The sequence below is a fragment of the Amycolatopsis viridis genome, from assembly GCF_011758765.1.
Taxonomy (GTDB): Bacteria; Actinomycetota; Actinomycetes; order Mycobacteriales; family Pseudonocardiaceae; genus Amycolatopsis_E; species Amycolatopsis_E viridis.
On record NZ_JAANOU010000001.1, the window covers coordinates 4998552 to 5225148 of the forward strand.

Consider the following 226597-nt stretch of genomic DNA (forward strand, 5'->3'; position numbering starts at 1 on the left):
CAAAACCGGCGCGTCGCCGCAGGCGAGCCTCGGCTCAGGTGGCGTCCGGGTCGACCGGGGGCTTCTCGCCGGGCTTGAGGGTCTCCGGCTCCGCCTTCGCCGCCGGGCCGGTGGCTGCGGGGTAACCGTTGGGCTTCGTGCTGCCGCCGGACAGGCCGTTGATCCCGAGCGGGTCCGGGTCGCCGTCGAACAGGTGCTGCGTCACCGCGCGGCGGGGGTCGAAGTTGCGCAGCTGCCGCAGATCCTCGAGCGGTTTCTGGAACTGCTCGAAGTCCGAGCCCATCTCCTCCTTGAGCTGCTGCCGTGCCCCGTTCGCGAACTCGCGCACCTTCCGCACATTGCGGCCCAGCCAGGCGGCGGCCTCGGGCAGACGCTCCGGCCCGAGGATGAACAAGCCCGCGACGATGAGGACGAGGATCTCGCCCCAGCCAACGCTGTCGAACATTCGCGAACCTCCGCCTCACCCGGCCGTAGCTTCCTCAGATTACCCCGTCATCCGGCCCGTCCGGACCCGCCGAGAGGAGTTCACACTGCGTCCACCTGGCAGTCAGTCCGAGCCCAGCGTCACATCCACGACCAGCGTGCGACCCTGGCGCACCAGCTGCACCGGCACCGTTTCGCCGATCCCGTGCTGCCGCACCGCCACCGTCAGCTCGGCCGCGTTGCGGACCAGCCGGCCGCCGAGCTTGGTGATGACATCGCCCTCCGCGATGCCGGCCCGGGCGGCCGGACCGCCGTCGGCGACGTTGAGCACCTGCGCGCCCTCCGACGTCTCCGCCGCGACCGACGCCGCGTTGACCCCGATGTCGGAGTGTTTGACCTGGCCACTGCTGATGAGCGTGCGCGCGATCTTGATGGCGTCGTCGGCGGGGATCGCGAACCCGATGCCGATGCTGCCGCCGGAACCGTCCGCACCGCCGTCGGTGCGGATCGACGAGTTGATGCCGACCAGCGCGCCCGTCGAGTCGACCAGCGCCCCGCCGGAGTTGCCGCGGTTGATGGGCGCGTCGGTCTGGATGGCGTCGTAGGTGACCGGTGGCTCACCGTTGTCCCCCGCCGCGGTGACCGGCCGGTGCAGCGCACTCACGATGCCTGAGGTCACGGTGTTCTCCAGACCCAGCGGCGAGCCGACGGCGATCACCGAATCACCCGGTTCGAGCTTGGCCGGATCGCCGATCTGCAGCACGACCGGGTTGCGCACCGCCACCTTGATCACCGCGAGGTCGGTCTTCGGGTCCGTCCCGACGATGCGCGCCTCGGTGCGGGTGCCGTCGGTGAACACCGCGGTGATCTTGGCCTGCGGGTCGCTCGTGGCCAGCGAGACGACGTGGTTGTTCGTGATCGCGTAGCCCTGCGGGTCGATCACGACCCCCGAGCCGACACTGCCGGACTGGCCGGACTTGACCTCGATGGAGAGCACCGCGGGCGCGACCCGTTGCGCGATGTCCGCGATCGACCCGGGCGCGCGCTCCTTGCCCGCCTCGGCCTCGGAGATCGTCGCCGACCCGGTCAGCGCATCGCCCGCGCCGCCGAGCCACCAGCCGATCAGACCGCCGACCGCGCCGATGAGCAGGCAGACCACCCCGAGCAGGCCGAGCGCGACCGGCTTGACCCGGCGGCCGAACAGCAGCTCGGGCAGGGACAGCTGCGCGCTGCGCGGGCGGGTGGCGTCCGCGTCGTCCTCGTCACCGGGCTCCAGGGCGGGCCGGCCGAGCACGGCGGCGGACCCCGGATCACGCCACGGATCGGTGACGCGCGACCACAGCGGCGGCTCCGGATCGCCACCGGGCCGCCTGCCGTTGTCCCCGGCGGGGCGCTGGAGCTGAACGTCCTCGGCGCCGGGCGGGCGGCCGAACGCCTCGGCGAGCGACTCGGGCGCGGGCGGAGCCGAGACCACCTTGTCGCCGTTGCGCGTGCCGGGGGTGTAGAGCTTGTCGAACGCGCCGTCCACGCCGCGCGGGCGGCCGAACACACCCGCCTCGGCCGGATCCACCGGCGGCCGAGCCAGGGGCCGCGGCGCCAGCCGCGGTTCGGCCTGCGGCGCGCTGTCCTGTGGCGGATTCGGCTGGCTCATCGTTCCCCGGGTGGCTGGCTCGTCGTGCTGTCGGCGCGACCCTACGCCACCGATTGTCCCGGGCGGACGGTGAAGGGCGCGTCAGCGCCCGGCCACGGGCGTGGGAGCCGTCGTGGTCGTCGTGGCGGTCGCCGGGGTGGCGGGCTCGCCACCGAGCTGGGCCCGCAGCACACCCGGTGCGGGCGCCGGACCCGGCTCCGGGTTGGACGGCGTGGGGTCGGCGCTGGTCGCCGAGGTCGCGACGAGCGCCAGCGCGCTCAGGACGAGACCGGACACGGCCACTCCCGCCCCCTGCGCGACGCGGCGCCGCACGGACGGCTGGCGCTGCGCGCCCAGTACTGCGGAACCGCTACCGAGTGGCGCGCTCGACCCGAGCGGCGCCGAAGATCCGAAAGGGGACGATTGGAGACCGGCCACCCGGTCGGGTCGCTGGATCGCCACCAGCTGCCCGTCCTCGGTCATCGCGAGGTTGTCCGGGCTGGTCGGCAGGTCGGTGTCCTGCGGGATGTTGCGCAGCACCGCCATCAGGCCGGCGGGCATCGACGGCGCCTGCGCGTGCCGCACGGCCGCGCGCACCTGGCGTTGTGAGGTGACCTCGGCAGCGCAGATCGGGCACCGCGCGACGTGCGACGCGGCGCGCTCACGGGCGCCCAGGCTCATCTCGCCGTCCACGAAGGCGACGACGGCGTCGGGAAGCAGGTGAGACTCGGGCAGGCCCCAGCCTCGCGGTTCGCTCATGCGGAAACCCCCACGGACTCCTCCTTCGCCGCCCGGCGCCGTTCGAGCGAGGCACGCAGCGCCTGCCGGCCGCGGTGGATCCGGCTGCGCACGGTGCCCAGCTTCACGCCGAGCGTCGCACCGATCTCCTCGTAGGACAGTCCTTCGACGTCGCACAGCACCACGGCGGCGCGGAACTCCGGCGGCAGCTCGTCGAGCGCGGCCTGCAGGTCCGGATCCAGGTGGGTGTCGCTGTAGACCTGCTCGGGGCTCGGGTCGTCACCGACGATGCGGTCGGTGTCCTCGGGCAGCCCCTCCATGCGCACCCGGGAACGGCGGCGCGCCATATCCAGGAACAGGTTCGTGGTGATGCGGTGGAGCCAGCCTTCGAAGGTGCCGGGCTTGTAGGAGGCCAGCGAGCGGAACACCCGGATGAACGTCTCCTGGGTGAGGTCCTCGGCGTCGTGGCTGTTGCCCGTCAAGCGGTAGGCGAGCCGGTACACCCGGTCGCCGTGCTCGCGGACGACCTCGTCCCACGACGGCGGAGTCCACGCGGACTCGTCCACCGTGACCGGCTGGCCCTCGGCCTGCTCGTTCTTCAGGCTGTTCTGCATCGTGGGGGACGGCACCTCCATCAGGCTGTTCTCCCAACTGATCTCTCCAACGCGGGCCATCGGCTCTGTGTTCCCAGCATGACCGCTCTCCTTATGGAGGTGGTGAGACGAGACTGAGAGTCACCTGAGAGAACTGTGCACGTCCTGCACGGGTTTGACGGCGGCCGGCGCTAACCTTGCCCGCGTGACCTCCGAGACGCTCGCGGCGAGTGGCGGCGACCACGCCGAGGGCTACCTGCCCGGCCACCCCGCCGACGCCGCGCTGCTCACCGCGCGCGTGCGGGCGGAGGAGCTGGGCTGCGCGGTGCTGGAGCCGGACGCCGGGGCGGCGCTGTGCTTCCTCGCGACCAGCCTGCGCGCCCGCGCGGTGGTCGAGATCGGCACCGGCGTCGGGGTCAGCGGACTCTACCTGCTGCGGGGCATGGCCCCGGACGGCGTACTGACCTCGATCGACATCGAACCGGAGCACCACCAGGCGGCGCGTCGCACGCTCCGCGAGGCGGGGTACCCGCCGGGCCGGACGCGGTTGATCATGGGCCGGGCGCTGGACGTCCTGCCGCGGCTGACCAGCGGCGGGTACGACCTGGTGTTCGTGGACGCCGCGCGGGCGGAGTACCCGCGCTACTACGAGCACGGGGTGCAGCTGCTGCGGCAGGGCGGGGTGATCGCGTTCCACGGCGTGACGGACGCGGCCCGCGGCGAGCGGCGGGATCCGGCGCTGCTGGCGGCGCGCGAGCTGGCGCGGGCGATCCGCGAGGACGAGCGGCTGGTGCCGGCGCTGCTGCCGGTCGGCGGGGGGATGCTGGTCGCCGCGGTGCAGTGACGCTGGTCCGTGTCGGCACGCGGACCGGGAGTGACGCCGCTCGAAATTGTCGTACCCCTGGGGCACGATCTGCTCATCTGGAACTGTCCGGATCGGCGAGGGGTCGGCACATGCGTGAGGCAGTCGTCAGCGCCGCGCGGTTCATCAGCACCCGCGTGGCGGAACCCATCGGGCTGGGGGACGTCGCGGACCACGTCGGCTACAGCCCGTTCCACCTGGCGCGCGTGTTCGAGCAGGAGCTGGGCCTGCCGCCCGGCCAGTACCTCACCGCGCGGCGGTTCGAGAGGGCCAAACAGCTGTTGTTGCGCAGCGACGAGCGGATCATCGACGTCTGCAACGCGGTCGGGTTCTCCGCGCCGGGCACGTTCACCACGCGGTTCACCGCGGCGGTGGGCGCCACGCCGGCCGGGTTCCGGCGGCTGCCGGAGGTCCTCGCCGGCTCGCCGCCGCGCCCGGTCGTCCTCCCGGGCCGTGATCGCGCCGGCGGCACGGTCATGGGCACGGTCCGGCTGAGCCCGGCGGCGGCGCTCGCGCTCGGCCCGGACCCCGCGGTGTACGTCGGCCTGTTCCCGAAGCGCGTGGCGCGCGGGTTCCCGGTCAGCGGCACGCTGCTGGCGCAGCCGGGTGATTTCCTGCTCGGCGGCGTCCCGCCGGGCACCTACTGGGTGCTGTCCTCGGCACTGCCGGGCCGGGCCGGCGCGGCAGCGCAGCTCCTGCCGGGGCGCAGCGTGGTGGGGGCGTCCTCCCGGACGGTCCACGTGTCGGCCCAGGCCCCGGTCCACCAGCGGGACGTGCACCTCGACGTCGGCGAGGACTGGTCGACGCCGGTCCTGATCGCGCTGCCCGCTCTCGCCTCGGCCGGTGCCCAGGACCGGCGGAGGCACCGGTGATGCGAGGTCAGGCCGGCACCGCCGCGCGCGAGCGGGCCCGGCCGGTCAGGCGCGCCACCGCCAGCCCGGCCAGCGCCAGCCACAGCACGGCCACCCCGACGAGCCAGCTCCAGCCGAAGTGGCCGAACACCACGCTGCCGAGCGTGCCGCCGACGCTGCTGCCCAGGTAGTAGGCGAGGGTGTAGGCGCCGGACGCCTGACCGCGCGCACCCTCGGGGGCCTCGGCCGCGGCCCACCCGTTCGCCACCGCGTGGGCGGCGAAGAACCCGCCGGTGAGCACCACGAATCCGGCCACCACCAGCGACAGCGAGTCGGGCAGGGTGAGCAGGATCCCGGTCGCCATCACGGTCAGCCCGCCGAGCACCGCCCGCCGCCGGCCGAACCGGGCGACCAGCCGTCCCGCGTTCGAGGACGACACCGAGCCCACCGCGTAGGCCAGGAACACCAGCGACGCGACCGCCGGCGACAGGTTGAGCGGCGCACCGGTCAACCGGAAACCGGCCGCGTTGTACATCGCGACGAAGGCGCCCATCGCGAGCATCGCCACGCCGTACTGCACCAGCAGCACCGGCCGCCGCAGCGCCAGGCCCAATCCGCTCAGCACGTTCGGGGACCGCTCCCCCGGCGCGGTCCGTGCGGCGCCGGGCAGCGCCAGGATCGTCATCGCGCTGAAGACCAGCGCCACCCCCGCGACGACAGCCAGTGCGCCGTGCCAGCCCAGCGCCCCGGCGCTGAACCCGGCGGACAGCCGGCCGAGCATGCCGCCGACCGTGTTGCCCGCGATCATCGCCCCGACCGCCGCGGCCACCCCGGTCCTGCCGAGCTGCTCCACCAGGTACGCCGAGGCGACGCCCGGGAAGCCGGCGATCGCCACCCCCTGCAGCGCCCGCAGCACGAGCAGCACCGGGTACGACGGCGCGAGCGGCATCACCAGGCCCAGCACAACCGACAGCGTCACCGACGCGATGATGATCGGCCGCCTGCCGACGATCTCCGACAACGCCGCGATCGGCAGTACCGCGATCGCCAGCGCCCCGGTCGCCACCGACACCGCGAGCGAGGCCGAACCGGGGTCGAGGTGGAACTGCGCGGCGAGCTGCGGCAGGACCGGCTGCGGGGCGTAGAGCAGCGCGAACGAGGAGATGCCCGCGGCGGCGACCGCGAGCTTCACCCGGCGGGTGTCCGGAGGGGCGGGCACATCGACTGACACGACCTCGAAAGTAAGCCTCGCTAATCAATACGTCCAATACGATGAAGTGGCATCATCCATACTGTGTCGTATGAGAGTGCCGGGGAAGCGTCCGACCAGCGGCTGGCCGCGCGACTGGCGCCCAGCCTGGCTCTGCTGGCGGCCGTCCGGGACACCGGCAACATCACCCGTGCGGCGGAACGGCTCGGCGTCCCGCAGCCAACGGTGAGCCGCCGGCTCGCCGCGCTGTCCGAGGTCGTCGGGGCGCCGCTGACCCAGCCGGACGGGCGCGGGGTGCGCCTGACCCGGGCGGGCGAAATCCTCGCCGCGAGCGCCGTCCGGGCACTCACCGCGGTCGAAACCGGCGTGCGGCAGACCCGGGAGGAGATTTCACCGGACAGCGGGCACGTGGTGCTGGGTTTCCTGCACCTGCTCGGCCGGTGGCTGGTCCCCTCGTTGCTGCACGACTTCCGGGCCGGCCACCCGGGCGTGCGGTTCTCGCTGGTCCAGGGGTCGCGGCAGCACGTGCTGGACCGTCTGGCCGGCGGCGAACTGGACCTCGCCCTGGTGGCGCCGCTGCCCGACGACCCGGCGCTGGACAGTTTGGCGCTGTCGGAGCAGGAGCTGCTGCTGTCGGTTCCGGAGGCGCACCCGCTGGCGCGGCGCCGCCGGATCCGGGTCGCCGAGCTGGCCGACGAGCCGTTCGTGACGCTCGAGCACGGCTACGGGCTGCGGCAGATCGTGGACGACCTGTGCGCGGCAGCCGGGTTCGAGCCGAAGATCGCGTTCGAGAGCCAGGAATCGGACACCGCCCGGGGACTGGTGGCGGCGGGACTCGGGGTCGCGCTGCTGCCGCACTTCGCGGGCGCCGCACCGGCCGGAGTGGTGGAGGTGCCGCTGTCCCCTCGGGTCAGCCGCACGATCGGGGCGGCATGGCGGGCGGGCGAGCACCTGACCCCGGCGGTGCGCGCCTTCCGCGACTACGTCCGCGCGCACGGCACGCGCTACGCCTGATGCGCCCGGTCTAGGCCTGGTCCGACCCGAACGCCTCCGCGAACGCCACCAGCGTCCGGGCCGCGAAACCGGTCGCGCCGGGGACCACTTCCGCGTAGGGCTTCTCGGCGCGGGCAGGACCCGCGATGTCCAGGTGGGCCCACGGCAGGCCCTCGGTGAACTCGCGCAGGAACAGCGCCGCCGTGATGCCGCCGGGACCACCGGGCGCCTGCTTGACATCGCCCAGCTCGCCGCGCACCGCGTCGGCGTGGGCGTCCAGCAGCGGCATCCGCCACCACGCCTCCCCGACGCTCGCGCCGGCCTCGCGGATCTCGTCGGCCAGCTTGTCGTCCGTTGCGAACAACCCGCCGGTCCGCAGGCCCAGCGCGACCTTCATCGCGCCGGTCAGGGTCGCCACGTCGACCACCGCGTCCGGGCTGAACCGGCGGATGCCGTACACCAGCGCGTCGGCCAGCACCATCCGGCCCTCGGCGTCGGTGTTGGACACCTCGGTGGTCCGCCCGCCGTAGTGCCGCACCACGTCGCCCGGCCGGTACGACGACCCGGACACGTGGTTCTCCGCCGCCGGTACCAGCGCCGTCACCCGCACCGGCAGGCGCAGCGCGGCGATCGCCCGCGCCGCGGCGATGACCGCGCCACCGCCGGCCATGTCGGTGCGCATCAGGTGCATCCCGTCGGCCGGCTTCACGGACAGGCCGCCGGTGTCGAACGTGATGCCCTTGCCGACCAGCAGCAGGTGCCGGAGCGCGCCGCGCGGCCGGTAGGTCAGCTCGATCAGCCGCGGCGGGCTCGCCGAGCCGCCGCCGACCGCGAGCACCCCGCCGAAGCCCTGCGCGGCCAGCCACTGCTCGTCCCGGACGGTGGCGGACAGGCCGGGCACCTCGCCGGCCAGACGCGCGGCCGTGTCCGCCAGCCACTCCGGGTTCTTGATGTTCGACGGGGTGTTCGCGAGGTCGCGGGCCAGCGCCGTCGCCTCCGCCAGCGCCCGCACGCGCGCCACGACCCGCTGGTGCCCGGCGTCCTGCGTGATCAGCCGCAGGGTGCGCAGCGCACCCGGGCGGGCGTCCGCACTGACCCGGAAGCGGTACCCGCCGAGCAGGGCACCCAGCGTCAGCTCCGCCACCTGCTCGCCGGTGGTGTCCGCGGGCAGCTCGACCTGGACCGCCGGGGCGGCGTCGGCGGCCTCCCGGGCGAGCGCGGCGCCCGCGGTGCGCCACCGCGCGGGCTCACCGTCGCCGATCCCGACCAGCCAGCGGGCGTCCGGACCGGGCATGCGCCGGACCTCACCGGCCGTGCCCGAATGCTCCGCACCACCGGCCGGGCCCGCCGGAACCAGGACGACCCGCTCGGCGCCGCGACGGCGCTCGCCGGCGACCTCGACGTCGATCAGCCGGCTGGGAACGGACGGCAGGGGAAAGCGCGCCATCTGGCGACCTCCTGGGACTCGGGGACTGCGGCCGCGCGTGACGTCAGCCGGTGACGACGGGACGGGAACAGCTCAGCTGGTGGCCTCCTGCAGGGCGACCCCCAGGTCCTTGGCCTCTTCGGCCGACAGCTCGACGACAAGTCGCCCACCGCCCTCGAGCGGAACGCGCATCACGAGGCCCCGCCCCTCCTTAGTCACCTCGAGGGGACCATCTCCGGTCCGGGGCTTCATGGCCGCCATAGCGTGCTCCCTCCGTATCAACCGGCGCGCCCGGGTCGCGCTCTTCAAGCCAACCGGGTCAGGCCCATTCTCCCTCATCAGGATGGGCGCGCGAACGCGGACCGATCTTTTCGTGTTTGCTTGGGTCTTTGGTATCCCCCGTAGCCGATGTATCAGGAGGACCTCCGGTGACCTCAGAGGACGTGCTGCTCACCGCCGACGCCGACGGCGTCCGCACCGTGACGTTGAACCGCCCCGCCGCGTACAACTCGCTCACCGTGGAACTCAAGGAGCGCCTGCTGGCCGCGCTGCGCGAAGCAGCCGGGGACCCGGCAGTCCGCGCGGTGGTGCTGACCGGCGCCGGCAAGGCGTTCTGCGCGGGCCAGGACCTCAAGGAGCACGTCGGGCTGCTCCAGGCGGGTGACCCGGCGCCGCTGCGCACGGTCCAGGACCACTACAACCCCATCGTCCGGGAGATCGTCGGCATGCCGAAACCGGTGATCGCGGCGGTCAACGGGCCCGCCGCGGGCGCTGGGGCGGCCTTCGCCTACGCCGCCGACCTGCGCATCGCGGCGTCCTCGGCCAACTTCCTGATGGCCTTCGCGAACGTCGGGCTGGGTCCGGACTCGGGCGCGTCGTGGACGCTGCAGCGGCTCGTCGGGTACGGGCGGGCGGCCGAGCTGATGCTGCTCGCCCGCACCGTCGACGCCGGGGAAGCGCTCTCCCTGGGACTGGTCACCGAGGTTGTCGGGGACGAGGAGCTGGCCGGCCGGGCCCAGGCGGTCGCGGCGAAGCTGGCCGCCGGGCCGACGGTGAGCTACGCCAAGATCAAGCAGGTGCTCACGGTCGCCGCGGAGGGCTCGCTGGAGGACGCGCTCGCCGCCGAGGACGCCGCCCAGACGGTGCTCGGCTCGACCGCCGACCACCGTGAGGCGGTGGAGGCGTTCGTCGCCAAGCGCAAGCCGCACTTCCAGGGCAAGTAGGGCGGGTCGCGGTTGGCGGAGCGACGGCCGGCGCTGGGTCACGAGGTCGCGCGGAAGCAGGTCGCCAGGTGGTCGTCGACCATGCCGGTGGCCTGCATCAGCGCGTAGCACGTGGTCGGACCGACGAAGGCGAACCCGCGCTTCTTCAGTGCCTTCGCCATGGCCGTGGACTCGGGTGTGATCGCCGGGATGTCGGCCATGGAGCGCGGGCGCGGCCGCTCCCCCGCCGGCGCGAACGACCACAGCAGCTCGTCGAGCGGCTGGTCCAGCGCGGCGACGGCGCGGGCGTTGGTGATCGCGGCGAGGATCTTCGCCCGGTTCCGCACGATGGCGGCGTCGGCCATCAGGCGCTCGACGTCGTCGTCGCCGAACAGGGCCACCTTCTCCGGCACGAACCCGGCGAACGCGGCCCGGAACCCGGCGCGCTTGCGCAGGATGGTGATCCAGGACAGCCCCGACTGGAACGCCTCCAGGCACAGCCGCTCGTACAGCGCGTCCTGCCCGTGCACCGGCACGCCCCACTCGGTGTCGTGGTACTCGGCGTAGTCCGGGGCCGAGTTCCCCCACGGGCACCGCGCCACCCCGTCGGCGCCGACCGTCGCCGTCATGCCTGCCCCACCGTGTAACCCTCCGCGAACCTGGCGAACCGTTTCAACGAGTACCGCAGCCCGAGCACGAACGCGGGCTTGACGACCGGCCAGCCCAGCTGCCCCGCGGGCCCGAGCGGCGGCACGAGGCTCTCCGCCCAGACGAACGTGGACCGGTGCGGCCCCTTCGCGTGCACGTGGAACGCACCGGTGCCCTTGACGACGCTGCCCAGGTGACGGACCGTGCAGCGCACCGGCGGCTCCCAGCTGGTGATCTCCATCGGGTCGGTGAGCCCCACCCCGCGCACCCCGGTGAACGCCGTCAGCTTCGACCCGACGCTGCGGCCGTCGCCCTCGGCCACCTCGACGGAGGTGCCCAGCATCCACTCGTGCTGCCGCTCCCAGTCGGTCAGCGCGAGCCACGTGGTGCCGGCGTCCGCCCGCACGTCCACCGACAGGACCAGATCGATCATCCCGACGTCTGCCGTTCCGCCTCGAGCTGGGCGACCCGGTGCCGGAGCGTGTCGATCTCGCCGCCGAGGCGCCGCATCACCCAGTCCACTTCGGACATCTTGTACCCGCGCAGGACGAGCTGGAAGCGCACCTTCCGCACGTCCTCCCCGGTGATGTCGCGAACCGGCAGCCGCGTCGGCGAGCTGCCCGGCGGCAGCGGCGCGAGCTCCTCGCCGCGGCCGAACACGACGGCGGCCAGCAGGAACACCACCGCCGCCACGAGCAGCATGATCACGAGGTAGATCAGGGCGGTCGTCACGCTGGAAATCGTGTCACACCGGGCCGCGGTTCGTCCCGCGAGCGCACCTGCCGCATCGGCGGCCGGTCGGCGACCAGGACGTCGGTGACCTGCGGCACCCACGTCCCGTCGGCGGGCACGAACTGGGTCAGCGCACCGGAGGCCCCCGCGTCGATCCCGCAGCGCGCCAGCGCCGTGCCGAGGATCTGCCGGGCCATGACGCCCAGCTGCAGCAACGACCGGTTGCGGTGCTTGCGCACCCCGAGGTTGACCTGCGCGAGCCCGTCCATGCCGTACCGGGCCTCGGCGTCGAGCAGCAGCCCGATCTCCACGCCGTACCCGGCGGCGAACGGAACCGACTCGAGGAACTCGCGGGTCGCCGCGTACTCGCCGCCCAGTGGCTGGACCACGGACGCCAGCGCGGGCCGCAACGCGGACAGCACCGGCCGGGCGAGCAGCTCGGTGACCCGCCCACCGCCGGTGCCGGCCTCGGCCGTCTCCAGCCGCAGCGGCCGCCGGTAGAACCCCTTCACCAGGTGCACGTCCTCGGCGAGCAGCAGGGGGCCGAGCAGGGCGGGCACGAACCCGGGGTCGGGGTCGACCAGGTCGGAGTCGAGGAACACGACGAGGTCCCCGGTGGTCGCCGCGAGCGACCGCCACAGCACCTCGCCCTTGCCGGGCAGCGGTTCGAGGTGCGGCAGCACGTCCTCGCGGCGCACCACCCGCGCGCCGGCCGCCGCGGCGACCTCGATCGTCGCGTCCGTGGAACCGGAGTCCACCACCACGAGCTCGTCGACGAGGGTGCCGGCCAGTGGCCGCACCGAGGCCACCACGTCACCGACCGTCTCCTCCTCGTCGAGCGCGGGCAGCACCACCGACACGGTGCGGCCCGCTTTCGCCCGAACCAGGTCAGCCGGGTCGAAATCGGGCTCCTGCCACGTGCGCCGCGCGAACCAGCCGGTGTCCATGACCGCCGATCGTGCCATGCTGGATCGACGACGAACGGGAGGAACCGTGCTTTACCAGCTCATCCGCGTCCTGGCGGTACCGGTGGTCAAATTGATCTACCGGCCGGAGGTGCGGGGCGCGGACCGGGTTCCCGGGCACGGGCCGGTGATCCTCGCGCCGAACCACCGGGCGGCCGTCGACACGACGCTGCTCGCGCTGGTCAGCCCGCGGCGGGTGCGGTTCCTCGGTAAGGCGGAGTACTTCACCGGCAAGGGGCTGAAGGGCCGGTTGATGGCCGCGTTCCTGGACGCGGTGGGGTTCGTGCCGGTCGAACGCGGCAACGCGAAGGCCGGGCTGGCCGCGCTGGAGTCCGGTCGCAAGGTGCTCGACGAGGGCGGCGTGTTCGGCATCTACCCGGAGGGCACCCGGTCGCTGGACGGCCGGCTGCACCGCGGGCACACCGGCGTCGGGTCGCTCGCGCTGGCGACCGGCGCGAAGGTGGTGCCGGTGGCGCTGATCGGGACGGAGAAGCTGCTGCCGAACGGCAAGCTGTTCCCGCGGTTCGCGAAGGTCGTCGTGGAGTTCGGCGAGCCGCTGGACTTCTCGCGCTACGACGGGCTGGACGCGTCACCGGCGATCCGGCGCGCGGTCACCGACGAGGTGATGTACGCGATCGCCGAGCTGTCCGGGCAGGAGTACGTGGACAAGTACCACAAGCGGCCGGGGGAAGCTGCTTAGCACTCCGGCTGGAGATCGTGCTCTCGCCGGCCGGAGCGGTGGCCTGATCAGCGTCGCGCTCCCGGCCAGGCAGCCAGCGCCAGTTCGGCCACCTCGGTCAGCTCGGCGGCGGTGGCGCCGTCCTGGGCTCGTTGCGAGAGTCCCTGTAGGACGGTGGCGAAGTACTCGGCCAGGGCCCGCGGGCCGGCCTCGGCGGGCAGTTCGCCCGCCCGCTGCGCCTCCCGCAGCCGGGCCTCGAACCCGGCGACGTTCCGGTTGCGCAGATCGCGGAGGAACGCGCGCACTTCGGTGTCCTGCGGGGAGACGTTGATCGCCGCGCTCATGGCCAGGCAGCCGGCCGGGTGCGCGGGGTCCGGGTAGATGACCGCGGCCTCGCGGAGGATGCGCGCGAACGCCCGGTACGCGGTGGGCTCCTCGCGCAGCGCGGCACCCGCGAAGCCGCCGACAGCTGACCGGCCGTAGGCCTCGACGACCTCCTCGAACAGCGACTTCTTGTCCCCGAAGGCCGCGTACAGGCTTCCTGAGCGGATACCCATCGCCTCGGTCAGCTCGCCGATGGAAACACCTTCGTAGCCGCGCTCCCAGAACAGGCGCGTGGCCGCGGTGAGCGCGGCTGCGCGGTCGAAGGTGCGCGGGCGTCCGCGCTTCGCTGTCTCGGTCATACGTCACATTCTAGAACGCTCGACCAACAAACCGTGCTACGGTCTTTCTTGGTCGATCACTCAACAAATGGAAGGTGGCCAAGGATCATGGGTACGCAGCGGCTCGAGGGCAAGATCGCGCTCGTCACCGGAGGCAGCAGGGGCATCGGGCGCGCCGTCGCGGAGCGGCTCGCCCGGGACGGTGCCCTCGTCGCACTGACCTACGCCCGCGACGAAGACGCGGCGCACGACACCGTGGAGCGCATCCGCCAGGGCGGCGGCCGGGCCTTCGCCCTCCACGCGCCGCTGGGCCACCACGGCGACGCGGCCGCCCTGTGGTCGGGCTTCGACGCCGAGATTCACCGCCACACACCCGAGCCGGCCGTCGACATCATCGTCAACAACGCCGGGATCGGACGCAGTGCGGACCTGACATCACTGACCGAGGACGGTTTCGACGAGGTCTTCGCCGTGAACGTGCGAGCACCGTTCTTCATCGTGCAAGAGGGACTGAAGCGACTGCGCGACGCCGGCCGGATCATCAACATCTCCAGCGGCGCGGCCCACCTCGCCATGCCGGAAGCCATCGCCTACGGCGCCACCAAGAGCGCCCTGGACAACTTCACCCGCAACCTCGCCAAGGAGCTGGGCCCCCGGGGCATCACCGCGAACTCGGTCGCACCCGGGATCATCGACACCGACGTCAACGCGGGGTGGCTGCGGGGCAACCCGGAGGCCGAAGCACACGCGGCTTCCCTCGCCGCGCTGGGCCGCGTGGGCCGCCCGGAGGACGTGGCCGACATCGTGGCGTTCCTCGCCTCGGACGACGCGCGCTGGGTCACCGGCAAGGTGGTCGACGCGACCGGCGGCTCCGGCCTGTGAGCCCGCGCCCCCGGGCGGGAGTCCCCACCACGGGACCTCCCGCCCGGGGGAACTCACCGGTGGGATCGGGTGCGAAAGGCGGACCGGTTCGCGCGGTGGGCGGGGTGCTCGGCCGCTACTGCCACTTCGCCACGTCGGGCGCCCGGTAGGCCGCGAACGCGTCCAGCAGCGCGGCGGGGTCCTCGTCCACGAAGACCAGGTCCCGGTGCTCCGGGCGCAGGAACTTCTCCGCGACCATGTGGTCGATGAAATCGCGGAACGGCCGGTAGTACCCGGCCACGTCGACCAGCCCGATCGGCTTGCCGTGCAATCCCAGCTGCGCCCAGGTCCAGACCTCGGCCAGCTCCTCGAGCGTGCCGGCGCCGCCGGGCAGGGCCAGGAAGGCGTCGGCGTACTCGGCCATCTTCGCCTTGCGCTCGTGCATGTCGGCGGTCACCACCAGCTCCGACAGGCGGTCGTGGGCGATCTCCACGCGCTTGAGGTGCTCCGGGATCACGCCGATCACCTCGCCGCCCGCGGCCAGCGCGCCACCGGCGACCGCACCCATCAGGCCGACGCTCGCGCCGCCGTACACCAGTCCGATGCCGCGCTCGGCGAGCAGCTTGCCCAGCCCGGTGGCCGCGTCGGCGTACACCGGGTCTCCGCCGCCGGACGAGCCGCAGAAAACACAGATCCGCTTCACCTAGTGCGTGTCCTCCCATGCCTTGTAGGCGTCCTCGACCATCGCGACCGCCTCGTCCACGTCGTCGGTGAGGTGCAGCAGCGCGAGGTCCGAATCGCTGATCTTGCCCTGGGCGTGCACCGAGTCGCGCACCCAGTCGTAGAGCCCACCCCAGTACGACCGTCCGAACAGGACCACCGGGAACTTCGTCACCTTCTTGGTCTGGACCAGCGTGAGCGCCTCGAACAACTCGTCCAGTGTGCCGAACCCGCCGGGCAGGCAGATGAACGCCTGCGCGTACTTGATGAACATCGTCTTGCGGGTGAAGAAATACCGGAAGTTCACCCCGAGATCGACCCACGGGTTCAGGCCCTGCTCGAACGGCAGCTCGATGCCCAGCCCGACGGACAGGCCGCCGGCCTCCGACGCGCCGCGGTTGACCGCCTCCATCGCGCCCGGGCCGCCGCCGGTGATCACGGCGAACCCGGCGCCGGCCAGCCCGGCACCGATCTTGCGGCCCAGCTCGTACTCGGGGTGGTCGCGCGGCGTGCGGGCCGAACCGAACACGGTGACCGCGCGCGGCACCTCGGCCAGCGCGCCGAAGCCCTCCACGAACTCGGCCTGGATGCGCATGACCCGCCACGGGTCGGTGTGCACCCAGTCGCTGGGCCCGCGCGAGTCGAGCAGGCGCTGGTCGGTCGTGGTCGACTCGATGCGCCGGTCGCGGCGCAGCACGACCGGTCCCCGCTGCTTCTCCCGCGGGTGCTCGGGATACTCGGACGTTCCGTCCACCTCTGGCCCTGTCACCTCGCCGAGCTTACTGGGCCAGGAAGTCCCGCAGCACCCGCGTGACCTGCCGGATCTCCCGGGCCGCGACGTGCTCCTCGCGGGTGTGCGCGAGCGTCGGGTCACCCGGGCCGAAGTTCACCGCCGGCATGCCCCGCGCGGCGAACCGGGCCACGTCGGTCCAGCCCAGTTTCGCCGCGACCCGCCCGCCCGCCGCCTCGACCAGCTCGGCCGTCGCGGGCGCGGTCAGCCCGGGCAGCGCGCCCGGTGACAAGTCCACAACGGACAGTTCGTAGCCGTCGAACACCTCACGCAGGTGCTTTTCCGCCTGTTCCGCGCTGCGGTCCGGGGCGAACCGGAAGTTCACCGCGAGCACCGCCTCGTCCGGCACGACGTTGCCGGCCACGCCGCCGGACACCCGCACCGCCTGCAGGCCCTCCCGGTAGGTGAGGCCGTCGATGTCCACGGTCCGCGCCTGGTACGCCTCCAGCCGCCGCAGCGGTTCGCCGAGCGCGTGGATCGCGTTCACACCCATCCACGCCCGCGCGGTGTGGGCGCGCCTGCCGGGCAACCGCAGCTCGACCCGCATGGTGCCCTGGCAGCCGGCCTCGACGACCGCGTTCGACGGTTCGCCGACGATCGCCAGGTCACCGGCCAGCCAGTCCGGCAGCTCCCGCTCGATGCGGCCGAGACCGTTGCGCACGGCCTCGACCTCCTCGTTGTCGTAGAAGACGAACGTGACGTCGTGCCGCGGCTCGGTGACGGTGGCCGCGAGGTGCAGGAACACCGCGTCGCCACCCTTCATGTCGACCGTGCCGAGCCCGTGCAGCACCTCGTCGTCGCCGGAGCCCTCGCGGCGCACCGGGAGGTTCTCGTTGACCGGCACGGTGTCCAGGTGCCCGGCGAGCACCACGCGTGACGGGCGGCCCAGGTGGGTCCTGGCGAGCACGGCGTCCCCGTTGCGCACCACCTCCAGGTGCCCGGCCTGCGCGCGGAGCGCGGACAGCACCGCGTCGGCGAGCGCGGCCTCCTGACCGGAGACGCTGTGGACGTCCACCAGCGCGGCGGTCAGGTCGACCGGGTCGGCGTGCAGGTCGAGAGTGGTCATGCCCCGACTCTAAGGGGTGCCGTACGGTGAACACGTGCGCACGTGGAAGCCCCTGATCGCCCTCGGCGCGGTGGCACTGGTGCTGGCGGGCTGCTCCAACGAGGCCGGGCCGACCCCGAAGGGCAGTGTCGGCCAGGCGACCAGTCCGTACGCGCTGTCGGTCAAGCTCGACGCCATCACCACCGACGGGTGCTTCCGCGAGCCGGCCGGATCGACCCCGCGGGGCTGCGCCAAGTACGTCACCGAGCTGGGCAGCGTCCCCGGCCTGGCGCGCGAGCAGGCCGGCACCAAGCACCCGGACCTGGTCGCCGCGGCGAACGACCTGGACAAGGGCATCGGCGCCTACCGCGACAACCACTGCGACACCGTCCCCCAGCCCGGTGGCGCGTGCACCACGGCGCTCACCGCGATCGCGGACAGCCTGCGGTCGGCGAAGCAACTGGTGGACACCCAGCTGACGAACCACTGAGTTACGGTTACGGCCGTGAGCGAGCAGACCCCGAACCCCGAGACCACCGGTGCGCACGGCGTCGGCCTGGCCACCGTCACCACCGACGGGACCGTGCTGGACACCTGGTTCCCCCAGCCCAAGCTGAGCGAGCCCGGCACCAGCGGGACCGAGCGGCTGACCCGCGACCAGGCCGCCGAGCTCCTCGGGGCGGAGGCCGCCGCGCTGCTCGGGCCGGACGACGCCCGCGGCGTCGAGGTGGTCGCGGTCCGCACCACCATCGGCACCCTGGCGCAGGCCCCGGCCGACGCGCACGACGTGTACCTGCGCCTGCACCTGCTGTCGCACCGCCTGGTGCAGCCGCACGGGCAGAACCTCGACGGCATCTTCGGCCTGCTGGCCAACGTCGTGTGGACCAACCACGGCCCGTGCCAGGTCGAGGGCTTCGAGCGGACCCGCCTGCGGCTGCGCGCACGCGGCCCGGTCACCGTCTACAGCGTCGACAAGTTCCCGCGGATGGTCGACTACGTGGTGCCGGCTGGTGTCCGGATCGGGGACGCCGACCGCGTGCGGCTCGGCGCGCACCTGGCCGGTGGCACCACGGTCATGCACGAAGGTTTCGTGAACTTCAACGCCGGCACGCTCGGCGCCTCGATGGTCGAGGGCCGCATCTCGGCCGGGGTGGTCGTCGGTGACGGCACCGACGTCGGCGGCGGCGCGTCGATCATGGGCACGCTGTCCGGCGGCGGCAAGGAGATCATCTCGCTCGGTGAGCGCTGCCTCATCGGCGCCAACGGCGGGGTGGGCATCTCGCTGGGTGACGACTCGGTGGTCGAGGCCGGGCTGTACGTCACGGCGGGCACGAAGGTCGTGGTCGACGGCAAGACCGTCAAGGCGCGTGAGCTGTCCGGCATCTCCGGCGCGTTGTTCCGGCGCAACTCCGGGACCGGCGCGGTGGAGGCCGTGCCGCGCACCGGGGCCGGCATCGAGCTGAACGAGATGCTGCACGCGAACTGAGTTCGTCCCGCGGCCAGGCGCCGGCCTCACCGGCGCCTGGCCGGCGGCAGTGCCGCGGCCGATGCCGCACGGGGTGCTACTGGAGCCGCTCGGCTGCGGCCTCGATGCGCTCGTCGGTCGCGGTCAGCGCGATCCGGACGTGCCGGCCGCCCGCGGGACCGTAGAAGGTGCCCGGCGCGACGAGGATCCCGCGCTCGGACAGCCACTGCACGGTCTGCCAGGCGTCCTCCCCGCGGGTGGCCCACAGGTACAGCCCGGCCTCGGAGTGGTCGATGTCGAATCCGTTGTCCTGCAACGCCTTGTGCAGCACCACGCGGCGGCGCGCGTAGCGTTCGCGCTGGGTCTCCAGCGCGTTGTCGTCGGCCAGCGCGGCGGTCATCGCCTCCTGCACCGGACGCGGCACGATCATGCCGGCGTGCTTGCGCACCGCCAGCAGCCCGGCGACCAGCTCCGGGTCACCGGTGACGAACCCGGCGCGGTAGCTCGCCAGGTTCGCGGACTTGGACAGCGAGTGCACGGCCAGCAGGTTGTCGTGGCGGCCGCCGCACACCGAGGGGTGCAGGATCGACACCGGATCGGCCTCCCAGCCGAGCGCGAGGTAGCACTCGTCGGAGACCACGATCACGTCCCGCTCACGCGCCCACTCCACGATGCCGCGGAGCGTTCCGGCGCTGAGCACGCGGCCGGTCGGGTTGGACGGCGAGTTCAACCAGAGCATCGCGGGCGGCTCGGTGAGCTCGCGCGGATCGTCGCTGCGCAGCACGCCGGCACCGGCCAGCAGCGCACCCACCTCATACGTCGGGTACGCCAGTTCCGGGATCACCACGGTGTCCCCCGGCTCGGCGCCGAGCAGCCGCGGCAGCCACGCGACGAGCTCCTTGGAGCCGATCGTGGGCAGCACCGCCGCCGGGTCCACGCCCGTCACGCCGTGCCGCCGGCGCAGCGCCTCGACGGCCGCGGCGCGCAGCTCGGGTGTGCCGTGCGTGGTCGGGTAGCCCGGGATCTCGGAGACCGACGCCAGCGCCGCCCGGATCGACTCCGGCACTGGATCGACCGGTGTGCCGATCGACAGGTCGACCACGCCACCGGGGTGGGACTTCGCCCGCGCCGTGGGCTCGGCGAGCGAGTCCCAGGGGAAGTCGGGCAGACCGGTACCGCCGCGGTTCATTCGCCCTGCGGAGGCAGGTCCTTGATCCACTGCGGATCGTTGCTGGTCTTGCCGACCTTGGAGGCGCCCCCGGGCGAGCCCAGGCTGTCGAAGAAGTCGACGTTCGCCTTGGTGTACTCGGCCCACTCGTCCGGCACGTCGTCCTCGTAGTAGATCGCCTCGACCGGGCACACCGGCTCGCAGGCGCCGCAGTCCACGCACTCGTCGGGGTGGATGTAGAGCATGCGGTCGCCCTCGTAGATGCAGTCGACAGGGCACTCGTCGATGCACGCCTTGTCGAGCACGTCGACGCAGGGCTCGGCGATCACGTACGTCACTGCGGTCTCCTGCTAGGTCAAAGGATCCACTACTGATGCTGGACATTACGCGCAGACGTGGTGGCCTTCCACAGTGAGGCCACCCTTAATCCGGCAGCCGGCGAGCACAATGGGGGCCGTGGACGCCTTCGAGGAGCTCGAGCTGCGCTGTGCCGACGCCTGGCCCGCGGTGACCGCGGACAAGATCGGTGACTGGCGGCTTCGCGCCGCGGGCGGGTTCACCGGCCGGGCCAACAGCGCGCTGGCGGTCGGCGACCCCGGGATGCCGATCGCGACCGCCCTGCGGGAGGTGTGTGACTTCGCCCACGCCCATGGCATCCCGCCGGTCGTGCACGCGGTTGTGGGCAGCGCGAACGAGCGTGCGATCGAGGCGGCGGGCTGGGTGCCGAACACCGGGCACGTGACCGGGCACCGGGTGTCGGTGCTCACCGGTCCGCTCAGCACGGGCACCGAGGGCACCGAGGGCACTGGGGGCGCTGGGGCCGCTGGGGCCGCCGCCGTGCTCGCGTCCCCGTCCGCCGGGTGGTGGGAGCTGACCGTCGGACGGCGCGAGCCGACCGCGGCCGAGCGTCACGTGCTGACCACCGGCGAAGTCGGGTACGGGGTCGCGGAAGTGACGGGCGTCACCGCGGGCGCGGTGAGGGCGGCCGTCGCCGGCGACGTCCTGCACATCGCCCGGCTCGAGGTCCGGCCCGGTCACCGCCGCCGTGGCCTCGGCTCGGCGCTGATGGCCGCGTGCGGGGCGTGGGCGGCACGCCGCGGCGCGCGGCGGACGGTGCTCCAGGTCGCGGCCGGCAACCACGCGGCGCTCGCGTTGTACCGGCGGCTCGGGTTCACCGGGCACCACGAGTACCGGTACTGGGTCCCCCGCCCCCAGGCGTGCGAGGATCGCTCGCTGTGAAGGTTGTCGTAGTTGTCGGCGGGGTGGGCGGCGCCCGCTTCCTGCTCGGAGTCAAAGCCGCGCTGGGCCTGCCCCCGATCGGTCCCGGCGAGTCCCCGCACGAGATCACCGCGGTGGTGAACACCGGTGACGACGTGTGGATGCACGGTCTGCGCATCAGCCCGGACCTGGACACCTGCATGTACACGCTCGGCGGTGGCATCGACACGGAGCGTGGCTGGGGTCACCAGGGCGAGACCTGGGTGGTGAAGGAGGAGCTGGCGGCCTACGGCGCCGAGCCGACCTGGTTCGGCCTCGGCGACAAGGACATCGCCACCCACCTGATCCGCAGCCGCATGCTGCGCGCCGGCTACCCGTTGTCCGCCGTCACCGAGGCGCTGTGCGACCGGTGGCAGCCGGGCGTGCGGCTGCTGCCGATGACCGACGACCGGGTGGAGACCCACGTCGTCATCGACGACCCGGACGACCCCGGCAACCGCAAGGCGATCCACTTCCAGGAATGGTGGGTGCGCTACCGCGCGGAACCCCCGGCGCACTCGATCGTGCCGGTCGGTGTCGAGGAGGCCAAGCCGGCACCGGGCGTGCTGGACGCGTTCGCCGAGGCCGACGCGGTCCTGTTCGCACCGTCCAATCCGGTCGTCTCGGTCGGGACGGTGCTGGCCGTTCCCGGCGTCAAGGAGGCGCTGCGCAAGACCGACGCCGGCGTCGTCGGCGTGTCCCCGATCATCAGCGGCAAGCCGGTGCGGGGCATGGCCGACGCGTGCCTGACCGCGATCGGGGTGGAGACCTCGGCGGAGGCCGTCGGCATCCACTACGGATCGCGGCAGACCTCGGAGGACGGGCTGCTCGACGGCTGGCTCGTCGCGGAGGGCGAAACCGTGCACGTGCCGGGCGTCGCGGTGCGCGCCGTGCCACTGCTGATGTCCGATGTGGACGCCACCGCCGCCATGGCCGCGGCGGCACTGGAACTCGCGGGGGTCGACCTTGACTGACCACTCCACCCGCCGGCTGGAGATCCTGCCGGTGGAAGGGCTGCCGGAGTTCCGTCCCGGTGACGACCTGACGGGCGCGATCGCGTCCGCCGCGCCGTGGCTGCGCTCCGGGGACGTCGTCGTGGTGACCAGCAAGGTCGTGTCCAAGATCGAGGGGCAGCTGGTGCGCGTGCCCGCCGACCCGGAGGCGCGCGACGCGGCCCGGCGCGAGCTGGTCGAGCGCGAGGCGGTGCGGGTGCTCGCGCGGTTCAACCGGACGCTGATCACGCAGAACCGCATCGGCATCGTCCAGGCCGCGTCCGGAGTGGACGCGTCCAATGTGGAGGGTGACGAGATCGCGCTGCTGCCTGCCGATCCGGACGCCTCCGCGCTGGCTCTGCGCAACGGGCTGCGCGAGCGGCTCGGCGTGGAGATCGCGGTGGTGATCACCGACACGATGGGCCGGGCGTGGCGGGTCGGGCAGACCGACAACGCCATCGGCGCCAGCGGCATCCGGGTGCTGCACTCCTACGAGGGCGAGGTCGACGCCCAGGGCAACGAGCTGCAGGTCACCGAGATCGCGGTGGCCGACGAGATCGCCGCGGCCGCGGACCTGGTGAAGGGCAAGCTGACCGCCACCCCGGTCGCGGTGGTACGCGGGCTGGAGCTGACCGACGACGGGTCCACCGCGCGGAAGCTGGTGCGGCCGTCCGAAGAGGACATGTTCTCGCTCGGCACGCGGGAGGCGATCGCGCAGGGCCGGCGCGAGGCGGTGCTGGTGCGCCGCTCGGTCCGCTCGTTCACCGGCGAGCCGGTCGACCCGGAGGCGGTGCGCCGCGCGATCGGCGCCGGGCTGACCGCGCCCGCGCCGCACCACACGCGGCCGGTGCGGTTCGTCTGGCTGCGCGACCGCGGGCTGCGCACGAAGCTGCTGGAGGCCATGCGCGCCGCATGGCGGGCCGACCTGTCCCGCGACGCGTTCACCGAGGAACAGATCGCGAAGCGGACCGCGCGCGGCGACATCCTGTTCGACGCGCCGGAGGTGGTGATCCCGTTCCTGGTGCCCGACGGCATGCACACGTACCCGGACGAGCGGCGCAACGCCTGTGAGCGGACGATGTTCACCGTCGCCGGGGGTGCCGCGGTGCAGGGGCTGCTCGTGGCGCTGGCGGCCGAGGACCTGGGATCCTGCTGGATCGGGTCGACGATCTTCGCCGCAGACGTGGTGCGCGAGGTGCTGGGGCTGGAGCCGTCGTGGCAGCCGCTCGGCGCGGTGGCCATCGGGCACCCGGATTCCCCCGCCGAACCGCGGGAGCCGAGGACGGACGGGCTGGTGGAACTGTGAGCCTGCACGCGGACGCCGTGGCGACGCTGACGAAGTGGCCGGCGGGCACCACCGGGCAGGAGGCGCTGCGGCACGCGTTCCTCGGTTTCCTCGCCGCGCGGGAGGACGCGTGCCGCCGGGCGTGCGCGGCCGGGCACATCACGGCGTCGGCGGTGGTGCTCGACCAGTCGCGGACGCACGTGCTGCTGACTCTGCACCCGCGCGTCGGGCGGTGGGTGCAGCTGGGCGGGCACTGCGAGGAATCGGATGCGTCGCTGTCGGCGGCCGCTCTGCGCGAGGCGACGGAGGAATCCGGGATGAGCGGGCTGACCATCTCCGCGGAGCCCGTGCACCTCGACGTGCACCCGGTGACGTGCTCGCTCGGCGTGCCGACGCGGCATTTCGACGTGCGGTACGTGGTCACCGCACCGGACGGTGCGGAACCGGTGCGCAGCGCGGAGTCGGACGACCTGCGCTGGTGGCCGCTGACCGCGCTGCCGCCCGGGTCGGAGGCGGACCTGACGGAGCTGGTCGCGGCGGCGTGCGCATGATCGTGCCGGTCGACCCGTCGTCCGGGGTGCCGCCGTTCGAGCAGGTCCGGTCCGGACTGGCGCGGCGGATCAACGACGGGACGCTGGCGGTGGGCACGAAGCTGCCGACGGTGCGGGGGCTGGCCGAGGAACTGGGCATCGCGCCGAACACGATCGCGCGCGCGTACCGGGAGCTGGAGGAGGCGGGCCTGATCGAGACCCGCGGCCGGGCCGGTTCCTTCGTGGCCGCCGCCGGGGACGAGTCACGCGCCCGCGCCCGCGAAGCGGCGGAGAGCTACGCCGCCGTGACCCGCGCGCTCGGCCTGTCCCCGGACGAAGCGCTGAAGATCGCCCGCGCTGCGCTGAACCACACCCGCTGACCGCGCCCGGGCGTCAGATCGCGCGGTAGTCCCGCGGCGAGAACCGCGGCCCGAAGCGCGGGCGGGAGAAGCCCGCCGCCTCCAGGTACCGCACGGCGCGCTGACGCTGCGGCGCGTAGGGCGCCAGGACTTCGGCCATGCCCTCGTCGTCCAGCGGCTCACCGAGCAGCGCGTAGCCGACCACCGCCGGGATGTGGAAGTCGCCGAAGCTGACCGCGTCCGGGTCGCCCCACGCGCGCTGCGCTACCTCGGCCGCGGTCCACACCCCGATGCCCGGCACCTTGCGCAGCCACGCCCGGCCCTCCGCGCCCCGCAGCGTCGCGGCACGCTCCAGCCGGTGCGCCACCTGCGCGGCGAAGACCAGCGCCTTGCGCCGCGCCAGGTCCACCCCGGCGCGATGCCAGGTCCAGTCCGGAATGGACAGGACCGCCCCCGGGGTCGGCGGCACCCGCATGCCCGCCGGGGCGGGGCCGGGCGCGGGCTCGCCGAACCAGCGGCACAGCTCCCGCCACGACCGGCGCGCCTCGTAGCCGGTGACCTTCTGCTCCAGCACCGCGGGCAGCAACGCGTCCCACACCCGGCCGCTCGCCCCCAGGCGCAGCCCCGGCATCCGGCGCCGCACCTGCGCGATCCGGTCGTGGTGCGAGACGAACCCGCTGTCGTCGTCCCCGGCGCCGACCAGCGCCGGCACGCCGTCGAGCAGCCGGTCCGCTCCCGGTCCCCAGGCCGCGGCCTCGATCTCGCCGTCCGCGTGCCGGCGCAGCGCCAGCGTGCCGGGACCGTCCGGTGTGTTGCCGGTCAGCCACGTCGTGCCCGCCTCGTCCGCGCGCAGGCACGGGTCGCCCTTGCCCCGCCGGTGCGGCCGGAGGACCGCATCGAGATCGAGGGGGAACGGCGGGCGGTACCGCATCAGGCGTCGCTGGAGAACCGGATCGAACCGTCGGGCAGAGTCACGTCCGGCCACACGCGGGCGCCGTCGAGCAGCTCGCACCCGGCGCCGACGACCGCGCCGTCCCCGATGACGACGCCCTTGAGCACCGCGCCCTTGCCGACGCGCGCACCCACCCCGAGCACGGAGTTCTCCACCACCGCATTCTCCGCCACGGACACCCGGTCGAACAGCACCGACCCGGCGATCCGCGCGCCGGAGGCCACCTGCGCCCCGCTGCCGACCGTCGACCCGCCGGTGACGGCCGCATCCGCCGCGACGTTCGCACCCTTCAGAACCAGGGCCTCGCCCGTCGGACCGGGCAGCGCCGAGGTCGGCGCGAACCCGCGCACCAGGTCCGCGCTGCCGCGCAGGAACGCCTCGGGCGTGCCCACGTCCAGCCAGTAGGAGGCGTCGACGAACCCGTGCAGGTGCGCGCCGTCCGCCAGCAGGCCCGGGAACGTCTCGCGCTCGACCGACACGCGACGGCCGGCCGGGATCGACTCCAGCACCGGGCGCCGGAAGACGTAGCAGCCGGCGTTGATCTGATCGGTCGGCGGGTTCGGGGTCTTCTCCAGGAACGCGGTGACCCGGCCCTCCGCGTCGGTGGGCACCGAGCCGAACCGGCTCGGGTCCTCGACGCGCTGGAGGTGGAGGGTCACGTCGGCGTCCGTGTCGAGATGGGTCTGGACCAGTGCCCGCAGGTCGGCCCCGGAGAGGATGTCGCCGTTGAAGATCACCGCGTGGTCGGCGCGCAGGTGGTCCGCGACGTTGCGGATCGCGCCGCCGGTGTCCAGCGGCTCGTCCTCGACCACGTACTCCAGCTCCAGCCCCAGCGCGGCGCCGTCGCCGAAGTGCTCCTCGAACACCTCGGCGCGGTAGGACGTGCCGAGCACCACGTGCCGGATCCCGGCCGCGCGAACGCGCGACAACAGGTGGGTCAGGAACGGCACGCCCGCGGTGGGCAGCATCGGTTTCGGAGCGGACAGGGTCAACGGCCGCAGGCGCGTCCCCTTGCCGCCCACGAGCACAACGGCATCGACATCAAGTTCCGATGTCACGTCAAGATCCTTCCCATTATCACGCACCAGCGGGCGACAAACCGCGGGAAACGATGACGGCCACGGCCCCGAGGGCCTACCCTAGACAGCACACGGAGGGTCCCGTTCGGAGAGGGCCCACGTCGAGTCGGGAGGCCTAGCGGATGGACCCCCGCGATCGAGCGGACGCTCTGCTGGCCAGAGCGCAGTCCCGGGGCGCGTTCGTCGTGACTCCGGACGCCGCGACCTCGCCGATGGACGCATCGACCACCCAGCAGATCCCCCGGTCCGTCGTCGCGAAGATCGACGAGGAGGACCCGGACTCGACGGCGGTCGTGCCGGCGTCGGTGATCGAGTCGGTGCAGGGCAGCCTCGCCGCCGCGAAGCCGGACACCCGCGTCTTCCTCCGGCCGGTGCCGCCGGAGGAAGAAGTCGAGGGCCTGGTACCGACCACCAAGCCGCAGAGCGGCACCTCCGACTTCGCGCGCAGGCTGGACGGGCTGTGACACCGCCGGACCGGGCTCAGGTCACGACGCCCTAGGCGCCGCGGGTCTCGAACTTCAGGCGCAGCTTCAGGCCGAGCCGCACCGCGGCCAGCACCGGTTTCCAGGCCAGGCCCCGGTGCCGGTCCGCGAGGTACCGGTAAGCGCTTTCGTGGTGCGCGGCGAGCATCTTCTTCGGCGCGCGGGACGTGGCCTTCCCGCCGATGTGCGTCACCGCCGCCGAGGGCACGTACACGTTGTGCCAGCCGGCGCGGCCGATGCGGTCGCCGAGGTCGACGTCCTCGAAGTACATGAAGTAGCGGGTGTCGAAACCGCGGACCGAGTCCCACGCCTCCCGCCGGATCAGCTGGCACGAGCCGGACAACCAGCCGGACGTGCGTTCCACCGGCGCGCCGCGTTCCTGCCGGTAGGCGCGGGTCCACGGGTTGGCGGGCCACACCTTGCCGAACACCGCGTGACCGATGCCGCGGCCGAAAGACGGCAGCAGCCGGGCGCTCGGGTAGACGGTGCCGTCCGGGTCGCGGATGAGCGGCCCGAACGCGCCACCGCGCGGCCAGCGCCGCGCCGCGTCGAGGAGGATGTCGAGCGAGCCGGGTTCCCATTCCAGGTCCGGGTTGGCGATGACGATCCAGCCGTAGCGGTCGTCCAGCGTGGCCACCCCGCGATTGGCGCCGCCACCGTAGCCGAGGTTCTGGCCGATGCGCAGGACGTGCGTGTTGGTCCGCTGCTCGGCCCGGTCCAGGGCGTCGTCGGTCGAGTCGTTGTCGGCGACCACCACGTGCACGTCGCGGGTGGTCGCCTTCTCCAGGCTGTCGAGGAAGCGGTCGAGGTCCTCACCGGGGAAGTACGTCACGACAACCACGGCGACCCCGTCGCCATAACGGCTCGGCTCGGTCACGGGCGCCATTGTGCCCCGGCTACGCACCGCACAGGAACAGGCACCCCTCGACGGTGAACCGCGGCAGTCCGCTACCGCGCGCAACCGGACGTGCACGCGCCGGGAGAATGGCTCGGTGTCGGTACACGCCTTCATCGACGAGTCGATTCGCGACAGCCGCTACATCCTGTGCGTCGCCGTGCTCGACCCGGCCCAGCTCGCGCCCGCGCGCAAACAGCTGGCCCGTCTCCTGCTGCCCGGACAGCGCGAGTTGCACTTCAAGAAGGAGAAGCCGCCGCGGCGCAGGCTGCTCGCCGACCGCATCGGCGGGATCGAGGCGTCGGTGACGATGTACGTCACCACGCGGACACGGAAGACCGAGGAGCAGGACCGGCAACGCTGCTTGGCGGAAGCCGTGGGCGAGCTGGTGCGGCGTCGCGCCCAGCGTGTGGTCATCGACAGCCGCGAAGAACAGGACCGGCACGACGAAATGACGATCTATCGCGCGCTCGGCGGGCGGCCGTCGACCACCGGCGTCATCTATGAACACCTCGGGTCCACCGCCAGCCCGTTGCTGTGGATCCCGGACGCCGTCGCTTGGTGCTACGGCGCCGGGGGCGACTGGAGACGGCGCATCTCGCCGATCGTGCACGACGTGATCGAGCTTTAGACAGCGCAAAGCCCGTGACACGACCGTCCGGACGCACCACGGGCTCACTTCTCGGCCCTACGGGGGCCTCGCAGAAGCCACTATACCCCCACCGGCCGAACAACGTCCAACGACTACCGCTCCCGCTGGTGCAGGTGCCACGCCCGGGCGTACGCCTCGCGGTGCTTCTCGGCGCTCGTGGACCAGGAGAACTCCTTCGCCCGCCGCTGGGCGGCCGCGGCCAGGAACGCGCGCCGCGCCGGGTCGTCGAACAGCTCGCCGAGCGCCGCGGCCACGTCGCCGGGCCCGACCCCGCAGTAGGCGACTGCGTCGCCGCCGACCTCGGGCAGCGACAGGCGCCGGGTGGTGAGCACGCACGCCCCGCACGCCATCGCCTCCAGGACGGGCAGGCCGAAGCCCTCGCCGAGGCTCGGGTAGGCCACCAGCTCCGCCCCGCCGAGGAACCCGGCCAGCGTGTCGAGCGGCAGGTACCCGGCACGGATCACCCGCAGCCGCAACGGCGCCGCCGCCAGCGCCTTCTCCACCTGCGTGTCCCATCCCGGCTGCCCGGCCAGCACCAGCGCGGGCGGGTCGGGACGGTTCTCCACCGCCTTGACGAAGCCGCGGATCAGCGCCGGCACGTTCTTGCGCGGCTCCAGCGCACCCAGGAACGCCACGTACGGCGTTCGCTCCAGGCCGATCGCCGCCCGCGCCGCCTGCACCTCTTCGGGGGTCGGCGGGTGGAACCGCTCGACGTCCACCCCGTGCGCGATGATCTCCAGCCGCCGCGGCCGCGCCACGCGGGCCAGCTCCGACGCGGTCGCCTGCGACGGCACCACGCACAACGTGGCGCGCTGCAACGCGGTGCGTGTCCACCCGCGGAAGAACCGCGCCTTCACCGACGAATGCAGCACCTCGTCGGTGAAGAAGGTGGCGTCGTGCAGGGTGACCACCGACGCGGACGGCCCGGCGAGCGGCATCGTGTAGTGCGGCGAATGGACGACACCAGCACCGAGCCGTCGCGCCAGGGACGGCAGCGTGGTCTGCTCCCAGATCAGCCGCCCGGTGCGCGTCGCGGTGGACTGGACCGCGGGGACGACCCGCGAGCGCGGCGCGAGCCGGCCGAAGAGCCGGAAGTCACGCGGCTGGCACACCACCGTGAGGGGTGCCCCGTCGGCGTCCAGTGCCGCCACCAGCGAGTCCACGTAGCGGCCGACCCCGCCCCGGTCCGCGGGTACGGCCGTGGCGTCGATCAGGACGCCGGGTTCGCCTCTTCCCACTCGTGCAGGGTACGGCCGGGCGGCAACCGGGCGATCAGGAACTCACGAAGTGGTGCGCTCGTGCACCGCCCAGACGGCCCGCGCCGCCTGTTCCCAGGAGAACTCTCGTGCCCGGGCACGGCCCCGATCCGCCAGGTCAGCCGCCCGCTGCGGGGAGGACAGCACGTCGCGCAACGCGGTGGCCAGCGCCCCGGGATCCCCGCGCGGGACCCGCACGCCCGCGCCCCCGGCCACCTCGGTCAGCGCCGGAGCGTCCGAGTGCACCACCGGCACGCCGGCCGCCATCGCCTCCAGCACCGGCAACCCGAATCCCTCCGCCAGGCTCGGCGCGGCCAGCACGGACGCCCGGCGCAGCACCGCCGCCAGGCGGGCGTCGTCCAGCCGCCCCAGAACCCGCACGTCCACCCGGTCCCCGGCCATCGCGCGGGGGTCCAGACCACCCCAGCCCGGCTGCCCGGCCAGCACCAGCGGCACCCCGACCCGCACCATCGCGGAGATCAGCACGTCGATCCCCTTGCGCGGTTCGATCGTGCCGATCGCCAGGACGTACCGGTCCGGTACGTCCACTTCGGGCAGATCTTCCCGGGTGAACACCTCCGCCACCCCGTGCCCGGCCACCGTCACCGGCACCGCCACCGGTACTCGCGTGGCGAGGTCGCCGGCCACCGCGCGCGTCGGGACGACCAGGCCGTCGGCCCGCCGTGCCGCACGCACGATCATCGCCCGGTGCCAGCTCACCCCGCGCGGCGTGAGTGTCTCCGGGTGCGTCCACGGCACGGTGTCGTGCACGGTGACCGACAACGTCCGCCCGCGCGGCGCGCGCGGCGGGGCCAGCGGCGTCGGCGCGTGCACCGCGTCCCCGCCCGGCCAGTACGGCAACCCCGCCTGCCACGCGGCGGCCAGCACCCGCGGCGGCACCGGCAGCATCCGCGCGCCGGGCAGGCCGTCCGCATGCCGCGCGGTGACGCTCGACACCGTCCACCCGTCCGGTGCGGTCGAGATCAGGGCGCGCAGCAGCTCGGCGGTGTAGCGGCCCGTCCCACCGGGCACGGGTGCGAGCAGCTGCTCGGCGATGACCACGAGTTCCGGCACGGCCCGTATTCTTCCCGCGTGCCGATCCGCAGCACCGTCGTGGTGGTCACCTGGCGCGGCCACGACCACATCACCGCGTGCCTGGACGCCGTCGCCGCGCAGACCCGGCCGCACCGGCTGCTGGTGATCGACAACGCCTCCGACGACGGCACCGCCCAGCTCCTGGCCACCCACCCCAGCGCGCCCGAGGTGATCCGGCTGCCCCGAAACCTCGGATACGCCGGCGCGATGGCCCGCGCCTTGTCCGAAGTGGACACCGAATTCATGGCGTGGCTCAACGACGACACCGCACCGGCACCCAGCTGGCTCGCCGAGCTGGAGGACAACCTGGGCGACGCGGCCGCCGCCTCCGCGCGCCTCGAACACCCCGGCGGACGGGTCCAGTCCCTCGGCGTCGGCCTGACCGCGGACGGCCACGGACGGGACGTGACGAGCGGGCCGGTGTTCGGCTTCTGCGGCGGCGCCGCGTTGATCCGCACCGCCGCGCTGCGCGCAGTGGGCGGCGTGCCGGCGAGCTTCTTCTGCTACTACGAGGACACCGACACCGCCTGGCGGCTGCGGCTCGCCGGCCACACCATCGTGACGGTTCCCACGGCTCGTGTCACCCACCGCCACGGCGCCAGCACCGGGCTGGGCTCGGTGACCTTCCACCGGTGGAACGAGCGCAACCGCCTGCTGACCCTCCTGCGCTGCGCCCCGGCGGTCGTCGCGGTACGCGAGCTGGCCCGGTTCGCCGCGATCACCGCCGCGCTGCCGCTGCGCCGGAACGTGCCGGACGCGCCCAATTTCCGCCCCGGCCTGCGCTGCCGCGTCCTCGGTGAGGTGGTTCGCCGGCTGCCGGCCACGATCGCCGCGCGGAAGTCGATCACGCGCCGCTCGACGGTCCGCCGAGGCGCGGTCTGGGCGGCCTGGACCTCCCGATAGTCTCTGCGCACAGACGGCGAGTACGGAGGTCGGGCGTTGGTCCAGGGGGACACACCACTGCCGCTGGTCTCGGTGATCTTGGTGAACTACCGGGGTGCGGAGCACACGATCGCCTGCCTGCGCGCCCTGCGCGAGGACCTCGACTACCCGAACCTGGAAGTGCTGGTGGTCGACAACGCCTCGGGCGGGGACGACGTCGCGCGGATCACCGCCGCCGCGGGTGACGCACGGGTGATCGAGTCGCCCGCCAACACCGGCTTCGCGGGCGGCTGCAACCTCGGTGCCCAGCACGCCCGCGGGACCGTCCTCGCCTTCCTGAACAACGACGCCCGCCCGGACCCCGCGTGGGCAACGGCCGCCGTCGACGTGTTGCGCGCCCAGCCCACGGTCGCGGCCGTGGCCAGCAAGGTCCTGGACTGGGACGGCACCGGGGTCGACTTCGTGGACGCCGGCCTGACCTGGTTCGGCATGGGTTACAAGCGGCACGCCGGTGGCGCACTGGCCGACGTCGCCCGCGGCGAGCACGAAGTGGCGAAGGACGTGCTGTTCGCCACCGGCTCGGCGATGTTCGTGCGGGCCGAGGTGTTCCGGGCGCTGGGCGGGTTCGACGAGCGCTTCTTCATGTTCTACGAGGACGTGGACCTGGGCTGGCGGCTGAACCTGCGTGGCTGGCGCGTGCGGTACGTGCCGGAGTCGGTGGCCTACCACCGCCACCACGGCACGATGTCCGAAGTGGACGCACCGGAGACCGGCCGGGAGACGTTCCTGCTGGAGCGCAACGCACTCGCCGCTCTCTACAAGAACCTGTCCGACGAGACCCTGGCGAAGGTGCTGCCCGCCGCGCTGGCGCTGGCCGTGCGCCGCGCGACCGCGCGCGGCGAGCTCGATCCCACGCAGCTGGACCTCGCCGGCGGCGGAGCGATCGAGACCGCACCGGTGCCGATCCCCCGCTCCACGCTCGCCGGGGTGCTGGCGATCGACCAGTTCGTCGAACTGCTGCCGTCGCTGGCCGGGTCACGGGCCACCGAGCAGGCCGCCCGCGTGCGCACCGACGCCGACCTGGTCCCGCTGATGCGCAAGGCGCTGGAGCCGGCCTACCCGCTGCCGCGCTACCTGGCCGCGCACGACATCCTGGCCGGCGTCTTCGGCATCGAGGGCGTGTTCGGGCAGCGCCGGAAGGTCCTGGTGATCACCGGCGACGCCATCACCGAACGCATGGCGGGCCCGGCGATCCGCGCGTGGAACATCGCCTCGGTGCTGTCCGCCGAGCACGACGTCCGCCTGGTCACGGTCAACCCGCTGGCCGCGCCGCCGCCCGCGCCGTTCCCGGTCAGCGCCGCCGGCAAGCGCGACCTGGCCGAACCCGTCGCATGGGCCGACATCGTGATCCTGCAGGGTCACGTGCTGGAGATGGCGCCCGCGCTGAAGGCCCAGGACTCGAACAAGATCGTGGTCTGCGACCTCTACGACCCGATGCACCTGGAGCTGCTGGAGCAGGGCAAGAGCGCGCCCGACGACCGGCGCGCGGCCGACCTCGCCGGGGTGACCCGGGTGCTGGACGCGCAGCTGCTGCGCGGCGACTTCTTCCTGTGCGCGTCGGAGCGGCAGCGGCTGTTCTGGCTGGGGCACCTCGCCGCGCTCGGCCGCCTCTCGCCGCGGCTCTACGACGCCGACCCGACCACCCAGTCGCTGCTGTCGGTCGTCCCGTTCGGCCTGTCTCCCGAACCCCCGGTGCGCACCGGACCGGGCCTGCGGGACACCCTGGACCTCGACGACAGCGACCGGGTCGTGCTGTGGGCCGGTGGCGTCTACAGCTGGTTCGACCCGCTGACCCTGGTCGAGGCGATCGACCGGGTGCGGCAGCGGCGGCCGGACGTGAAGCTGGTGTTCCTCGGCATGAAGCACCCGAACCCCGAGGTCGCCGAGATGGACATCGGCGCACGCACGATCCGGCTCGCGGACCGCCTCGGGCTCACCGACAAGCACGTGTACTTCAACGAACAGTGGGTGCCCTTCGCCGACCGGCAGAACTGGCTGCTCGACGCGAACTGCGGTGTCACCACGCACTTCGAGCACGTGGAGACGACGTTCGCGTTCCGCACCCGCGTTCTGGACTACCTGTGGGCCGGGCTGCCGATCGTGACCACCGACGGCGACGCGTTCGCCGACCTGGTCCGCGACGAGGAGCTGGGTGTCGTGGTGCCGGCCGAGGACGTGGACGCCCTCGCCGACGCGCTGGAGCGGGTGCTCTACGACGAGGAGTTCGCCGCGGGATGCCGCGCGCGGATCGAGGTGGTGGCACAGCGGTACGCGTGGCCGACCGCGCTGGCGCCGCTGGTGGAGTTCTGCCGCGACCCGCGGCCCGCGGCCGATCGGCTGGTCGGCGCCGCGGATCTGACGGTGTCCGCGCCGGTGCGCGGCGCGGAAGCGGTCCGGCGCGATCTGGCGCTGGTGAAGGAATACCTCGCCGACGGTGGCCCCAAGGAGCTGGCGCGTCGCGTCGCGGGCCGGGTCCGGAAGGTAGCGCGCCGCCGTGGCTGAGCGAGCGCTTCGGGTCCTGCTGGACGGCACTCCCCTGCTCGGGAACCGGACCGGCGTCGGGCGCTACACGGCGTCCCTGGCCGAAGAGCTCGCCTCGATGTCCGATGTGGACATGCGGGCGGTGGCGTTCACCCTGCGCGGCTGGCGTCGCCTGCGGCACGTGCTGCCGCACGGCGCCCAGGCACGGGGCATGCCGGTGGCCGCGCGGATGCTGCGCAAGGCGTGGCTGCGCTCGCGGTTCCCGCCGATCGAGCTGTTCGCCGGGCGCGCGGACGTGGTGCACGGCACGAACTTCGTGCTGCCCGGCGCGATCCGCGCCGCGGGCGTGCTGACCATCCACGACCTGGCGTTCCTGGACGCGCCGGGCGAGCTGCCGCCCAGCGACCGGGAGCTGCCCGAGCTGGTCCGCCGCGGCGCCGCCCGCGCCGACGTGATCTGCACACCCACCGCAGCGGTGGCCGACGCGGTCGCGGACCGGCTGGACGTCGACCGGGCGAAGGTCGTGGTCACCCCGCTGGGCGTGGACGCGGCATGGTTCACCGGACGCCCGCCCGACGAGGCGATGCGCGAGCGCCTGGGCCTGCCGGAGCGGTACCTGTTGTTCGTGGGCGCCGCCGGACCGCGCAAGGGCGTGGACTGGCTGTTGCGGGCGCACGCGGCGGCGGACGATCTGCCACCGCTGGTGTTCTCCGGCCCGGGACCGGCGCCGGGCACGCCACGCACCCGGCGGCTGGGGTACCTGTCCGAACGCGACCTGCACAACGTGGTGGCCGGGGCGGCCGCGCTGGTGCTGCCGTCGCGGGACGAGGGTTTCGGGCTGCCGGTGCTGGAGGCGCTGGCCTCGGACGTCCCCGTGGTCTGCTCGGACATCCCCGCGCTGCGGGAGATCTCCGGCGGCTTCGCCCACCTGGCGCCGTACGGCGAGGTGGACGCGCTGATCGCGGCGCTGCGGGAGGCGGTGGCGGAGCCGCCGCTCGCGTCCCGCTCGATCGAGCGCCGCGCCCACGCCGCGGGCTTCACCTGGCGCCGCACCGCCGAAACGACACTGGCGGCCTACCGCCAAGCCACCCAGCGCTAGCGCCCCGCCGCCACCCCGGGCAGCGTGTTCGCCGTTCCGGGCCGCGTGTTTGCCACTCCAGGCAGCGTGTTTGCCACTCTGGGCAGCGTGTTCACCACCCCGGGCACCGTGTTCACCACCCCGGGCACCGTGTTCGCCGTTCCAGGCACCGTGTTCACCACTCCGGGCAGCGTGTTCACCAACCCGGGCAGCGTGTTTGCCCCACGAGCGCCACGGATCGACGTGCCCACCCGGCCTGGGTTGGCGGGCGTCGACTGGGGATGCAGAGACGGTCGTCAGTGCGCCGTGTGGCTCTCCTGCCCCGAAGCGGCGAGGTAGTCGTGCAGCGCCTCGCGCCAGGAGCGCAGCGGCGTCAGCCCGGCCTGGCGCCACGCCTCGTTCGACAGCACCGAGTACGGCGGCCTCGGTGCGGGCCGCGGGAACTCCGCGGTCGTGCAGGGTTTCACCCGCGACGGGTCCGCGCCGAGCTCCTCGAAGATCGCCCGGGCGAAGCCGTACCACGTCGTCTCACCGGCGTTCGTGCAGTGCAGGATCCGTCGCTGCGGTGCGCCTCCCGCCGCGATGCGCCCGCCGAGCTCCAGCAGCCCCGCCGCCAAGTCTGCGGACCACGTCGGCGAACCCCGCTGATCGTCCACAACGGACAGCGTGTCGCGTTCGCCTTCCAGGCGGCGCATGGTGTCCACGAAGTTCGCGCCCTCCGCGCCGTAGACCCACGCGGTCCGCACCACCCACGCCCGCGCGCCCGAACCCAGCACGGCGTCCTCACCCGCGGCCTTGGTCCGGCCATAGGCGCTGCGCGGCCCGAGCGGGTCCTCCGGCTCGTACGGGCGGGACGAGTCACCGGGGAAGACATAGTCCGTGGACACGTGGATCAGCGGCACGCGGCGCGACGAGCACGCCGCGGCGAGGACCCGGGCACCGTCCACGTTCACGGCGAACGCCCGGTGCTCGTCGCTCTCGGCGGCGTCCACCGCGGTGTAGGCGGCGGCGTTGATCACCAACGGGTGCCGCCCGGCCTCCGCGGCCTCGGCGGCCAGCGTCCCGACCGCGGCGATCACCGAGCCGGCGTTGGTCACGTCCAGCTCGGCCGAGGACGGCGCCACCACCTGGACCTCCGGCGAGGCGAGCGCGGACAGAGCAGTGCCGAGCTGCCCCGTCCCGCCGGGCACGAGCACACTGAGCATCGTCACTTCCCCACCATCGTGGCGCGCCGCTTCAGCGGCTCCCACCACGCGCGATTGTTGGCGTACCAGCGCACCGTATCCGTCAGACCCTCGTCGAAGGAAACCCTCGGCACATATCCGAGCTCGCTGCTGATCTTGGTGATGTCCACGGAGTACCGGCGGTCGTGTCCCTTGCGGTCGGGGACCTGCTCGACCCGCTCCCAGCCGGCACCCACCGCCGCCAGCAGCCGCTCGGTCAGCTCCCGGTTGGTCAGTTCGGTGCCGCCGCCGATGTTGTAGATCTCGCCGGGACGGCCCCCCTCGGCGACGAGCTGGATGCCGTGGCAGTGGTCGTCCACGTGCAGCCAGTCCCGGACGTTCAGCCCGTCCCCGTACAGCGGAACGGTGCCACCGTCCAACAAGTTGGTAACGAAAAGCGGTACGACCTTCTCCGGGAACTGGTAGGGACCGTAGTTGTTCGAGCACCGGGTCACACACACGGGCAGTCCGTGCGTCCGGAAGTAGGAGCGGGCGATGAGATCCGAAGATGCCTTCGACGCCGAGTACGGCGAATTCGGCTCCAGCACGTGATCCTCCGACCACGATCCGCTCTCGATCGAGCCGTAGACCTCGTCGGTCGACACGTGCACGAACTTGCCCACTCCGGCGTCCAGCGCCGCCTGCAACAGGGTCTGCGTGCCGAGCACGTTGGTCAGCACGAAGTCGGCCGGGCCGACGATCGAACGGTCCACATGGGACTCGGCGGCGAAGTGGACGACCAGGTCGACGCCCGCCATCAGCTCCGCCACGAGCCGCGCGTCGGTGATGTCGCCACGCACGAACCGCAGCCGCGGCGAGTCGGCGACCGGCGCCAGGTTCGCCTCGTTGCCGGCGTAGGTGAGCTTGTCGAGCACCACCACCTCGGCGTCGGCCAGGGACGGGTAAGCCCCCGAGATCGCCTGCCGGACGTAGTGCGAGCCGATGAAACCCGCGCCCCCGGTCACCAGGACCCGCATCGCCTTCTCCTCCTCAAGATCGTCACGGACCAGCCCACGGCCGCTTCACTCTCCGAAACAGTAATCTGGTGGCATTCACTCGGGTCGGGGGCTGGGAGGGATCGAGTGTGACCGGAGGAGTTACCACCCGGCTGGAGGCCACGGACGAGACCACGTGGCCGGCTCGGCCCGTCCCGTCCACCAGGCGGCGGCGCCGTGGCGTCGCCGTCGTCGCGCGGCGCGGCGGGAAACTCGTCGTCGCGCTGGTGTCGGTCGCGGTGCTGGCCGTGACCTGGTACGGCTGGCAGTTCATCGGCGACCCCAGCTCGGGCCTGTCCACCACGCCGGTGTTCGACGACGAGCAACTCCACGCGGTGCCGCTCGACGGCGCGATCGACATCCTCCTGGTCGGCATGGACAGCCGCACCGACGCGCAGGGCAACCCGCTGCCCCGCGAGGTGCTGGACATGCTGCACGCCGGGGACGCCGACGGCGAGAAGCAAACCGACACCATGATCCTCGTGCACATCCCGCAGGACGGCCGCCGCGCGGTGGCAATCTCGTTCCCCCGCGACTCGTGGGTCGAGCTGGCCGGCGGGTTCGGCAAGCACAAGCTCAACGGCGCGTTCGTCTACGCCTACAACGACAAGTTCAAGCAGCTCCAGCAGCAGGGCACCGACATCAAGGAGGCCGACAAGCAGGCCAAGGTGGCCGGGCGCAAGAACCTGATCACCACGCTGGAGACCTTCATCGGCAAGCCCGGGATGATCGACCGCTACGCCGAGGTCAACCTGGCGAGCTTCTACGAGGTGACCCGCGCCCTCGGCGGCATCGAGGTGTGCCTCAAGGCGCCGGTGCGGGAACGCAAGTCGGGTGTCGACCTGCCGGCCGGGCGGCAGTCCGTCGAAGGAGTGCAGGCGCTCGCGTTCGTCCGGCAGCGCTACGACCTGCCGGACGGGGACCTGGACCGCATCGGCCGCCAGCAGGCGTTCCTGTCCGGGCTGGCGCGCAAGATCCTGTCCGGGGACGTGCTGACCAACCCCGGCAAGCTCTCCGACGTGATCAACGCGGTCAAGAAGTCCGTGGTGCTGTCGGACAACTGGGACCTGGGCGAGTTCGCCGCCCAGATGCGCGGCCTGAACGGCGGCAACATCGAGTTCTACACGATCCCGGTGGTCGGCAACGCGGTGATCGGCGGCGCCGACGTGGTGCGGGTCGATCCGCAGGCCGTGCACGCGTTCGTCGACCAGCTGACCTCGGATTCGGGCAGCCGGACGTCGGCCAGCGCCACACCCACCCCGCGACCACCGTCCAGCACATCGTCCAGCTCCGGCCCGCGGCCGGGCACCTCGCCCGTGCCGTCGAGGGCGTCGGGCGCGTCGAGCACCCCGGTACCCTCCCCCGCCGCGCCGCCCATCACGGCGGGCGACGTGCCGTGCGTGAACTGACGCCCGTGGTGCCTTAACCTGGGACCGGAGGGGCTCAGGAGGGGGAACACCGGGATGGACGACGCGCCGAAACCGACGCCCTACCCCCGGACGACGCCCACCGGTGACCAGCCGCCGCGGCCCCGGTGGCGCCCGTTGCGCACGGCCGGGAGGGCGTTGCTGGCGCTGGTGTCGGTAGCCGCGCTGGTCACGACGGGCTACGCGTGGGCGACCTACCACGAGGTGCAGGGCAACGTGCACACCACGGACGCCCTCGACCAGCCCGCGGACAAACCGGCGCCACCCGCGGACGACGGCGGTGAGGACATCCTGCTGGTCGGCACCGACGCGCGCACCGACATGCAGGGCAACGCGCTGCCGCTGCAAGTGCTCAAGACGTTGCGCACCGAGCAGACCAGCGGCGTGAACACCGACACCATCATCATCGTCCGGCTGCCGAAGAACGGCGCCAGACCGTACGCGGTGTCGATCCCGCGGGACACCTGGATCGACGTGCCGCGCGGCGGCCAGGGCAAGATCAATTCGGTGTACGGGCTGGCCAAGCAGGCGAAGGCCGACGAGCTGCGGCGCCAGGGCCGGCGCGACGCGGCCGGCATCGAGCGGGACTCCGACCAAGCCGGGCGGCAGGCGCTGGTGCAGGCCGTGCAGGACTTCACGCAGGTGCGTGTCGACCACTACGCCGAGGTCAACCTGCTCGGGTTCTACCTCATCACCGAGTCGGTCGGCGGTGTGCGGGTGTGCCTGAACCACGCGACCGAGGACAAGGACTCCGGCGCCGACTTCCGCGCCGGGGTGCAAACGGTGTCCGGCGGTGCGGCGCTGTCGTTCGTGCGGCAGCGGAAGAACCTCCCGCGCGGCGACCTCGACCGGATCGTGCGGCAGCAGGCGTTCCTGTCCTCCGCGCTGCACCAGGTGCTGTCGGCCGGAGTGCTGGCGAACCCGGGCACCCTCGGCGATCTGACCGACGCGTTGCACCGGTCGCTGGTCCTCGACCCGGGCTTCGACCTGCTGCAGTTCGCGGAGAAGGCGAAGGGCCTGGCGTCCGGGGACGTCACCTTCACGACGATCCCGGTCGTCACGATCAACGGCCGCAGCCCCGACGGCCAGCAGAGCATCGTCGAGGCCGACCCGGTGGCGGTGCGGCAGTTCTTCGCGGGACTGGCGGGACGGGGCGCCGGCGCGGGTGGCGGTGGTGCGCCCGGTGGCGGCGTGGCACAAGCGGTGCCCGCGGGGGTTTCCTGCGTCAACTAGGCCGACGCCCGCCACCCGTGAGGGATGCGCTGCGCGCGGCGGCTACATTCAAGCCGTGTCCTTGACTGATGCGCTGTTCCGCGCCCTGCTGGCGCAGCCGGGGAAACCGCTGATCACCCATTACGACGACGCCGCGGGCACCCGGGTGGAGCTGTCGGTGGCGACCACCGCGAACTGGGCCGCGAAGACGGCGAACTGGCTGGTCGAGGAGTTCGACGTGGAGCCGGGCGATCCGGTCGCCGTGGTGCTGCCCGCGCACTGGCAGACGGCCGGTGTACTCCTGGGCGCGTGGTGGTGCGGGGCCGAGGTGGTGGCGTCACCCGCGGGAGCACGCGTGGCGTTCGTGGCGCCGGACGGCTCCGGAGCGGGCGCCGAGGCAACGGCGATCGTGGCGCTCGACCCGATGGGCCGCGGTCTCCCGGCGCCGGTCGAGGGGGCGCTGGACTACCTGAACGAGGCCCGCGCCTACGGCGACGACTTCCGTCCGATGGCGCCGGTTCCCGGGGACACCCCGGCACTGGCCGGTTCCACTGTGGACGAGGTGCTGGCGGAGGCCCGGTCCCGGGCGGCAGAGATCGGACCGGGCGCGCGAGTTTTGTCCACTGTGGAGTGGACTGTGCCGGAGGGTGTCCTGGCCGGACTGCTGGCCCCGTTGTCCGCCGGCGCCCACCTGGTGCAGATCTCGCACCCCGATCCGTCGAAGCTGGACGACCGCCGGGCGGCGGAGCGCACGACGGTCGACCTGCTCGCCTAGGCGGCCTGCCGTTCGCTCTTGCGCGCCCGGCGACGGCCGCGAGCAGGTGGTCCAGCGGGCGCCGTGGAGCCCGAGTGCGAGAGCGGCGGCCACCCAAGGCCCGCACCTCAGCCGCCGAGGTGGCCGGCCTACCGCGCCTTCGGCAGCAAGGGCTCCAGCCTGGCCGCCAACGCCTGCGCATCGGGACAGGCTTTCGCGTCATCGCCCGGCCGGGTCATCGTTGCTGCCGCCAAGGCACGTGCGTGCTCCCCGACCTCGATGGCCACCTCACACATCCCGGCGATCCCAGGCTTACCCCGGCGAGCTTCACGACCATTGATCGTGAACGGAACGATGTCGGATGCCTGGCTGCCGAATTCCGCGAGTCCCTGCTCTGGATCGAGCGCTATCGAGTAGGTCCCGTAATCCGTCTTGCTCGCATGGCACTCGTTGCGGGCGGTCTTGCGGACACCCGGCTGGAACCCCTCGCCCTCGACCAGATGATCGAGCACAGCACACGCGTCGAATGACTTCAGCTCGTCCTCGGCAGTTGCCTTGGTCGACACCTGAGGAGCGGGCAACGCAGTCCCCGCGACAGTACGAGAACAGGAAGTCAACACCAGAACCGCAGTGGCTGTGGTGGCGAGGAGAACAAGGGAACGCGGCCTGTCCGTCACGTGGTCCTCAGTCCTTCAACTGCCCGAGATGCTTCGTTGCCGCCTCATCGGCGGCGTCGTACTTCTCCATCGCAATGTCCAGGGCCTGGCGAAGTTTCTCCAGACCTGCGCGAAGCGCCTCGAACACAGGAACAAGAGACTGGTTGTCCGAATCCATCGCGCGGCGCATGTGCTCCGCGACTTCACGCGCGTATGCGTCGTGGCCGAGCCTAGGGGTCTGCCGGAGAAAACCGACCCGCGGCGCTAGCTGATCAAGGCGGTTCTGCATAGTCGTGATGGCACTTCGGAGATGCGTCCCGGTTTCTTCGTCGACCGCCCAGTGGCCTGCCTGAGCCTCCTCCAACATGCGGTTCGCGTCATCGGCAAAAGACTTAACCTGTTCAGGACCGCCTACCACGTTACTGATCGCGTCGGCGATTGGTAGCGGGTGAACCCGAACCTCGCTCACCGTTATCCCTCCCGTGTGTGACCGGTGCTTGCACACCGTACACCGCATGGTGACGCGGCCCAGCCGATCAGCGCGCAACAAAAGGCGCGACGCCCGCACCGGGGCGCCGCGCCGCGTGGCCTGGGGTGTCAGCTGTTGAGCAGGGCGCGGGCCATGACCATGCGCTGGATCTGGTTGGTGCCCTCGTAGATCTGGGTGATCTTGGCGTCGCGCATCATGCGTTCCACCGGGAAGTCGCGGGTGTAGCCGGCGCCGCCGAACAGCTGCACCGCGTCGGTGGTCACCGACATCGCCACGTCGCTGGCGAAGGCCTTCGCCGCCGAGGCCATGAACCCCGCCCGCGCGTCACCCCGCTCCGACGCAGCAGCGGAGGCGTAGACCAGGTGCCGGGCCGCCTCGATCTTCGTGCCCATGTCGGCGAGCATGAACTGCACACCCTGGAACTGTCCGATCGCCGTGCCGAACTGCTTGCGCTCCTTCACATACGCCACCGCCGCGTCCAACGCGCCCTGCGCGATACCCAGCGCCTGCGCCCCGATCGTCGGGCGGGTGTGATCCAGCGTGCGCAACGCCGTCTTCAACCCCGTGCCCGGCTCACCGATGATCCGCTCCGCCGGGATCGTGCAGTTCTCGAAATAGATCTCCCGCGTCGGCGAGCCCTTGATCCCCAGCTTGCGCTCCTTCGGCCCCACCGAGAACCCCGGGTCGTCCTTGTGCACCACGAACGCCGAAATCCCGTTCGACTTCTTCGGCGCATCCGGATCGGTCACCGCCATCACCGTGTACCAGGTCGACTCCCCGGCATTGGTGATCCACGCCTTCGTGCCGTTGAGCACCCAGTGATCCCCGTCCAACCGCGCCCGGGTCCGCATCGACGCCGTGTCCGACCCCGCCTCCCGCTCCGACAACCCGTAGGACGCCGTCGCCCCCGCCGCGATCTCCGGCAGAACCAGCTTCTTCAACTCCTCCGACGCCGACAACAGGATCGGCTGCGTCCCCAGCTTGTTCACCGCCGGAATCAACGACGCCGACGCATCAACCCGCGCCACCTCCTCGATCACGATGCACGCCGCCACCGCGTCCGCACCCTGACCCTCGTACTCCTCCGGAATGTGCACCGCATTGAACCCCGCAGCGTTCAGCGCCTCCAGCGCCTCCACCGGGTACCGCTCCTGCTCGTCCACCTCGGCGGCGTGCGGCGCGATCTCCTTCTCCGCCAGCGCCCGCACGGCCGCACGCAGCTCCTCGTGCTCCTCGGCCAGCTGGTAGAGGCCCGGGGTCTCCGACACCTGCGTCACCTTCCTCGTACGGGTAAGAAGTCCGCCATCCATGTTAGTGGTCGTTCACCAACGCCAATTGTGTTCTGGGCCGCAGATCCGCCCTATGGTGGAGTGATGCCGATCACTGCTGGGTCATGGCCGCCCCACCTCCCGCGATCGCTGGACTACCCCGACGTCCCCGCCGGCTCGATCCTCGCCGGTGCCGCGAAGCGGTACCGGGACCGAATCGCGTTCACCCACCAGGACCGCTCCCTGACGTACGCGCAGACGTACGCGGGCGCGTGCCGGTTCGCCAATGCGCTACGGGCTCAAGGGATCGGGCCGGGTGCGACCGTTGCCATCCACCTGCCGAACTGCCTCGCCTACCCCGTCGCCTATTACGGGATTCTGCTCGCCGGTGCGACCTTCACCCCGGCGAACCCGCTGCTGCCGCCCGCCGACCTCGCCCACCAGCTCGCCGACTCGGGCGCCGTCGCGGTGGTCACCCTCGGCAGGGTGGCACCGGCGCTGACCGCCGTCCGCGACCGGACGCCGGTTCGCCTGGTGGTCGTCGTCGCTCCGGACGACCTCACCGGCGACCAGGTCGAGTTCCAGTCGTTCCTCGCCGGTCAGCCGGACACCCGCCCCGCACTGGACATCGACACCCGCACCCACCTCGCCCACCTGTCCTACACCGGCGGCACCACCGGGCGGTCCAAGGGCGTTCGCCTGCCGCACCGCAACGTCGTGGTCAACACGCTCCAATACGCCTGCTGGGGCACCGGATCGGTCCCGGCCCTGGACGACGACGGCGACCTCACGCTCGACCAGGTCGGCGGCGCGGACGAGTGGCCCACCCGGCTGGGCACCGGCTCGGGCATCAACCTCACGCCGTGGTTCCACGCGATGGGCACCATCGGCGGGCTGAACGTCCCGGTCATGGGCGGCGGCTCCACCACGCTGCACGACCGGTTCGACCCGGTCGCCTACCTCGCCGACGCCGAGCGGCTGCGGGTGACGTCCATCGGCGGCGCGCCCGCCCTGTTCGCCGCGCTGCTGGCCTGCCCGGACCTGGCTACCCGGGACCTGTCGTCGGTGCGCGGGATCAGCTCCGGCGCCGCACCGATGCCGCACGAGATGCTCAAGGCGCTGGCCGCCCGGTTCCCGGACGCGGTCATCACGGAGGGCTACGGCCTCACCGAGGTCACCATGGGTGCCACGATCAACCCGGCGTTCCGGTCCGGGTTGCGCAAGCAGGGCACGGTGGGCGTGCCGGTCTTCGACACCGAGATCAGGATCGTGCCGCTGGAGGGCGGTGCGGACACGGTGCCGGAGGGCGAGCAGGGCGAGGTGTGCATCCGCGGCCCGCAGGTGATGGCGGGCTACCACAACCGGCCCGCCGAGACCGCCACCGTGCTGGCCGACGGGTGGCTGCACACCGGGGACGTCGGCGTGCTGGACAAGGACGGATACCTGTCCATTGTGGACCGCAAGAAGGACATGCTGATCTACAAGGGTTACAACGTGTACCCGCGCGAGCTGGAGGAGTTGCTGCTCGCGCACCCCGGCGTGACCGCGGCGGCGGTGGTCGGACGCAAGCAGGACGAGGTCGGCGAGCTGCCCGTGGCGTTCGTCGTACGCGCGGACGAGACCGTGACCGCGGAGGAGATCCTGTCCGCGGTCAACAGCAACGTGCTGCCCTACAAGCGGATCCGCGAGCTGAGGTTCGTCGACGAGATCCCGGTCTCGGCGGCGGGCAAGATCCTCAAGCGCGAGCTGCGGCAGCGGCTCTAGAGCGCGGGCAGCACCCGGACGCGGTAGAACTCGATGGCCGCGCCCGGGTCCTCCTGCGCGAAGTGCAGGAACGGCGTCACCCCGGCGTCGATCAGCTTCCGCACCGCCTCGACGTGCACCGCGGGGTCGGTGCCGACCACCCACCGGCCCGCGACCTCGGCGAGCGGTGTGGACTGCGCCGCCTGCTGGATCGCCTCCGGGTTGGGCAGGTCGGCAGGCCGGACGGTGAACCGCCACCGCTGCGCGGCCTGGTCGATCTCCCGCTGGTCGCCGACCACCGCGAACAGCTCGGCCCACTTCGGCATCGCGCCGGGGTCCTTGCCCGCCTCCCGGGCGCCCGCGGCGAACGCGTCCCGCAGCGCCGGGTCGAGAGCGGCACCGGCCTGGGTGATCCAGCCGTCGCCGTACCGGCCGGCCAGCCGCGCGCTCTTCGGGCCCTGCGCGGCGACGTACACCGGGGGCGGTTTCGCCGGCAGGTCGTACAGCTTGAGCTGGTCGGTCGCGAAGAACCGGCCGCGGAAGGTCACCCGCTCCCCCGTCCACAGGCGCCGGATCAGCTCGATCGCCTCGACGAGCCGGTCGTGCCGTTCCGGGTAGCGGCCGTACTGTCCGGTGCCCGCCTGCTCGTTGACCGCCTCGCCGGTCCCGGTGCCGAGGAACGTCCGCCCGGGCGCCAGCAACTCGAGGGAAGCAAACGCTTGCGCGACCTCCGCCGGGTGGTGCCGGTAGCTGGGACAGGTCACGCCGGAACCGAACGTGACCCGCCGCGTGCGCTCGGCCACCAGGGCGAGCGTCAGCCACGGGAACATCGCGTGCCCCTGGTTGTCCTGCCACGGCTGCAGGTGGTCGCTGGCCCAGACGAAGCCGAAACCCGCCGCCTCGGCCTGCCGCGCGAAGTCCAGCAGCCGGGACGTCGGGAACTGCTCGTGCGACAACACCAGCCCGACCGGCACGCGGGTCGCGGGCGGCTCGGTCCGGACCAGCCCGGCGGAGGCGGCGAACAGGCCCAGCCGGCGACGCGAGAACTCCATGATCGGCGGGTTACCCGGCCGGCCGCGCGGCGACCGGGAGTTCACCCGCGCGTGTCGGGCCCTCCGGACAGCGCGGCTAGGACTGCACCTTGTCGCGCAGCTTCGCGTCCTTGTAAAGGACGAGCTGTTCGAGATCGGCCTGGAAGGCAGCCATCTTGTCCCGCAGTGCCGGGTCCTGGGCGGCCAGGATCCGCACGGCCAGCAGCCCGGCGTTGCGGGCGCCGCCGATCGACACGGTCGCGACCGGAACCCCGGCCGGCATCTGCACGATCGACAGCAGCGAGTCCATCCCGTCCAGGTACTTCAGCGGCACCGGCACGCCGATCACCGGCAGCACCGTCGCCGACGCGACCATCCCGGGCAGGTGCGCGGCGCCCCCGGCGCCGGCGATGATCACCTTGATGCCGCGGTCGGCCGCGGTGCGCGCGTAGTCCAGCATCCGCTGCGGCGTCCGGTGCGCAGAGTACACGCCGACCTCGTAGGACACGCCGAACTCGTCGAGCGCCGCCCCGGCCGCTTCGAGCACGGGCCAGTCCGAGTCGCTGCCCATGATCACGCCGACGTCGGTCACGCGTGCTCCTCTCAGTGGATGTCGTAGCCGTCGGGCCATTCGGCGTGCGACAGCCAGTGCGCGGCCAGCTTGGCGCGGGTCCGCAGGTTCGGCAGGTCGCCGCCGACGAAGTTGACGTGCCCGAGCTTGCGGCCGGGCCGTTCGCCCTTGCCGTACAGGTGCACGCGGGCGTCCGGGAAACGGGCGAACAGGTGGTGCAGCCGCTCGTCGGTCGTCATCTCCGGGGTGGTCGGCGCGCCCAGCACGTTGGCCATCACGGTCGGCGCGACCAGGTCGGTCACGCCCAGCGGGTAGTCCAGGACGGCACGCACGTGCTGCTCGAACTGGGAGGTCGCCGACCCGTCCATGGTCCAGTGGCCGGAGTTGTGCGGGCGCATCGCCAGTTCGTTGACCAGCAGACCGCCGTCGGTCTCGAACAGCTCGACCGCCAGCACCCCGACCACGTTCAGCTCGTCGGCCAGCCGCAGCGCCAGTTCCTGCGCCTCGTGCACCTGGCGCGAGGTCAGCCCGGGCGCGGGCGCCAGCACCTCGGTGTTGATGCCGTTCTCCTGCACGGTCTCCACCACCGGCCACGCCGCGCCCTGCCCGAACGGCGAACGCGCGACCAGCGCGGACAGCTCGCGCTTCATCGCGACACGCTGCTCGGCGAGCAGCTCGGTGCCGGCCGCCAGCAGTTCGGGCACCAGGGTGCGCGCCTCGGCCTCGGACTCGACCATCCACACGCCACGGCCGTCGTAGCCGCCGGTCGCGGCCTTGAGCACGACCGGCCAGGAGTGCTCCGCGCCGAACTTGACCAGGTCCTCCACCTCGGACACCTCGGCGTACGGCGGGCACGGGAACCCGGTCGCCGACAGCCGGTCGCGCATCACCAGCTTGTTCTGCGCGAACGCCAGCGCATCCGGCCCCGGCCGCACCGTGAAACCCTCGTTGACCAGGGCGAACAGGTGTTCCCACGGCACGTGCTCGTGGTCGAAGGTGACCACGTCGACGCTGCGGGCGAATTCGCGCAGCGCGTCCAGGTCGGTGTGGTGCCCGAGCTGGACGTCCCCGGCGACCATCGCGGCCGAATCGTTGGCGTCGACGGCGAGGATCCGCATCGACTGTCCCAGTGAGATCGCGGCCTGGTGCGTCATCCTGGCGAGCTGGCCGCCGCCCACCATCCCGACGATCGGGAGCCCTGTGCGCTTGTCCATAACGGCTCCAGATTAGTTACCGCAACGCGGAGGGCTTCGGTCGAGGGTGGTGCTCGGCGAGCGGCGGACTCGACGGGAGACGCAGCTCACGCACGGCGAGCCCGAGGATCCCCAGTGCCGCGGCCACCACGTACGCGTTGCCGGGCACGAACAGCTCCGGCCCCCAGCTGAACTCGGTGACGCCGCCGTTGGGCACCACCATCACGATGCAGCTGGCGAAGAACACGGTCACCAGACCGGCCCACACCCAGCGGCCCTTCGACGCGAGCAGCACGATCAGCGGCACCGCCCACACCCAGTGGTGCGACCACGACACCGGCGAGACCAGCAGTCCGAGGAACGCCGTCACCAGCACCGCGGCGAGTGTCTCGCCGCGGTGGTGCAGCCGTCGCACCAGCCACACCGCGGGCACCGCGAGCACCGCGCCGATGCCGAGCGCGAGCGCGGGCGACCAGGACGCCTCGCGCGACACGCGGTTGATCATGCCGGTAAGCGACTGGTTGAAGATCCAGGACGCGCCCCCCACCCGGTGCGGGTCGAAGACCGCCGTCGACCAGTACCGCACCGCATCGCCGGGCATCAAGGCGAACATCACGATCTGGAGCCCGGCGAAGGTGCCCACCGCCCGCAGGCCGTCCCGCCACCGCCCGGTGACGAACAGGTGCGCCACGAAGATCAGCGGCGTCAGCTTGATCGCGGCCGCGACGCCGACGAGCACGCCGGACCAGCGCGTGCCGGCCAGGACCAGCAGGTCGAGCACGATCACCGCGAGGAGCACCAGGTTGATCTGGCCGAGGAAGATCGTCTTCCACACCGGTTCCAGCGCGAGCGCCGCGACCGTCAGCCCGGCCAGCGCCCAGCCGCGGAACCGCCCGCTCACCCGGATCACCACGGCCAGCGACAGCACCGACGCCGCGATCAGGAAACCCCAGGTCAGACCGCTCGGGATGGCCACCAGCGGAACGAACAGCAGTGCCGCGGCCGGCGGGTAGGTGAACGGCAGCGACACCCACGACGGCAGCGCGGTGAGCCGCTCCGTCGTGTAGACCTGGTCACCGTGCAGGAAGGTCAGCGCCCCCGCGCGGTAGACGGCGCTGTCGGCGCCCAGCTGCCAGTGCCCGAGCCAGCAGATCACCCCTACCGCGAACGCCCCCAGGACGAGTGCGCCGACCAGTGCCGGCTCAACCCGTGATCGCAGCGTCGTCACGCACCTTCTCCCGCCTGCGCTGCAATGCCCAGCGCGTCACCAGCACCACGGTCAGGACCACCGGCGTGAGGATGTAGGCGTTGCCCAGCACGCTCTGCCAGAACTTCCAGTGCAGCTCGATGTTGCGCCCGTTGGGCAGCGCGAGCAGCACACAACTGATGAACACGGCGGCCACCGCGCCGATGCCCGCCCAGCGCTTCCACGCGTCGGCCGGCGTGGTCTGCGGCAGCCGCGACACGAGCAGGACGATCAGCGGCACCGCCCACACCCAGTGGTGCGACCACGAGATCGGCGAAGCCAGCAGCCCGAAGAACGCCGTCACCAGCAGCGCGGCCAGCGCCTGTCCGCGGCGGTGGAAGCGCAGCACGAGCCACACGGCCGGGATGGCCAGCACCGCGGCGATCCCCAGGGCCGCCTTCGACGCCCACGGCGCGAGGTCGGTGACCCGGTTCATCAGGCCGTTGAGGGACTGGTTGCCCGCCCAGTGCACCGGGCCGATCCGCCCGGTGTCGGAGATGGTCTTGGTCCAGTAGCGGATCGTGTCCCCCGGGATGAGCGCCAGCATCAGCAGCTGCAGGCCGGCGAACACACCGAACGCGCGGACCGCTTCGCGCCGGCGGCCGGTGAGGAACAGGTGCGCCACGAACACCAGCGGCGTCAGCTTCACCGCCGACGCGATGCCGACCAGCACCCCGCCCCAGCGACTGCCGCGCGTGGTGACGACCAGCACGTCGAGCACCACGATCGCCATCAGGATCAGGTTGATCTGACCGAGGAAGATCGTCCGCCACACCGGCTCGAGGCCGAGCATGAGCACGGAGCACACCAGCGTCGCCCGCGCGGGCGAGGACCACCAGCGCCGCACGGTGGGCGGCGTCGGCAGCGAGCCGATCGCCACGCGGATGACCAGCGCCATCGCCAGCACCGAGATCGCGGTCAGCACACCCCAGGCGATCTGCACCGGCAGGGCCGCCAGCGGCACGAACAGCAGCGCGGCGGTCGGCGGGTAGGTGAACGGCAGCAGCGCCCACCACGGCTCGGACGCCAGCGTGCTGGCGTCGTAGAGCGGGTCGCCGTCGAGCAGGGTGATCGCCCCGGCGCGGTAGACCGCGCTGTCCACGCCCAGCCGCCAGTCGAACAGCCAGCCGAGGACACCGGCGACGAGCGCGAGCAGCGGCACGAGTGACAGCAGCAGGATCGAACGCGGCCGCACCGACAACCGGGCGAGCGAGGTCCGCAGCGCCAGGCGCGGTTGCGCCGGCTCGTGGAGCGGGTCGCCACCGGCGGCGGGCACTGACTGTGTCACCCTTCCAGGAAATCACGAAACCATGACGGCGGAGCGAGAAGGGTCAGGTTCGCGCGAGCCGCTGGAGGAGCTGGGACGCGGACTCGTGGGTCGCGGGCAACCGGACGAGCCTGATCTTCGGCGGGCCGACGGATTCCAGCTGGTCGTCGACCGACAGGCGCTCGTGCAGCTCGCGTCGCAGCATCACGGCCTTCGCCGCGATCCGGCCGTCCCGGGGCACCGCGGCGGCGACCGTGGCCGGGCCGAGCGAGGCGATGCTCTCGCCGCCGTCGAACACCACCCGCATGGCCTCCGCGATCAGGATCATCGCGGTCATCCGGGGCCACCCGCGGACCCCGGACAGGTCGACCGAGACGACCAGCAGCGTGTGGTCCTCGCCGGTCCGGCAGCCGGACCGGCCGTACAGCTCGCGCAGGCGCGTGCGCAGGTAGGCGGCGGTGGGCAGGCCGGTCAGCGGGTCGATCACCTCGGTGCTGGCGAGCTTGTCCATCGCGACCTCGGCCCACGCCAGGGCCGCGACACGCAGCAACCGGGACGGCAGGGCGTCCACGTCCGGCGGCGTGGCCTCCCCCGATGGGGTGGTGACGGAGTGCAGCGCCGCCAGGTCGAGCAGTGTCTCCCCGAGCCCCGCGCCGGCCGTGGCACGCGCCCGGGCCAGCCCCGCGACCGGGATCTCCGCCGGGCGGTTGCGCACCAGCGCCGCGCACACCGCGTCGACCTCGGGCAGGCCCCAGTCCCCCGGGAACCGCCACCCCGCGGCCAGGCTCGCCGACCGCCAGCGCGTCCGCAACGCACGCAGCGATCCGTCGCCGCCGGGCTCCGGTTCGCGCCGCAACCTCATGGCCGGCACGTCCACTGGCAACCGTCCTTCCGTCCCGCGACCGCTGTTCCGGTGAAGTGACGATCGAAGCGGCGCGGTGTGACGGAATTACACCGTGCGGGTCAATAGGGCGAGGTGGCGCGTGACGTGGGGGGGCCAGTCAGTCACACTGATCGCGCGCAACACTGGGATAAGGAGAGCGGTGTCCACCCTACCGGCCGATTTCGAGGGCAAGAGCGACGCGGAGCTGATCACCGAGGTCCGCACCGGCACCCTGGCCGCGTACGGCACCCTCTACGAGCGGCACGTCGCCGCGGCCTACAACCTCGCGCGGCAGCTCGCCCGGTCGGCCGCCGAAGCCGACGACCTGGTGTCCGACGCGTTCGCCAAGGTGCTGGACACCCTGCGCGGCGGCAAGGGCCCGGACAGCGCCTTCCGCGCCTACCTGCTCACCGCGCTGCGGCACACCGCCTACGACAAGACCCGCAAGGACAAGCGCGTCGACCTGAACGAGGACATGACCACAGTCGGCAGCGAGGCGCTGACGGTCCCGTTCTCCGACACCGCGCTGGCCGGTCTGGAGCGCACCATGGCGGCCAAGGCGTTCGCGTCGCTGCCCGAGCGGTGGCAGGCGGTGCTGTGGCACACCGAGATCGAGCAGCAGAGCCCGGCCGAGGTCGCGCCGCTGCTCGGCCTGACGCCCAACGGCGTCTCCGCACTCGCCTACCGGGCCCGTGAGGGCCTGCGGCAGGCCTACCTGCAGGTCCACCTGGCCGAGACGTCCGCCGAGAAGTGCCGCGCGTGTGCCGACCGGCTGGGCGCGTGGACCCGCGACGGCCTGTCCAAACGGGAACGCGCCCAGGTCGAAGCCCACCTGGACGAGTGCGCGGACTGCCGCGCCCTGGCCGCCGAGCTGGCCGAGGTCAACGGTGCGCTGCGGGCGATCATCGCCCCGATCGTGCTGGGCGGGGCCGCGCTGGGCTACCTCGCCACCGTCGGCAAGGCGACCGCCGCGACCGCGGCCACCGCCGGCGCGGCGGCCGGTTCCGCCGGCGGTGCCGCCTCGGTGGCGACCGCGGGACCGCGTCAGTTCGTCGGGCTCGGCGTCGCCGGCACCGCGGTGGCCGCCGCCGTCGCGGCCGCGCTGGCGGCCGGCGGCGGCACCCAGGAGATCCCGGCCGCCGCCTCCGCTCCAGCACCGCCGCCGGTGGTCGCGCCGGCACAGCCCCCGGCCGCGCCGCCGGTTCCGGCCGCGCCGCCCGCCGCGCCACCACCTGCACCGGCGGTCGAGCCGCCACCCGCGCCGGTCGTACCGCCGGCGCTCGCCCCCGTTCCGGCGCCACCACCCCCGCCCGGCGCGCCGGCGAACATCACCGCGGACGGCCCCTCCGCGGGGCTCGAACTCCAGCCGGGCGGCGACCCGGTCGCCCTGCCGATCACCGTGCGCAACACCGGTGGCTCGGTGTCCGACCCGGTGACGGCGACGCTGAACCTGCCACCCGGCATCGAGGTGCGCCGGGCGGGCGGCGGTGGCGGCGCCGTCGGCGCGTTCGGAACGCAGGCGCCGGCCGGTCCGCTCCTGGTGGACTGCCCGCCCGGGGCGGGCACGGTCACCTGCACCACGCCACGCGGGCTGCAGCCGGGCGAGAGCGCGGTGCTGACGTTCCTCCTCCAGGCCACCGGCGCGGCGACGTCGGGACAGGTGACCGGCACGGTGAACGCCGGCGCGGACGTCCGGATCGCGGTCCGCGTGCCGGTGGCCGTGTCGGAGGCACCGGACCAGCTGACCCTGGACGCCCGGGGCTGGGCCGGCGAGCACCTGTGGGGCCGTCGGGCGTGGCTCTCGGTCGACGTCACCAACACCGGGCCGAACACCAAGCCGGTCAGCCTGTGGATCGACGACGACGCGCACCTGGTCACCGGTGGCTTCCAGGCGGCGTGCACCAGCGGCCCGACCACCACCTGCACCAGCCTCACCGCACTCGCGCCGGGCCAGCGCCTGCGGCTGTGGTTCGCGCTGGACCGGCCGGAGAAGCAGTCCCGGACCGTCACCGTGTCGGCGACGCTGGGCACCGCGAGCGCCTCGCGCACGGTCAGCTTCGACTGCCGGTTCCCGTTCTGCGACGTGACGCCGCCCGGTCTGACCCCGCCCGTCACCCCGACCTCGGCGACCTCGTCGTCGAGCTCGGCGACCACCACGACGGGTGCGCCGACGACCACCACGACGACCACACCGGGCGGCACCACCACGACCACGACACCGGCGCCGCAGGCCACGGGCTCGTCGGCGACGGCACCTTCCGCGCCGTCGAAGGACCACGGGCGGCCGTGGTGGTGGCTGCCGTGGGTCCCCTATCCGCGGAATTGAACCGGATAAATCCGGCTAACTCCACCGCCACGCGATCCCCGCAGCGGACGGCTACGTACACTGCGCAAGTGACCGTTGTGGAAAGCGTGTTGTCGCACACGCCCGAGCCATTGCGCTCGGTGTTGATCAAACATCGGGAGCTGCTCAAGTTCGGGATCGTCGGCGGCACCACGTTCGTCGTCGACAACGGTATCTGGTACCTGCTGAAACTGGGTGTGCTGGAGGACAAACCGACCACCGCGAAAGCGATCGCGGTCATCATCGCGACGATCGTGTCCTACATTCTCAATCGCGAATGGTCGTTCCGGACCCGTGGTGGCCGGGAAAGGCACCACGAGGCTGCGCTGTTCTTCGTGATCAGCGGGCTGGCCGTGGTGGTGAACCTGATTCCGCTGTACGCCTCCCGGTACGTCCTGCACCTGGAGGTGCCGAACGTGTCCCGGTTCGTGCAGGAAACGGCGGACTTCGTCAGCGGGTCGATCATCGGCATGCTGCTGGCGATGGTCTTCCGCTTCTGGGGGTTCAAGAAGTGGGTCTTTCCGGACGAGCTGGGGCAGCGTCGCCGGGACGTCACCCGCAGCAGCACCGACGCCTGACCCGGCCGGCCGCGAGCCCGGTCAGCGCGGCACCCGCTCCGCCGGCCAGCGCACCTCGGGCACGTCCCCCGGGTTCGGCACGCGCAGGAACAGGCTGAACACCGCGGGCCGGCGGCTCGACAACTCCAGCCGCCCGCCGTCGGCCTCCGCCAGCGCCCGGGCGAGGGCCAGGCCGACGCCGGTGGAGCCACCGCCGGAGAAGCCGCGCTCGAAGATGTGCGGCGCGAGATCGTCCGGGATGCCCGATCCGGTGTCGCTGACCTCGACCACCACCGTGGCCTCGGTCTCGCCGCGGCGCGCCGCCAGCGTGACCGTCCCGGCACCGTGTCGCAGCGCGTTGTCCAGCAGCACGCCGACCACCTCCCGTAGCCGGCCGGGCGTGGCCCGCGCCATCAGGCCCTCACCGATCCGCAGCCGCAGGTTGCGACCCTCCGCGCGCAGCAGCTCGCGCCACTCCTGGGCCACCTCGGGCAGCTCCGCGGCCAGCTCCAGTGCCTCGGTGTCCACCTCGCTGGCCGCGCGTGCCGCGGCCAGCAGCTCCTCCAGCGCCTCCGACAGCCGGTCCGCCTGTTCCTGCGCCGCCCGCGCGTCCTCCGCGGTGTCCGGGTCGCCGGTGACGGCCAGCGACTCCAGGCGCAATTGCAGTGCCGTCAGCCTGCTCCGCAGCTGGTGCGACACGTCGCCGACCAGCTGCCGCTCCCGCTGCACGAGCTGCGCCAGAGCGGTGCCCGACGTGTCCAGCGCCTCGGCCACCATGTCCAGCTCACCGATGCCGTACCGGCTGGGGTCCGGGCGGAAGTCGCCACCACCGAGACGCGCGGCGCGGTCGGCCACGTGCCGCAGCGGTTTCGCGAGCCGCCGGGCCGTCACGGTCGCCACCACCGTCCCGATCGTCACCGAGAACACGACCAGCAGCAGCACGGCGAGCGTCACCGTGGTCTGCCGCGACCGCAGCGGCCCGGACGGGATGGACAGCTCGAGGTGCCCCTGCCGCGCCAGCTGTACCGTCGCTGTCACCGGGTCCGGTCCCGGTGCGGCACCCTCGGTGATGCGGCCGCGGCCCGGCACGTCCACGACCAGTTCCCCGCCCTGCGGGATCGCCACCGACACCTGGGTGAGGTCGTTCTGGTCGAGCACGCCGTCGGCCAGTTCGGTGTCCAGGGTCGCGGCGATCTGCGCGGCGCGGCCGGCGAGGTCTTCGTTGTAGATGCTGTCCACCAGCTTCCACGCGGTGACGCCGAGCGGGATGCCCAGTGCCGCCGCGGTGACCGCGACGGCGAGCAGGATGGCGAGCAGGATCCGGCGGCGCACTAGTCTGTGTTGAACCGGAAGCCGACGCCGCGCACGGTCGCGATCCGCCGCTCACCGTCGCCGTGGTGGATCACCGAGCCCTTGCCGTCGCCGCTCACCGACAGCTTCCGGCGCAGCCACGACATGTGCATGTCGAGCGTCTTCGAGGTCTTGGACTCCAGGTCGTTCCACACCTCGGCGAGGATTTCGTCGCGGCTGACGACCTGGCCGGCGTGGCTCATCAGCACCCGCAGCAGCTCGAACTCCTTGTTCGCCAGCTGCACCTCGCGGCCGTCCACCAGCACCATCCGGGCGCCCAGGTCCATCCGCACGCCACCGGCCTCGAGCACCTCCGGCGCCCGGCGGCGCAGCAGCGCGCGGATGCGGGCCAGCAGCTCGGCCAGGCGGAACGGCTTGGCCACGTAGTCGTCGGCGCCGGCGTCGAGCCCGACCACGAAGTCCACCTCGTCGGTGCGGGCGGTGAGCATCAGCACCGGCAGCTCACTGCCGTGCGCCCGCAACCGGCGGCACACCTCGAGCCCGTCCATGCCGGGCAGCCCCAGGTCGAGCACGAGCAGGTCGACCCGTTTGGCCTGGGTGACGTCGAGCACCGCGGGGCCGTCGGCGACCACCTCGACGTCGTAGCCTTCCCGTTCGAGGGCGCGCGACAGCGGGTCCGCGATCGCCGGGTCGTCCTCGGCCAGCAACACCATGCTCACCTGGCCAACTCTACGACCGGGGGTCGTGAAAACATCGTGGCGTGGCGAGCTACACGGACGATCTCATCCTCGCGGGGAAGCTCGCGGACGCGGCGGACTCGATCACCACGGCCCGGTTCCGCGCCCGTGACCTGAAAGTCAGCAGCAAGCCGGACCGCACCCCGGTCACCGACGCGGACACCGCGGTCGAGGACGCCGTGCGGGAACTGCTCGCCGCGGAACGCCCGGACGACAACGTGGCCGGCGAGGAGCGCGGCGGCACGGAGTGGCAGTCCGGTCGGGCGTGGGTGCTGGACCCGATCGACGGCACGAAGAACTTCCTGCGGGGCGGCCCGGTGTGGGCGACGCTGATCGCACTGGTCGAGGACGGCCGCCCGGTGGTGGGCATCGTGAGCGCGCCGCTGCTGGGCCGCCGGTGGTGGGCCGCGGCGGGCGAGGGCGCGTGGATGAGCGACCCGGGCGGCGAGCGGCGGATCGCCGTGTCGGCGGTGTCGGCACTGTCCGACGCGTACCTGTCGACCACCGACCTGGGCTCGTGGACCGAGTACCACTCGCGCGAGGCGTACCTGGGGCTGGTCGACGCGTGCTGGGAGACCCGCGCCTTCGGCGACTTCTGGCAGCACTGCCTGGTGGCGGAGGGCGCGATCGACTTGGCGGCCGAGCCGATCGTCAACCCGTGGGACGTCGCGCCGATGCAGATCCTCCTCACCGAGGCCGGTGGCCGGTTCAGCGATCTGACCGGCGCGGCCCGCTTCGACGGCGGTTCCGCGTTGTCCTCGAACGGCCACCTGCACGAGGAAGCGCTGGCCCACCTGCGCCGCTGAGCCCAGTAGCGGCGATCGAGCGGCAACACGAGCCGAGCCGGCACGCCCGGCGTCGCCTTGATCAGGGGCCGCTGGGCGGTCGTCCCAGCTCCGCTCTTCGGTTCAGGGCGTGGCTCGCTGCCCGGTGACGTCCCAGAGGTGGTGCAGCGCGTCGTGGATGAAGTAACGCGCGAAGGTGTCCGTGGTGAACCGGGCACCGTCGCCGCGCGTGCCGGTTCTCCGCCACTCGTCGCCGGACACTCCGGCGAACGCGTCGGCCAGCCGGGCCGCCGCCTCGGTCAGCTCCTCCGCCACGCGCTGCGGGTCCTGTGTGCCGTACCGGTCCTCGATCGCCGTCGCGTCCTGGTTCCACGCCGGGAACACCGGGTCGTCCTCGTGCAGGATCAGGTGCAGGCGCTCGAGGAACACCCGGCAGACGTCCCGCACGTGGCAGGCGTACTCCAGTGTGGACCACTTGTCCGGCCGGGACCGCTCGCGCGCATCCGGTCGCACCAACGCATCGCGCCAATCACCGGCGTTCGCCCGCAGCAGCTCGGGCACGTTCTCCGGGTCGACCGTGCGGGCGTCGAACCCGCATTCCGGGCACGGCTCGCGCAGCACCCAGGTCCAGTCCTTGGTGTCGGGGGTGATCATGCCCCGAGCATCGGCGACCGAGCCCCCGAGCACCAGTACGAATCGCTCAACGATGCCATCAGCGTTGCTTCACGCCGGCGCGGGCAGCAACCCGACGGCTCCGCGCGCGACCTGGGACCACGCCAGCCTGCCGAACAGGTAGTGGCAGGCGACCTGCTCGTTGGTGAAGCGCGCCCAGTCGTAGCGGTTGCCCTGCTCGCGCCAGAACACCTCCCAGACCGGGCCGCCCTCCTCGGACTCCTCGACCCGCAACAGGCACCACGCGTTGTCGGCCTCCCGGCCGATCGAGATCACCTCACCGGGCACCCCGATGGCCGCCAGCCACCGCACGATCGACTCGACGTTCACTGCGCAGCGCCCTCCTCGAACGTGATGTCCACCAGGTACCCCAGGGTGACGAGCTCGTCGGCGGAGTAGATCGCGCGGTACCGGGCGCCGCCGCCGGGCTGGCCGAACCACGGCGCGGACACCGCGCGCCACACCGGCACCTCCCGCAGCACGCGGTATCGCCGGTAGCCGGCGTCCCGCGCCGCCGGTGGCAGCGACCGCTGCGCGAACGGCGTGCCGGCGGGCGCGAACACCCGGCCGCGTGGATCACCGAACCGGTCCAGCACGGTGTCCGCGGTCAGCACTTCCGGCTCGCCGCCCCCGGTGCCGCCCTCCGGATAACGCTCTCCCGGTGGCCACGCGTACTCCGGCACCTCGCGGCGCTTCCCGGCCAGGAACCGCCGGTCCCAGTCGCGTTCGGCCAACCCGCCGCGCGGGTCGTACCCGGCGAGCACCTCGGCCGGGGGTGGCGCGGGCGGTGACGGCAGCCGGCCGTACCCGGCCTCGACCTTCGCCAGCGCGTCCTCGGTGCGGATCAGGTCCGACCGCGGGTGGTCGTGGGGCGGGAACCGCAGTCCCGGCGCGAAATCGAACTCGAACGGCGGCGCCGGCAGCTGCCGCGCGGGCTTGTCGGTCGCGACGGGCAGATGGCCGATCGGGAACATGTGGACCCGGAACAACGCGACGATGGCTTCCCGCTCCTGCCGGGGCGCCCCCACCGGCGGCGCCGGTTCCGGAACGGGCCGCAGGTCCGGCGAGTAGGGCCGGGGCGGACCTGGCGCGTAGGGCATCGCGACCGGTGCAGCGGGCGCAGGGACGACCGCGGCGGGCGGCGCGAACTGCGCAGGCGGCCCGTACCCGCCCACCGGTGCCGGGACCCCCTGCGCGGCGGGCATCGGCGGCGGCGGCACGACCGCGCCGGCGAAACCGGCGGCGACGGTGGCGTTCGCGACGCCGGTGGACGGTGTCGGCACCTCGTCGAACCCGCGAGACTCGAGTAGCCCCCCGTACTGCGGCAAGGACGGCGGTGTCGGCGGATCGGGCAACCGGATCGGGCCGGTGTCGGTGTCTGCCAGGGCCGGTTCGGGAACCACGGGCGGGATCACCGGCGGGGTCAGCAGGGACGAGGACACCACCGGCGGCGCACCGAGCACCGCGGGCGACGGCACGATCGCGGGCGCAACCAGTTCCGGGGCCAGACCGGTGACCACACCGAGCAGCGCGCCCTGCCCGTCCGCCGTCCGGACGCCCGGATTCGGCTCGACGAGCGGGGTGACCAGCGAGCCGACCGGCTCCGGCCCGAGCGTCGCGGCCAGCCCGCCGGCCACGACGGCCAGGTTCGCCGCCGTGCCGCGCAGGGTCGTGTCCACGCCGAGGATCGCGGTCGGGTGCCCGTTCTCGGCAGCGGCGAGGCTCGCGTCCCGGTTCTTCGCGGCCTCGACGAGTTGCCGCACGAGTTCCACCTTCGCGGCGCCGACCTGCTCGGCCGCGTTCTCCAGCCGGTCGGCGGCCTCGGCGGCGCCCCGGGCGGCGACGGTCAGGTGACCCTTCTCCGGGTCGACGAACTCCGACCAGACGTGGCCGGCGGCCTCGCCCGCGTCCGCGGACAGCGCGGCGACCGCCCGGCCGGCGTGCTCGTCGGCTTCCCGGGCCAGCGCGGTCAGTTCCCGGTGCGCGTCACGCCAGGCGACCGCCTGTTCCCGTAACCGGTCCTCGTCCGCTTCGGGCCAGGACAGACCGGTCTCGGCGGCGAGATCGGCGAGTTCCCGCGGCAGCTCGATACCCATGTCTACCCCCGCGCCGTGTCGGTGATCGCCTGCTCCGCGTCCTCTTCGGACCCGCGGAAGCGGCCGGCGGCCTCGCCGACGGTCTGCCCGAACCGCGACAGCCGCCCGGAGAGGTTGCGCAGCACGTCGAGGGTTTCGCCGGCGCGGCTCGCGTGTGCGGCCGCGAACGCCTGCCCCACGGCGTCCGTGCCCCACGCGCGCTCGGCCCCGTCGAGGGCGCGTTCGAGTCGTTCCGCGACCGCCGCCGCCCGGAGGGCCAGGCCGTCGAAGTCGCCGGAGGAGACCGCGAGCCGGTCGGCGTCGGTCTCGAACCCGGCGCTCATCGGGTCATCCAGCGGTGGTCCTCGAGGCTCTCGTCGTCAGGCACGGGTCGCGGTTTCGCGGGCGCGATCTCGGTGGCGTCGAGGTCACCGGTGCCGAGCAGCAGCGCCTGCGGATCGGTCCCGGCCGGCAGTACCGGCGCCAGCACCTCCCCCGCGCGGGCGAGCGCCCGCACGGTGGCTTCGGCGGTGATCCGCACGATCTGCTGCGCCAGCTCGTTGGGCCGGTAGCGCCAGTACGCGCCCTCGGCGACGGTCAGCGAGGTCAGGGTGCCGCGCGGGCCGACGGTCGCCGTGATCAGCCCGTCGGCGTCGGTCGCCGAGGCGGTGACGGCGGCGAGCGCGCGTTGCGCGGCGGCGAGGTCTTCCCGGCTGCGGCGGTAGTCGGCGAGCAGTTCCTCCACCTGCGCCCGATGCTCGGTCACGGCACCCCTCCTCGCGAGTACAGCAGTCGGCTCGGACTCGGACGCGCGCCGACGCGCTCCGGTTCCCCCTCCGACAACAGGTTGCCTCATCGCGCGGAAATACGCATCGGGGCGCCGAGGTGTGTCGGGCACGCGACGCAATCGAGACCGGGCGGAGAGAAATCCACGCGGTACCAACGGTTTCCGGCGCACGTGTCACCGAGCGCACTCGGCGATTCGCTGGATCGGGTGAAGTCAGCGGGCGCCGCGGCCACGCGTGTGCGGACCCTGCTCGCCGGGGAAGTCGTCGTACGGGTTGTCGTTGACCTGGCGGTAGATCATCGTGTGCACCCGCTCGACGCGCGGGATGTCCTCGAACCGCAGCGGCTCGTCCGAAGCGGACTCGATCACCAGCGTGCCGCAGCCGAAGATCCGGTCCACCAGACCGTGCTCGAACTGGACGCTGCTGATCCGGCCCATCGGGATGTCGATCCCGGTCCGCTTGATCACGCCCTCGCGGACGATGAGGCGATCGGTCGTGACGATGAAGTGGGTGGTGCGCCAGCGGATCAACGGCACCACGAAGAACGCGATGATCAGCACGACCGCGACGACGGCGATCGCGATGCGGGCCATGTCGTGCCACGGGGCGGGCGCACCGGCGGCGAGCGCAACGAGCCAGATGGCCACCCCCAGTGTCACGAGGAACCCGAGCACCGGACCGATCAGCATCTTGGCGTGCGGATGGCTGTGCACTATGACCTGCTCGTTCTCACTGAGCAGATCGTCGGGGTAGGCCACTGCGAACTCCTCTCGCGACGATTCACCGTACCGGGCGCAGGTGCACGACGTCTCCGGCGAACACGGTGTGCCGCTTGCCGTCCTGGCCGGTCACCTGCAGCTGGCCGGACGCGTCGACGTCCTCCGCCGTGCCGGTGATCGTCTGGTCGCCCGGCATCAGCACCCGCACCTCCTGACCGAGCGTCTCGCAGCGGGCCCGGTAGTCGGCCAGCAGCCCGGCTCGCGCCAGGTCACCACCGGCCGCCCGCCAGCGGTCCTCGCGGTCGGCGAGCGCGGCCAGCAGCAGCGCAGCGATGTCGGTGCGGTCGGTGGTGCGCGCGCCCTGCTCGGCCAGCGAGGTCGGCATCAGCCCGCCCGCGCCCGGCTCGACACCCGGGCCCAGCGGGCGCACGTTGAGCCCGATGCCGAGCACCACGGCGACCTCGTCCCCCGCGACCGCCTCGGACAGGATCCCGGCGCACTTGCCGCGGTCCGGTCCGGCGAGCACGTCGTTGGGCCACTTCAGCACGGCATCGACGCCGAGTTCCACGGCCAGGTCGGTCACCGCGAGCCCCGCGGCGACCGCGAGCGACCCGAGCGCGCTGAACGGCACCCCGGCCGGGCGCAGCAGCACGCTGAGGTACACGCCACTGCCCTTCGGCGAGGCCCACAGCCGCGCCCGCCTGCCGACCCCGGAAGTCTGCTCCTCGGCGATCAGCACGGTGCGGTCCGCCGCGCCCTCGACACCGGCCTTGCGCAGGTCGGCGTTCGTGGACCCGGTGCTGGGGACGACGTCCAGCGCCGCGTACGGACCCTCCGGCGCGAGCAGTTCGGCCCGCAGCCGCGCGGTGTTGATCGCGTTCATGGGGAAAGCCTATTCGCCCGCCGTCACGCGGGCGGGGGTCCGGTCGTTGGATCCCGGTGACGGGCGAGGGCGGTGTCTTTTAGTGTGGACGAGGTGACCATGCGTTTCCGATCGTGGGGGCGGGCCGCTGCCGGGCGTGCCCTGATCGCGCTGATCCTCGTTGCCGCCGTGGCGACCTGCGGGTGGCTGCTGGTCGAGCCGCCACGCCGGGCGGTGCAGACCGCCGCCGACGTGGTGCCGGCCGAGCAGCCGGGCGGGAACGCGGCGATCGCGGCCGCGCCCACCGTGCTGGAGCCGAACGCGCCGGAGCAGGCGCAGGCTCCCCAGGAACAGGGCCGCAGCGAGCTGGAGAAGTGGGCGGCGAACCTGAGCGGGCCGCTGGACATCCCGGAGCGCGCGCTGATCGGGTACGCGACGGGCGAGCTGACGCTGCGCGACGAGGACCCGGGCTGCCACCTGTCGTGGGTGACACTCGCCGGGATCGGCAAGGCCAGCTCGAACCACGGCCGGTTCGGCGGCGCTTCGCTGGCCGCCGACGGGCGGATGACGAAAGCGCTCGGCGCGGTACCGCTGACCGGCGCCGCCGGCGAACCCGCCACCGAGCCGCGCAGCGGTCCGATGCAGCTGACGCAGAGCGAATGGCATCGCGCCGGGGCGCACGGTGATCTCCAGGACATCGACGACGCGGCGGTCGCCGCGGGCCGCACGTTGTGCGCGGGCCGCACCGATCTCCAGGCCGGCCAGGGCTGGTGGAAGGCGGTCGCCGGGTACCGCGATTCGGACCTGTTCCGCCAGCAGGCGCTCGGCAACGCGCAGCTGTACGCGCAGCTGTCGCTGGACCCGGCGTCGGCGTCCGCGCCGTCGGTCCGCGCCACCCGGTTCGCCCTCGACCAGCTCGGCCTGCCGTACGTGTGGGGCGGCAACGGGCCGGACGCGGGCGCGGCCGGGTTCGACTGCTCGGGCCTGACGAAGGCCGCCTACGACGCGGCGGGCATCGACCTGCCGCGCACGGCGGACACGCAGTTCCGGTCGGTCTCGCCGGTCACCGAACCGAAGATGGGCGACCTGGTGTTCTACGGCAACCCGGCCACGCGCATCCACCACGTCGGGCTCTACCTGGGCAACGGGCTGATGATCAACGCGCCGACCGAGGGCATGGCCATCCAGATCGCGACGTACCGCACCCGCACCGACGACTACGCGGGCGCCGGCCGCCCGGCGCGCTGAGCGCCGGTGCCGGCTGCCCGGGTGGCGGAACGGGCCGCCGCCGGAGCTGTGATCTTCGGCGGCGGCCCACCCGGTGGTCACCCGCATCCGGTTGTCACACCGTGATCGCGCGCGGCTCTTCCACCCCGACGGTGTGACGCCGGCGAACCGGGAGCATCGACGTCGGGTGGGCGATGCTCCACGCCGCGGCCCGGCAGATCAGCTCCTTGAGCCACGCAGCCGCCCGGCCGGTGACCGCGGACGGTTTCGGCTGGTCGTCCGGGGTCACCCACTGCACGACGGCGTCCCGGCGGCCAAGGCTGATGCACTGGGCGGTGTAACCGATCTCGTTCCGGGGGATCCGGCCGCCGGTGAGGCGGGCGGCGATGGCGTCCGCGGCCAGCTGGGCGGTGGGGACCCCGGAGGCGCACGACATCCGCAACGGTGCGCCGGTCGCGCCCGGCGCGAACGCGGCATCACCGACGGCGTAGACGTCGGGGTGCGACACCGACCGCATGGTGTCGTCGACGACGATCTGCCCGGCCGGGGACACCCGCAGGGTCGTGGCCGCGGCGAGGGGGTGGACGGCGAAACCGGCGGTCCAGATGGTCACGTCCGCCGGGATCGCGCGGCCGTCGGCGGTGATCACGCCGGCGGGCTCGACGCCCGCGATGTCGGTGTGCTCGTGCCGGGAGATGCCGAGCCGGTCGAACGCCGTGCGCAGGTGGCGCTGGGCCTTCTCGCTCAGCCAGTCGCCGAGGCCGCCGCGGGCCGCGAGCGAGACCGCGAGGTCCGGCCGGGCTTCGGCGATCTCGGTGACGGTTTCGATACCGGTGAGGCCGCCGCCCACGACGAGCACGGTTCCGCCCGCGGCAAGACCGGCCAGCCGCTCACGCAGCCGCAGCGCCGACTGCTTGCCGGCGAGGTTGTGGGCGTACTCGGCGACGCCCGGGACACCGCCGTCGGCCGCGGCACTGCCGAGGGCGTAGACGAGCGTGTCGTAGGTGATCTCGCTGCGGCCGTCGGCGTCGCTGATCTCGACGATCTTGCGTTCCGCATCCACAGCGGTGACCCGCGCCAGCCGCACCTGCACGCCGGTGCCGGCGAAGACGTCGGTGAGCGCGCGGCGCGTCAGCTCCTGGCCGGTCGCGAGCTGGTGCAGGCGAACGCGCTCGACGAATTCGGCGTCGGCGTTGACGAGGACGATCTCGGCGTCGGCGGGGTGCAGGCGCTTGGCCAGCCGCCCGGCGGCGTTGGCTCCGGCGTATCCGGCCCCGAGAACGACGATGCGGTGCTTCATGGTCTCCCTCACTCCCTGTCGGGCTGGTGTCGCTTCCTGAACCGGGCAGCGGCACGAAACCTGACAGCGGCGAGCGGTGATCCACGTCACCAGGTGTCGACGAGCGGGTCCCCGTGGTCGGCGCTGGCCCACTGGCGGGTCGCGCGGTCGAGCTTGCCGGGGTTCGCCTGCGCATGGACGGCCGCGACGCCGTCGGTGGTCACGTCCAGCGTCACGACCGCGGCGACGCGGTCGCCGACCGTCATCACCAGCGCGGGCGCGCCGTTGGCGACCGCGGCGTACAGGACGGGACGGCCGCCGATCATCTCCCATTTGGCCGCACTGGGCTGGAACAGCGTGCGCAGGAACCGGGCCACCCGCAGCGCACCGGTGACCGGGCGCGGCAGCGAGAAGACCACGCCGCCGCCGTCACCGACGCTGATCGCGTCGTCGGCCAGCATCTTCACCAGCGAGTCGGTCCGGCCGCTGAGCGCGGCGGCGAGGAACTCCGCCACGATCTTGCGGGCCGCGGACGCATCGACCGCCACCCGGCGCCGTCCTTCGGCGAGGTGCTGCCTGGCGCGCCGGTAGATCTGCTGGCAGTTCGACTCGGTGAGGTCGAGCACCTCGGCGATCTCGCCGTGCGAATACCCGAACGCCTCGCGCAGCACGTACACGACCCGTTCCCGGGCCGAGAGCCGCTCCATCAGGGTGAGCATCGCGATCGACACCGATTCCCGCTGCTCGACGGTGGCGGACGGGCCGAGCAGCGGGTCCCCGGCGAGGACCGGTTCCGGCAGCCACTGACCGACGTAGGTCTCCCGCCTGGCCCGCGCCGAGGTGAGCCGGTTGAGGCAGATGTTGGTGAGCACCTTGGTCAGCCACGCTTCGGGTGTCCCGATGTGCTCCCGGTCGGCGGACTGCCAGCGCAGGAACGTGTCCTGCACCGCGTCCTCCGCGTCGGTCGCCGATCCCAGCAGGCGGTACGCGATGGCCGCCAACCGCGCCCTGGCCCGCTCGAACAGCTCGACCTCGTGCGCAGCGACCACCATGGTGCGAAATTACCTTCTCCGGTTCCGGCCGTCAGCAGGTCACCTCCCGTGCCTTCCGCCGGCGTGGCCGCGGCGCCTTCCCGCAGCGAAAGGGCCAGCGCGGCGAGGGGGAACAGGGTGAGCCACAGGTTGGGCAGCCACCAGGCGGGGTCGAACTCGCCGCGCAGCGCCCAGAAGCTGATCGCGAGCAACCCGGCCGCGTGGGTCAGGGCGAGCGAGACGGCCCGCAACGCCGTCGCGCCGGCCCGGCGACGGCGCGTCCAGCGCAGGGACATCAGGCCGGTGGTCGCGGCGATCACGTCCAGTCCCAGGAAGGACCAGTTCCACGCGTTGAGCACCGGTTCCGGGTAGGGCGGGATGATCCGGACGACGTTGGCCAGCCAGTACAGCAGGAAGCCGACGTCGGTGCCGAACATCAGGCGCTTGACCCACTTGTCGGACATCGCATCCCCCAGGACGCGGGTGGCGGCGCCGGGAGCGCTCGCTGTTGACACCCACCCCGCCAACAGTACCGTCTGGACGGTACAGTTGACCAGGTAGTCAGCTGTGGCTGATCACGATCTTGCCGAACCCGCCGCCGGACGCGCAGTACTCGAAGGCATCCGGGACCTTCTCGAACGGGAACTCCCGATCGATCACGGGGCGAAGCCGGTGCAGCTCGACCGCGCGGGTCAGCTCCGTGAAATGGGCCCGGCTACCGGTGGCGATCCGATTCAGGACCGCACCCGCACTGAACAGGGCCGCGGGATCGACGGGCCGTGCGCCCTCGGCCCCGGACAACCAGTAGCCGACGAAGGCGAGGTCCCCGCTGGCTGCGACGGATTTCAGCGACTGCTCCAGCGGGCCGGTCGCGTCCACGACCCGGTCCGCGCCGCGGCCACCGGTCAGGTCGAGAACCTTTTGCGACCACTGCGGATCTTCACGGTAGTCGATCACCGCGTCGGCACCCAGCGCGCGCAGCCGCTCCGCCTTGACCGGGCTCGAAGTCGTCACGATGACCCGCGCACCCGCCAGCTTCGCGAACTGCAGGACGAACAGCGACACCCCGCCGGAGCCGAGCGTCAGCACCGTGGAACCCGGGCGTGGCGGGCCGCCCGCGCTGAGCGCGTGCCACGCGGTCACCGCCGCGAGCGGCAACGTGGCGGCCTCCTCGAACGACAGGTGCGCCGGGACGGGCACCACGGCGTCCTCACCGAACACGGCGTACTCGGTGAGCACGCCGTCGATCATCGTGCCAAGCTGCGCGGCGTTGTCCCGGATGAACGGGCCGTCCAGCCAGCGCGGGAACACGGTGGCCGCGACCCGGTCGCCCGGCCGCACCCGGTTGACCCCGTCCCCCACGGCCACGACCTCGCCGGCGCCCTCGCACCCGGGCACCACGCCGGGTGAGATCGGCAGCGGGTAGTTGCCGTCCAGGACCATGAGATCGCGGAAGCCGAGCGAGTTCGCGCGGATCCGGACCAGCACCTGGCCCGGGCCCGGTTCCGGCACGTCCCGCTCGTCCAGCGTCAACCCGGCCAGCCCGTGTCCCGGGTCGAGGCGGTAGCACTTCATTCCCTGTCCTCCTGTCGTCCGGTGCGGAATCGTCGGGGAAGGCCAGGTATGACGGCAATTCCCGCGCGGGAATCGTCCGCCTGCGGGCTCGTGTAGAACGAAGCTGTGGACACCGAAGTGGACAGCGCCGGGGTCGGCGCGGAACTGAGGCGCTGGCGCCGGTCGCGCCGGATCAGTCAGCTCGAACTGGCCGCGCTGGCGGGTACCACGCAGCGGCACCTGAGCTTCATCGAGAGCGGCCGGTCCCGGCCGGGGCGGGCGATCGTGGTCAGGCTGGCCGAGTCCCTGGGCCTGTCGCTGCGGGAGCGCAACGACCTGCTCATGGCCGCCGGGTACGCACCGGTGTTCACCGAGTCCACATTGGACGAGGCGGCCCTGCGCCCGGTGCGTGAGGCGCTGGAGGAGATCCTGCACGGCCACCTCCCGTACCCCGCGCTGGTCATCGCGCCCTACGGCCGGGTGGTCGCCGTCAACGACGCGGTCGAAGTGTTCACCGAAGGGGCGGCACCGGAGTTGCTCACCCCCGAGGTCAACATGCTGCGGCTGATGCTGCACCCGGAGGGGATGGGACGCCGGGTGGCGAACCTGGCGCAGTGGGGCCGCCATGTGGTGGAGAACCTGCGCGCCCGGGCGCGGCGAAGCCCCGACCCGCGCCTCGACGAGTTCGTCGCCGAACTCGCGGGATACCTGCCCGAGGCTCCGGTCAGCGGCGATCACCTGGGCTTTTCCGTGCCGATGCGGCTGGCCACCGCCGACGGGGAACTGCGGCTGATCACCACCTTGACGTCGTTCGCGACCGCCACCGACGTCACCCTCGCCGAACTGCGCCTCGAAGCGTTCCTGCCGGCCGACCAAGCGACGGCCGACGCCCTGCGCCGCCGCGCCGAGCGAAAGGGCTACCGCCGGGTGTGACCGTGCTCGGCGAACCGTCGCGGGAAGCGTGGCACCGGAACCCGGACCATCCCCGGGGCTACACGGTCACCCCACTCCGACCGTTCCCAGCGCCCGTTCCCCGGTGGTGGCCGTGATCGGACCGCCCTGTAGCGCGAGCGTGCCGGTGATCGCGGCCGTCTGGTTCATCCCGGCGCGCCCGGCACCACCGCGCCCCGGGTCTGCCCGCGCTGCCGGATCGTCCCGGACCCGGCCGGCCTGATGCGCCTCGGCCCGGGGGCCGCCCGGCGTTACCCGGCCACCGCCGTCCGGGCGTGGGCCAGCAGCTCGTCGACCGACCACTGGTCGTAGGCGTGCTCACCGTGCTTGCTCGCCAGCACCCGTCCGCTCGGGTCGATCAGGAAGTCCGCGGGCAACCCGAGCCGGCCGCCCTCCTGGCGCGCGGCCGGTGCCCGGAAGCGGCCGACCAGCGTCAACGCCGAACCACGCAGGATCGCGCCCCACGTGCGCGGGTGCAGCAGCGCCCGGCCACCCGATTCGACGCCGAACTCGCGGTAGTACCGCTTGCCCGGATCGGCGACGACCGCGAACGGCAGGTCGTACTCCCGCAGCTCGTCGGCAGGCGAGTGGAAGAACACCACCTCGCGGATGCCCGCGGCGCTGATCTCGTCGTGCCGCTGGACGATCGAACGGAGGTGCAGGTTGCAGATCGGGCAGCCGGCGAAGCGCCGGAACTGCAGGTGGACCAGGCGGGCGGGGTCGGGCACGGGGACGCGCTCGCCGGTGACCGCGACCAGTTCGCGTGGACTGACCTCTCGCATGCACGACTCCCTCGGTAAGCGTGTGGTGTACGCCTACGACCGTATGCGCGTAGGCTGTACGCTGTCAAACACCATGCCGCGCCCCCGTTCCCTGACACCCGCGCAGATCGCGACCGCCGCGCTGACCGTCCTGGACCGCGACGGTCTGGAAGCGCTTTCCATGCGAGCGGTCGCCCAGGAGCTCGGCATGGGCACCATGTCGCTCTACCGGTACGTGTCCGACCGCGGGCAGCTCGAAGGGCTCGTGGTCGACCTGGTGCTCCAGGCGATCGATCTGACGGTCCCGCGCGGCTCGGCGGGCAAGCGGCTGAGCGTGCTGGCCGACCGGGTCCGCGTCGCCGTCGGACGGCACCCCGCGGTCGTGCCGCTGCTGCTGATCCACCGCCACCGCACGCCCAGCTCGATCCGCTGGGGCGAGACGATGCTGACGGTGCTGACCGACGCGGGCATCACGGGCACGCGCCGGGCGATCGCGTTCCGCGCGATCATGGGATACGTGTTCGGCGCCCTGCAGGTCGAACACTTCGGCGCACTGTCCGGGCCGGGCACCGCCGCACTGGCCGGTCTGCCGCCCGAGGAGTTCCCGATCCTGTCCGAGACCGCGGCGCAGGCCCGGTCGATCCCGCCGGCGGAGGAGTTCCGGCAGGGCTTCGACATCCTGCTCCGCGGCCTCGGCCTCTAACCAGAGCCGGGAAACGCGCCAGGTCGCCCACCGACCGCCGGAGATCACTGTGGACGATTGCGGCCTGACGCGTCACGGGCGCGCGGGCGCAGCAGCACGGCACAGACGACCGTCCCGAAGGCGAAGAACCCGGCGGACCAGGAGAACGCCACGCGGTAGCCGTGCACCGCGGCTTCCGCGGCCAGTCCTGGCACCGGCGCCGTGCCGCCCGTGAACGTCGTCACCGCGTTGGCGACGAGGGTGCTGACCAGCGCGGTGCCGATGGAGCCGCCGATCTGCTGAGCGGTGTGCACCGTGGCCGACGCGACGCCCGCGTCGCCGGCCCGCACCCCCGTCGTGGCCGCGCTCATCGCGGGCGCCGTCGACACGCCGATGCCCAGACCGAACACCATCAGCGGGAACAGCACCCCGCTGAAGTAGGTGCTGACGGTGTCGATCGCGCTGAGCCAACACAGAGCCGCCGCCGCGATGAGCATGCCGAGGCTGATCAGCGCCCGCGAGCCGAACTTCGACAGCACGCCGCTCGCAGCCGCGGCACCCGCCATCAGGGTGGCGACCATGGGCAGGAAGGCGACGCCGCTGGTGATCGGCGCGAACCCGAGGTCCCGCTGCAGGTAGTAGGTGAGGAACAGCAACACCGGGAACATCCCAATGCCCCGCAGGAACACCGACAGGAACGAGCCGCCGCGGTCCCGGTCGAACAGCACGCGCATCGGCAGCAACGGATACTCCACCGTGGTCTGCAGGTAGACGAACAGGGTCAGCAACGCCACGCCGACGGCCAGGAAACCCCACACCGAGACGGCCGACCACGGCTCGGCCTCCGCGTGGGCGACCCCCTGGACGAGGGCGAACAGACCGGCCGACGCGGTCAGCGTGCCGGGGACGTCCAGTTTGGGCCGCCCCCCGGTGCGGGGAAGCGGGCGCAGCATCGCCACGGCACCGGCGAACGCGACCGCGGCGAAGACGATGTTCACGAACATGCACCAGCGCCAGTCGAGGTACTGGGTCAGCGCGCCGCCGAGCAGCAGCCCGATCGCGGCACCGCCCCCGGCGATCGCTCCGAAGACACCGAACGCCTTGCCCCGTTCCGCGGGATCGGTGAACGTCGTGCTGAGCAGCGAGAGCGCGGCCGGCGCGAGCAACGCGCCGAACACCCCCTGCCCGGCGCGGGCGACGATCAGCAGTTCGATGCCGTTCGCCGCACCGCCCAGCGCGGACATCAGGGCAAAACCGGCCAGCCCTACCAGAAAGGCCGGTCTGCGGCCGAACAAGTCGGCGACCCGGCCGCCCAGCAGCAAAAGGCTGCCGAATGCGAGTGCGTACGCCGTGCCCACCCATTGGCGCACGTCGTCGGAAAACGCGAGGTCGTGTTGCGCCGACGGCAGTGCGATGTTCACGATCGTGGAGTCCAGCACGACCATGAGCTGCGCAAAGCCGATCACCACCAGGATCCACCAGCGGTTCGCGTTCGTGTCCCCCCGTGCGGGTGCGACGGCAGCAACGGATGACGGCGGCATAGGTAAGTCCTCGCAGAAGTGAAGTGGATGAGCCCCCTGGGCCATCAAGCTACGCACGGCCGACCGCATATTTCTGCCTTAGGTGTCGCTTCTCGCGAACGCTGGCGAATGGCCATGCGATATGGCCTCGAATTGCGACGGCACCGCAGGCTGCAAGGGCACATCCAGCTTTTCGAACCAGCATCGGGTGCCCGCGGCGCCTGGCGGTGTTGACCTATATGCCAGTTGGGTTATATTACCCGTATGGCATCTACTTTCGAGGTGCTCGCCGAGCCCCGGCGCCGGGAGATCCTCGACCTGCTGCGCACGTCGGAGCGGCCGGTCGGCGATCTCGTCGAGCGCCTGTCCCTGACCCAGCCCGCGGTGTCCAAGCACCTGAAGGTGCTGCGCGAAGCGGGCCTGGTCGAGGTCCGGCAGGACGCGCAGCGGCGCTGGTACCGGCTGCGCTCGGAGCCGCTCGCCGAGATCGACGCGTGGCTGGCGCCCTACCGTCGCCTGTGGAACGCGAGCCTGGACGCCCTGGAACGGCACCTGGACACGATGGAGGAACCGTGACCGAACTGCGGACGATCGCCGGGAAACCCGTCCTCCGCTTCGAGCGGCGGCTCGCGCACCGGCCCGAAAAGGTCTGGCAGGCCGTTACCGACCCCGCCGAGCTGGCGCACTGGTTCCCCGCCCGCGTGGAAACCGGGGCACGGGTGGGCGCGCCGATGCGGTTCGTCTTCCCGGACGCGGCGCCGGTCGACGACGGCGGCAGCGGCGAAGTCCTCGAGTTCGACCCGCCGAAGGTGTTCGCGTTCCGCTGGAACCTCGACGTGCTGCGGTTCGAGCTGGTGCCCGACGGGGACGGCTGCCTGCTGGTGTTCACGCAGACGATCGGCGGCGGCGACATCGGCCGGCTCTCCGGTGGCCGCAACGCGATCGGCTGGGACTTCTGCCTGAACGGCCTGACCGCCCGGCTGGACGGGGCCGGTGTCCCGCCCCAGCCGGACTGGCTGCACGGCATGGAGCGCTACATCGAGGAGTTCGGTCTCGGCGAGGGCGCGGTGCACGAGACAGCGCACGGGTACGAGCTGCGGTTCGCCCGTGACCTGGTGTGGCGGCCGGCCGCGGAAGTGTGGCAGCTGCTGACGGAGGACGCGACCGTGCAGCCGGGCGACCCCGCCCCGGTGCGGGCGACCAACGGTCACGTACCGGCCGGCCGGGTGCTGGTGGCGTCGGCGCCGAACGTGCTGGAGTACGAGTGGCTGCACGACGGCTCACCCGCGGGGCGAGTGCGGTGGGAATTCGTGGCCGACCGCGAGCTGGGCACCCGGGTCGAGCTGACGCAGACCGTGCCGTTCGCGCTGGCGCACCTGCGGGCCGGGGCGCTGGCCGCCTGGCACACCCAGCTGGAGCTGTTCTTCGCCGCCACGTTCGGCGAGATCCGCTGCCCGTGGCCGGAAGAACGCACCGCCGAGCTGACCCGGCGCTACGCGCAACGGCTGGCCGGCTGACAGGATTCGCGCGGAGTTCATCTCGGCGCCGCCCGCGGCGCCTAGGTTGGCGATCATGACGAACCCGGTGACCCGGCGCGCCGTGCTCGGCGGCGCCCTCGCCCTCGCCGCCCTCGGCGGCGGTACCGCGGCCGCCTCGCGGTCCCCGCGCGTGCTGATCGCGACCAACGAGCCGTGGGGCACCTACCACGTCAAACCGCTGCTCGCCGAGGCCGCGCGACGTGGTTGGCGGCTCACCCAGCTGGTGCCCGACCTGACCCGCATCACCCCCGGGGACCCGGTACCGGTCGCCACGCCGGACAACGCGCCCAGCGCCGACCTGCTCGTCGTCACCGGCGCCGGGGACTGGCCCGCCGACTGCGCGGCCCGCTTCCGCCGGCTGCCGCTCGTCGCCAGCTCCCTCGCCTACCAGCAGCCGGTCCAGGCTCCCCGCGCGCGGGAACTGCACCCGCGGCTGATCACCTCGTCCTCCCCGGCCGAGGCCCGCGCGTTCGGCACCTACCTGGGCCGGCGACGGCACATCCGGATCGTCGGCTCGCCGCAGACCGACGACCTGCCGCGGCGGGCACCGGAACCGGGCCTGGTCCTGGTCCTCACCAGCGTCACGCACCCCGACGGCACCGGCGCCGCCGCGCCCGGCACGGAACTGCTCCTCGCCGCGGCGGAGAAGCTCGCCGCCGCCGGGAAGCGGATCCTGGTCGGCCTGCACCCGCGCGAGGACCGCACGTTGTGGGACCGCTACGAGATCAGCTCCGTGCCCTCGGTGCAGGCCGCCGCCCGCGCGGAGGCCGCCATCGGCATCCCCGGCACGGTGTTCCCGCTGGTCGTCGCCGTCGGCACGCCCGTCGTCGGGTGCACCGACCCGGCGCTGACCGTGCCGGACTACCTGCGGTCGGTGTGCTCGTCCACCATCACCGATCCCGGCCAGGCGGTCGCGGCGATCAGTGGCGCGCACCTGCCGGACGCGAAGACGCTGGCCGACGCGGTCGGACCGGTCGGCGGTTCGGCCCGGCGGCTGCTGGACGCGTGGTCGCGGTTCGCCAGGTGAGGTTCACGCCACACACGCGCCCCTTGCGCAATGGATAGGCTCCCGTCATGAGCAGCGCGACGGAGCCGATCGGGACGCCTCCGGCGGAGGAGCCGGACATCCACACCACGGCCGGGAAGCTGGCCGACCTGTACCGCCGGAACGACGAGGCGGTGCACGCCGGGTCCGCCCGGGCGGTGGAGCGTCAGCACGCGAAGGGCAAGAAGACCGCACGCGAGCGGATCGACCTGCTGCTCGACCCCGGGTCGTTCGTCGAGCTCGACGAGCTGGCCCGGCACCGGTCGACGAACTTCGGGCAGGAGCGCAACCGCCCCTACGGCGACGGTGTGGTGACCGGGTACGGCACCATCGACGGCCGCCCGGTGTGCGTGTTCAGCCAGGACGTGACCGTGTTCGGCGGTTCGCTGGGCGAGGTCTACGGCGAGAAGATCGTCAAGGTCATGGACCTGGCGGTCAAGACGGGCCGCCCGATCATCGGCATCAACGAGGGCGGCGGCGCGCGCATCCAGGAGGGCGTGGTCTCCCTCGGCCTCTACGGCGAGATCTTCAGCCGCAACGTGAAGGCGTCCGGCGTGGTCCCGCAGATCTCGCTGATCATGGGCGCCAACGCGGGTGGGCACGTCTACTCCCCCGCGCTCACCGACTTCGTGGTGATGGTCGACCAGACCTCGCACATGTTCATCACCGGCCCGGACGTGGTGAAGACCGTGACGGGTGAGGAGGTCACGTTCGAGGAGCTGGGCGGCGCGCGCACCCACAACACCAAGTCGGGCAACGCGCACTACCTCGCCTCGGACGAGGAGGACGCGATCTCCTACGTCAAGGAGCTGCTGTCCTTCCTGCCGTCGAACAACCTGTCCGAGGCGCCGGTGTTCGACCCGCCGGAGCCGGTGGACTCCTCGATCGCGGACGGCGTGACCGAGTCCGACCTCGAGCTGGACACGCTGATCCCGGACTCGCCGAACCAGCCGTACGACATGCACGAGGTCGTGACGCGGGTGCTGGACGACGGCGAGTTCCTGGAGATCCAGGAGCTGTTCGCGCCGAACGTGATCGTCGGGTTCGGCCGGGTGGACGGGCACGCGGTCGGTGTGGTCGCCAACCAGCCGACGCAGTTCGCCGGCTGCCTCGACATCGACGCCTCGGAGAAGGCCGCGCGGTTCGTGCGGACCTGCGACGCGTTCAACGTGCCGGTGCTGACGTTCGTGGACGTGCCGGGCTTCCTGCCGGGCACCGACCAGGAGTGGAACGGCATCATCCGGCGTGGCGCGAAGCTGATCTACGCCTACGCCGAGGCGACGGTCCCGCTGGTCACCGTGATCACGCGGAAGGCGTACGGCGGGGCGTACGACGTCATGGGTTCCAAGCACCTCGGCGCGGACATCAACCTGGCGTGGCCGACCGCGCAGGTCGCGGTGATGGGCGCGCAGGGCGCGGCGAACATCGTGCACCGCAAGACGCTCGCCAAGGCCGCCGACGAGGGCAAGGACGTCGAGGCGCTGCGGGCCGAGCTGATCCAGGAGTACGAGGACACGTTGCTCAACCCGTACGAGGCGGCCGAGCGCGGCTACGTCGACGCGGTGATCGTGCCCTCCCACACGCGCGGTCACGTGGCGCGCGCACTGTCGATGCTGCGCGACAAGCGCGAAACGCTGCCGCCCAAGAAGCACGGCAACATCCCGCTGTGAGGGAGGTCGGCATGAGCGAGTCCGAGGAAAGTCCCCCCGCCCGGCCGGTGCTGCGCGTGGTGCGCGGCAACCCGGACGAGGCGGAACTGGCGGCGCTGACGGCCGTCGTGGCCGCGGCGGCGTCCGCCGGTGGCGAGGAGGCGCCGCGGAAGCCGGAGCGGACGTCCTTCTGGGCGGACCGCGCGGCGCTGGTGCGCCGGCCGCTGCCCCGGCCCGGGGCGGGTGCCTGGCGGGCCTCCGCCTGGCCGCGGTAGTCACGCGTCCGGCGCTCCCGCCCGCGAGCTGCGCACTCGCGAGCGGGAGTGGCTCAGGCGGCTGGTTCCGGCACGCCTCCGGGGTGGGGTGAGCGAACCCCGGCGTGCCGGTGGAGCATCAGCAGCCGCGCGGTGCCGGTCAGCGCCATCGCCAGCGCGACCAGGAACGACAACCGGTAGGCCAGCGGCCCGTCGACGCCGTGCCGGAGCAGCTCGTCCAGCAGCAGCCCGGCCGCCAGCTCCGCGACGACGGCGAAGGTGAACCCGCCCATGTTGGCGACCCCGCTGGCGACCCCGGCCTGGTGCCCGTGGTTGGCCGAGCGCGCCAGGTCGAACGCCAGCATGCTCACCGCCCCGGCGGCGCCGACGAGGAACAGGACCGGTCCCAGCACCGGCGTCGGCACCGGGCCCGGCACCACGATCAGCACGGCCCAGCACAGCACGGTCACCACGGCCGCCGACGCGACCAGCGGACCGCGCACGCCGGGCCGCCGGGACGCCAGTTGCCCGGCGACGGTCCCGAACAGCACGAACCCGGCCACCACGACGGTCAGCAGCGCGCCGGCAGCCGCGGGGGTCCGGCCCTGCGCGTGCACCAGGTACGGCTGCCCGAGCACCGCGGTGAACGTGACGAACGCGCCCATCAGCGTGAAGTGCGTCCACATCGCGTGCCGCGTCCCGCGGTTGCGCCAGGCGTGCCGCAGGCTGACCCGCAGCGGCTCCTCCGGCACCGTGCGCGCCGCGGCCGAAGGCCCGTCACGCAACGCGAGGGCCGCCGCGACCAGCAGCACGGCCGTGATCACCCCGGCGGCGAGGAACGCGGGGGTCCACCCGAACCCGGTCAGCAGGGCAGCCAGTGGCGCGGTCGCGATCAGCTGGCCCAGACCGCCGATCATCCCGGTCAGCGCGGCAACCAGCGCGTACCGGTGGCCGGGGAACCAGTTGTGCGCCAGCCGCAGCACGTTGACGAACAGGAACGCGTCGCCGGCACCGATCAGCGCGCGCCCGGCCATCGCCGCCGGGTACGCGGTGGCAACGGCGAACACGATCGACCCGGCGGCCATCAGGGCCATCCCCAGCGCCAGCGATTTCCGCGGCCCGAACCGGTCCGCGGCCGCACCGGCCGGCACCTGGAGCACGGCGTAGAGCACGAGCTGCACCACGGAGAACACGGCGAGCCCGGTCGCGTCGATCGCGAAGCGTTCCTGCGCGGTGAGCCCGGCCACCGACAGGCTCATCCGGTGGAACAGTGCGGTGAGGTAGCACAGTGCGCCCAGCCCCCACATGGACCAAGCCCTGGCCGTGGTCACCGGACCACCTCCTGTTGCATCTATCTTGTATCTAACAGCGTCCTGACTACGATTCGCCCATGTCAACGAGGGACCGCTCACAGGCGGCCGGCGACCGGGCCTACCACTGGACCAAGGACCGCATCCTGGACGGCCGCCTCGAGGGCGGACGGCTGATCAGCGAGGGCGAGGTCGCCGACGCGCTGACCCTGTCCCGCACCCCGGTCCGGGAGGCGTTCCTGCGACTGGCCGCCGAGGGCCTGCTCCGGCTGTACCCGAAACGCGGCGCGCTGATCGTCCCCGTGTCCCCGGGCGAGGTGCACGACATCGCCGAGGCCCGGATCTTCCTGGAGCGGCACGCGGCCGCGAAGGTCATCGCCGCCGGCACCCACCGCGAGGTCGCCGCCGAGATGCGCACGGTCCTCGACGAGCAGCGCGCGGTGTCGATACCCGAGGACACCGCCCGCTTCACCCGGCTCGACCGCGAGTTCCACGCCACCCTCGTGCGGGCCGCCGGGAACGCGCTGCTCGCCGAGTTCTACTCCGGACTGCGCGATCGCCAGCTGCGGATGGTCAACACGGCGCTGCGGGACAACACCGTCCGCCCGCCGATCATCATCGAGGAGCACGCGCGGATCTGCGACCTGCTCGCCGCCGGAGACACCGGGACCCTGCAGGCCCTCATCGGCAACCACATCGCCGCCGTGCGGGACGAAGCCTCCCACTGAACCAGCACTGAACCAGCACCGAACCAGCGTTGTACCGCACTGCCCCGCCCCGTATAGTCCATGTGGAATAAACGAACTGGAGCACCGATGTCCTCCGTGAAGCTCACGCCCCTCGCACTCGCCATCCTGGAACTGCTGCACGAGAGACCGATGCACCCATACGAGATGACCCAGCTCATGCGGGACCGGCACATCACCAACCGGGTCCCGGTCAAACCGGGCTCGCTGTACCACACGGTCGACCGGCTGCTCACGGCCGGACACATCGCAATCGTGGAAACCCAGCGGGAGGGCCGCCGCCCGGAACGCACCGTGTACGCGCTCACCGAGGAGGGCCGCGACGCCTTCACGGACCGCGCCCAGGTGATGCTCGGCACGGTCGCCGAGGAGTACCCGCAGTACGTCAGCGGCCTCAGCACCATGGACGACCTCGGCCGGGACGTGTCACTGGAACAACTGCGGCTGCGCGTGATGCGGCTCGAGGGGAAGGTGGCCGAGCACGAGGCCATCCTCCGCCGCCTGGAGACCGAAGGCGTGCCGCGAATCCACTGGGTCGACTGGTGCTACACCACCGCGCGGCTGCGGTTCGAACTGGACTGGACGCGCGAGCTGATCCAGGACATCACCACGGGACGGCTGCCGTTCTCGGACGAGCACCCGCAGCCCGACCTCTCCCTGGTCCCCACCGAATCCACCGAGGACAGACCCGATGATCGAGCGAGTTAACCCGTGGGCAGCGCTGAGCGCGCTGTGCATCGGGTTCTTCATGATCCTGCTGGACACCACGATCGTCTCCATCGCGATCCCGTCGATGGTGCGCGGGCTGCACACCGACCTCAACGCGGTCGTCTGGGTGATGAGCGTCTACCTGCTCACCTACGCGGTCCCGATGCTGTTCACCAGCAGGCTCGGCGACCGCTTCGGCCCGAAGCGGCTGTTCGTCGCCGGTCTGGCGGTGTTCACCCTCGCGTCGCTGTGGTGCGGCCTGTCCGGCTCCGCCGGCATGCTCATCACGGCCCGCGCGGTGCAGGGCCTGGGCGCCGCCCTGATGACCCCCCAGACACTGGCGTTCATCACCCACCTGTTCCCGCCGGCCAAGCGCGGCCCGGCGATGGGCCTGTGGGGTGGGGTCGCTGGGCTGGCGACGATCACCGGACCGTTGCTCGGCGGTGTCCTGGTGGACCACCTGGGCTGGGAGTGGATCTTCTTCGTCAACGTGCCGGTCGGTGCGGTCGGCCTGGTCCTGGCGATGGTGCTGGTGCCCGACTGGCAGCCGCGCAACGCGCACTCGTTCGACGTCCCGGGCATCCTGCTGTCGGTCGCCGGGTTGTCGCTGCTGGTCTTCGGCCTGCAGAACGGGCAGCACTACGGCTGGGGCACGGTCGCCGGCCCGATCACCGTGTTCGAGGTGATCGCCGCCGGCGCGGTGCTGCTGGTCGCGTTCGTGGTGTGGCAGCACTACAACCGCCGCGAACCGCTGCTGCCGCTGCGCGTGTTCGGCAACCGCAACTTCTCGGCCGGGACCCTCACCGCGGTCACCATCGGCTTCACGATGACCGCGATGTTCCTGCCGCTGGTCATCTACATCCAGGACGTCCTGCTGCTCTCCCCCACCGAGGCCGGACTGATCACGGCCCCGATGTCGCTGCTCTCCGGCGTGATGGCGCCGTTCATCGGGCGGTTGTCGGACCGGGTCAACCCCAAGTACCTGGTGATCTTCGGGATCGTCGCGCTCGCCGCCGGGATGGCGCTGATCGCCTGATGGCACGCGAGACGAGCACCTGGTGGGTCACCTTCCCCGGGCTGCTGCTGTGCGGGATGGGCACCGGATCGGTCTTCGCGCCCATGAGCAACGCGACGATGAGCTCGGTCGAACCGCGGCTGGCCGGCACCGCGTCGGGCATCTTCAACACCGCCCGGCAGGTCGGCGGCGTGTTCGGCAGCGCGGCCACCGGCGTGCTGTTGCAGGCGCGGATCAGCGCGGGCATGGCGAGCAGCCACGGCAACGCACCGGTGGCCCTGACCAACGCGGCCCGCGAAACCCTGATCCTGCCGATCGCGGTGCTGCTGCTGGGGATCGTGGCGGCGGCCGCGATGCACCGGCCGGTGCCGCGGCGGGCGCCCGCCCAGCCGGACCCGGCGGGGGCCCGCGCGTAAGGCGTTACCCTCGCGCTCGTGCGATTCGTTCTGGCTTCCCAGTCCCCCGCCCGGCTGGCGGTGCTGCGCGCCGCCGGCATCGAGCCGAGTGTCGTGGTCTCCGGCGTCGACGAGGACGCGGTGGCCGCGGCGCTGACCGACCCGTCCCGCGAGGAGCTCGTCACCGCGCTGGCGCTGGCGAAGGCCGGGGCCGTGCTGGCCGAGGTCGCCCGCACGCACGCGAACGCGGTGGTCGTGGGCTGCGACTCGATGCTGTCGTTCCAGGGGGAGATGCTCGGCAAGCCGGGCGACGCCGGTACCGCGCGGAAGCGGTGGGCGCAGATGGCCGGTGGCTCCGGCGACCTGCTGACCGGGCACGCGGTGCTGCTGGTCGAGGACGGGCGGAAGGTCCGGCAGGCGACTGGCACGCAGTCGACGCGGGTGCGGTTCGCCAGCCCGTCGCAGGCCGAGATCGACGCCTACGTCGCGACCGGTGAGCCGCTGCAGGTCGCCGGCGCGTTCACCCTCGACGGGCTGGGTGGCTGGTTCGTCGAGGGCATCGAGGGCGACCCGTCCAGCGTGATCGGCATCAGCCTGCCGCTGACCCGGCGGCTGCTGGCGGAGGTCGGGGTGAGCGTCGCCGACCTCTGGTCTCCCACATCGTGAGAAGTCGCCCACACGAACGGGTCATGGGGAAGAGTCCGGTGACGGCGCGTGTTGACCACACGCGGCACAACCAGTGACTTTCACGCCCCGGAGCGAACCAGTGTCCCTGTTACGGTCCTACACCAAACCCAAGGTCTTCGGCCTGATCGTGGTCGTCGCGCTCGTCGTGGGCGCCCTGCTGGGCGTCCTCGCCAAGCAGACCGGCCAGGACTGGCTCGTCACGACGCTGAAGACGATCGGGACGATCTTCACGAACCTGCTGCAGGTCACCGTCCTGCCGCTGGTCTTCACCGCCATCGTGCTGGGCATCGTGAGCCTGCGCGGTCTCGGCGGCGCCCGCACCGCGGCGCGGCTGGGCGGCAAGACCGTGCTGTGGTTCGCCACGACCTCGCTGATCGCGGTGCTCATCGGCATCGCCGTCGGCAAGATCGTCAACCCGGGCAGCGGGGTCTCGCTGAAGCCCAAGCCGGAGACGGTGCAGAAACTCGCCTCCCGCGACCACGGCTCGTGGCTGGACCTGATCAAGAACCTGGTGCCCAGCAACCTGTTCGAATCCTTCGCCGACGGCGAGATCCTGCAGGTCGTGCTCGTGTCGCTGGCGGTTGGCCTGGCCGTCTACACCCTGGGCGACCGCGCCGAACCGTTCGTGAACCTCAACCGCGCGGTGTTCGACATCGTGCAGAAGGTGCTGAGCTGGATCATCCGGCTCGCGCCGCTGGGTGTGCTCGGCCTGATCGGCAACGCGTTCGCCACCTACGGCGACCAGTTCGTGCGGCCGCTGCTGTCGCTGATCATCGCCGTCTACGTGGGCACCCTGCTCGTGCTGTTCGTCGTCTACCCGCTGCTGCTGCGGTTCGTCGGCAAGGTCAGCCCGGCACTGTTCTTCCGCAAGGCGTGGACCGCGCTGCAATTCGCGTTCGTGTCCCGCTCCTCCGGTGCGACACTGCCGCTGAGCCGCCAGACCGCGGTCAACCTGGGCGTGGATCCGGGCTACGCGAGCTTCGCGGTGCCGCTCGGCACGACGACCAAGATGGACGGGTGCGCCGCGGTGTACCCGGCGGTGGCCACGATCTTCATCGCGAACCTGTTCGGCATCCCGCTGTCCTTCGGCGACTACGTGCTGATCGTCGTGGTCGCGGTGTTCGGCGCGATCGCCACGGCCGGGGTGACCGGCTGGTTCACCATGCTCACGCTGACGCTGAGCACGCTGAACCTGCCGCCCGAGGTGATCGCCACCGGCATCGCCGTGATCTACGGCATCGACCCGATCCTGGACATGATGCGCACCGCCACCAACGTGGCCGGCCAGATCGCCATCCCGACCTGGATCGCCCGCACCGAGGGCCTGCTCGACGACGAGGTGCTGCACTCCAACACCTCGGCGCCGCTGCTCGGCGCTCCCGTCACCGAGCCCTCGCCCGCCCGGGCCTGAGGCCCGGCCGGTGGGCGTGCCGGGTCAGGAACACGCCCGCAGATCACCCGGCGCGAGCTGCACCTCGGGCCAGCCAGGCAACTGGCTGACCGAGGTGTAGCGCTGGGTGCACCCCAGTGCGCTGCCGTCCAGCGCGAACACCCGCGCCAGCACCGGCGCGGTCTGCACGACCACGACCTCCGGCGCGTCGTCGCCGCCGACGTCCGTCAGGCGCACCAGGCCCGCGCTCGAGTAGTACGGCTTGGCCACCGGCCGCCAGGTGCCGGCCCGCTCGACCACCAGCTCGGCGATCGTCGCGTTCTCCTGCCGCGCCTGCACCAGGCATGCGGACACCGCGGCCGTGACGCAGGTCAGCGAGTTCGCGTCCAGCCGCCCGCCCAGCTGGGTGACCGCCACCTCGAGCACGCTCGCGCCCGCCTGGAACCGCACGTTGCCACCGCCGGGGCCGGCCAGCAGCTCCACCTGCTCACCGTGCACGCTCGCCTGCGACACCACCTGGCACGGCCCGTCACCGCAATCCGCGCCCGCGATCACCGCGGTGCTCGCGGCGGCCGCGGCAGGCGGCGCAGCGGCGGTGCCGTCCGCCCGCAGCAATCGCACGGTCACCAGGGCGGACAAGGCCACCACGGCGGTCAGGACCGCGGTCACGACGACCGACCGAGGCGTGCTCCCCCTGCCCACGTGCCCACCCCTTTCCCCTTCAGGGTAAGCGTGAGCCGGGTCTCACCGCAGCCGGACTACGCCGCCGTAAACTCCGGGAAAGGCCCGCGGAAGCGCCGCGCGACGCTCCGGGGGGATTGCGTGAAGGACCAGATGGAGGTATTGGCGTGCCCGAGCAGGCCAGCGCGACCCAGGGCGGACCGGTGACGAAGATCCTCGTCGCCAACCGGGGCGAAATCGCGGTCCGCGTCATCAGAGCGGCCAAGGACGCCGGGCTCGCGAGTGTCGCGGTCTACGCCGATCCCGACCGGGATGCGCCGCACGTCCAGCTCGCGGACGAGGCGTTCGCCCTCGGCGGCACCACAGCCGCCGAGAGCTACCTGGTCATCGACAAGCTCATCGACGTCGCGAAGCGGTCCGGCGCCGACTCCGTCCACCCCGGCTACGGCTTCCTCTCCGAGAACGCCGACTTCGCGCAGGCGGTCATCGACGCGGGCCTGACCTGGATCGGGCCGAGCCCGCAGGCCATCCGCGACCTCGGTGACAAGGTCACGGCGCGGCACATCGCGCTCAAGGCCGGTGCCCCTCTGGTCCCGGGCACCAAGGACCCCGTGGCGAACGCGGACGAAATCGTCGCCTTCGCCGAGGAGCACGGCCTGCCGGTCGCCATCAAGGCCGCCTTCGGCGGTGGCGGCCGCGGCCTGAAGGTCGCGCGCACCAAGGAGGAGATCCCGGAGCTGTTCGAGTCGGCCACCCGTGAGGCGGTCGCCGCGTTCGGCCGGGGCGAGTGCTTCGTCGAGCGCTACCTGGACAAGCCGCGGCACGTCGAGGCCCAGGTGCTGGCCGACCTGCACGGCAACGTGGTGGTCGTCGGCACCCGTGACTGCTCGCTCCAGCGCCGTCACCAGAAGCTCGTCGAGGAGGCGCCCGCGCCGTTCCTGAACGACGAGCAGCGCCGCACCATCCACGAGTCGGCCAAGGCGATCTGCCGCGAGGCCGGCTACTCCGGCGCCGGCACCGTCGAATACCTGGTCGGCGTGGACGGCACCATCTCGTTCCTGGAGGTCAACACCCGTCTGCAGGTCGAGCACCCGGTGTCGGAGGAGACCGCGGGCGTCGACCTGGTGCGCGAGATGTTCCGCATCGCCCAGGGCGAGAAGCTGCGGTTCACCGAGGACCCCACCCCGCGCGGCCACTCGATCGAGTTCCGCATCAACGGTGAGGACGCCGGCCGCAACTTCCTGCCGGCGCCGGGCACCGTCACCAAACTGGTCTTCCCCGAGGGCCCGGGTGTGCGGGTCGACTCCGGCGTGGTCACCGGCAGCGTCATCGGCGGCCAGTTCGACTCGATGCTCGCCAAGGTCATCGTCACCGGCACCGACCGGCAGAACGCGCTGGAGCGCAGCCGCCGCGCGCTGGACGAGATGGTCGTCGAGGGCATGGCGACGGTTCTGCCGTTCCACCGCGTCGTCGTGCGCGACCCGGCGTTCGTCGGCGACGAGGACGGGTTCTCCGTGCACACCCGGTGGATCGAAACCGAGTTCGACAACCAGATCGAGCCGTTCACCGCGGCGGCGGAGGCCGAGGACGAGGCCGAGCCGCGGCAGACGGTGGTCGTCGAGGTCGGCGGCCGCCGGCTGGAGGTCTCGCTGCCGGGCGACCTCGCGCTCAGCGGTGGCGGTGGCGGCAAGGGCAACGGCGGCGCCAAGGGCAAGCCGCGCAAGCGGGGCGGCGGCACGAAGTCGGCGGTCAGCGGCGACGCCGTGACGGCGCCGATGCAGGGCACCATCGTCAAGATCGCGGTCGAGGACGGCCAGCAGGTCGAGGCGGGCGAACTGCTCGTCGTGCTCGAGGCGATGAAGATGGAAAACCCGGTCACTGCCCACAAGTCGGGCACGGTCACCGGACTTTCCGTCGAGGTGGGCACCGCCGTGACGCAAGGCGCTTCCCTGCTCGAAATCAAGGACTAACCTGGCGGTGTGACCGAGGTTCCCTCACCCGATCTGCGCATCGGGGACCACGACCGGGAGTCCGCGCTGAAGGCGCTCGGCGAGCACCTGAGCGCCGGGCGTCTCGACCTCGACGAGTACGGCGACCGTTCGGCGAAGGTCACCGCCGCCCGCACGCGGCGGGACCTCGCCGGGCTGTTCGCCGACCTGCCCGAACCGCACCCGGTGTTCGAAACCCCGGTGCAGTCGGCGGCGGCTCCCGTCGCTCCCGTCGTGACGAAGCCGGACCAGCCAGTGCAGTGGTCCGACCGGCCGCTGCCGCAGCGGGTGGCGGCCGCCGCCGTGCCGTTCCTGTGGGTGGCGGCGGTCGTGTTGTTCTTCGTCGTCGGCGGCTGGTGGTGGTTCGCCCTGCCGTTCGTGTTCACCGCCGCCGGCAGCGCGTTCTGGGGCAAGGACTGGGAACGGGACCGGCAGGCCGCCTACGACCGGCGCAGCTACCGCCGGGACCGGTGGGACCGGCGATGACGGACCGGCCGGATCTGCGGCTGTCCGACGCCGAACGGACGGAGGCGATGGACGCCCTGTCCGAGCACGTCCGCACCGGCCGGCTGGACATCGACGAGTTCGGCATCCGGTCGGCGAAGGTGGCGGCCGCCCGGACCCGGGCGGACCTGGTGCCGCTGTTCACCGACCTGCCCGCGCCGCGGCCGCGTGTGCTCGACGTCGAGCCGGTCCCGGCTCCCCCGCCCGCGCGCAAGCTCGGGATGGGTCTTCTCCCGCTGCTGATCGTCGCGGCCGTGGCGTTGTTCGTGCTGACACGGGGGATGTGGCTGGTCTTCCTGATCCCGGTGGTCGCCGGAGCGGCCCTGACCTGGCGCCGCTAAGACCCCGGCACCCGCGAAGCAGCAAACACAGCGCCACAAGCAGCAAACACAGCGCCGCGCCGTGTTCGCCACCCCCGGCAGCGTGTTGGCCACTCGCGGCGCCGTGTTCGCCACTCCCGGCGCCGTGTTCACCACACCGGGCGCCGCGTTCGCCGCTCCCGGCGCCGTGTTCACCACACCGGGCGCCGCGTTCGCCACTCGCGGCGGCGTGTTCGCCACTCCGGGCGCCGTGTTGGCCGCTCCCGGCGGCGTGTTCGCCACCCCCGGCGGCGTGTTCGCCACCCCCGGCGGCGTGTTCGCCACCCCGGCGGCGTGTTCGCCACCCCGGGCGCCGTGTTGGCCACTCCCGGCAGGGTGTTGGCCGTTTCGGGCGGCGTGTTCGCCGCTCCAGGCGGTGGGTTGGCGCTCACGGGACAAGGCCGGCGCCCGGGAGCCGCGGCCAGGCCCTCAGGCTGGTGGCGCGCCGCCAATAGGCGGGTGTGGCCCAGTCCTCTTGTGCTGGCCGACACAAATCCTCGCGCACCTCGGTGACCTTGTGGTGATCTGGATTGAGATTCCGATTCAGCGCTGAACGGGGGGACCGTGGGCGAGTCCAGCGTCTTTCTGACCCGCATCCTCGACGTGCTGTTAGATGGCGGCGACCAGGTCGCTTTTGCCCATCGTAGCCGGTCGACGACGTATCGGGAGACCTTCGACACATTGCGGCGGCTGCATGCGACCCTGAAATCGGAGGGGATCGCGCCCGGGCAGCTCGTCGCCATTACCGGAGAAAATGCGCCGGAAACAATTCTTCTGCAGTTCGCTTCCCAGTTGCTCGGCGCTCGGGTGGTGCATGTGGACGGTGCGCGCACCGATCTGGTGGAGCTGCTCGAAGTGGACCACGTGCTGACGACGGATCCGCAGGGCCCGCCGGTGACCTCGCGCGTCGCCCGCGGCCCGCGCCGGAACGAGGACGCCCCGTTGCCGCGCGCGATCGAGACGATGTTCTCCGGTGACGGCACGAACCTGGTCTGCTACCGGGACGTGTACGAGGACATGGCCCGCTCGACGCAGCCCCACCCCGACGGCCCGCAGCGGGTGCTGCTGATAGCGCCCCTGTCTCACCCGATCGGCAACCGCCTGGCGTGCAAGGCGCTGCTGGCCGGTGACACCGTGGTGCTGCACGAACGCACCGCGGGCACCGGCAGCTTCGCGGCGGCCAACCTCGTCGGCGAAGCCTGAGCGAGCGGGTGGTGGCGCCCGGTCGGCACCACCACCCGCCAGCCGGTCAGCCCACCGGAGCCGTCAGCCGTGCCCGCGCCTCGGGCGCGCTGGAGCGCCGCTCGTCGGCCGCCTCGTCGCTGGGCTGGGACTGCGAATCCCGCTCCGCCGCCACCCGTGCGGTGTACACCTCGACCTCGTGCCGGATCGTGTCCTCGGACCAGCCCAGCGTGTCCGCCACCATGCGCGCCACCGCCTCGGCGCAGTCCACGCCGCGGTGCGGGTACTCGATGGAGATGCGCGTGCGCCGGGCGAGGATGTCCTCCAGGTGCAGCGCGCCCTCGTGGCTGGCGGCATACACGGCCTCGACCCCGAGGTAGTCCGGCGCGTGCTCGATCGGGCGCAGCAGCTCGGGCCGGTCGTCGCCCAGCGCCAGCACCTCGTGCACCAGCGAGCCGTACCGGTCGAGCAGGTGCCGGACGCGGTACGGGTGCAGGCCGTGCTGGGTGGCCAGGTGGTCGGCCTGGTTGACCAGCGCGTGGTAGCCGTCGGCGCCGAGCAGCGGCACCTTGTCGGTGATGGAGGGTTGCAGCCGTCCCGGCAGGTCGGGCGCGGCCGCGTCCACCGCATCGGCCGCCATCACCCGGTAGGTGGTGTACTTGCCGCCCGCGATCGCGACCAGGCCCGGCGCCACCCGCGCCACCGCGTGCTCCCGTGACAGCTTCGAGGTTTCCTCGCTCTCCCCGGCCAGCAACGGGCGCAGCCCGGCGTAGACGCCCTCGATGTCGTCGTGCGTGAGCGGTGTCGCGAGGACCTCGTTGACGTGCTCGAGGATGTAGTCGATGTCGTTCTTCGTGGCCGCCGGGTGCGCGAGGTCGAGGTTCCAGTCGGTGTCGGTGGTACCCACGATCCAGTGGTTGCGCCAGGGGATCACGAACAGCACGGACTTCTCGGTCCGCAGGATCAGCCCGGACTCGGACACGATGCGGTCGCGCGGCACCACGATGTGCACACCCTTGCTGGCGCGCACCCGGAACCGGCCGCGGCTGCCGGACAGCCGCTGCAGCTCGTCGGTCCACACCCCGGTGCAGTTGATGACCGCGTTGGCGTGGACCTCGGTCTCGCGCCCGTCCTCGACGTCACGCACCCGCACCCCGGAGATCCGGTCGGCCTCCCGCAGGAATCCGACGACCTGCGTGCTCGTCCGCACCACGGCGCCGTAGTGGGCGGCGGTGCGGGCGACGGTCATGGTGTGCCGGGCGTCGTCGGCCTGCGAGTCGTAGTAGCGGATTCCCCCGATCAGGGCGTCCCGTTTGAGTGCGGGAACGAGGCGGAGCGCACCCGCCCGGGTGAGGTGCTTCTGCCCCGGGACCGACCGCGCGCCGCCCATCGTGTCGTAGAGGAACAGGCCGGCCGCGGTGTACGGGCGCTCCCACACGCGGTGCCGCAGCGGGTACAGGAAGCTGACCGGCTTCACCAGGTGGGGCGCGATGCGGGTGAGCATCAGCTCGCGTTCGCGCAGGGCTTCGCGGACCAGACCGAACTCCAGCTGTTCGAGGTACCGCAGCCCGCCGTGGAACAGCTTGCTGGACCGGCTCGACGTGCCGGACGCCAGGTCACGGGCCTCCACCAGGGCGACCCGCAGGCCGCGGGTGGCCGCGTCGAGGGCGGTTCCGGCGCCGACCACGCCCCCGCCGATCACCACGAGGTCGAACGTCTCCGCACCGAGCCGCCGCCAGGTCTCCTCCCTCGCCTCCGGCCCCAGCTTCGCCTCAGTCACTCCGGCTCCTCCCTCACGACGTCCGTCCACGCCTCCAGCATGACACGTTTGCGCACGTCTTCCCTCCGCAAGCGCTTGTCCGGTCCGCGTAACCGGCGCACCATGTGACCTTCGAGGCAATGTCGTCTCGCACAGGGAGGTGTGTCATGGCCGACCGCACGTCTCGTCCTTGGACGAGACTCCGGCAGACCACGGCGGGTGAACTGCTCGCCGAGTTCCTCGGTACCGCGATCCTCATCATCCTGGGCTGCGGCTCCGTCGCCGTGGCGGTGGCGGGCCTGCCCGGCTCGGGCCGCCAGACCGGCGACTTCGGACCCGCCAACTGGCTCATCATCGCCTGGGGCTGGGGCCTCGCGGTGACGCTCGCCGTCTACGTGGCCGGCGGGGTCAGCGGTGCCCACATCAACCCGGCGGTGACCCTGGCCTTCGCGATCCGCCGCAAGTTCCCGTGGGCGAAGGTGCTGCCGTACTGGGTCGCGCAGGTCGTCGGCGCGTTCGCCGGTGCCGCCGTCGTGCTGGGCGTTTACCACAACGCGATCGACGCGTTCCTCGCCGCGCAGAACCCGCCGACGGACCGTCCGGGGTCGCTGGCGACGTTCTCGATCTTCGCGACCTTCCCGGCGAAGTACTTCGGCAACGGCGTGTGGGGGCCGCTGGTGGACCAGATCGTGGGCACGGCGATCCTCGTCGCCATCCTCGCCGCGATCATCGACTCGCGGAACCAGGCGCCCGCGGCGAACCTGGCGCCGTTCGTCGTGGGTCTCATCGTGGTGGCGATCGGTCTGACCTACGGCACGAACGCCGGGTACGCGATCAACCCGGCTCGTGACCTCGGGCCGCGGCTGCTGGCCCTGGCCGGCGGATGGGGGTCCAAGGCGTTTCCGGGGAACGGGGACTGGTTCAGCGGGTACTGGTGGATACCGATAGTCGGTCCGCTCGTCGGCGGTGTGGTCGGCGTGCTGATCTACGACTTCTTCATCGGCACCGTGCTGGCGGTCCGGCCGGCACCGGGAGCCGAGCCGACGCCGGAACCGGGGCGGGTCCCCGGGTCGGCGGACGGGGCCGGCGACGGCACCAGGGCCGAGGGGGAGGCGCTGTCCGACGCGGACCGTGCGCGGTCCGCCCAGGCGCAAAGATCCGAATAGCACCCACCGCAGGCAACCCACTCGGAGGAAACCCATGCCCTCATACGTCGCCGCAATCGACCAGGGCACCACGTCCACCCGGGCGATGATCTTCGACCACTCGGGGCGGGTGGTCGCCGTCGACCAGCGCGAGCACGAACAGATCTTCCCGCAGGCCGGGTGGGTCGAGCACAACGCCGAGGAGATCTGGGAGAACACGCGCGCGGTCACCGCGGGCGCGCTCGCGAAAGCCGACCTGCAGGCGAGTGACATCGCCGCCGTCGGTGTCACGAACCAGCGCGAAACGACGCTGGTGTGGGACCGGAAGACGGGCAAGCCGGTCTACAACGCCATCGTCTGGCAGGACACCCGCACCGACCGGATCGTCGACGAGCTGGGCGAGCTCGGCGGCGGCCAGGAGCGGTACCGCCCGAAGACCGGTCTGCCGCTGGCGACGTACTTCTCGGGTCCGAAGGTCAAGTGGATCCTGGACAACGTCGAGGGCGCGCGGGAGCGGGCGGAAGCCGGCGACCTGGTGTTCGGCAACATGGACACCTGGGTGGTGTGGAACATGACCGGCGGTCCGGAGGGCGGGGTGCACATCACCGACCCGACGAACGCCTCGCGCACCCTGCTGATGGACCTGGACACGTTGAGCTGGGACGCCGACAACGCCGCCGACATGGGCATCCCGATGTCGATGCTGCCGGAGATCCGCTCGTCGTCCGAGGAGTACGGCAAGGTCCGGCCGCGCGGTGTGCTGTCCGGTGTGCCGATCGCCGGGATCCTCGGCGACCAGCAGGCGGCGACCTTCGGGCAGGCGTGCCTGTCCCCCGGCGAGGCGAAGAACACCTACGGCACCGGCAACTTCGTGCTGCTGAACACCGGCACGGACAAGGTGATGTCGGAGAACGGCCTCCTCACCACGGTCTGCTACAAGATCGGGTCGAACGACACGGTCTACGCACTGGAGGGTGCCATCGCGGTCACCGGTTCGCTGGTGCAGTGGTTGCGCGACAACCTCGGCATGATCAGCAACGCGGCCGAAATCGAGGAGCTGGCCCGCTCGGTCGAGGACAACGGCGGGGCGTATTTCGTGCCGGCGTTCTCCGGACTGTTCGCACCGTACTGGCGGTCGGACGCGCGGGGCGTGATCGCCGGGCTGACGCGGTACGTGAACAAGGGACACATCGCCCGCGCGGTGCTGGAGGCCACGGCGTTCCAGACGCGCGAGGTGATCGAGGCCATGAACGCCGATTCGGGCGTGCCGTTGAAGTCGCTGAAGGTCGACGGCGGGATGGTCGTGAACGAGCTGCTGATGCAGTTCCAGGCGGACATCCTGGACGTGCCGGTGATCCGCCCGGTCGTGGCCGAGACGACGGCGCTCGGCGCCGCGTACGCGGCCGGCCTGGCGACCGGGTTCTGGGCGAGTGAGGACGACATCCGCAACAACTGGGCCCAGGACAAGGAATGGACGCCCTCGATGGACGCCCAGCACCGCGAGACGCAGTACCACAACTGGAAGAAGGCGGTGACGAAGACCTTCGACTGGGTGGAGTGATCGAGCGGCGTGTTTCCCTTGATGCGCAAGGGAAACACGCCGTCCACACCAGACCGGCCGGGGACGGCGGGACGTCAGTCCAGGTCGTCGTGACGCATGAGCTGCCGGGCGGCCTCGGTGATCGAGCCGGACAGCGACGGGTACACCGCGAACGTGAGCGCCAGGTGGTCCACCGTCAGCTGGTTCTGCACCGCCAGCGCGATCGGCAGGATCAGCTCGCTCGCGGTCGGCGCGACGACCACGCCGCCGACGATCACCCCGGTCGCCGGGCGGCAGAACAGCTTCACGAACCCGCGCCGCAGACCCTCCATCTTGGCCCGCGCGTTCGTGGCGAGCGGCAGCATGATCGTGCGGGCCGGCACCTCACCCGAGTCGATCGCGCTCTGGCTGATGCCCACGGTCGCGATCTCCGGGTGGGTGAACACGTTCGCGGCGACCGTCTTGAGCTTGATCGGCGCGACCCCCTCGCCGAGCGCGTGCCACATCGCGATGCGGCCCTGCATGCTCGCCACCGACGCGAGCATCAGCACGCCCGTGCAGTCACCCGCCGCGTAGATCCCCGGAACGGTCGTGCGGGACACGCGGTCGACCGTGATGAAACCGCCGGGCCCCGGCTCGATACCGACCTTCTCCAGGCCGATGTCCTGGGTGTTGGGCACCGACCCGACGGTCATCAGCGCGTGGCTGGCCTCGATCACCCGGCCGTCCTGCAGGTGGACCTCGACACCCTTCTCGGTCCGCTCGACGCGCTCGGCGCGCGCGTGCTTGACCACGGTGTTACCGCGCTGGGCGAACACCTCCTCGAGCACGGCGGCGGCGTCGGCGTCCTCGTGCGGCAGGACGCGGTCGCGGCTGGAGACGAGCGTGACCTTGACGCCCATCTCGGTGTACGCGGAGGCGAACTCGGCGCCGGTGACCCCGGACCCGACCACCACCAGGTGCTCGGGCAGCTCCGGCAGGTCGTACAGCTGGCGCCAGTCGAGGATGCGCTCGCCGTCGGGCACCGCCCCGGGCAGCACCCGCGGAGTGGCGCCGGTGGCGATGAGGACGACGTCGGCATCGAGCACGTCGACGTCACCGGTGTCCTTGGTGACGCGGACCTTGTGGGTGGCCAGGCCCGGCTCGTCGTCGTCGAAGCGGCCGGCACCGGTGAGGATCTTCACACCTTCGCGTTGCACGCGGGCGCGGATGTCGGCGGACTGGGCGAGCGCCAGGCCCTTGACCCGGCCGTGCACGGTCCGCAGATCGACGGCGGTGTCGGCCATGTCGGTGATGATCCCCAGCTCACCGAGGCCGTGCATGTTCGCGCGGGCACCGGAGGACGCGATGAACGTCTTCGACGGGACGCAGTCGTAGAGCACGCAGGCGCCGCCGAGGCCGTCCTTCTCGACGATCGTGACGTCGGCGCCGTGCTGCGCGGCCACCAGCGCCGCCTCGTAACCCGCCGGTCCGCCGCCCATGATCACGATCCTGGTCACGTGGCTCTCCTCCTCCTTACGCGCACCTCGCCCACAACCTTAGGCGGCGACACCCGGAGTGCGTCCGGTTGGGTGAGAGACGGGCAGCTAGGCTGTGCGCGTGCCGTTGTATGCCGCCTACGGGTCCAACATGGATCCGAATCAGATGATGGAGCGAGCGCCGCATTCGCCCATGGCCGGCACCGGCTGGCTGGAGGGCTGGCGGCTGACCTTCGGGGGCGAGGACCTCGGCTGGGAAGGCGCTCTCGCGACCATCGTCGAAGACCCGGGCTCGCGGGTTTTCGTGGTGCTGTACGACGTGACGCCGCTCGACGAGGCGCTGCTCGACCGCTGGGAGGGCGGCGAGCTCGGCATGCACAACAAGATCCGGCTGCGGGTCCAGACCATGGACGGCTCCGCGCTCGCCTGGCTGTACGTCCTGGACGCCTACGAGGGCGGCCTGCCGTCCGCGCGGTACCTGGGCGTACTTGCCGACGCCGCTGAAGCGGCCGGCGCCCCCACCGACTACGTGGACGACCTCCGCACCCGCCCCTGCCGCGGCATCACATCCTGACCCCCACCCCGGTCGTGTTGGCCGCTCCCGGCACCGTGTTCACCGTTCCGGGCAGCGTGTTGGCCGCTCTGGGCGCCGTGTCGGCCGCTCCGGGCGCCGTGTTCACCACCCCCGGCGCCGTGTTCGCCGCTCCCGGCGCCGTGTCGGCCGCTCCGGGCGCGGTGTTCCCCACACCGGGCGCCGTGTTGGCCACTCCGGGCAGCGTGTTGGCCGCTCCCGGCACCGTGTTCACCACACCGGGCGCCGCGTTCGCCGCTCCCGGCGCCGCGTTCGCCGCTCCCGGCACCGTGTCGGCCGCTCCGGGCAGCATGTTCACCGCTCCGGGCGCCGTGTTCGCCGTTCACGGCTCGACCTGGTAGCCGCGGCCGCGGAACGCCTCACGCAACTCGGTCAGGAACCGGGCTGGATCAGCGAGGTCACCCTTCCGGACGCGGATGATGCACCAGCCCCTGCTGCTCAGCCGGGCGTCTCGTGCGGCGTCCTGGGTTTCCCGGCCCTCGTGCGCTTCGTATCCGTCGTACTCCACCCCGATCCGCAACTCGGGCCAGGCCAGGTCCAACCGGTAGAGCAACTCACCCTGAAGAGTGATGATTGGGTGCTGCGTCACCGGGATGGGAAATCCGGCGTCGATGATGATCAGCCGCAGCCGGCTCTCCTGGGGTGACTCGGCTCCCGTCGTTCCCAATGCGAGCAGTGCCTCGGCGTTCCGGATCCCCCGCCGGTCGTCGCGCTCCATCAGTCGCCGGTCGACCTCCTTCCGGAAGTCCGCGACCTCGTGCGGCGGCTGCTCGTTCAATGCCTGGTCGAGGCACGCGAGCGCCTTCCACCTTTCCTCGACGCAGAGGAGGTCCGCGAGGACCAGCTCGAGCGCGAACACCGGCAAGCCGTGCAGCTCGACGACATCGCCTCTGTCGAAGCGGTCGTGGTGCACCACCAAGCCCGCCTTCGACCGCACCCACACGGAATAGGGCACGGTCACGTGCGTGTGGTTGGACTGCGCCGCGGTGCATCCGTGCAGCCACGCGGCCGTGTGGCGCGAGAGCACCGCCTCGGGGCCGGCGGCCAGCACGGCCGCGGCCGCGCGGGTCAGGGGGTCCAGTACGCGTCGCCCATCGATGATCACGCCGCGCCACAGGTGGATGAGCACCTTGTCCCGCACCGCTCCGCGGAGGGTGCGCTCGCCGAGAGCGGCGATCAGGTCGCTACGGCGCGCCGCGCCGTGCTCCGTGTCAGGTATCCCGAACATGGAGACAGGCTGCACCCGTTCAACGACGTGTAGTGACCGTCCGTGCAATCTGTGGACAACTCAACGACATGTGGATAACTCCGGGCAGCGCGTCCGCGACCGGCGCGGCCAACACGGCGCGCTGGGCGGCCAACACGCTGCCCGGGGGGGCGAACACGGCGTCCGGAGGGGCAAACACGGCGCCGGGAACGGGTTAGGCCAGGGCGGCCAGTGCGGTGTGGACCAGGACCCGGACGCCGACGTGCAGGGCGCGTTCGTCCAGTTCGAAGGTGGGGCGGTGCAGGTCGCGCTGTTCGCCTTCGCCGGACCACACGCCCAGCCGGCAGAAGGCGCCGGGCACGTGCTCCAGGTACCACGCGAAGTCCTCGCCGCCGGACGACTGTTCGGTGCCGGTCACCGCGCGGTCGCCGAGCGCGGCCCCGATCCCGGCGCGCAGCAGCGCGGTGCTGTCCGCGTCGCCGACGACCGGCGGCACGCCGCGGCGGTAGTCCAGCTCGAACCCGACCCCGGTGGGCGCCAGCAGCGACTGCACCGACGAGGCGACGAGCGGCTCCAGCTGCTTCCACACCTCGTGCTCGGCCGTCCGAAGGGTGCCGCGCAGCACGCCCTCCTCCGGGACGGCGTTGGCGGCCTGCCCGGCGTGCACCGCGCCCCACACCAGCACGGTGCCGGACCGCGGGTCGACGCGCCGGGACAGCAGCGACGGCAGCGAGGTGATCACCACGCCGAGCGCGTGGACCAGGTCGGCGGTCAGGTGCGGCCGGGAGGTGTGGCCGCCGGGCGAGGTCAGCCGCAGCTCGATGAGGTCGGCGGCCGAGGTCAGCGCGCCGTTGCGGGTGCCGATCTTGCCGACCTCGACGCGCGGGTCGCAGTGCAGCCCGAAGATCCGGTCGACGCCGTCGAGCCCACCGGCGTCGATCACGTCGAGCGCGCCGCCGGGCATGACCTCCTCGGCGGGCTGGAAGATCAGCCGGACTCGGCCGGGCAGTTCGGGCGCCGACGCGAGGGCGTTCGCAACGCCGAGCAGGATCGCGGTGTGCGCGTCGTGCCCGCACGCGTGCGCAGCGCCCTCCACGGTAGACGAGTACGGCAGGCCGGTCGCCTCGGTGAGCGGCAGCGCGTCGATGTCGGCGCGGAGGGCGACGCAGCGGTCACCGGTGCCGATGTCGCACACCACGCCGGTGCCGCCCGGCAGGACCTGCGGGGACAGCCCGGCCGAGCGCAGGATGCCGACGATCAGCTCCGTGGTCGCGAACTCGTGGCGCGCCAGCTCGGGATTGGCGTGGATGTGGCGACGCCACGCGACGAGGTCGGTTCCGCCGCGTTCGAGCCATTCGTCCAGCCAGAAGGGGCCGCGCCCCGCACCGAGATCGGTCACGGGAGCCATGCTGACGCCGTCGGACGTGATCAGCGCGTCCGGCGCCTCGAACGAGGTAGGGCGACCGCCGTGATCACCGGGAACCTCCGGGCGGGAGTCCAGCACGGTCACGCCGCACCTCCATGCACACCGAGAACTACGTAACCCATTTGACGCAATCCTGCACCATGCCTGGAGCGATCTTCGAACCAGATCTCACTCTGCGCGACGGCCGGTAGTGGATCTGCGTTGAACGGCACTACGAAATACGGCGTAACCGAACACCGGCCGAACGGCTCAGCCGGCGGCCTTCCGCTTCTTCTTCCGGACGCTGCGTCCCCAGAGGACGATCAACGCGAGCACCGCGGCGAGCACGCCGACGATGATCTTGTTCTTCGTCTTCTGCTGGTTGGCCTTGCTGGTCTGCTCCGGGTCGATCCGCGGCCCCGGATCGGTCGCCTGTTGCGGCACCACCGCCGCGGCAGCGACGTGCGTGGTGACCGGTGCGGCCAGCGCGGGCGCGGCGGGCGCGGCGAGCACCACGAGCGTCGACAGCATCAGACCCGCCAGCAGCGCACGCACCTTGACCATGGAGCCCAGTGTGCCTGGTCGGTTACCGGTCAACAAGCAGACTCACGGACTCACGAGGTGAAGGCGTCCAGGATCTTCTGCGCACCCAGGGTCGCGGTGAGCCGTCCTTCCCGGACGTCCTCTTCGACCTGCGGGACCAGGGCGCGCACGCCGGGGTGTTCGGCGAGCCGCGCCTGGAGCTGTTCACGGACCATCGCCCAGGTCCAGTCGACCTGCTGCTGCTTGCGCTTGCGGTCCAGTTCCCCCGATCCGGACAGCGCTTCCCGGTGGCGCTCGATCTGCTGCCACACGACGTCGAGTCCGATGTCGTTGAGCCCGCTGCAGGTCAGCACCGGTGGTGTCCACGCGGCGTCCGGTCCGTAGATCATCCGCAGGGCACCGGCGAGCTCCCGCGCGGCACGTTTGGCGTCGCGTTCGTGGTCACCGTCGGCCTTGTTCACCGCGATCACGTCGGCCAGCTCCAGTACGCCCTTCTTGATGCCCTGCAGCTGGTCGCCGGTGCGCGCCAGGGTGAGGAACAGGAAGCAGTCGACCATGTTGGCGACGGTCACCTCGGACTGCCCGACGCCGACGGTCTCGACCAGCACCACGTCGTACCCGGCGGCCTCCATCAGCACGATCGTCTCGCGGGTCGCGCGCGCGACGCCGCCGAGCGTGCCGGAGGTCGGGGACGGCCGGATGAACGCGGCCGGGTCGTTCGCCAGTCTCGCCATCCGGGTCTTGTCGCCGAGGATGCTGCCGCCGGTTCGCGTCGACGACGGGTCCACCGCCAGCACCGCGACCCGGTGACCGGCCTCGGTCAGGTCGGTGCCGAGCTGGTCGATGAAGGTCGACTTGCCGACCCCGGGCACGCCGGTGATCCCGACCCGCCGCGCGCCACCGGCGTGCGGGAGCAGCTCGACCAGCAGCTCCTGGGCTTGTTGCCGGTGGTCCGGCCGGTGGGACTCGACCAGTGTGATCGCCCGGGACAACGTGCCGCGGTCACCCGCGAGCACGCCCTTGGCGTAGGCACCGACGTCGATCTTGCGCGGCAACGGCTCAGGTCTCCCGCTGCTCGAGCTGGTCGAGCAGGTCCAGCGCGGCGTCCGCGATGACCGTGCCCGGCCCGAAGATCGCCGACGCGCCGGCCGCGCGCAGCTCGTCGTAGTCCTGCGGCGGGATGACCCCGCCGCACACGATCATGATGTCTTCGCGGCCGAGCTGGGCCAGCTCCGCACGCAGCGCCGGCACCAGCGACAGGTGCCCGGCGGCCAGCGACGACACCCCGACGACGTGCACGTCCGCCTCGATCGCCTGGCGGGCGACCTCGGCCGGTGTGGAGAACAGCGGGCCGACGTCGACATCGAAGCCGAGGTCGGCGAACGCGGTGGCGATCACCTTCTGGCCGCGGTCGTGCCCGTCCTGGCCCATCTTGGCGACGAGGATGCGCGGACGGCGCCCCTCGGCCTCGGCGAACGCCTCGACCCGCGCGCGTGCCTTGTCCACGTTCTCGGATTTCCCGACCTCGTCGCGGTACACGCCGGAGATCGTACGAATCTGCCCGGAGTGGCGGCCCCACACCTTCTCCAGCGCGTCGGAGATCTCCCCGACGGTCGCCTTCGCGCGGGCGGCGTCCACGGCCAGCTCCAGCAGGTTGCCCTCGCCCCCGGCCGCGGCGGTGAGCCGTCGCAGCGCGTCCTGCGTGGCGTTCTCGTCGCGTTCCTCGCGCAGCCTCCTGAGCTTTTCCAGCTGCTGGGCGCGCACCCCGGCGTTGTCGACCTTGAGCACCTCGATCTGCTGGTCGTCGACCACCCGGTACTTGTTGACGCCGATCACCGGCTGGCGGCCGGAGTCGATCCGCGCCTGGGTGCGGGCCGCGGCCTCCTCGATGCGCATCTTCGGGATGCCGGCGTCGATCGCGCGGGCCATGCCGCCCGCCGACTCGACCTCGCTGATGTGGCCCCACGCCTTGCGCGCGAGGTCGTAGGTCAGCCGCTCGACGAACGCGCTGCCGCCCCACGGGTCGATCACGCGGGTGGTGCCGGACTCCTGCTGCAGCAGCAGCTGGGTGTTGCGGGCGATGCGCGCGGAGAAGTCGGTGGGCAGGGCCAGCGCCTCGTCGAGGGCGTTGGTGTGCAGCGACTGCGTGTGCCCCTGGGTCGCGGCCATCGCCTCCACGCAGGTGCGGATGACGTTGTTGAACACGTCCTGCGCGGTCAGCGACCAGCCGCTCGTCTGGCTGTGGGTGCGCAGCGAGAGCGATTTCTCGGATTTCGGCGAGAACTGCTTCACCAGCTTGGCCCACAGCAGCCGGGCCGCCCGCATCTTGGCGACCTCCATGAAGAAGTTCATGCCGATCGCCCAGAAGAAGGACAGGCGCGGCGCGAACTTGTCGACCTCGAGGCCGGCGTCCAGCCCGGCCCGGATGTATTCGACGCCGTCGGCCAGCGTGTAGGCCAGCTCCAGGTCGGCGGTCGCCCCGGCCTCCTGCATGTGGTAGCCGGAGATGGAGATCGAGTTGAACCGCGGCATCCGCTGCGAGGTGTAGCCGAAGATGTCGGAGATGATCCGCATTGACGGCTGCGGCGGGTAGATGTAGGTGTTGCGGACCATGAACTCCTTGAGGATGTCGTTCTGGATGGTCCCGGCCAGCTGCTCGGGCCGCACACCCTGCTCCTCGGCCGCCACGATGTAGAGCGCCATGACGGGCAGCACCGCGCCGTTCATGGTCATCGACACGCTCATCTTGTCCAGCGGGATGCCGTCGAAGAGCTGGCGCATGTCGTAGATCGAGTCGATCGCGACCCCCGCCATGCCCACGTCACCCGCCACCCGCGGGTGGTCGGAGTCGTAGCCGCGGTGGGTGGCCAGGTCGAAAGCCACCGACAGGCCCTTCTGACCGGCGGCGAGGTTGCGGCGGTAGAAGGCGTTGGACTCGGCGGCCGTGGAGAACCCGGCGTACTGCCGGATCGTCCACGGCTGGTTCACGTACATCGTCGGGTACGGGCCGCGCAGGAACGGCGCGACTCCCGGGTAGGTGTGCAGGAAGTCCAGGTCGGCGGTGTCCTCGGCGGTGTAGAGCGGCTTGATGCCGATGCCCTCGGGGGTCTCCCAGGTGAGGGCGTCCGGCCCCTTGCCGGTGCTCGAGTGCAGCGCCTCGGCCCAGTCGGTCTGGCTGCCCGGGTCCGGGATGCCGAGCTCGACGTCTGCGAAGTCCGGGATGGCCATCACTTCACTCCCAGCGTGTCGAGGAGGCCGGTCAGGGCGGCGAGTGCGTCGCAGCCCGCGTGGACGTACGTGTCGACGCCCGGGTACTCCGGCTTGCCGGCGAGGATCACCCGGCGGGCGCCGGCTTCGGTGAGCCGCTTCGCGGTGTCCGTGGCGTGTTCGGCGTAGAGCTTGTCGGTGCCGCACAGGCACGCGACTTTCGCACCGCTGTCGCGGAACGCGGCAACCAGCTTCTCGGTGTCCGCCACCGCGCCGGGGTTGACCGGCTCGATGCCGCCGGCCTGCAGGAGGTTCGCGGCGAAGGTGGCGCGGGCGGTGTGCGCGGCGACCGGTCCGAGTGTGGCGAGGAAGACCTTCGGCCGCTCCCCGGTTTCCGCGAGGTGGGCGTCGGAGCGGTCGCGCAGCGCCTCGTACGCCTGCGCGTACCGCACGCGCGGCAGGCCGCCGTCGTCCACCACGGACGGCGCCGGCGTGCGCTCGACGGGCTTCTCGTACAGGTCCGGGAACTCGCTGACGCCGGTGATCGGGTCCTTGCGGGTCGCCAAGTGCTGCTGCCGCTTTTCCCACGTCTGCGCCAGCCGCGCCGCCAGTGCGCCCGAGTCCAGCACCGCCTCGATGCCGCCCTCGCGCTCGATCCCGGTGAACTCGCGCCACGCCGCGTTGGCGAGCGCGTCGGTCAGGTTCTCGACGTACCAGGAGCCGCCCGCCGGGTCGATCACGCCGGAGAGCTTGGACTCCTCCAGCAGGATCGACTGGGTGTTGCGGGCGATCCGGCGGGAGAACGCGTCGGGCAGGCCGATCGCGAAGTCGAACGGCAGCACGGTCACCGCGTCCGCGCCACCGACCCCCGCCGCGAAGCAGGCGACCGTGGTGCGCAGCATGTTCACCCACGGGTCGCGACGGGTGAACATCGCGGGCGAGGTGACGGCGTGCTGCCGCATGCCGCGCCCGGCACCGGCCCCGGCCACCTCGCAGACCCGTGCCCAGAGGCGGCGGGCGGCCCGCAGCTTGGCGACCGTGAGGAACTGGTCCGCGGTCGCGGCGAACCGGAACTCCAGCTGGTCGGCGGCCGCGTCGACGCTCAGCCCGGCATCGGTGAGGGCGCGCAGGTACGCGACCCCGGCTGCGATCGCGGCGCCGAGCTCCTGGGTGTCGGATCCGCCCGCCTCGTGGTACGGCAGCGCGTTGACCACGAGTGTGCGCAGCTTCGGGTGCTTGCCGGCCAGGCGCGCGGCCAGCGCGGCGGCCGGCGCGATGTCGTGCGGGCGGCCGGTGCGGGCGCGCAGCGCGATCGGGTCCGCGCCGATCGTGCCGGTGACCTCGCTGTCCGGGACGTTCTTGTCGGCGAACAAGCTCAGGAGGGCGTCCGCGGCGGCCTCGTAGTCCGCGCCGGGATCCAGGACGATCGGCGCGAGGTCCAGGTAGACCTCGTTGAGCGCGTCGGCGAGCGCGTCCGGTGGCAGAGCGTCACCACCGACGCGCAGCCACACCGAGGTAGCGCCGTTCTCCAGGTCCGCGAGGATGGCCTTGTTGGCCTCGGCCGGGTCCGCGCCGCCGTGCAGCACCCGCACGTCCCAGCCGGTGCCGACGTGGCCCTCCGGCCGCGCGCCCCGCACGTGCGGGGGCAGCCCGGGGAAGCCGGCAGGCGGCGCCATGTCGTCCGCGGTGTAGAGCGGCTGGATCTCGATGCCGTCGTAGGTCTTGCTGGTCAGGAGGCTTTCCGGGGTGCCGTCGAAGTCCTCGGGCAGCACACCGCTCTTCGTCAGCACCCCCGCGACGAGGCGTTGCCAGTCGGCCCGCCGCGGAGCCGTGAACTCGGCGGCGAGGGCGAGCTCGTCCGGCGAATCCGGGGTGGGCGCCGTTGTCCCAGCCTGAGTCATAGCTCTGATGGTAGGGCGCGGGCAAGGGGCACGATTGTGACTCTGCTCGCGGCCGGGCAGTAGCCGCGATCACGCAGCGCGCATCCGCAAGAATGATGACGTGGCGAGCGAGGAGACCAGAGTGGTGGCCGGGCGGTACCGGTTGCGCTCCGTTCTGGGTTCCGGCTCGATGGGCACCGTCTGGTCGGCCTACGACGAGTTCCTGCACCGGCCGGTCGCGGTGAAGGAGATCCTGCTGCCGCCCGGGGTCACCGCGGGCCAGGCCGATGAGCTGCGGGAGCGGACGCTGCGCGAGGCGCGCGCCATCGCCGTGTTGTCCCACCCGAACGTGATCACCCTGCACGACGTCGCCCGTCAGGACGGCGAGCCGTTCGTGGTGATGGAGCTGCTGCCCTCGCACAGCCTGGCGGAGCTGATCCGCGACCACGGTCCGCTGTCGGTCGAGCAGGCCGCCGCGGTCGGCGACGCGGTCGCCGCCGCACTGGGCGCCGCGCACAACGCCGGGATCACGCACCGTGACGTCAAGCCGGGCAACGTGCTGGTGGCGGAGGACGGGCGGATCAAGCTCACCGACTTCGGCATCGCCCGCAACGTCTCGGACGCCTCGATGACCCGCACCGGCATGACGCTGGGTTCGCCGGCCTACATCGCCCCGGAGGTGGCTTCCGGACGGGCGGTGACACCGGCCGCGGACCTGTGGGGGCTGGGCGCGACGCTGTTCTGCGCCGTGGAGGGCCACCCGCCCTACGACGCGGACGGAGATCCGCTGGAGACGATCGGGAGGGTCGTCAAGGGCGACGTGCCACGGCCCTCGCCCGGCCCGCTGGCGCCGTTGATCAGCGCGTTGATGGCGAAGGAGCCGCGGGACCGGATGCCGCTCGCGCAGGTGCGGCGGGAGTTGTACCCGATCCTGGAGAAGGCGCCGCGGGTGCTGTTCGGGCCGGAGATGTTCGCCGCGGCCAGTGGTCAGCGCGAGGCGGCGACCGACACGCGGGAGATCTCGGCGAGCCGGCTGGCCGAGGGCCTGGCGGAGGGCGAGCTGGCGGCCGACCCCGGTCCGCTGCCGTTCGCCGGGCCCTCCGGCACCGGTGAGCTGGCGCCGGACCCGGGTCCGTTGCCGTTCGGCGCGGCACCATCGGGTGGCACGCTGACCGCGGACCCCGCTCCCGCCCGGCCGGTGGCCGCCTCCGGGCCGGGTGGCCGCAGCGTGCGGGCGACCGTGGTGCTGGTCGCGGTGTCGATCGTGGTGTTCCTGACCGCCGCGTTCGGTGGGTTCGTGGCGGCGCGGGTGATCGGGGCGCAGCCGGTGGTGCCGCCGTCGAAGGAGCAGACGGTCGAGCCCTCGGCCCCGCAGCCGACGGTGTTCGAGCGGCGGACGGGTGAGGCGTCGAACGTGAAGGGCGCCCCGGGCGGGGCGTTCACCGTGGACGTGCCGGTCGACTGGACGCGGTTCACGAGTTCGCAGGCCGGGGACGACCTGCCGCCGTCCACCCTGGTGCAGTTCGTGTCGGCGGACGGATCGCAGATGCTCGCGGTGAACCACTTCCCGAAGTACTTCCCGGCGAACAGCGTCACCGACTACGTCAGCGCCCTCGGGCGGAGCCGGTCCAACGCCGGGTTCACGCTGGTGTACGAGGCGAAGCTGGCCGAGCAGGACGGCGTGACGATGATGTACCGGACGATCGACCGTTCCACGACGGGATCCGTGAGCCGCACGACCTACGCGAACGTGATCCGGCAGGGCACCAGCCTGTGGGTGGTCGGCGTGACGGTGCCGACGGACCAGGAGGAGACGGCGAAGGTCGCACTGTACGACCGCATCGTGCCGACCTTCCAGGTGACCGGCTGACGGCCGGATCGGCGGCGGCCGATCGCCGGGTCTTGCCCGGGCGATGCGCGCCGCTGGGAAGATGGTCGCCATGACGGAACAGGACGTGGCAGCCGCTGCTGCCGCCACCATCGCCGAGCGCACCGGGCTCGCCAGGCACGACATCGCGGTGGTCCTCGGGTCGGGGTGGCGTCCCGCCGCGGACGTGATCGGCGAGCCGGAGGCGGAGATCCCGCTGGGTGAGCTGCCCGGGTTCGAGACCCCGACCGCGGTCGGGCACGGGGGGACCGTGCGGTCGGTGGACGTGGACGGCAAGCGCGCTCTGGTGCTGCTCGGCCGCACGCACCTGTACGAGGGCAAGGGGGTGGGCCGCGTGGTGCAGAACGTGCGCACCGCGGCCGCGACGGGCGTGAAGTCCGTGCTGCTCACCAACGCCGCCGGCGGGTTGCGCGAGGAGTACCGCGTCGGCCAGCCCGTGCTGATCTGCGACCACCTCAACATGACCGCGACATCCCCGATCACCGGCGCGAACTTCGTCGACCTGGTCGACCTGTACTCGCACCGCCTGCGCGACCTCGCCCGCGAGATCGATCCGGGGCTGACCGAGGGTGTGTACGCGGGCCTGCCCGGACCGCACTTCGAAACCCCCGCCGAGATCCGCATGCTGCGCACCCTGGGCGCGGACCTGGTCGGCATGTCGACCGTCCTGGAGGCGATCGCCGCGCGGGCTGCCGGTGTCGAGGTGTTCGGGCTGTCCCTGGTCACCAACCTGGCGGCGGGTATGACCGGGGAACCGTTGAGCCACCAGGAGGTCCTGGCGGCCGGACGGGCGTCGGCCGAGAAGATGGGCACCCTGCTGCGCGAGCTCGTGGCCCGGGCATGACTCGTCTGCCACCCGAGCTCCGGGACCGCGCGATCCGCTGGATCGCCGATGACGTCGATCCCGCCGCCCGGCACGAGCTGCAAACCGTGCTGGCAGCCGCGATGAGTGGTTCCGCCGACGCGGTGGCCGACCTGGCCGACCGGATGGCGGGGCCGCTCGAATTCGGCACCGCCGGGCTGCGTGGCCCGGTCCGGGCGGGACCGAACGGCATGAACACGGCTGTCGTCGTGCGCACCACGGCCGGCGTGGCGAGCTGGCTGGCCGCGCACGGCAAGGCGGGGCAGGTCGTGGTCGTCGGCCGGGACGCCCGGCACGGCTCCGCGGAGTTCGCCGCCGCGACGGCCGAGGTGCTGCACGCGGCCGGGTTCGACGTGCGGGTGCTGCCCCGGCCGCTGCCGACACCGGTGCTGGCCTTCGCGGCCAAGCACCTTGGGACGGCCGCCGCCGTTCAGATCACCGCGTCGCACAACCCCCCGTTGGACAACGGCTACAAGCTCTACGACGACAGCGCCATCCAGATCGTCCCGCCGGCCGACGCAGAGATCGAGGCCGCCATCGCCGGGGCCCCGGGCGCGGTGAGCGTGCCGCGTCAGGCCGGTGCGACCGTGCTCGGTGAGGAGGTGCTGGACGCCTACCTGGACCGCGTCGCCCAGGTGCCGCGGTCCACGGCGCGAGGTCTGCGGGTCGCCGCGACGGCGCTGCACGGGGTGGGGGCCGAGGTGCTGCGGGCGGCCCTGTCCCGGGCCGGGTTCACCGATGTGCACCTGGTCGCGGAGCAGTCCGATCCGGATCCGGACTTCCCGACGGTGTCGTTCCCCAATCCGGAGGAGCCGGGTGCGACTGACCTGCTGCTCGCGCTGGCCGCCGAAGTCGGCGCCGACCTCGCCATCGCGCTCGACCCCGACGCGGACCGGTGCGCGGTGGGCGTGCCGGACGCCGGCGGGCGGTGGCGGATGCTCCGCGGCGACGAGACCGGAGTGCTGCTGGGCGAGTACGTCCTGTCCACGACGACCAACCCGGATCCGCTGGTGGCAACGACGATCGTGTCCGCCGCCATGCTGGGGGACATCGCCCGGGCCCACGGCGCCCGGTACGCGGAGACCCTGACCGGGTTCAAGTGGCTGACCCGGTCCGGCGACGGCCTGGTGTTCGCCTACGAGGAGGCACTGGGGCTGTGCGTGAACCCCGATTTCGTGCGGGACAAGGACGGCATCGCCGCCGCCACCCTGGCGTGTGACCTCGCGGCGAAGCTGAAGGCGGAGGGCCGCTCGCTGCTGGACGAGCTGGATCGGCTGGCGGTCGCGCACGGGGTGTACGTGACCGATCAGGTGTCGTTGCGGGTGACCGATCTCGCGGTGCGCGGGCAGGTGATGACCCGGTTGCGCAAGGCGCCGCCCGACGAGCTGGCCGGCGTGCCGGTCGGAGTGGAAGACCTCCTGCCGGAGACGGACGCGTTGCGCATCGCCGGCGGTGGGCTGCGGGTGGTGATCCGCCCGTCGGGGACCGAGCCGAAGTTGAAGTGTTATCTGCAGGTGGCGCGTCCCGTCGGGGACGCAGCCGCGCTGGCCGAAGTGCGAGTGGATGCGACGGGGACGATGACCGCGTTGCGCCGCGACGTCGAGGCTCTGCTGGCTTGATCACGTGCCGCCCGCGTTGCGGCGCGGCCGGCACCGCGGACAGCTCGAGGCCCCGGGAGAACCGTGACAGTTCTCAACCGGGGCCTCGAGTATCAAGTTGTGTTCGGCGGTGTCCTACTCTCCCACACCCGCGGGGGTGCAGTACCATCGGCGCTGGCAGGCTTAGCTTCCGGGTTCGGAATGGGACCGGGCGTTTCCCTACCGCCATGACCACCGAAACTCTCCGAAACAACACCAGAGCGTTTCCAGTCCGGTGTGGTGTCTCAGAGTTGCAGAGCGGATGCGTAGCAGCTTTGTGGGCAAGTCCTCGGCCTATTAGTACCAGTCCACTCAAAAACACATTACTGTGCGTCCATGTCTGGCCTATCAACCCAATCGTCTCTTGGGGGCCTTAACCCACAAAGGGGTGGGAGACCTCATCTAGGAACAGGCTTCCCGCTTAGATGCCTTCAGCGGTTATCCCTTCCGAACGTAGCTAACCAGCCATGCCACTGGCGTGACAACTGGCATACCAGAGGTTCGTCCGTCCCGGTCCTCTCGTACTAGGGACAGCCTTCCTCAAGTCTCCTACGCGCGCGGCGGATAGGGACCGAACTGTCTCACGACGTTCTAAACCCAGCTCGCGTGCCGCTTTAATGGGCGAACAGCCCAACCCTTGGGACCTACTCCGGCCCCAGGATGCGACGAGCCGACATCGAGGTGCCAAACCATGCCGTCGATATGGACTCTTGGGCAAGATCAGCCTGTTATCCCCGGGGTACCTTTTATCCGTTGAGCGACATCCCTTCCACCAGGAGATGCCGGATCACTAGTCCCTGCTTTCGCACCTGCTCGACCCGTCAGTCTCACAGTCAAGCTCCCTTGTGCACTTACACTCAACACCTGATTGCCAACCAGGCTGAGGGAACCTTTGGGCGCCTCCGTTACCTTTTAGGAGGCAACCGCCCCAGTTAAACTACCCACCAGGCACTGTCCCTGAACCCGATCAGGGTCCTAGGTTAGATTCCCAATCCGACCAGAGTGGTATTTCAACAACGACTCCACCCGAACTAGCGTCCAAGCTTCACAGTCTCCCACCTATCCTACACAAGCCGAACCGAAAACCAATACCAAGCTATAGTAAAGGTCCCGGGGTCTTTCCGTCCTGCCGCGCGTAACGAGCATCTTTACTCGTAGTGCAATTTCACCGGGCCTGTGGTTGAGACAGCCGGAAAGTCGTTACGCCATTCGTGCAGGTCGGAACTTACCCGACAAGGAATTTCGCTACCTTAGGATGGTTATAGTTACCACCGCCGTTTACTGGCGCTTAAATTCTCAGCTTCGCCCCCCAAAGAGAGCTAACCGGTCCTCTTAACGTTCCAGCACCGGGCAGGCGTCAGTCCATATACCTCGTCTTACGACTTCGCATGGACCTGTGTTTTTAGTAAACAGTCGCTTTCCGCTGGTCTCTGCGGCCAACTCACCCTAGCCCGCACGGGGCTTCAAGTGCTTTGGCCCCCCTTCTCCCGAAGTTACGGGGGCATTTTGCCGAGTTCCTTAACCACAGTTCACCCGACCGCCTTAGTATTCTCTACCTGACCACCTGTGTCGGTTTGGGGTACGGGCCGCACATGTTCTCGCTAGAGGCTTTTCTCGGCAGCATAGGATCACCCTACTTCACCTCAACGGCTACGCATCACGTCTCAGGCTACACAAGCGGCGGATTTACCTACCACTCACCCTACACGCTTACACCAGTACAACCACTCACTGGCGGAGCTACCTTCCTGCGTCACCCCATCGCTTGACTACTACACACTCAGGTCCCGCGCGTCCCCGATCAACTCCGAAGAGCCTCACAGTTCAGGGCGGTTAGTATCATGCACCTCGTCATGGGCGAACATACGCGGGTACGGGAATATCAACCCGTTGTCCATCGACTACGCCTGTCGGCCTCGCCTTAGGTCCCGACTTACCCTGGGCAGATTAACTTGACCCAGGAACCCTTGGTCATCCGGCGGCAGAGGTTCTCACTCTGCATTCGCTACTCATGCCTGCATTCTCACTCCCACACCCTCCACCACTCGCTTCCACGGTGGCTTCCCTGGATGCAGGACGCTCCCCTACCCAACAACACCACTGCACAACACTCACAAAGAGCGAAGTGGATGTAAATGTGTCATTGACACGGCTTCGGCGGTGTACTTCAGCCCCGCTACATTATCGGCGCAGGACCACTTGACCAGTGAGCTATTACGCACTCTTTCAAGGATGGCTGCTTCTAAGCCAACCTCCTGGTTGTCTCGGCGACCCCACATCCTTTCCCACTAAGCACACACTTAGGGGCCTTAGCCGGTGTTCTGGGCTGTTTCCCTCTCGACGACGAAGCTTATCCCCCGCCGTCTCACTGCCGCACTCTCACGTGATGGTATTCGGAGTTTGGTTGACTTCGGTAACCCGGTAAGGCCCCTAGGCCATCCAGTAGCTCTACCCCCACCACGAAACATGCGACGCTGCACCTAAATGCATTTCGGGGAGAACCAGCTATCACGGAGTTTGATTGGCCTTTCACCCCTACCCACAACTCATCCCCCAGGTTTTCAACCCTGGTGGGTTCGGCCCTCCACGAGGTCTTACCCTCGCTTCAGCCTGGCCATGGGTAGATCACTCCGCTTCGGGTCTAGACCACGCGACTCCACGCCCTATTCAGACTCGCTTTCGCTACGGCTACCCCACACGGGTTAACCTCGCCACGCAGCACTAACTCGCAGGCTCATTCTTCAAAAGGCACGCCATCACAAACACAAGTTCGCTCTGACGGCTTGTAGGCACACGGTTTCAGGTACTCTTTCACTCCCCTCCCGGGGTACTTTTCATCTTTCCCTCACGGTACTCGTCCGCTATCGGTCACCAGGAAGTATTTAGGCTTACCGAGTGGTCCCGGCAGATTCACAGCAAATTCCACGAGCTCGCTGCTACTCGGGAACACCAACACACCACACCAACACAGCTTTCGCGTACGGGACTCTCACCCACTCCGGTCCACCATCCCAGGCGGTTCCACTAGCCATGCAGCACGATGCCAGAAGTGTCAGCTCCTGGAAGTCAGGTCCCACAACCCCGCACACACAACCCCTGACAGGTATCACATGCGCACGGTTTAGCCTCCTCCGCTTTCGCTCGCCACTACTCACGGAATCACTAAGTGTTTTCTCTTCCTACGGGTACTGAGATGTTTCACTTCCCCGCGTTCCCTCCACGCACCCTATATATTCAGATGCGGGTAACACCTCATAACAGGTGCTGGGTTTCCCCATTCGGACACCCTCGGATCACAGCTCGGTTGACAGCTCCCCGAGGCTTATCGCAGCCTCCCACGTCCTTCATCGGCTCCTGATGCCAAGACATCCACCATGTGCCCTTAACAACTTGACCACAAAGATGCTCGCATCCACTCTGCAATTCTCAAACACCACACCCAGAAACAACACACGTGTTGCCTCAGGACCCAACAGCGTACCCATGAGCACCCACCGATCCGGCCAGCCATGCCGTTCCACACTCCCCGAAAGAAGCAGTACTAAACCATCACCACACCATCACGATGAGCATCAGCCAGCCGTCCACAATTCCTCGAGCGTCTGAGCAGGACCACACGCGGGCCCTAGACTCAGCCACCCCACCCACCGAAACCGGTGAGCGGATGTGTTGTGCTCCTTAGAAAGGAGGTGATCCAGCCGCACCTTCCGGTACGGCTACCTTGTTACGACTTCGTCCCAATCGCCAGTCCCACCTTCGACCACTCCCTCCCACAAGGGGTTGGGCCATGGGCTTCGGGTGTTACCGACTTTCATGACGTGACGGGCGGTGTGTACAAGGCCCGGGAACGTATTCACCGCAGCGTTGCTGATCTGCGATTACTAGCGACTCCGACTTCACGCAGTCGAGTTGCAGACTGCGATCCGAACTGAGACCGGCTTTAAGGGATTCGCTCCACCTCACGGTATCGCAGCCCTCTGTACCAGCCATTGTAGCATGTGTGAAGCCCTGGACATAAGGGGCATGATGACTTGACGTCATCCCCACCTTCCTCCGAGTTGACCCCGGCAGTCTCCCGCGAGTCCCCGCCATTACGCGCTGGCAACACAGGACAAGGGTTGCGCTCGTTGCGGGACTTAACCCAACATCTCACGACACGAGCTGACGACAGCCATGCACCACCTGCACACCGGCCACAAGGGGGCCGACATCTCTGCCGGTTTCCAGTGCATGTCAAGCCCAGGTAAGGTTCTTCGCGTTGCATCGAATTAATCCACATGCTCCGCCGCTTGTGCGGGCCCCCGTCAATTCCTTTGAGTTTTAGCCTTGCGGCCGTACTCCCCAGGCGGGGCGCTTAATGCGTTAGCTACGGCACGGACAACGTGGAAGTCACCCACACCTAGCGCCCAACGTTTACAGCGTGGACTACCAGGGTATCTAATCCTGTTCGCTCCCCACGCTTTCGCTCCTCAGCGTCAGTATCGGCCCAGAGACCCGCCTTCGCCACCGGTGTTCCTCCTGATATCTGCGCATTTCACCGCTACACCAGGAATTCCAGTCTCCCCTACCGAACTCAAGCCTGCCCGTATCCACTGCAGGTCCGGAGTTAAGCCCCGGATTTTCACAGCAGACGCAACAAGCCGCCTACGAGCTCTTTACGCCCAATAATTCCGGACAACGCTTGCACCCTACGTATTACCGCGGCTGCTGGCACGTAGTTAGCCGGTGCTTCTTCTCCAGGTACCGTCACTTACGCTTCGTCCCTGGCGAAAGAGGTTTACAACCCGAAGGCCGTCATCCCTCACGCGGCGTCGCTGCATCAGGCTTCCGCCCATTGTGCAATATTCCCCACTGCTGCCTCCCGTAGGAGTCTGGGCCGTGTCTCAGTCCCAGTGTGGCCGGACACCCTCTCAGGCCGGCTACCCGTCGTCGCCTTGGTAGGCCATCACCCCACCAACAAGCTGATAGGCCGCGGGCCCATCCCGTACCGCCGAAACTTTCCACCCACCACCATGCGGTGCCAGGTCGTATCCGGTATTAGACCCCGTTTCCAGGGCTTATCCCAAAGTACAGGGCAGGTTACCCACGTGTTACTCACCCGTTCGCCACTCATCCACCCAGCAAGCTGGGCTTCAGCGTTCGACTTGCATGTGTTAAGCACGCCGCCAGCGTTCGTCCTGAGCCAGGATCAAACTCTCCAACAATGCTAGAAAATCGATCCGGCTATAATTCATAGCCTCAAAGGAACCCACAAAGGGTTCTAGCTAATCAAACTGGCTTTAGCTCATCAATACACTGTTGAGTTCTCAAACAACACGTCTTGTCGTGTCACCCGACCAAACCCGAAGCACAAAGCCCTACGACTTCGAACTCACTGTGGTTTCGTCCAGCGGCGGCCACCCACTCTACCACCCGAGGTGGGAGCTTGGTTCGTGACCCCCCGCCCGGTTTCCCGTTCCCTTGGGGCTTTTCTTCCCCGCCGGCCCGGTCTCCCTGGCGACGAAGAGAAGATTACATGCCCGGAAATGGGGCCCGCACAGGGGGGTCCCATAACGGTAAATGCGCTGATCAACCGCCTGCCGAGGACGCGGCACCGTCGGTACGCGGAACCTCCGAGCGGTTGCACCGGCGCGCCGACCGCGGCACGCTCCTCAGGCGTGCCCACGTTGCTGCTCGTGCACCACACGCCCTCGCCGAACGTGCAAGCCATGTTCGAAGCCGTCGTCTCCGGCGCGACGACCGACGAGATCGAGGGGGTGACCGTCGTCCGGCGGGCGGCGCTCGCGGCCACCGCGACCGACGTTCTCGAAGCCGACGGCTACCTGCTCGGGACCACGGCGAACCTCGGCTACATGGCGGGCGCGCTCAAGCACTTCTTCGACCAGGTCTACTACCCGTGCCTGGACTCGACGCGCGGTCGGCCGTTCGGGTGTTACGTGCACGGCGGCAGTGACGTCTCCGGGACGGTCCGGGGCATCGAGTCGATCACCACGGGGCTGGGCTGGGTGAAGGCGGCGGAGTTCGTCACCGTGACCGGTGCACCGTCGAAGGCCGACCTCGAGAAGTGCTGGGAGCTGGGTGCGACGGTCGCGGCCGGCCTGATGGAATAACAGGGTTACGTAACGGTGTTACGATCCTCGTAGGTCTCCTCGAAAGGAACTCGCGATGATCGTCCTGTCCGGTCCCACCCAGCTGTTCACCGTGATCGCGCTCGTCTCGCTGCCGACCGTGATGTTCGGCGGGTACTCGCTGCTCGCCCTGCTCCGCAAACGCACGCTCACCGCGGAGCAGCGTGCCTACTTCCGCGCCGGCCACGCGCATGCGGGGGTGCTGCTCGTGCTGGCGCTGGTCACCCTGCAGCTGGTCGCCGCCGGGGGGCTCGGTGCCACCGGGCAGTGGATCGTGTCCGTCCTGCTGCTGATCGGGATCCTCGGCCAGTCGGGCGGGTTGTTCCTGCACCTGCTGCCCGGCCGGAAGGCGCTCGCGCACGGGGTGACGGTCGGCGGCGCGGTGCTGCTCGCCGCGGCGATGATCACCACCGCCGTCGGCGTGGCGGTGGCCTGAGCGGGACGCCCAGGCCACCGGACCTCACCTGCCGACGGTGCGGGCCAGGGCCGCCGGGTAGCGCTCCCCCGCCACGGCGTCCGCCGGGACCGCCGCCTCGATCCGCTCGACGTCCTCGCCGGACAGTTCGAGTGTCGCGGCGGCGACGTTCTCCTCCAGGTACCGGCGGCGCTTCGTCCCGGGGATCGGCACCACGTCGGGACCCTGGTGCTGCACCCAGGCGAGCGCCAGCTGCCCGGCGGTCACGCCCTTCTCCTCCGCCAGCTTCCGCAACGCCTCGACGATGCGCAGGTTCCGGTCGAGGTTGCCCTCGGCGAACCGCGGCAGGTTGCGGCGCATGTCGTCGGCGGGCAGCTCGTCCGCCTTGGTGATGCGCCGGTCAGGAAGCCGCGCCCGAGCGGCGAGAACGGCACGATCCCGATGCCCAGCTCGCGGCAGGCCGGCACCACCTCGTCCTCGATCCCCCGGGTCCACAGGCTCCATTCACTCTGCAGCGCGGTCACCGGGTGGACGGCGTGCGCCCGGCGGATCGTGTCCGCGGACGCCTCCGAAATGCCGAGGTAGCGGACCTTGCCCTGGGCGACCAGCTCGGACAGCGCACCCCACGTCTCCTCGACCGGCACGTCCGGATCGACCCGGTGCTGGTAGTAGAGGTCGATGTGGTCCACGTTCAGGCGGCGCAGCGAACGCTCGGCGCACTGGCGCACGTAGGCCGCGTCCCCGCGCACCTGCTGCCCGTCATCGTCGCGGCGGATGCCGAACTTGGTGGCGAGCACGACCCGGTCGCGCCGGCCGGCGATCGCGCGGCCGACCAGCTCCTCGTTCGCGCCGTCGCCGTAGACGTCGGCCGTGTCCAGCAGGCTCACGCCCAGCTCCAGGGCGCGGTGGATGGTGGCGATCGACTCCGCCTCGTTGTCGCGCACGCCGTACGCCTGGCTCATCCCCATGCAGCCCAGGCCCTGCGCGCCGACCTCCAGCCCGCCCAGCTTCCTCGTGCCGATCACGCGGAGATCTCCTCCCGGACGGCACCGGGGATGCGGGCGCAGATCCGGTCGTAGTTGTCGATCTTGTAGTCGAGGACGTCCAGGCACGCCTGGAGCTCCGCGATGCGCCCGGCGACCGAGTGGCGCTGCTCGACGAGGATCGCGCGGCGGCGGGCCACCCCCGCGTCACCGGCCTGCCGCAGCTGCGCGTACTCCCGCATCATTCTGATCGGCATGCCGGTCGTGCGGAGCTTGGTGAGGAACTCCAGCCACGCGAGGTCGTCGTCGGAGTAGACCCGCCTGCCCGCCGCGTCCCGGGCCGGCGGCGCGACGAGCTTGATGCGCTCGTAGTAGCGGAGGGTGTCGATCGACAGCCCGCTGCGACGTGCGGCTTCCGCTATCGAGTAGCTCATGAGGCGACAGTACGACCTGGAGTGCGCTCCAGGTCAAATCCGGACCCGCGGGATCGGTAACAGCGTTGCGATAACCTGGGAGCATGCCGAGACCCCGCACACACGACGAAGCGCTCCGGCTGAAACTGCTCGACCGCGCCGGTGAACTCCTGTCCCGGGACGGGCCCGCGGCGCTCAGCCTGCGCCGGCTCGCCGCCGACGCAGGCACCTCGACCACCGCGGTGTACTCGCTGTTCGGCGGCAAACCGGAGCTGGTCAACGCGGTCTACCTGGAGGGGTTCCGGCGGTTCGGGGCACGGCTGCGCGGGGTCGAGCGGACCGGCGACCCGGTCGAGGACTTCGTGCGGCTCGGGCTGGCCTACCGGACGAGCGCGCTGGCCGATCCGCACCTGTACTCGATCATGTTCACCAAAGCGGTCCCCGGTTTCGAACCCGCCGCCGAGGCCACCCAGGTCGCCCGGGACTCGCTGGCGCCGCTGGTGGACACCGTCCGCGCGGCGATCACCGCCGGGGCGTTCAAACCGGTGGCCCCCGAGGTGATCGCGGTCAGCGCATGGGGCATCGTGCACGGGCTGGTCTCCCTGGAGCTGGCCGGCAACCTGCCGCCGGACTTCGACGTGGCCGCCTCGTACGAAGCGGCGCTGCGGGCGCACGCGGCCGGGTGGCGCGCCTAGGGTTTCCGCCAGGTCAGGGAGTACCGGCGGAGCACGTGCCAGCGGTAGCGCACGCCGGGCAGGAGACGCTGCGCCGCCTCCCGCACCTCCCGGTAGGTCATCCGCGGCGTGGCAACGGGCATGTTCTCCGGCCCGCTCGCGCGGCGCAGGACCTTGACGATCCGCACGACCGGCGCAGCCGCGATCCGCGCGATCCACTCGCCCACGGTCCCTTCCCGGGCCAGTCCGACCACCACCAGCGTGCCGCCCGGCCGCAGCAGCTCCCGCATGCGGGTCAGCGCCGCCTCGAAATCCATGTGGTGGATGGCGGACACCGAGCAGATGAAGTCGTAGCCGGCAGGAAGATCGGTGGCGAGGAAGTCACCCACGACGAACGTGAGATCACCCTCGCCGAGCTGACGGGCACGGGCGACCATCTCCGGCGAGCTGTCGATCCCGGTGACCCGCGCCGCCCGCCCGGTCAGCTTCCGCGCGAGCAGCCCGTCCCCGCAACCGACGTCCAGCGCGTCACCGCATCCGGCGGGCACGGCGCGAAGGATGTCACCGTGGCGGGCGACGTTGGTGTTCCAATAGGACACCTACCGGGCCCCGTACTGCCGGTCCCCCGCGTCCCCGAGGCCCGGGACGATGAACCCCGAGTCGTTGAGGCGCTCGTCGACGCTCGCGGTGACCACCCGTACCGGCAGGCCGGAATCCGCCAGGTGCTTCAGACCCTCCGGCGCGGCGAGCGCGCAGATCGCGGTGACGTCGGTGGCGCCGCGGCCGCTCAGCAGCCGGATCGTGTACTCCATGGAACCGCCCGTGGCGAGCATCGGGTCGAGCACCAGCACCGGGCAATCGGACAGGTCTTCCGGCAGCGATTCCATGTACGGCGTCGGCTGCAGGGTCTCCTCGTCGCGTGCCAGGCCGACGAACCCCATGCGGGCCTCGGGAATCAGCTTGTGCGCCTGGTCGGCCATCCCCAGCCCCGCCCGCAGCACGGGCACCAGCAACGGCGGGTTCGCCAGCCGGAACGCGTCGGTCCGGGCGACCGGCGTGTGGATGCGCTCGGTGCGCACCGGCGCCTCGCGGGTGGCTTCGTAGATCAGCATGACGGTCAGCTCGTGCAGGGCCGCCCGGAAGGCCGCGCTGTCCGTGCGCGCGTCACGCATGGTCGACAGCCTGGCCTTGGCCAGCGGATGATCGACGACATGCACGTCCATGACGCGTCACGGTAGTCGATCGACTCGGCGAAACGGCCCCTGTACCGGGACCGAGCCCGGTAAGCTCGCGCGGTGGAACAACCTGCCAGTCCCGAGCACCCGCCGATGCGGGCCTCCGACGCGGACCGGGAACGGGTCGCGCAAATCCTGCACGCCGCGCTCGCCGAGGGCCGGATCACCGTGCAGGAGCTCGAAGAACGGCTCGACACCGTGTACGCCGCGAAGACCCTCGCCGAGCTCGGACCGCCCGTCGCGGACCTGCCCGGCGTCTCCGCCGGTGCCGTGCAGCCCGCCACGCCCCGGACGCCCGCCCTGGACGACCGGATCGGCGGCGTGCCCGGCTCGAAGATGTCCGTCGCCATCATGTCCGGCGCCGACCGCAAGGGTGCCTGGACCGTGCCGGCCGAGCACAACAGCTTCGCGTTCTGGGGCGGCGTCGAACTCGACCTGCGCGCCGCCCGTTTCGCCGAACGGCACAGCACCATCACCGCGGTCGCCATCATGGGCGGCATCGACATCGTGGTTCCCGACGACGTCATCGTCGATGTCAACGGCATCGGCTTCATGGGCGCGTTCGAGAGCCAGGACCGGGCGGGCGCCTCCACCCAGCCCCCGCCGCCGGGCGCGCCGGTGGTCAAGGTCACCGGGCTGGCGTTCTGGGGCGCGGTGACGGTGATCCGGAAGCCGCGCCGGTAGCGGGGTGCACGGTCTTCCACGGTCTCCACGCAGCGGTGCGGTCCGGTACTAGCCTCTACGAGGTGAGCGCACCCACTCTGCCGGCCGCTCTCGCCGACGCCACCCGCGACGACGCGAGCCTCCGGCGCTTCCTGCACGGGCTGCCCGGTGTGGACCAGGTCGGGGTCGAGGCCCGGGCCGCCGCGCTGGCCACCCGCAGCATCAAGAAGGCCAGCAAGCTCTGGGCCATCGACACCGCGATCTCGATGGTCGACCTGACCACCCTCGAGGGCGCCGACACGCACGGCAAGGTCCGCGCGCTGACCGCGAAGGCCCGGCGTCCCGACCCGGACCGCCCGGACACGCCGCAGGTCGCCGCGGTGTGCGTGTACCCCGACCTGGTCGCGGCGGCCGTCGAAGGGCTCAAGGGCACCGGCATCGGCATCGCGAGCGTCGCGACCGCCTTTCCGTCCGGCCGCTCGTCCCGCCAGGTGAAGCTGGCCGACGTGGCGCTGGCCGTGGAGTCCGGCGCGACCGAGGTCGACATGGTGATCGACCGCGGCGCCTTCCTCGAAGGGCGCTACGGCGCGGTGTTCGAGGAGATCCAGGCCGTCAAGGCCGCCTGCGGGGACGCGCACCTGAAGGTCATCCTGGAGACCGGCGAGCTGGTCACCTACGACAACGTGCGCCGCGCGTCCTGGCTGGCCCTGCTGGCCGGGGGCGACTTCATCAAGACCTCCACCGGCAAGGTCTCCCCTGCCGCGACGCTGCCGGTCACGCACGTGATGCTGCAGGCCGTGCGTGACTGGTTCACCGCAACCGGTGAGCTGCGTGGCGTCAAACCGGCCGGGGGCATCCGCACCACCAAGGACGCGATCAAGTACCTGGTGGCCGTGCACGAGGTCGCCGGTGAGCAGTGGCTCACCCCGGAGCTGTTCCGCTTCGGCGCGTCCAGCCTGCTCAACGACCTGCTGCTGCAGCGGCGCACCCAGCACGACGGCCACTACAGCGGCCCCGACCACGTGGCGGTGGACTGATGCCCGCGTTCGAGTACGCACCCGCGCCCGAGTCGCGCGACCTGGCCAACCTGAAGCCGAGCTACCGGCCGTTCATCGACGGCGAGTTCGTCGACGGCGGCGGCGAACCGCTCAAGACCGTCAACCCGGCCACCGAGGAGGTGCTCGCCGAAGTCAGCACCGCGAGCGCCGCGGACATCGACACGGCGGTGAAGGCGGCCCGCAAGGCGTTCGAGAAGACGTGGGGCCCGATGCCGGGCAGCGAGCGCGCCAAGTACCTGTTCCGCATCGCGCGGCTGATCCAGGAACGGTCGCGGGAGCTGGCCGTGCTGGAGACGCTGGACAACGGCAAACCGATCAGGGAATCCCGCGACTCGGACCTGCCGCTGGTCGCCGCCCACTTCTTCTACCACGCGGGCTGGGCCGACAAGCTCGGCTACGCCGGGTTCGGGCCGGATCCGAAACCGCTGGGCGTGGCCGGGCAGATCATCCCGTGGAACTTCCCGCTGCTGATGCTGGCGTGGAAGATCGCGCCCGCCCTGGCCACCGGCAACACGGTCGTGCTCAAGCCGGCCGAGACGACCCCGCTGACCGCGCTGGTGTTCGGCGAGATCTGCCAGCAGGCCGGGCTGCCGCCGGGGGTGGTGAACATCCTGCCCGGCGCGGGGGAAACCGGCGCGCGGCTGGTCGAGCACCCGGGCGTGGACAAGATCGCCTTCACCGGCTCGACCGAGGTCGGCAAGCTGATCCAGCGCCAGGTCGCGGGCACCCCGAAGCGGCTCACGCTGGAGCTCGGCGGCAAGGCCGCGAACGTGGTCTTCGACGACGCCCCGCTGGACCAGGCGGTCGACGGCATCGTCAACGGCATCTTCTTCAACCAGGGCCACGTGTGCTGCGCCGGTTCCCGGCTGCTGGCGCAGGAGTCCGTGGTGGACGAGCTGCTGGACAAGCTGCGGTACCGGATCTCCACGCTGCGGCTGGGTGATCCGCTGGACAAGAACACCGACGTCGGCGCCATCAACTCGGCCGAACAGCTGGGCAAGATCCGGGCGCTGGCCGACTCCGGGGAGGCCGAGGGCGCGCAGCGGTGGACCAGCCCGTGCCCGGTGCCCGACCGCGGGTTCTTCTTCGCCCCCACCGTGTTCTCCGGGGTGCACCAGTCGATGCGGATCGCGCGCGAGGAGATCTTCGGCCCGGTGCTGTCCGTGCTCACGTTCCGCACGCCCGACGAGGCCGTCGCGAAGGCCAACAACACGCCCTACGGTCTGTCCGCCGGCATCTGGACCGAAAAGGGGTCGCGGATCCTGTGGATGGCCAGCCGGCTGCGGGCCGGCGTGGTCTGGGCCAACACGTTCAACCGCTTCGACCCGGCCGCGCCGTTCGGCGGCTACCAGGAGTCGGGCTTCGGCCGCGAAGGTGGCCGCACGGGTCTGGAGGGATACCTGGATGTCTGAGCGGGTCACCGTCGCGAAGACGTACAAGCTGTTCATCGGCGGCAAGTTCCCGCGCTCGGAGTCCGGCCGGGTGTACCCGGTGACCGACCGCAAGGGACAGTTCCTCGCCAACGCCGCCCACGCCTCGCGCAAGGACGTGCGGGACGCGGTGGTCGCCGCGCGCAAGGCCTTCGGTGGCTGGTCCGGCGCGACGGCCTACAACCGCGGCCAGGTGCTGTACCGGGTCGCGGAGGTGCTGGAGGGCCGCCGCGACCAGTTCGTGGCCGAGGTCGGCGCGGCCGAGGGACTGCCGGCGCGGCGCGCGGAAACCGTGGTGGACGCGGCGATCGACCGCTGGGTCTGGTACGCGGGCTGGACGGACAAGGTGGCGAGCGTCCTCGGCGCCGCGAACCCGGTCGCCGGGCCGTACTTCTCGTTCACGGTGCCGGAACCGGCCGGCGTGGCGGCCATCCTCGCGCCGCAGGAGTCGTCACTGCTCGGGCTGGTGAGCGTGCTCGCCCCGGCGCTGGCGGCCGGCTGCACCGCGGTCGTGGTGAGCAGCGCGGACCGGCCGCTGCCGGCCGTCACGCTCTCGGAGGTGCTGGCGACGTCCGACCTGCCGGGCGGGGTGGCGAACATCCTCACCGGCCGGGCGGGTGAGCTGGGGCCGTGGCTGGCCTCGCACGGTGATGTCAACACCCTCGACCCGACGGGCGCCGATCCGGAGATCCGTGCGGAACTGGCCCGCGCGGCAGCGGGCACGGTCAAGCGCGTGCTCGCGGTGCCGGCCGCGGAACCGGACTGGACGCAGCCGCCGGACATCGCGCGGCTGCGCCGCTACCTCGAGGCGAAGACCGTCTGGCACCCGATGGGGGTCTAGCGGTCCCGGTGCCGCCCGCGGGGCCGCCAGTGGCGGCCCCGCGGCCGTTCAGCCGGGAAGTCGGGGTGGATCTCGGCGAACTCGGTGTCCGCGATGCCCATCAGCACCAGGTACTTGACGCCGTCGCGGGACAGTTCGGTGTCGCGCACCCGGCCTTCCTCGCGGAAACCGAGCCGGGCGTGCAGCGACAGCGACGCGACGTTGCCGCCGTAGATGCTGACCTGGCACTTCCGGTAGCCCTGCACGCCGAACATGAACCGCAGCAGGGTGATCACCGCGTCCCCGGCGTAACCGCAGCGGCGGTGCCGCGGCCCGATCCCGATGCCGTAGCTGAACCGGTCGGGCACGTCCGCCTCGGTCGCCGACAGGGAGCCGACGACCAGGCCACCACGCAGGGTTTCGATCGCGAAGTGGAAGTCGGCCTCGGCGCGGTGAGCGGCCCAGTGCCGGTACTCGCCGACCCGGCGGGTCTCGGCCGCGTCCCGGTCGAACCCGGCCAGGGTGCGCCGGTCGGCGAGCGTGACCTCACGCAACCGCACCTTCCGCCCGGCCATGCCGTCAGCCACCGACGAGCAGTCGCGCGCCGGGCCGAGACGGGGCGGGGGCATCACCATCGCGAGCACCATACCGGTACCCGAAACCGGATTTGGAGGTCCGGAACGGTGATCCGCCGCCGGCTCCTGCCGGTCGAGGGCGCCGCCGGTCTACGGTAGGCACGAGTTCCCGGCTACCCGGTAGGAGGACCCATGCGCATCGCGGCCGACACCGACCTCTGCATCGGCGCGGGCCAGTGCGTGCTGACCGACCCGGAGCTGTTCGACCAGGACGACGACGGCACCGTGGTCGTCCTGGACGACCACCCCACCGGCGACAAGGAGGACAGCGCCCGGGAAGCGGTCAACCTCTGCCCCGCCATGGCGCTGTCCCTGCGGGACTGACCGCCGCACCTCACCGCCTGACGTCCTCCGCCTGCTCGGCTACATCCGTGCTCCACGGCACAGTCGTCCTGGCGAGGAGGCGGTATGACCGCGGTCGACGAAGCCGCGCTCCGGGACATCTGCGCGCGCTACGGGATCGCCGAGCTGCTCGTGTTCGGTTCCGCCGCGCGTGGTGGGGTTCGCCCTTCGAGCGACATCGACATCGTGTACGAGCTCCAGCCCGGCGCCCGGCTCGGCTGGGAGATCGAGGATCTGAACGAGGAACTGGCCGCACTGTTCGGTCGCCCGGTCGACCTCGTAGCGAAGCGGTACCTGAACCCTCTGCTGCGCGATGCCGTGCTCGCCGAATCGAGGCCGCTTCATGCGGCGTGATCGCCTGCTGATCGCGGAGATGATCCATCGACCTGACGATCCTGCGCACCACGGCGACCGAGCAGCTGGGCGAGCTCACCTGACCCGGACCGGGAGGCTGTCCACGCCGTAGACGATCGACGTCCGGCGGTAGCTCAGCCGCTCCGGCTCGACGTCCAGCCGCAGGCCCGGGAAGCGGCGCACGAGCGCCGGGTACGCCGCACGCAGCTCCATGCGCGCCAGCTCCGCTCCGATGCACCGGTGCACGCCCCAGCCGAAGGCCAGGTGCTGCGTCGGCGGCCGGGCCGGGTCGAACGACTCCATTTCGGACCCCAGCGCGGCGTCCCGGTTGGCCCCGCTGAGCGACACGAACACGATGTCGCCCTTGGCGATTTCCTGCCCGCCCACCGTGACGTCCTCCCGGGCGAACCGGGGGAACGCCACCTGCACCACCGTCAGGTACCGCAGCAGCTCCTCGACGAACCGGTGCGCGGCGTCGTCGGACTCGCGCACCAGGTCGAACGTCGCGCGGTCCCGCAGCAGCACGATCGCGCCCAGCGCCAGCATGCTCGCCGTCGTCTCCAGGCCACCGGTGAGCACGCCGTCGGCGAGCCCGGCGAGCTCACGGTCGGAGATGTCGTCGCCGTGTTCCTTCACCAGCATCCCGAGCAGGCCGTCCCCTGGCGACTCGCGTTGCTTCCGCACGATCTCCAGCAGGTAGGACAACGACTCCGAGATGGCGCCGAACGAGGCACCCGCACCGGCGAACAGGTCGAACCGCACCGTGCTCAACCGCTGGAAGTCGTCCCGGTCCTCGTAGGACACCCCGAGCAGCTCGCAGATCGTCAGCGACGGGATCGGTAACGCGAACGACTGCATCAGGTCGACCGGGCCATCCACCGCGTCCATCGCGTCCAGCTGGGCGGCGATGATCTCGTCGATGCGCGGGGTGAGCCGGCTCAGCCGCCGCATCGTGAACTCCGGGGTCAGCAGCTTGCGCAGCCGCGTGTGGTCCGGCGGATCGGCGAACCCGAGCCCGCCCGGGTTCTGCTCGGCGGACAGGCCCGCCTTGCCGACCAGGTTCGTGTAGTCGTTGCTGAACTTGTCGGTGGCCGCGAGGACTTCCTTCGCCTCGCCGTACCCGGTGACGAGCCACGCGGTGATGCCGAACGGCAGCGGCAACCGGCGAACCGGCGCCGCACGCCGGGCCGCGCCCAGCTCGGGCACCGGGTCCAGCCCGTCGCGGCGCAGCGGCATCAACGCCGAATCGGGCAGGACCGACAGGTCGAAGCCCTTCTTCTGAGCCCTCGCCAGGTAGCGCCGGCCCACCCACGACACCACACGCGCGCGAAGCCCCATAGCCGCAGGTTACACGCGACCATCGGCGGTTCCCGCGTCACTCGCGCAGGTGGTGCTGGTCACCCACTAGGTCGGCGTGCGGTCTGGACCAGAGGGTGGCGGGTACATCGTGGCGTCACCACAACAAGGGGAGTGTGCCCAGATGCCCGACAAGGCCCGCCTCGGGATGGCCGCCGCGCTCGGCGTCCTCCTGTCATCCGGCTCCGCAGTGGCCTCCGCCGCGCCCGCCGGGAACCACTACGCCCTCTCGCAAGAGCAGCTCAGCCACCTGCCCCCGGGGCTGTGGGGCCTGCTGGGACTGCTCGGCCTGTTCGGGTTGGTGGGCGTGTCCCGGCGCGGGCCGAAGCGCAACCGCAAGAACCCGCTGGCCGGCTACTCCGGCGAGGACGACCTGGCGCGCCCGCAGGGGCGTCACCACGCCGCGCCCGGGCAACGGCCGATGGAGTTCCTGTCCGGCGGCGACCGGAACCCGCAGGCCGAGCGCCCGCCGACGGTCGGGACGGACCCGGCGGCCACCCAGATGCGCCCCGAGGCGGCGCCGATGCCCGACCCGAGGCGCCCGGTCACGCGCACGCCGTCGGACGTGCCCATGCCGTCGTACGCCTCGTTCGACGCGCCTTCCGGGAGCCCGTACGGGATGGAAACGCCGCCCGGAAACCAGTACAGCAGCCAGTACGGCAGCCAGTACGCGACGCCGCCCGGCGGCCAACCATGGGCGGACGCGTCCTCCGGTGGCCGGCCCTACACGGCCGCGGACACGCCGTCGGGCAGCCAGCCGATCCCCGGCTACGGCACGGAGGCCTCGTCCACCGGGCCGCAGCCGTACCCGGTGGCGGAACCGGCCGGTGTCGGGCAGACCTACAGCACCGACACCCCCACCGGCGGCCAGTCGTACACATCGGCGGAACCGTCGTCCAACGGCCAGCCCTACCCGGCGAACGTGCCCTCCGGCGCGCAGCCGTACCCGGTGGCGGAAACGTTTTCCGGCAGCCAGAGCTATGCAGGGGAACTGCCCGGCGGCGGCCACCAGTCCTACAGCGGCGAGGTGCCGACCCAGTCGCGGATCTACGCCTCGCCCGAGGGGCCGTCCGGCGCCCAGCAGGCGTACGCCGCGGACGTGACGCCCGGTATGCAGGCCGGGTCGCCGATGGACACGGCCCCGACGGCGCCGACGCCGGCGCTGTACCGCCGCAACCCGGAGCCGTTCCCGCAAACCGACCAGGACCAGCCGCCGGCCGTACCGCAGCAGCAAGGGACGGGCCCGTTCGCGGGCCTGCCCCGCTACCCCGAAACCGCCGCGCCGGACCCCGGCCCGGTCGACGCTGTGCCCCGACACCAGCGTTGACCAGCACTCCTCGCCGCGGCGTCCGCACCCCCGGGACGCCGCGGCGAGGAGATCCGCCGCACCGCGCCCTTCGCGTTCAGAGCTGGTCGACCGCCGTGACGCGCAGGACCGCGGTGCCGGCCTCGTCGGAGGCGGCCAGGTCCACCTCCGCGCTGATGCCCCAGTCGTGGTCACCCGCCGGGTCGTCGAAGATCTGCCGCACGCGCCACACCTCCGGCTCCTTCGAGATCATCAGCATCGCCGGTCCGCGCGCGTCCGGGCCGATCCCGATCGACTCGTGCTGCTCGTAGTAGGACTCGAGCGCGGCTTCCCACTCGATGTCGTTCCAGCCGGACGCCGCGTCCAGCTCGCCCAGCTCCGCGTACGCGCGCCGGGCCGCCAGCTCGACCCGCCGGAACATCTGGTTGCGCACCAGCACCCGGAACGCACGCTCGTTGGCGGTGACCGGCGGCGGCTTCTCCGGCAACGCAGCGGCCGCGACCGGCTCCTCCCCCGGGTGCCGCAGCGCCTCCCACTCGTCCAGCAGGCTCGAGTCGACCTGGCGCACCATCTCACCGAGCCACGCGATCAGGTCCTCCAGCGGCTCGGTCTTCGCCTCGTCCGGCACCGTCCGCCGCAGCGCGTCGTAGGTGTCGGCCAGGTACCGCAGCACCAGGCCCTCCGAGCGCGCCAGCGAGTAGAAGTTCACGTACTCGACGAAGTTCATCGCCCGCTCGTACATGTCGCGGACGACCGACTTCGGCTTCAGCTCGTAGTCCGCGACCCACGGGTGCCCGCGCCGGTACGTGTCGTACGCCGCCTCCAGCAGGTCCTCCAGCGGCTTCGGGTACGTGACGTCGTCGAGCAGCGCCATCCGCTCCTCGTACTCGACCCCCTCGGCCTTGAGCGCCGCGACGGCTTCGCCGCGAGCCTTGAACTGCTGCTGCGACAGCACCGGCCGCGGATTCTCCACTGTGGACTCGATTACCGACACGACGTCCAGCGCGTACGCCGGCGACTCGCTGTCCAGCAGCTCGATCGCGGCCAGCGCGAACGGCGACAGCGGCTGGTTCAACGCGAAGTCCAGCTGCAGGTCCATGGTCAGCCGCACGATCCGGCCCTGGTCGTCCGGTTCGGACAACCGCTCCACGACGCCCGCGGCGACCAGCGCCCGGTAGATCGCGATGGCGCGGCGGATGTGCTTGCGCTGCGACGGCCGGTCCTCGTGGTTGTCCTCCAGCAGGTGCCGCATGTGGGCGAACGCGTTACCCGGCCGCGAGATCACGTTGAGCAGCATCGCGTGGCTGACCTGGAAACTGGACGTCAGCGGCTCGGGCGGCGACGAGATCAGCCGCTCGAACGTGCTCTCGGTCCAGTTGACGAACCCCTCCGGCGCGCTCTTGCGGACGATCTTGCGCTTCTTCTTCGGGTCGTCGCCCGCCTTCTGCAGCGCCTTCGCGTTCTCCACCACGTGGTCCGGCGCCTGCACCACCACGTACCCGTCGGTGTCGTACCCGGCCCGGCCGGCGCGGCCGGCGATCTGGTGGAACTCGCGGGCCTTGAGGTGCCGCTGACGCACCCCGTCGTACTTGGTCAGCGCGGAGAACACCACCGTGCGGATCGGCACGTTGATCCCCACCCCGAGCGTGTCGGTCCCGCAAATCACCTTCAGCAGCCCGGCCTGCGCGAGCTGCTCGACGAGCCGCCGGTACTTGGGCAGCATGCCCGCGTGGTGCACGCCGATGCCGTGCCGCACCAGCCGCGACAGGGTCTTGCCGAACCCGGCGGAGAACCGGAAGTCACCGATGGCCTCGGCCAGGGCGTCCTTCTCGGCACGGGTGGTGACGTTGATGCTCATCAGCGCCTGCGCCCGCTCGATCGCCGCGGCCTGCGAGAAGTGCACCACGTACACCGGGGCCTGCCCGCCGGCGAGCAGCTCGGTCATCGTCTCGTGCAGCGGCGTGAGCGCGTAGCGGTAGGTCAGCGGCACCGGGCGCTGCGCCGAGGTGACCACCGCCGTCGCGCGGCCGGTACGGCGGGTCAGGTCCTTCTCGAAGAACGTGACGTCACCCAGCGTGGCCGACATCAGCACGAACTGTGCGTGCGGCAGCTCCAGCAGCGGCACCTGCCAGGCCCAGCCGCGGTCGGGCTCGGAGTAGAAGTGGAACTCGTCCGCCACGACCTGGCCGACGGGCGCGTCGGCACCGTAGCGCAACGCGATGTTCGCCAGGATTTCCGCGGTGCAGCAGATGATCGGGGCATCCGCGTTGACCGCGGAGTCCCCGGTCATCATGCCGACGTTGTCGGCGCCGAAGATCTCGATGAGCTGGAAGAACTTCTCCGAGACCAGTGCCTTGATGGGCGCGGTGTAGTAGCTGCGCTTGCCGTGCGCCAGCGCGGTGAAGTGCGCGCCCACCGCGACCAGGCTCTTCCCCGATCCGGTGGGGGTGGACAGGATGACGTTCGCACCGGAGACGACCTCGATCAGCGCCTCTTCCTGCGCCGGGTACAGCTCGAGCCCGCGTCCGGCCGTCCAGGCCGAAAACGTCTCGAACAGCGTGTCGGGGTCGGGATCCGCAGGTAGGAGGTCTGAAAGGCTCATCGTGGGTACCATCGTGCCATTCGCGGCCGCAGAGCGGATGGGGCCCATCGCGGCCGGTCCCGTCAAGCCGTAGGCTTCCCACACACAGGTGTAATCCGGAGGGCTGGCATGGCACAGGACATCGTCCCGATCGAACTCGGGCTGCCGCAGGGGGACCTGGTGACCCTCTGGGCCCCGCGCTGGCGGGAGGACGGTGAGGAGTGGGAGGCGTTCCTCGGCGACGAGGACGACCTGTACGCCTTCCCCGACGCCGCGCACCTGGCCGCGTTCGTCCGGACGGCCGAGCAGCACGACCTGATCGACCACCCGGCCTGGGCTGCGGTGCCGGCGCTGAACGTGCCGGAGCTGATCCCCGACGACGACCACTCCTACGACCTCGTCGGCGTCCCGGAGCTGGTGGCCGAGGACCCGGATTCGTGGACGATCAGCGAGCTGGCCGAGATCGTCGGCATCGTGCGGTCCCTGGCCGACGTGTGCGAGCTGGACGAGGTGCACGAGGTCCTGGACGCCACCGAGGGCTTCTCGCTGCTGGAGCAGGGCCGGTTGCCGTTCACCGGCCGCGAGGGCGAGCGGCTGTGGAACGACCTGTCCGAGGCGGTGTCCGAGAAGTGGGACACCGTGCTGGACGCGATCGACGGCCTGGTCACCGTGCCCGATGTGGACGCCGGCGTGCTCGAGCAGACCGCGGAGGAGCTGGCCACGTTCCTGGAGGAGTCGGCGGAGGCCGAGGTCGAGTCCGAGCAGGCCGACGAGGACCTGGACACGGTCGAGACCACCGACGCCGACGAGGACGCGGACGAGGAGGACGTGCCGACCGGCTTCTGGGCCGAGGTCGGCATCGACCCGATCAAGATCATCACCGTCGGCCACGAGTACTACTCGCTGCGGTGCTACCTCGACGACGAGCCGGTCTTCCTCGGCAGTGCGGGCAAGATCGACGTGTTCAAGTCGGAGAAGGCGCTGGCCCGCGCACTGGTTGACGGCAACGCCTTCGCCGACAACGACCTGGCCGAGGTGTCCACTTGGGACTCCGTGCTGTCCAGGGCGACCGCGGGCGAGCTGGAGGTCGAGGTCGACACCGAGAACACCTACGTGCTGGCCGGCCTGGACGAGGACCTCGCCGCCGGGCCGGACGCGATCGACCCGACCCAGCTGGACCTGGCGGTCGAACTGCTCACCGACGCCGCGGACTGGGCCGGTGACGACTCGACGGCCGCCGCACTGTCCACTTCGGAGAGCCTGGGCTGGCTGGTGTCGTTCGTGCTGAAGCCGGACCCGGGCCGGCTCGCGCCGAGCGCACCGTTCGACACCGAGCAGAGCGAGTGGCGCAAGCTGGTCGAGGCGTTCGAGAACCGGCTCCGGGTGCACTGACCCGTCACAGACCGAGCAGGCGCGCCGCGTTCCCACCGAGGACCGCGGCGCGCACTGTTTCCGACGGCGTGACCCGCTCGACGAGCGTGCGGGCGAGCACCGGGTCGCCGTAGGGCGCGTCCGAGCCGAACAGCGTCCGGTCCGGCACCTCGGCGATCGCCAGCCGCACGGAGAACGCCAGGCTCGCCGTGGACAGCTCCAGCCACAGGTTCGGCGTCTCGCGGACCAGCTCGATCGCGTCGATCCAATGCGCGCCGCCGAGCTGGCTGATCACCAGCGGCGTCCGCGGGTACTTGCGAGCGAGCGCGGCGATGGTCGCCAGGTCGGCGAGGGTGGTCGGGGCCGCGCCGTGGACCACCACCGGCAGGTCACCGGCCACGCGCAGCACCGGTTCGAGCAGATCGGCGCGGCCGGGCGGCGGGGTCAGCTCGCCGATGCCGTGCCACTTCCGGCCGATCTCCTCGACCGCGGCCGCCACGTCCGCCCCGGACAGGTCCACTGAACCGAAGCCGAGGAACCGCTGCGGCTGCGTGGCCACCGCGGCGTCCAGCTCCCGCAGGGCCGCGGCACGGCCATCGCCATTGCCGGCCAGGCTCTGCGACAGCACGGCCATCTCCCCCTTCAGCTCGTCCAGCGTCGTCGCGCGCTCGGGGTGCGGACGGGTCGCGAACAAGATCGCTTTGTCGACACCAGCCTCGTCGAGGAGGGCGAGGTGCTCCTCGACGGGGTCGTGGACGTGGCTGTGGGCGTCGATGATCAAGGTCTTCCTCCGGGAATCATGGTTCTCCCGGCAGTGTTGATCCCTGACATGGTGGGAAGGTCAAGCGATGCTGATCGGTGAACTCGCCAGGCGCGCCGGGACGACCGAGCGGCTGCTGCGGTACTACGAGCGCGTCGGGCTGCTGACCGCTCAGCGGCGGCACAACGGGTATCGCGAGTACGACGCGGGTGCCGTGGAGCGCGTGCGGCAGATCCGCGAGCTGCTCGCCGCCGGCCTGCCGACGCGGGAGATCCGGCGGATCATCGACTGCGCCCACCCGGACGGCAGGCTCGACGCCTGTCCCGGGGTGCTGGACACGCTGCGCGCCCGCCTGACCGAGCTGGACGCCCGCGCCGCGGAGCTCACCGCCGCGCGGGCCGCCCTGCGTCAGGCCATCACGACGACCGAGTCTCAGCGCGAACGGGCGTGAGGCCGATGGCCAGCACCGGGAAGATCGCGGCCACGCAGAACGCCAGCGCGTAGCGCGAGTCGCCGATCACCAGGCCCAGCAGGGGCGGCGTGAGGGACGCCGCGATGTTCTGCGCCGTGTTCTGGGCGCCCATCGCGCGTCCGGCCCAGTCGATCCCGGCCAGCTCGGCCGACGCGGTGAACCCCAGCCCGTTGTCCGCCACCGTGATCACCGCGGCCAGCGCCAGGGCGAGCAGGACCACCCACGACCAGCTCACGTCCCCGACGGCGACCAGCAACATGACCGCCGCGCTCGCCACCGCCAGCTGCCGCATCGGCCGCAGCCTGCTGCCCACGCGGTCGGACCAGTAACCGGAGACGAGCCGCCCCGCCGCGCCCAGCACCTGCACCACCGCCAGGAACCAGCCCGCGGACAGCGCGCTCCACCCGTGCTCGGACACCAGGTAGATCGGCGCGAACGCGGACACCGCGAACTGCGGGACCACCAGCAACGTGCTGGCGCCGTGCAGCCGCCACAGGGCCGGCCTCCGGTACGGGGACGCCGGTTTCGGAGCGCCCGCCTTCTTCACCGGCCGCGGCGGGTCGATCACCAGCCACGCGACCAGCGCGGCCACCACCAACCCGAACACCGCCGGGAACAGCATCGCGGCCTGGATCCCCCAGTGCTCCGCCAGCGGTGGCAGCGCCAGTGCCGCGATCCCGACGCCGAGCGGTTGCGCGGTCTGCCGGATCCCCATCGCGGTGCCGCGTTCGTCCGGCCCGAACCAGCCCATGACCGCCCGCCCGCTGGCCGCGTTCACCGACGCGGTGAGCGCCCCGGCGAGCAGGAACAACGCGAACAGCACCCCAGTGGACGGCATGACCAGCCCGGTGACCAGCAGCAGCACCGACGACGCGCCCAGGCCCAGCGCCATCACCAGGCGCTCGCCGTAGCGGTCGGCCGCCGCGCCCCACGCGATCAGCGTGAACAGCAGGCCGAAGCTGGGCGCGGCGACGATGGTGCCGGCCTGCGCGAGCGTCAGGCCGGCCGTCCGCATCGCGGGCACCAGGAACGGGATGCCGAAGAGGAACGAGCAGCTCGCGGTCTGGGCCGCGAGGCCGAGCGCGAGGATGCCCCACCGGCGCCTACTCCTCGTGTCCAGCGCTGCTGCTCGGCTCATCGCAACCATCCCAAGATATGAGAAGAACTTCTTACATCTTGGACTTTACTTGCTGCGGCTAACGATCACAAGCGGCTTTCACAGCAGCTCCGCGTAGCCGGGTTTGATCACGTTGTTGATCAGCTCGAGTCGTTGATCGAAATCGAGGAACGCCGACTTCATCGCGTTGATCGTGAACCACTGGAAGTCGGGCCAGCCGTAGCCGAACGCCTCCGCGAGTGCGGCGAACTCACTCGACATCGTGCAGCCGCTCATGAGCCGGTTGTCCGTGTTCACCGTCACCCGGAAGCGCAAGTCCGCGAGTAGCCCGATCGGATGGTCGGCGATCGACGCCGCGGCACCCGTCTGGACGTTGGATGACGGGCAGATCTCCAGCGGGATGCGGCGGTCGCGGACGTAGCTCGCGAGCCGGCCCAGGTGCACCGTCCCGTCCGGATCACGCTTGATGTCGTCGACGATTCGCACCCCGTGCCCGAGCCGTTCCGCGCCACAATGCTGAATCGCCTCCCAAATCGACGCGAGCCCGAACGCCTCACCGGCGTGAATGGTGAAATGCGCATTGTTGGTGCGCAAATATTCGAATGCGTCGAGATTGCGGGTGGGCGGGAATCCCGCTTCCGGTCCCGCGATGTCGAACCCGGCGACGCCGGAGTCCCGGTAACGGACCGCGATCTCGGCGATCTCCGCCGCGCGCGCGTGCTGACGCATCGCACAGAGCAGAGTACCCATTCGGATGAATTTTCCCTGCTGAGCGGCTCGGCGCTCACCCTCCGCAAACCCGGCCTGAACCGCCTCGACGACCGCGTCGAGCGACAGCCCGCGCTCGACGAACAGCTCCGGCGCGTACCGCACCTCGGCGTACACGACACCGTCCGCGGCGAGATCCTCGACGCACTCCCTGGCGACCCTGACCAGGGCTTCTTCGGTCTGCATGACGCCGCAGGTGTGCGCGAAGGTCTCCAGGTAGGACTCCAGGGACCCGGAGTCGGCGGCGTCGCGGAACCAGCGGCTCAGCTCGGCCACGTCCGTGGTGGGCAGATCGCGGTACCCGAGTGCGTCGGCCAGCTCGGCGACGGTACCCGGACGGAGTCCTCCGTCGAGGTGGTCATGGAGCAGGACCTTGGGCGCGCGGCGGATGTTTTCCGTGGTCAGGGGCGCTGGAGTGGAGTTTCCGGACATGCTCCGACGGTACCCCGGAAGCAGCCACCCACCCGGCCGCGCGCGCTACCAACTCTCAGCCTCCACTCAAGCTTCAGGCCGCTTGTTTTGGGACGGCCGGGCCGGGCTGGACGCGCCCGCCTTTACGGGGGCGATACCTCAGGAATTTCGGCAATGGTTAAGCTTCGCCCACGTCCCTCTTTCCCCGCCGACGAAGGACATCGAAGTGACCACTGATAACCACATTGGAGCTCCGTCCTTCGACCGGATGCGCAACATGCTGGTGCGCGCGGCCGAAGTCCGCGAGAGCGAGCAGCAGCAGATCTTCGACGCGCTCGATGACATCTACGCGCGGCTGGCTCCGGTCGACTCGCTGGGCGCCGTGCGCAAGCGCCTGTCCGAGCTGCCCGACCGCACCGAGGTCGGCGTGCTCGCCGAGCGCCTCGACGAGGCGATGTCCCGCCTGGAGGCGCAGGACAACGCGCTGGCGGACCTGGCGCGCGCGGTGGAGAGCATCGTCGACAAGCTGGCGAAGCCGTTCGCCCAGCTCGACGGTCGCCTGGACGGCGTCGCCGCCCGGTTCGAGGGCGTGGCCGGCCGGATGGACGGGCTCGAGGACAAGCTGGAGAACATCCACCGCCGCCTGGACGACCTCAACGGTCACCTGGACAAGCAGGACGCGAAGCTCGACGCCCTGCCGCAGGCCGTGCACGGCCCGGTCAAGGAACGCATCGAGATGGCCGAGTCCATCCTGCGCGACCGCGTCGACTCCGGGCTGGGCGAGCTGCGCGAGCGGGTGGAGAACGGCGTCGGCGAGCTGCGGGAACGGGTCGACAACGGCCTGTCCGCGCTGCGCGGCCGCGTGGACGAGGCGGACACCCAGCACCGGGAGCGCGTCGAGGCGGCCACGCAGTCGCTGCGCGGCGCGATCGACGAAAGCGCCGAGATGCTGGACCCGACCGAGCGGCTGGAAGCGCTGTCCGCACGGCTGGAGCAGATCACCGACCGACTGGACGACCTCGCCGGCCGGGTCGACAAGGTCGACGAGGGCGTGGCCGCCCAGTTCGGCGACCTCGGCGGCACCGTGAAGAGCGGCTTCTCGCGGGTCGAGGGCACGCTGGCCAGCCGTCCGGACACCGAGTCGGTCGGTTCGCTGGTACGGCGCAGCAACGAGGAGTCCGAGCGGCGCATCGGCGGTCAGCTGGACGAGGCGATGGCGACGTTCGCGGAACTCATGCTCGGCGGCGGCCCGTCCGTCCCGCAGATCGCTCCGCCGCCCCCGGTGCAGCGCCAGCCGCGCCGGGCCCGCAACGGCCGGGCGCCGAAGAACGCGGACGTGAAGACCAAGCCCGAGGGCGACGACTCCGAAGCCTGAGTTCCGCTTCCCCGGAAAGCCCCGGCACGCTGGTCCGTGTCCGGGGCTTCCGCGTGTTCCAGGGTGGGCGCGATGCTGCGACTGGGGATCACCGTGCTCGGAGTGGACGACCTGGAGCGCGCGACCGCGTTCTGGTCGGCGGCGCTCGGCCTGACCAGAAGCAGCGAGTGGGAGAACGAGAACTGGCGCACGCTCAGCGACCAGCGCGGCCCGGTCCTGGGCCTGATCCGCAGTGAGACACCGGTGCAGCGGCATCCCCGGCTGCACCTGGACCTGTTCGCCGACAGCCGCGCGGAGCAGGAGGCCGAGGTCGCGCGTCTGGTGTCGCTCGGCGCGACCGAGGTGGACTGGGACCGTTACCCGGCCGACCCGGACTTCGTGGTACTGGCCGACCCGGAGGGCAACATCTTCTGCGTGGTGGACCTGAGCCACGCCCCGTCCAGCTGACCCCCACCTCACCAGCAAACACGCCGCCCACAACGGCAAACCCCACAACGGCAAACACAGCGCCCGGACGAGCAAACACGCCGCGCGCAACAGCAAACACGGCGCGCACCAGCAAACACGGCGCGGGGACGAGCAAACACGCCGGTCGCGGCGTGTTTGCCGCTCCCGGCAGCGTGTTCGCCGCTCCCGGCAGCGTGTTCGCCGCTCCCGGCAGCGTGTTCGCCGCTCCCGGCAGCGTGTTCGCCGCTCCCGGCGGCGTGTTTGCCGATCGCGGCGGTGAGTTGGCCGCTCCGGGTGGTGAGTTGGCCGATCGTGTGGGTGGGTTGCGGCGCAGGCGGCGGGGCTACGGGGCTTCGACCCGGTCCAGGATCAGCGGGCCGGGGGTGGGCGGGGTGGTGGTGATGTCCACCGCGCCGGCCAGGGCTTCGCGGGCGGCGGCGACCGCGTCCGGGGTGTTGGTGTGCAGCTCCAGCAGGGGCTGGCCGGCCGAGACCCGCTCGCCCGGCTTCGCCAGGCACCGGACGCCGGCGGCGTGCTGGACCGGGTCCTCGCGGCGGGCGCGGCCGGCCCCGAGGCGCCAGGCGGCGACTCCGACCGCGTAGGCGTCCAACCGGGACAGGTAGCCCGATGCGGACGCCTCCACAACCGCGACGTGCGCGGGCTTCGGCAAGGGCGCGGCCGGATCACCACCCTGGGCGGCGATCATCCGGCACCACGTTTCGTACGCCTCGCCGGAGGCCAGCACCTCGGCCGGGTCCACCGCGATGCCCGCGAGGGCCAGCATCTCCCGCGCCAGCGCCACCGTCAGCTCGACCACGTCCGCCGGTCCCCCGCCTTGCAGGACCTCGACCGCCTCCGCGACCTCGATCGCGTTGCCGACCGCCGCGCCCAGCGGGGTGCTCATGTCCGTCAGCAACGCCGTCGTGGCCACGCCGTGCGCGGTCCCGATGTCGACCAGCGTCCGCGCCAGCTCCAGCGCGTCCGCACGCGATTTCATGAACGCGCCGGAGCCCGTCTTCACGTCCAGGACCAGCCCGGCCGAGCCTTCCGCGATCTTCTTGCTCATGATCGAGCTCGCGATCAACGGGATCGACTCGACAGTGCCCGTGACGTCCCGCAGCGCGTACAGCTTCCGGTCCGCCGGCGCCAGCCCCTCGGTCGCTGCGCAGACCACCGCGCCCACGTCGGTGAGCTGCCGGGCGATGTCGTCCACCGGCAACGATGCCCGCCACCCCGGGATCGACTCCAGCTTGTCCAGCGTGCCGCCGGTGTGGCCGAGCCCGCGCCCGGACAGCTGCGGCACCGCCGCCCCGCACGTCGCGACCAGCGGGGCCAGCGGCAACGTGATCTTGTCGCCGACCCCGCCGGTCGAGTGCTTGTCCACGGTGGGGCGGTCCACCCGCAACGACAACCGGGCACCGGAGTCGATCATCGCGCCGGTCCAGGTCGCGGTTTCCCGCGCGTCCATCCCGCGCAGGAACACGGCCATCGCGAGCGCGGCCATCTGCTCCTCGGCCACGTCGCCCCGGGTGTAGGCGTCGACCACCCAGCGGATCTGCTCGTCGGTCAGCGCGGCGCCGTCCCGCTTGGCCCGGATCACGTCGACCGCGGAAAACGCCTTCACGGCAGATCCGCCGGCCCGAACGCGTCGGGCAGCACCGAGGTCATCGGCAGGATCCCGGACGGCGTGTCGACCAGGCACGCACCGCCGCCCAGTTCGAAGAGGATCTGACGGCACCGGCCGCACGGCATCAGCAGGTCCCCGTCGCCCGACCGGCACGCGACCGCGACCAGCCGGCCGCCGCCGGACAGCCGCAGCTGCCCGGCCATCGTGCATTCGGCGCACAGGCCCAAGCCGTAGGAAGCGTTTTCCACGTTGCAGCCGACGACCACCCGGCCGTCGTCCACCAGCCCGGCCACGCCGACGTGCAGGCCCGAGTAGGGCGCGTACGCGCTCTTGGCCGCGACCACGGCCCGAGCGCGCAGCGCCTCCCAGTCGATCTCGCTCACTGGTCCCCCTCCCCGCGGCGGTACCGTCCACCGGCGGCCTTCGGTGGCCGTAGCCGTTGCGAAGCCACCGCGAGCACGATCAGCGTCACCACGTGCGCGGTGTACGGGGTCAGCTCGCTCGGCAGCGAGTCGTTGGACCAGTAGATCCAGTACAGGATCCCGGCCCCGGCGACACCCAGGGCCGCGGCGATCCACTGCCGACGGATCAGCTGCACGACGACGATGACCACGAGCAGCAGCACCACGCCGTACAGCAGCGCCAGCACCGCCTTGCCGCCGCCGGAGAGCTGGAGGCCGTCCGCGTACCCGAACAGCGCGGCACCGCCGAGCAGGCCGCCCGGCCGCCAGTTGCCGAAGATCATCGCGGCCAGACCGATGTAGCCGCGGCCGTTGGTCTGGTTCTCCAGGTAACCGCCGCCGCCCTGCAGCAGCACCAGCGCGGCGCCACCCATGCCGGCCAGGCCACCGGAGACGAGCACGCCGAGGTACCGGTGCGCGTACACGTTGATGCCGAGCGATTCGGCCGCCACCGGGTTCTCGCCGCACGAGCGCAACCGCAGCCCGAGCCGCGTCCGCCACAGCACCAGGTAGCTCAGCGGCACGAGCAGGATCGCGATCATCGTCAGCGGTGCCACCCCGGTCACCAGCCCGTTGAGCAGGCCGGCCGCGTCCGAGACGAACACCCGCTGCTGGTTCTCCAGGCCGGTGAGCCAGTTCGACAGGAACGTCGCCGAGTAGGTGTCGAAGGTCGGCACGGTCGGCGACTGCCGCGGGTTGCCGGACAGCGGCTCGAAGATCAGCGTGGCCAGGTACTTGGCGACACCGAGCCCGAGCAGGTTGATCGCCACACCGGAGACGATGTGGTTGACGTTGAACGTGACCGTCGCGATCGCGTGCAGCAGGCCGCCCAGCGCGCCGAACACGATCGCCGCACCCAGCCCGACCCACGGCCCGCCGTGGTAGGCGCCCCACGCCGCGCCCCAGGTCCCGAGGATCATCATGCCCTCGAGACCGATGTTCACCACGCCACCGCGTTCGGACCACAGGCCGCCGAGCCCGCACAGCAGGATCGGCAACGCGAGCCGCAACGCGGTCTGCGCGGTGTTGGTCGAGGTGAGCGTGTTGACGCCGGTGAAGTACGACGCGGCGGACAGCACCGCGACGATCCCGATCGCCCACAGGACGCCCCGCGCCCACCCGGGAATCCGGCGACCCCGCGGTGCGGGTGGCACCGTCATCGGCGCCTCGGCCTCGGTCGCGAGACTCATACCGCACCCCCTTCACTCACCGACGCGGGCCGCCCGCCGGACAGCGCCCGCCCGACGCGGCGCTGCGCGGCGGCCAGGTCGGCCCGCTTCACGATTTCGTACGCCACGACGACCGACAGCACGATCGCGCCCTGCATGATCGTCGCGATCTCCTTCGGCACGTCGACCTGCTCCAGCGACACCGCCGACTTGTCCAGGAACGCCCACAGCAGCGCGCCGAGCGCGATCCCGCCGGGGTGGTTGCGGCCCAGCAGCGCGACCGCGATGCCGGTGAAGCCGTAACCCTGGGTCGAGGTGATGGCGTAGCTGTAGTCGCGGCCGACCAGCTCCGGGATGGCGACCAGGCCGGCCACCGCGCCGGAGAGCAGCATCGCGATCAGCGTCATCTTTTTCGCGTTGACCCCGCCGGCGGCCGCCGCCGTGGCCGACTCGCCGCCGGCGCGCAGCTCGAAACCGAACCGCGTGCGGTTGAGCATGAACCAGTACCCGAACCCGATCACCGCGGTGATGATCACGAACCCGAACAGCTCGCCGCCGCCGACCGGGATGTCCGGTACCCGGCCGGATGGCGCGATCTCCTTGGTCTTGAGGTTGTTCCCGGTCAGCACACCGAACTGGTCGGGGTTGATCAGGAACGCGACGATGCCGCCGACGATCGCGTTGAGCATGATCGTCGAGATGACCTCGCTGACCCCGCGGGTCACCTTCAGGATCGCCGGCACCGCCGCGTACAGCGCGCCGGCCAGCAGGGCGACCGCGATGATGAACACGACGTGGATGACCGGCGGCAGGACCACGGCCCCGCCGACGATCGCGGCGACGACGCCGGCGAAGCGGTACTGGCCCTCGACACCGATGTTGAACAGGTTCATCTGGAAGCCGATGGCGACCGCGAGCCCGGACAGGTAGTACACCGTCGCCAGGTTCACCGTGTCCACGGCGGTCGTGCCCTTGCCGAGCTGACCGATCATCGTGCCGTAGGCCCGCAGCGGATCGGCTCCGGAGATCAGCAGCGCGATCGAGCAGATCAGCACCGAGAAGACGATCGCCAGCAGGGGCGGGAGCACCTTCGTGCGCCAGGAGGTCACGCGGCTTCCTCCGCTCCGGTCATGGCCGAACCCAGCTCGGTGGGGGTCACCGTGGCCGGGTCGGCCTCGCTCACCAGACGTCCGCGCAGCATGACGCGGATCGTGTCGGACAGGCCGATCAGCTCGTCGAGGTCGGCGGAGATCAGCAGCACCGCGAGCCCGTTGTGCCGCGCCCGGCGGATCTGCTCCCAGATCAGCGCCTGCGCGCCGACGTCGACCCCACGGGTCGGGTGCGAGGCGATCAGCAGCACCGGCTCGCCGGACAGCTCACGGCCGACCACCAGCTTCTGCTGGTTGCCACCGGACAGGGCGGCCGCCGGGACGTCGATCCCGGGTGTGCGGACGTCGTAGTCGGTCACGATCCGCTCGGTGTCCCGGCGGGCGCCGGGGATGTCGAGCAGCTGCCCCTTCGACACCGGCCGCCGCGTCTGGTAACCGAGGATCCGGTTGGCCCACAACGGCTGGGTGAGCAGCAGGCCGTGCCGGGTGCGGTCCTCCGGCACGTAGCCGATGCCGGCCTCGCGGCGGGCGAGCGTGCCCAGCCCGGTGAGCCCGCGGGCGGTGCCGTCGGCGCCGACCAGCTCGATCGTGCCGCCGGTGGCCTTCCGCATGCCCATGATCGTCTCGACCAGCTCGGTCTGCCCGTTACCCTCCACACCGGCGATGCCGAGCACCTCGCCCGCGTGCACGGTGAAGGTGACGTCGTCGAGCACCGCCCGCGCCGTGTCGCTGCCACCGCCGGCAACCAGCCGCAGTCCGGTCACGCGGAGCACGTCCCGGTCGGTCACCGTGGACTCGCGTGTCTCCGGGCTGGGCAGCTCGGAGCCGACCATCATCTCGGCCAGCTCCCGGGAGGAGATCTGCTTCGGATCGGCCGTGCCGACGGTCGTGCCGCGCCGGATCACCGTGACCGTGTCGGCGATGGCGCGCACCTCGTCGAGCTTGTGCGAGATGAAGATGAACGTGAAGCCCTCGGCCTTCATCGCCCGCACGGTGTCGAACAGCGCGTCGACCTCCTGCGGCACGAGCACCGCGGTCGGCTCGTCGAGGATGACGATCCGCGCGCCGCGGTAGAGCACCTTGATGATCTCCACGCGCTGCCGGTCCGCCACGCCCAGCGTCTCGACGAGCGCGTCCAGCGGCGCGGACAGGCCGACCTGCTTCTCCAGCTCGGCCAGCTTCGCACGGGCGGCGCGGCCGATGCCGTGCAGGTTCTCGGCGCCGAGCAGGACGTTCTCCCGCACGGTGAGGTTGTCGGCGAGCATGAAGTGCTGGTGCACCATGCCGATCCCGGCGCGGATCGCGTCCTGCGGGTTGCGCAGCCGGATCTGCTCGCCGTTGATCGCGATGGTGCCCTCGTCCGGGGGCTGCATCCCGTAGAGGATCTTCATCAGGGTGGACTTGCCGGCCCCGTTCTCGCCGCAGATGGCGTGGACCTCGCCGGCTGCGACGGTGAGGTTGACGTCGGAGTTGGCGACCACGCCGGGAAAGCGTTTGGTGATGCCGCGCAGTTCGACGGCCGGTGGTGAGTTGGTCATGAGACCCCCCGGAAACGGCGTACGGGGCCCGGGAGGGGGTCACCCTCCCGAGCCCCGGACGCGGCTGGACGATCGGTTACTTCTGCGGCGTGGTCGGGACCTTGATGGTGCCCGAGATGATCGCCTGCTTGTAGCCGTCGAGCTGCGGTTTGATGTCGTCGACCTTGCCACCGGAGGTGGAGTAGCCGACGCCGTCGACCGCCAGGTCGAACCGCTTCGGCAGCGAGCTCAGCGTGTTGCCGGCCAGCGCCTGGATGTAGTCGAACACGGCCACGTCGACCCGCTTGAGCATGGAGGTCATGATGACGTCCTTGTACTCGGCCACGGTCGCCTGGTTGTACTGGTCGGAGTCGACGCCGATGGCCAGGCCCTTGGCCGCGCTCGCGGCCTGGAAGACACCCTTGCCGGACGCGCCGGCGGCCTGGTAGACCACGTCGGCGCCGCCGGAGAACTCGGCGGCGGCCTTGATGTTGCCCTTGGCCGGGTCCTGGAAACCGGTGTTGTCACCGGCCGGGGTCAGGTAGTCGCTGGTGATCTGGACCTTGTTCGAGGCTGCCTTGGCGCCCGCGATGAACCCGGCCTCGAACTTCTGGATCAGCGGGGTGTTCACGCCGCCGACGAAGCCCACGTGGCAGTTCTTGCTCTTGTAGACGGCGGCCACACCCACCAGGAAGGAGCCCTGCTCCTCGGAGAAGACCAGCGGGGTGACGTTCGGCGCGTTCACCGAGTCGTCGTCGACGATGGCGAACTTGGTGTTCGGGAACTTCGGCGCGACGGCCTGCACGGCACCCGCGTAGGCGAAGCCGACCGCCACGATCGGGTTGTACCCATCGGTGGCCAGCTGGCTCAGCCGCTGCTGCTTGGCGGCTTCGTCCTCGGTCGGGGAGGCGGTGCTCTCCCGGACGTCCTTGACGCCCAGCTCGTTCTTGGCCTTGTCCACGCCCGCGGCGGCGGCGTCGTTGAACGACGCGTCACCCCGGCCCCCGATGTCGAACGCGAGCCCGACCCGCAGCGCGCTGGCGTCGACCTTCGCGCCGGCGGCGCTCGAGCTGGTCGACGCGGCGCTGGCCGCGGGGGCCTGTGCCGTGACGCAGGATCCGGCTGCGGCGTTGTTGTTGCTGCTGCTCCCGCTGGTGCCGGAGTCCTTCGCACACCCCGCCAGCGCGAGCGCCGCCGCCATGGCGGTGGCGGCCAGAGTGGTGGCACGCGTCTTACGCACCCTGTTTCTCCCTCCCCGCTGGTGTACCAGCGGACCCGAGAACGACCCGGCTCAGCTGCCGGGCTCGACGGGCGAACCGTACCCGCCGGTGAGCAGTTGGCCATGCCAGAGCCACCGCACGTAACCTAAATGTTTGCTTGCTGCCCGGCATGGGAATGGTTCAATCACAGCCAGTCACCCCCACCGGTTCGAGCGGGCGAGATCGACCTCACTCCGTGACGTTCCCCCGACGTGTTAATGGGGGTGAGAGCTACGACACGCGTACGGTGTCTGGTCGATCACACACACCAACCACAGGTTGAGTGCGGTATGGCGAGCAGGTCTAGCATCCCCTTTATCCAAGCTCGATGGCCTTGAACACCCCCGCCGGGGCGCCTGCGAAGTCCCAGGTGGACGCTCTGCGCGGCCGGTGGATTCGCAGGTCAGCCGGGCACAGTCCAACCACGACGTTGGAGGCCGTACACCGATGTCCACCACGGCGAGCACCGCCGCCGACCAGACGGCGGCGGGGGCGAGCGATCGGGCGGGTGCCTCACGCCGGAGCGGGACCTTCTACCGGGGCGACCCGGGCATGTGGTCCTGGGTCCTGCACCGGATCACGGGCGTGCTCACCTTCTTCTTCCTCTTCGTCCACGTCCTCGACACCGCGCTGGTCCGCGTGTCCCCCGACACCTACAACCAGGTCATCGAGACCTACAAGACCCCGCTGGTCAACCTCATGGAGGTCGGCCTGGTCGGCGCGGTGCTGTTCCACGCGCTCAACGGCATCCGGGTCCTGCTGGTCGACTTCTGGTCGAAGGGCACCAAGTACCAGAAGCACATGTTGTGGACGATCGCCGTCGTCTGGGTGGTCGTGATGATCCCCGGCGCCATCTCGATGCTGTGGCGCACGGCGTCGGAAATGTTCGGAGGCTGAGCGAGATGGCAACCGAGACCCTCGCACTCGACAAGCCGCGCTCGCCGCGGCGCCCCGCCGCCCGCCGCAGCAACTTCGAGCTGTACAGCTGGCTGTTCATGCGGATCTCCGGCCTCGCCCTGGTCGTCCTGGTGCTCGGCCACCTGTTCATCATGAACATCCTCGACGGCGGCGTGCACCGGATCAACTGGGGATTCGTGGCCGGCCGCTGGTCGTCGCCGTTCTGGCAGATCTGGGACCTGCTCATGCTGTGGCTCGCCCAGCTGCACGGCGGCAACGGCCTGCGCACGATCATCGACGACTACGCCCGCCGGGACAGCACGCGCTTCTGGCTGAAGATGGTGCTCTACGTCGCGATGGTCATCATCCTGTTCGTGGGCACCCTGGTGATCTTCACCTTCGACCCGAACATGGCCGGCAGCTGACCCACCACCACCCGAGGAAGAAGCGGACATGCAGTTCCACAAGTACGACGTGGTGATCGTGGGCGCCGGTGGCGCCGGGATGCGCGCCGCCATCGAGGCGGGCCAGCGCGCCCGCACCGCGGTCCTCACCAAGCTCTACCCGACCCGCTCCCACACCGGCGCGGCCCAGGGCGGCATGTGCGCCGCGCTGGCGAACGTCGAAGAGGACAACTGGGAGTGGCACACCTTCGACACGGTCAAGGGCGGCGACTACCTGACCGACCAGGACGCGGCGGAGATCATGGCCAAGGAGGCCATCGACGCCGTGCTCGACCTGGAGAAGATGGGCCTGCCGTTCAACCGGACACCGGAAGGCAAGATCGACCAGCGCCGGTTCGGCGGGCACACCCGTGACCACGGCAAGGCCGCGGTGCGCCGGGCCTGCTACGCGGCCGACCGCACCGGTCACATGATCCTGCAGACCCTGTACCAGAACTGCGTCAAGCACGGGATCGAGTTCTTCAACGAGTTCTACGTGCTCGACATGATCACCACGGAGACCGAGAACGGGCCCGTCGCCACCGGCGCCGTCGCCTACGAACTCGCGACCGGCGAGATCCACGTCTTCCAGGCCAAGGCGGTCATCTTCGCCACCGGCGGCTTCGGCAAGGTCTTCAAGACCACGTCGAACGCGCACACCCTCACCGGTGACGGCATGGGCATCTACTACCGCAAGGGCCTGCCGCTGGAGGACATCGAGTTCTACCAGTTCCACCCGACCGGCCTGGCCGGCCTGGGCATCCTGCTCACCGAGGGTGCCCGCGGCGAGGGCGCGATCCTGCGCAACGCCTCGGGTGAGCGGTTCATGGAGCGCTACGCCCCGACGATCAAGGACCTCGCGCCGCGCGACATCGTCGCCCGCTCGATGGTCCTGGAGGTCCTCGAGGGCCGCGGCGCCGGTCCGCACAAGGACTACGTGCTCCTGGACTGCACGCACCTCGGTGCCGAGGTCCTAGAGACGAAGCTGCCGGACATCACCGAGTTCGCCCGCACCTACCTGGGTGTGGACCCGGTGAAGGAGCCGGTGCCGGTGTACCCGACCGCGCACTACGCGATGGGTGGCATCCCGACGAACGTGCACGGTGAGGCGCTGCTCGACAACGACACCGTCCTGCCCGGCGCGTACGCCGCCGGTGAGGTCGCGTGCGTGTCGGTGCACGGCGCGAACCGGCTGGGCACCAACTCGCTGCTGGACATCAACGTGTTCGGCCGCCGCGCCGGCATCGCCGCCGCGGAGTACGCCACGACCCACGACTTCGTCGAGTTGCCGGAGGACCCGGCCAAGATGGTCGAGGGCATGGTCGAGCACCTGCGCACCGCCCACGGCGGCGAGCGGGTCGCCGACATCCGCACCGAGCTGCAGCAGACGATGGACACCAACGCGGCGGTGTACCGCACCGAGGACACGCTGAAGACCGCGCTGACCGACGTCCAGCGGCTCAAGGAGCGCTACGGCCGGATCTCGATCCAGGACAAGGGCAAGCGGTACAACACCGACCTGCTGGAGGCCATCGAGCTGGGCTTCCTGCTCGACCTGGCCGAGGCGCTGGTGAACGCGGCGCTGGCCCGCAAGGAGTCCCGCGGCGGCCACGCCCGCGAGGACTACCCGAACCGGGACGACGTCAACTTCATGCGGCACTCGATGTCGTACAAGGTCCTGCCGGACAAGCCGGACCCGGACGCCCCGCTGGGCATCAGCGGCTTCATGGCCGACATCCGGCTGGACTACAAGCCGGTGACCTTCACCCGGTACGAGCCGATGGAGCGTAAGTACTGATGGGACAAGCACAGCCTTCCGGCATTCCGGTCCCCGCGGAGGAAGCGAAATGACAGCCGTAGCCGAACCTAAGACCGTCAACGGGATTCCCGCGCCGGAGGGCTCGGTCACCATCACGGTGAAGATCCAGCGGTACAACCCCGAGGTCGACGACGCGCCGCACTGGGAGTCCTACGAGGTCCCGGCGCTGCCGACCGACCGGGTGCTGAACCTGCTGTTCAACATCAAGAACTACGTGGACGGCACGTTGTCGTTCCGCCGGTCGTGCGCGCACGGCATCTGCGGTTCGGACGCGATGCAGATCAACGGGATCAACCGGCTGGCGTGCAAGGTGCTGGTCAAGGACCTGCTCGCCAAGGACGGCAAGGAGACCACGGTCACCGTGGCCCCGATCAAGGGCCTGCCGACCCTCAAGGACCTCTACGTCGACATGGAGCCGTTCTTCGAGGCCTACCGCGCGGTGAAGCCGTACCTGATCACCTACGGCAACGAGCCCACGCGTGAGCGGATCCAGTCGCAGGCCGACCGGGAGCGGTTCGACGACACCACCAAGTGCATCCTGTGCGCGGCGTGCACCTCGTCGTGCCCGGTGTACTGGAACGACGGGTCGTACTTCGGCCCGGCGGCGATCGTCAACGCGCACCGCTTCATCTTCGACAGCCGGGACGAGGGGTCCGAGGAGCGCCTGGACATTCTCAACGACGCGGAGGGCGTGTGGCGCTGCCGCACGACCTTCAACTGCACCGACGCGTGCCCGCGTGGCATCCAGGTCACGAAGGCGATCCAGGAGGTCAAGCGCGCGCTGCTGTTCAAGCGCGTCTGATCCGCCCGCGTCCGAAGGCCCCCGCACCGATGTGGTGCGGGGGCCTTCGTCGTCGGTCAGGCGCGGCGCCGCGCGAGCAGGATCACGACCCCGGCCAGGACGACGACGGCGGCGGCGCCCACCCCGACCCAGATCGGCCAGGTCGCCGGCTCCCCGGCGATGGCGGTGAGCGCGGGCGCGGCGGGGGCGGGTGCCGTGGCGGCACCCGCGTAGGACGGGCCGTCCTCGCGCTGCCCGCCGACCGTGACGTCGAGGGTGACCGGCACCGGGACGTCGTCACCGGCCGCGGCGGTGGCGCCCATCTTGACCGCGAGGTAGTACCAGCCGGCGACGGCCTGGCCGCGCACGGACGAGTCGTCGGCGTCGCGGTTGTGGTAGCGGACCGGAACCGTCGCGACGGCGTCCCTGCCGGTGGGCAGCGTGTGCGGGGTGCCGGTGAAGACCGTGGTGTCGGAGCCGATCTCCGCCCGGTACGGGTTGTACAGCGTGGTGGCGATGTTGGACACGTTGTCCACGCCGGTGCCGCCGGCCTGTCCGAAGTGGACGCGGTAGGCCAGGCCCTGGCCCCAGTCCAGCTTGACCCGGTAGAAGACGTACTCGCCGCGTTGCAGCGTGTCGGTGTAGCGGCCGCTGCCCGGCAGGGTGGCGGCGACGTTGAACGAGCCGCCACCGGTCGTCTCCCGCGTGCCGGACGGTTCCACGGGGGTCACCGGGGGCAGCACGGTGTCCGGCCCGGGATCGGCGACCGGCGGTTCGACGAGGGCCAGCAGCTCGACCGGCAGCCGCTCCGGCACCCCGGTGGACACGCGGTCCCAGGTGAGGGCGAAGTAGTACCGGCCACCGCCCCGGCAGCTGCCGTCCTTGCCGTCCAGGGTGCGCGCGACGGTCAGGGCGACGCCGTCGCTGGACAGGCCGGCCTGCTCGGACTCGAAGACGTGGCAGTCCTTGCCCCCCTCGCCGTAGACACGCAACTGGAGGGTGTTGAAGTCCTGCGTGCGGGACACGCCGTGGACGAGTGGGAAGGACACGGTGCCGCTGAAGTGGGCGGTGCCGCCTTCGGGCACGTCGAGTGCGTAGTAGCGCGTTTCGTGCCCCCCGAGGGTGTCCAGGTGCTGGCCGGGGTCGACGACCGGCGCGTTCGTCCAGGCCGGGGTGCCGGTGATGGGGGTCCCGGCGGGTTCGTAGGTGCGCAGCGCGGTCGCGGAGACGCGCGGCAGGATCCGTTCGAGGGTCTTGCCGTCGGGCGCATCGCTGTAGGTGCCGCCGGTGACCTGCGCGATGCAGGTGAGCTGGCGGCGGGACCGCTCGTCGACGTCGAAGCCGACCGTGTGCACGACGAGCTGGGTGCCCTGGACGGTCAGCTCCTTGGCCACCTCGCACGGGTCGGGCGGGGCGCAGGTGTCCTCCCCGTCGGAACGAGCACGATCGCACGCGGGCCGGTGCTGGGGAGGGCGCCGGCGGCGGTGCGCAGGGCCGTGCCGATGGGCGTGTAGCCGCTGGGCTGGATGCCGTCGACGGCCGCGGTGAGAGCGGGTTTGTCGATGGTGCGCGGCGGGGTGAGGACCTGGACGTCCTGGCAGCCCGCGGCCTTCTCGGCGTCGGACGAGCCGGTGCGGGTGCCGTAGACGGTCAGACCCACCTGGGCCTGCGCGGGAGCGGACCCGATGAACCGGCGCAGCGCGTTCTTCGCGGCGTCCATCTTGGTGCCGCTGCCCGGGTCGGCCTGCTTCATCGAACCGGAGCCGTCGAGCACCAGCATGGTCGGCGCGTACTGCGCCTGCCCGGTCTGCCCGATTTGTCGGGCCTGCCCGGACTGCGCCACCGGCGCGAGCCCGGACACCAGCAGACCGGCCGCGGCCACCGCGAGGAGTTTCGAGAGCCGGAACATGGTCCCCCATCCGTGTGATCGATGGGGTTTGGATGCGGTCGCGCACCGATGGGTTCCCGGACCGTAGGCGTGCGGCCTCGCCCAGAGCCCGCCGGACGCGGACCGTCCCTAGGCGCCGACCTTTTCGGTGCGCCGCGCGCGTAGGCCGCGATAGCCGATGACCCCGATGACGGTGCCGAGGACGAAGCTCACGATCGCCAGGACGAGGTGCACGACGAAGAAACCGGTGGCCGATCCGTCCGGCGCCCACGAATTGTCACTGGCCCACAGGTTCTTCACGAACGTGATCCAGATGATCCACGACCAGACTCCGAACGCCAGCAGGAACAGCGCCACACGACGAGACATGGCCCGAGTATCCCCCGATCGAATCAGGGCGCCGCTGCGGGGAACCCGAGTGGGCGTCCTCTAGCCTGCTTTGGTGCGACGCGGTCTCCTGCTCTCCCTCGTTCTGGTCGTGCTGTCCGGTCTGGTGCCGTTCGCCGGTACCGCGACGGCCGCTCCCGCGGTCTGCCCGGACCGAACCGCGCCGCCCCCGCCGGTCGACACCTCGGAACAGCCCCCGCCCGGTGTGCCCGCGCCCGCTCCCCTGCCGGTGCCCACCGCCCCGGTCGGCGGCGCGCGCATGGGCGAGTGCGGCGTGGTCTACCCGTCCGGCGCCGCCGTCCCGCCCGAGACCACCGCGGCCTCCTGGGTGCTGCAGGACCTCGACACCGGTGTGGTGCTCGCCGCGAAGAACCCGCACGCCCGGGAGCGGCCCGCGTCGCTGATCAAGACGCTGCTGGCGCTCGTGGTGATCCGGGAGCTGAAACCGGACCAGGTTCTCGTCCCGACGGCCGAGGACGCGAACCAGGAGTGCACCTGCGTCGGGCTGGTCGCCGGCGGCCGGTACACGGTGGACCTGCTGCTGCACGGCCTGCTGATGCACTCGGGCAACGACGTGGCGCACACGTTCGCCACGGCGCTCGGCGGAGTTCCGGCGACGGTGCAGAAGATGAACCGGCTGGCCGCCTCGCTCGGCGCGTCGGACACCCGCAGCGCGACGCCGTCCGGCCTGGACGGCCCGGGCATGTCCGCGTCGGCCTACGACCTGAGCCTGATCTTCAACTACGGGATGAAGCAGCCCGAGTTCGCCGCCGCGATCGCGACGCGGGCCACCCAGATCCCGGACCAACCGGGCAAACCGGCGTTCTCGATCGTCAACGACAACAAGCTGCTCGGCACCTACCCCGGATTCCTCGGCGGGAAGACGGGCTTCACGGACGACGCGCGCCACACCTACGTCGGCGGCGCCGAACAGAACGGCCGGCGCGTCGCGGTGGTCATGATGCGCACCGAGCAACGGCCCACGCCGGTGGTGAACCAGGCCAGGGCGCTGCTGGACTACGGCTTCACCCTGGCGAAGACGAACACCACCCCGGTCGGGCACCTCGTGTCGCCGACGGTGTCGGAGGAGACGGAGAACGGTGGCACGTCCGGCGTCACCGCGGCCGGCTCCGCCGGTGCGAAGGACCCGTTCGGGGTGACCGGGTGGATCCTCACCCTGGTCGTCGCCCTGATCATCGTGGCGGGTTTCGTGATCGGCCACTACCGCAAGAAAGCGCAGCCCTCGCAGGACTGACGAGCGTTCCCCGGTGCGGCAACCCCGCGGTCAGCGGCGCCGCAGGCCCAGCCAGGCCAGCATGGCGCCCGCGCTGAACGCACCGGCGACCGCTCCCGCACCGGGGCCGCGCCGGACCTCCACCGTGGGCCGGATGACCGCCGGCGGGGGCGGTTCGACCGTCGTCACCAGGTTTTCCCTCGCGGTGGCGGTCCAGGCGGTCACGAACAGCAGGAACCGCGACACCAGGTTCGCGAACACCAGCAGACCGATGATCGGCCCGAACAGCACCCCGCTGGGCGACTTCGTGACGCTGGCCAGGTAGATCGATCCGACCTGCTTCAGCACCTCGAACCCGATCGACGCGATCGCCGCGCCCTTGACGGCGCTGCGGACGGACACCTTCTCCCGCGGCAGCCGCGACAGCACCCACAGGAACACCAGCGTGTTCGCCAGCAGCGCCAGCACGATCGTCGCCAGTCGCAGCAGGAACAGCGCCCAGCTCTGGTCCTCCAGCCCCACCAGCCGCAGCAGCAGACGGCCGATTCCGCCGCCGACCGCGGTCAGGCCGAACGACACCACCAGCGCCAGCCCGAGCCCGCCGAGCGCGAGCAGGTCCTTCACCGTCGTCGACACCAGCGGGCGGCTCTTCTTCTCCTGCCCCCACTGGGCGGTGAGCGCGTCGCGCAGGTTGCTCATCCAGCCGATGCCGGAGTACAGGGCGAGCAGCAGACCGAGGACCCCGGTGCCGCCCCGCGAGGCCAGTGCGGCGTCGACGATCTTCGTGACGAAGTCACCGATCCCCGGTGGGGTCGACGAGATGATCCCGTTGCGCAGCTCGTTCAACGCCGCCGTGTTGTTCGCCAGCACGAACCCGGCGATCGAGAACCCCACCATGAGCAGCGGGAACAGCGACAGGACGCTGAAGTACGTGATCGCCGCCGCGTAGTGGTTGCCGTAGCGCTCGCCGAACGCCTCGTTGGCCCGTACCAGGTGGTCGAGCCACGGGTACTTCCGGCGCAGCCGCGGGACCAGCTTTTCCTTCTCTTCCGCCACGGGAAGACGCTAACGACCCCGCCCCCACGCCGCAATTCGGAGGCGGGCAGCCTCCACTGTGGACGTCAGCGGGCCGGCGGCAGGAACCCGACGCGGTCGAACACCAGCTCCAGCGTGCCGGCCGACACCGCGCGCGCCTTCTCCGCACCGCGGGCCAGGACCTTGTCCAGCTCGGCCACGTCGTCCAAATAGGACTGCACGCGCTGCTGGATGGGGGTGACCCAGTCAACCAGGACCTCCGCGAGGTCCTTCTTGAGGTCGCCGTACCCCTTGCCCGCGTAAGCGGCTTCCAGGTCGGCGACGGTGCGGTCGGTCAGCGCCGAGTAGATCGACAGCAGGTTCGACACGCCGGCCTTGTTCTCGCGGTCGAACACGATCTCCCGGCCGGTGTCGGTGACCGCGGACCGGATCTTCTTCGCCGAGCGCTTCGGATCGTCCAGCAGCTCGATGATGCCGTTCGGCGAGGACGCCGACTTGCTCATCTTCACCGTGGGGTCCTGCAGGTCGTAGATCTTCGCCGTGCCCTGGACGATGTGCGGCTCGGGCACCGTGAACGTCTTGCCGAAGCGCTGGTTGAACCGCTGCGCGAGGTTGCGGGTCAGCTCCAGGTGCTGGCGCTGGTCCTCGCCGACGGGCACGGCGTCGGCCTGGTAGACCAGGATGTCCGCGGCCATCAGGACCGGGTAGGTGAACAGGCCGACGCTGGCGTGGTCGGTGCCCTGCTTGGCCGCCTTGTCCTTGAACTGGGTCATCCGGCTGGCCTCGCCGAACCCGGTCAGGCACTCCAGGACCCAGGACAGCTGCGCGTGCTCGGGCACCTGGCTCTGCACGAACAGGGCGCTGCGTTCCGGGTCGACGCCCAGGGCGAGCAGCTGCGCGGCAGAGACCCGGGTGCGCTGCCGCAGCACCTTCGGGTCCTGCTCGACCGTGATCGCGTGCAGGTCGACGACCATGTAGAAGGTTTCGTGCGTGTCCTGCATGCGCACCCACTGCCGGAGGGCACCGAGGTAGTTGCCGAGGTGGAACGAGTCGGCGGTCGGCTGGATCCCGGACAGCACGCGCGGGCGGGCGGTGGTTTCTGGCGCTTCGGACACGACCTGGATTCTCTCAGGCGCCGCGACGGCGGTGCGGCCCGGGTTTGGGCGACCGCGGCGCGGGGAACCAGGGTGGTGCGGGCGGCTCAGGGGCGCGGGCGCCCGTAGGGGGTGAGAGCGGGACGCGTGGGCTCCTCCACGACGACCGGGGCCTCGGCGGGGACAGCCGCCTCCGCCTGGGCCTTGCGGCGCTGCCGGACGATACCCAGGGCCATGCCGAGGATGCCGAGCAGCACCGCGGCGAGGCCCACCGGGCCGAGCAGCCCGAACGAGACGCCGGTGGGCTCGGCCTGCGTGGCCGGCGCCGCCGTCGCGACGCCGGTGGTCGTGGTCGCCACGACCGCCAGGACCAGACCGGCCCGCAGTACGTGCACGGTGCGGTTACGCACGGGTGTGCCTCCTGAGACGAGACTGCCGTTCCGAGGCGCTGTCACCCTCTCGGGTGATCGCTGCCACGTGAAAACTACCGAGGGTGTCAAGCCCTATCGTTTTGATCACCAGCGGGCCAGAGACTAGCGCTCATCGGCGTGCCGGGGACACGGGGGCCGGACTGTCGACCGACCCCGGACCCGGCATCAAGCCGAGGCGACACCCCCGGCCACCACCCGACGCGGACCGGCAAACACGCCGCCCCGACCGGCAAACACTCGCGTGTTTACCCGCGGGCGCGCCGTGTTTGCCCGCGGGCGCGGCGTGTTTGCCCGCGGGCGCGGCGTGTTTGCCCGCGGGCGCGACGTGTTTGCCCGCGGGCGCGACGTGTTTGCCCGCGGGCGCGACGTGTTTGCCCGCGGGCGCGGGAGCGGGGCGTTCGGAATCAGGCCGGGTCGAAGTCGAAGGTCGCCGTGACCGGGGCGTGGTCGGACCAGCGCAGCTCGTAGCTCGGCGCCCGCTCGACCACCACCGACGTGCACTTCTCCGCCAGGCCCGGCGTGGTGACCACGTAGTCGATGCGCCAGCCGCTGTCGTTGTCGAACGCCTTGCCGCGGTAGGACCACCACGTGTACGGGCCGGGCCCCTCCGGGTCGAGCTTGCGCTGCACGTCCACGTACCCGGCCTCGCCGAAGACGCGGCTCATCCACGCGCGTTCCTCGGGCAGGAAACCGGAGTTCTTCCGGTTGCCCTTCCAGTTCTTCAGGTCGATCTCGGCGTGCGCGATGTTCCAGTCGCCGCCGACGACCACCTCGCACCCGGCCGCCTCGGCCTTGCCGCGCAACTCCACCAGGTACGGCAGGAACGCGGCCATGAACCGTTCCTTCTCGTCCTGCCGCGGCGTGCCGACGTCCCCGCTCGGCAGGTACAGGCTCGCCACGATCACGCCCGGCAGGTGCACCTCGAGGTAGCGCCCGCTGTCCTCGAACTCCGCGTCGCCGAACCCGGTCCGCACCTGCGACGGCTCGGCCCGGCTGTACACGGAAACCCCGTTGCGGCCCTTCACGGCCGACGGCGCGTGGTGCGCGTGCCAGCCTTCCGGGGCGACGACGTGCTGGGGGAGCTGGCCGGCCTCGGCACGCACCTCCTGGCAGAGGATCACGTCCGACCCGCTGCCGGCGAGCCACTCGACGAACCCCTTCTTGGCGGCCGCGCGCATCCCGTTGACGTTGATCGTGGAGACGGTGAACACGTCCCGCACGCTACCGCCCGCCGCGGCGGCCGGAGGACTCAGCAGGTGGCTCCGTTGACCGGCTTGAGGTACTCCGTTTTCGCCCACTTGTTGTCGGCGATCTTGCGGAACCCGTTCTGGACCTCGACCTGCGCCGCGGTCTCGGCGTTCTGGTTGAACTTGCCCACGATCTCCGCACGTGGATCGGGGGCGGCACGCACGTTGAGCACGTCGGCGGTCACCGTCACGCGGCAACCGCTCGAACCGCCGCCGGTGGCGCCCTCGGAGGGTCGTTTGTCGGTACCCATCACGTAGATCAGGCCGACGCCGGCCAGGATCGCGACGATGATCAATGCCCGCTTGGGAATGCCCAGGAACACGGGTGCTCCTCACCAGCTCAGTGGGTTCCGGGTAAGGGTAGCCACACTTCAGCACCCCTCGACAGGTCCGCGCGGGCGAACCACCCGAGCGGCGTCACCACCTGAGCACAGTGGGTGATCGAACGGTGGTCCGGAAAAGCCCGGTCACCCTGGGGTGACCGGGCTCGTCGCGGTGGCCGGTGAAGCGGGGACTCAGCCCTGGGCGATCTTCGCCGCCAGGTTCTCGTCCAGCGTCGCGAGGAACTCCTCCGTCGTCTGGTACGGCTGGTCCTTGCCGACGAGCAGCGCCAGGTCCTTGGTCATCTTGCCGCTCTCGACGGTCTCGATGACGACCTGCTCGAGCTTGTTGGCGAAGCCCACCAGCTCGGAGTTGCCGTCCAGCTTGCCACGGTGCTCGAGACCCCGGGTCCACGCGAAGATCGACGCGATCGGGTTGGTCGAGGTCGGCTTGCCCTGCTGGTGCTGGCGGTAGTGCCGGGTGACGGTGCCGTGTGCGGCCTCGGCCTCCACGGTCTTGCCGTCCGGCGTACGCAGCACCGAGGTCATCAGGCCCAGCGAGCCGAAGCCCTGCGCGACGGTGTCGGACTGCACGTCCCCGTCGTAGTTCTTGCAGGCCCAGACGTAGCCGCCCTCCCACTTCAGGGACGCGGCGACCATGTCGTCGATCAGGCGGTGCTCGTAGGTCAGGCCCTTGGCGTCGAAGTCGGCCTTGAACTCCTTGTCGAAGATCTCCTGGAAGGTGTCCTTGAACATGCCGTCGTAGGCCTTCAGGATGGTGTTCTTCGTCGACATGTAGACCGGCATGCCGCGGTCCAGGCCGTACTGCAGCGAGGCGCGCGCGAAGTCCTCGATCGACTTGCGGTAGTTGTACATGCCCATCGCCACGCCGCCACCCTCCGGGTAGCGGGCGACCTCGAACTCCATCGGCTCGGAGCCGTCCTCGGGCACGTACGTCATGGTCACCGTGCCGGGGCCGGGAACCTTGAAGTCCGTGGCCTTGTACTGGTCGCCGTGCGCGTGACGGCCGATGATGATCGGCTTGGTCCAGCCCGACACCAGCCGCGGGATGTTGGAGATGATGATCGGCTCACGGAAGACGACGCCGCCGAGGATGTTGCGGATGGTGCCGTTCGGGCTCCGCCACATCTTCTTCAGGCCGAACTCCTCGACCCGGGCCTCGTCCGGGGTGATGGTGGCGCACTTGACGCCGACGCCGTGCTTCTTGATGGCGTTCGCGGAATCGATCGTGACCTGGTCGTCGGTCCGGTCCCGCTCCTCGATGCCGAGGTCGTAGTACTCGAGGTTGATGTCGAGATAGGGGTGGATCAGCTTGTCCTTGATGAACTTCCAGATGATGCGAGTCATCTCGTCGCCGTCGAGTTCTACGACGGTGCCCTCGACCTTGATCTTGGCCATGAGCCGCGGTGCTCCTCTCGCGGATCTGCGCGTGTCCGTGCAGCACGTCTATGCGGTACGAGCGTACTGCTATTAGGAGACGAACGCCTTAAGTGGTGACGTACCTCAGTCTCCCAGGCACGGGAAGTGGCGGAAGTCACCGCCCCGGGCCCCGGCCGCGCGGGAGTGCGGAGCACCGGGCCCGGGTGCGACCATGAGCACATGCCGAAGAAGCTCCGTCTCACCGGTGACGCCGACGCGGACAAGCTCCTGTCCGAGGACCCGTTCGCCCTCCTCACGGGGATGCTCCTGGACCAGCAGATCGCGATGGAGACGGCGTTCCTGGGCCCGAAGAAGATCGCCGACCGGATGGGCGGCTTCGACGTCCGGAAGATCGCGGAGTCCGGCCTCGACGAGTTCGTGGAGCTGTGCGTGACCCCGCCGGCCATCCACCGCTACGGCGGGTCGATGGCCCGCCGTGTCCACGCCCTCGCCAACCACGTGGTCGAGCACTACGACGGCAAGGCCGACCGCATCTGGAAGCGGGGCACCCCGGACGGCAAGGAGGTCCTGCGCCGTCTCAAGGAGCTGCCCGGCTACGGCGACCAGAAGGCCCGGATCTTCCTCGCGCTGCTCGGCAAGCAGCGCGGCGTGCAGCCCGAGGGCTGGCGCGAGGCCGCGGGCGCCTACGGCGAGGAGGGCTCGCGCCGGTCGATCGCGGACGTCGTCAGCCCGGAGACCCTCGCCGAGGTCCGCGCCTTCAAGAAAGCCGCGAAGGCCGCTGCGAAGAACTGATCAGCCGGGGTGGGCGCCGGCCGTGTCACGGATTTCGCTGCCGAGGCCCGACCCGCTCGCCCGCGCGCAGTGCGCGCAGCAGAAGAACCGGCCTTCGACCTCCACGCCGTGGCCGAGGATCCGGCACCCGCAGTGCTCGCACGATGGTGCGATTTTTTGCGCCGCGCACTCGATGCTGTCGAACGTGTAGGTGTCCCCGCTGACCGTGCGGACCTCGAACGACATCCAGTAGTCGTTTCCGCACACCACGCAGCTCGCCATCGTCGTTCTCCTTTCCCACCCGGACGAATCGAAGCGTGCTCGTCACCCGCGAGCGCGGCAACTCGATCAATTCGCGTGGGTGTGACAATCGGCGCGGAACCGAATTACCCTGGTTCCCGCGGAGGTGGTTCTGATGCACGCAGCCGTAGGAGACCGGATTCTCGTCCACGGTCGCACCGTCGGAGCGGCCGAGCAGTCCGGGGAGATCGTCGAGGTCCGCGGGGAGAACGGCGGGCCGCCCTACCTCGTCCGGTTCGCCGACGGCCACGAGGGCCTGATCTTCCCCGGGTCCGACTGCGAGGTCACCCACGACCGGCAGCAGAACAACGCTTGAGCGCGTGGGGCTTGTCACCCCGCAGCCGGGATGACACCGGCACCCCGGCCGGTTGACACTGATTGAGGGCAGCTCGTGCCGCCATGGACGGCGATGGGCTGTCCTTCTTTCATGCCGCTCGACTGTATCGATGCAGACCATCTGGAAAGGAGTACCGTGCCCATCGCGCTCCTCGCGCTCGCCGTCGGTGCCTTCGGTATCGGCACCACGGAATTCGTCATGATGGGTGTCCTTCCGCAGACCGCCGCGACCTTCGGGGTGGACATCCCGGCCGCCGGTCACCTCATCTCCGCCTACGCGCTCGGCGTGGTCGTCGGCGCGCCACTGCTGACCGCGGTCGCCGTCCGGTTGCCGCGCAAGATCATGCTGCTGGCGATGATCGCGCTGTTCACGGCGGGCAACCTGCTCTTCGCGCTGGCACCGGACCAGCGGTTCGGTCTCGTGTTCCGCTTCCTCACCGGACTGCCGCACGGCGCGTTCTTCGGCGCCGGCGCGGTCGTGGCCGCGAGCCTCGTCAAGCCGGGCGACCGCGCGAAGGCCGTGTCGATGATGTTCCTCGGCCTGACCCTGGCCAACGTCGTCGGCGTGCCGCTGGGCACGCTGCTCGGCCAGCAGGTCGGCTGGCGCTTCACCTTCGGCGTGGTGGCGGTGTTCGGCCTGCTCGCGGTCCTGGCCATCGCGAAGCTGGTGCCGCACCAGGGCCGCCCCGAGCAGCCGTCGCTGCGCGGTGAGCTGGGCGCGTTCCGCCGCCCGCAGGTGTGGCTGGCACTGGGGATCGTCATGTTCGGGCTCGGCGGCGTGTTCGCCTGCCTGTCCTACGTGACGCCGCTGATGACCGACGTCGCCGGCTACCAGCCGGGAAGCGTGACCCTGCTGCTCGCCCTCGCGGGTGTCGGCATGACGATCGGCAACCTGCTCGGCGGCCGGCTGGCGGACAAGGCGCTGATGCCGAGCCTGTACGTGGCGCTGCTCTCGCTCGCGGCCGTGCTGGCGGTGTTCACCGTCACCGCGCACAGCAAGGTCGGCGCCGCGATCACGATCTTCCTGGTCGGGGTCGCCGGGTTCATGATCGGCCCGATGATGCAGACCCGCGTCATGCTCAAGGCCGGTGGCACGCCGTCGATGGTGTCGGCCGCCGTGCAGTCCGCGTTCAACATCGCCAACTCGATCGGCGCCTACCTCGGCGGCCTGGTGATCGCCGGCGGGCTCGGCCTCGTCGCGCCCAACTGGGTCGGCGCCGGGCTCGCCGTCGTGGGTCTCGCGATCGCCGTGGTGTCCGGTTCGCTGGACCGCCGCGAAACGGCCCGGACCCCGGCGATGGCCGAGGCCTGAGTCAGGAACCGAACGGTCCGTCGGTGATCGTGAACGCCAGGAAGAGGATGAGCACGCCGAGCCCGGCGTAGCTCAGGACGTCCACCGGGCGGCCGCGGATGGCCAGCAGGCCGGCCCGCACGCCCGGCAGGACGCCCCGCAGGATCGCCGCCACGAGCAGGGCGCCACCGATGATCGCGGCGCCCTGCCGCCAGTGGTATTGCCAGATCCGCAGGCCGGCGATCGCCACCAGCAGCATCACCAGGGCGAAGGGGACCTGCTCCAGAACGGCCGCGCGGTTACGCCGTGGCGAGTGCACGCTCGGCCGCCTCGACAACGTTGGTGACGAGCATCGCCCGGGTCATCGGGCCGACCCCGCCCGGGTTCGGCGACAGCCACCCGGCGACCTCCGCGACCGCCGGGTCGACGTCACCGGCGAGCTTGCCGTCCACGTGCGAAACCCCCACGTCGAGCACCGCCGCGCCGGGCTTGACCATGTCCGGCTTGATCAGGTGCGGCACCCCGGCGGCGGCGATCACGATGTCCGCGCGGCGGACCTCGGCGGCCAGGTCCCGGGTACCGGTGTGGCACAGCGTGACGGTCGCGTTCTCGCTCCGGCGCGTCAGCAGCAGCCCCATCGTCCGCCCCACGGTGACGCCGCGGCCCACGACGGTGACGTTCGCGCCCGCGATCGGCACGTCGTGGCGCCGGAGCAGCTCGAGGATGCCGTACGGGGTGCAGGGCAGTGGCCCGGCCTCGTTGAGCACCAGGCGGCCGAGGCTGACCGGGGCGAGGCCGTCGGCGTCCTTCTCCGGCGCGATGCGCTCCAGGACCCGGCCGGCGTCGAGGTGCCCGGGCAGCGGGAGCTGGACGATGTAGCCGTGGCAGGCCGGGTCGGCGTTGAGCTCGTCGATGACGGCCTCGAGCTTGGCCTGGCTGATGTCGCCGGGCAGGTCACGGCGGATGGAGTTGACGCCGATCTTCGCGCTGTCCGCGTGCTTCATCCGCACGTAGGAGTGTGAGCCGGGGTCGTCGCCGACCAGGACGGTTCCCAGGCCGGGCGTCACGCCCCGCTCGGCCAGGGCGGCCACCCGCGGCTGGAGCTCGTCGAAGATGGCGTTCTTGGTCGCTTTGCCGTCGAGAACCGTCGCAGTCACGGCTCCCATTCTGGCAAAGGAATGCACGCGGCCTCCCGCGAGGACGCCCCAGGCCACTATGGGTAGTTCCGCTGAAACCCTTCGTACCCTGATCGATGTATCCGCACTGGTCATTGCCCCTATTGGTGCGGGTGGTGTGCAATCGGATCAGTGACCAGTCAAAATGGCCTGGTGGCGCAACCGACGACCCAGCTGAACGCGACCGAGCAGGACACCCTGGTCAAACAGATCGGACTGGCCCTGCTGCGGGCCGCTCCGCGGGACTGGCGGCGGGTGACCGCGCACTACCGGGCGGTCGGCCGGTACCACGAGCTGACCGGTGAGGTCGTGCTCGAGGACGGGTCGGCCCAGGAGTGGATGGCCACCCACGACATCGCCACGTTGTTCGGCCGGCTACGGGGCGGGATGTACCGCGAGGGCCGTGGCACCTGGTTCAACGCGCGCTACCAGCTCGACCACCCGTCGAGCTACAACCTGGAGTACGACCGCGACGAGCCGCGGTGGGACCTGATGCCCCCGCCGCAGGCGTACGCCGACGAGCTGCGGATGTTCCCCCGCTCCGAGGACAACGTCCCGGAGTGGCTGATGCGCCGCATGGCCGGCCTCGCCCCCGAGCAGCCCGGTCCGCGGTTCCGCATCGCGCGGATCTTCGACGGCCACGAGCCGAACGGCCGCCCCGTGCTCAACCGGCCGGAGCTGGGTGCCGACGAGCAGCAGCGGGTTCTCGAATACCTGAACAACGCGCCGGTCGTGCGGGCCGAGCGCGGCTTCGACCTGGACCGGCTCGCGCAGCAGCCCACGCCGGCCGTGCCGGTGGCCTTCCACACCGACGGGGTGTGGATCTGGCCCGCGGCCATCAACTACTACCTGCAGGAATACGGCGTCGCACCGGAGGCGGAGCTGGTCTCGCACATCGCCGGGACCGGGTACGCGCTGCCGGAGGTGCCGGAGCAGACGATGCAGGCGGCCGCGGCGTACCTGGGCCGCGGCACGCAGCAGCCGCCGCGGCAGGCGCCGCCCGCCGAGCCCGCGTTCGAGGCGCGGCCGGAGCCGGCTCCGGCCGTCGACCAGCCGACCACGCTGACCCCGGCGGTGAACGCGGACGCCGGGCCGCCGACGATGCTCGTGCCACCCGCCGTGCCCGGCGAGCCCCGCAACGGGCGGGAAGCGGCGCCGTCGGTGCCGTCGGTGCCCGCCGGTGGGCCCGAGCCCGAGTCCGCCGTCGAGGAGACCCGGACCTGGGACGCCCGCGAGGCGTTCGCCGACGAGCCACCCGGCGGGCCGGACGACCGCGAGTGGAACGAGCCCGAAACCGGCGGCGCACCGGCGGCGCCCGGGGCACGTGGTGCGGAGGACGCCCGCGGCTGGGAAGACGCGGAGAGCCACGGCGCCGCGACACACGCCGGACCGGAGGGCCACGGCGGGGAGCCACGCGGCTGGACCGGGCCCGAGGGACACGACACCGAAGGTGCCGCCTGGGCCGGGCCGGAGGCGCACGGCCAGGAGCCGCCCGGGTTCGTGGACGACGAGCCCACCGCGGCCTGGAACGACCGCACGGACGACCGCACGGAACGCGGCCCGGATCCGGCGGGGCCGCGTGGTGTCGCCGATCCGGCGGCCCAGGGCTGGGAGCCGGAGACCCGCGGCACCGCGGAGCCGGACGTTCAGGGACAGGAAGGCATCCCCGGGCAGCACCGTCCGGAAGCCCAGGGCGACGCGGCCGGGCCGGAGCAGTTCGCGGAGGGCCGGGGCCAGCACGACTTCGCCGGCCAGGCCGGTGCCGCGGGCCTCGCCGCCGGAGGCCAGGAGCAGTTCGTGCCGGAGACCCCGGACGCCGGGCGTGACCCGCGCCACCAGGAACGCGCCGAGGGCTCCGAGGGGCGCGGTGCGGAACCGTTCCACCCGGAAGGGCACGGCGGCCCCCAGGGGCCGAACCCGCGCGTCCAGCCGGCTTTCGGCCAGGAAGCCCCGGGGGAACGGGTGCCGGACCGGGCCGAGTTCGCTCAGAACGGCGTCGCGCCGGGCGAAGCGGATCCGCGCGTCCAGGACCACGCGCCGGGTCAGGCGCCCGGGCTGGCTCCGCGCGCCCCGGACGGGCCGGGGCAGCAAGCGCTGGATCCCCGCCACCACGAGCGTCCCGAGGCCCCCGCGGGCACCGGTCCGGAACGCTTCGGCCAGGAAGGACCGCAGGCCCGCGATCCGCGGGGCCTCGCCGCCCCGGACGCACCCGAGTTCCGTGGTCCCCGTGGCTTCGCCGGGCCGGAAGGCCAGGAGCCGCGCGGCGGCTGGGAGAGCCCGGGCAGCGGCTTCGCCGGTCAGGAGGCTCCGCCGGAACCCCCGCACCTGCGCAGCCCGGAGCGCGGCGCTCCGGCGGAACCCCGCGGCGGCTTCGCCGGACCGGATCCGCGTGCCGTCGCCGGGCAGCAGCGGAGCGGCCGGCCGGCACCCGAGGGGCCGCCGACCGTGCTGGCCCGCCCAGTGGCCCCGCCGAGCGGCCCCACCGAGCCGGCGCTGGACAACCTGCGCAGGAAGCTGTCGGACCTCGGCGTGCCCGAGGGCGCGTACCGCATCGGCGCGCCCGCCGAACACGGCTGGAGCCTGGAGAAGATCGACGACGGCTGGCGCGTCGGCTGGTACGACGAGACCCTGACCAGCCCCGCGGTGTTCGGCGACGCCGACGACGCGGCCGCGTTCATGCTGGGCAAGCTCCTGCTCGGCCAGGGCGGCCGGCCCACGCCACCGGCGCGCCCGGAGATGGACGTCAACGAGATCCCGCGCACCCCGGCGCAGGAACCGGTGGAGCCCCAGCGGCACGACCTGCCCCCGCGGGCCCTTTCGGACCGCCTCGGCGAACCCGACCCGGCCGGCCCGCCCACGATGCTGGCCGCCCCGGTCGCGCCGCCTCCGCCCGCTCCGCCGCGCCGGGAGCCGCCCGCCCGGCGGGTCGAAGCGGCGGTGCCCGCGGCCGCCGCATCCGCGTCGTCCGGCAGCAACCAGCAGTGGCCGATCCAGCCGCTGCCCGGTGAGCCGCCGCTGACCCTGTTCCGCGGCAAGGAGATGCGGGAACTGCCGGCGGGCAGCGAGCTCGACCGGTTCGGCGGCCCGAACGGCAACCTAACCTACGCGGCCGGCACCCCGTTCGCCGAGCGGTCGCTGGTGCCGGAGTGGGTCAACCGCCCCTACCACCTGTACCGGGTGCAGCGGCCGCTGGAGGCGCTGGCCGGGATCGCGATCCCGTGGTTCAACCAGCCCGGCGGTGGCGCGGCGTACCTGCTGCCCGCCTCCATCGAGGACCTGCTGGCCTCGGGTGACCTGATCGAACTCGACCCGGGCGAGCCGCCGATCGACTGACCACCCGCGCGGCCTGGGGTCAGCCGACCACCAGGCCGTGCGCGGCGGCGAAGGCGACCGCGATGTCGAGGTCCACCCGGGCGCCCCGCAGGTTCGCCTGCACCAGCCCGTGCGCGTCGAGCTGGGCGCCGCGCAGGTCGGCGTCCGTCAGGTTCGCGCCGTGCAGCCGCGCGCCGCGCAGATCACTGTCGCGCAGGTCGGCCCCGGCCAGGTTCGCGTCCGAGAAGTTGGCCTCCCGGAACCGCAACCCGGACAGCGCACGGCGCCGCAGGTTAGCCCGGCTGAAGTTCGCCAGCGAGAAGTCGCTGTCCCGCGCGAACATCCCGCGCAGCCCACTGTCCATAAAGGACGAGCCGAGCAGCGAGCACCCGTGGAACGCGCTCTCCGCGAGCACGGCCCGCTCGAACACGCACGACCGGAACGCCGAGGCCTGGTGCCGGGACTGCCCGAGGTCCGCGCCGGAGAAGTCGCACTCGTCGAACGTGCAGCCCCGCGTGACCAGCCGGCGCAGGTCGGCATCGCGGAAGTCGCACCCGCTGAACTGGCGGTTCTCCCACGTGGTCCCGGGCAGCACGGCATCGCGGTAGTCCTCGGCGATCTCCATCCGCCGAGCTAACCACACCCGGCGGACCCGGTCGTCCATCCCGAACACCGCACGCGACCGGTGCCGGCCACGCCGGTCACCGGAAGTCCCGCGACTTCGACGGCACCCGCATGGACAGGTGCTGCAACTTCTCCGCCCGCACGCTCACCACCCCGTCGGCCCGTTCGATCACCCCGCGGATCAGCATCGCCGCGCTGCCCCGCGCCACCCGGTGGTAGCGGCGCCACAACCCGGCCGAGCACACGACGTTGACCATGCCGGTCTCGTCCTCGATGTTGAGGAACGTGACCCCGCCCGCGGTCGCCGGGCGCTGCCGGTGGGTCACCGCTCCCCCGATCAGCACCCGGGCGCCGTCCGCGAGGCCGGGCAGTTTTCCGGCGGGCACCACGCCCAGCGCGTCCAGGCGGTCGCGGATGAACTCGGTCGGGAAGCTGTCCGGCGACAACCCGGTCGCCCACACGTCGGCGATCGCCTCGTCGATCTCGTCCATCCCGGGCAGCGCCGGTGCGTGCGCCCCGGCCAGCGCGACCGGGAGTTTCTCCGGTCGTTCCTGCGCCACCGCACCGGCCGCCCACAGCGCGCGGCGCCGGTCTCCGGCGATCTCGGCGAACCGGCCGAACGCGCCGGCCGTGGCGAGCGCCTCGATCTGCGGCGTGGTCAGCCGCACCCGCCGCGCCAGGTCCGCCATGTCCCGGAACCGTCCGCCCCGCTCCCGTTCCGCGACGATCTCCTCGGCGAGCTTCTGCCCGATCAACCGCACCCCGGCCAGCCCGATCCGCACCGCCAGGCCGTCACCGTGGGGTTCGAGCGTGGCGTGCGGCAGGCTCGCGTTGACGTCCGGGCCGTGCACGGTGACGCCGTGCCGCCGGGCATCGGCGACCAGCGACTGCGGCGAGTAGAACCCCATCGGCTGGGCGCGCAGCAGCGCGGCGCAGAACGCCTCCGGGTGGTAGCGCTTGAAGAACGCGCTGGCGAACACGAGGTAGGCGAAGCTCAGCGCGTGGCTCTCCGGGAAACCGAAGTTGGCGAACGCCATGAGTTTGTGGAAGATCCGCCCGATCAGCTCGTCGTCGAGCCCGTTGCGCCGGGCGCCCGCGTAGAACCGTTCCCGCAGCCGCTCCATCTTCCGGGTGGACCGCTTCGACCCCATCGCGTGCCGCAGCTCGTCGGCCTCGGCGGCGGTGAAGTCCGCGACGTCGAGGGCGATCTGCATCATCTGTTCCTGGAACAGCGGCACACCCAGGGTCTTGTCCAGCGCCCCGGCCAGCAGCGGGTGGTCGTGTGCCCACTTCTCCTTCTTCGTCGCCCGCCGGATGTAGGGGTGCACGGAGCCACCCTGGATCGGGCCGGGCCGGATCAGCGCGACCTCGATCGCCAGGTCGTAGAACGTCTTCGGTTTCAGCCGCGGCAGGGTCGCCATCTGCGCCCGGCTCTCCACCTGGAACACCCCGATCGCATCCGCGCGTTGCAGCATCTCGTACACCTCGGTGTCCTCGAGGTCCAATCTGGACAGATCGACGTCGATGCCCTGGAACTCACGCACCAGGTCCAGCATGTAGTGCAGCGCGGAGAGCATGCCGAGGCCGAGCAGATCGAACTTGACCAGCCCCACCGAAGCGCAGTCGTCCTTCTCCCACTGCAGCACGCTGCGCTCGGCCATCCGCGCCCACTCGATCGGGCACACCTCGCTCACCGGCCGGTGGCAGATCACCATCCCGCCGGAGTGGATGCCCAGGTGCCGCGGGAAGTCCTCCAGTGCGGCGGCCACCTGCAGCACCGGCACCGGGATGTCAGAAACGACGGAGTCGGTGTCTCCTTGCACTTCCCTCAGCGGGCCCCAGCGGTCGATCTGCTTGCTCCACGCGTCCTGCTGGCCGGGTGAGTACCCGAAGGCGCGGGCGGCGTCCCGGATCGCGGACTTGGCGCGGTAGGTGATCACGTTCGCCACCTGCGCGGTGCGCAGCCGCCCGTACTTGCGGTAGACGTACTGGATCACCTCCTCGCGGCGGTCGGACTCGATGTCCAGGTCGATGTCCGGGTAGCCGTCGCGGTCCGGGGCGAGGAACCGTTCGAACAGCAGCTTCCAGCGCACCGAATCGACCTTGGTGATGCCCAGCGCGTAGCAGACCGCGGAGTTCGCCGCCGAACCGCGGCCCTGGCACAGGATGTCGTTCTTGCGGCAGAACTCGACGATGTCCCAGACGATGAGGAAGTAGCCGGGGAAGCCCAGCTGCTCGATGATCCGCAGCTCGTGCTCGATCTGGCGCAACGCGTCCGGATCGTTGTCGTAGCGGTGCGCGGCGCCGCGGTAGACCTCCTCGCGCAGGAAGGACGCCTCGGTGTAGCCGGCCGGCACGTCGTAGGGCGGCAGCTCGGGGGCAACCAGCTTCAGGTCGAACGCGCACTCCAGCCCGAGCAGCGCCGCCCGCTGCACCGCGCCGGGGTACCGCGCGAACCGCTGCGCCATCTCCTCGCCGGAACGCAGGAACGCCATGCCGGACGCGGGCAGCCAGCCCGCCATGTCGTCGAGGCCGCGGCGGGCGCGGATCGCGGCCATCGCACCGGCCAGCCGGCCCCGGTCCGGGGTGGCGTAGTGCGCAGCGGTGGTGGCGACGGTCGGCAGCCCCTGCTCGGCGGCCAGCGCGGCCAGGATGTCGTTGTGCACCCCATCCTCGGGGTAGCCGTGGTCGGTCAGTTCGACGTAGACCGCCCCGGCACCGAACCGCTCGGTGAGCCGCCGCAGTTCCCGCCCGGCCGCGTCCGGCCCGCCGCGGGCCAGCGCCCGGCGCACCGCGCCCTTGCGGCAGCTGGTGAGCACCACGACCTGGCCGGCGACCTCGTTCACGACGGCGTCCAGGTCGTAGACCGGGCGGCCCTTCTCCGCCCGGTCGGTGCCCACGGCGTGGTCGTGCCCGGCGAGCTGGCCGGCGGTGATCGCCCGGCACAGGGCTGCGTACCCGTCCTGCTGCTTGGCGAGCAGCAGCAGGTGCTCGCCCTCCGGGTCGGCGACGCCGTTCTGCGGTGCGGACAGGCCGAAGCTCAGCTCGGTGCCGAACACGGTGCGCACACCGAGCTCGCGGGCCGCGTCGGCGAACCGCACCACCCCGTACATGCCGTCGTGGTCGGTGAGCGCGATCGCGTCGAGCCCCAGCCGCGACGCCTCCTCGACCAGCTCCTCCGGGTGGCTCGCGCCGTCGAGGAAGCTGAAGTTGGAGTGGCAGTGCAGCTCGGCGTAGGGCACGCGGAGCCGGCCGCCCGAGTGGTCGTCCCCGCGGGGCGGGCCGACCGTGCTGGGCCGCACGTAGCCCTCCCGTTTCCGGCTCCAGGCGGGGCTGTCCCCGCCGTCGGCCGACGCGGGTTTGCCGGACAGCCTGCGTTCCAGCTCCGGCCACGGAACGGGCGGGTTGTGGAAACCCATCAGTCCACCGGTCGGCGCGGCACCGGGATGGGCAGCAGCATCTGCTCGTCCCCGGCCGGGTCCAGCGACTCCACCACCTCACGCGGCAGCGCCAGCCAGTGCTGCAGGTCCCGGAAGTACTCGTCGTCCATCAGTCGTACACTCCCTCCACCGTCCATTGCGGACTCGATCCGCCCACTCTCGTCAGCAGGACCGCCGTTTCGCCTTCCCCGGCCAGCACGACCTGCACCCGGGTGCGCACGCCGTCGCCACCCGGCGTCCACCAGTGCGCGTCGACCAGCCACGGACCCGCCCAGTCGAGGACGTCCCGCAGCGGGCCGTCGCCCACCGCGACCCGGTGCGGCGGCGCGGACAGCTCCCGTCGGCGGGTGATCCGCACCTCGTGGCCCGCCGCGTCGAGGACCCGCGCGGGCAGCGGCTGGGCGTAGACCGTGGCCGGGGACGGTGCGGGCAGCCGCCCCGGCCACGGCAGGTCCGCCGGGTACTGCGGTGTCCGCGGGTCGCCCCACGGCACCAGCCGGACACGTTCGGCCGGCCCACGGCCGCCGTCGAGCACCGCGGTGACGACGCTGTCCGGGCCGAGCAGGCCCTGCACCCGCACCAGCGCGCGGCCGGCCCGCTCGGCGGCCGGGCCGTGTTCGTCCGCCAGGCCGCGCGCACCCTCCTGCCACAGGCCCAGTTGCAGCGAATGCCCTTCGACGGTTTCCTCGGGCGCCAGCCGGAGCTGCTCCACGCCGGCGGTGGGGCGCTCGTCCGGCGCGGCGCGCAGCCAGCCCTCGAACTGCCAGCGCACCCGGTCCGCGATGCCTTGCGGCGTCAGCGGTTCGGCGCAGCGCCACACCCGGCCGAGCTCCTGGCCGTGCTCGGTGGTGGCGTAGATGCCCAGGCGTGTGCAGGCCAGGCCGTGCCGGGCGAGACCGCCGTGGAACTGCTCGGCGAGGGTGCGTGCCATGAACGCGGCGGCGTCGACCCGGTCCAGCGGCGGGTCGAAGGTCTTGGTGACGGCGAGTTCGGGTGGCGGCCGCCTGCGGTGCGGTGGCCGTTCGTCCAGACCGCGCGCGAGCCGGTGGGCGATCAGACCGGCGCGGCCGAACCGCGCGGCGACGTCCCGTTCGGCGAGTTCCGCGAACGCGCCCAGGGTGCGCAGTCCCAGGCGGCGCAACAGGTCCACCAGCTCGGTGCGGCCGGTGCCCGGCTGGTCCAGTTCGGTGACCGGCAGCGGCGCGAGGAATTCGCGGGTGCCGGCGCGCTCGACGACGGCCGAGCGGTGGGCGGCCAGGGTCGCGGCGAACAGCCCACCGGCGATGCCGATCTGGCACTCCACCTGCCGGGAGACGTGCTCGGCGAGCAGTTCCGCGAGACGCAACTCGCCACCGAAGTAGCCGGACGCGCCGTCGGCGGGCACCGCGACGAGGCCGGGACGGACCACCTCGACCCCGACGACCAGCTCCTCCACCGCGGCGGCGACGGGTTCGAAGAGGCGTGCGTCGCGATCCTCGTCCGGGGCGGAGACGTGGAGATCGGGACACCGGGACTGCGCGTCGCGGCGCCGCATGCCCCGGCGGATGCCCGCCGCCCTGGCGACCGCGGTGCAGGCGACCACGCGGTTGGCGTGGAACACCGCGGCAGGCAGGTGCAGCGGCACGCCCTCGGCCAGGCACGCGGCCACCGCCGGCCAGTCCGGGCACCAGAGGACCAGCATGCGGGCCGGGCTGTCTACTGTGGACATGGAACGCTCTTCCGCCCGGCCCCGCGGAGGTGCCAGGCCGGTACCGGCACTTTCCGCACGGGCATCCCGGCGCACCTGCCGCTCGCGGCTGGGGCACCGCACCTGGCTGGCGAGCTACGCCCAACCGCAGCCGCCCCGCCGGTAGCGCCGCGCCGCGCCACCGCCGGAACCTCGCTCGCCGCCGACAGCCCTCGCATCCCGCACCGGGCCGCCACCACTGTCCCCGGTGTCGTCGCCGTCGTCGGGGCCGGGCGCATCAGCCCGCCTCCCGCGCCAGGCTCAGCGCCGGCTCGGGGGGTGCTGCTGCCGGGGCCCCCGCAGACCCCGGCAGCAGCAGATCCGCCCGCCGGGGGCGCGTCGCCGCGCCCCGGCCGGCACCCTGGACACAGACCCGCCGCTCACGCAGGTACCCGTGCCCGCCATCGAGGCCGGTCCACCGGCCGGCCTCACACCTCAGCTCCACCTCGGCGCCGGGCCACGGCCCGAGGGAGAGCAGCACGGCACCCCGATGCCGTGCCCGCGCCGACAGGCGCCGAGCCTCCGGCGGCGCCGCACCCCGCGCGGCGACCGCCACCACGTCCATCCCGTCCAGCAGCGCGCCGGTGACCGTGACGAACTCCGCCCCTGGCCGCGGCACCAGCGCGAGACGGCTCACCTCGACCCCGAGCTCCGCCGCGGCCACCAGGCCGAGGTCCGGCATTCCCACCGCCGCCGCCCACGATCCGGTCGCCGTCGCCTCGGCCAGCAGCGCCAGCAGCAACGACACCGATCCGCGCACGGCGATCGTGCTCCCGCGCCGCAACCCCGCCCGGGGCAGCAGCCGGCGCAGCTCCGGCCGCACCGGCAGCACCCGCCCGGTCAGCTGTGCGTGCTCCGCCGCGGCGGCCACCCCGCTGGCCGTGTTCACGCCGGGCAGGGCGGCGAGTGTCGCGACCGGTGCCGTCACCGCGTGCCACCTCCCCACGACGCGCCTGAACTGTCGACGTCACCGTGGGGAAGACGGCGACTTGTCGAACGCGTGTTCGACAAATTCAGTGTGCCTCGAACACCTGTGCGATGTCAAGGCGGCTGTGAAACGGCCTCGCGAACGGGCAGAATCACCGTGATGACCGAGGTTCTTCGCTACACCGCGTTCAGCAAGGACCCCGCCGGCGGCAACCCGGCCGGCGTCGTCCTGGACGCGCACGAGCTCACCGACAGTGAGATGCAGAAGATCGCGGCGGAGGCCGGCTACTCCGAGACCGCGTTCGCCACCGCCACGGCGGACCGCCACTACCGCGTCCGCTACTTCAGCCCCCTGGCCGAGGTCGCCTTCTGCGGGCACGCGACGATCGCCACGGCGGTCGCCCTCGCCCAGCGCACCGGCACCGGCGACCTGCGCTTCGAAACACCCGCCGGCCCCATCACGCTCCAGACCAGTGGCCAGGAGACGATCACTGCCGGGTTCACCAGCGTCCCCACCCGGTCCCGGCCGGCCACCGACGACGAACTGCGCCGCACCCTCGAAGCGCTCGGCTGGTCCGGCTCCGACCTCGACCCGGCCTGGCCGGCGCACGTCGCCTTCGCCGGCAACGACCACCTGGTGCTCGCGGCCGCGACCCGGGACCGGCTGGCGCGCCTGGACTACGACTTCGACCGGCTCGCCGACGTCATGCGCGAGTACGGCTGGACCACCGTGCACCTGTTCCGGCCGGAGAACGACACCACCGTGCACGCCCGCGACCCGTTCCCGGTCGGCGGCGTGGTCGAGGACCCGGCCACGGGCGCGGCGGCCGCGGCGTTCGGCGGCTACCTGCGGGCCCTGGGCGAAGTCGACGAACCCCGGCGCATCACGATCATCCAGGGCGAGGACATGGGGCGGCGCAGCGAACTCCTGGTCGACGTCCGCCCGGACGACGAGCGGGTGACGATCACCGGGACCGCCACCGCACTCTGAACCGCCCGCTCCGAACCGTCAGTGCGTGAAGTGCCGCGTCCCGGTCAGGTACATCGTCACGCCGGCCTCCTCGGCCGCGGCGATGACCTCCGGGTCGCGGATCGAGCCGCCCGGCTGGACGACCGCCCGCACACCGGCGTCGATCAGCACCTGCAGCCCGTCGGGGAACGGGAAGAACGCGTCCGACGCCGCCACCGAGCCCTTGACCCGATCGCCGGCGCGCTGCACGGCCAGCCGGGCGGAGTCGACGCGGTTGACCTGGCCCATGCCGACGCCCACCGTCGCCTGCCCGCTGGCCAGCAGGATCGCGTTCGACTTCACGGCACGGATCGCCCGCCACGCGAACACCAGGTCCGCGAGGGTGTCCGCGTCGACGGCCTCGCCGGTCGCCAGCGTCCAGTTCTCCGGTGAGTCGCCCGGCGCGTCGATCCGGTCGGCCGTCTGGACGAGCATCCCGCCGGAGATCGGCCGGAACTCGATCGGGTCCGCGTCGGTCAGCGCGGGCAGGGTCAGCAGGCGCACGTTCTTCTTGCGCTTGAGCACGTCCAGCGCCTCGTCCTCGAAACCGGGCGCGAGCACGACCTCGGTGAACACCTCGGCGATCTGCTCGGCGGCCTCACGCGTGATCGGCCGGTTCGCCGCGATCACGCCGCCGTAGGCCGACACCGGGTCGCAGGCGTGCGCCTTGCGGTGCGCCTCGGCGATGTCCGCGCCGACCGCGATCCCGCACGGGTTGGCGTGTTTGATGATCGCCACCGCGGGAGCCTCGAAGTCGTAGGCGGCCCGGCGCGCGGCGTCGGTGTCGACGTAGTTGTTGTAGGACATGGCCTTGCCGTGCAGCTGCTCGGCGTGCGCCAGCCCACCGCGCCAGTGCCGGTACACCGCCGCGCGCTGGTGCGGGTTCTCGCCGTAGCGCAGCACGTCACCGCGTTCCCAGGTACCGCCGGTGAAGTCCGGGAAGCCGGAGTCGGCGGCGGTGCTGTCCGGGGCGTAGACGCTGGCGAACCAGGAGGCCACCGCCATGTCGTAGCTCGCGGTGTGCGCGTACGCCTGGGCCGCGAGCCGCTTGCGGTCGGCGAGGTCGAAACCACCGGCGCGGACCTGCTCCAGCACCCAGTCGTAACGGTCCGGGTCGACCACGACGGCCACGTTGTTGTGGTTCTTCGCCGCGGCGCGGACCATCGCCGGGCCACCGATGTCGATGTTCTCGACGCAGTCCTCGGGGCTCGCGCCGGAGGCGACCGTCTCCCGGAACGGGTAGAGGTTGACCACCAGCAGGTCGAACGGCGCGATGTCGAGCTCGCGCAGCTGCTCGACGTGCTCGGGGCGGTCGCGGTCGGCCAGCAGGCCCGCGTGCACCCGCGGGTGCAGGGTCTTGACCCGGCCGTCGAACGACTCCGGGAAGCCGGTGACCTGCTCGACCGGCGTGACCGGCACCCCGGCATCCGCCAATGTCTTCGCCGTGCCGCCGGTGGAGACGATCTCCACACCGGCCGCGTGCAGCGCGGTGCCCAGCTCCAGCAGGCCCGTCTTGTCCGAAACGCCGATCAGGGCGCGCTTGACCGGACGCCGACCTTCCACCGTCACCGCAACCTCACCTTCCGTCCCTCGACCGTGGCACCGGCCCGGCCGAGTCGTTCCACCACGTCCACGAGCAGCCGTCGTTCCACGACCTTGATGCGCTCGTGCAGCCTGTCCTCGTCGTCGTCCGGTTCGACCGGCACCGCCTCCTGGGCGATGATCGGCCCGGTGTCCACCCCGCCGTCCACGAAGTGCACGGTGCACCCGGTCACCTTGACGCCCAGCTCCAGCGCATCGGCCACGGAGTGCATCCCCGGGAACGACGGCAGCAGGGCCGGGTGGGTGTTGATCACCCGGTTCGGGAAGCGCGCGAGGAAGTTCGCCCCCAGGATCTTCAGGAAACCCGCCGACACCACGAGGTCGGGCTCGTAGGCCGCGACCGCCTCGGTGAGCGCCTTGTCCCAGGCGTTGCGGTCCGGGTGGTCGCTCAGGCGGACGGTGAAGTGCGGCACGCCCGCGCGTTCGGCACGCGCCAGTGCCTCCACCCCGGACCGGTCCGTGCCCACCGCCACGACCTTCGCCGGGAAGCCGATGCGCTGGGTCGCGTCCAGGAGCGACTGCAGCAGCGTGCCCGATCCGGAGGCGAGCACCACCAGCTTGACCGGGACGGGCAGTTCCAACCGGCTGGAGTTCAACGCCTCTCCTTCGCCCGTGCCAACGTCGGACCGAGTCTATGCTGCGCCGCCGGGCGGCTCCGTGCGGGCTGGGGGTGGCTAGCTGGGCTCGTCCGGCTTCCCGTCGGTGGGCGGAGGCCCCTCGGCGTCCGCCGGCTCTGCTTCCGGCTCGTCCGCGGGATCCTCGTCCGGCTCGTCCCCGGGGTCCGCGGGGCTCGCGGTGCCGGCGGTGTCCTCCCCGGTGTCTTCCTGGGTGTCCTCGTCGGTGTCTTCGTCGGTGTCTTCGTCGGTGTCTTCGTCGGTGTCTTCGACCTGGACCTCCGCTTCGAGCTCCTCGAGTTCGGCCTCGAGGTCCTCCAGCTCGGCCTCGATCTCGGCCGCCACCAGCGACTCCTCGGAGTCCTCCGGGGCCGCTGGGTCCACTGAATCCCCAGAGTCCCCGGGGTCCTCGGATCCGGCGGATTCCGCGGTCTCCGCCGGTTCCGGTGCGGGGCGGGTCCGCGGCCCGGCGAACCACGCCACCAGAGCACCGGGCACGGCGATCCACGCGAACGCGGCCACCGACACCAGCCCGACCGGGATCGTCACCGGATCGAACGCGCCGCCGCCGAGCCGTCCGCCGGCGAGCGTGCCGAGCACGACGCAACCGAACCCGACCAGCGCACCCGCGATGCCGACGATCCGCAGCCGCGCGAGCGGGTTGTCGTCCGCGCGGCGCAGTGTCCAGCCGAGCAGTGCGCCGACCGCGGCCGGCAGGAGCATCACCACCGGCCACCAGTGCGCGAAGTGTTCCGGGACACCGGCGAGCACCGGCAGACCCGGCACCGGGCCACCAGCGAAGGAGAACGTGCCGAGCGAGAACGAGCCGATCGAGAAGCCCGGACCGGTGGCGAAGGCCAAGCCACCGATCACCGCGTTCGGCAGGTAGCCCAGGGACAGCAGCAGCATCCCGGCGCCACTGCCGAAGCCGGGTGCGTTCGACGCGAACAGCTCGCGGATCGTGCCCGACGCGAGCACCAGCGCCACCGTGTGCACGAGCGCGCCCACCGCGAGCAACCCGGCCAGGCCCAGCGCCCCGGCCCGCAGACCGCGCACCGCCAGCGGGTCCAGGTAGTTGCGCAGGGTCGCCGCCAGCCCGGAACGCGACGCCGCTCCCGCCGCCGCGGCCACACCGGCGACGACGGCGGGCACCGTGAAGGCCGGCAACGGCTCGACCCGCGCACCCCCGCTGTCGTCGAACAACGCGATCCCCAGCCCGGCCAGGGCGTGCGCACCGGCCATGGCGGCGACCAACGGCACGGCCGCACCCGGCTCGCGATAGCCGAGACGGGCAGTGGCGTTCGCCGCCGCCCGGACGACCAGCGCGACAGCTCCGATCGTCGCCAGCAGCGGCAGCACGCCCAGCGGGCGCCCGGCGATCGTGACGGGCACCTGGTAGGCGGCGAGCCAGCCCGGCCCGGCCGCGCGCAGCACACCGCCGATCGAGAACTGCGCCACCGAAACCATGGCCGTGACCAGCCCGAACAGGGCGGCGACCACGACGTAACCGGTGACGACGGGGCCGAGGACCGCCGCGGCGAACACCCGCGCCCGGACCACCGGAGAGCGCTCGCCCCGGTGCTCCGGGTCCGTCACCCCATCCCCGGACCGGCCGTACGAGGTGAGCACCTGCATGCCTGGCACCCTCGCACCAACACTGCGCCGACCGGGTGAGCCACGCCGGTCGTCCCTCATGCGGATTAAGCCACAAGCGGCTGGTCCCGGGACACGCAGAACGCCCCTTCCCAGGCCGGGAAGGGGCGTTCTGCGCGAACTCAGCTCTGCGGGTTGCCGCCGGGCGGGGTACCCGGCTGCTGGCCCTGCCGGCCCTCGGACCCGGGCGGGTTGTAGAACTGGCCCTGCTGCGGGGCGTAGACCGTGGACTGCTGCTGCGGCGGGGACACCGGCGGACCGTACTGCGTGCCCGACGGGCCGCCCTTCGGCTCACCGTGACCGGGCTGACCCGGTTGACCGGGTTGCCCGGGCTGGCCCGGCTGGCCGAACTGCTGCCCCGGCTGACCGCCGTACGGCTGGCCGTACTGCGGCGCCTGTGGCTGCGGCATCTTCAGGACACCGGCGTCGAACAGCAGCGCCGCGATCGCGACCAGCATCTGCAGGATGCCCAGGATCAGGATCACCGTGTAGATACCCGGCGTCTCCGCCTGGGACGGGATGTGCACGACCACCAGGATCGCGGTGAGTGCGCCGAGCACGCTGAACAGCACCGCGAACGGGAGCGTGCGCGGGCCCCGTGGCAGCACCGCCAGCCCGGCCAGCAGACCGCCGACGAGCAGGAAGAGCACCGGCTGGTCGGCGCCCTGCGCCTCCTCGGAGAAGCCGATGAAGTAGTTCACCAGGCCCAGCAGGCCGATGAACAGCGTCAGGATCATGCTCAGGTTCGCCGGCGACAGGCCCGCCCCGGACTGCGCCGGGGGCTGCTGCTGCGGCAACCCGCCGGTCCCCGGGGGCTGGCCACCGCCGCCCTGCTGCGGGTATCCCGGTCCACCACTGGGGAACGTCATTACGCGTGCTCTCCTGTCTTCGCCCGAACCGGGGTGCCGTCGGGTCCGGGAACGGTTTAGCGCATTCCGGAGTTCCCGGCCACCCCATCCGGCTATCCGACGTGTCACCGCGGCAAACGGTTGCGTCGGATTTCGGAGGCCGGGACGCACACCGGCCGGGCACCGCGAACGGTGCCCGGCCGGTGCGTGGACCGCACGGGGTCAGTGCAGGTTCTCGTACAGCTCCCGGGCCAGCGCGGCAGTCTCGGACGGCGTCTTGCCGACCTTCACGCCCGCGGCCTCGAGGGCCTCCTTCTTCGCCTGCGCGGTGCCGGCCGAGCCGGACACGATCGCGCCCGCGTGCCCCATGGTCTTGCCCTCGGGGGCGGTGAAGCCCGCGACGTAGCCGACGACCGGCTTGGTCACGTTCTCCTTGATGTAGGCCGCGGCCCGCTCCTCGGCGTCGCCACCGATCTCGCCGATCATGACGATGACCTCGGTCTCCGGGTCGGCCTGGAACGCCTCGAGCGCGTCGATGTGGGTGGTGCCGATGACCGGGTCACCACCGATGCCGACGGCCGTCGAGAAGCCGATGTCACGCAGCTCGTACATCATCTGGTAGGTCAGCGTGCCCGACTTGGACACCAGGCCGATCTTGCCCGGGCCGGTGATGTTGGCCGGGATGATGCCCGCGTTGGACTTGCCCGGCGAGATGACGCCCGGGCAGTTCGGGCCGATGATGCGGGTCTTGCCGCCCTTGGCGACGTTGTGCGCCCAGAAGTAGGCCGAGTCGTGCACCGGGATGCCCTCGGTGATCACCACGGCGAGCGGGATCTCGGCGTCGATGGCCTCGATCACGGCGTCCTTGGCGAACTTCGGCGGCACGAAGATGACCGACACGTCCGCGCCGGTCTCCTTCATCGCCTCCTCGACCGTGCCGAACACGGTGAGGTCCTTGCCCGCGATGGTGACCGTCTGGCCGGCCTTGCGCGCGTTCACACCACCGACGATGTTCGAGCCGGCCTGCAGCATCTTGGTCGCGTGCTTGGTGCCCTCGGACCCGGTGATGCCCTGAACGATGATCTTGCTGCTGGAATCGAGGAAGATCGACATGTCTCTTACGCTCCTGCCGCGGCCAGCTCGGCAGCCTTGTCCGCTGCGTTGTCCATGGTGTCCACCTGCGTCACGAGCGGGTGGTTGGCCTCGTTGAGGATCCGGCGGCCTTCCTCGACGTTGTTGCCGTCGAGACGGACCACGAGCGGCTTGGTGGCCTCGTCGCCCAGGATCTTCAGCGCCTCGACGATCCCGGTGGCGACCGCGTCGCAGGCGGTGATGCCACCGAAGACGTTGACGAACACCGACTTGACGGCCGGGTCGTTCAGGATGACGTCCAGACCGGCGGCCATGACCTCGGCCGAAGCGCCGCCACCGATGTCGAGGAAGTTGGCGGGCTTGACGCCGCCGTGCTTCTCACCGGCGTAGGCGACCACGTCCAGCGTGGACATGACCAGGCCCGCGCCGTTGCCGATGATGCCGACCTCGCCGTCGAGCTTGACGTAGTTGAGGTCCTTGGCCTTGGCCTTGGCCTCCAGCGGGTCCTCGGTCTGCTTGTCGACGAGCTCCGCCTGCTTGGGCTGCCGGAAGCCGGCGTTCTCGTCGAGGGTGACCTTGCCGTCCAGCGCGACGATCTTGTCCTGCGGGTCGCGGACCAGCGGGTTGACCTCGACCAGCGTGGCGTCCTCGGCGACGAAGGTCTCCCACAGCTTGACGACCACGTCGGCCGCCTGGTCGCGGATGGCCTCGGGGAAGTTGCCCGCGGTCAGGATCTCCAGCGCCTTGGCCTTGTCCACCCCGGCGATCGGGTCGACCGGCACCTTGGCGAGCGCCTCGGGCCGCTCCACGGCCAGCTGCTCGATCTCCATGCCGCCCTCGGACGAGGCCATGGCGAGGAAGGTGCGATTGGCGCGGTCCAGCAGGAAGGAGAAGTAGTACTCCTCCGCGATGTCGGACGCCTCGGTCACCAGCACGCGGTGCGTGATGTGGCCCTTGATGTCGAGGCCGAGGATGGCTTCGGCCTTCTCCTTGGCCTCGGCCGGGTCCTTGGCGAGCTTCACGCCGCCGGCCTTGCCGCGGCCACCGGTCTTGACCTGGGCCTTGACGACGACCTGGCCGCCGATCTTCTCGGCGGCGGCCTGGGCTTCTTCCGGGGTGCTCGCTACGGCGCCGGGCAGTACCGGCACGCCGTGGGCGGCGAAGAGGTCCTTCGCCTGGTATTCGTAGAGGTCCACTACTCCAGTCTCCTGACGACACACACCGCCTGAGTCACCGGTCGTCTCGCGAGGGGCGATCCGCAGGCGGGTGCTTGTTGCAAACCATGCTGCCGGACGGAGACGACCCTAGCGACCTGCGCTTTGGCTCGGGGCGGCGCATCTGGTGAACTCGGTCACCGTATGGATCCAGAGCGTGTTTTCGGGGTGTGAATCGTCCCACGCGCGGCCAGGACGGCGGCGACGACGAGGGCCAGGGCAGCCGCCAGCGCGAGCCACCAGCCGGGTCCCGCGTGGGCGCCGGCGATCTCGTGGCGGGCGAGGGGCAGTTCGGCGGCCCGCAACCCGGCGACGCAGGCGGCACCGGCGAGCAGCGCGGCGGCCCTGGCGGGGCGGCAGCGCGGGGCGAGGACGCACGCGCCGAGGACCGTGAGGAGCGCGACCAGCAGGCCCCACGAGGGTGTGCCGAAGCTGGTCCAGAGGGCGGGCTCGACGTAGTCGGTCGCGAGGATCGACGGGATGCCGAAGGCACCGAGGGCGAGGATCCCGGCCGCGGCGAGCGGGGCGAGCAGGCCCGCGCCGGGGACGGCGGAGCCGTTGCCGAGCGCGGTGGCCGGGTCGGTGGTCTCGTCGCGTTCGACCATGCCCGCGACGACGGAGCAGCAGGCGGTGATGGCCGAGCCGGCGATCGCGAGCGCCGTCCACAGCACACCCGGGCCGGGGGTGAGGCCGGCGCCGAGTTCGGTGGCGGTGACGGCCATGGTGAGGACCGCGGTGCCGGCGAGGGGGACGGCGACCCAGGCGACGGAGAGGACGGGGCGCACGTAGGCGGCCGGGCCCGCGGTGAACAGGACGAGACCGAGGACTCCGACGAGCAGCCCGGCGGCGAGCAGGGCCCACCGGGACGGGCTGGGCGGCCCGTCGAGGTTGCCGGTGACGACCACCTGCGGGGTGAGCGCACCGGCGACGGCGGCGGCCGCGGTGAGCACGGCGAGGGCGCCGGTGACGATCCGCAGCCGGCGGATGCCGGGCAGGGTGATCTCGGCGGCGTCGTCGTCCGGTGCGGCGTCCGAGGTGGCGTCCCTGGTGGCGGCGGTGGGCAAGAAGGCGGCGGCGATCATCCCGGCGGCGCCGACGAGGACGAGAACCGGGCCCGCCGACAGCCGCACCCCGGGCAGGCTGAGGCCGGAGACGAGGTTCGGCAGCCCGACGACGGTCGCGGTGACGCCGAGGCCGAGCAACCCGCCCCGCGCGACCGCGCTGCCGGACCCGGCGAGCAACACGGTGGCGACCGGCAACGCGAACGCGAGCAGGAGGCTGCCGGCGAGCACCAGACCGGGGCCTTCGAGCGCGCTGGCCGCAGGCAGGAAGGCATCAGTGGACGCGAAGGGCGCCATCATGAGCCCCACTGCCGCCACGATGGCCGCCGCGATGCCGAGGATCAAACCGGACCGCCCGGCCCGCCCGGACCGCGCGGCCTGCGCTGCCTCGGGCCAAGCCGGGGTACCGGGGTCAGCGGGCTCCCCGGCGGCGGTGCCCGCCGGGATGCGGGATCCGGTGCGACTCCGGGCGCCGTCCTCCACGGAGCGACCGTCGGTGGCCGGGGACGCGGTGACACCGCGGCGGGCCTTGCCCGACGGCACTGCCCTGGCACCCGGCTCACCCGAGGCCTCCCCGGGAGCGGACCGGCCGGTCGCGGGTCGACGCTCGCTCCACTGGGACTTCGCGGCGACCGCCTCCGCGGCAGCGGACGGCGGCGGGGGCCAGGAAGCGTCCGCGTTCGGGGCGACGGCCCGCATGGCCAGCACACCGGCCGCGATCGCGACCACGTGCCCTGCCAGCAGCAGCCACAACCCGGCACCGGTAGCGGGCTCGGCCAGCGCGTGCACGCGGAACAGCTCCGGACGCGCCGCGCGCAGGGGGTCCGTGAGCAGGATCAGGTCGAGCACCAGCCGCCCCGGGGCGAGGGCCGCCACCGCTGCCAGCACACCGGCGGCCGTCTGGTGGCGGCCCCGCACCGCGAGCACGGCCACCACGACCATCGGCGCCACGGCGAGCACCACCAGCAGCGGGACGCTGGCGTAACCCCGTGGCACACCGTCCGCCACCGGCACCGCGCCACCCGCGGCGAGCAGCACGGCCGACACCGCCCCGGCCACGTAGGCCACCGGGGACGGGGACCCGCTGCCGGCGTCGCCAGCGTCGGAGGTCGCGTCGAGCTGCACGGCAGCCACGCCACCGGTGCTGTCAGTGTCCATGTGATCTCACGTCGTCGAGGGTCGGAGGAGCGGTCAGGACGGCCGGCCTCGGCGCCGAGAGCCGCGGGCACACCACGACCCGTGCCTGGCACCGGCCGCCCGGCGCGGACCGCCTCACCCAGGTGATCACGTCCCGCGCGGCGTCGCCACCGACACCGGCGCCCGACGCTAGCAAGCCGGGAAGGTTGCCCCGGAAACCCCACGAGCTAACAAACCGTGTCGCACATCACACCAATGGCGGAATATCGCGTCTACCCAGTGTCATCGACACTGATCGGCCGCGAGCTCCCGCGCCACGTTCGGCCCAGAGGGCGTTCACTCCTTGCCGCCGACCACATCCCTTCGTTACTGTCCCCCGGTCCCCATCACGGTCAGGTCACGATGTGGGCGGCGGGCAGCCACCCCGAACGGTTGCCCACCGGGATCCCCCGCCCGGAACCCGCCCGCTGACCCCCTGAGTAACGGAAGGCCCCGACTTGGCTCGATACCGCTCCCCCGGCGGCCAAGCTCCTTCCCCGGTACTCGACGACGACGCTGCGGACGGCGCCGTCGTCCGGGTCCGGGGCGCTCACCGGCTCCCCGCGCCGTCCTCGGCGCTGCGTGGCCGGGTCGTGGTCGCCGCCGTGGCGGCCGGCGCGTTCGCCGCTGCCGCCGCAGGACAGACCCTCCAGTCCGTGCAGACTTCCGACGCCGACGTGGCTCCCCTGGCCAACACCGGGGACGCGAGCGCGTCGTTCGCGGTCGGTGGTGACGCCCCCACCGGCGCCCCCGAGATCCTTCCCGCGGCCAACTTCACCGACGCGTCGGCGGAGGTGCAGCGCCTCACCGACAGCGAGAACGTCACGATGGCCCGGCGGAACCACGATGCCGAAGTCGCCCGCGCCGCGGCCGAGGAGGCTGCCCGGCCCAAGACCTGCCTGCCCGCCAAGGGCACGTTCACCTCCGGCTTCGGCGCCCGCTGGGGCACCAGCCACCTCGGCGTCGACATCGCCAACTCGATCGGCACCCCGATCTACGCCGCGACCGACGGCGTGGTGATCGAGGCCGGCCCGGCGAGCGGCTTCGGCCTGTGGGTGCGGATCCAGATGGACGACGGCACCATCCAGGTCTACGGCCACGTCAACACCTACTCGGTGCGCGAGGGTCAGAAGGTCAAGTGCGGGCAGCAGATCGCCGAGATCGGCAACCGCGGCCAGAGCACCGGGCCGCACCTGCACTTCGAGATCTGGCAGAACGGCACCCGCAAGATCGACCCGCGGCCCTGGCTCGCCGCCCGCGGCATCAGCCTCTGACGGCCCCTCCCTGGCCCGGTCACGGGTCCGGCCGCCGCACGAAGTAGGCCACCGCGACCTGCCAGACCCCGCACAGCCGTCGCGACGTACGCCGGCACCGCAGGCACCGGCCGTCCGGCCCGCCGTGCCGCTCCAGGAGAGCCTGCCAAGCGGCGAGGACCACGAGGGCCTCGCCGGCCGGTAACGCCCCGTCGTGGACCACCCGCGCGACCATGCGCTCGATCCGCTCCAGGACGCCTGCCCGCACGTACGGGAACCACTGCCTGCCCACACCACGACCTCCCCAGGTTCGAACTCGCGTTCGAGACAGGTATAGCGGAGGGGTCCGACAATTCCGGGACGGCCGGTGAGCCGGGCTCGCTCATCACCCGATCGGAGCAGGCAGCGAGGCCCGGACCGCCGCCGGGATGTGGCGGCCCGGGACGAGACCTACAGCTTCACCATCGGGACGCTGCCGATCAGCATCAGCTTCACCTTGCCGGCGCTGCCGAAATCGATGGTGGCGGTGGCACGTGGACCCTCACCGGACGCTTCGACCACCGTGCCGAGACCGTACTTGTCGTGGTTGACGCGGTCGCCCACCTCGAGCTTCAGCGCCACGGTGTTCTGCCAGCCCTTGAACGGCGTCGACCGCATGCCGCGGGCCGCGATCCCGGCCTGCGCGGAGTCCTCACCGAAACGGGAGCGCCGCCCCCAGGTGGTCGCCGCCCGGGGCGAACCGAACGACGGCTCCGCGGCCGACGACGGCTCCTCCCGGCGCCAGTCGAGCAGCTCGGACGGCACCTCGTCGAAGAACCGGGACGCCGGGTTCGTCATCGGCTGTCCCCACGCCGAGCGCGTGATCGCCCGGCTCAGGTACAGCCGCTTGCGCGCCCGCGTGATGGCCACGTACGCCAGCCGCCGCTCCTCGGCCAGCTCGGCGGGCTCGCCCAGGGCCCGCAGGTGCGGGAAGACGCCGTCCTCCCAGCCCGTGCAGAACACCACCGGGTACTCCAGCCCCTTCGCGGTGTGCACGGTCATCAGCGTGACCACCCCGGAGTCCTCCTCCTCGCCGTCGGAGTCCGGTGTCGGCACCGAGTCCGCGTCGGCCACCAGCGAGACCCGCTCGAGGAACGCCGCCAGCGAGCCCGGCTCGGGTACGCCCGCGTCGTCCTCGGCGAGCGGCGGCATCTCGGCAGCCTGCTCGGCGAACTCCCGCGCGACGGTGACGAGCTCGGTCAGGTTGTCCACCCGGGAGGCGTCCTGCGGGTCGTCGGACTCCTCCAGCTCGGCCCGGTACCCCGTGCGCTCCAGCACGGCCTCGAGCACGTCGGCGACCTCAGCGCCCTCCTCGACCAGCGCGATCAGCCCGTCGAGCAGCTCGACGAAACCGGCGATCGCCTTCTGCGAACGCGGGTTGAGCAGCGGCACCTTGCCGGCCACCGCGTCCCGCAGCGCGGCCGCGAACGAGATCCGCTCCCGTTCGGCGTGCGTGGCCACGCACGCCTCGGCCCGCTCGCCGATGCCCCGCTTGGGCACGTTGAGGATGCGCCGCAGGCTGACCGTGTCCTCCGGGTTGGCCAGCACCCGCAGGTAGGCCAGCGCGTCCCGCACCTCGCGGCGCTCGTAGAAGCGGACGCCGCCGACCACGCGGTAGGGCAGCCCGAGCCGGATGAAGATCTCCTCGAACACCCGCGACTGGTTGTTGGTGCGGTAGAACACCGCCACGTCGGAGTACTTCGCCTCGCCCTGGTCGACCAGTGCGTCGATCTCGCCCGCGACGAAGGCCGCCTCGTCGTGCTCGTTGTCGGCGACGTAGACGCCGATCTTCTCGCCGTCGCCGGAGTCGGTCCACAGCCGCTTGTCCCGCCGGTTCGGGTTGCGCGAGATGACCGCGTTGGCGGCGGACAGGATCGTCTGGGTGGAGCGGTAGTTCTGCTCCAGCAGGATGGTGCGGGCGTCCGGGAAGTCCCGCTCGAACTCCTCGATGTTGCGGATGGTGGCGCCGCGGAACGCGTAGATCGACTGGTCGGCGTCACCGACCACGCACAGCTCCGCCGGCTCGACACCGCCCTCGGTCCGCGTGGTGCCCACCAGCTCCCGGACCAGGGTGTACTGGGCGTGGTTGGTGTCCTGGTACTCGTCGACCAGGACGTGCCGGAACCGGCGGCGGTAGTGCTCGGCCACGTCGGGGAAGGCCTGGAACAGCTCGACCGTGCGCATGATCAGGTCGTCGAAGTCGAACGCGTTCGCCAGCCGCAGCCGCCGCTGGTACTCGGTGTAGACCTCGGCGACCCGGCGCTCCAGGTCGTTGGACGCCTTCGCCGTGGCGTCCTCCGGGTCGGTCAGCTCGTTCTTGTGGTTGGAGATGTGCACCGCCAGCGCGCGGGCCGGGTAGCGCTTGGGGTCGATGTCCAGGTCGCGCGCGACGAGGGTGACCAGGCGGCGCGTGTCGTCGGCGTCGTAGATCGAGAAGTTCGACGACATGTCGAGCGTCTTGGCCTCGCGCCGCAGCAGCCGCACGCACATCGAGTGGAACGTGGAGACCCACATGGCGTTCGCGCGCCTGCCCACCAGCTCGCCGACGCGCTCCCGCATCTCGGCCGCGGCCTTGTTGGTGAACGTGATCGCCATGATCTCGCCGGGGTGCACACCGCGCTCGGCCAGCAGGTAGGCGATGCGCCGGGTCAGCACCCGGGTCTTGCCGGAGCCCGCGCCGGCAACCACCAGCAGCGGCGCACCGGTGTGCGTGACCGCTTCCCGCTGCGCGGGGTTGAGGTCGGCGAGCAGATCGGCGTGGCGGCCCGGCGCGGGACGCGCGGGCGGCTCGGCGGGGAGGTCGAACAGGGTGCTCATCGGTTGTCCACGCTACCCGGGGGCTCCGACGGTTTACCGCGGTGGACGTACGGCGAGGTGTCGTCACCGGATGGACGCGCGGCGGCCCGCCACGGCGGACCATCGACGGCATGAACACACCATCGAAACGGATCCGGGCCGCGGACCAGGACCGGGAGCGCGTGGCGGCCCGGCTGCAGCAGGCCGGCGGCGAGGGCAGGCTGTCGCTCGCCGAAACCGAAGACCGGATGGGTGCCGCCTACGCGGCGACCTACCTCGACGAACTGGCCGAGCTCACGCAGGACCTGCCACGGCCGGCGCCGGCGGAACCAGCGAAGCCACCGCGGTTCCCCGTGCCGCTGCGGGTGCACGCCGCGGTCGTGGCCCTGTTGTCGGTGCTGCTCGTCGTCCGGTTCGTCGCGTCGGGCGCGCCGTTCTTCTGGCCGGCGGTGCCGTTGTTCTGGCTGGGTGTGAGCCTGCTCGCGCACGCGGCGATCCGCTACCGGCGGCGAGCTGTGCCATACTGATCTCGTGCAGCACCACGCGTACCGATTTTTCTACGGGATCCGGACTCCGGCTCCCGTGATCGCGTAGGTGCCCACACCACCGTCACTGCAAGCCCCGGAGTCCGCGGACCCGGGGCTTTCGTCGGCTTCGGGGCCGCGCGGTCCGGAACCGACCGGAGGGCCCGATGAACGCACAGACACATGAGAAGGACACCTCGCCGGAGTCCTCGGGGGAACCCGTGGCGACGGCCGAGGAGATCGCCGAGCTGCGCGAGGAGATCGACTGGCTGGACGCGGAGATCCTGCGGCTCGTCAAGCGCCGCGTCGAGGTCTCCCGCCGGATCGGCGCCGCGCGGATGGCCGCGGGCGGCACCCGCATCGTCTACAACCGCGAAATGGACGTGCTCGCCCGTTACCGCGAACTCGGCCCGGACGGCCGTCAGCTCGCCATGGCCCTGCTGAACCTGGGGCGTGGGCGGCTCGGCCGCTGAAAACGTCGGAATCCGGGGGTTTCCCGGAGGCCGGACAGCGTGGCGGACGGGCACACTGGAGACATGATTAACGTCATCGCGGTGATCATCGCGATCGCCAGTGTGCTCGCCTCGCTGGCCCACGTGGGCTACCTGGCGCTGCTGAACAACGCGGCGAACAAGCGGGCCGGCGGTGCACCGGTGGCGCAGTACGTGCGCAGCCGGTGGGCGCTCGCCGGCGGCACCACCGCCGCGTCGCTCCTCGCGTGGCTGTTCACCTCGGGCGGCACCGGGATGGACATCCTCGCGATCATCGTCGCCGCAGGCAGCGGCGCGGTAGCCACCAAGGCCCTGCAGTCCACGCAGGCGCGCTACCGAAACGGTGGCTGACGAAGTGTGAAAGCCCCGACTGAGTGAACTTGCGGGCTCACGCTTTGACAACTGACGCCTGCTCTTACCCTTGATGGCGTGGAACGGCCTGGATTCGCCTCCACGCGCCCGGCGCACCGCCGCGCGCGTGCAGGCGAACGTGCACCAGCACTTGCACCGGCTGCTCCATCCGGTCGAATCGGCACGGGTCCGGCGTCAGAGTGCGCGCAGGGCGGTGTCCACACGGCATGACACGCGGGGCCGAATTCACGGACAGCTCTCGTTCCGGGACCGGCCGGCACCGACGTGGTGCCGGAACCTGGACCCCGGTCGTTCCGGCACACCGGCCGGGCGCCGGGCGGGCACCCATGCCGGCCGACCCGCCTGCCCGCGGCTCGCTGGCGCTCACCAGTCTGATCCCGGATGCCCGGCCCGCGACCGAGGTGTTCCCGCCCGCACACGGTGAGCTGCCCGTCACCGGTGCCACGGCACCGTCCCGGCGGACGCCGGAGCAGCCGCCCCGGCGCACCAAGGTCAAGCTGACCCCGCCGCGCTGCCGGTACGCCAACGACCCCGATCGCATCGACGACACGGATGTGCGGGTCTACGAGGTCGCCCCGGCGACCGGCCTCGGCTCGTTCGACCTCGGCAACGTGCCCGCGTCGGTGACCCCGCCGCGCAGCTGGCGCAAGGCCGCCTGGTTCGCCACCGCCTCGTCCGGTGGCGTGGTCGTGGCGCTGATGTTCGCCGGCTCGGCGTTCGTCGCCAAACCGGCGCCCGACCAGGCCGGCGGCGGATGGATCCCCGGCCTCGGCGGCGGCGTGCCCACCCTCTCCGGGGAGCAGATCGCGCCGCCCAGCCCCGGCGGCGACGAGAGCCACACGACGGCGAGCACGCCCCACGACGAAGCGACCCCGCCGGCCACGGACCCGGTCTCCGCGGATGCCGGGGCGACCGGAAGCGCCGGCGTACGCGCACCGGGCCGGAGCACGGCCGAGAGCACCACCTCGTCCACGGGGCCGGCGAGCGAACCGGCTGCCGCGGCACCCGCTTCCACCACCCCGGCCGTCCCGCGCAAGCCGCCGCCGTCGCCCGCGCCCTACGACGCGGACCCCACCCGGTTCACGTTCTCCCAGGAGGACCCGAAGAAGCTGGCGAGCACGTCGCAGAGCTACCTCGACACGGTCACCGAGAACGCCGAGGCGGCCCACGAGATGACCGGCGGTGGGCTGCGGCAGGAGGGCATCGAGGGCCTCCAGCGCAAGTACGCGCAGGTGGCCTACTTCGAGGTCAAACACATCCGGGTGCACCAGTACGATGGCAAGGCGGTGTGCACCGTGCAGACCGTCTACAAGGACGGCCGGCAGGTCACCGAGGAACGCACGCTCGAGTTCTCCGGAGACAAGATCACCAGCGACGATGCCTGAAGCCCGACTGCGCCAGGTGGGTGATGGTCACTGCCGTTCGTCGTACCGTGACGCCCCTCCACCGATCGTGGGTGGCCGGTAACGCGCGACCGGGGTTCGCTGATGAACAGCACGACAAACCCCGGTCCCCCGACACGGAAGATCCAGACGACAGGTCCATGAGAGTCGCACACGAACGGCAGCGCGAGACCCGCGCGCCGGAGGCCCTCCGCGTCGAGGAGCTGATCTCCCCCGAGATCCTCGACAACGAGATGGTCGACCGCGAGTACCTCACCCAGGTGTTCCGCGAACCGCGGAAGTACCTGCCGCCACCGCGCGTCCGGAACCGGACCGAGCCGCAGCGGGAGCCGGAGAGCCGGGGCGCGAAGCTCGCCAAGCTCACCGGGCTGACCATGGCCGGCACGTTGCTCGTCGGCGCCGTCGTCGCGTCGTCGGTCCTCAGCCGCAGCCGGGACCAGTCGGCGGCACCGGCCGCACCCGTTCCGCCGCAGATCACCGGCGTCGCCGCGCTGGGCGGGTTCGCGTCGACCGGGACGCCGCAGGCGCGGCGGGGCGGTAACGCCGCCGGTCACGCTCCGGCGAGCACCAGCTCGGCCGCTCCGGCGCCGGTGGCCCAGACGCAGACACCGGCGGCCGGCGCCCTGACCCCACCGGGCAGCTCCGCCGCGCCGACGACCACGGCACCCGCGCCGACGCCGGCGCAGAAGCTCGCGGTGGTCCGCGAGTTCTACCGGCGGGTGGACGACGCGCCGGAGAAGGCGCTGGACCTGCTCAGCCCGGCGCTGGCCGGTGAGGAGGCCGGTGACCTCGTGCGGGCGTGGAGCACCATGCGCCAGGTCGAGGTGACCGACGCGCACGTCCAGCCCGACGGGTCGGTGCTCGCGGTGGTGCTGATGCGCCGCGACGACGGCACGCGGCTGCGGGTCACGCAGCAATTCGGCCTGGACCGGACCGGCCGCAGCATCTCGGAGGCGGTCCTGCTGGCCGCCGAGGAGCTGTAGCGGCTGCTATACCAGGCGTGGTCTTCCCACGCCAGACAGTGCCGGATGCATGTGCGCAGAGTGAGCACCCTAGCCTTGACCGAAACGGATCTGGCCAAACCGGCCTACGGGCCGAGCTACGTGCAGAGGCTCCCAGGCGTGCGGCACTGCGTCACGCCCTGAAACAGCCCCGAAGGAGGTCGCGTGAGCGACGAGGGTCGCCTGGTCGCCGGCCGGTACCGGATCGAACGGCGAATCGGCACCGGCGCCATGGGCACGGTGTGGCAGGCGCACGACGAGCTGCTCGGACGAGCGGTCGCGATCAAGCAGCTGCTCCTGCAGCCGGGGCTGGACCCGCACGAGGCCGAGGACGCCAAACAGCGCACCATGCGCGAGGGCCGGATCGCCGCGCGGTTGCACCATCCCAACGCGATCTCCGTGTTCGACGTGGTCACCGACGACAACGGCCACCCGTGCCTGGTGATGGAGTACCTGCCGTCGACCAGCCTCGCCGAGCTGCTGCGGGAGCGGAAGACCCTGCCGCCGCGCGAGGTCGCGCGCGTCGGCGCCCAGATCGCCGCCGCGCTCAAGGAGGCGCACGCGGTCGGCATCGTGCACCGCGACATCAAGCCGGGCAACATCCTCCTCGCCGACAACGGTGTGGTGAAGATCACCGACTTCGGTATCTCGCGGGCCAAGGACGACGTCACGGTCACCAAGACCGGGATGATCGCCGGCACCCCGGCCTACCTGGCGCCGGAGGTCGCGATCGGTGGCGACCCCGGTCCGGAGGCGGACGTCTTCTCGCTCGGCTCGACGCTGTACGCGGCGTGCGAGGGCCAGCCCCCGTTCGGGCTGAGCGAGAACACCCTGAGCCTGCTGCACGCGGTCGCCGCGGGGCAGATCAACCCGCCGCGGCAGTCCGGCCCGCTGGCGAGCGTGCTGGCCGTGCTGCTGCACCCCGAGACCCGCCACCGCCCGACCGCCGCGGAGGCGGAGGAGCTGCTCGCCGCGGTGGCCCGCGGCGAGACCCCGCTGGGCGGTCCGGCGGCGGAGACCCGGTTCGCACCCTCGGGCGGGGCGCTCGCCGGCGGTGCACTCGCCGCCGGAGCGCTCGGCGCGGCTGCGGCCGCCGGGAGCACCCGAGCGATGCGTGGCGACAACTTCGGCCCGCAGGCGGGCACCCTGGGCGCGGCGGGCAACCAGTTCTACGACGAGTACGACGACTACGCGCCCACTTCGGCCTACCCCGCGGACGACTACGACCGCCAGGGCGCGACCCGTGCGGCGCCGGCCGGCCACGACGACGAGCCGGCACCCGCCGCGGACGCGGACGACGAGGACAAGCCGGGCAAGTGGAAGGTGCCGGCAGCCATCGGCGCCGTGGTGGTCGCCGGTCTGGTGGCCCTCGGCATCTGGCTGTTCAGCGGACCGGGCGACAACCCGACGAACACCACCGAGACCAAACCACCGGCCATTCCGGCGCCGCTGACGAGCTCGCCGGTGGGGAAGACGGAGAACTGGACGCCGACCGCGGGCAGGCCCACCCAGTTCGACGACGTGCCGACGAAGGCCACCGGTTCGCGTCGCAGTACCTTCGAGGAGAGTGCCGTGGAGCACCCCACCTCGCCTCCCAAGCAGACCTCGTCCAGGACAGTGGTCCAGACCACTCAGCCGGAGAAGACCCCGACCGACGAGTCGTCGGCGCCGCCGTCGAACAGCAACCCGTAGCAACGACAGCCGGAAACCTTCCGGATCAGTCAGTAGGGTGGTGGGGGAAACCATCCGACACGCCGGGACGACGAGAGGGTGTAGTGGGTACTGAGGACGCACTCGTCGGCGGCCGGTACCGGCTGGATCAGCCGATCGGTCGCGGGCGGGCCGGGATTGTCTGGCTGACGTACGACACACAGCTGAACCGCACCGTCGCCGCGAAGAAGATGTCCGTCGCGCCGGGCCACAGCGAGCAGGCCGTCGCCACCGCGATGGACGAGGGCCGCGCGGCGATGCGGATCCAGCACAACTGCGCGATCGGCGTCTACGACGTGTTGCGGGACGGGCCGGACCCGTGGCTGGTCATGGAGTACGTGCCGTCCCGCAACATGGCGGACTTCCTCACCGAGTACGGCACCCTGACCCCGGAGCAGACCGCGTTCCTGGGTATCCAGCTGGCCTCCGCGCTGGCCGCGGCCCACCAGGCCGGCGTCGTGCACCGCGGTCTCGAACCGGGCAACGTGCTGCTCGCCGACGACGGCGGCGTCAAGGTCACCGACATCGGGTTCACCGGCGCGGGGTTCAACCCGGCCTACCGGGCGCCGGAGCTGTCCCGCGGAGCGACTGCGGCACCGGCCACCGACGTGTTCTCCCTGGGCGCGACGCTGTACACCGCCGTGGAGGGCGTGCCGCCGTACGGCGAGCACGGCAACGGGCCGCTGCGGCAACCCGAGAAGGCCGGTGTACTCGCACCGGCGCTGATGAAGCTGCTGCGCGAGGACCCGCTGAGCCGCCCCACGCTGCGCGACAGCATCACCTCGTTCCAGGCCATCACCCAGGGACGGCAGACAGCCTTCATCCCGCCGACCGCGCCCGCGTTGCCCACGGTGCCCGCGTTCCGGGCCCAGGAGCCGCCGCCCCCGCCGCCACGGCAGCCGGTGGTCAAGCTGTCCCCGGCACGGGTGCGCCAGCTGATCCTGGCAACCATGGCGGTGCTGGCCGCCGCCGCGATCGGGATCGGGGTCACCCAGCTGCTGTTCCTCTAGGCCCCGCGGGTCTTGAGCACCTGGATCAGGTGCCGGACGGCCGGCTGGTCGCGCGACCGGGTCGCGACGACGGCGTGGATCGGGCGGATCGGTTCCGGGTTGCGGATCCGGCGGACCACCGCGCCCGGCTGCGGCGCGCCCAGGCCGAGCACGGGAACCAGGCTGATTCCCAGCCCGGCCGCGACGAAGCCCTGCGCCGTGGCGTAGTCCTCGCACTCCATCGCGAAGTTCGGCACGAAACCGGCGGCTCCGCAGGCCGCCATGAGCACGTCCCGGCAGGGGCCGGGGGTGACTTCGTTGTTGATCCACGGCTCGTCCGCCAGGTCGGTGAGGTCCACCACCTTCTTGCGGGCGAGCGGGTGCGTCTTCGGCAGCGTCACCCGGTACGGGTCGTCGAGCAGGTGGTACTGCTCGACCCCGGCCTTGCGGTACTCACCGTGGAACACCACGATCGCCACGTCGGCGTCACCGTTTTCCACCTGCGACAACGCCTCCCCGGGTTCGAGGAGCCGCAGGTCCAGCTGCACACCGGGATACTCGCTGCGCAGCGCCGCCACCGCCGGGGGCACCAGCGACGCACCGGCGGTCGCGAAGTAGCGGATTGCCAGGCGGCCGGTGCGGCCCGCCTTCAGGTCGGCCAGCTCCGCCTCGGCCTGGGACAGCTGGACGGACAACGCCTCGGCGTGCTCGGACAGCAACGCGCCCGCGGGCGTGGGCCGAACACCGCGGCCGACCCGTTCCAGCAGGAGCGCGCCCGCCTCGCGCTCCAAAGTGGACAGCTGCTGGCTGATCGCGGACGGGGTGTAGCCGAGGTTCCGGGCGGCGGCACTGATCGAGCCGCCCACCACCACGGCCCGCAGCACCTGGAGTCGCCGGACGTCGAGCATGACCCGATCCTACAGTTTTGCTAACGCTGGCGTGCAGGAATTTTCGCTTGTCCTTACGTGTCGCGCCCGCGATGGTGGAGTCGTGGGTGAACTGAAGACACTTCTGCGCCTGGGTGCGCTGGCGCTGATGTGGGGATCGAGCTTCCTCTGGATCAAGATCGGGCTGACCGCGTTCACGCCGGTGCAGCTCGTGCTCATCCGCACGGCGCTGGGCAGCGCGGTGCTGGTCGGGCTCTGCTACGGCGCGGGCGACCGGCTCCCGGCCGGCCGCCGGATCTGGCGGCACCTGCTCGTCGCGGCGTTGTTCCACAACGCGGTGCCGTTCCTGCTGATCGCGGTCGGCGAGCGGACCGTCAGCTCCGGCATCACCGGGGTGCTGAACGCGACCGTCCCGCTGTGGACGCTGGTCATGGCGCTGTTGGTGGGCACCGAGCGCCGGCTCGGCCCACCGAAGCTCGCCGGGCTGCTCGTCGGACTGGCCGGCAGCGTGCTGATCTTCGCGCCGTGGCAGGAGTCCGGCCTGCTCAGCTGGGGCGCTCTGGCCTGCGTCGCCGCCGCGGTGAGCTACGGTTTCGTGAACGTCTACGAGGGCAAGTACCTGTCGGCCGTGGGCTCGTCGCCGGTCGCGGTCGCGGGAGCCCAGATGAGCGCCGCCACCGGGCTCACGGTGCTCGCGATGCCGGTCGGCGGCACGGCACCGGTCCACCTGTCCCCCGGGCCGGTGATCGCCGTGGTCGTCCTCGGGGTGTTCTCGACCGGGGTCGCGTTCGCGCTGAACTACCGGCTGCTGGCGACCGAGAGCGCGGTCACGGTGTCCGTCGTCGGCTACCTGCTGCCCGTGGTGTCCCTGGTCCTCGGCACGCTCGTCCTCGGCGAATCCCTCAACCCGCGTGTGCTGACCGGGGTGGCCGTCGTGCTGGCCGGTGTCGCGCTCACCCGCGTGCGACGGCGGGTCGTGACTCAGACCAGCCTGCGGTCGGAGGCCCAGCGGGAAAGCTCGTAGCGGTTCGACAGCTGGGTCTTGCGCAGGACGCTGGAGACGTGCGTCTCGACGGTCTTGACGGAGATGAACAGCTCCGAGGCGATCTCCTTGTAGGCGTAGCCGCGCGCGAGCAGGCGCAGGACGTCCCGCTCGCGCGGGGTCAGCAGGTCCAGCTCCGGGTCGCTGATCGGCGCGGAACCCGGCCGGTCGGCGAACGCGTCCAGCACGAACCCGGCCAGCCGCGGCGAGAACACCGCGTCGCCTTCCGCGACGCGGGCAACCGCGCGGACCAGCTCCTTCGACGAGATCGTCTTGGTGACGTACCCGCGCGCCCCGGCGCGGATGACCGCGATGACGTCCTCGGCCGCGTCGGACACCGACAGCGCCAGGAACACGACATCCGGCAGCTCTTTGCGCACCCGGCGGAGCACCTCGGCGCCGCCGCCGTCGGGCATGTGCACGTCGAGCAGCACGACCTGCGGCTTCGTGCGGACGATGCCGGCGACCGCCTCGGCGACCGAACCTGCCTCACCGACCACGCGCACCTCGTCGGTGATCGAGTCCAGTTCGGTGCGCACCCCCGCCCGGAACAGCGCGTGGTCGTCCACCAGGAACACGCTGATGGGGGCTTTCGGCTGCGGTGTCTCGCTCAACGCGTCCCTCCGGATTCGGCTTTGATCGGCATTTCCAGCTGCACCTCTGTCCCGTCCCCCGGCGCCGTGCGCAGCCGTACCGTGCCGCCGTTGCGCTCCATCCTGCCCCGGATCGAATCGGCCAGGCCATGCCGGTCCTCCGACACGCTGTCCGGGTCGAAGCCCTTGCCCCGGTCGCGCACGAACACGGTCACCGCGGTGGGCTCCACCTCCGCGTACACGCTCACCTCGTCGACGCCCGCGTGCTTGGCCGCGTTGACCATCGCCTCGCGAGCGGCCAGCACCAGCGCGACGAGGCGGTCGTCCAGCTCGGCGTCACCCACCACGACCTGCGAAACCGAGATCGCGAAGGTGTCCTCGACCTCGCCGCACGCGGTCGCGACAGCCTCCGACAGGCGGCCGCCGCCGACGTTCTTCGGCGCGCCGTAGCCGGCCGGGCCGTACAGCCAGCCGCGCAGCTCGCGTTCCTGGCTGCGCGCCAGCCGGGCCACCTCCTTCGGCGCCTCGGCCTGCTTCTGGATCAGCGCGAGGGTTTGCAGCACCGAGTCGTGCAGGTGCGCCGCGATCTCCGCGCGCTCCTCGGTGCGGATCCGGGCGCGCCGCTCCTCCCCCAGGTCCCGCACCATCCGCAGCCAGAACGGCACGGTCAGCACGGCCACCCCGACCAGGGTCGCGAGCACCGAGATCAGCGCGAACTGCACCTGGCCGAGCGTGCCGCTGCGCAGCACCACGACGGCGATGCCGGCGATCACCAGCGCCACGCCGGCCAGGACGCGGATCGCGGCCGACCACCCGCCACCACCCAGGACCACGCCCGCGACGCTGGAACGCGCGCCTTCCCGCCAGCGGCGGCGCTGCGACTCGTCCGCCTCTCGCCAGACAACGGCGGCACCGACGAGGGCGAGCGCCAGCGGCACCGCGACCCACCCGTTGATCGTGCCGGTGATCGCACCAACGGCGACCAGCAGGCCGATGCCCAGGACGAGCAGGCCGATCGCTTGCTGCTTCTCCTTCGGCGTGGACGGCGCGTCGGCCTCCTCGCGGCGCTGCTGCGGCACGAACACCCACAGCAACCCGTAGGCCACCAGGCCGGCCCCGCCGAAGGCGGCCAGCACCGCGAAGACCGCGCGCACCCACAGCACCTTCACGCCGAGGTGGTCAGCGAGGCCGGAGGCCACACCGGCGACGATGCGGCTCGACCGGCGGCGGTACAGCTTGGGCCGCTCGTCGGGCTCCGCCAGCTCCGTCCCGGCCGCCGCCGTCACGGCCGTCTCACCCGCGGGACGCGGTAGCGGCGTGGCGGTCTCGGTCCGGGGCTCTTCCTGCACGTGATCCATGGTGGCACGGCGGCGAACACGATCCATCGGGGAATTCCCCCGGGATCCCCGCCCACGAAATCTCAGGGTCGTTCCCCGATGTGCGCGGGCGGCCCGCTGCACCATCCTCGTCACCATGAACGACACGGCAGAGGCTCCGAAACCGCATGGCCTGAGCGGTTTCGAGGAGACCGTGAAGGACTTCTGGGCCAGCCGACCGCGCCGTCCCGCGCGGGGCGGCAAGATCGGCGGTGTGGCGGCGGCCATCGGCAACCGGTACGGCATCGACCCGGTCATCGTGCGGGTGGCGTTCGTGACGGCGACCGTCTTCGGCGGTGTCGGCGCCTCGCTCTACCTGCTGTGCTGGCTGCTGTTCCCGGCCGAGGGCGACGAGGTGTCGCCGGTCGAGTCGTTGTTCGGCCAGGGCCGCAGCTCGATGAGCAAGGCACTGACGATCGTGCTGGCCGTCCTGTTCTTCCCGCTGTCCAGCTGGGCGTTCGCCGGGGGCTGGTTCGACGGGGGCGGCATCATCGGGGCGGCGATGATGGTCACCGCGCTGTACCTGCTGCACCGCGGTCGCGGGCACCTCTACCGGCCGGTGCCGGTGACCCGCTCGGCCACGGCGGCGTTCTCGATGTCCGGTCCGGGCGCCACCCGGACGAGCGACACCGGCTGGGATCCGCTGGCCGCCGACCCGATGGCCTGGGATCTCCCCGATCCCACCCCGGCGCCGGCCCCGCCGCCACCGCCGCGCGCGCCGCGTCGGCGGAGCAAGATCGGCGTGGCCGCGTTCGCGCTGGCCTTGCTGGTGGCCGGCGCGGGAACGGCGCTCGGCTCGACCGGCACCACGTGGTTCTCCGCGCCGCACGTCATCGGCCTGGTGCTCGGTGTGCTGGGTGTCGGGATGGTGGCCGGCGCGTTCGCCGGCGCCGGACGCAAGCTGGTGCTCCTGGCGGTGCCGCTGTCGATCGTGGGTGTGGCGCTGACGTCGACGTCGTTGAGCGGCTACTCGGGCGGGATGGGCGACCTGACGGCCCGGCCCGCGAGCGCGGCGCAGGTGCTGCCGAGCTACCAGCGCACGGCCGGGACGATCGACCTGGACCTGACCGGCCTGCCAACGGACGTGCCGGTGGCGACCGAGGTGCACCTCGGTGCGGGCGACACGACGGTCCGGGTGCCCGCCACGGCCGATGTGACCTACACGTGCGAGTCGCAGGCCGGAACCGTGGACTGCTTCGGCCACGAGAGTTCCGGCCTCGGGGTCAGGTCGCTGACCGGCGTCGACTACGGCCCGGACGGGCCGGGCGGGTTGCAGCTCACCCTGAAGGTGGACCAGGGTGCGGGAACAGCGGAGGTGCGTCGTGGCTGACCAGGAAAACCCGTACTCCTACGGCACCGAGACCGTGCCGGAGCGGCGGCGCGGCGTGAACGTGTTCACGCTGATCCTCGGCGTCGCGACGTTGCTGGTCTCGGCCTACGTCCTGTCGGACGGCGCGGGGTGGCTGCCCTCGTTCGACCTGAAGTGGGTGCTGGCCGGCGGCGCGGTGTTCGTCGGGGTTCTGATGCTGGCCGCCTCGATGCGCGGTGGCCGGCGCAGATGACCAGAAACGGAAAAGGCGGGAGCCGCGGCTCCCGCCTTTTCCGGTCACTCCCACTCGATGGTGCCCGGCGGCTTGCTGGTCACGTCCAGCACGACCCGGTTGACCTCCGCGACCTCGTTGGTGATCCGGGTGGAGATGCGCTCCAGCACGTCGTAGGGCAGGCGGGTCCAGTCGGCCGTCATCGCGTCCTCGCTGGACACCGGCCGCAGCACGACCGGGTGGCCGTAGGTGCGGCCGTCGCCCTGGACGCCGACACTGCGGACATCCGCGAGCAGCACCACGGGGCACTGCCAGATGTCCCGGTCCAGGCCCGCGGCGGTCAGCTCCTCGCGCGCGATGGCGTCGGCCGCCCGCAGCGTCTCCAGCCGGTCCGCGGTGACCTCACCGATGATCCGGATGCCCAGCCCTGGGCCGGGGAACGGCTGGCGGTGCACGATCGTCTCCGGCAGGCCCAGCTCCAGCCCGACGCGGCGGACCTCGTCCTTGAACAGCAGCCGTAGCGGCTCGACCAGCTCGAACTGCAGGTCCTCGGGCAGGCCGCCGACGTTGTGGTGGCTCTTGATGTTGGCCGCGCCGGTGCCGCCACCGGATTCGACGACGTCGGGGTACAGCGTGCCCTGCACGAGGAACCGGTAGTCGCCCACGGCCTTGAGGTCGCGTTCGGCCTGCTCGAAGACGCGGATGAACTCGCGACCGATGATCTTGCGCTTCTCCTCGGGATCGGTGACGCCGGCGAGGGCGTTCAGGAAGCGTTCCCGGGCGTCGACGGTCACCAGCTTCACCCCGGTGGCCGCGACGAAGTCCCGCTCGACTTGGGCCCGCTCACCGGTGCGCAGCAGGCCGTGGTCGACGAAGACGCAGGTCAGCCGGTCGCCGATGGCGCGCTGGACCAGCGCGGCGGCCACCGCGGAGTCGACCCCGCCGGACAGGCCGCAGATCGCGCGACCGTCCTCGCCGATCTGTTCCCGGACGCGGGCGATCTGCTCCTCGACGATGGAGGCCGTGGTCCACTCCGGCTTGAGGCCGGCGATGTCGTGCAGGAAGCGGCGCAGCACCTCCTGGCCGTGCGGCGAGTGCAGCACCTCCGGGTGGTACTGCACACCCGCGATGCGGTCCTCGACGTTCTCGTACGCCGCGACGGCGGCGCCCTCGGAGGTCGCGGTGACCCGCGCCCCGGCGGGCGGCTTCGTGACGCTGTCGCCGTGGCTCATCCACACCTGGTGCCGCTCGGGCAGCTCGCGGTGCAGGACGCCACCGTCGGCCGCGACGTGCACCTCGGTGCGGCCGTACTCGCGCCGGCCGGTCGCCTCGACCGTGCCGCCGAGCGCCTGGGCGAGGACCTGGAAGCCGTAGCAGATGCCGAAGATCGGCACCCCGGCCTTGGCCAGCTGCGGGTCCATCCCGGGTGCGTCGGGCGAGTAGGCGCTGGCCGGGCCGCCGGACAGGACGATCGCCGACGGGTTCTTCGCGAGGATCTCGTCGACCGGCGCCGTGTGCGGCACCACCTCGGAGTACACCTGCGCCTCGCGGACGCGGCGGGCGATCAGCTGCGCGTACTGCGCGCCGAAGTCGACGACGAGCACCGGACCGCTCGGATTGGACACCGGACCTCCATCAGGACGACGTGTGTCTTCCATCGTCCCAGGTGGGCTGAGTCACGTGCACCCCGGGACGTGGTCGGGGCGGCTTGCGCGCCAGCCAGAAGAACAGCGGCGGCAGCACGACCTCGATCCCGGCCAGGACCAGCCTCCAGGCCAGCCCGTAGCCGGGGAAGATCGCGCCGTAGAAGCGTTCCCGGCTGTCGGCGGTCGCCCGGCACCCGCCGCGCCGAGCTCCTCGCCATCGCGCCTGTTCGCGGCCACCTACCAGCGGGCGGTGCGCTGCTGGGCGCGCTGCGGGACGTGGTCGAGCTGTAGCCGGCACGACGAAGGCCCCGGACGCGTGGTCCGGGGCCTTCGCGGCTTGGGTGGCCGGCACGGCGGTCGCCTCTCGGCGAGGGGTCCGAACAGGGCTCCGGCCGAACCGGTATTCCCTGACGGCTGAAATGGTGAGGCCCGGGGGACACGGACCGCACCGACCGCTCTCTACAACGGACCTGCCACCGGAGTTGTTCCCGGCTCCGTCCGTGCAAGCGTTCACCCGATGCGGTGGACGCGGCGAGACCCGAACCACGCTCCGTCAGGCGTTCTAAGTTGTTCGGCATGGACACCATCACGCCGGAACCGCGGCCGGCCTGGATCGCCGGCCGTCCGGAGCAGGGCACGAGCACCTTGACCGTCCATCACCCGTTCGACGGGAGCGAGGTGGCGACCGTCGCGGTGCCCGGGGCGGACCAGGTCGAGCGCGCGGTGGCCGCGGCCGTCGCCGTCGCGCCGAAGCTCCGCGCGGCGCCCGCCCACCAGCGGGCCGCCGCGCTGGACCACACGTCCCGGCAGCTCGCCGAGCGCGCCGAGGAACTCGCCGAGCTGATCACCGCCGAGAACGGCAAGCCCCTGAAGTGGGCCGAGGCCGAGGTGCGCCGCGCGGTGTCGGTGTTCCGCATCGCCGCCGAGGAGGCCCGCCGCTTCTCCGGGGACCTGCAGCGGCTGGACACCGACACCGCGGGCGAGGGGCGCCTCGCGCTGGTCCGCCGGGTGCCCCGCGGCCCGGTCCTGGGCATCGCGCCGTTCAACTTCCCGCTCAACCTCGTCGCCCACAAGGTCGCCCCCGCGCTCGCGGCCGGCGCACCGATCATCGTGAAGCCCGCGCCGCGCACGCCGCTGTCCGCGCTGGTCCTGGGCGAGATCCTGGCCGAGACCGACCTCCCGGAGGGCGCGTTCTCGGTCCTGCCGCTCGGCAACGACGACACCGCGAAGCTCGTCGCCGACCCGCGCCTGCCGGTCGTGTCGTTCACCGGTTCCGGCCCGGTCGGCTGGTCGCTGGCCGACGCCGCGCCACGCAAGCACGTCGTCCTCGAACTGGGCGGCAACGCAGCGGCGGTGGTGCTCGCCGACTGGCCGGACCTCGCGGGTGCCGCGGAACGCGTCGCGACCTTCGGCAACTACCAGGCCGGCCAGTCGTGCATTGCGGTGCAGCGGGTCATCGTCGAGCGGTCCGTCGCCGACGAGTTCATCCCGGCGCTCGCCGAGGCGATCGCGGCGCTGCGGACCGGCGACCCCTACGACCCGGGGGTGGACGTCGGCCCGGTCGTCGACGAAGCCGCCGCCGAGCGGATCGTCAGCTGGGTCGACGAGGCCGTCGCCGCCGGCGCCAAACTCCTCGCCGGCGGCTCCCGCCAGGGCGCGACCGTCGAACCGACCCTGCTCACCAGCGTCCCCGCGGACACGAAGGCCTGGTCGGAGGAAATCTTCGGCCCCGTCCTGGCCGTCTCGGTGGTGGACGACGCCGACCAGGCGTTCGCCGCGGTCAACGCCTCCGCCTACGGCCTGCAGGCCGGCGTGTTCACCCGCGACGTGCGCCTCGCCTTCCGCGCCTCCGCCGAGCTCGCGGTCGGCGGAGTGATCATCGGCGACGTGCCGTCCTACCGGGCCGACCAGATGCCCTACGGCGGGGTGAAGGGCTCCGGGGTGGGCCGCGAAGGCGTGCTCGCCGCCATGCACGACCTCACCGAGGAGCAGGTCACCGTGTTCGCCGGGATCGACCTGTAGCCACGAGCGGCAGTCGCAGGGCGGCCGGAGCGTCGGCCGGCACCGCGGGGTGCTTCGGCGGGACCGGCTGGATCCGCCGGTAGCCCTGCGACTGGCCGGGCCGCGCGTCCGGCTCGCCCTTGTTCGGCCAGAAGGAGAACGCGCGCTCGGCCTGCGCGGTGATCGTCAGCGACGGGTTGACGCCGAGGTTCGCGGTGATCGCCGTGCCGTCCACGATGGACAGTCCGGGGTAACCGAACACCCGGTGGTAGGGGTCGATCACGCCGTCCTGGGCGCTGGTGCCGATCGGGGCGCCGCCGATGAAGTGCGCGGTGAGCGGGATGTCGAAGATCTCGCCCCAGGTGCCACCAGCGATGCCGTCGATGTGCTTCGCCGTCAGCTCGTTGGCCCGGTGCCCGGCCGGGATGAACGTCGGGTTCGGCTCGCCGTGCCCCTGCTTGGACGTGTACTTGCGCCGGCCGAACAGGCCGCGCCTGGTGTACGTGGTGATCGAGTTGTCCAGGCTCTGCATCACCAGCAGGATCACGGTCCGTTCGCTCCACCGGTACCCGTTGAGCAGCTTCGCGCTCTGCAGCGGGTGCTTGGCGATGAACCGCACGGCCTGCAGCCACCGCGGCGCCGGCGCGGATCCGTCGGTGGCGATCGTCTGCAGCAGGCTCATCGCGTTGCTGCCCTTGCCGTAGCGCACCGGCTCGATGTGGGTGGACTCGTCGGGGTGGAACGACGAGGTGATCGCGACGCCCTTGCTGAAGTCGCGTGCCGGGTCCACGGCGGGACGGCCGGCGCCGATGATGGCCTCGGAGTTGGTGCGGGTCAGCTCCCCGAGGCGGGGCGACAGCCGGGGCAGCACGCCGCGGTCGCGCATGTCGTGCAGCAGCCGCTGGGTGCCCCAGGTGCCCGCGGCGAGCACGACCTGTCCGGCGGTGAGCGTCGTCCGGAACCTCTTCGACCGGGTGCCGGTCTTGTGCACGTCGACCTCGAACGACCCGTCCCCGCGCGGGCGCACCGCGGTGACGGTGGTGAGCGGGATGACCTTCGCTCCGCCCTGCTCGGCGAGGTACAGGTAGTTCTTGACCAGCGTGTTCTTCGCGCCGACGCGGCAGCCGGTCATGCACGAGCCGCATTCGGTGCAGCCCGTCCGCTCCGGCCCGGCGCCGCCGAAGAACGGATCCGGCACCCGCTCGCCCGGCTTGTCGAAGAAGACGCCGACCGGTGTCGGGTGGTAGCTGTCCGCGACTCCCATGTCGGCGGCGACCTTCTGCATGACCTCGTCCGACGGGGTCACGCTCGGGTTGGTGACCACTCCGAGCATCCGGCTCGCCTGGTCGTAGTACGGCGCGAGTTCGGACTCCCAGTCGGTGATGTGGGCCCACTGCTTGTCCTGGTAGAACGGCTTGAGCGGCCGGTACAGGGTGTTGGCGTAGACCAGCGACCCGCCGCCGACCCCGGCGCCGGCGAGGATCATCACGTCCCGCAGCAGGTGGATCCGCTGGATGCCGAAGCAGCCCAGTGCGGGCGCCCACAGGTAGCGCTTGAGGTCCCAGGACGTCTTGGCGAACTCGTCGTCGGCGAACCGGCGGCCCGCCTCGACGACCGCCACCCGGTAGCCCTTCTCGGTCAGCCGGAGCGCGGCGACGCTGCCGCCGAACCCCGATCCGACCACGATGACGTCATAGTCAGCCGCATTGCTGTTACGCGTGGTCACAGGTAAAGCGTAACCACGACCACACCGATGTGACCAGTAGTAAGTTACCGATGGGTTCGGGCAACCTGTGGGCGTTTTGTTACGTGTCTCGCCCAGGCGAGTGTTTAACGTTGTACATCAACATCACACCTGGGGAGCCCGATTTGTCACTACCGCCCTCGCTCGAGCGCGTCAGTCGCCTGATCAGCGACGGCTCGTGCGCCGCACTGTCACTCGACATCTTCGACACCATCCTGTGGCGGCGTACGCCCCGTCCCACTGACGTGTTCGCCGTGCTCGGCGCCCGCCTCGTGCGCGACGGCCGCTGCCCGGAGTGGGTCACGCCCGCCGCGTTCCGGCGCATGCGGATCACCGCCGAACAGGACGCGCGGCGCAGTGACGCGGCCCTGGGGCCCGAGGTGTCGTTGTCCGACATCTGGCAGCACATGCCCCTGGCGATCTTCGACGCCGGCCTGCCCGAGCTGGTGCGCGCCGAGGTGACCTGCGAGCGGGACTTCACCGTCCCCGACGCCGACATCGCCGAACTGGTCGAGCTGGCCGCGAAGCACCGCGTGCCGACAGTGCTGGTGTCCGACACCTACTTCACCGAGGAGCACCTCGCCGAGCTGCTGGACCGGCCCGGCCTGGGTGCCCTGCGCGACGCGCGGATCTTCCGCTCCCACCAGCACGGCCTCGACAAAGCGTCCGGGCTGTGGAAGATCGTGCTGGACAACCTGGGCGTGCTCCCCGAGCAGGTCGTGCACATCGGGGACAACCCGGTCGCCGACGTCGAGGTGCCCGGGAAGCTGGGCATCCGGACCGTGCACTACGAGCGGCTCGACGAGCAGTTCCACGTGGTGCTGGAACGGGAACGCGAACCGCTCGGCCTGGAGGACCCGCTCGGCGAGCACCTGGACCTCGACCTCGGCGACTTCGGCCTGACGAGCCTGCGCGCGAAGACGCTGCTGCGCGCCGATCCGGAAGCGCAGACGCCGATCCGCACCGCGTGGCGCTACGGCGCCTCCGTGCTCGGCCCGGTGCTGACCGGGTTCGCGGAATGGGTCGCGCGGCGTGCCCACGACTCCGGCATCCCGGTGCTGTGGTGCCCGATGCGCGAGGGCACGATGCTCTCCACCCTGATCAACAACGCCGCGCAGGCCCGTGGCTGGTCGGTGGAGGCCCGGCCGGTCTGGCTGTCCCGGCACGTCACGTCGCTGGCCGCGCTCGACCCGGCCGACCCGGTCTCGCTGCGGGAGTTCATCCGGCAGCGGCACGGCCTCACCGTCCACCATCTGCTCCAGGCCCTGCACCTGCGACCGGGCGACGTGCCGCCGCTGGCGGAGATGCTCGACGCGGTCCTGGACAACGACCCCGCCGTCGACCTGGTCTGCGGCGCGCTCACCGAGACCGCCCACCTGCGGAACCGGCTGACCGTGACGGTGACCCGCATCCGCGAGCGCGTGCTGGCCGAGCTGCGCCGCGCCGGGATGCTGGACGCGCGGGAACCGGCGCTGGTCGACCTGGGCTGGGGCGGGACGATCCAGTACTTCCTCGGCCGGGTGCTCGACGTGTCCGGTACCGGCATCCGGCCCGCCGGCTTCTACCTGGCCACCGACGACCGCTCCACGCGCGTGTTCCGGGCGGGGCTGCGCATCGAGGGCTACCTCAGCCAGGGCGGGCACCCACCGGAGATCGCGCGCACCATCAGCCGCAGCCCGGAAGTGCTGGAGCAGTCGGTGAACGACTTCTGCGGGTCGCTGCTGGACTTCGCCGACGACGGCTCCCCCGTGCTCGGCCCGGCCTCGGACGGCGAGGCTCAGCTCGCGCAGCGGCGCGCGGTCCAGGACGGCATCCGCGAGTTCCAGGTCCAGTGGTACCGGTACGCCGACGACAGCCGGGCGGACCTGACCGGTACCGCCCGGCACCGGCTGGCGAACATCCTGGTGTCCGCGCTCAAGGCGCCGAACGCCGAGGAGGCCGCGGTGTTCGGCAACTGGGCGCACGAGGACAACTTCGGTTCCGCGCTGGTCACCCGGGTCGTCCCGGAGGACCTCGTGCCCGCGATCCCCTACCTGTCCCCCGCCGACCTGGGCGACCTGGCGATGCGCGACGCGTTCTGGCCGGCCCTGCTGGCCGCGTCGGACACCCGCCTGGCCGCCGGCGCGCGGGCGCTGGCCGAGCGGCAGGTGGATCCGGATCTGTTCGAGCCGTCCGAAGATCCGGCGGAGACGCGCCTGAGTCTGCGCACCGGCGACGGGGAATGGCACGACGGCCCGCGGCGCCGGGTACGGATCAACCACAATGGACTGTCGTTCGCCCGGCTGGACTTCCGCTCGGCCGACGTCACCGACCTCGCGGTCGCGATCCCCGGCCGCCCGGCGCTGGTGCGCATCGACTGGGTCGAGGTGCGGGCGCACGTGCCCGGCCAGAGCGTGGCGCGCATCGAGCGATGGGAACAGCCCGAAGACTTCGCCGGGCTGATCCACGCCGCCTGCCGCTGGCTGGGCGGCACGCTGTTCGAGTTCGAGGCCGACGAGTCGGCGATCTGGTTCCCGGTCGCCGCACGGATGGGTGCGCCGGTGACGTCCGGGCAGGTGACCGTGGCGTTCGCGACGCTGCCGAAGTCGCGAACCGGGCTCGGCGGGCACCCGCCGTCGGCGTCGCGCATGACGCGGGTGACCAGCCGGGTGCGTGAGGAGCTCCGGGCGCGCGGGACGGTCGGTCTGGCCACCTCGGCCGCCCGCATCGCGGTGCGGCAGTTGCGGAGCGGCAAGTGAACTACGGCACCCGCACCGACCCGCACGCCCAGGCCCGGGCCGCCCGGCAGGGGCCCGTGCTCCTGCATTCGCTGTCCTGTTTCCGGGAGATCTTCGAGATCGTCTACGCGCACCGTCCGATCAGGACAGTGGTCGAGGTCGGGGTGGAATCCGGGCAGGTCAGCGGCATCTACACGGAGCTGGGTGCGACGGCGGTGTACTGCGTCGACCCGGAACCGACGGACAGCCTCCGCGCCGCGCTCCGCGCGAACCCGGCCCTGCACCTGGTCGAAGCGCACTCCCCGGACGTGCTGCCGGAGCTGCCGGTCGCCGATCTGTACGTGCTCGACGGCGACCACAACTACGCCACCGTGCGCGCCGAGCTGGACTGGGTGCTGGCGAACGCGCCGGACGCCGTGGCCGTGCTGCACGACCTGCTGTGGCCGTGCTCGCGGCGGGACCAGTACTACCTGCCGTCCCGGCTCGCGCCGGAGGACCGGCATCCGTCCAGTGCGGACGGTCCGACGGTGTGGCACGACGAGCTGACGCCAGCCGGGTTCGTCGGCCTGGGCGCGTTCACCGCCGCGCAGGAGGCCGGCGGCGAGCGCAACGGCGTGCTCACCGCGGTCGAGGACGCGCTCGCCGCGCACGACGGCTGGCACCTCGCGATGGTCCCGGCGATCTTCGGTGTCGGGGTGGTGACCCGGCACGAGGCGCTGCTCGGCGCGCTGGCGCCGTACCGCGACTCGCGGCTGCTGTACACGATGGAGAACAACCGCATCGCGCTCTACACACGCCTGCTGCAACTCCAGTTCGAGGCGGTCGCGCACGCGGAGGACGCGGACACCATGGCGGAGACCGTCAACCGGCAGCGCCAGGAGATCGACCGGCTCACGGCCGAGACCGCGGACCTGCGCGCTCAGGCCGGCGAGCTGCGCCGGCAGAACGAACGGCTGCGCGCGATGGTTGACGAGCGTTCCCCCTCGCTCGCCGACCGCGTCCTGCGGCGGCAGTGAGCCGGCTTCACCGATACCCCGGGTGGGGGCGCGCCTCGCCCGCCACCACCCGGGTGCAGCCGTGGCCTAACCGCGCACCGAGAGGCCGACGCGCTGGAACTCCTTCAGGTCGGAGTACCCGGTCTTGGCCATCGCCCGGCGCAGCGCGCCGAACAGGTTCACCGCTCCCTCGGCGTCCGACGACGGGCCGAACAGCAGCGTCCTGAGGTCCACCTCGATGTCCGGGCCCGCGGCGACCCGCGAACGCGGCAGCGACGGGTGCGCGGCCGCCGCCGTCCAGTACAGGCCGTGGCCCGGGGCCTCGGTGGCCGCAGCCAGGGGCGAGCCGAGCACCACGGCGTCCGCACCGCAGGCGATCGCCTTCGCGATGTCACCCGAGCTGGTGATCCCGCCGTCGGCGAGGACGTGCACGTACCGGCCGCCGGTCTCGTCCAGGTAGTCGCGGCGTGCGGCGGCGGCGTCGATGATCGCCGTCGCCATCGGCACGCCGATGCCCAGCACGCGGTCGGTGCTCGTGACGCCCGGCGTGTAGCCGTGGCCGACGATCACGCCGGCCGCGCCGGTGCGCATCAGGTGCATCGCCGTGCGGTAGTCGGAGACGCCACCGGCGATCACCGGCACGTCCAGGCCACCGATGAAGTCCTTGAGGTCCAGCGGGTCGGCGTCGTCGTGCGCGACGTGCTCCGCGGAGATGATCGTGCCCTGCACGACGAGGATCTCGACGCCGGCGGCGATCAGGTGCGGGGTCAGCTCGGCCGCGCGCTGCGGGCTCACCCGCGCCGCGACCGTCACGCCCGAGTCGCGGACACGGCCGATGGCCTCGGCCAGCAGCTCCGGCCGCACCGGCGCGGAGTGCAGCTCCTGCAACGTCCGGGTCAGCGCGGTGCGGTCCTCGTCCTTCGCGGCGTCCAGCAGGCGGAGCAGCGCCTGCTCCGCGTTCGCGTGGCGCGCCCACAGGCCCTCGGCGTTGAGCACGCCGAGGCCGCCCAGCTTGCCGACCTCGACCGCCGTGTCCGGTGACACCACCGCATCCGTCGGATGGGTGACCATCGGGATGTCGAACCGGTAGGCGTCGATCTGCCAGGCAGTGGACACGACCGCCGAGGACCGGGTCCGCCGGGACGGGACGATCTCCACGTCATCGAGGTCGTACGCCCGTCGCGCGGTGCGTCCCATGCCGATCTCGACCAGATCGCGCACGTCAGGTCCCTTCTCGCCGCCAGTAGTTGACGGCCCATTGTCGCTAGGCCACGAGTGTGACCTGCGCCCAGGGGTCAGCGCGAGGTGTAGTTGGGCGCCTCGACGGTCATCGTGACGTCGTGCGGGTGGCTCTCCTTCAGGCCCGCGGCGGTGATCCGCACCAGCTGCGCCCGCTGCAACTGCTCGATCGTCTCCGCACCCGCGTACCCCATCCCCGAGCGCAGCCCGCCGACGAGCTGGTGCACGACGCTGGCCAGCGGCCCGCGGAAGCCGATGCGGCCCTCGATGCCCTCCGGCACCAGCTTGTCCTCGCTGAGCACATCGTCCTGCGAGTAGCGGTCCTTGGAGTACGACTTGCGCCCGTCGCGCGACTGCATGGCGCCCAGCGACCCCATGCCGCGGTAGGTCTTGTACTGCTTGCCGTTGACCAGGATCAGGTCGCCCGGCGACTCGGCGGTGCCGGCCAGCAGGCTGCCCAGCATGACGGTGGACGCGCCGGCGGTGATGGCCTTGGCGATGTCCCCGGAGTACTGGATGCCGCCGTCGCCGATCACCGGTACCCCGGCGGGGCGGCACGCCTTGTCCGCCTCGTAGATCGCGGAGATCTGCGGCACGCCGACACCGGCGACGATCCGGGTGGTGCAGATCGAGCCCGGGCCGACGCCCACCTTGACCGCATCCGCGCCCGCGTCCACCAGCGCCTGGGCCCCGGCCCTGGTGGCGACGTTGCCGCCGACGACGTCGACCGTGTCGCCCAGCTCCTTCTTCAGGGTGGCGACCATGTCGATGACCGCCCGCGAGTGGCCGTGCGCCGTGTCCACCATCAGCACGTCCACGCCCGCGTCGGCCAGCGCCATCGCGCGCTGGTGACCGGCCGCGCCGACACCGACCGCCGCGCCGACGACGAGGCGGCCGTCCGGGTCCTTGGTCGCGTGCGGGTACTGCTCGGTCTTGACGAAGTCCTTGACGGTGATCAGCCCGCGCAGCTTGCCCGCACCGTCGACGATCGGCAGCTTCTCGATCTTGTGCCGGCGCAGCAGCCCCAGCGCCGCGTCCGCGGTGACGCCGACCTGCGCGGTGATCAGGTTCTCCTTGGTCATCACCTCGCTGACCGGCCGGCTGTGGTCCAGCTCGAAGCGCATGTCGCGGTTGGTGATGATGCCGACGAGCGCGCCGGACGCGTCGGTGACCGGGAGGCCGGAGATGCGGAACCGGGCGCACAGGGCGTCGACCTCCGCGAGCGTGTCCTCCGGGGAGCAGGTGACCGGGTCGGTGACCATGCCGGCCTCGGAGCGCTTGACGACCTCGACGGCCGCGGCCTGCTCCTCGATCGGCAGGTTGCGGTGCAGAACGCCCACGCCGCCCTGCCGCGCCATGGCGATCGCCATGCGGGCCTCGGTGACGGTGTCCATGGCCGCGGAGACCAGCGGGATGCGCAGGGTGATGTTGCGGGAGAGCCGGGTGGACGTGTCGACACTGCTGGGCACGACGTCCGATTCGGCCGGCAGCAGCAGCACGTCGTCGAAGGTCAACCCGAGCATCGCGAACTTGTCTTCCGGGGCGAACTCGCTCGTCATCTGGGGGGCTGACCTTCCTGGTGGTGGCGGGTGAACCTGCACTCGATGGTATCTGGCCGCCGCCCGGACAAGGGCCGGGCAGGGGCCAGACGTGACGGGGGAAACTCGCTGCCCGCCCGGAGGACGGAAAGGCCCTGGACACCCGACCGGGTCGGGCGGGTACGGTGCCACGCGTGCCGCACGAAGTGTTGCCCCCCGACCCGTTCGCCGACGACCCGGACGACCCCGCACGGGAGCTCGCCGGCTTCGGGGACGACGAGCTGGCCGAACCGATGGATGCGCAGGCGCGCGCGGAGCTCCTCGCGGACCTGTCCGACCTGGCGGTCTACCAGGCACTGCTGGAGCCGCGCGGGGTGCGCGGGATCGTGGTCGACTGCGGCGAGTGCGACCAGCCGCACTACCACGACTGGCACCTGTTGCGCGCGAGTCTCGAGCAACTGCTCGCCGACGGGCGCATGCGCCCGCACGAGCCGGCCTTCGACCCCGACCCGGCCGACTACGTCAGCTGGGACTACTGCCGCGGCTTCGCCGACGGCATCACGACCACCGAAAGCGCCTACTGACCTGACCACACGCGACGAAGGCCCGGCCGGAAGCGGCCGGGCCTTCGTCGTACGAGCCTGTTTTCGCGGATCCGATCAGTTCGAGCTGGTGCTCGAGCCGGTCCCGGTTCCGGTGCCGGTACCCACCCCGGAGGACTTCTGACCGGTGCCGCTCCCGGTGTCGGGCGGGTCGTACCGCGCGCCGCCCGAGGTGCCGTCAGACGCCGGCGGCGTCGTGCTGCTCGGCGACGTGGAGCTCGTCGGAGGCGTGCTGCTCTCCGACGGGGTCGTCGTCGTGGTGGGCAGCGTCGTGGTCGTGGTGGACGAGGCCGGCGGCTTGGTCGAGCTCGGCGCCGGCAGCGCGGCCGACGAGGGCAACGACGCCGACGAGCCCGACGTGGTCGTGGTGGAGCTCGGCAGCATCGAGGCGAGCTGCTGGTGCTCGGCCATCAGCTGGCTGAGGTTCTCCTCCTCGGTCACCTGACTCAGCTTCGCGGCGGCCTGGGCGAGCGCCTGCTGCGCCTCGGCGATGCGGCCCTGGGACAAGGCGATGCTGGCCTGCTGGAGCTCGATCCGGGCCGCGGACGCGGCCTCGACCGACCGCGCGTGGTCGGCGTAGAGGACCTTCGTGAGACCCCAGAGCGTGTCACCCGGCTGCGCGTCGCGCGCGGCGACGCTGGTGCCGGTGAAGCCGATGGCGAGGACCGCGGCGGCCGCGGCGACCGGCACGAGCAGGCGGCGACGGCGCGCCCGCTGCCCGTGGCGGCGAGCCAGCGCGGCCGTCCTGATCGTGGTGACCGCGGTGTCGGTGTCGATGAGCTCGGCGAGCGGTTCGCTGTCGATGTCCCGTCGCCAGGACAGCAGCAGCGCGTTGAGTTCCTGGTCGCCCAGGTCGTCGGCGATCCCGGGGTCGGACCCGCCCAGCGCGTCGAGCAGAGCGTCGTCCGCCCGGATCGCGGTGAGGTCCGCCTCGAACTCCACCTGCGACGAACTCAGCATGGTCGAGTCGAACTCGAGCTCGTCGAGCTCACGTCTACCGTCTTCGCGATCGGTCACTCAGGCCACCTCCTCGGACGCCAGCGCCTTGCGGAGCCGCGCCAGCGCACGGTGCTGGGCGACGCGGACCGCGCCCGGCGTCGAGCCGACCGCGTCCGCGGTCTCCTCGGCGGACAGGCCGACCACCACCCGCAGCACCACGATCTCGCGCTGCTTGTCGGGCAGGACCCGCAGCAGTTGTGCCATGCGCTCGTTCAACTCCCCCTGCAGAGCACGCTGTTCCGGCCCGATGTCGCCCTCGATCTCGTCGGGGAGCTCGGCGACGGGCTCGGCCCGGTTGCGCGCGGCGGCCCGGTGCGCGTCGGCCACCTTGTGCTGGGCGATGCCGTACACGAAGGCCAGGAACGGGCGCCCTTGGTCACGGTACGAAGGCAACGCCGTGAGCACTGCTAAACACACCTCCTGGGCCACATCGTCTGCCGAGGCGAACGACCGCTCCTGTCGCCCGACCCGGGCGCGGCAATACCGCACCACCAGGGGACGGATAGCGGCCAAGAGCCGCTCGACTGCCTGGGGATCCCCCTCGACAGCGGCGGCGACTGGCTCGTCCAGCCCGTCCCCCACATTGGCCATCGCAGACAACAGTCCCAGCGTTACGTGTAGGCGTGCAGAATCAACGGCGCGGCAACCCCCATATCGCTCACGCCGGTGATGCCTACCGTACCTGCCGACGCCGGCGCCGCGTGTGCGCGGTCGGCTATGACCCGTCGCGGCCCCGGAACGCCGAGGACGCCCAGTATCGCACGAAGACGGCCTCTCGGAGTGCCCATGAGCGAAGCAACGCGCGGATTCGCGAAAAATTTTCGCTGGATCCGCGCGTCGCGTCAGGAGACCAGGCCGCGGCGGAAGCCGTGGGCGACGGCCTGCGCGCGGTCACGCACACCGAGCTTGCGGAACAGCCGGCGCGCGTGGGTCTTGACGGTGTCCTCGGACAGGTAGAGCTCACGGCCGATCTGGCCGTTGCTCTTGCCCTGGCTCATGCCGCGCAGCACCTGCAGCTCGCGCTCGGTGAGCTGGACGCCCGGGTCGGCCGGCTGGCGCGGCGCGGGCACGGAGGTGCTGGCGAGGGTGTGCGCGAGGGCGGCGACCAGCTCCGGGCGGGACGCGTCCCAGCGCAGGTAGCCGCGCGCGCCGCCGGCGATGGCGGCGGCGATGCTGCCGGCGTCGTCCGGCGCGCCGAAGACGATCACGTTGGCCTGGGGGTTGGCGGACACCAGCCGCCGAGTCGCCTCCACCCCGGCCGGCATCGCGCGCTGGGTGCCGACGAGCACGACGTCGACCGGCTGCCGCGAGTACCGGGCCAGCAACTCGTCACCGTGCGCTACACAGTCGATGCGACTGACACCGGGGACAGCAGACATCACGCGGGTGAGCCCTTCGCGGACACTGCGTCGGTCGTCGCAGATCAAGACCGTCGTCACGGGTGTTCCTTCCTGCAGCCGGGTGACATTCCATATCCCCTATCGGACGCTTGAGGCCGTACCTTGACACGATCCGGTGGCTTTTTTTGGGAACTTCTTCGCCCGGATGTCGGTATGGCCGACTGATGGCCGCACCGGAGATCAGACCGGCACCCACGGTGATTCACGGGCGAGCCGCCTCCCCTCCGGATCGGACCCTAGTAACACTGCGTGTAACACCGCGGCGGTTCGCGATCGGTGGCGGTCCGCCTCGGCGGGCCACAGATCGGCCGCGATCAGCCCGGCGGGCCAGGACAACGAGGACAAATCATAGGCGTCCGCGTCCGCCTGCGCGCCGGAGACGAGCTCCCGGGCTCTTCGCTTCTGCCCGATGGTGCCGAGCGCGGCAGCGAGCACGAGCCGGGACTTGACGGTGTGCCGGACCGAGCCGGCGGCGACGGCCTCGGCGAGGGCCGCCTCGGCGGACTCGACGGCCGCCGACCCGTCACCCGCGGCGAGCGCGAGCTCGGCGGTGACCCAGCCGAGCCGGGTCCGGGTGCGCCAGCTCGCCGCGGCGGCGGCCGCCCGGCGGAGCACGCGCCGCGAGGCGGTGAGCCGGCCGGTGCCGAGGTGATCGGCCGCCAGGCCGAGCAGCGCATCGGCGAGCGCGCCGGGCGCGTCGAGGCCGTCCGGATCGGTGTCGCTGCCGCCGCCCGGTCCGTTCGCCGCGCAGGCGTGGCGGAGGGCGGTGCCGTCGAGGGCACGCGCCGCGACGTGCCCGCCGAGCTGCCTGCGGTGCGAGGCGAGGGTGGTCAACGCGAGTGCGGCGATCACCGGGTCGCGGTCGCGCGTGAGCGGGTTCAGCAGGGTGACCGCGGCGGCGTAGCGAGCCTGTGCGCCGAGCACGATGGCGGCCAGCAGCCGGTGCACCGGCGTCCCGCCGGCCGGGAGCAGGCCCGGCGCCGGCTGGTCGCCGAAGGCCGCTCTTCGCAGTTCGATCTCGTGCACGTCACTTCCCCACCAGAACGTACTCGATGCGGTCCGCGGCGGTGCGCAGGCCGGGCAGCGGTTCGACCCGGTCCGGCAGCTCGACGTCCGCCCAGCCCGGACCCGCCGCGAACAGCCGGCTGCGCAGCCCGCCCCGGGACACCTCGGGGAACAGCTCGGGGTCGGCCTCCGCAGAACGGCCCGCCCAGAGCACGACCGCCGCGGGCGAGCTGCGCCGCACGGCCGCGGCCAGCGCGGGCGCGGGCAGCGGGAGGCCGAACAGCTGCGTGCCGATGCGGCGCCCGGCCAGACCGGCACCGAGCACGTGCAGCGGCAGCGGGTCCGGCTCGCCCGGCGCCCGGACGAGCAGTACCGGGCGCTGGTTGCGCGGATGGTCCAGGACCGGGGTGGCCCGCACGACGGCGGCGAGCACGCACTCCGTCAGCAGCGCCTGCACCTCCACGCCGGCCGGAGTGCCGGGCCAGCCGTTGCCGCACGCGTCGAGGACCGGGGCGATCACGCCCTCCCAGGCCTCGAGCACCCCCGCGGCGCCGATCGCGTCGTGGAGCGTCTGCTGCACGGCCCGGCCGTCGAGCGCGACCGCGGCCGCGCGGAGCCTCCGGGCCGCGGCGCCGTTGCGCGCCGCCGCCGTGTGCTCGGCGGGCGGCGGCAGCGGCTGCGCCGGGGTCTGCGGAACCGCGGAGTACGACTTCGGCATCTGCTGGAGCGCGTAGCGGGCGGCCTCCGCCGTGGACGCCCCGCGCAGCAGCGCGCGTTGCATCAGTTCGAGGCGGCCGATGTCGGCGGCGCAGTAGCGGCGGTGCTTGCCGCCGGTGTGCCGGCTCGGGCCGAGCCCGTAGCGGCGGTCCCAGGTGCGCAGCGTCGACGGCGCGACCCCGAGCCGCCGGGCGACGGCGGCCACGGGCATCGTCGGCTCGGTCTGACCGGCACCCCTCGGACGGCTCACCCGGTCCAATATCCCGGCGCCACTCGAACGGGGCAACTTGAATCGGTTTCGTTATTTTGCCTGTTTACGGGCCTGATCTCACGCATCCGGGGGAACCTGACGGCTGAATCACCCGGATTCCCTTGAACAACTATTGGCGCGCTTCTAACGTTACCGCCGTTGCGCCATTCGGAGTAATCGCCGGGCAACACAGCAGGGGTGGCAGGACCGAATCGGAGGGCGGTCACGATGGCAGACACGCGCAGGCTCCCGGGCCCGAACGCCGATATCTGGGATTGGCAGCTACGGGGGTCGTGCAGGGGGATGGACAGCGGCGCGTTTTTCCACCCGGACGGGGAGCGGGGGCCGGCGAGAGCACGACGGGAGGCCCGCGCGAAGGCGATCTGCCAATCCTGTCCGGTGCTGCGGTTGTGCCGGGAGCACGCACTCGCGGTGCACGAACCCTACGGGATCTGGGGCGGGCTCTCGGAGGCCGAACGGGAGACCATCATCCGCACCGGAAAACCGCAGTTGACCCTTTCCGGGCACTAGCCGGAACGGAAAAACTCAGGACGGCACCCGGGGCACACGTGTCAGCCGGGTGCCGTCCTTTTTCCGGCGAATCGCGGCCACAGCGACATCGCGGTGTCGATGACCGCCTCCAGGTCCGCGAGTTCCGCGCCATCGCGGGCCTGAATCGACATGCCGTGCAAAATCGTTCCGTAGAACCGGACGATCCCCGCGATGTCGGCATCCCCGGGCAGGTCACCCTCGGCCACCGCATGGCGCAGCCGCTCCTCCAGCTCAGTCAGATTGCCCCGGCGCTTCTCCGCGAGGAAATCCTGCACCGGCCGGTTCTGCTCGGTGCAGTTGACCGCGGCGAGCACGACCATGCAGCCGCGTGGATGGTCACTCGCCACAAACTCCCGCGCGCTGTCCCGCAGCCACGTCTCCAGCGCCTCGCGCACCGCCGTTCCCTCCGGCAGGTGGTGGGCGAACCGCTCGCGGTACCGCTCGACCGCCTCCCGGAACAGGGGCTCCTTCCCGCGGAAAGCCGCGTACAGGCTCGGCGAGCCGATACCCATCGCGGCGGTCAGATCGGACAGCGAGGTGCCCTCGTAACCGCGCTCCCAGAAGACGTACATCGCCTGGTCCAGTGCCGCGTCCCGGTCGAAGGCGCGTGGACGGCCGCGTGGTGACATGCTTCGCAAAGGCGCATGGGTTCGCTGGACGGCAAGGTGGCACTCGTGACCGGGGGCAGCCGCGGTATCGGCGCCGCGATCGCGCGGAAGCTGGCGGCGGAAGGGGCGGACGTCGCGCTCACCTACGAACGCGCGGCGTCGCGGGCCGCCGAGGTGGTGGCCTCGATCGAGGGGCTGGGCCGGAAGGCGCTCGCGATCCAGGCGGACAGCGCCGACGCGGACGCGCTCACCGCCGCCGTCGACCAGGCCGCCGAGGCGCTCGGTGGACTGGACGTGCTGGTCAACAACGCCGGCGTCTTCCCGATCGGCACGGTCGAAGACCTCAGCCTGGCCGACTTCGACCGCGCGCTCGCGGTGAACGTGCGAGCGGTGTTCGTGGCGACCCAGGCGGCGGTACGGCACCTCCGGACCGGCGGCCGGGTCATCACGATCGGCAGCACCCTGGGCGAGCGGGTGACCGGGCCGGGCATGAGCGCGTACTCGGCGTCGAAGGCGGCCGTGGTCGGGATGAGCCGCGCCTTCGCGCGGGACCTGGGTCCGCGCGGGATCACTTCGGTCGTCGTGCACCCGGGACCGACGGACACGGACATGAACCCGGCCGACGGGCCGCACGCCGCGAGCATCCTCGCGCTGTCCGCCGCCGGGCAGCACGCGACCCCGGACGACGTGGCGGCGACCGTCGCCCACGTCGCGGGGCCCGCCGGGGCGTTCATCACCGGGTCGACGATCACCGTGGACGGCGGCGTGAACGCGTGACACGCCCCAACTGACCCGGAGCGGCACCGGCGGTTCCGCCCCGCCAGAAGAAGAAGGCCCCCGCTGGTCGCGGGGGCCTTCTGCCGTGGTCAGTGTGCGTGACCGTGACCGTGGCCGGTGTCCTCGGGCTCCTCGACCGGCTTGTCCACCACGGTGCTCTCCGTGGTCAGGACGAGACGGGCGATGGAGGCCGCGTTCGCGACCGCGGAGCGGGTGACCTTGACCGGGTCGACGATGCCGGCCTGCAGCAGGTCGGTGATCTCGCCGGTCGCGGCGTTGAAGCCGTAGCCCCAGCCCTGCTCCTGCACCTTGGACACGATGACCGGGCCCTCGTAGCCGGCGTTCGCGGCGATCCAGTTCAGCGGCGCGGTCAGGGCGTCCCGCACGATGCGGACACCCGTGGCCTCGTCGCCGGAGAGGCCGAGGTCGCCCTCCAGTTCCTTGACCGCGTGCACGATCGCCGAGCCACCGCCGGGCACGATGCCCTCCTCGACGGCCGCCTTGGTGGAAGCCACGGCGTCCTCGATGCGGTGCTTGCGCTCGGTCAGCTCGGTCTCGGTGGCCGCGCCGACCTTGATCACCGCCACGCCGCCGCCCAGCTTCGCGAGCCGCTCCTGCAGCTTCTCGCGGTCCCAGTCGGAGTCGGTGGTCTCGATCTCCTTGCGGATCTGCGCGATGCGGGCCTCGATGTCGGCCTTGGTGCCGGCACCGTCGACGATCGTCGTGTTGTCCTTGGTGATCTCGATGCGCCGGGCGGTGCCCAGCGAGTCGAGGCCGATCTCGGACAGCTTCAGGCCCACCTCGGACGAGATGACCTGGGCACCGGTGACGACGGCCAGGTCGTCCAGGAACGCCTTGCGGCGGTCACCGAAGAACGGCGCCTTCACCGCGACCGCGACGAGGGTCTTGCGCAGGGCGTTGACCACCAGGGTGGACAGCGCCTCGCCCTCGACGTCCTCGGCGATGATCAGCAGCGGCTTCTTGGACTCGGCGACCTTCTCCAGGACCGGCAGCAGGTCGGCCAGCGCCGAGATCTTCTCCCGGTGCAGCAGCACGTAGGCGTTCTCCAGGATCGCCCGCTGCTCCTCCGGGTCGGTCGCGAAGTGCGCCGACAGGTAACCCTTGTCGAACTGCACACCTTCGGTGATCTCGAGCTCGGTGGCCAGCGTGGAGGACTCCTCCACGGTGATCACACCGTCCTCGCCGACCCGCTCCACGGCCTCGCCGAGCAGGGCGCCGATGGTGGCGTCACGCGAGGTGACCGTGCCGACCTGGGCGATGTTGTCGCGGCCCTTGACCGGGGTGGCCCTGGACTTGAGCACCTCGATGACCTTCTCCGCGGCCGCCTCGATGCCCTTGCCGAGACCGGCCGGGTTGGCGCCGGCGGCCACGTTGCGAAGGCCGACCTTCACCAGCGACTGCGCCAGCACGGTGGCCGTGGTGGTGCCGTCGCCGGCGACGTCGTTGGTCTTGGTGGCCACGTTCTTGGCCAGCTGCGCACCCAGGTTCTCGAACGGGTCCTCCAGCTCGATCTCCCGCGCGACGGTGACCCCGTCGAGGGTGATGGTGGGGCCGCCGAACTTCTTGTCCAGCACGACGTGCCGGCCGCGCGGGCCGAGGGTGACCTTGACCGCGTCGGCCAGCTTGTTGACGCCGCGCTCGAGCGCTCGACGAGCGTCCTCGTCGAAGTTGATCTGCTTGGGCATGGAAGTCCTCTCAGACAGCAGAACGCCCCGTCCCCGGCTTTCCAGCGGGGCCCGGGGCGTTCACCGCAGCGCCGATGTCAGTTGACGACAGCCAGCACGTCGCGAGCGGACAGGATCAGGTAGTCCTCACCGTTGTACTTGACCTCGGTGCCGCCGTACTTCGAGTAGATGACGACGTCCCCGACGTTCACGTCGACGGGGATGCGGTTGCCCTTGTCGTCGACACGGCCCGGGCCCACGGCCAGAACCTTGCCCTCCTGGGGCTTCTCCTTGGCGGTGTCGGGGATGACGAGGCCGGAGGCGGTCGTCTCCTCGGCCTCGCTCGTCTGGACAACGATCTTGTCCTCGAGCGGTTTGATGTTCACGCTCACCGGGTTGACCTCCACGGGTCGTCGAAAGCGTTGGCAGGTACTTACTTGGTTTCGGCGCCTACCACCCCCGCCGTCGCGGGTGCCGGGGCGTGTGCGGTGCCTTCGATTAGCACTCTAGCCACGGGAGTGCTAGCCGCGCAAGGAGGGTCCCCCGGTACGGCACGGCCGGCCCGCCGGGGTGCCTGACCGGCGGCTTTACCGGCCTGATCACGGAGCGGGGTCGCCATCTCACTCGTTGAGCGGTGTCGGCGTTCCGGGCCGTTCCCTACCTTGGGAACCGGCCCGGACGCGACTGGAAGGGATGGTGTTCCGATGGGTGGTTGCAGCTGTTGCAGCTCGTGCAGTGGCTCCGGATGCGGGTGCTGCGGAAGCTGCTAGCGCCGGCCTCGACCTGAGCGGCCCGGGAACCACCGTGTGGTCCCGGGCCGCTCGCCGTCTACACGGTCAGCACGATCTTCCCCCGCACCCGGCCGCTCTCGCTCAGCTCGTGGGCCTTCGCCGCGTCCTCCAGGGGCAGCACCTGCGACACGTGCACCCGGACGCCCTCCACCGCGCTCGCCAGCTCCGCGCCGGAGGGCTGCACGTAGAACCGCCGGTAGCGCGGGTCCTCCGTCGCGTCGTTGCCCTGCGCGTCGATGAGCACGCCGTCCGGCGTGAGGACCTCGAGCGAGCGTGACCCGTAGGAACCGCCGACCAGGTCGCACACCACGTCCACCCCGGCGACCGCCGTCGTGAAGTCCACCGCCGTGTGGTCGATCAGTTCGTCCGCCCCGAGCGCGCGCAGGAAGTCGTGGTTCACCGGCCGCGCCGTGCCGATCACGTACGCGCCCCGCGCCTTCGCCACCTGCACCGCGACGTGCCCGACCCCGCCGGCCGCCGCGTGGATCAGCACCCGTTGTCCCGGCCGCACGCCGGCAAGCGCTTGGGTCGCCGTCAGCACCGCGGTTGGCGACGCGGCGGCCGCGACGTGGTCCAGCTCAGCCGGCTTGGGCGCCAACGCCGACGACGGCACCGCCACGTACTCGGCGTACGCGCCCCACTGCGACATCACCAGCCCGAACACCTCCTCCCCCGTCTCCTCGACCACACCGGAGAAGTCCAGCCCGAGCCGGAACGGCGGCTCGAACGGCCACTGCTCGATGAGTCCACGGCGCAGCATCCAGTCCGCCGGGTTCACCCCCGCCGCGTGCACCCGCACCAGTACCTCGCCCGGTCCCGGCACCGGACGCGGCGCGTCCACGACCTCCAGCACCTCGGGCCCGCCCAGGGCCCGCACATCAACAGCTCGCATGCCGAAGATCGTCGACTCGTACGGTATCCGTTGTAAAGAAGGCACCTTCCTGATATCCAGGTACCTCATGGATACCGTCCAGTCCTACCTGAAGGCTTGCCCGGCCCGCACCGTGCTCGACACGCTCGCCAACAAGTGGAACCTGCTGGTACTCAGCTCACTGCGCCGCCACGACGGCCCGATGCGGTTCAACGAGCTGCGCCGCCTGCTCGAGGGCATCACGCAGAAATCGCTCACCCAGACGCTGCGCGTCCTGGAGCGCGACGGCCTGGTCGACCGGGCCGTCTACCCGACCGTGCCGCCGCGGGTCGAATACGCGGTGACGGACCTGGGCGCGCAGGTCGGGGACATGTTCTCCATCCTCGGCGACTGGGCCCAGGAGCACGTGGACGAGATCCTGGCGGCCCGGGAGGCGTTCGACAACCGGCCGACACCCGGACCGGTCCGGTAGTTCCCAACCGGGTTGACCGTCGGTAGTTTCCTCGCTACAAGACGAGGGAGGCTGCATGACGTCGATCACCCGCCGCCACGCGCTGCGCGCGTTCGCCGCCGGAACCGCGGGGGTCACCGCGGTCTCCGGCGCGTCCATCCCCGGCGCGTCGGCCGCCACGGGCGGGGCGCGGCAGCGCGCCTTCGCCGCCGCGGCCGCGGAGTTCGGCGTCCCGGAGCCCGTGCTGCTCGCCGTGTCTTACCTGAAGTCCCGCTGGGACTCGCACGGCGGCGCGCCGAGCACCGGTGCCGGTTTCGGCCCGCTGCACCTGACCGACCTGCGTGCCGTCGCCGCCGGCGGTAGCCACCACGACCACGGCGCCGAGGACCCGCGGGGCGACACCGCGCGCCGGGTACTGACCCCCCGCACGTCGCCGGCGTTGCAGACGGTCGACCTCGCCGCGTCGCTGACCGGGGTGGACGCCGAGACGCTGCGGACGGACCCGGAGCAGAACATCCGGGGTGGTGCCGCGGTGCTGGCCCACTACCAGCGCGAGCTGGGTGTGCGTGCGGACCGGCCGGACGACTGGTACGGCGCGGTCGCCCGCTACAGCGGGTCCTCGGACACCGGGGCCGCGGCGTTCTTCGCCGACCAGGTGTTCGCGACGATCACCACCGGCGCGAGCCGCACCACCGACGACGGACAGGCCGTCACGCTCCCCGCGACGCCGGTGTCGCCGCGCCGCGAGCAGGTGCGCGCGCTCGGGTTGCCCACCATCGCCGAGGGTGCGCCTGAGGCGCCGCCCGGCTTGCCCGTCGAGTGGATCCCGGCGCCGTACCAGGACCTCGGCAACGGCGACTACGGCAACTACGACCAGGCCGACCGGCCGAACTCCCAGCAGATCACGCACATCGTCATCCACGACACCGAATGCAGCTACGACGAGGCGATCGGCCTGGTGCAGGACCCGACCTACGTGTCGTGGCACTACACGCTGCGCTCGACCGACGGGCACGTCGCGCAACACGTGCTGACCAAGGACGTCGCCTGGCACGCCGGGAACTGGTACCTCAACGCGAAGTCGATCGGCATCGAGCACGAGGGGTTCGCGGCGCAGGGCACCTGGTTCACCGAGGCGATGTACCGGGCATCGGCCACGCTGGTGCGGTACCTGGCCGGGAAGTACCGGATCCCGCTGGACCGCGAGCACATCGTGGGCCACGACAACGTGCCCGGCACGGTGCCGTCGACGGTGGCGGGGATGCACTGGGACCCGGCGCCGTACTGGGACTGGGCGCACTACTTCGACCTGCTCGGCGCACCGCTGAGCCGGCGGCCGCTGCGGCAGCCGACCGGGATGGTCATGATCAAGCCGGACTTCGCGTCGAACACCACCGGCTACACGGGATGCGACACGTCGGCGCCCGCCGCCGCGTGCCCCGCACGCGGGTCGTCGGCCCTGTTCCTGCGCACCGAGCCGCGCGACGACGCGCCACTGCTGTCCGACCCCGGCCTGCACCCCGACGGCGGGCCCTCGACCACCGGGATCTCCGACGTGGGCAGCCGGGTCTCGACCGGCCAGCGGTACGCGGTGGCCGAGACGCGCGGCGACTGGACCGCCATCTGGTTCCTCGGCCAGCAGGGGTGGCTGCGCTCGTCCGGCGTGGTACCGGTGCTGGGCCAGGTGGTGACGCCGAGGCCGGGCCTCGAATCGGTGCCGGTGTACGGACGGGCGTATCCGGAGCCCGCGGCGTACCCGGCCGGCATCCCGCCGCAGGAGATCGTGCCGCTGCAATACACGCTGCCCGCGGGCCAGAAGTACACCGCAGGCCCGGCTGTGCCGGGCGAGTACCTGTGGGCGACGACCTTCGACCCGGCGCAGCACGTCGTGGTGCGCGGGACGACGCAGTACGTGCAGATCCAGTTCGGCCACCGGGTGGCCTTCGTGAAGCTGGACGACGTGCTGGTGACACGCACCCGCCCCTGACCACCGCGCCCCGGCCGGGCGGTCTACGCCTCGATCGAAACGATCTCCACCGGCAGCGCCGGGTTCGCCGACAGGTCCAGCGCCGACGGCTTCCGGCCGGCGGCGACCACGTGCGCACCCAGCGCGGCGATCATCGCGCCGTTGTCGGTGCACAGGCGCGGCCTCGGCACCCGCAGTTCGATCCCCGCGGCCGCGCACCGCTCACGCGCCAGGGCCGACAGCCGGGAGTTCGCGGCGACCCCGCCGGAGATCACCAGCGTGCCGATGCCCTCCTCCTGCGCCGCGCGGACCGCCTTCGCGGTCAGCACATCGGCCACTGCCTCCTGGAAGGAGGCCGCGACGTCGTCGACCGGGATCTCCTCGCCCCGGCGCTCGGCGTTCTCCACCCACCGCGCCACCGCGGTCTTCAGCCCGGAGAACGAGAAATCGTACTTCGCGTCGCGCGGTCCGGTCATGCCACGCGGGAAGGCGATCGCCGACGGGTTGCCCGCCCGCGCGGCCGCGTCGATCGGCGGCCCGCCGGGGTAGGGCAGGCCCAGCACGCGGGCGACCTTGTCGTACGCCTCACCGGCAGCATCGTCCACAGTGGATCCCAGCTCGGTGATCCCGCCGGCGATGTCGTCCACTCGCAACAGCTGCGTGTGGCCACCGGACACCAGCAGCGCCAGGCACGGCTCCGGCAGCGGGCCGTGCTGAAGCGTGTCCACCGCGATGTGCCCGGCCAGGTGGTTGACGCCGTAGAGCGGGACGTCCAGCGCCGCCGCGTACGCCTTCGCCGCCGAGACACCGACCAGCAGCGCACCGGCCAGGCCCGGGCCGGCGGTCACCGCGATCGCGTCCACATCGGACAAACCGAGCCCGGCCGTGGCGAACGCGCGCTGCGCGGTCGGGACCATCGCCTCCAGGTGGGCGCGGCTGGCGACCTCCGGCACCACACCGCCGAAGCGGGCGTGCTGCTCGACACTGGAGGCCACCTCGTCCGCGAGCAGCTCGACGGTGCCGTCGCCGTGCAGCCGCACGAGACCGACACCGGTTTCGTCGCAGGAGCTCTCGATGCCGAGGATCACGCGGGACATCAGCCCACCTCCTGCTCGCTCGCGCCCGGGCGCATCATCGTGTACGCGTCCGCCCCGGACGGTTGGTAGTAACGCTTACGCAGACCGATCCGCTCGAAACCGTGGCGCCGGTACAGCTCCTGCGCGCGGTGGTTGTCGGTGCGGACCTCGAGGAACACCGGCGCCCGCAGCTCGTCGGCCCGGTCCAGCAGAGCGCGCAGCAGCGCGGTTCCGACACCCTGCCCCTGATAGCCCGGGTCGACGCCGATGGTGTGGACGCTCGCCTCGTAGTCACCGCGCGGGCCGACGACCGCCAGGCCCGCGTAGCCGATCAGGACGTCCTCGGAGCTGTACGCGCCGAGGTAGTAGGCCCCGGACTCCAGCTCGCTGTGGAAGGCTCGGGCGCTCCACGGGTCGTCGACGGCGAACAGCACCTTCTCGATCTCCACGCAGCGCGGGATGTCCTTGCGGCGCAGCTTGCCGAGCTTCACGACGCGGTCACCCGCTTCCGCGCGCCGGGCTCGACCGCGTCCGGGCGACGCAGGTACAGCGGCGTCAGCGGGGCGGGCTCGGCCCCACCGAGCAGGGCGTCCCGGGCGGCTTCGACCAGGCCGGCGGTGCTCGGGTAGTACGGCTCGACCACGCGCGCGCCCAGCTGCTCGGCGTAGCGGCGGGCGCCGTCCCCGGCGGCGACGGAGAAGGACAGCTCGGCCGGCGCCTGGACGTGCGGGCCGTCGGTGCGGGTGCCGTCCGCGGCGTAGGCCGCCCAGTAGACCTCGCGGCGCCGCGCGTCGGTCACGACGTGGAAGGGCTCGTCCACGGTGACCTGCCGGGCGATCGCGTCGAGGCTGCACACCGGGTGGACCGGCACACCGAGCGCGTGCCCGAGGGCGGCTGCGGTAGCGAGACCGGCGCGCAGGCCGGTGAACGGCCCGGGCCCGGCGCCGACGACGATCGCCGCGACGTCCGTCACCGCGGCACCCGCGTCCCGCGCGGCCTCCAGGGCGTGCGGCGTGATCAGTTCGCCGTGCGCCCGCGCGTCGAGCGTCACCCGCTCACCCAGCACGGCGACGCCCGCGCCGAGCTCGGCGACCCCGGCGGTCACCGCGGGCGTCGACGTGTCCAGAGCCAGTACCAGCACAGCTCTCCAGCGTACGGCGTGCGCGCCGACCTGCGGTTACCGGGTTGGCCGGGCGTGGGCGGCCCCCGCACGGCGCTCGGTGGCCGCGGGGCGCCGGGCCGGGGAAGGCGCGCCTCAGGTGTCCTCGGGATCCCAGCTCAGCAGGCGCACCTCGGCAACCGTGCGCAGGTGCTCCCGCATCGCGGCGGAAGCGGTTGCCGGGTTGCGGTCGCGGATCGCCTCCGCGATCGCGATGTGCTGCTCCAGCGAGCGCGGTGGGCGGCCCGGCTGCCGCAGCGATTCGGTGCGGCTTTCGGTGATCTGGTCGGCCATCGCGTCCATGAACTCGGCCAGCAGGGCGCTGTGCGCGGCCGCCGTCACCGCGGCGTGGAACCGCCGGTCGCCCTCGACGCCGGCGCCGCCGTCCGCCAGTTCGGACGCCATCAGCTCCAGCGCCGACTCCAGGGCCCGCAGATCGTCCTCCGTCCGGCGCATCGCCGCCAGCTCGGCCAGCTTCGTCTCCAGCGCCTCCCGCGCGTCCAGCACGTCCGGCAGACGCCGGCGGCGATCGACCAGCCGCTCCACCGGCTCGGTCGCGTCCAGGGTGTCCCGCACCAGGTACGTGCCGCCGCCGTGCCGGGTCTCGACCAGGCCCTGCACCTCCAGCACCACGATCGCCTGCTTCACCGACGCCCGGCTCACGCCCAGCCGCTGGGCCAGCTCCCGCTCGGCCGGCAACCGGTCGCCGGTGCGCAGCCCGGCTTCCGCGGCGTACGCCCGCACCCGCTCCAGGACCTGCTCGTACAGCCGCGGGCGGGCCATCGGACTCAGCGCATCGGACACGAACCGCAGCGTAGCCCTTGACAGGCCGAGTGGCTGAGCCGCAAAGTGGTTCAGCCACTCAGCCAGTTGACCCGCGGTGCGGTGCCCCGGGTTTCCTCCTTCCGGCACCGTTCGTCCACGGCGGATCATGGGCGCGTGGTACCCGCCGTCGTCCGGCTCGTTGCGACGTGCCCGGCCCGGCTGATCTGTGAGGAGTTCACGTGACCGAACGGCTGTTCCCGGCTCTGGCGGAGCCACCCGAGAAGGAGGCCCTGCGCTTCGGCGAGGTCTCGCTCGACTACGCCGAACTGGCGGTGATCGCCGGTTCACTCGCCCGGGAGATCCGCGCCCAGTCACCGACGCGGGTGGCGGTCTGGGCGACGCCGACCATCCACACGAGTGTCGCGGTGGTCGCGGCGCTGCTCGCCGGGGTTGCGGCGGTTCCCATCAACCCGAAGATCGGGGAACGCGAACTCGACCACATCGTGAGCGACAGCACTCCGTCGCTGGTGCTCACCGAACCCGGTGCGAAGCTGCCCGAGCGGCTCGCCGCCCTGCCGCGCCAGCAGGTCCCGCTGATCGGCAGCCCCGGCGACCTGCCCGAGGAGCCCGGCGACGAGGCGCCCGCCCTGATCGTCTACACCTCGGGGACCACCGGGCCGCCCAAGGGTGTGGTGCTCCCGCGCCGCGCGATCTCCAGCACCCTGGACGCGCTGGAGGACGCGTGGCAGTGGACCGCCGACGACGTGCTCGTCCACGCGCTGCCGCTGTTCCACGTGCACGGGCTGATCCTCGGCATCCTCGGCCCGCTGCGCCGCGGCGGCACCGTGCACCACACCGGCCGGTTCGCCACCGGGGTGATCGCCCGCGAGCTGGCCACCGAGGCCACGATGATGTTCGGCGTCCCCACGATGTACCACCGGATCGCCGAGGAGGTCGGCGGCAACCCCGAGCTGGCGCAGGCGCTCAGCGGGGCCCGGCTGCTCGTCTCCGGGTCGGCGGCCCTGCCGGTGCACGACCACGAACGCATCCACGCGGCCACCGGGCAGCGCGTGGTCGAGCGGTACGGCATGAGCGAGACCCTGATGAACACCAGCGTGCGCGCCGACGGCGAGCGCAAGCCGGGCACGGTGGGCGTGCCGCTGCGCGGGGTCGAGGTGCGGCTGGTCGACGAGTCGGGCGCGGTCATCGAAGCCGGCGACGGCGAGACGGTCGGGGAGATCCAGGTGCGCGGGCCGAACCTGTTCACCGAGTACCTCAACCGCCCGGACGCCACCGCCGAGGTGTTCGCCGACGGCTGGTTCCGCACCGGCGACATGGCCACCCGGGACGCCGACGGCTACTACCGGATCGTCGGGCGCAAGGCCACCGACCTGATCAAGAGCGGTGGATACAAGATCGGCGCCGGGGAGATCGAGAACGCGTTGCTGGAGCACCCGGCCGTGGCCGAGGCCGCGGTGACCGGCGAGCCGGATCCGGATCTCGGCGAACGGATCGTGGCGTGGATCGTGCCCGCCGGTGAGCCGCCCGCGGAGCAGGAACTGGCCGACCACGTGGCCCGGCTGCTGTCGCCGCACAAGCGGCCACGAGTGGTGCGGTTCCTGGATTCCCTGCCGCGCAACGACATGGGCAAGGTCATGAAACGGGCCCTGCATGCGTGACAGCGCCCGCGCGGTGATCGGCGCGGTGTGCTCCGGGTTCACCGAGCTACCCGCACCACCGGAGGGCGGGTCCGCCACGGACGGCCCGATCGGCTGGCCCGGCTACGACGACGCGCGTGCCCGGGCGGCCGAGCGCACCGGTGAACCGGAATCGGTGGTGTGCGGGGTCGGCCAGATCGGCGGCACCGAGGCCGTCGTGATCGCCTGGGAGTTCGGGTTCCTCGGCGGTTCCGTCGGGCGGCGCACCGGTGACCGGATCGAGGCCGCGTTCACCCGGGCGCGGGAGCTGCGCGCACCGGTCGTGTCGATGATCGCGACCGGCGGCAGCCGCATGCAGGAAGGCATGGTGGCGCTGTCGCAGCTGCAGCGGATCGCGCGGCAGGCGGCGTTGCTGCGGGACGCCGGGTTGCCGCAGATCGCGGTGGTGCGCGACCCGACCACCGGCGGCGGCTGGGCGACGCTCGGCGCGGGTTCGGACGTGACGCTGGCCCTGCCGGGCGCGCAGGTCGGGTTCGCCGGATCGCGCGTGCGGCCGCCCGGTGACGCCTCGGCGTACACGGCGGAGTCCCAGCTGGCGTCGGGGCACGTGGACCAGATCGTGCCGGCCGCCGAGCTGGGCGAGCGGCTCGGCCGGTGGCTGTCGCTGCTGACCGGTGCGGACGGCCGGCCCGCTCCGCCCCCGGCGGCGCTGGGCCGGGTGGATCTGCCCGAGGACGGCTGGACGGCGGTGCGAGCGGCCCGCGCTCCCGCGCGACCGCGGGCGGAGTCCTATTTGGACGCCTACTTCGACTGGCGGGAAGACCTCGGCGGAGACCGTTGTGGCGGCGTCGACCCCGGCGTGCGGTGCGGATTCGGGATGCGTTCCGGTGTCGCGATCGCCTACGCGGCCCAGTGCGGCACCGCGACGTTGCCCTCCGGATTCCGAACCGCGGCGCGGCTGATCCGGCTGGCCGACCGCCTCGGGATCCCGGTGCTCACCCTGGTGGACACCCCCGGCGCGGCGAACGACCCCGCGGCCGAGCGGTCCGGGGCCGGTGCAGCCATCGCGGAGGTGTTCGCAGCGGTGGCCGGTGCGCGGGTGCCGGTGACGACGCTGGTGATCGGCGAGGGCGGTTCGGGAGGCGCGCTGGCGTTCGCGCACCCCGAGCGAACCTGGGTGACGCCGGACAGCTACTTCTCGGTGACCTCACCGGAAGCGGCCGCGTCCATCCTGAAGCGACCGTCCGAAGAGGTCCCGGTGACCGCGAACCAGCTGCGGTTGCGGCCGCAGGACCTCGTGGAACTGGGTGTCGCGCGGGGCATCGTCGGCCGTTGATCCCGCGCCGGACGCAGGACCTCGCGAGCCGGTCAGGCAGCCGGCCCGGGCACCCGCCCGACCCACGAACCGTGCGGCTCCAGGGTCAGCTCACGCACGTCGTCGGGCCGGCGTTCCAGCCGCACCACCAGGTGGTCCGCGGACAGCCGCCCGGCCGCAGCCTCCCCCCATTCCACCACCACCGCGGCGGACTCGAGGTCGGTGTCCAGGTCGAGGTCGTCGAGCTGGGTCAGATCGCCGCCCAGGCGGTACGCGTCCACGTGCACCAGCGGGACACCGCGCTCCCCCGCCGGGTGCACGCGCGCGAGCACGAAGGTCGGCGAGCTGACCCGCCCGGAGACGCCGAGCCCGGCCGCGATCCCGCGCGTCAGCACGGTCTTGCCCGCGCCGAGGGGACCGGCGAGCAGGACCAGGTCACCCGCCCGCATCGTGCGGCCCAGCGATTCGCCGAACGCCACCGTGTCCTCGGCCGTCTTCAGCTCGACGCTCATGGGTTCAACCACCGCCACTTCCCCCGCGCGCCGGACTCCTCGGTCACGCCCGCGCATCGCTGTACCAGGTCGATGAGGTGGCTGTCGACCACCTCGGGCTGTTCGAGCTGCACCATGTGCCCGGCGCCGCGCACCCGCACCAGCTCGGCGTCGGGCAGCTCGGCCGCGATCCGCTCGGCGTGCGAGTAGGGCGTGAACCGGTCGGTGTCACCGCCGATCACGAGTACGTGCGCGTGCTTGAGACCGGCCAGCGCGGCGTACCGGTTGTGGCTGCCGAGCGTGTCGACGAACCCGACCAGCTCCTTCACCGACGTCACCGCCAGCATCTGCAGCATGAAGTCGACCAGCCGCGGGTCGACGTCGCGGGAGCCGAACGCGAGCAGCCGCACCGCCTGCCGGGTCAGCTGCCCGCCGGCCGCGCGCACGAACTCGACCAGCCCCGGCTGCCACCCGGCGAGCTCGCCGACCCCGCGGGTGAGCGGGTTGTACTTGGAGAGCAGCCCGCGCGGCAGGCCCTTGCGGCCGACCTCGCCGGCAGCGGTGGCGATGAACGCGACCCCGCAGATGCGGTCGGCGAACAGGTCCGGGTTCTGCTGGGCCAGCTCCATGATCACCATGCCGCCCAGGGAGTGGCCCACCAGCACGATCGGCCCCTCGGGTGCGACCGCGCGCAGCACCGCGTCCAGGTCCCTGGCGAGCTGTTCGATGGTGCTGGCGTTCTCGCTCGCCGGGCCGGACGTGCCGTGCCCGCGGTGGTCGTAGTAGACCTGCCGGACGCGGGGCAGCGTGAGCGACGCCAGGTCGCGGCGCTGGAAGTGCCAGCTCAGCTGCGACAACGCGAACCCGTGCACCCCCACGACGGTCAGCTCCGGCTCACCGCCGTCCGCCGGGTCGATCTCGGACACCGACAGCGGTGTGCCGTCGTCGGCGGCGACCGTGGAGGTGCGGTCCGGGTCGAGGCTGCCCAGCGGTTCGGCGTCGAGCTGGTCGCGCTGACGCTGCTGCTGGGCGGTCACCGCGATGGTCGCCGCGGCGGTGCCGGTCACGAGCGCGACCGCGCCACCGAGCACGGTGAGCATCCGGCGGGACGCCATCAGGCGTCCTCCCCCACGTACCGCCGGTGGATCCGCGGCCGGTACATGCCGGTGACGATCTCGTAGTCGATGGTGCCGATCTTGTCGGCCCACTCGCGCGCGGTCGGCTCACCGCGGTCACCGTTGCCGAACAGCACCACCTCCGCGCCCAGCGGCGGCTCGTCGTCACCGCAGTCGACGACGAGCTGGTCCATGCACACGCGCCCGGCGACCGGGCGGCGCTTGCCGTGCAGCCACACGTCCATCCGGCCGGACAACGTGCGCGGCACGCCGTCGGCGTAGCCGGTCGGCACCAACGCCAGGGTGGTGTCCCGCTCGGCGGTCCACGTGTGTCCATACGAGACGGATTCGCCGGCCCGGATCCGTTTGGTGTGCACGACCGACGACCGGAAGGTCATGACCGGGCGCAGGTCCTCGGGCTCCGGGTTGGGGTTGAGGCCGTACGCCGCGATGCCCGGCCGGACGAGGTCGAAGTGCAGGTCCGGCCGGTTCAGCGTGGCGGCCGAGTTCGCGATGTGCCGCAACGGGTCCAGACCCGCGTCGCGCGCGATCCGGTAGGCGGCGTGGAAGCGTTCGGCCTGCCGGTCGATCGACGGGTGGCCCGGCTCGTCCGCGCACGCGAGGTGCGACCAGATCGCGACGACCTCGACGTGCGGCTCCGCGGCGGCTTCCTTGACCAGGGCCGGCCAGTCCTCGGCGGGACAGCCGTTGCGGGACAGGCCGGTGTCGATCTTCAGGTGGACCCGGGCACGGGTGCCGGTGCGGCGGGCGGCGGCGGCGATGCGGGACAGCTCGGTCAGCGAGCTGGCGGCGAGATCGACCCCGGCGGCGACGCCCGGCGCGAAGTCCGTGGTGGGCAGGTCGAGCCAGCTCAGGATGGGCGCGGTGACGCCGGCCTCACGCAGCGTGAGCGCTTCGCCGAGGGAACACGCGCCGAGCCAGGTCGCACCCGCCTGGAGCGCGGCGCGCGCGACGGGCACGGCGCCGTGACCGTAGCCATCGGCCTTGACGACGACCATCGTGGCGGCGCCGGAAGCTGCCGCCCGGCTCGCGAGCAGGGTGACGTTGTGCCGCAGGGCGGTCAGGTCGACGACGACCTCGGCGCGGGGGAGGTGAGAGCTCATCGACCCCCATTTTCCCACGTCGGCGACAGCCCCGCGGCAGCGGCCGGGCACCCCGGTGAACGGGGGTGGTCGTCCCGGCCTCCCGCCCGGCCGTACCGCCGCCGGGCGGTGCTGCTCAGGTGGTCCGGCGCCCGAGGGCAGGTTCCGGCACCGGCACGTCGTGCACCAGCTGCCGCACCGCCAGGTGCCGCCCCCTGATCTCCTCGCCCACCTCCGGCGAGGCGGGCCGCTCCAGGGTCACCTGCGCCTTCGGCTCCCACGTCGGCGGTTCGGCGCCGCCGGCGAGGGCCCACGCTGCCTGCCGCGCGGCGCCCAGTGCCACGTGCTCCGCCGGATCCGGCACCACCACTGGTGCCCCGAACACGATGGGCGCGATGGCCCGCACCGCTTCCGACCGGGCCGCACCGCCGATCAGCAGCACGCGCCGCACCGGCAGGCCCTGCGCCACCACCGCGTCCAGGCCCGCCGACAACCCGCACAACATGCCCTCGACCGCGGCGCGTGCCAGGTTCT

At 71.7% G+C, this 226597-nt stretch carries 216 protein-coding genes, 3 rRNA genes and 3 pseudogenes (1 of these 222 running past the window's edge); 94 read left to right on the forward strand and 128 right to left on the reverse strand.

Translation table 11 applies throughout. The features are described 5' to 3' along the window. Positions 1-34 precede the first annotated feature (34 nt). The 4 genes from tatB to sigE form a co-directional block, all read right to left on the reverse strand. Positions 35-445 (reverse strand): Sec-independent protein translocase protein TatB, encoded by a 411-nt coding sequence (gene tatB, locus FHX46_RS24725; RefSeq protein ID WP_167119559.1) that lies wholly within the window; start codon positions 443-445, stop codon positions 35-37. Positions 446-547: 102 nt separating this feature from the next. Continuing rightward, the gene (locus FHX46_RS24730; protein ID WP_167119562.1) at positions 548-2074 is read right to left on the reverse strand and encodes a S1C family serine protease; all 1527 of its coding nucleotides are present in this window, start codon (positions 2072-2074) and stop codon (positions 548-550) included. A gap of 81 nt (positions 2075-2155) precedes the next feature. After that, the gene (locus FHX46_RS24735) at positions 2156-2812 is read right to left on the reverse strand and encodes an anti-sigma factor family protein (RefSeq protein WP_167119566.1); all 657 of its coding nucleotides are present in this window, start codon (positions 2810-2812) and stop codon (positions 2156-2158) included. Further along, positions 2809-3426, reverse strand: coding sequence for an RNA polymerase sigma factor SigE (sigE, locus tag FHX46_RS24740; RefSeq protein WP_167121652.1), 618 nt, complete (start codon positions 3424-3426; stop codon positions 2809-2811). Before sigE ends, FHX46_RS24735 begins: the two co-directional genes overlap by 4 nt. Positions 3427-3589: 163 nt before the next feature. Between sigE and FHX46_RS24745 the strand changes: the two genes are divergently transcribed. Together FHX46_RS24745 and FHX46_RS24750 are read left to right on the forward strand one after the other, a co-directional pair. Beyond that, complete coding sequence (locus FHX46_RS24745) at positions 3590-4228, forward strand: O-methyltransferase (protein ID WP_167119569.1); 639 nt, start codon at positions 3590-3592, stop codon at positions 4226-4228. Between the two features lie 110 nt (positions 4229-4338). Further along, positions 4339-5118: a helix-turn-helix transcriptional regulator gene (locus tag FHX46_RS24750; protein WP_167119572.1), complete on the forward strand. Its 780-nt coding sequence runs from the start codon at positions 4339-4341 to the stop codon at positions 5116-5118. A 7-nt stretch (positions 5119-5125) separates the two neighbouring features. On the opposite strand, the gene FHX46_RS24755 is transcribed toward FHX46_RS24750, so the two are convergent. Next, a complete protein-coding gene (locus FHX46_RS24755; protein WP_167121653.1) occupies positions 5126-6289 on the reverse strand; it encodes an MFS transporter in 1164 nt (387 codons plus the stop codon). Positions 6290-6391: 102 nt separating this feature from the next. On the opposite strand from FHX46_RS24755, the gene FHX46_RS24760 reads away from it, so the two are divergent. Beyond that, positions 6392-7321 (forward strand): LysR family transcriptional regulator, encoded by a 930-nt coding sequence (locus FHX46_RS24760; RefSeq protein WP_167119574.1) that lies wholly within the window; start codon positions 6392-6394, stop codon positions 7319-7321. 10 nt (positions 7322-7331) lie between these two features. Here FHX46_RS24760 and FHX46_RS24765 read toward each other — a convergent pair whose 3' ends face one another. Both FHX46_RS24765 and FHX46_RS24770 read right to left on the reverse strand, forming a co-directional pair. Then, positions 7332-8747 carry a leucyl aminopeptidase family protein gene (locus FHX46_RS24765; RefSeq protein ID WP_167119576.1) on the reverse strand — a complete coding sequence of 472 codons (1416 nt, stop codon included), beginning with the start codon at positions 8745-8747 and terminating at the stop codon, positions 7332-7334. A 72-nt stretch (positions 8748-8819) separates the two neighbouring features. Beyond that, complete coding sequence (locus FHX46_RS24770) at positions 8820-8987, reverse strand: DUF3117 domain-containing protein (RefSeq protein WP_081617745.1); 168 nt, start codon at positions 8985-8987, stop codon at positions 8820-8822. Between the two features lie 167 nt (positions 8988-9154). On the opposite strand from FHX46_RS24770, the gene FHX46_RS24775 reads away from it, so the two are divergent. Continuing rightward, on the forward strand, positions 9155-9949 hold the full coding sequence (locus tag FHX46_RS24775) for an enoyl-CoA hydratase-related protein (RefSeq protein ID WP_167119579.1): 795 nt from the start codon (positions 9155-9157) through the stop codon (positions 9947-9949). A 38-nt stretch (positions 9950-9987) separates the two neighbouring features. Here the strand turns inward: FHX46_RS24775 and FHX46_RS24780 are convergent, their stop codons facing one another. Genes FHX46_RS24780 through FHX46_RS24795 form a run of 4 tightly spaced genes read right to left on the reverse strand, consistent with a single transcriptional unit; the run spans position 9988 to position 12255 of the window. Continuing rightward, complete coding sequence (locus FHX46_RS24780) at positions 9988-10557, reverse strand: DNA-3-methyladenine glycosylase I (protein WP_167119582.1); 570 nt, start codon at positions 10555-10557, stop codon at positions 9988-9990. Continuing rightward, a complete protein-coding gene (locus tag FHX46_RS24785) occupies positions 10554-11009 on the reverse strand; it encodes an SRPBCC family protein (protein WP_167119585.1) in 456 nt (151 codons plus the stop codon). Before FHX46_RS24785 ends, FHX46_RS24780 begins: the two co-directional genes overlap by 4 nt. Continuing rightward, positions 11006-11308, reverse strand: a complete 303-nt coding sequence (locus tag FHX46_RS24790; RefSeq protein ID WP_167119589.1) for a DivIVA domain-containing protein — start codon at positions 11306-11308, stop codon at positions 11006-11008. The genes FHX46_RS24785 and FHX46_RS24790 overlap by 4 nt, the downstream gene beginning before the upstream one ends. Continuing rightward, positions 11305-12255 (reverse strand): glucosyl-3-phosphoglycerate synthase, encoded by a 951-nt coding sequence (locus tag FHX46_RS24795; RefSeq protein ID WP_167119591.1) that lies wholly within the window; start codon positions 12253-12255, stop codon positions 11305-11307. The genes FHX46_RS24790 and FHX46_RS24795 overlap by 4 nt, the downstream gene beginning before the upstream one ends. A gap of 46 nt (positions 12256-12301) precedes the next feature. Here FHX46_RS24795 and FHX46_RS24800 point away from each other — a divergent pair, with 46 nt between their 5' ends. Next, positions 12302-12973, forward strand: a complete 672-nt coding sequence (locus FHX46_RS24800) for a lysophospholipid acyltransferase family protein (RefSeq protein ID WP_167119594.1) — start codon at positions 12302-12304, stop codon at positions 12971-12973. Between the two features lie 47 nt (positions 12974-13020). On the opposite strand, the gene FHX46_RS24805 is transcribed toward FHX46_RS24800, so the two are convergent. Continuing rightward, positions 13021-13635, reverse strand: a complete 615-nt coding sequence (locus FHX46_RS24805; protein WP_167119597.1) for a TetR/AcrR family transcriptional regulator — start codon at positions 13633-13635, stop codon at positions 13021-13023. Between the two features lie 87 nt (positions 13636-13722). Here FHX46_RS24805 and FHX46_RS24810 point away from each other — a divergent pair, with 87 nt between their 5' ends. Next, positions 13723-14496, forward strand: coding sequence for an SDR family oxidoreductase (locus FHX46_RS24810; RefSeq protein ID WP_167119600.1), 774 nt, complete (start codon positions 13723-13725; stop codon positions 14494-14496). Between the two features lie 115 nt (positions 14497-14611). Here the strand turns inward: FHX46_RS24810 and FHX46_RS24815 are convergent, their stop codons facing one another. The 3 genes from FHX46_RS24815 to dapE are packed head-to-tail and all read right to left on the reverse strand — an operon-like array spanning position 14612 to position 17051. Continuing rightward, positions 14612-15178: an LOG family protein gene (locus FHX46_RS24815; RefSeq protein ID WP_167119603.1), complete on the reverse strand. Its 567-nt coding sequence runs from the start codon at positions 15176-15178 to the stop codon at positions 14612-14614. Continuing rightward, positions 15179-15949 carry an LOG family protein gene (locus FHX46_RS24820; RefSeq protein WP_167121654.1) on the reverse strand — a complete coding sequence of 257 codons (771 nt, stop codon included), beginning with the start codon at positions 15947-15949 and terminating at the stop codon, positions 15179-15181. It lies immediately after the preceding gene. Positions 15950-15974: 25 nt separating this feature from the next. Then, complete coding sequence (gene dapE / locus FHX46_RS24825) at positions 15975-17051, reverse strand: succinyl-diaminopimelate desuccinylase (protein WP_167119606.1); 1077 nt, start codon at positions 17049-17051, stop codon at positions 15975-15977. 34 nt (positions 17052-17085) lie between these two features. Here dapE and FHX46_RS24830 point away from each other — a divergent pair, with 34 nt between their 5' ends. Together FHX46_RS24830 and dapD are read left to right on the forward strand one after the other, a co-directional pair. Next, the gene (locus FHX46_RS24830; protein ID WP_167119608.1) at positions 17086-17520 is read left to right on the forward strand and encodes a hypothetical protein; all 435 of its coding nucleotides are present in this window, start codon (positions 17086-17088) and stop codon (positions 17518-17520) included. Between the two features lie 15 nt (positions 17521-17535). Further along, positions 17536-18516 carry a 2,3,4,5-tetrahydropyridine-2,6-dicarboxylate N-succinyltransferase gene (dapD, locus tag FHX46_RS24835; RefSeq protein ID WP_167119611.1) on the forward strand — a complete coding sequence of 327 codons (981 nt, stop codon included), beginning with the start codon at positions 17536-17538 and terminating at the stop codon, positions 18514-18516. Positions 18517-18592: 76 nt separating this feature from the next. Here the strand turns inward: dapD and dapC are convergent, their stop codons facing one another. Together dapC and fdxA are read right to left on the reverse strand one after the other, a co-directional pair. Next, a complete protein-coding gene (dapC, locus tag FHX46_RS24840; RefSeq protein WP_167119614.1) occupies positions 18593-19684 on the reverse strand; it encodes a succinyldiaminopimelate transaminase in 1092 nt (363 codons plus the stop codon). After that, the gene (fdxA, locus tag FHX46_RS24845; RefSeq protein WP_020420964.1) at positions 19681-20001 is read right to left on the reverse strand and encodes a ferredoxin; all 321 of its coding nucleotides are present in this window, start codon (positions 19999-20001) and stop codon (positions 19681-19683) included. The genes dapC and fdxA overlap by 4 nt, the downstream gene beginning before the upstream one ends. Before the next feature lie 118 nt (positions 20002-20119). On the opposite strand from fdxA, the gene FHX46_RS24850 reads away from it, so the two are divergent. Genes FHX46_RS24850 through FHX46_RS24870 form a run of 5 tightly spaced genes read left to right on the forward strand, consistent with a single transcriptional unit; the run spans position 20120 to position 24107 of the window. After that, positions 20120-20902: a GNAT family N-acetyltransferase gene (locus tag FHX46_RS24850; protein WP_167119617.1), complete on the forward strand. Its 783-nt coding sequence runs from the start codon at positions 20120-20122 to the stop codon at positions 20900-20902. Then, positions 20899-21894: a 2-phospho-L-lactate transferase gene (gene cofD, locus FHX46_RS24855; protein ID WP_167119620.1), complete on the forward strand. Its 996-nt coding sequence runs from the start codon at positions 20899-20901 to the stop codon at positions 21892-21894. The genes FHX46_RS24850 and cofD overlap by 4 nt, the downstream gene beginning before the upstream one ends. Continuing rightward, on the forward strand, positions 21887-23218 hold the full coding sequence (locus FHX46_RS24860; RefSeq protein ID WP_167119623.1) for a coenzyme F420-0:L-glutamate ligase: 1332 nt from the start codon (positions 21887-21889) through the stop codon (positions 23216-23218). Before cofD ends, FHX46_RS24860 begins: the two co-directional genes overlap by 8 nt. Continuing rightward, positions 23215-23748 (forward strand): NUDIX hydrolase, encoded by a 534-nt coding sequence (locus FHX46_RS24865; protein WP_167119626.1) that lies wholly within the window; start codon positions 23215-23217, stop codon positions 23746-23748. The genes FHX46_RS24860 and FHX46_RS24865 overlap by 4 nt, the downstream gene beginning before the upstream one ends. Further along, positions 23745-24107 (forward strand): GntR family transcriptional regulator, encoded by a 363-nt coding sequence (locus FHX46_RS24870; protein WP_167121655.1) that lies wholly within the window; start codon positions 23745-23747, stop codon positions 24105-24107. Before FHX46_RS24865 ends, FHX46_RS24870 begins: the two co-directional genes overlap by 4 nt. Positions 24108-24120: 13 nt before the next feature. On the opposite strand, the gene FHX46_RS24875 is transcribed toward FHX46_RS24870, so the two are convergent. Both FHX46_RS24875 and FHX46_RS24880 read right to left on the reverse strand, forming a co-directional pair. Further along, positions 24121-25017, reverse strand: coding sequence for a DNA-3-methyladenine glycosylase family protein (locus FHX46_RS24875; RefSeq protein WP_167119629.1), 897 nt, complete (start codon positions 25015-25017; stop codon positions 24121-24123). Beyond that, a complete protein-coding gene (locus FHX46_RS24880; RefSeq protein ID WP_167119632.1) occupies positions 25017-26096 on the reverse strand; it encodes a sugar phosphate nucleotidyltransferase in 1080 nt (359 codons plus the stop codon). The genes FHX46_RS24875 and FHX46_RS24880 overlap by 1 nt, the downstream gene beginning before the upstream one ends. Positions 26097-26239: 143 nt before the next feature. Here FHX46_RS24880 and FHX46_RS24885 point away from each other — a divergent pair, with 143 nt between their 5' ends. Next, positions 26240-26581, forward strand: coding sequence for a hypothetical protein (locus FHX46_RS24885; protein ID WP_208400271.1), 342 nt, complete (start codon positions 26240-26242; stop codon positions 26579-26581). A gap of 31 nt (positions 26582-26612) precedes the next feature. Here FHX46_RS24885 and FHX46_RS24890 read toward each other — a convergent pair whose 3' ends face one another. Continuing rightward, the gene (locus FHX46_RS24890) at positions 26613-27485 is read right to left on the reverse strand and encodes a glycosyltransferase family 2 protein (RefSeq protein WP_167119635.1); all 873 of its coding nucleotides are present in this window, start codon (positions 27483-27485) and stop codon (positions 26613-26615) included. 106 nt (positions 27486-27591) lie between these two features. Between FHX46_RS24890 and FHX46_RS24895 the strand changes: the two genes are divergently transcribed. After that, a complete protein-coding gene (locus tag FHX46_RS24895; protein ID WP_167119637.1) occupies positions 27592-28125 on the forward strand; it encodes a hypothetical protein in 534 nt (177 codons plus the stop codon). Between the two features lie 113 nt (positions 28126-28238). Here FHX46_RS24895 and FHX46_RS24900 read toward each other — a convergent pair whose 3' ends face one another. Next, a complete protein-coding gene (locus FHX46_RS24900) occupies positions 28239-29384 on the reverse strand; it encodes a glycosyltransferase family 4 protein (protein ID WP_167119640.1) in 1146 nt (381 codons plus the stop codon). A gap of 42 nt (positions 29385-29426) precedes the next feature. Then, the gene (locus tag FHX46_RS24905) at positions 29427-30476 is read right to left on the reverse strand and encodes a glycosyltransferase family 4 protein (protein WP_167119643.1); all 1050 of its coding nucleotides are present in this window, start codon (positions 30474-30476) and stop codon (positions 29427-29429) included. Between the two features lie 18 nt (positions 30477-30494). Between FHX46_RS24905 and FHX46_RS24910 the strand changes: the two genes are divergently transcribed. From FHX46_RS24910 to FHX46_RS24920, 3 genes are read left to right on the forward strand one after another with little or no spacing between them, the layout of a single operon-like run. After that, entirely contained in the window at positions 30495-31400 is a 906-nt protein-coding gene (locus FHX46_RS24910; RefSeq protein WP_167119646.1) for a glycosyltransferase family 2 protein, read from the forward strand. 36 nt (positions 31401-31436) lie between these two features. Beyond that, positions 31437-33941, forward strand: coding sequence for a glycosyltransferase (locus FHX46_RS24915; RefSeq protein ID WP_167119649.1), 2505 nt, complete (start codon positions 31437-31439; stop codon positions 33939-33941). After that, a complete protein-coding gene (locus FHX46_RS24920) occupies positions 33934-35019 on the forward strand; it encodes a glycosyltransferase family 4 protein (protein ID WP_167119652.1) in 1086 nt (361 codons plus the stop codon). The genes FHX46_RS24915 and FHX46_RS24920 overlap by 8 nt, the downstream gene beginning before the upstream one ends. A gap of 275 nt (positions 35020-35294) precedes the next feature. Here FHX46_RS24920 and rfbD read toward each other — a convergent pair whose 3' ends face one another. Continuing rightward, positions 35295-36203 carry a dTDP-4-dehydrorhamnose reductase gene (gene rfbD / locus FHX46_RS24925; RefSeq protein ID WP_208401727.1) on the reverse strand — a complete coding sequence of 303 codons (909 nt, stop codon included), beginning with the start codon at positions 36201-36203 and terminating at the stop codon, positions 35295-35297. 2 nt (positions 36204-36205) lie between these two features. Continuing rightward, positions 36206-37198 (reverse strand): dTDP-glucose 4,6-dehydratase, encoded by a 993-nt coding sequence (gene rfbB, locus FHX46_RS24930; RefSeq protein WP_167119659.1) that lies wholly within the window; start codon positions 37196-37198, stop codon positions 36206-36208. Between the two features lie 107 nt (positions 37199-37305). On the opposite strand from rfbB, the gene FHX46_RS24935 reads away from it, so the two are divergent. Genes FHX46_RS24935 through FHX46_RS24945 form a run of 3 tightly spaced genes read left to right on the forward strand, consistent with a single transcriptional unit; the run spans position 37306 to position 40630 of the window. Then, positions 37306-38625, forward strand: a complete 1320-nt coding sequence (locus FHX46_RS24935; protein ID WP_167119662.1) for an LCP family protein — start codon at positions 37306-37308, stop codon at positions 38623-38625. Positions 38626-38679: 54 nt separating this feature from the next. Beyond that, positions 38680-39876: an LCP family protein gene (locus FHX46_RS24940; RefSeq protein ID WP_167119665.1), complete on the forward strand. Its 1197-nt coding sequence runs from the start codon at positions 38680-38682 to the stop codon at positions 39874-39876. 55 nt (positions 39877-39931) lie between these two features. After that, on the forward strand, positions 39932-40630 hold the full coding sequence (locus FHX46_RS24945) for a TIGR03089 family protein (protein WP_167119668.1): 699 nt from the start codon (positions 39932-39934) through the stop codon (positions 40628-40630). A 128-nt stretch (positions 40631-40758) separates the two neighbouring features. On the opposite strand, the gene FHX46_RS28315 is transcribed toward FHX46_RS24945, so the two are convergent. The 3 genes from FHX46_RS28315 to FHX46_RS24960 form a co-directional block, all read right to left on the reverse strand. After that, positions 40759-41175: a DUF3558 domain-containing protein gene (locus tag FHX46_RS28315; RefSeq protein WP_313886240.1), complete on the reverse strand. Its 417-nt coding sequence runs from the start codon at positions 41173-41175 to the stop codon at positions 40759-40761. A gap of 118 nt (positions 41176-41293) precedes the next feature. After that, positions 41294-41734: a hypothetical protein gene (locus tag FHX46_RS24955; protein ID WP_208400272.1), complete on the reverse strand. Its 441-nt coding sequence runs from the start codon at positions 41732-41734 to the stop codon at positions 41294-41296. A gap of 128 nt (positions 41735-41862) precedes the next feature. Further along, the gene (locus FHX46_RS24960; protein WP_167119671.1) at positions 41863-43065 is read right to left on the reverse strand and encodes an acyl-CoA dehydrogenase family protein; all 1203 of its coding nucleotides are present in this window, start codon (positions 43063-43065) and stop codon (positions 41863-41865) included. A 63-nt stretch (positions 43066-43128) separates the two neighbouring features. On the opposite strand from FHX46_RS24960, the gene FHX46_RS24965 reads away from it, so the two are divergent. Next, a complete protein-coding gene (locus tag FHX46_RS24965; protein ID WP_208400273.1) occupies positions 43129-44787 on the forward strand; it encodes a class I adenylate-forming enzyme family protein in 1659 nt (552 codons plus the stop codon). Here FHX46_RS24965 and FHX46_RS24970 read toward each other — a convergent pair. From FHX46_RS24970 to FHX46_RS24995, 6 genes are all read right to left on the reverse strand, one after another. Beyond that, positions 44784-45818, reverse strand: a complete 1035-nt coding sequence (locus tag FHX46_RS24970) for a F420-dependent hydroxymycolic acid dehydrogenase (protein ID WP_167119676.1) — start codon at positions 45816-45818, stop codon at positions 44784-44786. The genes FHX46_RS24965 and FHX46_RS24970 overlap by 4 nt on opposite strands. 76 nt (positions 45819-45894) lie before the next feature. After that, the gene (gene purE / locus FHX46_RS24975) at positions 45895-46428 is read right to left on the reverse strand and encodes a 5-(carboxyamino)imidazole ribonucleotide mutase (protein WP_167119679.1); all 534 of its coding nucleotides are present in this window, start codon (positions 46426-46428) and stop codon (positions 45895-45897) included. Further along, positions 46401-47582, reverse strand: a complete 1182-nt coding sequence (locus FHX46_RS24980) for a 5-(carboxyamino)imidazole ribonucleotide synthase (protein ID WP_167119682.1) — start codon at positions 47580-47582, stop codon at positions 46401-46403. The genes purE and FHX46_RS24980 overlap by 28 nt, the downstream gene beginning before the upstream one ends. 16 nt (positions 47583-47598) lie before the next feature. Then, positions 47599-48789, reverse strand: a complete 1191-nt coding sequence (locus FHX46_RS24985) for a glycosyltransferase 87 family protein (protein WP_167119685.1) — start codon at positions 48787-48789, stop codon at positions 47599-47601. Next, on the reverse strand, positions 48764-50095 hold the full coding sequence (locus FHX46_RS24990) for a glycosyltransferase 87 family protein (protein WP_167119688.1): 1332 nt from the start codon (positions 50093-50095) through the stop codon (positions 48764-48766). The genes FHX46_RS24985 and FHX46_RS24990 overlap by 26 nt, the downstream gene beginning before the upstream one ends. A 43-nt stretch (positions 50096-50138) precedes the next feature. Next, the gene (locus tag FHX46_RS24995; RefSeq protein ID WP_167119690.1) at positions 50139-50951 is read right to left on the reverse strand and encodes a GGDEF domain-containing protein; all 813 of its coding nucleotides are present in this window, start codon (positions 50949-50951) and stop codon (positions 50139-50141) included. A gap of 166 nt (positions 50952-51117) precedes the next feature. Here FHX46_RS24995 and FHX46_RS25000 point away from each other — a divergent pair, with 166 nt between their 5' ends. Beyond that, positions 51118-53283 (forward strand): sigma-70 family RNA polymerase sigma factor, encoded by a 2166-nt coding sequence (locus FHX46_RS25000; protein WP_167119693.1) that lies wholly within the window; start codon positions 51118-51120, stop codon positions 53281-53283. Between the two features lie 68 nt (positions 53284-53351). After that, on the forward strand, positions 53352-53879 hold the full coding sequence (locus tag FHX46_RS25005) for a GtrA family protein (protein ID WP_167119696.1): 528 nt from the start codon (positions 53352-53354) through the stop codon (positions 53877-53879). 21 nt (positions 53880-53900) lie between these two features. Here FHX46_RS25005 and FHX46_RS25010 read toward each other — a convergent pair whose 3' ends face one another. Continuing rightward, complete coding sequence (locus FHX46_RS25010; protein ID WP_167119699.1) at positions 53901-55190, reverse strand: ATP-binding protein; 1290 nt, start codon at positions 55188-55190, stop codon at positions 53901-53903. Then, positions 55190-55882: a response regulator transcription factor gene (locus FHX46_RS25015; RefSeq protein ID WP_167121659.1), complete on the reverse strand. Its 693-nt coding sequence runs from the start codon at positions 55880-55882 to the stop codon at positions 55190-55192. The genes FHX46_RS25010 and FHX46_RS25015 overlap by 1 nt, the downstream gene beginning before the upstream one ends. Positions 55883-55929: 47 nt before the next feature. Between FHX46_RS25015 and hisN the strand changes: the two genes are divergently transcribed. Continuing rightward, complete coding sequence (hisN, locus tag FHX46_RS25020) at positions 55930-56712, forward strand: histidinol-phosphatase (RefSeq protein ID WP_167119702.1); 783 nt, start codon at positions 55930-55932, stop codon at positions 56710-56712. 102 nt (positions 56713-56814) lie between these two features. On the opposite strand, the gene FHX46_RS25025 is transcribed toward hisN, so the two are convergent. From FHX46_RS25025 to FHX46_RS25055, 7 genes are all read right to left on the reverse strand, one after another. After that, positions 56815-57345, reverse strand: a complete 531-nt coding sequence (locus FHX46_RS25025; protein ID WP_167119705.1) for a DinB family protein — start codon at positions 57343-57345, stop codon at positions 56815-56817. 69 nt (positions 57346-57414) lie between these two features. Further along, positions 57415-57693 carry a hypothetical protein gene (locus tag FHX46_RS25030; RefSeq protein WP_167100065.1) on the reverse strand — a complete coding sequence of 93 codons (279 nt, stop codon included), beginning with the start codon at positions 57691-57693 and terminating at the stop codon, positions 57415-57417. After that, the gene (locus FHX46_RS28320) at positions 57690-59459 is read right to left on the reverse strand and encodes a TNT domain-containing protein (RefSeq protein ID WP_208400275.1); all 1770 of its coding nucleotides are present in this window, start codon (positions 59457-59459) and stop codon (positions 57690-57692) included. Before FHX46_RS28320 ends, FHX46_RS25030 begins: the two co-directional genes overlap by 4 nt. A gap of 2 nt (positions 59460-59461) precedes the next feature. Continuing rightward, positions 59462-59782: a hypothetical protein gene (locus tag FHX46_RS25040; RefSeq protein ID WP_167119708.1), complete on the reverse strand. Its 321-nt coding sequence runs from the start codon at positions 59780-59782 to the stop codon at positions 59462-59464. Next, positions 59779-60204 (reverse strand): YbaB/EbfC family nucleoid-associated protein, encoded by a 426-nt coding sequence (locus FHX46_RS25045; protein ID WP_167119711.1) that lies wholly within the window; start codon positions 60202-60204, stop codon positions 59779-59781. Before FHX46_RS25045 ends, FHX46_RS25040 begins: the two co-directional genes overlap by 4 nt. Positions 60205-60438: 234 nt before the next feature. Next, a complete protein-coding gene (locus FHX46_RS25050) occupies positions 60439-60984 on the reverse strand; it encodes a PH domain-containing protein (RefSeq protein ID WP_167119714.1) in 546 nt (181 codons plus the stop codon). Positions 60985-61006: 22 nt separating this feature from the next. Further along, positions 61007-61828, reverse strand: coding sequence for a biotin--[acetyl-CoA-carboxylase] ligase (locus tag FHX46_RS25055; RefSeq protein ID WP_167119717.1), 822 nt, complete (start codon positions 61826-61828; stop codon positions 61007-61009). Between the two features lie 99 nt (positions 61829-61927). On the opposite strand from FHX46_RS25055, the gene FHX46_RS25060 reads away from it, so the two are divergent. Further along, positions 61928-63055, forward strand: coding sequence for a C40 family peptidase (locus tag FHX46_RS25060; RefSeq protein WP_167121661.1), 1128 nt, complete (start codon positions 61928-61930; stop codon positions 63053-63055). A 94-nt stretch (positions 63056-63149) separates the two neighbouring features. Here FHX46_RS25060 and FHX46_RS25065 read toward each other — a convergent pair whose 3' ends face one another. The 4 genes and pseudogenes from FHX46_RS25065 to FHX46_RS25080 form a co-directional block, all read right to left on the reverse strand. Continuing rightward, a complete protein-coding gene (locus FHX46_RS25065) occupies positions 63150-64334 on the reverse strand; it encodes an NAD(P)/FAD-dependent oxidoreductase (RefSeq protein ID WP_167119720.1) in 1185 nt (394 codons plus the stop codon). Positions 64335-64420: 86 nt separating this feature from the next. Further along, positions 64421-65365, reverse strand: coding sequence for an RNA polymerase sigma-70 factor (locus FHX46_RS25070; protein WP_167119723.1), 945 nt, complete (start codon positions 65363-65365; stop codon positions 64421-64423). 137 nt (positions 65366-65502) lie between these two features. Then, positions 65503-65808, reverse strand: a pseudogene (locus FHX46_RS29165) (DUF5360 family protein); the annotation flags it as partial. A 97-nt stretch (positions 65809-65905) separates the two neighbouring features. Beyond that, positions 65906-66919, reverse strand: coding sequence for a zinc-dependent alcohol dehydrogenase family protein (locus FHX46_RS25080; RefSeq protein ID WP_167119725.1), 1014 nt, complete (start codon positions 66917-66919; stop codon positions 65906-65908). A gap of 105 nt (positions 66920-67024) precedes the next feature. Between FHX46_RS25080 and FHX46_RS25085 the strand changes: the two genes are divergently transcribed. Next, positions 67025-67831 (forward strand): helix-turn-helix transcriptional regulator, encoded by an 807-nt coding sequence (locus tag FHX46_RS25085; RefSeq protein WP_167119728.1) that lies wholly within the window; start codon positions 67025-67027, stop codon positions 67829-67831. A 269-nt stretch (positions 67832-68100) separates the two neighbouring features. Here FHX46_RS25085 and FHX46_RS25090 read toward each other — a convergent pair whose 3' ends face one another. Further along, positions 68101-68631: a peroxiredoxin-like family protein gene (locus FHX46_RS25090; protein WP_167119731.1), complete on the reverse strand. Its 531-nt coding sequence runs from the start codon at positions 68629-68631 to the stop codon at positions 68101-68103. Between the two features lie 73 nt (positions 68632-68704). Between FHX46_RS25090 and FHX46_RS25095 the strand changes: the two genes are divergently transcribed. Further along, on the forward strand, positions 68705-69313 hold the full coding sequence (locus tag FHX46_RS25095) for a TetR/AcrR family transcriptional regulator (protein ID WP_167119735.1): 609 nt from the start codon (positions 68705-68707) through the stop codon (positions 69311-69313). A 44-nt stretch (positions 69314-69357) separates the two neighbouring features. On the opposite strand, the gene FHX46_RS25100 is transcribed toward FHX46_RS25095, so the two are convergent. Further along, complete coding sequence (locus tag FHX46_RS25100) at positions 69358-70833, reverse strand: MFS transporter (RefSeq protein ID WP_167119738.1); 1476 nt, start codon at positions 70831-70833, stop codon at positions 69358-69360. A 243-nt stretch (positions 70834-71076) separates the two neighbouring features. Here FHX46_RS25100 and FHX46_RS25105 point away from each other — a divergent pair, with 243 nt between their 5' ends. From FHX46_RS25105 to FHX46_RS25125, 5 genes are read left to right on the forward strand one after another with little or no spacing between them, the layout of a single operon-like run. Next, positions 71077-71388: an ArsR/SmtB family transcription factor gene (locus FHX46_RS25105; protein ID WP_167100087.1), complete on the forward strand. Its 312-nt coding sequence runs from the start codon at positions 71077-71079 to the stop codon at positions 71386-71388. Further along, positions 71385-72329, forward strand: coding sequence for an SRPBCC family protein (locus FHX46_RS25110; RefSeq protein ID WP_167119741.1), 945 nt, complete (start codon positions 71385-71387; stop codon positions 72327-72329). Before FHX46_RS25105 ends, FHX46_RS25110 begins: the two co-directional genes overlap by 4 nt. Positions 72330-72384: 55 nt before the next feature. After that, positions 72385-73377 (forward strand): hypothetical protein, encoded by a 993-nt coding sequence (locus FHX46_RS25115; RefSeq protein WP_167119744.1) that lies wholly within the window; start codon positions 72385-72387, stop codon positions 73375-73377. Between the two features lie 47 nt (positions 73378-73424). Then, the gene (locus tag FHX46_RS25120; RefSeq protein ID WP_167119747.1) at positions 73425-75065 is read left to right on the forward strand and encodes an acyl-CoA carboxylase subunit beta; all 1641 of its coding nucleotides are present in this window, start codon (positions 73425-73427) and stop codon (positions 75063-75065) included. A gap of 11 nt (positions 75066-75076) precedes the next feature. Beyond that, positions 75077-75319: an acyl-CoA carboxylase epsilon subunit gene (locus FHX46_RS25125; RefSeq protein ID WP_167119750.1), complete on the forward strand. Its 243-nt coding sequence runs from the start codon at positions 75077-75079 to the stop codon at positions 75317-75319. Between the two features lie 53 nt (positions 75320-75372). On the opposite strand, the gene FHX46_RS25130 is transcribed toward FHX46_RS25125, so the two are convergent. Further along, positions 75373-76629: an MFS transporter gene (locus FHX46_RS25130; RefSeq protein ID WP_313886242.1), complete on the reverse strand. Its 1257-nt coding sequence runs from the start codon at positions 76627-76629 to the stop codon at positions 75373-75375. Between the two features lie 59 nt (positions 76630-76688). Between FHX46_RS25130 and FHX46_RS25135 the strand changes: the two genes are divergently transcribed. From FHX46_RS25135 to FHX46_RS25155, 5 genes and pseudogenes are all read left to right on the forward strand, one after another. Continuing rightward, positions 76689-77336 carry a GntR family transcriptional regulator gene (locus FHX46_RS25135; protein WP_167119754.1) on the forward strand — a complete coding sequence of 216 codons (648 nt, stop codon included), beginning with the start codon at positions 76689-76691 and terminating at the stop codon, positions 77334-77336. A gap of 87 nt (positions 77337-77423) precedes the next feature. Next, positions 77424-78062 (forward strand): PadR family transcriptional regulator, encoded by a 639-nt coding sequence (locus FHX46_RS25140; RefSeq protein WP_167119757.1) that lies wholly within the window; start codon positions 77424-77426, stop codon positions 78060-78062. After that, positions 78046-79493: pseudogene (locus tag FHX46_RS25145) on the forward strand (MFS transporter). The gene FHX46_RS25140 and the pseudogene FHX46_RS25145 overlap by 17 nt, the downstream one beginning before the upstream one ends. Before the next feature lie 18 nt (positions 79494-79511). After that, the gene (locus tag FHX46_RS25150) at positions 79512-80138 is read left to right on the forward strand and encodes a Maf family protein (RefSeq protein WP_167119760.1); all 627 of its coding nucleotides are present in this window, start codon (positions 79512-79514) and stop codon (positions 80136-80138) included. A gap of 100 nt (positions 80139-80238) precedes the next feature. After that, entirely contained in the window at positions 80239-81570 is a 1332-nt protein-coding gene (locus FHX46_RS25155; RefSeq protein ID WP_167119763.1) for a dicarboxylate/amino acid:cation symporter, read from the forward strand. 24 nt (positions 81571-81594) lie between these two features. Here FHX46_RS25155 and FHX46_RS25160 read toward each other — a convergent pair whose 3' ends face one another. Next, positions 81595-82251: a hypothetical protein gene (locus tag FHX46_RS25160; RefSeq protein WP_313886243.1), complete on the reverse strand. Its 657-nt coding sequence runs from the start codon at positions 82249-82251 to the stop codon at positions 81595-81597. A 146-nt stretch (positions 82252-82397) separates the two neighbouring features. Here FHX46_RS25160 and FHX46_RS25165 point away from each other — a divergent pair, with 146 nt between their 5' ends. The 4 genes from FHX46_RS25165 to FHX46_RS25180 all read left to right on the forward strand — a co-directional run bounded on the left by FHX46_RS25165 (position 82398) and on the right by FHX46_RS25180 (position 86284). Further along, positions 82398-84200 carry an acetyl/propionyl/methylcrotonyl-CoA carboxylase subunit alpha gene (locus tag FHX46_RS25165; RefSeq protein WP_167119766.1) on the forward strand — a complete coding sequence of 601 codons (1803 nt, stop codon included), beginning with the start codon at positions 82398-82400 and terminating at the stop codon, positions 84198-84200. A 9-nt stretch (positions 84201-84209) separates the two neighbouring features. Next, positions 84210-84704, forward strand: coding sequence for a DUF1707 SHOCT-like domain-containing protein (locus tag FHX46_RS25170; RefSeq protein WP_167119769.1), 495 nt, complete (start codon positions 84210-84212; stop codon positions 84702-84704). Further along, on the forward strand, positions 84701-85063 hold the full coding sequence (locus FHX46_RS25175; protein WP_167119772.1) for a DUF1707 SHOCT-like domain-containing protein: 363 nt from the start codon (positions 84701-84703) through the stop codon (positions 85061-85063). Before FHX46_RS25170 ends, FHX46_RS25175 begins: the two co-directional genes overlap by 4 nt. 582 nt (positions 85064-85645) lie before the next feature. Continuing rightward, positions 85646-86284: an AMP-binding protein gene (locus FHX46_RS25180; RefSeq protein ID WP_208400277.1), complete on the forward strand. Its 639-nt coding sequence runs from the start codon at positions 85646-85648 to the stop codon at positions 86282-86284. Positions 86285-86330: 46 nt separating this feature from the next. Here FHX46_RS25180 and FHX46_RS25185 read toward each other — a convergent pair whose 3' ends face one another. Continuing rightward, on the reverse strand, positions 86331-88043 hold the full coding sequence (locus FHX46_RS25185; protein ID WP_167119775.1) for a glycerol-3-phosphate dehydrogenase/oxidase: 1713 nt from the start codon (positions 88041-88043) through the stop codon (positions 86331-86333). Between the two features lie 146 nt (positions 88044-88189). On the opposite strand from FHX46_RS25185, the gene FHX46_RS25190 reads away from it, so the two are divergent. Both FHX46_RS25190 and glpK read left to right on the forward strand, forming a co-directional pair. Next, positions 88190-89188 (forward strand): MIP/aquaporin family protein, encoded by a 999-nt coding sequence (locus tag FHX46_RS25190; RefSeq protein ID WP_167119779.1) that lies wholly within the window; start codon positions 88190-88192, stop codon positions 89186-89188. 34 nt (positions 89189-89222) lie between these two features. Next, positions 89223-90728, forward strand: a complete 1506-nt coding sequence (glpK, locus tag FHX46_RS25195; RefSeq protein ID WP_167119782.1) for a glycerol kinase GlpK — start codon at positions 89223-89225, stop codon at positions 90726-90728. 74 nt (positions 90729-90802) lie between these two features. Here glpK and FHX46_RS25200 read toward each other — a convergent pair whose 3' ends face one another. After that, complete coding sequence (locus FHX46_RS25200; RefSeq protein ID WP_167119786.1) at positions 90803-92206, reverse strand: NAD(P)H-quinone dehydrogenase; 1404 nt, start codon at positions 92204-92206, stop codon at positions 90803-90805. Positions 92207-92306: 100 nt separating this feature from the next. Between FHX46_RS25200 and FHX46_RS25205 the strand changes: the two genes are divergently transcribed. Continuing rightward, entirely contained in the window at positions 92307-92759 is a 453-nt protein-coding gene (locus FHX46_RS25205; RefSeq protein WP_081617741.1) for a gamma-glutamylcyclotransferase, read from the forward strand. 56 nt (positions 92760-92815) lie between these two features. Then, positions 92816-93118, forward strand: coding sequence for a hypothetical protein (locus tag FHX46_RS25210; RefSeq protein WP_167119789.1), 303 nt, complete (start codon positions 92816-92818; stop codon positions 93116-93118). Here FHX46_RS25210 and FHX46_RS25215 read toward each other — a convergent pair. From FHX46_RS25215 to FHX46_RS25240, 6 genes are all read right to left on the reverse strand, one after another. Beyond that, the gene (locus FHX46_RS25215) at positions 93100-94053 is read right to left on the reverse strand and encodes a DUF559 domain-containing protein (protein ID WP_243871339.1); all 954 of its coding nucleotides are present in this window, start codon (positions 94051-94053) and stop codon (positions 93100-93102) included. The genes FHX46_RS25210 and FHX46_RS25215 overlap by 19 nt on opposite strands. 145 nt (positions 94054-94198) lie before the next feature. Beyond that, on the reverse strand, positions 94199-95494 hold the full coding sequence (locus tag FHX46_RS25220; RefSeq protein ID WP_167119792.1) for a M20 family metallopeptidase: 1296 nt from the start codon (positions 95492-95494) through the stop codon (positions 94199-94201). A gap of 165 nt (positions 95495-95659) precedes the next feature. Continuing rightward, complete coding sequence (locus FHX46_RS25225) at positions 95660-95953, reverse strand: hypothetical protein (protein ID WP_167119795.1); 294 nt, start codon at positions 95951-95953, stop codon at positions 95660-95662. A 50-nt stretch (positions 95954-96003) separates the two neighbouring features. Further along, positions 96004-96987, reverse strand: a complete 984-nt coding sequence (gene meaB / locus FHX46_RS25230) for a methylmalonyl Co-A mutase-associated GTPase MeaB (protein ID WP_167119798.1) — start codon at positions 96985-96987, stop codon at positions 96004-96006. A 4-nt stretch (positions 96988-96991) separates the two neighbouring features. Further along, positions 96992-99160, reverse strand: a complete 2169-nt coding sequence (gene scpA / locus FHX46_RS25235; protein ID WP_167119801.1) for a methylmalonyl-CoA mutase — start codon at positions 99158-99160, stop codon at positions 96992-96994. Beyond that, positions 99160-101040: a methylmalonyl-CoA mutase family protein gene (locus FHX46_RS25240; RefSeq protein WP_167119804.1), complete on the reverse strand. Its 1881-nt coding sequence runs from the start codon at positions 101038-101040 to the stop codon at positions 99160-99162. The genes scpA and FHX46_RS25240 overlap by 1 nt, the downstream gene beginning before the upstream one ends. Positions 101041-101161: 121 nt before the next feature. Here FHX46_RS25240 and FHX46_RS25245 point away from each other — a divergent pair, with 121 nt between their 5' ends. The 3 genes from FHX46_RS25245 to FHX46_RS25255 all read left to right on the forward strand — a co-directional run bounded on the left by FHX46_RS25245 (position 101162) and on the right by FHX46_RS25255 (position 105388). Continuing rightward, positions 101162-102889 carry a serine/threonine-protein kinase gene (locus FHX46_RS25245; protein ID WP_167121666.1) on the forward strand — a complete coding sequence of 576 codons (1728 nt, stop codon included), beginning with the start codon at positions 101162-101164 and terminating at the stop codon, positions 102887-102889. Between the two features lie 70 nt (positions 102890-102959). After that, positions 102960-103751, forward strand: a complete 792-nt coding sequence (locus FHX46_RS25250) for a purine-nucleoside phosphorylase (protein WP_208400278.1) — start codon at positions 102960-102962, stop codon at positions 103749-103751. Next, positions 103748-105388, forward strand: coding sequence for a phospho-sugar mutase (locus tag FHX46_RS25255; protein WP_167119808.1), 1641 nt, complete (start codon positions 103748-103750; stop codon positions 105386-105388). Before FHX46_RS25250 ends, FHX46_RS25255 begins: the two co-directional genes overlap by 4 nt. A gap of 101 nt (positions 105389-105489) precedes the next feature. On the opposite strand, the gene rrf is transcribed toward FHX46_RS25255, so the two are convergent. The 3 genes from rrf to FHX46_RS25270 form a co-directional block, all read right to left on the reverse strand. Next, positions 105490-105606 (reverse strand): 5S ribosomal RNA (gene rrf, locus FHX46_RS25260). A 77-nt stretch (positions 105607-105683) separates the two neighbouring features. Next, positions 105684-108802: ribosomal RNA gene (locus FHX46_RS25265) — 23S ribosomal RNA — on the reverse strand. Between the two features lie 286 nt (positions 108803-109088). Then, positions 109089-110610: ribosomal RNA gene (locus FHX46_RS25270) — 16S ribosomal RNA — on the reverse strand. Together the 16S, 23S and 5S rRNA genes form the textbook arrangement of a ribosomal RNA operon. 453 nt (positions 110611-111063) lie before the next feature. On the opposite strand from FHX46_RS25270, the gene FHX46_RS25275 reads away from it, so the two are divergent. Then, positions 111064-111516, forward strand: coding sequence for a flavodoxin family protein (locus FHX46_RS25275; protein WP_167119811.1), 453 nt, complete (start codon positions 111064-111066; stop codon positions 111514-111516). 64 nt (positions 111517-111580) lie between these two features. Further along, the gene (locus tag FHX46_RS25280; protein ID WP_167121668.1) at positions 111581-111970 is read left to right on the forward strand and encodes a hypothetical protein; all 390 of its coding nucleotides are present in this window, start codon (positions 111581-111583) and stop codon (positions 111968-111970) included. Between the two features lie 24 nt (positions 111971-111994). Here the strand turns inward: FHX46_RS25280 and FHX46_RS25285 are convergent. Both FHX46_RS25285 and FHX46_RS25290 read right to left on the reverse strand, forming a co-directional pair. Further along, positions 111995-112974: pseudogene (locus FHX46_RS25285) on the reverse strand (aldo/keto reductase). Next, positions 112971-113366: a MerR family transcriptional regulator gene (locus tag FHX46_RS25290; RefSeq protein ID WP_167119813.1), complete on the reverse strand. Its 396-nt coding sequence runs from the start codon at positions 113364-113366 to the stop codon at positions 112971-112973. The pseudogene FHX46_RS25285 and the gene FHX46_RS25290 overlap by 4 nt, the downstream one beginning before the upstream one ends. An 83-nt stretch (positions 113367-113449) precedes the next feature. On the opposite strand from FHX46_RS25290, the gene FHX46_RS25295 reads away from it, so the two are divergent. Continuing rightward, positions 113450-114040 carry a TetR/AcrR family transcriptional regulator gene (locus FHX46_RS25295; protein WP_167119815.1) on the forward strand — a complete coding sequence of 197 codons (591 nt, stop codon included), beginning with the start codon at positions 113450-113452 and terminating at the stop codon, positions 114038-114040. Here FHX46_RS25295 and FHX46_RS25300 read toward each other — a convergent pair. Then, positions 114037-114618 (reverse strand): class I SAM-dependent methyltransferase, encoded by a 582-nt coding sequence (locus FHX46_RS25300; RefSeq protein WP_167119818.1) that lies wholly within the window; start codon positions 114616-114618, stop codon positions 114037-114039. The two genes, FHX46_RS25295 and FHX46_RS25300, sit on opposite strands and share 4 nt — an antisense overlap. Further along, positions 114619-115242: a uracil phosphoribosyltransferase gene (upp, locus tag FHX46_RS25305; protein ID WP_167119820.1), complete on the reverse strand. Its 624-nt coding sequence runs from the start codon at positions 115240-115242 to the stop codon at positions 114619-114621. A 105-nt stretch (positions 115243-115347) separates the two neighbouring features. Here upp and FHX46_RS25310 point away from each other — a divergent pair, with 105 nt between their 5' ends. The 4 genes from FHX46_RS25310 (at position 115348) to FHX46_RS25325 (ending at position 119246) form a co-directional block, all read left to right on the forward strand. Continuing rightward, the gene (locus FHX46_RS25310; protein WP_167121669.1) at positions 115348-115938 is read left to right on the forward strand and encodes a DUF1707 SHOCT-like domain-containing protein; all 591 of its coding nucleotides are present in this window, start codon (positions 115348-115350) and stop codon (positions 115936-115938) included. A 62-nt stretch (positions 115939-116000) separates the two neighbouring features. Next, positions 116001-116954, forward strand: a complete 954-nt coding sequence (deoC, locus tag FHX46_RS25315) for a deoxyribose-phosphate aldolase (RefSeq protein ID WP_167119823.1) — start codon at positions 116001-116003, stop codon at positions 116952-116954. Further along, positions 116954-118387: an aldehyde dehydrogenase family protein gene (locus tag FHX46_RS25320; RefSeq protein ID WP_167119826.1), complete on the forward strand. Its 1434-nt coding sequence runs from the start codon at positions 116954-116956 to the stop codon at positions 118385-118387. The genes deoC and FHX46_RS25320 overlap by 1 nt, the downstream gene beginning before the upstream one ends. After that, a complete protein-coding gene (locus FHX46_RS25325; protein WP_167119829.1) occupies positions 118380-119246 on the forward strand; it encodes an aldehyde dehydrogenase family protein in 867 nt (288 codons plus the stop codon). The genes FHX46_RS25320 and FHX46_RS25325 overlap by 8 nt, the downstream gene beginning before the upstream one ends. On the opposite strand, the gene FHX46_RS25330 is transcribed toward FHX46_RS25325, so the two are convergent. Continuing rightward, positions 119243-119872, reverse strand: a complete 630-nt coding sequence (locus tag FHX46_RS25330) for a GNAT family N-acetyltransferase (RefSeq protein WP_167119832.1) — start codon at positions 119870-119872, stop codon at positions 119243-119245. The genes FHX46_RS25325 and FHX46_RS25330 overlap by 4 nt on opposite strands. Before the next feature lie 120 nt (positions 119873-119992). Here FHX46_RS25330 and FHX46_RS25335 point away from each other — a divergent pair, with 120 nt between their 5' ends. Continuing rightward, positions 119993-120184 carry a ferredoxin gene (locus FHX46_RS25335; protein WP_167119835.1) on the forward strand — a complete coding sequence of 64 codons (192 nt, stop codon included), beginning with the start codon at positions 119993-119995 and terminating at the stop codon, positions 120182-120184. Between the two features lie 84 nt (positions 120185-120268). After that, a complete protein-coding gene (locus tag FHX46_RS25340) occupies positions 120269-120556 on the forward strand; it encodes a nucleotidyltransferase family protein (protein ID WP_167119838.1) in 288 nt (95 codons plus the stop codon). Between the two features lie 75 nt (positions 120557-120631). Here the strand turns inward: FHX46_RS25340 and FHX46_RS25345 are convergent, their stop codons facing one another. Further along, complete coding sequence (locus FHX46_RS25345) at positions 120632-121894, reverse strand: cytochrome P450 (protein ID WP_167119841.1); 1263 nt, start codon at positions 121892-121894, stop codon at positions 120632-120634. Between the two features lie 142 nt (positions 121895-122036). Here FHX46_RS25345 and FHX46_RS25350 point away from each other — a divergent pair, with 142 nt between their 5' ends. Next, entirely contained in the window at positions 122037-123239 is a 1203-nt protein-coding gene (locus tag FHX46_RS25350) for a hypothetical protein (RefSeq protein ID WP_167119844.1), read from the forward strand. 76 nt (positions 123240-123315) lie between these two features. On the opposite strand, the gene FHX46_RS25355 is transcribed toward FHX46_RS25350, so the two are convergent. After that, a complete protein-coding gene (locus tag FHX46_RS25355) occupies positions 123316-125820 on the reverse strand; it encodes a DEAD/DEAH box helicase (protein WP_167119847.1) in 2505 nt (834 codons plus the stop codon). Between the two features lie 108 nt (positions 125821-125928). Here FHX46_RS25355 and FHX46_RS25360 point away from each other — a divergent pair, with 108 nt between their 5' ends. Beyond that, on the forward strand, positions 125929-127191 hold the full coding sequence (locus tag FHX46_RS25360) for a primosomal protein (protein ID WP_167119850.1): 1263 nt from the start codon (positions 125929-125931) through the stop codon (positions 127189-127191). Positions 127192-127195: 4 nt separating this feature from the next. On the opposite strand, the gene FHX46_RS25365 is transcribed toward FHX46_RS25360, so the two are convergent. Beyond that, positions 127196-127951 carry an amidohydrolase family protein gene (locus FHX46_RS25365; protein WP_167119853.1) on the reverse strand — a complete coding sequence of 252 codons (756 nt, stop codon included), beginning with the start codon at positions 127949-127951 and terminating at the stop codon, positions 127196-127198. Between the two features lie 67 nt (positions 127952-128018). On the opposite strand from FHX46_RS25365, the gene FHX46_RS25370 reads away from it, so the two are divergent. Further along, positions 128019-128381, forward strand: coding sequence for a MerR family transcriptional regulator (locus FHX46_RS25370; RefSeq protein WP_167119856.1), 363 nt, complete (start codon positions 128019-128021; stop codon positions 128379-128381). On the opposite strand, the gene FHX46_RS25375 is transcribed toward FHX46_RS25370, so the two are convergent. Together FHX46_RS25375 and FHX46_RS25380 are read right to left on the reverse strand one after the other, a co-directional pair. Beyond that, complete coding sequence (locus FHX46_RS25375) at positions 128347-129540, reverse strand: MFS transporter (RefSeq protein WP_167119859.1); 1194 nt, start codon at positions 129538-129540, stop codon at positions 128347-128349. The two genes, FHX46_RS25370 and FHX46_RS25375, sit on opposite strands and share 35 nt — an antisense overlap. 78 nt (positions 129541-129618) lie before the next feature. After that, entirely contained in the window at positions 129619-130719 is a 1101-nt protein-coding gene (locus FHX46_RS25380; protein WP_167119861.1) for an adenosine deaminase, read from the reverse strand. A gap of 205 nt (positions 130720-130924) precedes the next feature. On the opposite strand from FHX46_RS25380, the gene FHX46_RS25385 reads away from it, so the two are divergent. Together FHX46_RS25385 and FHX46_RS25390 are read left to right on the forward strand one after the other, a co-directional pair. Next, positions 130925-132073 carry a PA containing protein gene (locus tag FHX46_RS25385; RefSeq protein ID WP_313886244.1) on the forward strand — a complete coding sequence of 383 codons (1149 nt, stop codon included), beginning with the start codon at positions 130925-130927 and terminating at the stop codon, positions 132071-132073. Between the two features lie 72 nt (positions 132074-132145). After that, a complete protein-coding gene (locus FHX46_RS25390) occupies positions 132146-132520 on the forward strand; it encodes a VOC family protein (protein WP_167119864.1) in 375 nt (124 codons plus the stop codon). A 343-nt stretch (positions 132521-132863) separates the two neighbouring features. On the opposite strand, the gene FHX46_RS25395 is transcribed toward FHX46_RS25390, so the two are convergent. From FHX46_RS25395 to FHX46_RS25420, 6 genes are all read right to left on the reverse strand, one after another. Further along, complete coding sequence (locus tag FHX46_RS25395; RefSeq protein ID WP_167119869.1) at positions 132864-134144, reverse strand: thymidine phosphorylase; 1281 nt, start codon at positions 134142-134144, stop codon at positions 132864-132866. Continuing rightward, the gene (locus tag FHX46_RS25400) at positions 134141-134530 is read right to left on the reverse strand and encodes a cytidine deaminase (protein ID WP_167100224.1); all 390 of its coding nucleotides are present in this window, start codon (positions 134528-134530) and stop codon (positions 134141-134143) included. Before FHX46_RS25400 ends, FHX46_RS25395 begins: the two co-directional genes overlap by 4 nt. Beyond that, a complete protein-coding gene (locus FHX46_RS25405; RefSeq protein ID WP_167119871.1) occupies positions 134527-135798 on the reverse strand; it encodes an ABC transporter permease in 1272 nt (423 codons plus the stop codon). The genes FHX46_RS25400 and FHX46_RS25405 overlap by 4 nt, the downstream gene beginning before the upstream one ends. Next, complete coding sequence (locus FHX46_RS25410) at positions 135795-136886, reverse strand: ABC transporter permease (RefSeq protein ID WP_167119874.1); 1092 nt, start codon at positions 136884-136886, stop codon at positions 135795-135797. The genes FHX46_RS25405 and FHX46_RS25410 overlap by 4 nt, the downstream gene beginning before the upstream one ends. Then, entirely contained in the window at positions 136883-138424 is a 1542-nt protein-coding gene (locus tag FHX46_RS25415; RefSeq protein ID WP_167119876.1) for an ABC transporter ATP-binding protein, read from the reverse strand. Before FHX46_RS25415 ends, FHX46_RS25410 begins: the two co-directional genes overlap by 4 nt. Before the next feature lie 76 nt (positions 138425-138500). Continuing rightward, entirely contained in the window at positions 138501-139604 is a 1104-nt protein-coding gene (locus FHX46_RS25420) for a BMP family lipoprotein (protein WP_167121671.1), read from the reverse strand. Positions 139605-140109: 505 nt separating this feature from the next. Between FHX46_RS25420 and sdhC the strand changes: the two genes are divergently transcribed. The 4 genes from sdhC to FHX46_RS25440 are packed head-to-tail and all read left to right on the forward strand — an operon-like array spanning position 140110 to position 143623. Further along, a complete protein-coding gene (gene sdhC, locus FHX46_RS25425) occupies positions 140110-140559 on the forward strand; it encodes a succinate dehydrogenase, cytochrome b556 subunit (protein ID WP_167119878.1) in 450 nt (149 codons plus the stop codon). 5 nt (positions 140560-140564) lie between these two features. Then, on the forward strand, positions 140565-140984 hold the full coding sequence (locus tag FHX46_RS25430; RefSeq protein WP_167119881.1) for a succinate dehydrogenase hydrophobic membrane anchor subunit: 420 nt from the start codon (positions 140565-140567) through the stop codon (positions 140982-140984). A 28-nt stretch (positions 140985-141012) separates the two neighbouring features. Continuing rightward, on the forward strand, positions 141013-142800 hold the full coding sequence (gene sdhA / locus FHX46_RS25435; RefSeq protein ID WP_167119884.1) for a succinate dehydrogenase flavoprotein subunit: 1788 nt from the start codon (positions 141013-141015) through the stop codon (positions 142798-142800). Between the two features lie 49 nt (positions 142801-142849). Further along, entirely contained in the window at positions 142850-143623 is a 774-nt protein-coding gene (locus FHX46_RS25440; protein WP_167119887.1) for a succinate dehydrogenase iron-sulfur subunit, read from the forward strand. 56 nt (positions 143624-143679) lie between these two features. On the opposite strand, the gene FHX46_RS25445 is transcribed toward FHX46_RS25440, so the two are convergent. The 3 genes from FHX46_RS25445 to FHX46_RS25455 all read right to left on the reverse strand — a co-directional run bounded on the left by FHX46_RS25445 (position 143680) and on the right by FHX46_RS25455 (position 145859). Next, a complete protein-coding gene (locus FHX46_RS25445) occupies positions 143680-144996 on the reverse strand; it encodes a hypothetical protein (RefSeq protein WP_167119890.1) in 1317 nt (438 codons plus the stop codon). Then, the gene (locus tag FHX46_RS25450) at positions 144981-145511 is read right to left on the reverse strand and encodes a vWA domain-containing protein (RefSeq protein ID WP_167119894.1); all 531 of its coding nucleotides are present in this window, start codon (positions 145509-145511) and stop codon (positions 144981-144983) included. The genes FHX46_RS25445 and FHX46_RS25450 overlap by 16 nt, the downstream gene beginning before the upstream one ends. A 108-nt stretch (positions 145512-145619) precedes the next feature. After that, positions 145620-145859, reverse strand: a complete 240-nt coding sequence (locus tag FHX46_RS25455; RefSeq protein ID WP_167119897.1) for an SCO4848 family membrane protein — start codon at positions 145857-145859, stop codon at positions 145620-145622. A 73-nt stretch (positions 145860-145932) separates the two neighbouring features. On the opposite strand from FHX46_RS25455, the gene FHX46_RS25460 reads away from it, so the two are divergent. After that, on the forward strand, positions 145933-147132 hold the full coding sequence (locus FHX46_RS25460) for a D-alanyl-D-alanine carboxypeptidase family protein (protein ID WP_167119900.1): 1200 nt from the start codon (positions 145933-145935) through the stop codon (positions 147130-147132). Positions 147133-147162: 30 nt separating this feature from the next. On the opposite strand, the gene yhjD is transcribed toward FHX46_RS25460, so the two are convergent. The 6 genes from yhjD to FHX46_RS25490 form a co-directional block, all read right to left on the reverse strand. After that, positions 147163-148167, reverse strand: a complete 1005-nt coding sequence (yhjD, locus tag FHX46_RS25465; RefSeq protein ID WP_167119903.1) for an inner membrane protein YhjD — start codon at positions 148165-148167, stop codon at positions 147163-147165. A gap of 65 nt (positions 148168-148232) precedes the next feature. Beyond that, positions 148233-149261 (reverse strand): tryptophan--tRNA ligase, encoded by a 1029-nt coding sequence (gene trpS, locus FHX46_RS25470; protein WP_167119906.1) that lies wholly within the window; start codon positions 149259-149261, stop codon positions 148233-148235. An 86-nt stretch (positions 149262-149347) separates the two neighbouring features. Next, complete coding sequence (locus FHX46_RS25475; protein ID WP_167121672.1) at positions 149348-149635, reverse strand: hypothetical protein; 288 nt, start codon at positions 149633-149635, stop codon at positions 149348-149350. A 440-nt stretch (positions 149636-150075) separates the two neighbouring features. After that, on the reverse strand, positions 150076-150891 hold the full coding sequence (locus tag FHX46_RS25480; protein WP_167119909.1) for an exodeoxyribonuclease III: 816 nt from the start codon (positions 150889-150891) through the stop codon (positions 150076-150078). A 29-nt stretch (positions 150892-150920) separates the two neighbouring features. Further along, a complete protein-coding gene (locus FHX46_RS25485; protein WP_167119912.1) occupies positions 150921-151241 on the reverse strand; it encodes an SH3 domain-containing protein in 321 nt (106 codons plus the stop codon). Positions 151242-151433: 192 nt separating this feature from the next. Next, positions 151434-152657, reverse strand: coding sequence for an NADP-dependent isocitrate dehydrogenase (locus tag FHX46_RS25490; RefSeq protein WP_167119915.1), 1224 nt, complete (start codon positions 152655-152657; stop codon positions 151434-151436). Positions 152658-152858: 201 nt separating this feature from the next. Here FHX46_RS25490 and FHX46_RS25495 point away from each other — a divergent pair, with 201 nt between their 5' ends. Beyond that, positions 152859-153431, forward strand: coding sequence for an HhH-GPD-type base excision DNA repair protein (locus FHX46_RS25495; protein WP_167119918.1), 573 nt, complete (start codon positions 152859-152861; stop codon positions 153429-153431). On the opposite strand, the gene FHX46_RS25500 is transcribed toward FHX46_RS25495, so the two are convergent. After that, positions 153432-153692 carry a Prokaryotic metallothionein gene (locus FHX46_RS25500; RefSeq protein WP_167119921.1) on the reverse strand — a complete coding sequence of 87 codons (261 nt, stop codon included), beginning with the start codon at positions 153690-153692 and terminating at the stop codon, positions 153432-153434. A gap of 133 nt (positions 153693-153825) precedes the next feature. On the opposite strand from FHX46_RS25500, the gene FHX46_RS25505 reads away from it, so the two are divergent. Next, a complete protein-coding gene (locus tag FHX46_RS25505; protein WP_167119924.1) occupies positions 153826-154026 on the forward strand; it encodes a DUF1918 domain-containing protein in 201 nt (66 codons plus the stop codon). Positions 154027-154182: 156 nt separating this feature from the next. Next, entirely contained in the window at positions 154183-155358 is a 1176-nt protein-coding gene (locus FHX46_RS25510) for an MFS transporter (protein WP_167119927.1), read from the forward strand. Position 155359: 1 nt separating this feature from the next. Here FHX46_RS25510 and FHX46_RS25515 read toward each other — a convergent pair whose 3' ends face one another. Continuing rightward, on the reverse strand, positions 155360-155656 hold the full coding sequence (locus tag FHX46_RS25515) for a DUF3017 domain-containing protein (RefSeq protein ID WP_167119929.1): 297 nt from the start codon (positions 155654-155656) through the stop codon (positions 155360-155362). After that, positions 155637-156503, reverse strand: coding sequence for a bifunctional methylenetetrahydrofolate dehydrogenase/methenyltetrahydrofolate cyclohydrolase (locus FHX46_RS25520; RefSeq protein ID WP_208400281.1), 867 nt, complete (start codon positions 156501-156503; stop codon positions 155637-155639). Before FHX46_RS25520 ends, FHX46_RS25515 begins: the two co-directional genes overlap by 20 nt. A 162-nt stretch (positions 156504-156665) precedes the next feature. On the opposite strand from FHX46_RS25520, the gene FHX46_RS25525 reads away from it, so the two are divergent. Next, positions 156666-159845: a glycohydrolase toxin TNT-related protein gene (locus FHX46_RS25525; RefSeq protein WP_313886245.1), complete on the forward strand. Its 3180-nt coding sequence runs from the start codon at positions 156666-156668 to the stop codon at positions 159843-159845. A gap of 19 nt (positions 159846-159864) precedes the next feature. Here the strand turns inward: FHX46_RS25525 and FHX46_RS25530 are convergent, their stop codons facing one another. From FHX46_RS25530 to FHX46_RS25545, 5 genes are all read right to left on the reverse strand, one after another. Then, the gene (locus FHX46_RS25530; RefSeq protein ID WP_167121674.1) at positions 159865-160449 is read right to left on the reverse strand and encodes a pentapeptide repeat-containing protein; all 585 of its coding nucleotides are present in this window, start codon (positions 160447-160449) and stop codon (positions 159865-159867) included. Positions 160450-160525: 76 nt separating this feature from the next. Further along, entirely contained in the window at positions 160526-163867 is a 3342-nt protein-coding gene (locus FHX46_RS25535) for an error-prone DNA polymerase (protein WP_167119935.1), read from the reverse strand. After that, on the reverse strand, positions 163867-163998 hold the full coding sequence (locus tag FHX46_RS28935; protein ID WP_279589485.1) for a hypothetical protein: 132 nt from the start codon (positions 163996-163998) through the stop codon (positions 163867-163869). Before FHX46_RS28935 ends, FHX46_RS25535 begins: the two co-directional genes overlap by 1 nt. Then, entirely contained in the window at positions 163998-165569 is a 1572-nt protein-coding gene (locus tag FHX46_RS25540) for a DNA polymerase Y family protein (protein WP_167121675.1), read from the reverse strand. Before FHX46_RS25540 ends, FHX46_RS28935 begins: the two co-directional genes overlap by 1 nt. Before the next feature lie 283 nt (positions 165570-165852). Further along, positions 165853-166542 (reverse strand): hypothetical protein, encoded by a 690-nt coding sequence (locus tag FHX46_RS25545; RefSeq protein ID WP_167119938.1) that lies wholly within the window; start codon positions 166540-166542, stop codon positions 165853-165855. A gap of 159 nt (positions 166543-166701) precedes the next feature. Between FHX46_RS25545 and FHX46_RS25550 the strand changes: the two genes are divergently transcribed. After that, positions 166702-167532, forward strand: a complete 831-nt coding sequence (locus tag FHX46_RS25550) for a PhzF family phenazine biosynthesis protein (protein WP_167119941.1) — start codon at positions 166702-166704, stop codon at positions 167530-167532. Between the two features lie 18 nt (positions 167533-167550). Here FHX46_RS25550 and purH read toward each other — a convergent pair whose 3' ends face one another. The 7 genes from purH to FHX46_RS28940 all read right to left on the reverse strand — a co-directional run bounded on the left by purH (position 167551) and on the right by FHX46_RS28940 (position 176792). Continuing rightward, positions 167551-169119 (reverse strand): bifunctional phosphoribosylaminoimidazolecarboxamide formyltransferase/IMP cyclohydrolase, encoded by a 1569-nt coding sequence (gene purH, locus FHX46_RS25555; RefSeq protein WP_167119944.1) that lies wholly within the window; start codon positions 169117-169119, stop codon positions 167551-167553. Further along, positions 169116-169733, reverse strand: coding sequence for a phosphoribosylglycinamide formyltransferase (gene purN / locus FHX46_RS25560; protein ID WP_167121676.1), 618 nt, complete (start codon positions 169731-169733; stop codon positions 169116-169118). The genes purH and purN overlap by 4 nt, the downstream gene beginning before the upstream one ends. A gap of 93 nt (positions 169734-169826) precedes the next feature. After that, positions 169827-171401: a cell division protein PerM gene (locus FHX46_RS25565; protein ID WP_167119948.1), complete on the reverse strand. Its 1575-nt coding sequence runs from the start codon at positions 171399-171401 to the stop codon at positions 169827-169829. A 140-nt stretch (positions 171402-171541) separates the two neighbouring features. Then, positions 171542-172288 carry a DUF5336 domain-containing protein gene (locus tag FHX46_RS25570; protein WP_167119950.1) on the reverse strand — a complete coding sequence of 249 codons (747 nt, stop codon included), beginning with the start codon at positions 172286-172288 and terminating at the stop codon, positions 171542-171544. Positions 172289-172489: 201 nt separating this feature from the next. Then, a complete protein-coding gene (gene sucD / locus FHX46_RS25575; protein WP_167119955.1) occupies positions 172490-173380 on the reverse strand; it encodes a succinate--CoA ligase subunit alpha in 891 nt (296 codons plus the stop codon). A 5-nt stretch (positions 173381-173385) separates the two neighbouring features. After that, complete coding sequence (sucC, locus tag FHX46_RS25580) at positions 173386-174555, reverse strand: ADP-forming succinate--CoA ligase subunit beta (protein WP_167119958.1); 1170 nt, start codon at positions 174553-174555, stop codon at positions 173386-173388. Positions 174556-174710: 155 nt separating this feature from the next. Beyond that, a complete protein-coding gene (locus FHX46_RS28940; protein ID WP_167119961.1) occupies positions 174711-176792 on the reverse strand; it encodes a hypothetical protein in 2082 nt (693 codons plus the stop codon). A gap of 611 nt (positions 176793-177403) precedes the next feature. Here FHX46_RS28940 and FHX46_RS25590 point away from each other — a divergent pair. Next, on the forward strand, positions 177404-178084 hold the full coding sequence (locus FHX46_RS25590; RefSeq protein ID WP_167121677.1) for a M23 family metallopeptidase: 681 nt from the start codon (positions 177404-177406) through the stop codon (positions 178082-178084). 19 nt (positions 178085-178103) lie between these two features. On the opposite strand, the gene FHX46_RS25595 is transcribed toward FHX46_RS25590, so the two are convergent. Beyond that, entirely contained in the window at positions 178104-178355 is a 252-nt protein-coding gene (locus FHX46_RS25595; RefSeq protein WP_167119965.1) for a hypothetical protein, read from the reverse strand. A 158-nt stretch (positions 178356-178513) separates the two neighbouring features. Then, positions 178514-180919: a DNA helicase PcrA gene (gene pcrA / locus FHX46_RS25600; protein WP_167100311.1), complete on the reverse strand. Its 2406-nt coding sequence runs from the start codon at positions 180917-180919 to the stop codon at positions 178514-178516. A 110-nt stretch (positions 180920-181029) separates the two neighbouring features. Between pcrA and FHX46_RS25605 the strand changes: the two genes are divergently transcribed. From FHX46_RS25605 to FHX46_RS25635, 7 genes are all read left to right on the forward strand, one after another. Beyond that, positions 181030-181425 carry a DUF1707 SHOCT-like domain-containing protein gene (locus tag FHX46_RS25605; RefSeq protein WP_167119968.1) on the forward strand — a complete coding sequence of 132 codons (396 nt, stop codon included), beginning with the start codon at positions 181030-181032 and terminating at the stop codon, positions 181423-181425. A 164-nt stretch (positions 181426-181589) separates the two neighbouring features. After that, complete coding sequence (locus FHX46_RS25610) at positions 181590-181895, forward strand: chorismate mutase (protein WP_167119971.1); 306 nt, start codon at positions 181590-181592, stop codon at positions 181893-181895. Between the two features lie 63 nt (positions 181896-181958). Beyond that, complete coding sequence (locus FHX46_RS25615; RefSeq protein ID WP_167119974.1) at positions 181959-182264, forward strand: hypothetical protein; 306 nt, start codon at positions 181959-181961, stop codon at positions 182262-182264. A gap of 347 nt (positions 182265-182611) precedes the next feature. After that, positions 182612-183670, forward strand: a complete 1059-nt coding sequence (locus tag FHX46_RS25620; protein ID WP_167119977.1) for a hypothetical protein — start codon at positions 182612-182614, stop codon at positions 183668-183670. A gap of 158 nt (positions 183671-183828) precedes the next feature. Next, the gene (locus tag FHX46_RS25625) at positions 183829-184671 is read left to right on the forward strand and encodes a hypothetical protein (RefSeq protein WP_167119980.1); all 843 of its coding nucleotides are present in this window, start codon (positions 183829-183831) and stop codon (positions 184669-184671) included. A gap of 183 nt (positions 184672-184854) precedes the next feature. Beyond that, entirely contained in the window at positions 184855-186381 is a 1527-nt protein-coding gene (locus FHX46_RS25630) for a serine/threonine-protein kinase (RefSeq protein WP_167119983.1), read from the forward strand. 83 nt (positions 186382-186464) lie between these two features. Continuing rightward, entirely contained in the window at positions 186465-187409 is a 945-nt protein-coding gene (locus FHX46_RS25635) for a serine/threonine-protein kinase (protein WP_167119986.1), read from the forward strand. Here FHX46_RS25635 and FHX46_RS25640 read toward each other — a convergent pair. Further along, positions 187406-188296 (reverse strand): LysR family transcriptional regulator, encoded by an 891-nt coding sequence (locus FHX46_RS25640; protein ID WP_167119988.1) that lies wholly within the window; start codon positions 188294-188296, stop codon positions 187406-187408. The two genes, FHX46_RS25635 and FHX46_RS25640, sit on opposite strands and share 4 nt — an antisense overlap. Before the next feature lie 82 nt (positions 188297-188378). Between FHX46_RS25640 and FHX46_RS25645 the strand changes: the two genes are divergently transcribed. Beyond that, on the forward strand, positions 188379-189299 hold the full coding sequence (locus FHX46_RS25645; protein ID WP_167119991.1) for a DMT family transporter: 921 nt from the start codon (positions 188379-188381) through the stop codon (positions 189297-189299). On the opposite strand, the gene FHX46_RS25650 is transcribed toward FHX46_RS25645, so the two are convergent. Continuing rightward, positions 189257-189931, reverse strand: a complete 675-nt coding sequence (locus FHX46_RS25650; RefSeq protein WP_167119994.1) for a response regulator — start codon at positions 189929-189931, stop codon at positions 189257-189259. The two genes, FHX46_RS25645 and FHX46_RS25650, sit on opposite strands and share 43 nt — an antisense overlap. Continuing rightward, a complete protein-coding gene (locus FHX46_RS25655) occupies positions 189928-191268 on the reverse strand; it encodes an ATP-binding protein (RefSeq protein WP_167119997.1) in 1341 nt (446 codons plus the stop codon). The genes FHX46_RS25650 and FHX46_RS25655 overlap by 4 nt, the downstream gene beginning before the upstream one ends. Before the next feature lie 115 nt (positions 191269-191383). Here FHX46_RS25655 and FHX46_RS25660 point away from each other — a divergent pair, with 115 nt between their 5' ends. Both FHX46_RS25660 and FHX46_RS25665 read left to right on the forward strand, forming a co-directional pair. Next, positions 191384-192616, forward strand: coding sequence for a PspC domain-containing protein (locus tag FHX46_RS25660; protein WP_208400284.1), 1233 nt, complete (start codon positions 191384-191386; stop codon positions 192614-192616). Then, positions 192609-192848 carry a hypothetical protein gene (locus FHX46_RS25665; RefSeq protein ID WP_167120000.1) on the forward strand — a complete coding sequence of 80 codons (240 nt, stop codon included), beginning with the start codon at positions 192609-192611 and terminating at the stop codon, positions 192846-192848. Before FHX46_RS25660 ends, FHX46_RS25665 begins: the two co-directional genes overlap by 8 nt. A gap of 44 nt (positions 192849-192892) precedes the next feature. On the opposite strand, the gene guaA is transcribed toward FHX46_RS25665, so the two are convergent. Together guaA and FHX46_RS25675 are read right to left on the reverse strand one after the other, a co-directional pair. Next, on the reverse strand, positions 192893-194452 hold the full coding sequence (guaA, locus tag FHX46_RS25670) for a glutamine-hydrolyzing GMP synthase (protein WP_167120003.1): 1560 nt from the start codon (positions 194450-194452) through the stop codon (positions 192893-192895). A 10-nt stretch (positions 194453-194462) separates the two neighbouring features. After that, a complete protein-coding gene (locus FHX46_RS25675; RefSeq protein WP_167109614.1) occupies positions 194463-194825 on the reverse strand; it encodes a hypothetical protein in 363 nt (120 codons plus the stop codon). A 224-nt stretch (positions 194826-195049) separates the two neighbouring features. On the opposite strand from FHX46_RS25675, the gene FHX46_RS25680 reads away from it, so the two are divergent. Then, the gene (locus FHX46_RS25680) at positions 195050-196495 is read left to right on the forward strand and encodes an aldehyde dehydrogenase family protein (protein WP_167120006.1); all 1446 of its coding nucleotides are present in this window, start codon (positions 195050-195052) and stop codon (positions 196493-196495) included. On the opposite strand, the gene FHX46_RS25685 is transcribed toward FHX46_RS25680, so the two are convergent. Continuing rightward, on the reverse strand, positions 196467-198200 hold the full coding sequence (locus FHX46_RS25685) for an FAD-dependent oxidoreductase (RefSeq protein ID WP_167120009.1): 1734 nt from the start codon (positions 198198-198200) through the stop codon (positions 196467-196469). The genes FHX46_RS25680 and FHX46_RS25685 overlap by 29 nt on opposite strands. A gap of 143 nt (positions 198201-198343) precedes the next feature. Here FHX46_RS25685 and FHX46_RS25690 point away from each other — a divergent pair, with 143 nt between their 5' ends. Together FHX46_RS25690 and FHX46_RS25695 are read left to right on the forward strand one after the other, a co-directional pair. Further along, complete coding sequence (locus FHX46_RS25690) at positions 198344-200956, forward strand: HAD family hydrolase (RefSeq protein WP_167120012.1); 2613 nt, start codon at positions 198344-198346, stop codon at positions 200954-200956. After that, entirely contained in the window at positions 200953-201951 is a 999-nt protein-coding gene (locus FHX46_RS25695) for a class I SAM-dependent methyltransferase (protein ID WP_167120015.1), read from the forward strand. The genes FHX46_RS25690 and FHX46_RS25695 overlap by 4 nt, the downstream gene beginning before the upstream one ends. 66 nt (positions 201952-202017) lie before the next feature. Here the strand turns inward: FHX46_RS25695 and FHX46_RS25700 are convergent, their stop codons facing one another. Together FHX46_RS25700 and guaB are read right to left on the reverse strand one after the other, a co-directional pair. Beyond that, a complete protein-coding gene (locus FHX46_RS25700; RefSeq protein WP_167120018.1) occupies positions 202018-203151 on the reverse strand; it encodes a GuaB3 family IMP dehydrogenase-related protein in 1134 nt (377 codons plus the stop codon). Between the two features lie 74 nt (positions 203152-203225). Beyond that, the gene (guaB, locus tag FHX46_RS25705) at positions 203226-204728 is read right to left on the reverse strand and encodes an IMP dehydrogenase (RefSeq protein WP_167100366.1); all 1503 of its coding nucleotides are present in this window, start codon (positions 204726-204728) and stop codon (positions 203226-203228) included. A gap of 173 nt (positions 204729-204901) precedes the next feature. On the opposite strand from guaB, the gene FHX46_RS25710 reads away from it, so the two are divergent. After that, positions 204902-205291, forward strand: a complete 390-nt coding sequence (locus FHX46_RS25710; RefSeq protein ID WP_313886246.1) for a DUF5319 domain-containing protein — start codon at positions 204902-204904, stop codon at positions 205289-205291. 75 nt (positions 205292-205366) lie between these two features. On the opposite strand, the gene FHX46_RS25715 is transcribed toward FHX46_RS25710, so the two are convergent. From FHX46_RS25715 to FHX46_RS25735, 5 genes are all read right to left on the reverse strand, one after another. Continuing rightward, entirely contained in the window at positions 205367-206326 is a 960-nt protein-coding gene (locus tag FHX46_RS25715; RefSeq protein WP_167120024.1) for an anti-sigma-D factor RsdA, read from the reverse strand. After that, entirely contained in the window at positions 206327-206899 is a 573-nt protein-coding gene (locus tag FHX46_RS25720) for a sigma-70 family RNA polymerase sigma factor (RefSeq protein WP_167100375.1), read from the reverse strand. It lies immediately after the preceding gene. Positions 206900-207150: 251 nt separating this feature from the next. Beyond that, positions 207151-207747, reverse strand: a complete 597-nt coding sequence (locus FHX46_RS25725) for a response regulator transcription factor (RefSeq protein WP_017986686.1) — start codon at positions 207745-207747, stop codon at positions 207151-207153. A gap of 141 nt (positions 207748-207888) precedes the next feature. Then, positions 207889-208734, reverse strand: a complete 846-nt coding sequence (locus tag FHX46_RS25730; RefSeq protein ID WP_167120027.1) for a hypothetical protein — start codon at positions 208732-208734, stop codon at positions 207889-207891. A gap of 1 nt (position 208735) precedes the next feature. Next, complete coding sequence (locus FHX46_RS25735; protein WP_167121679.1) at positions 208736-209635, reverse strand: MerR family transcriptional regulator; 900 nt, start codon at positions 209633-209635, stop codon at positions 208736-208738. A gap of 273 nt (positions 209636-209908) precedes the next feature. On the opposite strand from FHX46_RS25735, the gene FHX46_RS25740 reads away from it, so the two are divergent. Next, the gene (locus FHX46_RS25740; protein ID WP_167100381.1) at positions 209909-210211 is read left to right on the forward strand and encodes a WhiB family transcriptional regulator; all 303 of its coding nucleotides are present in this window, start codon (positions 209909-209911) and stop codon (positions 210209-210211) included. A gap of 41 nt (positions 210212-210252) precedes the next feature. Here FHX46_RS25740 and FHX46_RS25745 read toward each other — a convergent pair whose 3' ends face one another. Then, positions 210253-210861, reverse strand: a complete 609-nt coding sequence (locus FHX46_RS25745) for a TetR/AcrR family transcriptional regulator (protein WP_208400286.1) — start codon at positions 210859-210861, stop codon at positions 210253-210255. Between the two features lie 15 nt (positions 210862-210876). Between FHX46_RS25745 and FHX46_RS25750 the strand changes: the two genes are divergently transcribed. Then, the gene (locus tag FHX46_RS25750; RefSeq protein ID WP_167120030.1) at positions 210877-211617 is read left to right on the forward strand and encodes an SDR family NAD(P)-dependent oxidoreductase; all 741 of its coding nucleotides are present in this window, start codon (positions 210877-210879) and stop codon (positions 211615-211617) included. Between the two features lie 89 nt (positions 211618-211706). Here the strand turns inward: FHX46_RS25750 and groL are convergent, their stop codons facing one another. The 3 genes from groL to FHX46_RS25765 all read right to left on the reverse strand — a co-directional run bounded on the left by groL (position 211707) and on the right by FHX46_RS25765 (position 214985). Next, positions 211707-213323, reverse strand: coding sequence for a chaperonin GroEL (gene groL, locus FHX46_RS25755; RefSeq protein ID WP_167120033.1), 1617 nt, complete (start codon positions 213321-213323; stop codon positions 211707-211709). A gap of 77 nt (positions 213324-213400) precedes the next feature. Next, a complete protein-coding gene (gene groES, locus FHX46_RS25760) occupies positions 213401-213694 on the reverse strand; it encodes a co-chaperone GroES (protein WP_026153773.1) in 294 nt (97 codons plus the stop codon). A gap of 436 nt (positions 213695-214130) precedes the next feature. Beyond that, positions 214131-214985: an NADP-dependent oxidoreductase gene (locus FHX46_RS25765; protein WP_167120036.1), complete on the reverse strand. Its 855-nt coding sequence runs from the start codon at positions 214983-214985 to the stop codon at positions 214131-214133. A gap of 67 nt (positions 214986-215052) precedes the next feature. Between FHX46_RS25765 and FHX46_RS25770 the strand changes: the two genes are divergently transcribed. Further along, positions 215053-215436, forward strand: a complete 384-nt coding sequence (locus FHX46_RS25770) for a winged helix-turn-helix transcriptional regulator (protein ID WP_167120039.1) — start codon at positions 215053-215055, stop codon at positions 215434-215436. A 55-nt stretch (positions 215437-215491) separates the two neighbouring features. Continuing rightward, the gene (locus tag FHX46_RS25775) at positions 215492-217402 is read left to right on the forward strand and encodes an N-acetylmuramoyl-L-alanine amidase (RefSeq protein WP_167120042.1); all 1911 of its coding nucleotides are present in this window, start codon (positions 215492-215494) and stop codon (positions 217400-217402) included. A 23-nt stretch (positions 217403-217425) separates the two neighbouring features. On the opposite strand, the gene tsaD is transcribed toward FHX46_RS25775, so the two are convergent. From tsaD to FHX46_RS25795, 4 genes are all read right to left on the reverse strand, one after another. Next, complete coding sequence (tsaD, locus tag FHX46_RS25780; protein WP_167120045.1) at positions 217426-218478, reverse strand: tRNA (adenosine(37)-N6)-threonylcarbamoyltransferase complex transferase subunit TsaD; 1053 nt, start codon at positions 218476-218478, stop codon at positions 217426-217428. Beyond that, positions 218478-218948 (reverse strand): ribosomal protein S18-alanine N-acetyltransferase, encoded by a 471-nt coding sequence (gene rimI, locus FHX46_RS25785; RefSeq protein WP_167120048.1) that lies wholly within the window; start codon positions 218946-218948, stop codon positions 218478-218480. The genes tsaD and rimI overlap by 1 nt, the downstream gene beginning before the upstream one ends. Continuing rightward, positions 218945-219598, reverse strand: coding sequence for a tRNA (adenosine(37)-N6)-threonylcarbamoyltransferase complex dimerization subunit type 1 TsaB (gene tsaB / locus FHX46_RS25790; RefSeq protein ID WP_167120051.1), 654 nt, complete (start codon positions 219596-219598; stop codon positions 218945-218947). The genes rimI and tsaB overlap by 4 nt, the downstream gene beginning before the upstream one ends. 114 nt (positions 219599-219712) lie before the next feature. Further along, positions 219713-220420, reverse strand: coding sequence for a FadR/GntR family transcriptional regulator (locus tag FHX46_RS25795; RefSeq protein WP_167120054.1), 708 nt, complete (start codon positions 220418-220420; stop codon positions 219713-219715). 200 nt (positions 220421-220620) lie between these two features. Here FHX46_RS25795 and FHX46_RS25800 point away from each other — a divergent pair, with 200 nt between their 5' ends. Further along, positions 220621-222060 carry an acyl-CoA synthetase gene (locus FHX46_RS25800; protein WP_167120057.1) on the forward strand — a complete coding sequence of 480 codons (1440 nt, stop codon included), beginning with the start codon at positions 220621-220623 and terminating at the stop codon, positions 222058-222060. Next, positions 222053-223375, forward strand: a complete 1323-nt coding sequence (locus FHX46_RS25805) for a carboxyl transferase domain-containing protein (protein ID WP_167120060.1) — start codon at positions 222053-222055, stop codon at positions 223373-223375. The genes FHX46_RS25800 and FHX46_RS25805 overlap by 8 nt, the downstream gene beginning before the upstream one ends. 32 nt (positions 223376-223407) lie before the next feature. Here FHX46_RS25805 and tsaE read toward each other — a convergent pair whose 3' ends face one another. The 4 genes from tsaE to xylB all read right to left on the reverse strand — a co-directional run. Further along, complete coding sequence (gene tsaE, locus FHX46_RS25810; protein ID WP_167120063.1) at positions 223408-223866, reverse strand: tRNA (adenosine(37)-N6)-threonylcarbamoyltransferase complex ATPase subunit type 1 TsaE; 459 nt, start codon at positions 223864-223866, stop codon at positions 223408-223410. Next, positions 223863-224960: an alpha/beta fold hydrolase gene (locus FHX46_RS25815; protein ID WP_167120066.1), complete on the reverse strand. Its 1098-nt coding sequence runs from the start codon at positions 224958-224960 to the stop codon at positions 223863-223865. The genes tsaE and FHX46_RS25815 overlap by 4 nt, the downstream gene beginning before the upstream one ends. Then, positions 224960-226084: an alanine racemase gene (alr, locus tag FHX46_RS25820; RefSeq protein WP_167120068.1), complete on the reverse strand. Its 1125-nt coding sequence runs from the start codon at positions 226082-226084 to the stop codon at positions 224960-224962. The genes FHX46_RS25815 and alr overlap by 1 nt, the downstream gene beginning before the upstream one ends. Before the next feature lie 115 nt (positions 226085-226199). Continuing rightward, positions 226200-226597, reverse strand: the 3' portion of a protein-coding gene (xylB, locus tag FHX46_RS25825) for a xylulokinase (RefSeq protein ID WP_167120071.1). The gene runs 1042 nt beyond the window's last position; only the last 398 of its 1440 coding nucleotides appear in the window; its start codon lies beyond the right edge, outside the window; its stop codon occupies positions 226200-226202.

Excerpts from the sequence above, each read along its gene's own strand:
- tatB (WP_167119559.1), bottom strand. The coding sequence starts at position 445 with ATGTTCGACAGCGTTGGCTGGGGCGAGATCCTCGTCCTCATCGTCGCG.
- FHX46_RS24730 (WP_167119562.1), bottom strand. The coding sequence starts at position 2,074 with ATGAGCCAGCCGAATCCGCCACAGGACAGCGCGCCGCAGGCCGAACCG.
- FHX46_RS24735 (WP_167119566.1), bottom strand. The coding sequence starts at position 2,812 with ATGAGCGAACCGCGAGGCTGGGGCCTGCCCGAGTCTCACCTGCTTCCC.
- sigE (WP_167121652.1), bottom strand. The coding sequence starts at position 3,426 with ATGGAGGTGCCGTCCCCCACGATGCAGAACAGCCTGAAGAACGAGCAG.
- FHX46_RS24750 (WP_167119572.1), top strand. The coding sequence starts at position 4,339 with ATGCGTGAGGCAGTCGTCAGCGCCGCGCGGTTCATCAGCACCCGCGTG.
- FHX46_RS24765 (WP_167119576.1), bottom strand. The coding sequence starts at position 8,747 with ATGGCGCGCTTTCCCCTGCCGTCCGTTCCCAGCCGGCTGATCGACGTC.
- FHX46_RS24770 (WP_081617745.1), bottom strand. The coding sequence starts at position 8,987 with ATGGCGGCCATGAAGCCCCGGACCGGAGATGGTCCCCTCGAGGTGACT.
- FHX46_RS24780 (WP_167119582.1), bottom strand. The coding sequence starts at position 10,557 with ATGACGGCGACGGTCGGCGCCGACGGGGTGGCGCGGTGCCCGTGGGGG.
- FHX46_RS24785 (WP_167119585.1), bottom strand. The coding sequence starts at position 11,009 with ATGATCGATCTGGTCCTGTCGGTGGACGTGCGGGCGGACGCCGGCACC.
- FHX46_RS24795 (WP_167119591.1), bottom strand. The coding sequence starts at position 12,255 with ATGGACACCGGCTGGTTCGCGCGGCGCACGTGGCAGGAGCCCGATTTC.
- FHX46_RS24805 (WP_167119597.1), bottom strand. The coding sequence starts at position 13,635 with ATGACCGAGACAGCGAAGCGCGGACGCCCGCGCACCTTCGACCGCGCA.
- FHX46_RS24810 (WP_167119600.1), top strand. The coding sequence starts at position 13,723 with ATGGGTACGCAGCGGCTCGAGGGCAAGATCGCGCTCGTCACCGGAGGC.
- dapE (WP_167119606.1), bottom strand. The coding sequence starts at position 17,051 with ATGACCACTCTCGACCTGCACGCCGACCCGGTCGACCTGACCGCCGCG.
- dapC (WP_167119614.1), bottom strand. The coding sequence starts at position 19,684 with ATGAACCGCGGCGGTACCGGTCTGCCCGACTTCCCCTGGGACTCGCTC.
- FHX46_RS24870 (WP_167121655.1), top strand. The coding sequence starts at position 23,745 with ATGATCGTGCCGGTCGACCCGTCGTCCGGGGTGCCGCCGTTCGAGCAG.
- FHX46_RS24875 (WP_167119629.1), bottom strand. The coding sequence starts at position 25,017 with ATGCGGTACCGCCCGCCGTTCCCCCTCGATCTCGATGCGGTCCTCCGG.
- FHX46_RS24885 (WP_208400271.1), top strand. The coding sequence starts at position 26,240 with ATGGACCCCCGCGATCGAGCGGACGCTCTGCTGGCCAGAGCGCAGTCC.
- FHX46_RS24890 (WP_167119635.1), bottom strand. The coding sequence starts at position 27,485 with ATGGCGCCCGTGACCGAGCCGAGCCGTTATGGCGACGGGGTCGCCGTG.
- rfbD (WP_208401727.1), bottom strand. The coding sequence starts at position 36,203 with ATGCTCAGTGTGCTCGTGCCCGGCGGGACGGGGCAGCTCGGCACTGCT.
- rfbB (WP_167119659.1), bottom strand. The coding sequence starts at position 37,198 with ATGCGGGTCCTGGTGACCGGGGGCGCGGGTTTCATCGGCTCGCACTAC.
- FHX46_RS24940 (WP_167119665.1), top strand. The coding sequence starts at position 38,680 with ATGGACGACGCGCCGAAACCGACGCCCTACCCCCGGACGACGCCCACC.
- FHX46_RS24960 (WP_167119671.1), bottom strand. The coding sequence starts at position 43,065 with ATGGATGGCGGACTTCTTACCCGTACGAGGAAGGTGACGCAGGTGTCG.
- FHX46_RS24965 (WP_208400273.1), top strand. The coding sequence starts at position 43,129 with ATGCCGATCACTGCTGGGTCATGGCCGCCCCACCTCCCGCGATCGCTG.
- FHX46_RS24970 (WP_167119676.1), bottom strand. The coding sequence starts at position 45,818 with ATGGAGTTCTCGCGTCGCCGGCTGGGCCTGTTCGCCGCCTCCGCCGGG.
- purE (WP_167119679.1), bottom strand. The coding sequence starts at position 46,428 with ATGGCCCGACGGCTACGACATCCACTGAGAGGAGCACGCGTGACCGAC.
- FHX46_RS24980 (WP_167119682.1), bottom strand. The coding sequence starts at position 47,582 with ATGGACAAGCGCACAGGGCTCCCGATCGTCGGGATGGTGGGCGGCGGC.
- FHX46_RS25015 (WP_167121659.1), bottom strand. The coding sequence starts at position 55,882 with ATGGTGTTGCTGGCCGAGGACGACCCGGCGATCGCGGACCCGCTGTCG.
- FHX46_RS25025 (WP_167119705.1), bottom strand. The coding sequence starts at position 57,345 with ATGATCACCCCCGACACCAAGGACTGGACCTGGGTGCTGCGCGAGCCG.
- FHX46_RS28320 (WP_208400275.1), bottom strand. The coding sequence starts at position 59,459 with ATGGGTATCGAGCTGCCGCGGGAACTCGCCGATCTCGCCGCCGAGACC.
- FHX46_RS25040 (WP_167119708.1), bottom strand. The coding sequence starts at position 59,782 with ATGAGCGCCGGGTTCGAGACCGACGCCGACCGGCTCGCGGTCTCCTCC.
- FHX46_RS25055 (WP_167119717.1), bottom strand. The coding sequence starts at position 61,828 with ATGAACGCGATCAACACCGCGCGGCTGCGGGCCGAACTGCTCGCGCCG.
- FHX46_RS25060 (WP_167121661.1), top strand. The coding sequence starts at position 61,928 with ATGCGTTTCCGATCGTGGGGGCGGGCCGCTGCCGGGCGTGCCCTGATC.
- FHX46_RS25065 (WP_167119720.1), bottom strand. The coding sequence starts at position 64,334 with ATGAAGCACCGCATCGTCGTTCTCGGGGCCGGATACGCCGGAGCCAAC.
- FHX46_RS25070 (WP_167119723.1), bottom strand. The coding sequence starts at position 65,365 with ATGGTGGTCGCTGCGCACGAGGTCGAGCTGTTCGAGCGGGCCAGGGCG.
- FHX46_RS25080 (WP_167119725.1), bottom strand. The coding sequence starts at position 66,919 with ATGAAGTGCTACCGCCTCGACCCGGGACACGGGCTGGCCGGGTTGACG.
- FHX46_RS25090 (WP_167119731.1), bottom strand. The coding sequence starts at position 68,631 with ATGCGAGAGGTCAGTCCACGCGAACTGGTCGCGGTCACCGGCGAGCGC.
- FHX46_RS25095 (WP_167119735.1), top strand. The coding sequence starts at position 68,705 with ATGCCGCGCCCCCGTTCCCTGACACCCGCGCAGATCGCGACCGCCGCG.
- FHX46_RS25100 (WP_167119738.1), bottom strand. The coding sequence starts at position 70,833 with ATGCCGCCGTCATCCGTTGCTGCCGTCGCACCCGCACGGGGGGACACG.
- FHX46_RS25105 (WP_167100087.1), top strand. The coding sequence starts at position 71,077 with ATGGCATCTACTTTCGAGGTGCTCGCCGAGCCCCGGCGCCGGGAGATC.
- FHX46_RS25115 (WP_167119744.1), top strand. The coding sequence starts at position 72,385 with ATGACGAACCCGGTGACCCGGCGCGCCGTGCTCGGCGGCGCCCTCGCC.
- FHX46_RS25120 (WP_167119747.1), top strand. The coding sequence starts at position 73,425 with ATGAGCAGCGCGACGGAGCCGATCGGGACGCCTCCGGCGGAGGAGCCG.
- FHX46_RS25125 (WP_167119750.1), top strand. The coding sequence starts at position 75,077 with ATGAGCGAGTCCGAGGAAAGTCCCCCCGCCCGGCCGGTGCTGCGCGTG.
- FHX46_RS25135 (WP_167119754.1), top strand. The coding sequence starts at position 76,689 with ATGTCAACGAGGGACCGCTCACAGGCGGCCGGCGACCGGGCCTACCAC.
- FHX46_RS25140 (WP_167119757.1), top strand. The coding sequence starts at position 77,424 with ATGTCCTCCGTGAAGCTCACGCCCCTCGCACTCGCCATCCTGGAACTG.
- FHX46_RS25175 (WP_167119772.1), top strand. The coding sequence starts at position 84,701 with ATGACGGACCGGCCGGATCTGCGGCTGTCCGACGCCGAACGGACGGAG.
- FHX46_RS25190 (WP_167119779.1), top strand. The coding sequence starts at position 88,190 with ATGGCCGACCGCACGTCTCGTCCTTGGACGAGACTCCGGCAGACCACG.
- glpK (WP_167119782.1), top strand. The coding sequence starts at position 89,223 with ATGCCCTCATACGTCGCCGCAATCGACCAGGGCACCACGTCCACCCGG.
- FHX46_RS25225 (WP_167119795.1), bottom strand. The coding sequence starts at position 95,953 with ATGGTCAAGGTGCGTGCGCTGCTGGCGGGTCTGATGCTGTCGACGCTC.
- scpA (WP_167119801.1), bottom strand. The coding sequence starts at position 99,160 with ATGGCCATCCCGGACTTCGCAGACGTCGAGCTCGGCATCCCGGACCCG.
- FHX46_RS25240 (WP_167119804.1), bottom strand. The coding sequence starts at position 101,040 with ATGACTCAGGCTGGGACAACGGCGCCCACCCCGGATTCGCCGGACGAG.
- FHX46_RS25250 (WP_208400278.1), top strand. The coding sequence starts at position 102,960 with ATGACGGAACAGGACGTGGCAGCCGCTGCTGCCGCCACCATCGCCGAG.
- FHX46_RS25255 (WP_167119808.1), top strand. The coding sequence starts at position 103,748 with ATGACTCGTCTGCCACCCGAGCTCCGGGACCGCGCGATCCGCTGGATC.
- FHX46_RS25290 (WP_167119813.1), bottom strand. The coding sequence starts at position 113,366 with ATGAGCTACTCGATAGCGGAAGCCGCACGTCGCAGCGGGCTGTCGATC.
- FHX46_RS25295 (WP_167119815.1), top strand. The coding sequence starts at position 113,450 with ATGCCGAGACCCCGCACACACGACGAAGCGCTCCGGCTGAAACTGCTC.
- upp (WP_167119820.1), bottom strand. The coding sequence starts at position 115,242 with ATGGACGTGCATGTCGTCGATCATCCGCTGGCCAAGGCCAGGCTGTCG.
- FHX46_RS25310 (WP_167121669.1), top strand. The coding sequence starts at position 115,348 with ATGCGGGCCTCCGACGCGGACCGGGAACGGGTCGCGCAAATCCTGCAC.
- FHX46_RS25320 (WP_167119826.1), top strand. The coding sequence starts at position 116,954 with ATGCCCGCGTTCGAGTACGCACCCGCGCCCGAGTCGCGCGACCTGGCC.
- FHX46_RS25325 (WP_167119829.1), top strand. The coding sequence starts at position 118,380 with ATGTCTGAGCGGGTCACCGTCGCGAAGACGTACAAGCTGTTCATCGGC.
- FHX46_RS25330 (WP_167119832.1), bottom strand. The coding sequence starts at position 119,872 with ATGGTGCTCGCGATGGTGATGCCCCCGCCCCGTCTCGGCCCGGCGCGC.
- FHX46_RS25335 (WP_167119835.1), top strand. The coding sequence starts at position 119,993 with ATGCGCATCGCGGCCGACACCGACCTCTGCATCGGCGCGGGCCAGTGC.
- FHX46_RS25340 (WP_167119838.1), top strand. The coding sequence starts at position 120,269 with ATGACCGCGGTCGACGAAGCCGCGCTCCGGGACATCTGCGCGCGCTAC.
- FHX46_RS25345 (WP_167119841.1), bottom strand. The coding sequence starts at position 121,894 with ATGGGGCTTCGCGCGCGTGTGGTGTCGTGGGTGGGCCGGCGCTACCTG.
- FHX46_RS25350 (WP_167119844.1), top strand. The coding sequence starts at position 122,037 with ATGCCCGACAAGGCCCGCCTCGGGATGGCCGCCGCGCTCGGCGTCCTC.
- FHX46_RS25355 (WP_167119847.1), bottom strand. The coding sequence starts at position 125,820 with ATGAGCCTTTCAGACCTCCTACCTGCGGATCCCGACCCCGACACGCTG.
- FHX46_RS25360 (WP_167119850.1), top strand. The coding sequence starts at position 125,929 with ATGGCACAGGACATCGTCCCGATCGAACTCGGGCTGCCGCAGGGGGAC.
- FHX46_RS25370 (WP_167119856.1), top strand. The coding sequence starts at position 128,019 with ATGCTGATCGGTGAACTCGCCAGGCGCGCCGGGACGACCGAGCGGCTG.
- FHX46_RS25375 (WP_167119859.1), bottom strand. The coding sequence starts at position 129,540 with ATGAGCCGAGCAGCAGCGCTGGACACGAGGAGTAGGCGCCGGTGGGGC.
- FHX46_RS25380 (WP_167119861.1), bottom strand. The coding sequence starts at position 130,719 with ATGTCCGGAAACTCCACTCCAGCGCCCCTGACCACGGAAAACATCCGC.
- FHX46_RS25390 (WP_167119864.1), top strand. The coding sequence starts at position 132,146 with ATGCTGCGACTGGGGATCACCGTGCTCGGAGTGGACGACCTGGAGCGC.
- FHX46_RS25405 (WP_167119871.1), bottom strand. The coding sequence starts at position 135,798 with ATGAGTCTCGCGACCGAGGCCGAGGCGCCGATGACGGTGCCACCCGCA.
- FHX46_RS25415 (WP_167119876.1), bottom strand. The coding sequence starts at position 138,424 with ATGACCAACTCACCACCGGCCGTCGAACTGCGCGGCATCACCAAACGC.
- FHX46_RS25420 (WP_167121671.1), bottom strand. The coding sequence starts at position 139,604 with ATGGCGGCGGCGCTCGCGCTGGCGGGGTGTGCGAAGGACTCCGGCACC.
- sdhC (WP_167119878.1), top strand. The coding sequence starts at position 140,110 with ATGTCCACCACGGCGAGCACCGCCGCCGACCAGACGGCGGCGGGGGCG.
- FHX46_RS25430 (WP_167119881.1), top strand. The coding sequence starts at position 140,565 with ATGGCAACCGAGACCCTCGCACTCGACAAGCCGCGCTCGCCGCGGCGC.
- sdhA (WP_167119884.1), top strand. The coding sequence starts at position 141,013 with ATGCAGTTCCACAAGTACGACGTGGTGATCGTGGGCGCCGGTGGCGCC.
- FHX46_RS25440 (WP_167119887.1), top strand. The coding sequence starts at position 142,850 with ATGACAGCCGTAGCCGAACCTAAGACCGTCAACGGGATTCCCGCGCCG.
- FHX46_RS25450 (WP_167119894.1), bottom strand. The coding sequence starts at position 145,511 with ATGTTCCGGCTCTCGAAACTCCTCGCGGTGGCCGCGGCCGGTCTGCTG.
- FHX46_RS25455 (WP_167119897.1), bottom strand. The coding sequence starts at position 145,859 with ATGTCTCGTCGTGTGGCGCTGTTCCTGCTGGCGTTCGGAGTCTGGTCG.
- FHX46_RS25490 (WP_167119915.1), bottom strand. The coding sequence starts at position 152,657 with ATGGCCAAGATCAAGGTCGAGGGCACCGTCGTAGAACTCGACGGCGAC.
- FHX46_RS25495 (WP_167119918.1), top strand. The coding sequence starts at position 152,859 with ATGCCGAAGAAGCTCCGTCTCACCGGTGACGCCGACGCGGACAAGCTC.
- FHX46_RS25500 (WP_167119921.1), bottom strand. The coding sequence starts at position 153,692 with ATGGCGAGCTGCGTGGTGTGCGGAAACGACTACTGGATGTCGTTCGAG.
- FHX46_RS25505 (WP_167119924.1), top strand. The coding sequence starts at position 153,826 with ATGCACGCAGCCGTAGGAGACCGGATTCTCGTCCACGGTCGCACCGTC.
- FHX46_RS25520 (WP_208400281.1), bottom strand. The coding sequence starts at position 156,503 with ATGGGAGCCGTGACTGCGACGGTTCTCGACGGCAAAGCGACCAAGAAC.
- FHX46_RS25530 (WP_167121674.1), bottom strand. The coding sequence starts at position 160,449 with ATGGAGATCGCCGAGGACTACCGCGATGCCGTGCTGCCCGGGACCACG.
- FHX46_RS25535 (WP_167119935.1), bottom strand. The coding sequence starts at position 163,867 with ATGGGTTTCCACAACCCGCCCGTTCCGTGGCCGGAGCTGGAACGCAGG.
- FHX46_RS28935 (WP_279589485.1), bottom strand. The coding sequence starts at position 163,998 with ATGGACGACGAGTACTTCCGGGACCTGCAGCACTGGCTGGCGCTGCCG.
- FHX46_RS25540 (WP_167121675.1), bottom strand. The coding sequence starts at position 165,569 with ATGCTGGTCCTCTGGTGCCCGGACTGGCCGGCGGTGGCCGCGTGCCTG.
- FHX46_RS25550 (WP_167119941.1), top strand. The coding sequence starts at position 166,702 with ATGACCGAGGTTCTTCGCTACACCGCGTTCAGCAAGGACCCCGCCGGC.
- FHX46_RS25565 (WP_167119948.1), bottom strand. The coding sequence starts at position 171,401 with ATGCAGGTGCTCACCTCGTACGGCCGGTCCGGGGATGGGGTGACGGAC.
- FHX46_RS25570 (WP_167119950.1), bottom strand. The coding sequence starts at position 172,288 with ATGACGTTCCCCAGTGGTGGACCGGGATACCCGCAGCAGGGCGGCGGT.
- sucD (WP_167119955.1), bottom strand. The coding sequence starts at position 173,380 with ATGTCGATCTTCCTCGATTCCAGCAGCAAGATCATCGTTCAGGGCATC.
- FHX46_RS28940 (WP_167119961.1), bottom strand. The coding sequence starts at position 176,792 with ATGGACACTGACAGCACCGGTGGCGTGGCTGCCGTGCAGCTCGACGCG.
- pcrA (WP_167100311.1), bottom strand. The coding sequence starts at position 180,919 with ATGAGCACCCTGTTCGACCTCCCCGCCGAGCCGCCCGCGCGTCCCGCG.
- FHX46_RS25605 (WP_167119968.1), top strand. The coding sequence starts at position 181,030 with ATGAACACACCATCGAAACGGATCCGGGCCGCGGACCAGGACCGGGAG.
- FHX46_RS25610 (WP_167119971.1), top strand. The coding sequence starts at position 181,590 with ATGAACGCACAGACACATGAGAAGGACACCTCGCCGGAGTCCTCGGGG.
- FHX46_RS25615 (WP_167119974.1), top strand. The coding sequence starts at position 181,959 with ATGATTAACGTCATCGCGGTGATCATCGCGATCGCCAGTGTGCTCGCC.
- FHX46_RS25620 (WP_167119977.1), top strand. The coding sequence starts at position 182,612 with ATGCCGGCCGACCCGCCTGCCCGCGGCTCGCTGGCGCTCACCAGTCTG.
- FHX46_RS25625 (WP_167119980.1), top strand. The coding sequence starts at position 183,829 with ATGAGAGTCGCACACGAACGGCAGCGCGAGACCCGCGCGCCGGAGGCC.
- FHX46_RS25640 (WP_167119988.1), bottom strand. The coding sequence starts at position 188,296 with ATGCTCGACGTCCGGCGACTCCAGGTGCTGCGGGCCGTGGTGGTGGGC.
- FHX46_RS25655 (WP_167119997.1), bottom strand. The coding sequence starts at position 191,268 with ATGGATCACGTGCAGGAAGAGCCCCGGACCGAGACCGCCACGCCGCTA.
- FHX46_RS25660 (WP_208400284.1), top strand. The coding sequence starts at position 191,384 with ATGAACGACACGGCAGAGGCTCCGAAACCGCATGGCCTGAGCGGTTTC.
- FHX46_RS25680 (WP_167120006.1), top strand. The coding sequence starts at position 195,050 with ATGGACACCATCACGCCGGAACCGCGGCCGGCCTGGATCGCCGGCCGT.
- guaB (WP_167100366.1), bottom strand. The coding sequence starts at position 204,728 with ATGACGAGCGAGTTCGCCCCGGAAGACAAGTTCGCGATGCTCGGGTTG.
- FHX46_RS25720 (WP_167100375.1), bottom strand. The coding sequence starts at position 206,899 with ATGGCCAATGTGGGGGACGGGCTGGACGAGCCAGTCGCCGCCGCTGTC.
- FHX46_RS25740 (WP_167100381.1), top strand. The coding sequence starts at position 209,909 with ATGGCAGACACGCGCAGGCTCCCGGGCCCGAACGCCGATATCTGGGAT.
- FHX46_RS25745 (WP_208400286.1), bottom strand. The coding sequence starts at position 210,861 with ATGTCACCACGCGGCCGTCCACGCGCCTTCGACCGGGACGCGGCACTG.
- FHX46_RS25750 (WP_167120030.1), top strand. The coding sequence starts at position 210,877 with ATGGGTTCGCTGGACGGCAAGGTGGCACTCGTGACCGGGGGCAGCCGC.
- groL (WP_167120033.1), bottom strand. The coding sequence starts at position 213,323 with ATGCCCAAGCAGATCAACTTCGACGAGGACGCTCGTCGAGCGCTCGAG.
- FHX46_RS25765 (WP_167120036.1), bottom strand. The coding sequence starts at position 214,985 with ATGCGAGCTGTTGATGTGCGGGCCCTGGGCGGGCCCGAGGTGCTGGAG.
- FHX46_RS25770 (WP_167120039.1), top strand. The coding sequence starts at position 215,053 with ATGGATACCGTCCAGTCCTACCTGAAGGCTTGCCCGGCCCGCACCGTG.
- FHX46_RS25775 (WP_167120042.1), top strand. The coding sequence starts at position 215,492 with ATGACGTCGATCACCCGCCGCCACGCGCTGCGCGCGTTCGCCGCCGGA.
- tsaD (WP_167120045.1), bottom strand. The coding sequence starts at position 218,478 with ATGTCCCGCGTGATCCTCGGCATCGAGAGCTCCTGCGACGAAACCGGT.
- FHX46_RS25805 (WP_167120060.1), top strand. The coding sequence starts at position 222,053 with ATGCGTGACAGCGCCCGCGCGGTGATCGGCGCGGTGTGCTCCGGGTTC.
- tsaE (WP_167120063.1), bottom strand. The coding sequence starts at position 223,866 with ATGAGCGTCGAGCTGAAGACGGCCGAGGACACGGTGGCGTTCGGCGAA.
- FHX46_RS25815 (WP_167120066.1), bottom strand. The coding sequence starts at position 224,960 with ATGGCGTCCCGCCGGATGCTCACCGTGCTCGGTGGCGCGGTCGCGCTC.
- alr (WP_167120068.1), bottom strand. The coding sequence starts at position 226,084 with ATGAGCTCTCACCTCCCCCGCGCCGAGGTCGTCGTCGACCTGACCGCC.